The sequence below is a fragment of the Myxococcus virescens genome, assembly GCF_900101905.1.
Taxonomy (GTDB): Bacteria; Myxococcota; Myxococcia; order Myxococcales; family Myxococcaceae; genus Myxococcus; species Myxococcus virescens.
On the sequence record NZ_FNAJ01000005.1, the window covers coordinates 431,979 to 646,567 of the forward strand.

Genomic DNA, 214,589 nt, shown 5'->3' on the forward strand with positions numbered 1-214,589 from the left:
CCTCGCCGGCGGTGGGCTCGAATCATCGCGGGCGTGGTCTTTACAATCCTGGTCGTGCTCCCCGCGCTGGCACTGGTCGCTGCCGTGGTGGTGTTGCGCAACCTCGACAGTCCCTGGCTGAAGCAGCCCATTGTCTCCGAGGTGGAGGCGGCCACCGGGCTCCAGGTGGACTACCAGGTCGCCCAGGTCGAGCTCCTCTCGGGGTTGAAGCTGGGTGGGCTGGTGGTGCGGACACCCGCTCCGCTCCACACCGCCGCGCCCGAGCTGCTGCGCGTCGGCGCGTTGGAGGCGCACTGGTCGCCCCGCGCGCTGGCGACCGGTCCCATCCGGATTGAGCGGGTGGTGATGCGGGACGTGGCGCTCGCCCTGGTCGCTGACGACTCAGGCGCCACCTCCCTCTCGGGACTGAGAAGCACTGAAGCCCCAGAGCCGCCGCCCGTTGAAGCGCCGGTGGGTGCATCCCAGCAGGTCGCCGGCCTCCTGGGAGCGCCGCTTCCTGTCGGGCACGTCGATGTGTCGGGCGTGTCGCTGAGCTACGTCCGCGTCCAGCGTGGCGAAGTCGCCGAGCGCTGGTCCCTGGGCGGGCTCGCGGCGCGGGTCGAAGCCAAGCAACACGACGGGGAATGGAAGGTCTTCGCGAACCTGGGCCAGGCGGGTGCGCCGCTGCCGCTGGCGCTGCGCCACGAAGGCTCCGCCACGCCTCCGGCCCTCGCGGAGCTGGCGTTCGCCCTCTCGATGGAGGCTGGTGCTTCGGCCGCTCGGGCGCAGGTGGACCTCGATGTCACCCGGCAGACCTTCGACCCACGCTTCTCGGTCCGGTCGCTGCTTCACGGCGCGGTGGCCGCGCGGTTCGATGTCGAGAAGCGCCACATCGCCGTGGAGCTGGAGCGCACCCGGCTGACGGACAGCGCGGAGCTCGAGGCCCAGGCCGTGCTCCCGGATGCCGCGGACGCGCCCCCGGTCGTGACACGCGCCCTGGCGGACATCGAGCTGGGAAGGCTGCTGGCGGCAATCCCTTCCGAGTGGCGTCCGTTCACGCTCGAGCGCGGCAAGGTGAAGCTGGACGCACGAGACGTCACCCTGAGCGCGATGCCTCAACTGGGGCCTCGCGGCAGACTGGGCCTGGACGTGGACGTCGCGTCGCTCCGGATGACGGGTGAGCCAGTCCCGTTGGCGGTCGGCGGAGGACGCGTCACCCTGGTGGCGACACCTGATCCGCGGCAGGGGCTCTCCGCGCAGCTGACGTTCGGAATCGATGGGCTCGACGTGCGAGGCCCCACGGCCCTGCGGATTCCAAAGGCCCACGGTGAAGTGAAGGGACATCAGCTCCGCCCAGAGCCCTCCTCCCCGCTCCAGGTCGCCGGGGACGCGAGCCTGTCGGGCATGGTGGAGTCCCTGGACCTCCGGACTCCCGACCTCCGAGTGCAGGCCGAACGGATGGGCTTTCAGCTCAGCGCGCCGCTGGCGGCAGCGCCTCCCCTCGCACTGAGCGCGAACGTGCCCGTCGGGGCGCTCCATGTGTCGTCGCCGGATGGGCGCACGCTGCTGAAGGGCCCCGTGCGCGTGAAGCTCGATGCGTCGGACGCGTTCCCGCAGCTCGACGCGCCCCAGCGCAGCCGAGGCCGCGCGCGGCTCGTGCTCGACGTCGGCGACATGCAAGCGTCCCTGGATGCCACCAAGGACACCGACGCGGTGTCTTACACCCTGGCCGCTCGGACACCGGACCTCGCCGCCGCCCGCCCCTTCATTCCCGACTCGGTCGCGGCGCGAATTCCGTGGCGGCACCTGGGCGTGAGCCTGGACTCCAAGGGCAGCGTGAAGGCGCTCTTCTCATCCGCGCCACGGCTGGAGCACCGCACGGAGCTGAAGCTGCAACGGCCCGCGTGGGACAACGTGACGGCCAGCGACGTCGCCGTCGTGATGCGCTCGCGGGGTGACGCCTGGCGCCACCAGGGCGACGTGGACCTGCGAATCGAAGGGCTCCGGGCTGGTGAGAAGGACATGGGGCTCCAGCATCAGACGCTGACCCTGGACCTCAACCGCCGGAAGCCCGCGTTCCGGTTGGGCCTCACCAGTCATGAAGGGCCGAAGGTCATGCTGGACGCCGCGGCGGCGTTCGACCGGAAGGCCCGCGCCCTTCGCATCGACGTGAAGGGCGACCTTCCCCCACTGGGCCCCCTGGCGCCCTTGCTGGCCATGGCGCAGGTGCCCCCGGAGCTGGATGCCGGGCGGCTCGCGGTGGGCATCGAGCTGCACGGTACGCTTCGCGGCGTGCTCACGGGTGTCACGGCCGATGGCACGCCGCGGCTCGCCCCGGACCCGGCGCGTACCGCCAGCTTCGATGGAACGGCGGTGGTGAGCGCGCGGGGCCTGCGCTGGAGGCAGGACGCCCTGTCGCTCAACGTTCCCGCGCTGCGTTGGCAGCTGGCGTCTCGCGTCGAAGGTCCCAAGCGAACCGTTCACAGTGACCTGCGCGTGGAGAAGCTCACGGTCGGAATGAGCGATCGGCGGCTGTCCTTCTCGGAGCTGACCAGCGACACCACCGCCAGCTTCACCGAGGCGCTGGAAGCGGACGACATCGAGCTGAAGCAGCACTTGAAGCTTCGCGCGCTGGAACAGAACCCGGCGCTGCCCTATCCGGTCCAGGACGTGGAAGCGACGTTCTCCGCGCGGCGCAAGCCCACGGGCGTCATCCACGTTCCCCTGCTCCACCTGACCAACGCGGGAACCAGCACCCATTTGAAGGTCCGGGGGCGGCTCGACCTCAGCGAGGACCGGCGCCGCCTGGGGCTCCGGGGCGAGCTATCGCAGGACATGGCCAGGCTCGCGCGACCCGGGATTCTGGAGGGAAGCGGCAAGGTCACCGTCGACTTCCGCGTGGGCTCACCCGACCTCGCCGTCTTCCGGACCGTCTCCAACCTGCTCCTCCAGGACTTGAACCTGCGCCTGCCCGAGCAGGGGTTCGAGGTTGAAGGGATGGACGGCAACGTCCCGCTCACCGAGAACCTCGAGTTCAGCGAGGGACAGCTGCGGCTGCTGAGCGACATCGACGTGAACCCGTACCCGATGCTTCGTTTCGCCGACCAGCATCCCCTGCTCTCCCGCAGCGGGTATGTGTCCGCCAAGCGCATCAGCACGCCGCTCGTCGTCGTCGCGCCCCTGGCGGGGAACCTGTCCATCAACCAGCACGTCGTCTCCATGACGCAGTTGGAGATGGGGGTTCGCGGCGGGCGCATCACCGGACAGTGGCTCCTGGACTGGCAAGGCAAGCACTCCACCCTGGAGGCCCGCGTGCGAGCCACCGGGGTCCAGTCATCCCGAGGCGAGCCCTTCGACGGCAATGCCGCCGTGGTCATCTCCGCGAAGGACCGCAGCATCAATGGCCGCGCGGAGATTCTGCGCATTGGCAACCGCCACCTGCTGGACCTGCTCGACATCGAAGACCCCCGCCATGTCAACCCCGCCACCAACCGGGTCCGCTATGCCTTGCGGCTGGGCTACCCGGAGCACGTGCGGGTGAGCTTCAACCACGGCTTCGGCAGCCTGCGCATCACCATGGGCGGCCTGGCGAAGCTGCTCAGCATCGACGAAATCCGGGGCATCCCCATGGGCCCCATCGTCGACCAGCTCATCAAATCCATGACTCCTCCGGAGACCACGCCATGAAACACCGTGGGTTGCTGCTGTGGGCCGCCCTCGCCACGTCCGGGTGCATCAGCGCGCCGGAGATTGTCATGGTGGACCGCGCGACGGCGCTCGAGGAACAGGCCTCGGGCTCGTTCAAGGACGTGGAGCAGCGGCTGGCTCGCGCGGGCATGAATCCCACGCCGGTGCCATTCACACCCAATCAGTTGGAAGAGCTGGGCATCCAGCCCACGCCGCTGGTGGAGAACATCGGCAGGACGCCCGCGGACCGCGTCGACGACCTGCTCCGTCGCCACTGCGTGGGCGAAGGACGGGACGGGCTGCTGGTGAATACGCGGCGCCGCTGCAAGGCCGGGCGCGTGACCGCCGACGACGTGGCCCTGGTCGAGCGGGTGAATCGCTCCCGTCAGCTGCTCTGGAAGTGGATGCGGTCGGCCCGCCCCGACGTCCCGGAAGAGACGCTGCGCCGGAACTGGCACAAGGTGCACGCGGAGGGCGTCGTCTGCGGCGGTTGGGTCGAGGCCGAGGACGGGACCTGGGGAGAGAAGCAGTGCTGACGCGGCGGAGACGGGGCGTCGTGGCCCTGGTGACGCTGATCGCGGGGAGCGTCTGGGCGCAGGACGATGAGAACGATGGAGGACTGCGCACGCCCACCCGGCTCACCGTCGGCGTGGGCGACCAGTTCCTGGGGCAGCTGGCGCCTGACGGGAACACGTTGATCTTCGCGTCCAACCGCAGCATCGCGACCGAAATCTTCACGCAGGACCTGGAGCGCGGACGCGAGCGCCGGCTGTTCGACGAAGGCGCGGATGTCACCTGGCCGCGCATCAGTCCCGACGGCAAGCACCTGCTCTACATCTCGTTCCGCAACCAGGCCGGTGGCCAGCTGTGCGTGCGCGAGCTGCCCACCGCGAAAGAGCGCCGGTGCCTCGAAGGAGACGCCAACGCCCTCCAGGCGGAGTGGATGGACGCCTCGCACATCGCGCTGGTGAGCCGGGCCACCATCCAGGGCGACCTCCACCTGTCGCGCGTCGAGCTGGGCGGCGAGTGGCGCGTGACGCCCCTGCTCGAGCGGAACCTGACCAGCCCGACCCTTTCCCCTGATGGGCGCTGGCTGGTGTACGTCCCCATCGAGCGCTCCGTGCGGCAGGTGGGCCCCGGCTTCGCCGCGCGCGCCGCGCCCCATCTGGAGGCGCTGCGCCTGGATGCCCCCGGCGCGAAGCCCATCCCGCTGTCGCTCGACATCCCGGGGCAGACGGGACAGCCGACATTCTCTCGGGATGGGCGCTACCTGTACGTGGTGCAGTTCTTCACGGACTCGAATGCGGATGGCGTCATCGACGCCAGCGACAGCGGCGTGCTGTTCCGGGTGCCCTTCGCGACGGAGCGTGACGACGCCGCCGAGCAAGCCGCCGCCGCCAATCCGGACCAGCTCACCAGTGCGTCCTGGAACTGCCAGTACCCGGCGCCCGCGGCCACGTCTCTGGCGGCGACCTGTTCACGCGCGCAGTCCCTGGACGTGTACCAGATGCCGCTGGATGGCCAGGTCCCCAGTGCCTGGGATGCGCGCCGGCTCAGCGAAGAGCTGAGGATGGTGGGCCGGCGCGCCGATGAGCTGCTGCTCTATCGCCACCGGCTGCTGCTCGAGACGCGGCCCAGGCTTCGCCGCCTGCTGATGATGCGCATGAGCATGCTGCACCTGGCCTACGAGGACTTCAGCGCGGCGGAGTTCTACGCCCGCTACCTGGGCTCGGTGAGCGACCCCGCCACCGCGGGCCTGGAGGAACCGCTCCGCGTCCTCATCGACCACCGGCGCGCCATGAAGGAGCGCGAGCGGGGCCGCATGGTGGAGGAGCTGAGTGTCGCGGAGCAGAAGCGCATGGCCGCGCTGGATCCCGCGAACGCGCCCAGCCCCGCGGCCGCTGTCTTCCAGCGCGTGGTGCGCAGCGAGCTGGCGGATGACGCGGGTGACTTCACGCGGGCCCGGAAGGAGCTGGAGGCGGCCGAAATCGCCGACACCACGCCGCGCGCGGTGCTGGAGGCGTATCACGCGCGAGCAGACGCCCTGTACCGGAAGCTCGGTGAGCGCGAGCCCTTGATTGAAGCGGGCCGGCGGCTCTCCGAGCACCGCATCTTCCCGGCCGACGACCAGCTCGACTTCGCGCGCGCCGCTGTCCGCGCCCTGTACCGGGGACGCCCCTACGACGAGGCGGACGCGGCGATGGCGCAGGCACTCACGACAGCGCCCGCCGGTTCGGCCTACGCGTACGCGCTGGAGCTGGGCCGCCACATCAATGCGCTCCGAAGCGAGCGGCCTCCTCGTGCCGTGCGGGAGGCGCTGCTCGGATTCTACCGGCAGCAGAAGGACCCGCTGCGCCGACGGGTCCTGGTTCAGGACGCCGTGGAGCGGGCGGCGGGGCTCGGCGCCGATGGCATCATGGAATCGCTGGCGATGGTCTACGTCGACGACACGCCACCGGGTAGCGAGGAGCGACGCCGCGCCGAGCGGCTCTTTCGCCGCGCGCTGATGGGCCGCGCCTACCGGCGGCTGGCGAGGCAACGCCAGGACATGGCGCGTGCGGACTTCGACCTGGTGACGCAGCGAACGGGTTCACTGGAGAGCGCCGTCGAAGCCATGAACCTGCGCTTGCGAGCCGGCGTCAGCCCGGAGGTGGTGGAGAAGGAAGTCACCACCACCGCTCCGAACATGGCGAAGCCGCTCGCGCACTTCGTGAAGGCCTACGTCACCGCGCGCCAGCTCTCCAAGTTGGAGGGGGATGCCCATGCGCAGGCCGTGACCTCGGCGGTGAGGGAGCTGCGTGCCGCGTGGCCGGAGCTGAAGAACCAGCGCGTGGTGCAGGCGCTCCTGGGCGCCATCCATCACGAGGACTTCCTGCGCAACCGCGACCCCGCCGCCGCCGAGCGCGCCAACCGCTACTACATGGTGGCCCTGGACCTGATGCGGAACAACGTCCGCTACCGGGCCATGATTCTCGGCGCGCTGGGGCTGCTGCACACGCAGGTGGGCAACTTCCACATCGCCCTGGGTTACCTCGAACAGCGGGACAAGCTGCCGTACGTGGACAATTGGGCGGGGCTCGCGGTGTCCATGGCGCGGGCCCACGCGCTGCTCCACGTCGACCGTGAAGCCGACGCGGCCCAGGCGGCGGACAAGGCCCTGGCCATGGTGGAGACCACGCAGCGGCTGTCCAGGTTCCTCCCGCTGGCCCTGGACCGCGCCGCGCTCTACAACCTCGCCGCCGGCCGCTTCGAACGAGCGCTGACGCTTTATGACCGGGAGCTGCCGCTCGTGGAGGCGAGCCCCCAGGACGAAGAGGGCCGTCGCAACCGGATGGTGGTGCGGCTGGCGCGCGGCGCCGCGGCGCTGGGTGCGGGTCAGCCGCAGCGGACCTTGGAGGACCTGGAGCAGGTCGAGCGAGACCTGGCGACGCCCGGTGTTCGGAGCGCGTTGAAGTGGGCCCACTCCACGCCGGAGCATGTCCTGCGCTCCTACCACCTCATCGCCTCGGGCCTGCGCGCGAACGCGGAGACCCGGCTGGGACGCCTGGACGCCGCGGCGCGGGCGCTCGAAACGCGGCGCAAGCTGTACCTGGATCAGTTCGACCAGTTGGACCGCGATGAGGACATCCGCGCCGTGACGCTGGCGGAGCTGCGGCTGGCGGAGAACGCGGTGGACCAGCAGGACCCGACACGGGCGGCGCGCTGGCTGGGTGAGGCGTTGAAGCACTCCGACTCGCTGGTCGCGCGGACGCACGCGAACGTCGATCCGGGGCAACTGGACGTGCTCTGGTTCGCGGCACAGTTGAACGTGAAGGGCGACGGAGGCTTGCCCTTCGACGTGACTCAGCGACTGGGCAAGGCGCGCCGCACCCTGGTCGAGCTGCGTGACCCTGCCTGGCGTTCGTACCTGGCGTGGTTCGACATCTACTCGGCGCTCGCGGCGCCCGCCGCCGAGGAGGCCCGTTCAGCCCCGTAGGCCGCGCCCCCGGGTGCTCCAAGGCGAACAGGCTCAGGCGGGCAGCGCGCGTGACAGCGCCTGCCGTACCGCCGCGCGCACGGGCGCGGGGACCTCATCCCCGGGGATGCGCCGGCACAGGGACACCGTGCGCTTGAGCGCGTCACACGCGTCGCTGCAGCGGGGGCAGCGGGACAGATGGTCCTCCAGGCGCACACAGGCGGCCTGGTCCACCTCCTCCGCGGCGAACTCCGACAGCTCCTGCGCCAGCTCCGGACACCCCGCGCCCTGTCCGTGAGCGCCCTCCCCCAGGAGGGTGGAGAGGTGCTCGCGCATCTGGAGCCGCGCGCGGTGCAGCCGGCTCTTGAGCGCCCGCACCTCGATGCCCACCACGCTGGCCGCCTCCTCGGCCGTGAGCCCCTCCACGTCCCGGAGGATGAGCACCTCTCGATGCGCCTCCGGCAGCGCGAGGATGGCCGCCTGCAACACCTCGCCCATCTGCCGCGCGTGGGAGACCATGTCCGGCGTCGCCTCCTCCGCCGCGACGTTCGTGGCCGCGGGCGAGTCGAGCGGCTGGAAGTCCTCGGGCGTGCCGACGCGACGGCGGCGCAAGCGGAAGCAGTGCGTGCGGGCCACCTGGTACAACCAGGTGGACAGCGCCGCGTCCCCCCGGAACGCGTGGATGCCCCGGAACGCGGAGAACAGCGTCTCCTGGAGGACCTCCATGGCGTCCTCCTCGGAACCGCACATGCGCAGGCCAAAGCGGTACACCTGCTTCTCGTGGCGGGCGAGGACCTCGTCCAGGGCCTTGTCGTCGCCAGCGCGCGCGGCCTCCATCAACTGCTCATCGGTTCGCGTCGACATCCGCCCTTCGCCTCCTCATCGGAAGAACGCCCAGTCACCAGGATGCCTTCCTGGATGGCGCCTGGAGGTTACATCGCGCAAAACCTAGCGCCGGTGCTGAAGCGACAGGCCGAGTTGACCGCTGGACGCGCCATGCCCGGGAGGCCGCCAGCTCCCGCCCAGCGTGGCGCGAAGCGCCTGCCGGCGGAGATACCAGCTGAGCCCGGCATCCAGCCGCGCCCCGCTCGGGGCGTCCGCCAGGGCGCCGCCCGTGACTCGCGCCACCAGCGCCCACGGCTCGAGCACCGTGGCCCCCGGCCCCGGCAGGTTGAGACCCGCGCGGACGTGGGCGAGCAGCGCGTGTCCCTGGGGGGAGGTCACCTGGTGGAGCTCGGCCGAGAGCACCAGCGGGCGCAAGCGCAGGAGCGCGTCCACGCCCCAGGAGCGTGCGTCGCCCCCGGGTTCCGTGCTCCCTTGCAGGGCCAGGGTGAGGCCCGGTCGAAGGCCGAAGTCATTCATGGGCAGGCTGAGGGAATACGCCTCCGCCTCGGGCGCGCCCAGGGTGAGCGCGGCGCGGGCCACGAGCAGCGGCGGTCGCCACGCCCCCTCCGGCCCGGGGCGGTACACCACCACGCCCGAATCATAGCGCACGCTCCAGCCCTCCCCCCGGAGCAGGCCCCCCACGTCCACCCCCGGCGCGCGCCCCGACTCCGTCCCGGTGAGGTGCTCGCGCAGGAGGCCTTGCGTGAAGGCCTTGTCCAGCGAGTCCACCTCGAAGCCACTGGTGAGGCTCTCCCGGCCCACCTGCGGACGGAACAGCCCCACGCTCAGCCAGGCACGCTGGGGCAGCACGGTGAAGGTGACGCTGGCCTCATGGAGGGCCAGCGGCGGTCCCTGGAGCGGACCGGGCAGGAGGACGAGCCGGTCGAACGACACCTCCAGTCCGCCCCGCACCCACGGTGACCCGGTCAGGTGGAGCCCCACCCGCCCACGTCGCAGGCTCACGGCGGCGGCGCCCTGGGCGCTCAGCCCCTGATCGATTCGGACCTGGAGCGCCTCCCTGATTTCCAGCCGCGGCCCCTCCTCCACCACCTCCTCGGCCCAGCCCGGCCGCGCCATGCCGGTCAGGGCCAGCAGGCCGAGGGACAGCACGGTCCGCGTCCTGCGCGTCGCGCGCTCCATGGGGGCCACGACTCGCTAGTAGCGGATGACCTGGTAGCCCTCGGCCACCAGGCGCGACAGCTCCGCGACGCCGTCGTCCACCACGTCGGCCTGGGGCTGGAGCGTCTTCGGGTCGATGCCATACTTCTTCAGCGCGGTGCCACACGCCACCAGCCGCACGCCAGCGGCCTTCGCCGCCTGGGCCGCCTCGCGGACCTCCGCCGGCACGGCCTTCACCGTCGGGTCCAGCGCCACCACCGCGCGGCCGTAGGTGAGCCACACCACGTCCGAGAGGTAGCCCGACTCCTTGGCGTTCTTCACGTGCCGGAGGGAGCTGGAGAGGGTGCCCAGGTCCTCCAGGCCCGTGGTGGCCACGAAGACGAGCTTGCCCTGGCGAGCGGGCACCTCCTTCTTCGCGGGCGGGGACGGCGGCGCGGCGAGCGAGGCCAGGGGCGCGGTGACGAGCGCGATGACGAGCAACGGCAGGAAGCGATTCATCTGGACGGACTCCGATGTGGTTCGAGGACGACGGGTTCGAGGACTACTGGATGGACAGCACATGGATGAGCCCCCAGGCGGACACCGCCAGGGCGGCGAAGCCAACGAGGCCCGCGTAGACGACCCGCATGCCCGCGCGGCGGACCATGCTCAGGTGGGTGCCAAGCCCCATGGCCGCCATGGCCATCACCATGAGGAAGACGCTGGCGGTGGAGAGCCACGCCTTGGCGGCGGCGGGCACCACGCCCACCGAGCCCAGCACGCCCACCGCGAGGAAGCCGATGACGAACCACGGGATGGGTGGCTCCTTCAGCGAGTAGCGCACCTGCCCGCCCGCGCCGGAGACCAGCCCCAGCACCACGAGCGCGGGGGCCAGCAGCACCACGCGGGTGAGCTTGACCAACGTGCCCAGGTCCCCGGCGGAGGTGCCCCAGGTGAAGGCCGCGGCCATGACCTGCGCCACCTCATGCAACGTGGCGCCCGACAAGATGGCGAGCTGCGCGGTGCTCAGCCCCAGCAGCGGCCCCACGAAGACGTAGAAGAGGACGCCCACCGTGCCCAGGATTCCGCACAGCCCCACCGCCAGCGTGGTGTCCTCCTCCTCCGCGCGGGTGACGGAGCTGGCGGCCACCACGGCGCTGGCGCCACAAATGGAAGTCCCCACCGCCAGCAGCGTGCCCAGCTTCTCCGGCACGCCGAAGCGCTTCGTCACCCAGCGGATGCCCAGAATGCCGCCGACGATGACGGCCAGGGCCAGCAGCAGCACGCGTGGGCCCACCTTCGCCACCAGCCCGAAGTCGAGCCGCGCGCCCATCAGCACGATGCCCAACCGCAGCACCGTGCGCGCCGAGTAGCGCGTGCCCTCCATCAGGCCGGGGGCCAGCCCCAGGGCCGTGCGCAGTGAGATGCCAATCAGCAGGGCCACCGTGAGGGGCCCCACCACCTTGAGGCCGGGGAGCGTGGCCAGCCCGTAGCTGACCACCGCCAGTCCAGCGGCGAGCGCGATCCCCGGAAGCCGCCGGCGCCAGGGGCCTCCAGGCGGAGGCGCGGCGGAAATCGAGTCGGAAGCGAGAGGTGCGGTCATTTCAGGGGGACGGTGGGGGGAAGTCGCGCTCACGGTTGGACCTGCTGGGTGCGGAGCACGGCCGGCAGGTCCTCGCCCACCGCGCGGCCCTCCAGCGACTCACTCAGTCGCGGCTTGCCGGCGAGGAAGCGGCGCACCGCCTCGTGCGCGTCCATGTCGAGCACCTGCGGCTCCTGAACGCCGGGGATGCGGCAGAGCATGTCCGGCGAGTCCCCTTCCCGCTCGCAGGCCGTCACGGTGTAGAGGCGCTCGTCCACCACCGGCTCGCCAGCGACCTCCAGGGCGAGGAGGCGCTGCCCCTTGGGGGCCTCCGAGCGGAAGCGCACCGTCATCCCCGAGGGGCGCGGCAGCCACCCGCCGAAGCGCTTCTCCGGGTCCTTCGCGAAGACGTTCTCCAGCTCCTGCTCCCAGAAGGCGCGAAGCTGGCGGCCACTCACCTTGCCCGTCTTCAGCTTGTTGGTGATGGGAAAGAAGTTCCACAGGTCCGCCTCGCGCACGGGGCCGGGCAGCAGCGGCGTGCCGAAGCGGAAGCCGTTGGAGAGGCCAATCTCCGTCCCGCCAGCGGCGCGGATGGCGTCAGCCAGCACGTTGTCCAGCGGGTTCTCCACCACCGCGTAGCGCGCGAGCGTCACGTCGGTGTGCCCCACCGGCGAGGACAGCTGCTCGTCATAAGGCGCGAGCGAGGCGTCCACGAGCCGCGCCATCTCCGGGTCTTCGGGGAAGCGCGACGCGGTCAGCTCGATGAGCTCCCAGCGGCGGTCCACCACCTTCCCGTCCTCCAGCCACAAGTCCATCCGGCCGAGGAAGGAGCCGAAGGCGCCGGGCTCCACCACCCAGCTCCCGGCCTGCTCGATGGGGACATAGGTGCGCTCATGCGTGTCGCTGGACAGGTGGGCGTCCACGCCAGACACCCGGGCGGCGATCCCCACGGCCTTGGCGAGCCCCACGTGCGACATCAAGAGCACCACCTGGGCGCCCTCGCGCTCGCGCACCTCGCGCACCAGCTCCGGCAGCGCCTCCGGGCCGTCGTAGCGCAGCCCCTTGCTGTACCCCGGGGGCTGGCGGCGCGGGACGTCCGGGTCCGTGAAGCCCACCACGGCCACCTTCACCCCGCCCACCTCCTTCACCAGGTACGGCGGAAAGAGCCGTTCACCGCTGGCCGCATCACGCAGGTTGGCAGCGAAGAGCGGATGCTTCAGCTCACGCGCGCGCTGGCGCAGCACCGCGGGGCCGTACACCACCTCCCAGTTGCCGGGCACCGCGCCGTCCAGCCCGAGCGCATTGAGCGGTTCGATGAGGACGCCGCCCTCGGTGAGCGCAGCCGCGCCCGAACCTTGAATCGTGTCGCCGGCGTCGAGCACCAGCACGTCACCACCGCGCTCGGCCCGAATCTGTTGGATGGCGGCGGCAACGCGAGCGAAGCCGCCCGCCATCTCGATGCGCTCCTTCCCATCGCGCCAGAAGAGCTCCGGGTGGGCGCGCAGTTGCGCATGCAGGTCCGCCACGTAGAGGACGGTGAGCTGCTGGCGCTGGGACGTGAGAGCGCTCGCGCTGACCGGGGGCCGGGATGAAGCACAGCCGGCGGCCAGGACGAGCAGCGCGCCGAGCGCGGACAGGAGACGGGACATCGTGGAGCACCTTGCGAGGAGTGAAGGGAGACAGCGGAAGTGACACGAGGTGTGCCGCGCGAAGTTCCCGGACGGCGGCTCACCTCGAACGCCTCGCGCATCACGGCCACGTCGACATGGGGCCGAGATTGAAGACGTCCTGGAACCCCTGCTCCTTCAACAGGCGCTCGGCACGGCCGCTGCGCGCGCCACTGCGGCAGTAGACAACCAGGGGCGTCTGCGGCGAGCCAAGCTCTCCGAACCGCCGTGCCAGTTCATCCACCGGGATGTTCACCGCGCCGGGCAGGTGACCGGACGCGAACTCCTCGGGCGTGCGGACATCCACCAGCGTGGCGCCTGCCTCCACCCTGCGGCGGGCCTCGGACCCCACCGCGGCGTCACCTGGACGCGGGCGCGTACAGGCGGTGAAGAAGAAGAGACCCATGAACACAGCGGCGACGACGAAAACGACCTTCATGGCGCGGCTCCAAGCGACACCGGTGGCCACCGGCCCCCGGGAAGTGCGTACAGCCTGGTGAGAGCCAGGGCGACGGCCGAAGGATTCAGCGCCCTTCCCGCCCGGCAGCCCGGCCGCGACCAGGGCACGCAGACGCGCGCACTCCCGCCTCCCCAATGGCCGGCGGGGACGGTTCGGCCGCCGCTTCCGGCAGGGCCCCGCCCCAGCGCCTCAGGGAGCGAGGCGGGCCAGCGCGGCCAGGAGCACCGCGGGCTCCAGTTCGGAGACGGCCAGCGCGGCCCGCTCGCCCCCACCGGGCAGCACGCAGATGCGCTCGCCCACGGGCCCTTGCGTGCACCGAGGCCCGTCACCAGCGAAGCGGGCCGCCTCCTGCGCCGCCGCCGAGCCCGGCAGGGGAAGGAAGAGCGTCATCGCCTTGCCCTCCTCGTGCCGGTACAGCAACGAGGCGGAGAGCTTTCCATGCAACCGGCAGCGACGGGCACCCAGCAGCGTCGCGCCTGGCACCACCGGCACATCCACCGGATAGCCCACCTCCCGCGCCACCCACGCCCTCACCTCGGCCGGGTCCGAGGACTCGAACTCACAGGGGGCGATCCGAGAGAAGGCCTTGAGGTGGTGCCGCTCGAGGTCCATCGCCAGCGCCTCGTTCATGCCACTGGGCCATGACGTCCAGAGGACTCCCACCGACGCGAGCATCGCGGCCAGGCCCGCCGCCAGCCTCCGCCGCATGGGGAAGGACGGCCGGGGGCGCGGCGCCAGCCGCGTGACACGCTCCGCCAGTTCGGGCGGCACTCGCTGCTCCGCGGCGCCCTCCGCTCTCAGCGCCTGCCGCAACGACGCGTAGCGGGCAGCCTCCCGGGCACAGCCCGCGCATCGGGACAGGTGGTGCGCCACCGCCTGCTGCTCATGCACCTGGACCTCGCCGTCGAACCACGCGGAGAGACGCTCCTGCCACTGGGGGCTACAGGCTTCCATGGACCTTCTCCTTCTCGAGGAAGTCGAGCATCGCCAGCCGCGCCCTCGCCAACCGCGAGCGCACGGTGCCCACCGGGCAGCCCTGCACCTGGGCAATCTCCTCGTAGCTCAGCTCCTCGACTTCCCGCAGCCACAACGTGTCGCGCCACTCCGGCGCCAGGGAGTCGAGCGCCGCCTGCATCCCCGCACTCAAGGTGCGGGCGTGCAGCTCCGCCTCCAGGTCCGCGGAGGGCTCCGGAGGAAGCGCCCGGCCCAGCCCGCCCTCCAGCACCTCCAGGTGAGGCCGCAGCCCCCGGCGGGAGTTGAGATACACGGTGCGCTGTACGGCGAGCAGCCAGGCCTTGAGGCGCGCGGTCTCTCTCAGCGCCCCGCGCTGCTCCAGGGCGCGCGCCAGCGTCTCCTGGACCAGGTCATCCGCCTCCGCGGCGCTGCCCGTCAGGCGACGCCCCACCCGTCTCAAGACGGGCAGGTGCTCCAGGGCACGTTCGATGAAGGCGCGGGCGCTCACAGTCATGAGGACACGTTGGGGCGGCTGGAAGGTTCCCGGAGAAGGACGCGGGGCTAGGGAGCGGGCGTGACGCCTACGTGCGAAGTCCCTGGACGCGGTGCACCCACGCCGCTCCGCGCCTGCATCACCTGCGCGAGGTAGAAGCCCGCGAACATGGCGGGCACGAAGACGAGCAACGGGAAGGCCCCGGTCGCCAGCGAGGTGAGCGCGGGACCGGGACAATAGCCGCCCAGCCCCCAACCCACACCGAAGAGGGCCGAGCCCACGAGGAGCTTCGCGTCCGGCTTGCTGGCGGCGAACGCGGGAAACCTCGCGGCGAACAGGGGCTGCGCGCGCCGGTGGATGAGGGGCCGCAGCGCCGCGTGAACGGCGATGGCGCCACCCATCACGAACGCGAGCCGGTAGTCCCAGTCGCCTGCGATGTCGAGGAAGCCGAGGACGTTGGCCGGGTCCGTCATGCCGGCGAGGCCCAGGCCGAGGGCGAAGATGAGGCCACTGAGGAACGCACTGAGGGAGGAACGCATGGGGCTTTCTCTAGAGGACGTGGCGGACCAGGAAGACGGTGAGGACACCGGTGGCCATGAAGGTGAGCGTGGCGGAGATGGAGCGGACCGAGCCCCGGCTGATGCCGCAGACGCCGTGTCCGCTGGTGCAGCCGTTGCCCAGCCGCGAGCCGAACCCCACCAGCAGTCCGGCCCCCACCAGCAGCCAGAGGCCGCCCGCGCTCGGAGTCGAGGGCGCCGGGAAGGAGCCGGGGCGCAACCAGGCGAGCAGCAGCCCCCCGGCGAGCAGCCCCGCGAAGAAGAGCACACGCCAGGCGACGTCACCGCGCACGGGGGCCAGCAGCGAGCCTACCACGCCGCTGATGCCGGCGACCCGGCCGTTGGCCAGGAGCAACAGGGAGGCGCTCAGCCCGATGAGGGCCCCGCCCAGGAGAGGAAGGAGGATGGAGGAAGTCATGTCTCGGTAAGAGCCGGGCTTTGGTGAAGAGGATTCACCGACGCCGGCAGAATCCTTCTTCCACGCCCCCGGCTCTCATGGACAGGAGGCTTCGACATGATTTTCCGGCAGCTTTTCGATTCCGAGTCCTCGACGTACACGTACCTCATCGGCGACGAGGCCACGCGCCAGGCCGCCCTCATCGACCCCGTGCTGGAGCAGGTCGACCGCGACCTGCAGCTGGTGGCCGAGCTGAACCTCACCCTCACCCACGTCTTCGACACCCACGTCCACGCCGACCACATCACCGCGGCGGGTGCACTGCGGGAGCGCACGCAGGCCACAGTGGTGGGGAGCGTGAACGGCGCCAGTTGCGCCAACGTCCAGGTCCGCCACGGGGACGAGGTGCGCGTCGGGCAGCTCGTCTTCCAGGTACTCGCCACCCCGGGACACACGGACGACAGCATCAGCTACCTGCTCGGCGACCGCGTCTTCACCGGGGATGCGCTGCTCGTGCGCGGCAACGGACGCACCGACTTCCAGAACGGGAACGCGAGCCAGCTCTACGACAGCCTCACGCGCGTCCTCTTCACCCTCCCCGATGAGACGCTCGTCTACCCCGGCCACGACTACAAGGGCCGCACGGTGACGAGCATCGCCGAGGAGAAGCGACACAACCCCCGCGTGGCCGGCAAGAGCCGGGAGGAATTCATCCACATCATGGAGAACCTCAACCTGCCCAAGCCCAGGCTGATTGACGCCGCCGTCCCGGCCAACCGCGCCTGTGGACACACGGCACCCTCACCCCAAGGGGCTTGAGCGCCCTGACCTCTTCGCAGGAGTCCCGACCATGACACCCCGCCCCTATCAGGACATCACGCCCTCGCAGCTCGACACGCTCGGCCCCGAGGTGCGGCGCATCGACGTGCGCGAGCCGGACGAGTACACCGGCCCCCTGGGCCACCTGCCTGGAGCCGAGCTCGTCCCCCTGGGCACGCTCGAGGCCGCCGCCAGCGCGTGGCCGCGCGAGGCGCCGCTGCTGCTCATCTGCCGCTCGGGCGGGCGCTCCGCGCAGGCGGCGCGGCTGCTCGCCCACGGCGGCTTCAAACACCTCTTCAACCTGGCAGGCGGGATGCTCGCCGTGCGCGACCCGCTCGCGCCGCGGCCCCAAGGCTGAGCGCGCGTCGCGACAGGACGGACACCATGCCCCTTCTCGGCTTCTCCCTCGCGGCGCTCATGGGCCTGTCGCTCGGCCTGCTCGGCGGTGGTGGCTCCATCATCACCGTCCCCATCCTCGTGTACGTCCTGGGCTTCGGGGCCAAGGAGTCCATCGCCATGGGACTGGCCGTGGTGGGCGTCACCAGCCTCTTCGGTGCGGCGAGCCACTGGCGCAGGGGCAACGTCCAGTGGAAGGCGGCCCTCGTCTTCGGGACGGTGGCCATGGCGGGCACCTACGCCGGGGCGCGCCTGTCCGCGCTCATCTCCGGGACGACGCAGCTGCTGCTCTTCGCCACGGTGATGCTCGTCTCCGCCGTGTTCATGTTCCGCAATGGCCGGAAGGACTCCGCGCAGGCGCCCGAGCCCCGGAAGGCGTCATTCCCCCTCATGGCCCTGGCCGCCCTCGGAGTGGGCGGCCTCACCGGTCTGGTCGGCGTGGGCGGCGGCTTCCTCATCGTCCCGGCGCTGGTGCTGCTGGTGGGCCTGCCCATGAAGCAGGCGGTGGGCACCAGCCTGCTCGTCATCGCCCTCAACTCCCTCGTGGGCTTCGCTGGCTACCTCGGCCACGTCGAGGTGCCCTGGGTCTCCCTTGGCATCTTCACGGCCATCGCCGTGGTGGGCATCCTGCTGGGCACCTGGGCGTCCCACTTCGTCTCCCAGGCGACGCTCAAGGCAGCCTTCTCCGGCTTCCTCGTCGTGATGGGCGTCTTCATCTTCTTCAAGAACCGGGAAGCGTTGGGGCTGGGGGCCGGCGCCGGCACGACGCAGAATGCCCACTGACGTCATGCAGAACTCCAGGAGGAGCACCATGGCCGAGCAGCCCCCCGACGCAGCCACTCAATGGGACGCACGCTTCAGTCACCCGGCGTATGTCTATGGCACCCAGCCCAACGACTTCCTCGTGGAGATGGCCTCACGCCTCCCTCCCGGCGGGCGCGTGCTGAGCCTCGGTGAGGGCGAGGGCCGCAACGCCGTCTACCTCGCCTCCCTGGGCCACGCCGTCACCGCCGTGGACGCGTCGAGCGTGGGGCTCCAGAAGGCGAAGCAGCTGGCAGTCGAGCGCGGCGTCAACATCGAGACGCGCGTCAGTGACCTGGCGCACTTCACCTTCGCGCCGGAGGCGTGGGACGCGGCCATCGTCATCTTCTGTCACCTGCCCCCCGCCCTGCGGCGGCGGGTGCATGGCGCGCTGGTGAAGAGCCTCCGCCCCGGTGGCCTGGTCCTCCTCGAAGCGTACACGCCCGCTCAGCTGGGCTTCCGCACGGGCGGTCCGCCTGTCGAGGAGCTCCTCTACACGGCGGAGGCCCTGCGCGAGGACTTCGCGGGGCTGGAGCTGCCCGTGCTCCGTGAGCTGACGCGCGAGGTCCGCGAGGGGACCCTGCACACCGGCAGGGCCGCCGTGGTGCAGCTCGTCGGTCGCAAGGCGACGTGAGTCTGGACTTACACGGGCGGAGGACACCTGCTCCGGCGCCGTGTCCGCACGCGCGCCGGAGGAACACGTAGAATCGCTCGATGCCCGCCTACGACTACAGCAAGCTATTCGGAGAGATTGAGCGCGTCGTGAAGTCGGACCTCTCCGTAGCGGAAGCACTCCTGCACATCATCCAGTTCTGCGAGGCAGCACGCCCTCATCCAGACTGGTCCGCCCTGCGGGCGCTCGATGTGGAGAGCGACCTCCGGCAACTCCAGCAATGGCTAGAAACCATCATGCGGACAGCGCCGCCGCCAGCGGCCATCACCGGCCTATGGTTTGGTCTCTTCAACCCGACCGTGCAGGGGCGCGTGACAGCGGACATCCATCTCATCGGGGCCCCCTATGACGCGACCGACCCCGATTGGCTGTTTCGGCAGCGGTGGGGCAAGGGCACGCCCGTCTCGGGCTCCACCGTCCTCGATTCCATCTACCAACTCGCCTACGGGCGCGAGGACGGCCTCGGGAACGATGCCGAATACCCCCTGGCGCTGGCATACGCCGCGCTCGCAGTCCGGCGTCTCGCACAGCGCATGGGGCCGAGCCTCCTCGGGGATGCCGCCCAGCGAGTCCTCCTCGTCGGCTTCGATTCCGGCGATTTCCTGTGCATCGGCTCAGTCCAGAAGGACGGCCTCGTCTTCTCTCGCAGCACCGGGGTGATGGCTTCGTGAGCGCCGTCGTGTGGCCCTCTCAAGTCGGGGCCACACGCGACACCGGAGGCAAGCCCTAGATTTTGAAAGTCGGAATCGTCGCCAGCTCGGCACTCAGCACCGACCGTCAATGAAGGTCGGGAGCCTCGGTCACGCGCTCGAACGACACGCCCAGGTTCCCGACTCGTTCGAGCGCGTTCTTGATGTCCTCCGAGACAATGAAGGCGATCTTGAACTTCTTCAGCCGAAAGACGTGCGCGCCCTCAGTCTTCAAGGGGTCGATTCGCAGTCCGTAGATCCAGTTGTACTCTCCTTCATATCCAGGGGCAGGGTCGCCCTCGTCATAGTGATGCACCTCCCGGCACCGTGCCTCGTCTATGGCGTCAACCACCCTGATTGCATTGACGACGAAGTACCGTTCGGACTCTCCCTCTATCGACACCGGAAACAGTTGGACGTCATCGGGAGCCAGTGTCCTGAAGACATTCGCGAGTGCTTCGCTGACGATAGGTGTGCGTTCAACCCCTCCAAACACAAACGCGCGCTTCGTACCCGGATGTGAAATCTTAGAATTGATGGAGCCAGGGTCTGCAAGGACACACCCATCTGTGAACATCCAAGGCTCGTCGAACTCTTCGCCGGTTGTCCGCGTGGGTGTCTCAACAAGCCATCGAGGCACGTCCGCCAAGCCTACCCAATAGAAGTTCCGTTCCACCCTACCCTCCTACTTTACGATGAAGCTGCGCAATTCTGAGCCCGGAGTAAGCAACTCGTCTGCAATCTTCGCGAGTTCCTTCAGCAAACTGGCCCGGCAGCTCTCCGTCGTTCTGCAACGCGTAACAGACCGTTCAAGGCGAGTCATCACCTGATTGTGATAGAATTCGGGATGAGGACCCTCGTGCCCATTGAGCCGCACCTTGTTTGCAGCGTCCTCAAGAGTCATCCCGGCCTTCTTGAAAATCCTCTCGCACTCTGGCGTCCAAGGACCGCCAGTCGCGTCGGAGATGGGGCTCTTGTTCGTGCAGATGTGGTGAACCGGCCCCGTCTCATCGCCAGGGAACCGCCCCTCCCCGTACATCAGCAGGGCCGCAGCGGCTCCGGGTGATAGGGCGACGTTCAGGACACCGGCAGCGGGAAGTGCGATGTACGTGACGCCGCCATTCATCGCCGCACCGAGCTGAAACCCCGCCTCGGCCTGCGCTCGAATCGCGGCCTGAGGGAAACCCGGGAGTCTCGGCCCCTGGGCTGCCATCGCGTTCTTTCCTCCAAGCGCCGCCATGACGACGAGCACCAGGACGCGCGTGCCGTTCGTGCCGAGCACCCGCCCGAACCGATGCCCGATGTCTTGTAGCTCGATGACGCTCATCGCCGTCCCCGCATCATCCCACAACCGGACGAATCCGCGCCCGATCTCCCAGACAGGCACCACGCCCAGGTAGGCCACCATCGCCGCCGTCAGAGCTACCGCGATGACCTTGGTGACGGGCTCGGGCAACGCCAGCGTGAGGAGCAGTGTCAGCGCGGCCGACGTCACCAGGGCCTTGAGCGCCGCCGGGTTCAGCACCTTGCCGACCTCGGCCTCGACGCTCGCCCAAACGGTGTCGAGCGCGAAGGACAGCGCCAGGAGCGTCCGGTCCTTTCGCGAGAACGTCAGCCCCGTCCCGCCCACCAGGGTCAAGCAGTCGTCCGCGTCGGGGCAGATGCGCGCGTACAAAGACTCAGGTGAACTCCCCGAGCCGGAATCAGCAAGGCCCTTCGAGGATGCCAGCAGGGTCCAGGAGCGCCCCCATTCTCGTTCATCCGCAGCGTCAGCCGCTCGGAACGCAACATCCATGCGCATGTCGAGGATGAGCCGCGTGAGGGCAGACTTGAATTCGTCCTCGCTCACTTCCACTGGGTCAACATCTACCGACTCGTGGACGAGTCGCTGACCATTTCCAGCATCGATATGGACAACGCGGGTGGTCGCACACCCCGCCGAAAGAAGCAGCAACGGCACCACCACAACCAATCGCATATCATCCCCCGAAGGCGCCCTGGGGTTCGGGACGCGCTGCAGCCTGACTTTTGGGCCTGACAACTCCAGTGGAGTTCGCGCAGCAGCATCCTACCACTGAAATCCTAAGTCAACCTACACACCTCTCAGGTTGCACTGTCCTTAAGGCGCCACCTATCGAAGAGTGGATTGCCCCACCACACCCCTGGTAGGTTGTTCGCTCTATGAGACCTACCCAATTCACAAGATCTATCCTGACTTTCGCAGCACTAAGCCAGAGAGCGTGAATCCGCTCAGGGGGTACCCGAAGCGCCAGGTGTCCCATCCGTCCTGAGCGACGCAGCCTCCGCAGGAGGCGGACAGCGTTTGGATGGAATGCCGCCCTCTGCGCGGTAAGCATCCAGCTGAAGTAAGTCTTCTTGAGGCAGTCCCAGGAGTTCTCAATCCAGTTGAACGTCTCGGAGGTGCACTTCTGCAGCCGGAAGGCGCGAACGTAGGGGAGCGCCGCCTCGAGGGCAGTCCTGGCGAGGCGGGAATTGAAGGGCACCCCGTTGTCGAGCACGAGCACAATGTGTCTGCCGGTGCGCCCCCCCAGGCGTACGTTCATCGCATCGGCCGGACGTGACACGTGGGGCGGCGTGGGCTGGCGCTCTCGCTGGTGACGCGCTCGGACCATCCTTGGGGCGCTCACGGGCGAGGCGGGTGGACTGGCCGCGCCGGACGCGGACAAGATCGAGCTCCACGACCGCCACGCCTTCGTCGCGGTCTCCAAGCGCGTCGCGAAGATGGCCCATCCTCGATTGAGCGAGGGACACATCAAGGGGCGCAAGCACCGCATCGAGCGCGTGCGGTAGTCGCCTTCTCCCCCCCCCCAGATTCTCAAAGTATGAAATCATCCGAGTAATATGTTTCGCGTGAATTAACTCGCCGTATGCGCGGTCCCAGGGGGGCCGATAGCGCTCGCGAGTGCTCGTCGGCAGTTTCGCGCTGCTGTGGTCGCGAGTTCAGGGCCGCAGCTCGCGAGAGCAAACCCTCGCATCAAAGGACTCATCCTGTGAATACGTCGTTCATTCGTTGGCCGTGCGCGCTCGTTGGACTCTCCCTCGGGGCCCTGCTCATTGCTTGTGGAGGTGACTCGGAGCCGTCCAATCCAGACGGAAACGGAAACGGAAACGGAGGAGAGGGGACTGACACGGAAACAACTGTGAATGGCAGACCCGCGAGCGAGTACTTCGCACAGTTCGCCTATGAGAAATACGCTGGCGCCCCGGGTGGCGCGGTGGAGTTCCCCGCCCAGCGGGATGGCATCAACCTGTTCGCCGCGACCGCCTTTCTGAAGCAAGACAAGAGCTTCATCCTCTACTACGCCGAGGGCGCGGGGACCGTGCGCTCCAATGGCTACACCGCCGAGATTCCGCTCTCCCGCATGTTCAAGCGCACCGGCACCTGGAGTGTCAGTGGAGGCTCGTTGAAGCTCGGCGACCTGATGACCTGCCAAGGCCTGATGGTGGACGGCAACGACGCGCTTCGCTGCACGTTGGACCGGACCATTGGCTATGCGGACGCAGTGGGGAAGAGCGCGACGTTCACGCGCTCGACCAACTCGTCGCCGAATGACAGGCAGTGGGCCGACTACAAGTAACGAGGACCGGAATGGAGGATCCGAGCAGTGCCGCTGACAGGGGCCGCCGGAGCAGTGAGCCAAGCGGGTGGAGAAGCCGCGCAGCCCCATGGGGTACAACGCCGACCCCTCCCGCGTCGTTCACGTACGCCAGCACTCGCCGCCTGCCGCCACACCTCACGCAGGCGAACACGTCGAAGTTGAACGTCCTCCGGCCTGACTGAAGCAACGCCCGAGCGTTGATCGCGGCGGAAAAGGAAAAGGGCTGGTTGCCTGAAGCAACCAGCCCTTCTCTCTTCTTGGAGCCGACACCCAGGATTGAACTGGGGACCTACTGATTACGAATCAGTTGCTCTGCCGCTGAGCTATGTCGGCGCGACAGGTGCGCGGGGAGTACCATGGCGGCTCATGTCCGGCAAGCAGAAATGAAGGCGAGTACTCACCCTCCCCGCCACTCCGCCCATTTTCCGCGCGCCCGCATCGTTGGTTTTCCAACCATCCCCACGATTGACCACCCTGACACGGATGACACACCGCGTCTGTCGCAGGTGACACATCGCGTTGACATAAGTGCCCGTTATCGCTCCAGATTCTTGGGAGAGGACGGGTGCTTGGCGCGGTTGAAGTCTCGGAGCGCCTATGTACATAAGGGCCCCGCTACCCCCACGTGCCTCGCCCACGAGCGGCGACGCGACAAGGAGCATCTCCCGTCATGGCCAGCGAAGAGAATTTCATGCGTGCCCCGGCCCCTACGCCCAAGCGCACCGTCTACACCGAGGCGATGGAGATCTTCCATCGTGCCGCGGACCTCATCGCGCTGGACAAGCGCGTCCGCCTCGAGTTGGAGGAGCCGGACTACGAGCACATCTTCTACGTCACGGCGAAGCTGAAGGACCGCCTCGTCCCGCTCTCCGAGGAGAAGGCGCGCACCTTCTCCAACCTTCCCGAGACGCAGGTCCGCAACAAGGAAGGCCTGGAGCTGCTGGCCAACGGCAACATCATCCTCAACGGCCGCGCCCTGCTGGGCTCGGACGTGGACATCCGCCAGGGCCACCTGCGCCTGCCCGACGGCAAGGTGTACCAACTGGTCCCCGGTGAGTCGCAGCGCTTCAAGGCCTACCGCGTGCAGCACAACCAGGCGCGCGGCCCCTACAAGGGCGGCCTGCGCTACCACCGCGAGGTGTCCCTGGACCTCTTCAAGGCCCTGGCCGCGGAGATGACCTGGAAGACGGCCATCGCCGAGGTTCCGTTCGGCGGCGGCAAGGGCGGCATCCAGATCGACCCGCGCGAGTACGGCCGCGAGGAGATCGAGGCCATCACCCTGCGCTTCATGTACCGGCTCAAGAGCATGATTGGCCCGGACATCGACATCCCGGCGCCGGACGTGGGCACCAACCCCGGCATCATGGCCCTGCTCTACCGCCAGTACTCGGACGGTGAGCGCGAGCGCCACAACCTGCGCGGCATCGTCACCGGCAAGGACGTGCGCATCGGCGGCTCCGAGGGCCGCCACAAGGCCACCGGCCAGGGCGTCGCCTTCTGCATCGAGGACTACTACGCCGACCGCGGCGAGTCCGTGAAGGGCAAGACGTTCATCATCCAGGGCTTCGGCAACGTGGGCAGCCACGCCGCCAACATCCTGTCGCAGATGGGCGCCCGCCTGCTCGCGGTGAACGACGCCGACGGCACCATCTTCAATGGTGACGGCATCGACGTGACCGCGCTCTCCGCGTACGTGCAGGACCCCAAGAACCTCAAGCGCAGCGTGCTCGGCTTCCCGGGCGCCCAGCGCATCGAGAAGAAGGACCTCTGGGACGTCCAGGCGGACATCCTGGTCCCCGCGGCCCTGGGCGGCGAAATCACCGCCGAGGTGGCCGAGCGCCTGCGCGTCAAGCTGGTGGCCGAGGGCGCCAACGGCCCCACCACCCCGGAGGCCGACCGCATCCTGGAGAAGCGCGGCATCGAGCTCATCCCGGACATCATCGCCAACGCCGGCGGTGTGACGGTGAGCTACTACGAGTGGATCCAGAACAAGCGCATGGAGCGCTGGAGCGAGGCCGAGGTCGACCAGCGGCTCGAGCGCGCCATGAAGCGCAACTACCGCATCATCCGCGACATCTCGCGCAACCAGCCGCGCAAGACGGAGATGCACGACAGCCGCCAGTACTGCATCGGTGAGACGGTGGACACCCGCTGCGCCGCCATGATTCTGGCGCTCAAGCGCATCGAGGCCCACTACCTCCTCGAGGGCTTCTCGCAGTAGTCGAAGCCGCGGGCACCCGCCCACGGCTGGAAACACGAAGGGCACGGTCCTCCATCTGGAAGGCCGTGCCCTTTCGTTTTCGCCGGGCCCCGAGGTTGGCTTGGGCGGCCCCCGCTGCTGTTCCGGGAAGCGCCAGGCCGCGAAGCCCCTCACGGGCCCCGGACGGATGTCAGTGCATCACCCGCTCGCGGTCCACCAGCAGGAGGGGCGCGTCGTCCTGCGTCTCATAGGCCACGATGCGCAGCCCCACGCCGCGGCTGCTGCCCTCGCGCCCGTCCTTGCGCCCGAAGGCCAGGGCCACCTGGTAGCGGACCTCGCACAGGCACGTCATCTCCGTCCCGTCCTCGCCGGCGAACGTCACCTTCAGCTTCTCGCCCAGGCCCACCTGGTCCCGGACCTCCACGAACATGCCCCGCGCGCTGATGTTGCGGCCCACCCCCCGAAGCATCCCATCCTGGGTGGTGAGGTAGACGGTGAAGACCTTGTCGAAACGGAGGTGGGAACGGCGCTCGTGAGGACGCTCAAACATGGGGGTAGCTCCCGGAACAGGTGGTGACAGGCGCAACCTACACGGTAGCCACATGTAGGCAAGTTCTTCACCTACATCCACCCCTGCACACCCATGTAACGAGTGCCGGACACTTTCCGAAATGGCACGATTCCGGGCTGACCCCCTGTTCCCCGGAGACCTCGCCCGTGAATCGCATCCTCCTCGCCGCCGCCCTCTTCCTCGCGCCCGCGCTCGCCCTGGCAGACGCGGACCCTCGCTTCGCCAAGCTGCGAGACGAAGCCGAGCCGCTGGGCGGGCTGGGGACCTTCCTGGAAAAGTTCGTGGGCGCGTGCGACGGCCCCTTCGTGGACTCGCAGTGCAAGGCCAACGCGGAGGCGTTCCGGAAGAAGTACCAGGGCAAGCGGCTGTACATGATCGTCACCGAGGACGACGCCACCATGCTCACCCCGGGGCCCTATTCGCTGGGCACGGGCGAGTACAGCATCAACATCACCCCGTTCTTCCCCGGCGGCAGCTCGGCGCTCACGCACGGGGCGCCCAAGAAGACGGACGGCAACGGAAACCCCATCCTCCCCTACCTCACCGTCACCGGTGACATGCCGGCGGGGTGGAACCTGCAGATGTTCAACCGCCTCTTCTCCACGCGCTCGGTGCGGGCACAGATTGTCTTCACCCCGCAGAGCGTGTGGACCCTGCCCAAGAAGGGCGGCGGGAAGAGCCACGGCGTGACGGCGCGCATCGAAGCCATCTTCATCACCGAGGGTCGCAGCGGCCAGGCCATGGGCCTGTGGCTCCACGGCAAGGACGCCAAGAAGCGCTAGGCGGGCGTCACCTCACCGGGCGATGGCGATGTACTGGAGCGCCTCGCCCCGCTTCACCCGCAGGAGGATGCTGACCCCGGCGCTCCCCTTCCCCAGCGCCGCGCGCACCCCGGCCACGTCCTTCACCCGGCGGCGGTTCACTTCCGTCACGACGTCTCCCGCCCGCAGGCCGGCCGAGTCCGCCGGGCTGCGCGGCGTGACACCCGACACCAGCACGCCGGACCAAGCCGTCTCCCCCAGGGGCGCGGCCACCTCCGGCGTGAGGTCGCGGATCACCAGCCCCATCTCCTCCTCGCTGGCCGTCCGCTGGATGAGCCCCTCGGTGGCCTCCTGCGCGGGGCGCGCCACCAGCCGCACCGTCACGTCCTGCGTCTCGGTGCCCCGCGTCAGCGACAGGCGCGCCTCGGTGCCCGGCGCCAGCAGCGCCACCTTGCGCAACAGCTGCAGGTAGGAGCCGATGGGCCGCCCGTTCACCGCCACCAGCCGGTCTCCGGGGCGGATGCCCACGGCCGCGGCGGGGCTGCCCTTGTAGACGTCCTTCACCAGCGGGGCCTGGCGCTCACCGCCCCCATGGCTCCCGTCATCATTGATGACGACGCCCAGCCACCCACGCTCCAGCTTGCCGTTCTCCCGGAGGTTGGGCAGCAGCTCCTTCACCAGGTTGCTGGGGACCGCGAAACCAATGCCCTGCCCCTGACTGATGATGGCGGTGTTCACCCCCACCACCTCCCCCTTCATGTTGAAGAGCGGCCCACCGGAGTTGCCGGGGTTGATGAGGGCGTCCGTCTGGATGAAGTCGTCGAACTGGCCCACGCCCAGCACGCGCTCCTTGGCGGAGATCATCCCGTGGGACACGGAGTGGTCCAGGCCAAAGGGGTTGCCAATGGCCACCACCCAGTCGCCCACCGCCATCCGGTCCGAGTCCCCCAGGTAGACGGCGGGCAGCTTGCCCAGGTCCACGCCGCTGAGCCGCAGCAGCGCCACGTCCGTGGAGGCGTCACGGCCCACCACGGAGGCGGCGAACTCGCGGCCATCCGCCAGACGCACGGCAATCTGCTGCGCGCTGGCCACCACGTGGTTGTTGGTGACGACGAGCCCGTCTGGCGTCAGCACGAAGCCGGAGCCGGTGGACTTCTTCATCCCCTCCAAGCCACCGGCCCGGGGCCCCACGGTGGTGATGTTGACGACGCTCGCCTCCACCGCGCGGATCAGCGGCGCCAGCGAGGACGGGGGCACGAAGTGGGGGATGCCCGGGTCTCCCTCGGCGCGCTCGCGCCACAGGCCCAGGCTGCCCGTCTGCCCCTCGACACCCGCGGCCTGCGCGGCGAACCACGCGGCATGCTCCCGGGCCCGCGCGGGAAGCCACGCGTCGAGAGGACCCTCGGCGGCCGCCGCGACCGGGACGAGCGCCAGCACCAAACACAGGGAGAAGAATCGGGAGAGCACGGAGCGGCAGTCTACACGGCGGACCAGGGTCGAGCGGACTCAACAGCCTGGCCCGGCGCCCCCTTCCCGTGAGTGACGGGGGCGCCCTGGACGGCGGCGTCAGGCCTGGACGGGGGCGACGTACTTCGCCACCTTCACCCGGGCCGGACGGATGATGCGGTCCTTCAGCCGGTAGCCCGCACGCAGCTCGGCGACGATGCGGTGGTCCTCGTCCGGCGTGGTGGTCACTTCCATGTCGACCGCATCGGCCGTGTTCGGGTCGAAGGGCTGCCCGACGACCTCGAGGCGCTCGATGCCCGTGGACTGCGCCTTGCGCAAGAGCTCGGCACGGATCATCCGGACGCCCTCGGCCAGCGGCGAGGTGTCCTGGGCGCTGACGGACAGGCACCGGTCCAACTCGTCAATGGCCTCCAGCAGCGTGATGGCCACGTTGCCGCGCTCCACGTCCAGCATGCGCTCACGCTCCCGCGTCACGCGCTGCTTGAACTCCTCGCGGTCCTTCTCCGCGGCCTGCACCGCGCGGACGGCAATGTCGAACTTCTTGCGAAGCGTCTCCAGCTCCGCGGCCATCCGCTCCCGCTCCGCGTCCTGGCCGGCAGCCGCGTGCTCCTCCGGAGCCTGCTGCTGGGAGGAAGTCTCCTCGGCGGCGGAAACAGGTCCCTCGCTGTTGGCGGAGGGGGGCTGCTGGGTGGCTTCGGGGGCTGCGTCGGTGCGGGTGTTACCGGCCATGTCTAACCTGAGGCGATGGTGGGTGCGCAGTCGCGCGCGAGAGGATAGGGAGTCACTGCTGCCCGGAACCTAACCGCGAGGCGGCCCCTGTCAACGCGGGAGCGAGCTAGTGCTCCTGCGGCGCGGCGGGAGACTCGGCCATGAAGCCGTGGTCCACCTGCCCTGTCACCTCGTCGATGATTTCCACCTGGGCGGCCCGGAGCGAGTAATAGAGGAGCCACCGCTCCGCCGCCGTCAGGGTTCCCGCCGGCAGGGCCTCCTCAATCTCCTGAACCGTGAGCCGGCCCTCCTTGAGCCCCTTCGCGAAGAGGGCCTTGCGGGCGATGTAGCTCTTACCGATCCTGTTCTCCACGGCGACGCCTCCTTTCCGCTAAAGATAATTTCGCCCACCGGCCACCGCAGGACGTCGCGGTGGCGGTGGGCTTCGGGACGGCAGGAGGGCAGGCGCCCAGCCAGCCGAAGCCTCAGGAGTCGAGCGCGTCCGAGTGTTGAGTGGGCGGCGTCTGGTCATCATTGCCCCCGACGTCCACCGGGTGCGCGGAGATGACCTGACGCGCCTCCGGGTGCAGCAGGCCGCGCTGCGCCAACACCTTGGGCCCCAGAATCGTCACCATGGTGTCCTCCTCCACCACCTCCACGGCCAGGAGCCGGGCCGCCAGCGCCTGGGCCCTGTCCTTGTGGGTGGTCAGCACCTGACGGGCCCTGTCGAGCGCTTCACTGACGAGCTTGCGCACCTCCTCGTCAATCATCCGCGCCGTCTGCTCGGAGTAGCTGCGCGTCTCCGGCACGCCCGCCGAGCGGAGGAAGCCCGGGCCATGATCCGCGCTCAGGGCCACCGGCCCCAGCGTGCTCATGCCGTAGTCCCGCACCATCATCCGGGCCATTTCCGTGGCCTGGCGGATGTCGTTGGACGCGCCGGTGGAGATTTCCCCAATGAAGATCTCCTCCGCGGCCCGGCCGCCCATCATCCCCGCCATCTTGTCGCGCAGTTCGTCCAGCGACATGAGATAGCGGTCCTCCAGCGGCAGCGACATGGTGTAGCCCAGCGCCGCCAGGCCGCGCGGGATGATGGACACCTTCGTCACCCGCTCCGCGTGAGGCAGCATCCACCCCACCACCGCGTGGCCCGCCTCGTGGTGCGCGACAATCTCCTTTTCACGCTCGTTCATCCGGCGGTTCTTCTTCTCCAGACCGGCGACGACACGCTCGATGGCTTCCTCGAAGTCCGCCCGCATCACCGCGTCGCGGTTGCGGCGCGCGGCCAGGAGCGCGGCCTCGTTCACCACGTTGGCCAGGTCCGCGCCCGCGAAGCCCGGGGTGCGCGAGGCAATGGCCTTGAGGTCCACGTCCGGTCCCAACTTCACGCCCTTGGCGTGAATCTCCAGCACGCGCTCGCGGCCCCGCTTGTCCGGCCGGTCCACCAGCACCTGCCGGTCGAAGCGGCCCGGACGCATCAACGCGCTGTCCAGGATCTCCGGACGGTTGGTGGCCGCCAGGATGATGAGCCCCGCGCGGCTGTCGAAGCCGTCCATCTCCGCGAGCAGCTGGTTGAGCGTCTGCTCACGCTCGTCATGTCCACCGGCCACGCCCGAGTTGCGGCTCTTGCCAATGGCGTCCAGCTCGTCGATGAAGATGATGCACGGCGCCTTCGACGTGGCCTGGGCGAACAAGTCGCGGACTCGCGCGGCGCCCACGCCGACGAACATCTCCACGAACTCGGAGCCCGACAGGCTGAAGAAGGGGACGCCCGCTTCCCCCGCAACGGCTCGCGCCAGCAGCGTCTTGCCCGTACCCGGAGGGCCCACCAGCAGCACCCCTTTGGGGATGCGCCCGCCCAGGCGGCGGAACTTCTCGGGCGTCTTGAGGAACTCGACGATTTCACGCAGCTCGTCGACCGCCTCGTCCACGCCCGCCACGTCCTTGAAGCCCACGCCGGTATCGGCCTCGGCCTGCACCTTGGCGCGCGTCTTCCCGAAGCTCATGACGCTCTGCGGGCCCTGGCCCATGCCGCCGGCCACCCGGCGCATCATGAAGCTCCAGAAGAGGAAGAAGAGGCCCAGGGGCAACAGCCATATCCACAGCGCCTCGCCCAGCCCTGACTGCGGCACGGCCTCGAACTGGATGCCCTTCTGCTCCAGCAACGGCACCAGCCCCTCGTCACCGGCGACGCGGTAGGCCATCCACGGCAGGGCGCTCGGCTCGCCGCGCAGCGTGCGCTCCCCGTCTGCCGGAGGAGGAGGCGGCTGTGCCGTGTCCTTGAGGAAGCCCTTCACCCACTCGTTCGAAATCTGGACCCGGCTGAAGTTCCCGGCTTCCACCCCGTCGCGGAACTGGCTGTAGCTCACGCGCCGCACGCCCGCGTCCTGGAAGACGTTGCGGAACAGCAGGAAGCCCAGGACGAGCAACAGGATGTAGCCCAACGGTGAGCCGAACTTGAACCCCTTCCCCGTTGGCGTTGGCTTGTCTGTCTTCTTTCCGCGTGGGCCCATCCCAGGCGGCAAATCCTGTGGCTTCATCGTCGGCACGCTCGACCCTCCCCCTCCCCCGCCCACGCGGACACAGTGACCGCGAGGCGTCTTCCCTGGCGGGCCAAAGATGTTCACCGTTGCCATACCGTCAACCCGCCAGGCGGGCTTCACGGCATGTGCGGGCCCTTGCGGCGGATCAGCGACACCCGATCAACCACAAGGGTTGGCCAGTGAACTCCGTGCCCAACAAATAGCCGTTGCCGTCTTGCACGAAGGTGATGGCTTCTGCCTGGGCCTGGCTCCCGCTCGGAACCTCGACGAGCTGTCCTTGCAGCAGGTCCTCCAGCCGCGCGGCGTCGGGGCGGCGCAGCTCGTACGCGCGCGAGTAGGTGCGCAGCAGCAGCCGCTCACCGGAAGAATGCAGGGAGGCCGCGGTGGTGGCCCGGTCCATCCCGAGCGGCGCCGTCAGCGTCCCCAGCTTCCGGGCCTGGATGGGGGTCTCCGCGCTCAGCCCATCCAGCGCGAAGACATCCCCCAGGGAGTCCAGCGTCTTGGTGATGACGGCCAACCGGCCAGAGCGGGCGTCGATGATAACCGACTCCGCGTCGCGGGGCCCGTCCGGGTACATGAAGGACAGCACCTCCACCGGCACCGTGGCGTCCTCGAGCGCCTCCGGCTCTGGCAGCCGGTAGAGCCGCACCTGCTCCCGGCGCGCGAAGTTGTCACCGATGTCCGCGAGATAGACGCAGCCGCGCGACGCCCCCGGGGCGCAGGGCCCCACCGTGACGTCCTCGATGTCGCGAGGGGTGGCCCCGGTGAGCGTCAGCCGGGCGAGGATGGCGCCCTTCGCGTCCATCGCGAACAGCTCGAAGCCGTTGCCGGAGTCGTTGTGCGCCCAGAAGGCCCCCGGGTGGCGCTGGCTGGCGGCCAGGCCGGAGAGCTCGGGCAGCTCGTCGGGCACGGTGCCGGACCGCTGAGGCTCGCCGTAGAGCGTGCACCCCGGCACGCCCTGGGCAGGGACCTGGTTCGTCGCCTCGGGTGGAGGCGGCGCGGGCGGCGGCTTGGAGCGGGAGCACGCGCCCAGCACTCCGGCCAGCAACGCCAGGAGGAGACGGCACGGCACGTCAGCTGTCCAGGTCGAGCAGCTTCGCCAACGTCTTGGCATCCGCGTCCGGGAAGCGGTACGCGGACATCTCCTCCAGCGTCACCCAGCGGTGGTCATGCACGCGCAGGTGTTGGATTTCCTCTGTCGGCCGCGAGAGCCGACAGTGGAAGACGCGGAAGTCGATGTCGTAGTTGGGGTACTCGTGGTGGGTGTGCATGGCCTGACCCAGCACGTCCACCTCCACGCCCGTCTCTTCCTGGATTTCCCGGGCAAGGGCCTCGGCGTCCTCTTCACCCTCCTCCACGCGCCCGCCGGGGAACTCCCACAGCAGGGGCAGTGACGCGGTGGGGGGGCGCTGGGTGATGAGGTAGCGCCCCTGCTCATTCTGGAGCATCGCACCGACGACACGGACCTGACGGCGGGCCATTCGCTTCTCCTCTTTCTGGCGGGGACACCGGGGGGAGGGGCGAACTAACACACCCCCCGCCCGGCGCCAATGCCGCAACCCCAGTCGCCCAGCCTGCGCACGTCCGGACAACCTGGCCACCCTCCCCCTGGGCCACACAGTCGCCGCGGACGCCCGGGAGGCTTGCCCCGGCCGCCCGCCCCCCGGGCAATGTTCGGGTCCGTGCGCCAGCGCACCGGCATGTGGTGAATTGGATGACGGGAACGCGAGAAGGCGTCATGCTCGGCCCATGACGACGAGTCGTAGGGAAAGGGCCGAGGTGCTCGGAGCGGCACTGAAGGCCGCCCGCCAGCAGGCGGGGCTCGGCATGGAGGAGGTCGCCGAGCAACTGGAAATCCCCGTGGAAGTGCTCGCTCGGGTGGAACGAGGGGTGATGGTGCCGACCATTCCCACCCTGACGCGCCTGTGTGTGATTCTGAAGCTGGACCCGGATGTGCTGCCCGAGCTGCCGGAGATGAGTGACTGACGTCCGGGCGTGGCCGTCCAAGCTCACGGCCCCGAGCTCCCACGCCCATGCGCTGCCCCACCTGCCATCGCCGCGTGGCCGAGCGCTGTCCTCGCCACGGCCCGGTCGAAGCGCGTGCCCCAGGCTCCTTGCCGGAGCCTCCGGATGTGGCGGGCTATGTCCTGGGAGCGCCCTTGGGGCGCGGTGGGTTTGGACGGGTGTTCGCCGCGCGGCGTGAGGTGGATGGGCTGGACGTCGCGCTGAAGGTGCTGGAACCGCTCGCGGGCGAACGGCTGGGGCGGGAGTTGGAGGCCCTGCGCCGCATCGGCCCCCCCGCCGTGCCGCGGCTGCTGGGTGAGGCCACGACCCGCGCCGGTGAGCGGGTGGTCATCATGGAGCGCATCGAGGGCCCGACGCTGGCTCGGCGCTTGGCGAAGCTGCCGGGCGCCGGTGCCCTGCCCTGGGCCGATGCGGCCCCGTTGATGCGAGCCCTGGCGGAGGCGCTGGCCCAGGTCCATGCGGCGGGCGTGGTGCACCGGGACCTGAAGCCGGAAAACGTCGTGCTGTCCGAAGGGCGGCTCGTCCTGCTGGACTTCGGGCTCGCGCGGCTGACGGCCCAGGATGATGGGGAGGGACTCTCGCCAGGGCTCACCCGCACGGGTCAGCGGCTGGGAACCCATGAGTACATGTCACCCGAGCAGTGCCGGGACGCGCGATACATCGACGCGCGCGCGGACCTGTATGGGCTTGGGGTCCTGTTCTTTGAGTTGCTGTGTGGCCGGCCTCCCTTTGTCGGAGAGGCGGCAGCGGTGCTCCAGGCGCATGTCTCGCGGCGGCCTCCGGCGATGCGGACGCTCGCGCCTTGGCCGGTGCCCGCGGCGGTGGAGACATTGGTGCAGCGGCTGCTGGCCAAGGTGCCCGAGGACCGGGGAGACAGTGCGCGGTCGCTGGCGGAGGAGTTGCGCGAGCTTCAGGGCGCTGGCCATGCGCTGGGCACCCATGCGGTGTCCGGGGCCCTGGCGGAGAACCCGCGCCACGCCACGGAGGCGCCACGGACGGACACGGGCCCTTCAACCGCCCCCACCCCAGACACCAGCCGGGCCACGCGCGACGTGGCGGTCCTCGGTGTGAAGTCCTCACTGGATGCACCGGCCTTGCAGGCCTCCCTCGCCGGAAGCGGCGTCATCCTCGCGCGCGTGGAGCCAGGCCTCTGCCTCTTCGCGTTCCCCCACGAAGCGGCGGTGGAAGCCGGGCTGCGCGCGGCGCTCCGGGCCGCAGAGGTGCTGAAAGCCGCCCTGCCCCCAAACGCGACGCTCGCGCTTCATTGCGCACCGCTGCGCGTTCGTGAGCGTGCAGGTCGCTTGACGGTGGGTGGCGCGGCGGTGGAGCGGCCCGAGCGGTGGTGGCCATCGTTTGAATCCGTCTCCACCCCTGAGACGGTCGCACTGACGGCCAGCGCCCGGGCCCACCTGGGCGACCTGCCCTCCAGCACGCCGCATGGGGATGCGCTGACATCGCCTGACGTCCTCCTGGGCCGGGACACGGAACGACAGTGGCTGCGCGAAGCCCTGTCGCGCGTGCAGACACACGGTGCGCCCGTGCTGCGCACCCTGCTGGCGGAAGAGGGCCAGGGCAAGACGCGCCTGCTCACGACGTGGCGGAGCGAGCTGGAGGGCATGCCCGGCGTCTCCGTGCGCTTCGTCGAGGCGCTCCCGGATGAAGGGAGCGCGAGCGAGAGCGGGCTGCGAAGCCTCATCAACACCGTCCTTGGCCTGCCATCCCAGACACCCTCGGATGAGGCGCTGCGCCGGCTGCTCGCGGACGCGCGTCCCCCGGTGGATGTGGCCACCGTGCACCCGGCGGCGCGCAGGCAACTGGTGGCGAGGGCCATCGCAGCGCATCTGTGGCGGCTCGCGGCCGCTCAGCCCCTGGTTCTGCTGGTCGATGACGCGCACACGCTGGACCCCACGGCCCTGGATGCACTGGAACTGGCGACGCTCTCTGGCGAGGGGGCGCCCCTGTGCGTGGTGCTCGCCGGCCGGCACCGGCTGCTGGGCCTGCGCCCCTACCTGGGAGAACGCGCACGAGACGCCGAACAGCGAGAGCTTCCTCCCCTTCCGGAACACGATGCGCGCGAGCTGCTTCGCCAGTGGCTGCGCCCCGTAGACCTGATTGCCGAAGGTGTGTTGAGAGAGCTGGTGGACCGCTGCGGTGGCTCACCGCTGCGCATGCTGGAGACGGTGCGTGCCCTCCGAGGCGCGGGCGCCATCCGCACCCGTCCGGATGGAGGTGGCTACCTCGCCGCGGACGCCCTGAACGGGCTGGCCCCGGACCGCCCGGGCGCGGATGAACGGCTCGCAGAACGAAGCCTCTCGGGCCTGCCCCCTGGCATGCGCGCCCCGCTCCAGGTCGCGGCACTCCTGGGAGACGACGTGCGGCTGGAGGAGCTCACCGCCACGCTCGCCCATCTGGAGGCAGACGCGGACCTGGACCTGTCGCTGGACCCGGGCGTCGCGATGGAGCGGCTGGCACGCGCGGGCATGCTGGAGCCCCGAGGGCCGCGACGCTGGCGCTTCGAGCACACCACCCTGCGCGAAGCCTTCACCGCCCTGCTCCCTCCGCCACTGAAGCGGCGCATCTGCACGGCCGCCTTGCGCGCCCTGCCCGCGACGCCCACCGCCCGAAGGGCACGTCTGGCCGAGTCCGCCGGAGATTCCCTCCAAGCCACGGCCCTCCACTGGAACCTGGCCGAATCCGCTCGCCACGCGCACCGGCTCCTGGAGGCGGAACGGCACTACTCGGCCGCCCTGTCGCTGGTGCCGCGCACCGAAGAGGCCGTCCGGCTGGAGCTGCTGTCGGGACGAGGACGCGTGCGCTACCGCCTCCAGCGCATCGACGACGCCGTGGAAGACCTGCGCGCCGCCCGCCTGCTGGCCGAGGCCCACCGCGATGTGGTGCGCGAGGCGGACTTGCTGCTGGAGGAAGCCACCGCCCTCGACTGGCAGGACGACGCGGTGGGCTCCACCGCGCTGCTGGAGCAGGCCCTGCACTGCCTGAAGGACGCGGTCCCCTCGGAGCTGGCCGCGCGCCATGCCCTGGCCCAGGCGCGCGTCCTCGTACGGCGGGAGGACATCACTGGGGCTGTGCCCGCCCTGGAGCGAGCCGTGGAGGCCGCACGGTCCGGAGAGGACTCGGAGACGGAGGCCATCGCCCTGGCCATGCTGGGCGCGATGCTGGCGTGGACCGACCGGCTGGACGAAGCCTCGCGCCGCTTCGACGAAGCCATCGCCCTGTGCGAGGCGACCGGCGACACCCTGCACCTGGGCGTGGCCCTCAACAACCGGATGGTGCTGCATGTCCAGCGCCGGGACGCGGCGAGCGCTCACGCGGACCTGGAGCGCGCGGTGACCCTGGGACGCGAGCTGGGCAACGTGCAGATTGAACGGACCTCCGCCTTCAACCTGGCGCTGCTGCTCGGCTACCAGGGCCGGGCCGTGGAGGCCTTGCCCCTGGCGCGGCGGGCCGGCGTGCTCAGCCAGCGCTTCTTCCCCCGGTCCATGGCCCAGGATGCCCTGCTGGTGGCGCGCCTGTGCTGCGAACTGGGAGACCTGCCCGAAGTCGCACGTCAGCTCGCCTGGCTCGAGGAGCCGGACACGCGGCAGCGTCTGTCACCTTCGGACGCGCTGATGCTGTCCGTGGTCCGGCGCGTCGTGAACGAGGCTCGAGACGCCCTTCCCTACGGCGCCGATGCCTGGGCCCACCTGGTGGAAGCGTCCCGCCGGCTGGCCACGCCTGATGAGCGGCTGGAGATTCTCGTCTGGGCGGCACGCGCGGCTCGCAAGGCCGGAGACACGGTGACGCTGCGGGCTCGGGTCGCGGAGGTCGAGGAGACCGCACGCGAAGCGCCCCTGTGGACGGACCGCGTCCGCGCGCTGGTGGCCCCGGCCGAAAGCCCCTAGCGGGACGGCCACGCCCAGTGCCGGGACCGAGAACCGTGTTAGCACGGGGTGTCGCAGCAACGGCACGGAGGGACGTCCCATGGCCGATGGGCCCCCACGCGAACACGCCATATCGCTCTACGGAGACGAGCTGGAACCTGGAGCGCTGGTGGGCGACTGGGTCATCGAGTCACGCGTCCACGCAGGCGTGACCGCGTGGCTCTATCGCGCGTCGCACCTGTCCACCCGGGCTCCCGCCGCGGTGAAGGTGGTGCGTGCCGAGTTCAACCACGTCACCAACGTGCTCCGCCGCTTCCAGCAGGAAGCGGACACGCTCCGGGCGCTGCGCCATCCCCACATCGTGGAGGTGCTCGAGCACGGCGACCTTCGCGACGGACGCCCCTGGCTGGCCATGGAATGGCTGGAGGGCGAAAGCGTGGACCAGTGGCTCACGCACCGAGGCCCCTTCTCCCTCGCGGAGGCGCTGACGGTGATGGAGGAGCTGGGCACCGCGCTGCACTTCGCTCATGGCCGAGGCATCCTGCACCGGGACCTCAAAGCCCAGAACGTGATGGTCCTCCCCCTGGCGGAGGGCTTCACGGTGAAGCTGGTGGACTTCGGCATCGCCCGCGTGGAGCCACCGGAAGGGCTCGCCGGCCTGACGTCCGGCGGCGCCGTGCTCGGCACGCCCGTGTCCATGGCCCCCGAGCAGATTCGAGGGCAGGCCCTGGACGCACGCGCCGACCTGTACGCGATGGGCGTGCTGCTCTACCAACTCCTCACCGGGAGCCTGCCTTTCGAGGGCACCAGCGTGGTGGAGGTCGAGGAGCAGCACCTCCATGCGCCGCCACCGCACCTGGACGAACGGGTGCACGCTCCGCCAGCACTGGACGCCGTGGTCCAACGGTGTCTCGCGAAGGCCCCTGGGGACCGCTGGCCGGACGTGCCCGCCTTCCTCGATGCCCTGCGCGCGGCGCTGGCGCCCACGCCGGATGAGACGTGGGCCGTGGCTGTCTATGTGGACCTCCGCTTCCCGATGGCCCTGGACGAGCCCACCGACGCGGACCTGGATGCCAGGGACGCCACGCTGGACGCGACGCTCACCGAACTGGAGACCCGTGGCTGGATGCTCGCCCTGGAGAGCGGCAACGCCGTGCTCGCGTGGAAGTCACTGCCTCCCGCCGCCGAGGCCCGCGTCCCTGCCCTGGTGGAAGCGCGCCAGGTGGCGGACGCGCTGTTGCGGCAAGCGTGTGAGGCCGCGGGTGACCGCGTGGAAGTCCGCGTCTATGCGCACGCGGCCCTGTGTGAGCTGAGCACGGACGCCCAGGGCCTCCCGCGGTTGGCGGGGGGGGAGTTGCTGGGCCTGGAGTCCTGGGCTTCGGGAGGCACGGCGGGCGAGGTCCTGCTGTCGGATGCACTCGCCAGCCGCTGAGCGGGCTACGTCCGCAGCCGGTGCCGGCGCAGCAGGCGGTACAGGTACACGCGGTCCATGTCCGCGGCGGTGGCGGCCTGCGACACCTTGCCTCCGTGGAGCTTGAGGAGCGCATCCAGATACTCGCGCTCGAAGACCTCCAGCGCGCGGCGACGGGCCTCCGCGTAGGGCTGCTTCGGGTCCACCAGACTGCGCAGCACCGCTTGCGCGCTCACCTCCTCGGCGTCCGGCGGCATCGCGTCCTGGAAGACGAGGCAACGCTCCAGGTGGTTGCGCAGCTCGCGCACGTTCCCCGGCCACGCGGCGTGCTGGAGCTGCGCGATGAACTCCGGCGTGCTCAGCGCCGCGAGCTGCTCGGAGCCGGCCCCGAAGGCCGTGAGGATTCGCTCCGCGATGAGGGGGATGTCCTCGGGCCGCTCCCGCAGCGCGGGGATGATGATGCGCACCACCGCGAGGCGAAAGAACAGGTCGGAGCGGAAGCGCGCCGCGTTCACCTCGGCGCGCAGGTCCCGGTGCGTGGCGGCGATGACGCGCACGTTGACGGGCTGGTACCCGTTGGCGCCCAGCCGGCGAATCTCCTTGTTCTCCAGGACGCGCAGCAGCTTCGGCTGCAGCTCCGCGGGCAGCTCGCCAATCTCGTCCAGGAAGATGGTGCCGCCGTCCGCCTCCTCGAAGGCGCCGACGCGGCGCTGGATGGCGCCGGTGAAGGAGCCCTTCTCATGGCCGAACAGCTCGCTCTCCAGCAGGTTGCCGGGAATGGCACCGCAGTCCACGGTGAGGAAGGGCCCCGAGGCCCGAGCGCTGGCCTGATGGATGGCGAAGGCCGCGCGGCTCTTGCCCGTGCCCGTCTCCCCCTCCAGCAACACCGTCGCGTCGCTCGCGGCGGCTCGCTCCATGAGGGCGAAGCTGGCACGCGTCACGGGCGACGAACCCACCAGCTCACCGAACGTCGTGCGGTCGGAGATGAGCAGCCGGTTCGTCTCCGGGCTGAAGTCGAACCGGACGCTCACCCGGCCCAGGCGCAGGATGCTGCCACCACGAAGGTACGCGTCGCGCACGTGGACGCCGTCGAGCACCGTGCCGTTTCGGCTGTCCAAATCCCGCAGGCGGGCGCCGTCGTGGTCGACCTTCACCTCGCAGTGGAAGCGCGAGACGGTGGGCTCCTCGATGACGAAGTCGTTGAGCCCATGCGAGCCGATGGAGAACGTGTCCGCGTTGCTGTCCTTGGACTGCCCAGGCTGCGGACCTTCGAGGACGGTGAATCGGAAGCGGCGAACAGCGCCCGAGGTCCCGGGCCTTCCTGTCCCTGTGGGCCGCGTCTGCTGGACGGAATCAGGCCCTTCGGCTGGACGGCCCGCCCCCTGGGGTCGCTCGGTGTGACTCATAAGGGATGAACGCTATCACCGTGGACGCCACGCCAGCGGGCCCAGTGGCCACTTGACCTACCGAAGGCCCCATTCGACGACGAAGTCCGGTCCGTCCTCCGCGCGAGACAGCCGGGCAAACGACTCCGGGCGTTCGTCCCCCGTCCACAGGCCGATGAGGTCGCCCAACAGCCAGTGGGACAGCGAGCGCGCCACCCGCTGCACCCCGTCTCGCGGCACACCCGACAGCGAGCGCTGTGATTCCATCATCGCGCGCACCGTTCGCGACGGGACCACCCAGCACTCGGCCCGAGGAAACGGAGGCGCCAGGAACAGGCAGAACGCGGCATCGGTCCGCAGCAACTGCGCGTCCAGGTGCTCCCGGCCCAGCCGGAAGGCGGGCAGCCACTGACCTTCTCCGCGCTGTTCGAGCTTCACCACCTGCACGGACACCACGCGCCGCGTGCGCAGGAAGTCGCCCACCGCCACGTCGAGGACGAAAGCCACCTCCACCCCCAGCCGCGCGGCGGCCAAAGGCGGAGGGACGGCGTCCGGAGCCGCCTCGCCGTCCACCGGGACAAGCTCGGGCTCCGACACGGGCACGGGCTCCGGTTCGCGGCGCCGGACCGTCATCGACAGCTCCCACGGCGAGGGCTGCCCCTGGGCCATCAACGCGGCGACATCCGCCTTCACTCGCGCCAGCTCGGCGCGCAGTGCTTCGAGCAGGTCCGCCGCCAGCGTCTCGGTGTCCTCACGGAAGCGCTCCGGATAGCGAGACGAGAACTCCGCCTCCACTCGACCGAAGGCGCCCAGCAACAGCTCCTCCAGGTCCCGGTCGCGCAGCCACGTCCGGCCTCCGAGCGGCACCGCGCGCGTCACATGCAGGTGCCGCAACGCCTCCGTCAACGTCGCGGGGCCCGAAGCCTGCGAAGGCTCCACGGGGGCGCCCGGCTTCCCCTTCGCCGACGGGCCCTGGAACCAGGACTGGAGCGTCCGGACGCGGAGGCGAACGCGTGACGACGGGTGCTCCTTCAACCGCTTCACCTGTCTCCGGTCGGTCGCGGTGCGCACCAGCGCCAGCACCGTGAGCTCCGCCTCGGACGAAGCGGCATCCGGCGCGCACCAGAGGAAGAACTCGATGGCCGCCTTGCGCAGCACGGGCTTGCGCCCCACGCGGTCGGCGACTTCCTGACGCCACGCCGCCAGCTCATCCAGACCGGGCCGCACGGCACCGGGCATGAAGCGAGGCCACAGCTCGGCACATTCTTCCGCCAGCCAGTGGAGCTGGTCGAATCCCGGCGCCCCCGGCTTGAGCTTCGACAGCGCGCGCTTGCGGCGGTCGAAGGCATCTGGCGCGCCCTTGCGCACGGCGGCGCGGAACAACCGCTCCTCCAGCCACAGCAGCGTGAGCACCAGACCCGGCTCGCCCTTGCGCAGCGTGGCCTGGCAGTGGTCGAGCACGAAGCGCACGGGGCCCAGGTCCGCCGAGGCCTCGAAGTCGCCGTTCACCAAAGCGCCCAGCGCCCCGCGCAGGCCGTCCACCGGTGGCGCATCGAAGCGCGCCAGCAGCTCGCACAGGTTCTCCACCACCTCGGGAGGACCGCCGACCTCCAGCGTGCGCGACAGCAAGAGCCCCGCCCGAGCGCACCAGTCCGGCTCCTTGCGTCCACCGGGGTAGCACGCCAGGAAGCCACTCATGCCGCTGCGGCCGTCCGGCGACGTCGCCAACGAGAAGAGGCGCTCGGCCAGGACCTCCGAAGCTTCCCGCCACGGCAGACGCGCCGCCCGTGTCCGGATGAACTCCGCCAACCGGTCGCGCCCGTCCGCCGCCGTCGCCGGCATCAGCGCGCGCAGTTGCTCCAGCAGCGCGACGGACTTCGCGCCGGTGCCCAACACCTGACGGAGGTCCACCTCCACCGCGCCGTGGAAGCGCAGGGCCCGGCCGTCGAAGGTACACGGCGCGTCGCCGACGAGGGACTGGAGCGCGTCCGGGTGCCGCTTCAGGATGCGCGTCAGCACCGTGGTGACGGTGGCCTCCGTCTCACGCCGCACCCGCGCGGCCGTGTCCGCGTCTCCCACCTCCAGCAACGCGGCCAGCATCGTCTCCTGCCGCGCCATCAAGCGCGGCAGCAGGCCCCGGGGCGGCACGGCGTAGGGCCACAGCAACTCACTGCATGACGAGAGCAGGAACAACAGCTCGCCGAGGGTCCGCTCGCCCTCGTCCAGGCGGCTCCAGGCCGCCGCTTGCGCCTGGGTGCGCTCATCCAGCGAAGCGCCTCGCACCCAGGCCGCGAAGGACTCGCGCCACTGGGTGGACGCGGCCATGGCCTCCGCCGCGGGCGTCCCCGTCACCGTCTCATAGAGGGACCGGAGCGACTCCGGCCACCCGGTTTCATTGACGGGCTGCATGTTCTCTCACGCGCCTCATGCCACCGCGCCAGCGGGCAGGGCCCGCGGTTCTCCGGCCGGGGTGATGCTGATGACCACCGACTTCGACGTGGGCGTGCGGCTCTTCTCCGCGAAGCTGTTCACGGGGACGAGGACGTTGGCCTCGGGGAAGTAGGTGGCCGCGCACCTGCGCGGGATGTTGTACGGCACCACGCGGAAGCCACGCGCCAGCCGCGTCTCGCCTTCGAAGTGGCTCCGCAGGTCGACCAGCTGGTCGGCCGCCAGCCCCTGCGCCTTCATGTCGGCGGGATGCAGCAACACCACCCGGCGGCCATTGCGGATGCCGCGGTAGCGGTCATCCAGCCCGTACACCGTGGTGTTGAACTGGTCATGCGTGCGAATCGTCATCATCAGGAGCTGTCCTGGCTCCAGGGCAATGGGCTGTAGCGCATGCACCGTGAAGTGCGCCTTGCCACTCTTCGTGGTGAAGCGTCCCTCGCGCGGACCGTTCGGCAGCGCGAAGCCGCCCGGCTCCCGCACGCGGCGATTGAAGTCGTCGAAGCCGGGGATGACGCGCGAAATCTGCTCCCGGATGCGGTCGTAGTCCTCCACCAGCGACAGCCAGGGCACGCGAGAGCGCGCCCCCAGCACCGCCGTCGCCAGCCGGGCGACGATGACGGGCTCGCTGAGCAGGTGCTCCGACGCGGGCGCCACCGAGCCCCGCGAAGACGACACCACGCCCATGGAGTTCTCCACGGTGACGAACTGGGCCCCGCCGGCCTGCACGTCGCGCTCGGTGCGGCCCAGGCACGGCAGGATGAGCGCCCGCCGTCCGTGGACCAGGTGCGAGCGGTTGAGCTTGGTGGACACGTGGACGGTGAGGCGCGTGCGGCGCAGGGCCTCGGCGGTGAACTCCGTGTCCGGCGTAGCGGAGAGGAAGTTGCCACCGAGCGCGAAGAACACCTTCACCCGGCCGTCGTGCATGGCGTGCAGCGTGTCCACCACGTCCATGCCGTGGTGCCGCGGCGGCTCGAACCTGAACTCCCGGGACAGCGCCGTCAACAGGGCCTCGGGCGGCTTCTCCCAGATGCCCATGGTGCGGTCGCCCTGCACGTTGCTGTGACCGCGCACCGGGCACAGGCCCGCGCCCGGCTTGCCGATACCGCCGCGCAGCAGCGTCAGGTTGACGATTTCCTGAATGCACGCCACGCCGTTGCGGTGCTGCGTCAGCCCCATGGCCCAGCAGAAGATGGTGCGCTCGGAGCGCGCGAGGATTTCCGCCGCCGCGAGCACCTGCGCGCGCGGTACCCCACTCCCCTCCTCCACGTCCTCCCACTTCACCGCGCGCATGTGGGCCGCGTAGGCCTCGAAGCCGAGCGTCTTGTCGTCGATGAAGCCCTTGGCCACCACCGAGCCGGGGTTCGCGTCCTCCATCTCGAACAGCGCCTTGGCAATGCCCTGCAGCAGCGCGGCGTCGCCGTTGATGCGGACCTGAACGAACAGGGAGTTGAGGGCCGTTCCGGGCCCGATGAGGTGCAGCACGTCCTGGGGGTGCTTGAAGCGGTTGAGCCCCGTCTCCGGCAGCGGGTTGATGCTGACAATCTGGCAGCCCCGTCGCGCGGCGGCCTCGAGCGACGACAACATGCGCGGATGGTTCGTCCCCGGGTTCTGCCCGATGACGAAGATGGCATCCGCTTTGTCGAAGTCCTCCAGCGTGACAGTGCCCTTGCCAATGCCCACCGTCTCGTTGAGCGCGGAGCCGCTCGACTCGTGACACATGTTCGAGCAGTCCGGCAGGTTGTTGGTGCCGAACTGCCGTACGAAGAGCTGGTAGAGGAACGCCGCCTCGTTGCTGGTACGCCCGGAGGTGTAGAAACTCGCGGCGTCTGGCGTGTCGAGCGCGTTCAGCTCCTCGGCCACCAGCGCGAAGGCTTCGTCCCAGGACAGGGGCTCGTAGTGTGTGGCGCCTTCGCGGAGCACCATCGGGTGCGTCAGCCGGCCCTGCTTGCCCAGCCAATGGTCCGTCTGGAGGGCGAGGTCCACCACGCTCCATCGACGGAAGAACTCCGGCGTCACCCGCGCGGACATGGCCTCTTCCGCCACCGCCTTGGCGCCGTTCTCACAGAACTCCGCCATGGAGCGGTGTCCCGGGTCGGGCCACGCGCAGCCGGGGCAGTCGAAGCCCTCCTTCTGGTTCACCTTGAGCAGCAGCTTCGTCCCGCGCACCACGTCCATTTCACCGTAGACGTGCCGAAGGGCGGAGATGACGGCGGGGATGCCGCCCGCCACCGTGGCGACGGGCCCCACGGAGGGGCCACGGGCCTCCTCGGGAGGCTGGGCGCAGGGCGTTGCCTTCGTGAGCGCGGACGACGCTCGCGCGCCAGGCCCCTGTGCGTTCCGGCTCCCGTCGTCCATGGCACTCCCTCCAGGCATCGCGCGGCTGGCTGGCTGGCCGGTCGCGGCTGTGGACTCTACCGCGCTCTGGCCGCGCGGGAATGCTCATGGAACGACGGGCGCCTCCCCCCGGCATACAGCGGCCACTCCGGGGCCCCCATGCCCGGCCGAGCCTCTGGCGGGGCCTGCCTGCGTTGCCAGCAGCGCTCGCGGTCCAGAACGTCAGGAGACAGGCCCTGGGCGAACGCTCAACGAGAGGAGGCCATCCAGATGAACGGCAGGCGCGATGACGACCGGCGATGGGGAGACAGGGAGCGGGAGCAGCGGTCCTCGAGGGGCTGGGAGGACGAACACACCCATCCGAGGGACACCTGGGCCCGCGCCCCCGCCAGGGATGATGAGCGCGTTTACGAACGCGGCTCCGAACGCAGGAGCGACTTCGAGCGGGACGACGCCGGCGTCGAGCGACGACGGGGCGGCCCGCACCGGGGCCACCATCGACGAGGCGGTTGGGCCTCCGAGGATGAGGCGTTTCCACGCTCCTTCGACAGCGAGCGACACTTCCGGGACGCGGCGAGGGACCGGGACACACGCGACTACCAACAAGACGTGGACTTCGGACGCGCCGCGCGCGCCCTGGACCAGGGCCGGGAGTATGGCCGCGACTTCGACCTGGACCGGGAGCTGGACCGCCGCGCCCGGCACTTCGACCCGGAGCGCATCGCCAGACGGCCCGGCTACAGCCCCAGCGGCACGTTCCGCGAAGTCGCGGAGGACTGGCGCCTGGAGCCTCCCTACCTCGGCGTCCTGGAGGACGTGGGGACGGAGGGAGGACGCCGGGGCGGGCATGAGATGCCAGAGCGCCGGGGGCACGGCGGGAGGCGTCATGGCCACCGAGGCGCCGACGACGCCCACGAGCGCCGCCGACGGGAAGCGGGCGGCATGGACCGGGGCCGGCCCTGGCGCGCCGCCGGCCACATGGCCGAAACGGATGTCCGCTACGGGGGCACACAGCCCGCGGGCCATGGCCCCGGTGTGGAGAACATGGCGCCACCGTGGGATGGGTACTCCACCAGTCCGTCACGGCCGGACGACCACGACCTGGGCCAAGGTGGCTTCTCGGGTGGGCGCTACCGGCCCGAAGGCCCTGTGAGGGCTCCTCCCCGGGGACGCGCGCCGCGAGGCTACCGGCGCTCCAGCGAGCGAATCCTGGCGGACCTCTGCGACCGGCTGATGCAGAGCTGGGTGGACGCCGAGGACGTGGACATCCGCGTGCGGGACGGCGTGGTGCTGCTGGCCGGCGTGGTGCGCAGCCAGGATGAACGGCACGCGACGGAAGCGCTCGCCCGGGACGTGCTGGGAGTGAAGGAGGTCATCAACGACATTCGCATCGACCGCGAGGACGGCGTCGTGGACCGGCCCGCGTCACGCAGCCCCGTCCAGACTCCGGGCATGGACGCCGACGACGACACACTGCATTCGTGAGGCGGCGGACGCGACGCGGCGCGACGCGGACATCGCGGTGGCCCGGAAGCACCCCGGTTCAGGTAGTGTGCCGGGCCTTTCCGTCCGCCACACTCTAGGAGTCCGTTCATGTCCCGCGTCATCCGCGCCCCCCACGGTTCCACCCTGTCCTGCAAGGGCTGGGTCCAGGAGGCCGCGCTCCGGATGTTGATGAACAACCTCGACCCGGACGTCGCCGAGCGCCCCGAGGACCTCGTCGTCTACGGCGGCACCGGCAAGGCCGCCCGCGACTGGCCCTCCTTCGACCGCATCGTGTCGAGCCTCCAGAACCTGGGCGACGATGAGACCCTGCTCGTCCAGTCCGGCAAGCCCGTGGGCATCTTCCGCACGCACCCGGACGCGCCGCGCGTGCTCATCGCCAACTCCAACCTCGTGGGCCGCTGGGCCAACTGGGAGCACTTCCACGAGCTGGAGAAGAAGGGCCTGATGATGTACGGCCAGATGACCGCGGGCTCGTGGATCTACATCGGCACGCAGGGCATCCTCCAGGGCACCTACGAGACCTTCGCCGCCGCCGGCCGCTTCCACTTCGGCACCGACGACCTGGCCGGCCGCCTCATCCTCTCCGGCGGTCTGGGTGGCATGGGTGGCGCGCAGCCGCTGGCTGCCACCATGAACAACGCAGTGTTCCTCGGCGTGGAGATCGACCCCACGCGCGCTCGCCGCCGCGTGGAGACGCGCTACCTGGACGTCGTCGCCAAGGACCTGGATGAAGCGCTGGCCCTGGTGAAGGACGCCCAGGAGAAGCGCGTGGGCCGCTCCATCGCCGTCATCGGCAACGCGGCGTCGGTGTTCCGCGAGCTGTACCGCCGCGGCATCAAGCCGGACCTCGTCACGGACCAGACGAGCGCCCATGACCCGCTCAACGGCTACATCCCCACGGACCTGTCGCTGGAGGCCGCCGCCGAGCTGCGCCAGCGGGATCCGGAGACGTACGTCCGCCGCGCGCGCGAGTCGATGATGATGCACGTGCAGGCGATGAACGACTTCCAGAAGGCCGGCAGCCACGTCTTCGACTACGGCAACAACCTGCGCGGCCAGGCGGAGCTGGGCGGCATGGAGAACGCCTTCGAGTTCCCCGGCTTCGTCCCCGCCTACATCCGCCCCCTCTTCTGCGAGGGCATGGGGCCCTTCCGCTGGGTGGCGCTCTCCGGTGACCCGGAGGACATCCGCGTCACCGACCGCGTAGTGCGCGAGCTGTTCCCCCAGAAGGCCTCGCTCCAGCGCTGGCTGAACATGGCCGAGGAGCGCGTGGCGTTCCAGGGCCTGCCCTCGCGCATCTGCTGGCTGGGGTATGGCGAGCGCGCCAAGGCGGGCCTCGCGTTCAACGAGCTGGTGCGCAAGGGCGAGGTGAAGGCGCCCATCGTCATCGGCCGGGACCACCTGGACTGCGGCTCGGTGGCGTCGCCCAACCGCGAGACGGAGGCGATGAAGGACGGCACGGACGCGGTGGCGGACTGGCCCATCCTCAACGCGCTGGTGAACGCGGTGAACGGCGCCTCGTGGGTGTCCTTCCACCACGGCGGCGGCGTGGGCATGGGCTACTCGCTGCACGCCGGTCAGGTCATCGTCGCGGACGGGACGCCGGAGGCCGCGCGCCGCATCGAGCGCGTGCTCACCAGCGACCCCGGCATGGGCGTGCTGCGCCACGCGGACGCGGGCTACCCGGAGGCCATCGAGGTGGCGAAAGAGCGCGGCGTGAAGATTCCCGGCATCACCACCTGAAGATGAAGCAGGAGGCCGCAGTGAAGCGCTTGTGCGCGGCAGGGGTCGGACTGTGGGGCGCCGCCGTCGTGGGATTGGCGGGGTGCGCCCCCACGGCGATGGGCCCCATGGTGATGCGGATGGGGCCCGGGGCGCCGGACCGCAACGTCATGCAGGTCGGCATGCGCTCCGGCCCCCGGCTGAGCGCGCCCATCGCGGGGACGCAGGCCGGCGTCGGAACGGGAAACAGCTTTCGGGGAAACGAGTCGAGCTTCTCCACGCAGCAGTGGGGCGTGGCGTTCGACGCGGCCCTGACGGTGCCCGTGTCCGAGCGGCTGCATCTGCACACCGGGCTTCAGGGCGAGTTCCTCCTGCCCATCCCGCTGCCCGGGTACGGGCTGTACGCCGGGGCCTCGTACTACGTGGGCTCGGAGCGGCTGGGCCTGGCCCCGGCGTTGTCGCTGCGAGGCGCCAGTGATTTCGGGCTGGGCACCCCGCGCGGCGGGCCGGGCAGCATCTTCGGCGCGGAGGTGTCGTGCGCGCTCACGATGCAGCCGGAGAAGAACGTGTCCATTGGCCTGGTGCCCTTCGCGTCGTGGCACACGGTGGCGTCACACGGGCGCAACGAGCAAGCGTTGTATTACGGCGGCGTGGTGGCGGCGCGCGTCTCCTGGGGCGAAAAGAACGACTTCGAGCTGTCGGGCGGGTTTGGCCGCGCGAAGGTTGGCAAGGGTGTGAGCTGGAACGTGCCCATCATGGGCGCACGCGGAGGACGTTGAGCCATGGACGTGCTGGACCTGCTGGTGCGCAACACCTCCGAAGTGCTGACGGTGGAAGGCTCGCACCGCGAGCGCGCGGAGGACGCCCTCACCCCACGCCCAGGTGCGGTGGTGGGCGTGCGTGAAGGACGCATCGCCTACGTGGGCCCCGAGGCCGGCCTCCCCACGGGCGCGGTGGGCCCTGGCACCGAGGTGGTGGACGCCCAGGGTGGCTTCGTGGGCCCCGGCTTCGTGGACCCCCACACGCACCTCGTCTTCGCCGGTGAGCGCTCGGCGGAGTTCGACCTGCGCAACCAGGGCGCCACCTACCTGGAGATTGCCAAGGCCGGCGGTGGCATCGCCGGCACGGTGCGGGCCACGCGGGCCGCGAGCGAGGAGGAGCTGGTGCGGCTCGCCCTCCCCCGCACGAAGCGCCTGTTGGAGCAGGGCGTCACGACGGCGGAGGTGAAGAGCGGCTACGGGCTCGACCTGGCGACGGAGCTGAAGATGCTGCGCGCGGTGCGGCGGCTCGGGACGCTAACGCCGCTGGAGCTGGTCCCCACGCTGCTGTGCGCGCACGCCGTGCCGGAGGAGTACCGCGGCAAGCGCGAGGACTACGTGCGGCTGTGCATCGAGGAGATTCTTCCCGCCGTCGCGCGCGAGGGGCTGGCGCGCTTCTGTGACGTTTTCGTGGAAGACAGCGCCTTCACCGTGGACGAGGCGCGCCGCATCTTGAGCGCGGGCCGGGCACTCGGGATGGTGCCGCGGCTGCATGCGGACCAGCTCACCGCGTGTGGTGCCTCCGAGCTCGCCGCGGAGCTGGGGGCCGCCACGGCGGACCACCTGGAGCAGGTGACGGACGCGGGACTCAAGGCGCTGGCGGACGCCAACGTCACGGCGGTGCTCGTTCCCACCTCCACGCTGTTCCTGCGCATGCGGCCCTACGCGCCTGGACGCCGCATCCGCGATGCGGGGCTCAACATCGCTTTGGGCACCAACGTCAACCCCGGTTCCGCCATGAGTGAAAACACAGCACTGGCGCTGGGACTTGCGTGTCTGGAAAACGGGCTTACTGCGGCAGAGGCGTATTGGGGAGCCACCCGTGGCGCGGCCATGTCCTTGGGGCTGCAACAGCACGGAAGGCTGACCGTAGGTGACGCGGGCGACCTGGTGGTCTTCAGCTGTGCTTCGTACCGCCACCTGCCCTACCATCTAGGGGTAGCGCACGCGCGAGTGGTCGTGAAGGCCGGACGCATCGCTGTCCGGCAGCAGATGGAAGGTTGCGCGTGAACCGGCGTCGCAGAGACACAGCGGCTCCGAGTGGATAAAGACGGAACGACATCCGTCTGGGCCGGACGTTAAGAATATTCGTTGCTAGCCATGTGCCGACTCTTTGGATTCCGTTCAGCGATTCCCGCCGCGGTGCACCCTTCGTTGGTGACGGAGAAGAACTCGCTCCTCATCCAGTCGCGCGAGCACAAGGATGGATGGGGCATCGCGGCCTACGGCGCCGAGCAGGCGCCGGTGGTGGCGCACGGTGTGGGGCCCGCGCACAGCGACCCGGACTTCGAGCGGGTGAGCAGCCGGGTGTCCTCCCACACGGTGGTGGCGCACATCCGCCTGGCCTCGGTGGGCGCGGTGGAGCTGCGCAACTCGCACCCCTTCCTGCATGGCCGCTGGTCGTTCGTGCATAACGGCACGCTGCGGGAGTTCGCGCAGCACCGGGCTGCCGTGGAAGCGCTCATCTGCCCGAGCCTGCGGACGAACATCCGGGGCACCACGGACAGCGAGCGGTGCTTCTACCTGTTCCTCACCCGCCTGGGTGCCCGCCATCCGATTGACCGGAAGGTCCCCGTGGAGGCCGTGGCGCGCGCGCTGGCGGAGACGATGTCGTTGGTGGCCGCCATCACGGATGCCGCGGGACAGGATGGCCGCTCGGCGATGAACTTCCTCGTGTCCGACGGCGAGTTGATGGTGGCCTCGCGGCGCAACCGAACGCTGTTCGTGTCCACGGGCCCGTCGCGCGACGACGTGTCGACGCTGCCGGCACCAGGGACGAAGTTGGAGCAGCTCGTCGTGGCCAGTGAGTCGCTGTGTGGCGGGCCGTACTGGGCACCAGTGGCCGAGGAGGACGTCATCGGCGTGGACGCGAACCTCGTCTTCCACCACTGGCGCGTGCCGGAGCTCGCGGGTCCGGACCTCTTCCCCGCCGTGAAGCCGGCCACGTCGCCCATCGTGGCCTGAGGGCGTCAGCCCATCCACGCGTCAAGCAACGCCGCGGGCCGTACACCAAACGCCTCCGCCGTCAGCTCGCGTGCCTCGCCGCCCGCGTGCTTCAGCGTGACGCGCAGGTAGTCACGCGGCGCGGCCTGCGGAATCTTGTCCAACCACTCCACCAGCATCGCGCTCTCGGTGCCTTCCAGGTCCAGGAAGCCCGTGGCGTACAGGTCGTCGTAGTCCGTCAGCCGGTACAGGTCCGCGTGGTACAGCGGGATGCGTCCCGAATACGGATACACAATCGCGAACGTGGGGCTCGCCACCTCGGAGCGAGGAACGTTCGCCCCGGCCGCCACTCCGCGCACCAGGTGCGTCTTTCCCGCGCCCAGGTCGCCAATCAGCCCCACGAAGTCACCGGGCTCCAGCAACTCGCCCAGGCGCACACCCAGCCGGTGCGTCTCCTCGGGAGACTCCAGCCGTACCGTCCGCACACGCGCGGCCGACGCTTCCGTGCTCATCGTTCCCACCGCAGCCACACCTCACACAGCCCCTGCTCCACGATGTCCCCTGCAACCAACCCCAGTTGCCCGCGCTTCGCCGCCGCCAAATCTCCAGCGAGCCCGTGCGCGTACACCGCCGTCCAGATGGCCGAGGGCACTGGAAACGACTGAGCCAGGAACGCGCCACAAATCCCGGACAGGACATCCCCCGAGCCCCCCGTCGCCATTCCTGGGTTGCCCGTAGTGTTGAGGTACACGCGCCCGTCCGCGTCGCTCGTCAGCGTCCGGTCTCCCTTCAGCACGAGCGTCACCTTCAAGCCCACGGAGAACTGCCGCGCCACATCCAGCCGGTGCGCTTGGACTTCCTTCGTGGACCTGCCCGTCAGCCGGGCCATCTCTCCCGGGTGCGGCGTCATCACCACCGGCCCCTTCGCCCGGCGCAGCACCGACAGGTCCGTGGCCACCGCATTGAGCGCGTCCGCGTCCAACACCGCGGGCACCTCCACGCGCGACAACAGCTCGCCAATCAGCGCCCCCGTCTCTGGCCCCCGAGGAATCCCCGGCCCGATGACGAGCGCATCCTTCCCCTCCGCCGCCGCCACCAGCGCGTCCAGGTCACCCATGCCCAGCGGCCCGGAAGCCTCCAGCGGGATGCCCATGATTTCCGCTGAATGCGCCTGGATGATGTCCAGCGCATCCGCGCGAGCGGCCACTGTCACGAGCCCCGCCCCGGAGCGCAGCGCCGCCTTCGCCACCAGCGCCGCGGCCCCCGTCTTTCCCCGGCTGCCCGCCACCACCAGCACGTGGCCAAAGGTCCCCTTGTGAGAGTCCGCCTTCCTCGCCGGCAATGTGCGGCGCGCGTCCGGCTCCTCCACCACGAAGAGCTCGGGACCGGAGACCTCGCTCGAGGACTCGCCCCCCATGCCGATGTCCACCCGGTGCGCGCGGCCACACAGCGAGGCCCCTGGCTCCAGCACCTGCCCCGGCTTGAGGAAGCCGAACGCCACGGTGGCATCCGCCTCCACACACGGCGAGAAAGCCGCTCCGGTGTCGCTCTGAAGCCCGGACGGCACATCCGCCGCCACGACCTTGGCCCCTGCTGCTCGCCAGCCGCGAATCGCCGACACGGCGTCCGCGAAGGCCCCCGCGGGCGCACGACTCAAGCCCGTGCCAAAGAGCGCGTCCACCACCACGTCACCGCGCCTGGCCGGCTCCACGGCCTCCAGCGTGCGCGGCGTCACACCGAAGCCCTTCACCGCCTCCAAGTTCCGGCGCGCCTCGGGCGTCAGCTTCGCGGCGTCGCCCACCATCACCACCGATACGCAGGCGCCGCCTTCCCGGAGAAAGCGCGCGGCCACCAACCCGTCCCCTCCATTGTTGCCCGGTCCACACACCACCACGAAGCGCCCACCCGAGCCGACGAGCCCCCGTGCCACCTCCGCGAGCCCCCGCCCGGCATTCTCCATCAGCAACGCGGAGGGCATGCCGTGGCGGGCTTCGGCGGCCTGCTCGGCCTGACGCATCTGGGCAGCGGTGAGGACGCGCAACATGGCTTCAATCCCCCTTCGACTGGAGCACCACCGTGGCGGCGGCGACGTCCGCATCGTGGGTCAGCGCGAGGAAGGCCTCCAGCCCTCGCGCCTCCATGACCTCCAGGGCCACGCCGGACAGTGCGAAATAAGGCGCTCCGCCCTGCCGCCGGACCTCCATGTCCTTCCAGCGGATGCCCGGCGGGGCGCCCAGCGCCTTCACCAGGGCCTCCTTGGCGGCGAAGCGCGCGGCATAGGCACTGGCCGCGTCACTCCGCCGGCCGCACAAGGCCCGCTCCGCCTCGGTGTAGACGCGGTTCAGGAAGGGCTCCGCGCGAGGCCCGTCCAGGATGCGCTGGATGCGGGAGATGGAGCAGATGTCCAGGCCCAGGCCGCGGATTCCCATGGCGCCCTACCCCGGGTTGCGCATGATTTCGAGCATCTCGCGCACCGCCCGCTCGAAGCCCACCAGCACCGCGCGACCGACGATGGCGTGCCCGATGTTCAGCTCGTCGATTTCGGAGATGCGGGCAATCGGGTGCACGTTGTCGTAGTTGAGCCCATGGCCCGCGGCCACGCCCAGGCCCAGCTTGGTGCCCGCCTTGGCCGCGTCGATGATGCGCGCCAGCTCCCGGGCCCGCTCCTTCTCGTTGCGCGCCTCGCAGTAGCGGCCCGTGTGCAGCTCGATGCGGTCCGCGTTCACCTTGTGCGCTGCCCGCACCTGGTCCAGGTCCGGGTCGATGAAGAGCGAGACGGCAATCTCGCCGTCCTTCAGGTTCTTGATGATCTTCGCGATGTGCTCGCGCTGGTTGGCGACCTCCAGGCCGCCCTCCGTGGTGAGCTCCTCGCGGCGCTCGGGCACCAGCGTCACCACGTCCGGCTTGTGCTCGTAGGCGAGCTTCACCATCTCCGCGGTGGCGGCCATCTCCAGGTTCAGGAGCGTCTGCACCGTTTCACGGAGGATGCGCAAATCCCGGTCCTGGATGTGACGCCGATCCTCGCGCAGGTGGATGGTGATTTGTTGCGCGCCGGCAAGCTCCGCCAGCGCCGCGGCCGTCACCGGATCCGGATACGTGGTGCGCCTCGCCTGACGCAGCGTCGCCACATGGTCCACGTTGACACCCAGTCGCTGTCCCATCGACCGCACCTCGCTCATGCGCGGCCATGGGATTGTCGAAAGGCCCCGGTGCGCGCCGGTCCTTCTTCACGCTGGCTGCGTCCGGAAGTCAACCACCGTTCGCAGCGGCCCTCAGACGCTGAGGGCCTTGGACAGCGCGTCCGCGATTTCCTTCGCGTAGGCCTGGTTGCGGGCGGCGTCCTCGCCCTCGATGAGGACGCGGGCCTTGGGCTCGGTGCCGGAGAAGCGCACCAGCACCCGGCCGGTGTTGCCCAGCCGCTGCTCCACGCTCTTGATGACCTTCATCACCGTCGGGAGCTCGCCCAGCTCCTTCTTCTGCTTCACGGCGACGTTGACCAGCGTCTGGGGCACGGGCTCGAAGATGGAGGCCAGCTCGCTCAGGGGCTTGCCCGCCCGGCACATCACCGCCAGCAACTGGAGCGCCGCCAGGGTTCCGTCACCCGTGGTGGTGTGGTCCAGGAAGATGAGGTGGCCGCTCTGCTCGCCGCCCAGGTTGTAGCCATTGCGGCGCATCTCATCGACGACGTAGCGGTCACCCACGCGCGTGCGAGCCACCTTCACGCCCCAGCGCGCCACCGCGCGCTCCAGGCCGATGTTGCTCATCACCGTGGAGACCAACATCTTCTTCTTCAGCTGCTTGCGGGCCACCAGCTCGCCCGTGCAGATGGCCATGATGGCGTCGCCGTCGACGACCTTGCCCTTCTCGTCCACGACGATGAGGCGGTCGGCGTCACCGTCCAGGGCGATGCCCAGGTGCGCGCCGTGCTTCACCACCGTCTTGGCCAGGTTCTCCGGATAGAGGGCGCCACACTTGTGGTTGATGTTCTTTCCGTCCGGCGAAACGCCGAGCGCAATCACCTTGGCGCCCAGCTCCTCCAGCACGGCGGGCGCCGTCTTGTAGGCCGCGCCGTTGGCGCAGTCGACGACGATGGTCATCCCCTCCAGCGTCAGCTCGCGCGGGAAGGTGGCCTTCAGGAAGACGATGTAGCGGCCCCGCGCGTCCTCCATGCGGAAGGCCCGGCCAATCTTCGTGGCCGTGGGACGGATGGAGTCGATGGAGCCGCTGGACACCAGCTCCTCAATCTTGCCTTCCGTCTCGTCCGGCAGCTTGAAGCCGTCGCGCCAGAAGAACTTGATGCCGTTGTCCTCGTAAGGGTTGTGGGACGCGGAGATGACGGCGCCCGCATCCGCCCGCATGGAGGTGGTGATGTTGGAGATGCCCGGGGTCGGCAGCGGCCCGACGAGCTCCACGTCCACGCCCATGGAGGTGAGGCCGGAGGCCAGCGCCTGCTCCAGCATGTAGCCGGACAGCCGCGTGTCCTTGCCCACGATGACGCGGTGGCGGTGGGGGCCGTTGCGGATGAGGAACGCGAGCGCCCGCCCGAGCTGCATCGCGACCTCGGCAGTCATGGGATAGACGTTCGCCTTCCCGCGAACACCATCCGTGCCGAACAGCTTCTGGGAAGCCTGCGCCTCCTTCGGAGGCATGTTCATCCTGTACGCCATGTGTGCCGCTCCGCCTTTCCCACGCCGGGCCTGCGCCGGCCTCTCGACGTCGGGGCTTATACCCCGCCCACCACGCGGGCTCGAAGTTAGGAACCCACTGCTCCCTGGGCAACCACCCAGGCATGCGGGCCGACGCAGACTAAAAGAGGTTGCGAAATCAGTACCAACCGAATCGCAGCCGTCCATACACGGCGGCTCGGGGGGCGGCCAGCGGAAGGTGAAGGTTCCGGCCACAGCTTGAGGGCTGTAAGCCACACCTTGTTACCGGGCGTAGAACGTTCCTCCATCTTCGCACCGCCGGATGGCGTCCGCGACGGCCAGCGCGTCCCGGGCCTCGGCCACGTCATGGACGCGGACCACGTCGGCCCCGCCCAGCGCCGCCATGACGGCCACTGAGCCCAACGTCGCCGCCAGCCGTTCGGAGGCTGGCTTGCCGCCCGCCAACCGGCCGAGGAAGCCCTTGCGGCTCGTGCCCACCAGCAGCGGCAGCCCCAGCACGCGCAACTCCGGGAGGCGGCGCAGCAGGAAGAGGTTGTGCTCGAAGGTCTTCCCAAAGCCGATGCCGGGGTCCAGGAGGATGCGCCCCCGGGGGATGCCCGCCGACCCGGCCCGGAGGATGGCGGCCTCCAGGAAGGCCAGCACGTCCTCGACGACGTCGTCGTAGCGCGGCGCCTGCTGCATCGTGGCCGGAGTGCCCTGGATGTGCATCAGGCAGCAGGCGGCGCCGGCCTCGGCCACCACGCGGGGCAGGCCGGCATCGGAGCTGAAGCCGGTGATGTCATTGATGAGGTGCGCACCGGCCTTCAACGCCTCGCGCGCCACCGCGGCCTTGGTGGTGTCCACGGAAAGCGGCACATCGGTCCGGGCCCGCAGGCCCTCGATGACGGGAATCACCCGAGCCAACTCCTCGTCGGCGCTGACCGGCAGGGAGCCGGGCCGGGTGGACTCGCCGCCCACGTCGAGCAGGTCCGCCCCCGCCTCGGCCAGGGCCAACCCGTGGGCGATGGCGGCGTCCGTCCCGGCATGGCGCCCGCCATCCGAGAAGCTGTCCGGCGTCGCGTTCACCACGCCCATGACGTAGGTGCGGGCGCCCCACTCGAAGCGCCTTTCGCCCAGCGTCAGCACCGCCGGCGCCACGCCCGCGGCCAGCGCGGACGCCACCGCCGATGCCAACGCGGACAGACCCCGGGCGTCGGCGCGAGCAGCCGTCACCAGCCGCTGGAACTGCTCGGCGCGCCCCGTCAGCAGCCCCGTCCCCGAACGGGAGTGGACGCCCCCGGGAAGCCATTCGGGGAACGCCTCCGACAGCGTCTGCAGGAAGGCCTCGTCCTGGGGGCTCAACCCGGTGAGGAGGAGCCGAGTGAATGGCAGCGTCTCCAGCAGGGCCCGTTGCGTGGGCTCCTTCAGCCCCATCCGCCGGAAGGCCAGGATGAGGTCCTCCGGGTGCTCCGAAGTCAGGGGGCGGGCGCGAATCATCGGGAGGCTCCAGGGAGGGGACCGCGTACCGCCACCAGGACGGGACGCGCTTCCCTACCCTACCGCTCCCGAGCGCGCCCGGGGGCTCAGGCTTCGAGCGGCTCGGTCACGATGTCCACCGTGGACGTCGTCATCAGCTTGTGGATGGGGCATTGCGCGACGGCGTTGTACAGCCGCTGCTTGTCCGCCGGCGACAGCGCCCCGTGGAACGCCAGCTTCACCTTCAGCGTGTAGGTGCCCTGCCGCTCCCGCGAATCATCCCGTTCGACGTGCGTCTCCACACGCTCCAGGGCCAGGCCGTGACGCTTCGCGTACCACGTGGCCGTCAGGGCCTTGCATGCCGCCAGCGCGGCGTCGAAGTAGTCGTGCGGGCCGGGCGCGGAGTCCTCTCCGCCCAGCGCGGGGGCCACGTCCGCATGCAGGGTATGGGTGCCGGTCCGCAGGACCTGGCGAAACACTCCGGGCTTCTCGGTCTGGCTGTGGGTCGTCATCGGGGCTCCGGGAGGAGAAGGTGGACCGGAGGCCCGGTGAAGGCACCTCCGGAGCGGTCCGTGTGGGTGGCTCAGGCCGCCTGCTCGGCCTGCGCCTTCACCGCCTGGACCTCGATGGCGATTTCAATCTTCTCACCGACGAGCACGCCGCCCGCCTCCAGCGCCTGGTTCCACGTCAGGCCGAAGTCGCGCCGGTCCACCGACGTCTTCGCCTCGAACGCGGCCTTGACGTTGCCCCACGGGTCCTTGCCCGCGCCGAGCTGCTCGGCATCCAGCACCACCTCGCGGGTGATGTCGCGGATGGTCAGGTTGCCCGTCACCTTCAGCCCGTTGCCGGACGCCTTCTCCACCTTCGTGCTCTTGAACGTGATGCTGGGGAACTTCTCCACGTCGAAGAAGTCCGGCGAGCGCAGGTGGTTGTCACGCTGCTCGACGCCGGAGTCGATGCTGGCCGTCTCGATGGTGACCGCGACGGAGGACTTCGTGATGTCCTGCTCGTCCAGCGAAATGGCGCCGCTGTACTTGCGGAAGCTGCCGCGAACCTTCGCGATGACCATGTGGCGGACGGAGAAGTGGATGCCGGAGTGGGTGGTGTCGATGTTCCAGGTCGTGGTGGCCATGAGGTGCCTTCCTTTTTTGTGTGAAGCGGTGTGTTCGACGAGGAGGAAGGTAGCGGTGGCCCCCGGGCTTGATTAGATGGGCCAGACTGGAAGAACTGTTCCACCTATGGAACAACGCTCCGGGAAGGACGGGAGATGGACCTCAACGAGCTGCTCGTCTTCGCACGCGTGGTACAGGCAGGCAGCTTCACCGCGGCGGCGCGTGGGCTGCGGATGCCCAAGTCCACGGTGAGCCGGAAGGTGTCGGAGCTGGAGACGCGGGTCGGCGCGCAGCTGCTCCAGCGCACCACGCGCAAGCTGCGGCTCACCGACGTGGGCCGGACGTACTACGAGCACTGCGCGCGCATCGTCGCGGAGGCGGAGCAGGCCGAGCTGGCCGTGACGCGGATGCAGGCCGCCCCCCATGGCCTGCTGCGCGTGACGACGCCGCTGACGTTCAGCTTCATCGGGCCCCTGGTGTCCACCTTCATCAAGCAGTACCCCGAGGTCCAGCTCGAGATGGTGTGTACCGACCGCAACGTGGACCTGATGGCGGAGGGCTTCGACGTGGCGATTCGCGCCGGGCGGCTGGCGGACTCGTCACTCATGGCGCGGCGGCTGGGCATCGTGGAGCGCGTCGTCATCGCGGCGCCCAGCTATCTCAAGGCGCGTGGGACACCCAAGGCTCCGAAGGACTTGGAGAAGCACGACTGCCTCCTCTTCGGCGCGGGCCTGGAGAACAACGTCTGGACGCTCCACTCCGGCAACCGCTCGGTGGACATCAAGGTGCCCGCCCGAATCGTCGTGAATGAGCCGGACATGCTCTACGCGGTGGCGCGGGCGGGCTCCGGCATCGCCCTGCTCCCCAACCTCCCCTTCACCTCGGAGCTGGCCGCCGGGCGCTTGCAGCGCATCCTGCCGGACTGGAGCTCCACGGGCGCGCCCGTCCACGCCGTCTACCCGAGCACGCGGCACCACTCCCCCAAGGTGATGGCCTTCGTGGAGTGCCTGCGCGAGCACTGGCCCATCCCCGGCTGAACGGGACTTCGTTCCATCCGTGGAACGATGCTTCCCATTGTCCACGCCTAGTCCCGAAAGGCCCTCGCGCACATCATGACTCTCGAAACAGCGGCCGCCATCCAGGTTCTGCCGCGGAAAGGAACGCCATGATTGCCATTCGCCCCTCGGAAGCCCGCGGTCACGCCAACCACGGCTGGCTGGACTCCCACCACACCTTCTCCTTCGCCAGTTACTACGACCCGGACTTCATGGGCTTCCGAGCCCTGCGCGTCATCAACGAGGACCGCGTCGCGCCCCACGAGGGCTTCGGTACGCACCCTCACCGGGACATGGAAATCATCACCTATCCGCTGAGCGGCGCCATTGCCCACCGCGACAGCACGGGCGGCGAGGGCCTGCTGCGCGCCGGCGAAATCCAGCGGATGACGGCCGGCACCGGTGTGCTGCACAGCGAGATGAATGGCGCGGATGAGAGCCTCCACTTCCTGCAGATCTGGATCATCCCGGACCGCAAGGGCCTGACGCCTGGCTACGAGCAGAAGGCCTTCCCGGAGGCCGAGCGCCAGGGCCGCTGGCGGGTGGTGGCCAGCCCGGACGCCCGCGACGGCAGCCTCACGGTGCACCAGGACGTGATGCTTCACGCGACGCTGCTGGGCACGGGCGAACAGGCGACGTACACGCTCGCTCCGGGCCGCCACGCCTGGCTGCAGCTGGCGCGGGGCAAGGCCACGCTCAACGGCGTGGAGTTGAAGGCCGGGGACGGCGCCGCGGTGGCGGACGAGTCGCAGCTCGTCCTCTCCGCCACGGAGCCGGTGGAAGCGCTGCTGTTCGACCTGGCCTGAGGCCACATCGCTGAACGAAAGAGAGCACGACATGAGCCGGGACGACTTGAACGCGGAGCAGCTTCCTCCTTCGATGGAGACACTCATCGTCGCGCCCTCACGCGACCTGGGCGACGGGTTCGAGGTGCGGCGCGCGCTGCCCTCGGCCCGCCGCCGGATGGTGGGGCCCTTCGTCTTTCTGGACCAGATGGGCCCCGCCGGCTTCCAACCCGGCCACGGCCTGGATGTGCGGCCGCATCCGCACATCGGGCTGGCGACCGTCACCTACCTCTTCGACGGAGAAGTCATGCACCGGGACAGCCTGGGCACGGTGCAGCCCATCCGCCCCGGCGCGGTGAACTGGATGACGGCGGGCAACGGCATCGTCCACTCGGAGCGCACCGGCCCCGGCCCACGCGCCGCGGGCAGCAAGCTCTTTGGCATGCAGGCGTGGGTGGCGCTGCCCAAGCGCCACGAGGAGACGGCCCCAGCGTTCGTCCACCACCCCGAGGACCAGATGCCCTGCCACGAAGGCGAGGGCGCGCGGATGCGCGTCATCACCGGCACCGTGCACGGTCAGCGCTCGCCGGTGCAGACGCTGTCGGACATGTTCTACGCGGACGTGGCGCTGGAGGCCGGCGCGCGCTTCGTGGTTCCCGCCGAGCACGAGGAGCGGGCGATGTACCTCGTCCAGGGCGCCGTGGAGGTGGACGGTATGGCCTTCGAGCCAGGAGAGCTGCTCGTCTTCCGGCCCGGCGGCGCCGTCACCCTCCGCGCCACCGCGGCGGCGCGGCTGCTGGTGCTCGGCGGGGAGCCCATGGACGGGCCGCGCTACATCTTCTGGAACTTCGTCTCCAGTTCGAAGGAGCGGCTGGAGCAGGCGAAGGAGGACTGGAAGGCCGGCCGCTTCGCCGCCGTCCCGGATGAGACGGAGTTCATCCCCCTGCCCGAGGCCCCCCTCCCCGTGCGCTACCCGTAGGCGCGCGGACTCCCGGGAGCCCGCAAAGCAGAAGGCCCTTCCCACGCTGCTGGGAAGGGCCTTCTTCATTTCAGCTCAACCGCTGGAAGGGCGTGACGCTCAGGCCTTCTTCGGCTCCATCGTCGGCAGGCCCTCGAGCGCGTCGAGAATCTTCCGCTTGTCCTTCTTCTCCGTCGCCTTCGGGGGCGCATTCACGCGCGGGGGCGGACGTTCACGGGTCAGCTGCCCACCCTGGAGGAGGATGTTGACGTCCTCGGCGTCCAGCGTCTCGTACTCCACCAGCGCGTCGGACACGCGGCGCAGGGCCTCGATGTTCTCCGTCAGCAGGTTCTTGCCGCGCTCGTAGCAGCCCACGACGATGCTGCGGACCTCGGCGTCAATCTGCCGGGCGGTGTCCTCGGAGTAGTCCTTGGACGAATTGAAGTCGCGGCCCAGGAACACCTCACCGTCGCTCTTGCCGAACGCCAGGGGGCCCATCTTCTCGCTCATGCCCCAGCGGCACACCATGGCGCGGGCCGTCTCGGTGGCACGCTCGATGTCGTTGGCGGCGCCGCTGCTCATCTCGTTGAACATGAGCTCTTCGGCGATGCGGCCGCCCATGGCCATGGAGATCTGGTCCAGCATCTGCTTCTTGTAGCCGTTGACCTTGTCCTCGGTGGGCAGGCTCCAGGTGACGCCCAGGGCCTGGCCACGCGGGATGATGGTGACCTTGTGGAGAGGGTCGCAGCCCGGGAGGAGCTTGGCCAGCAGCGCGTGGCCCGCCTCGTGGACGGCGGTGTTCTTCTTCTCCTTCTCGGTCATGATCATGGAGCGCCGCTCGGGGCCCATGAAGACCTTGTCCTTGGCGGCCTCGAAGTCGCTCAGGTCCACGCGCTCCTTGTTCTGCCGCGCGGCCATCAGCGCCGACTCGTTGACGAGGTTCTCCAGGTCCGCGCCCGTCATGCCCGGCGTACCGCGAGCGATGACCTCCAGGTCCACCTCCGGCGCCAGCGGCACGCGGCGGGTGTGCACCTTCAGCACGCCCAGGCGGCCCTTCACGTCGGGACGCGGCACCACGATGCGCCGGTCGAAGCGGCCGGGACGCTGGAGCGCCGGATCCAACACGTCCGGACGGTTGGTGGCGGCAATCAGGATGACGCCGTCGTTGGACTCGAAGCCGTCCATCTCCACGAGGAGCTGGTTGAGCGTCTGCTCGCGCTCGTCGTGTCCACCGCCCAGGCCCGCGCCACGGTGACGGCCCACGGCGTCGATTTCGTCGATGAAGATGATGCAGGGGGCGTTCTTCTTGCCCTGCTCGAAGAGGTCACGGACGCGGCTGGCGCCGACGCCCACGAACATCTCCACGAAGTCCGAGCCGGAGATGGAGAAGAACGGCACGCCGGCCTCGCCGGCCACCGCGCGGGCGAGCAGCGTCTTGCCCGTTCCCGGCGAGCCCATCATCAGCACGCCCTTGGGAATCCGGCCGCCCAGCTTGGTGAACTTCTTCGGGTCCTTGAGGAAGGCGACAATCTCCTCGAGCTCTTCCTTGCACTCGTCCGCGCCGGCCACGTCCGCGAAGGTGACCTTGTTGTGGCTCTCGCTGAGGAGCTTGGCCTTCGACTTGCCGAACGTCATGGCCTTGCCGCTGCCACCCTGCAGCTGGCGCATGAAGAAGATGAAGAACAGGAACAGGAAGACGACCGGCATCCACTGACCGAGGATGGTCAGCCAGAGGCTGTTCTGCTCCTCCCGCTCGTACTTCACGTCCACGCCATTGCTGCGGAGCTGGTTCAGCATGGCCGCATCCGGCGCCGGCCCCGTCGTGCGGAACTTCTCCGACGTGTCGGTGAACTTGCCGGAATAGGTGTTGCCCTTGACGGCAACCTCCTGGACCTTCTTCTCCTCCACCTTCGTCAGCAACTGGGTGAAGGACGGTTCCTGGACCTGGTCGTTGCCCTGGGAGAAGAAATTGTAGAAGGCGACGAAGAGGACGATCAGGATGACCCAGAGCCCGATGGTCTTGTAAGTCGAACGCACGTGTCAGCTGCCCTTTCGGAACTCGGCGGGATGAGGGCCGCGCTGGGAAGAACCCCAGCTTTTTCCATCACTTGGCCGACACCAGGCGAGCTACCCAGCGACGGACCGTATCAGCAACAGCAAAAAGCCCTCAACTATTTAGGGGGCCGCGCCCATCCCCCGAACTGCGACTCTGCCACTCTCTATAACGCCGCGGTCCGCTGAATGCTCGAACCGGGGGGGACCGCCCAGAGGTACTCCCTGGCGGCCGCACGCGGAGCCACCGGTGACCAGAGGCCGGGGAGCCACAACACCTGCCCCTCGGCATCCGCCACCACCGGCCGCGTGGCCCGTGCTTCCGCGGGCACTCGAAGATCAACCAACACATCTTGGAGCTTGCGTTGTCCCCCGGCAGTGCACACCCGGTCGCCGGGGCGACGTGTCCGCACGGTCAGCGGCCAGCGCGTCCCGTCCCCGAGCGCCAGCCCGAGCACGCCCGCAGGTGGAGGTGCGAACTCGACGGAAAAATTCCAGCCCGTCCCCACGAGCGCGCCCCGCGAACCCGCGTGCTCCAGCCGAAGTTCAGCCGGTGGAGCGGACGGCACCTGCCGCACGCAGCGCACCCGTCCGCTGGTCGCGCGCAGCACGTAGCCCCGCCCCAACGTGGCCGTGCCGCCCTGAGCCACCGCGCGCTGCACCCGGGCCAGCGTGGCCTCATCCACCGCGGCCTCCGTGCCGGCCACCAGCCGGGCGAGCACCCGCCGGCGCAGCGCGGGCTCCAGTGCGCGCACGCCCACCGCATCCAGCGCGCCATCTTCCAGGCGCAGCCGGTCGAAGGCCGCGTCCGCCATGGACGCCAGCAGCGACTCGTCCTCCGCGACCACGCGCGCGAAGGCGGCCAGGTGCCCCTCCACCGCGAAGCCGGCGGCGCGCGACAGGGCGGGTAGCACTCCAAGGCGAACGCGCGTCCGGAAGTGGACAGGGTCGGCGTTCATCGGGTCTGTCGCATAGGCGACACCCTGTTCCGCCAGGAAGGCCACCACATCCTCCCGCGTGCACGACAGCAGGGGGCGCACCAGTCCGGGGCGCGCTTCGTGGATGCCCACCGCGCCGCGCAGGGCGGTGCCCCGCGCCAGGCGCATGAGCAGCGTCTCCGCCTGGTCCGTGGCGGTGTGCGCGGTGGCCACCACGTCCAGGCCCCGCTCGAGGCGGAGCGCGTCCAGCGCCGCGTAGCGAGCCTCCCTCGCGCGCGCCTCGATGCCGGCCCCAGGATGCAGCCTCAGCGCCTGGACGTAGCAGGGCAGCCCCCGCGCGGCCGCCAGGACGGACACCTGACGAGCCTCCTCCGCCGCTTCGGGACGCAGGCCATGGTCCAGCGAGGCCACCTCCACGCGAAGCCGGAGTCGCTCGGCGACGAGCGCGGTTCCCACCAGGAGGGCCGTGGAGTCCGCGCCGCCGGAAACGGCGAGCAGCACCGAACCTCCCTCAAGTCCCAGCCGGGTGTACGCCTCTTGAAGCGTCGTCGTCAGCAGCTGCGTGGCGGAATCGTGACGGGGCATCGGACCGCGGTGGAATGGAGTGTCGGGTGAGCGGGTTACAGAGGCACGTGCGGTTGAAGGCAGGGGGGCTGATTCTTATGATCGCCACAACATCGAATCGGCGTTGAGGCGGTAGCGGAAATACACGCGGCCGCGAACGCGGTTCTTGAGACGGTCGAATTTTGAGCTGTTGGACCTAGGGGTCCCCCCCCTCCCCCTCTGGGTCCACGGGCCCGCCTGGAGATTTCCCCGGGCGGTCCCTCTTTCCGAAGCGCCCCGGACTCCCTCGTGGAGTCTGGGGCGTTTCCTTTTTCGCGCATGGTTGCACAGCTTACGTGCAACTGGACGAGCACGGGGACAGACCGTGCGACCTCGGAATGAGTCCTTGGAAACCGTTGACCCTCTTGGGAGTCTGTCGGATAACGGCCCAGGTGTGTTCAGGTCGTCACCCCGAATCCGCCCCGGAGACCCAAGTATGGCAGGCACCGACAAGCGCAAGCAGTCGCTGTACTTCCCCGAGGAGATGCTGAAGGAGATCCAGGAAGAGGCGACCCGCCAGGACCGCTCCCTTTCCTGGGTCGTGCAGCAGGCGTGGAAGATCGCCCGCGAGCGCATCAAGTCGTTCCCCGCCGTGAATGACGTGACTGGCGACGAGCGCCAGGACCCTCGGGAGGAGTAACGACGGATGGCTACGACGGACCATCGTAAACAGAGTCTCTATTTCCCCGAGGACATGCTGGAGGAGATCCAGCGTGAGGCGACGAGGCAGGACCGCTCGCTGTCCTGGATTGTCCAGCAGGCGTGGAAGGTGGCGCGCGGGGACATCCGGAAGATGCCGTCGGTCAACGACGTGCTCAGCCCGCCTCCTCGTCCCGCGGCCCCCGCGCCCGCCCCCGCCCAGCCGGTGACGGCCGTGGCGGTGGCGCCCTCCGAAGAGCCCAAGTAGTTCCGGAGGGCCGGCTTCACGCCCGGTCCCCCACCCTCACCTGCCCGCGGGCCTCGCGGGCAGGGCACAGTTCTGGAAGACGACTCGCGGCTCCTCGCGCAGCGCCTGCACGGGCGTTGGGTGCCTGGCCTTCATGTATGCCGAAGCGAGGTTGGCTTCCGTACCGCCCAGCTTGCGAGCCTGCACCGGGTTGCGGTCCGGGTTCTGTCCCGCGTTGCCCAGCGCCGTGCCGTAGCCGTCTCCTCCCTCCAGGATGTACGCGTTCATGGCCACGCGGTAGCGGATGGACGCGTCTTCGCGCGCAGGCAGCGCCACGGGCACCCCACCCACCGTCAGCTCGCGCACGCGCGAGCCTTTCGGCTGGGCGCAGTCCACGCGCAGCGAGCTGCCCTCGGACACGTGAAGGAAGGCGCCGGAAGGCGACGCGATGCTCTGCCCTTCCAGGTACAGCGCGCCCACGGACAGCTCCAGCATGTCCACGAGCTCCTTCTCCGTGAGGTCCACCGTCACGACGAGGTTCTCGAAGAGGATGAGCTCGTGGAGCACGCCATCCGTGAGCGGGCCCTGGCGCAGCTCGGTCCGCGTGACGCACAGACCTTCCTGGCGCAGCGAGCCGCCGTTGACGACGCCCAGCACCGCGGGGCGCGTGGAATCATCCTCCGCGTGCAGGAGGGCATCCGCGACGAGCTGGCCCAGCGCATTGTTGTCGTGCCGCGTGTAGACCTTGTCCAGGAGCACATCGTCGGCCAGGTAGCCCACGACGGCGTCGGGGTCCTCCACCAGGGGCTGGCACGAGTCGTTGTAGGCGATGCAGCCGCCGTGGAAGGCGCCCAGCCCGAAGGTGAGCGCGGCGAACAGGGAGCGGGAGCGCGGCATCAGTAGTGGGCCCTCACGGTGAGGAATCCGGACATGCCCTCGCGCGGGAGCAGCCCGGGGACACGGTCCGGACGGGGCACGTCGTCGCGAAGGTCATTGTCGAACAGGTTGTGCGCCACCAGGGCCACCTCGAAGTGCTCCAGGATGGGCTCGGTGCGCAGCTGCGCGGTGATGAGGCTGTAGGACGGAATCTTGTAGCGGCGGATGAGCTCCAGCACGGAGCGGCTGTTGTTGCGCCGCTCCGCGCCCGTGCGCACCACCACGTCGAAATTCACATAGGCGCCAATGGGCATCGTCACGCCGGCGTTGAAGCGCGCCTGCGGCGTGTCGGTGAGCAGGCGGGACTGGGCGGGCAGCTCCAGGTCCTCCGCGCGGGAGATGCTGGCGTTGAGCCACGCATACGCGCGCTTGGAGGCCTCCAGCCGGGCCTCGCCCTCCACGCCGTACACGCGCACGCCCAGCTCGCGGTTGCGCAGCGGGACGATGTTGCCCGACGTGTCCACGGGGACGATGGGCGAGCCGAAGAGGGCCACGTACGCGTTGGCGCGCAGCCGCACGCGCGCGTCCCCCGCCGACTGGATGAGGTCCGCGCCCAGCTCGAAGGTGTCCACCGTGGCGGGCTGGAGGCGCGGGTTCCCCTCGAAGCGGCCCTGGTTGTACTCCGTGTCCGGAATGCGCTCGACCAACTCCTGCAGCGTGGGCGCGCGGAAGGCACGCCCGTAGAGGGCCTTGAGCACCAGCGCGTCGGTGGCCGCGAACACCAGTCCCACGCGCGGATTGAGGGTGGGCACGAAGCGGGTGCCGTTGATGGCGCCGGATGCGTCCACCGTGGGCAGTTGGGTGGCGTCCATGCGCACGCCGAACGTGAGCGTGAGCGCGTTGACGACAGTCCACTGGTCCTGCGCGAACAGGCCCACGTTGAGGCGGCGGGACGCGGCGCCGCTCGTCAGGTCCACCAGGCCCTCCGGCCGCGTGAGGCCATCCGGGCGCACCTGCGCGTCCAGGGTGTAGTTCGTCACGTAGTCGTATTCGCCCAGCGACTGCTGCTCCACCACCGCGCCCAGGGAGAGGCGGTTGTAGGCGCCCAGGGCCACGTCCGCGTCCACGGAGCCGGTGAGCGAGCGCACGGAGACGCGCGTCTGCTCCTGCATCCCCTCTTCGAACAGGCGGTTCGTGCCCGTGCCGGCGCTGAAGTCGTGAGGGGTGATCTGGAAGAAACGGTCGGTGGACTGCTGGTCATACCCGGCCCGCGCGCGGAGCGTCACGTCGGGGCCGAAGGAGCGCTCCCAGGTCAGGTCCGCGAGGAAGACGTTCCAGCCCAGCTTGGAGTCCTCGCCCACCGTGTCGAAGAGGCCCACCAGGGCGCTGCGGCGCTCGGTGAGGAAGCGCGCGGAGGCTCCCAGGCGGCCCGCGTCGCCCATGGCGTAGGTGGCGCCCGCACCCGCGTTGAAGAGGAAGCGCTCGTCGCGGGTGCGCCCCGCGGGGTCCGTCACGTCGCGGAGCCCCTGCGAGCGCGACTCGTCGTCCAGGCCGTCGTTCTCGATGACGGTGGAGTCGCCGGCCTGGCTCCACACGTCGATGTCCGCGAAGACGCGCAGATTCCCAGCGGTGTGCCCCGCGGAGAGGTGGCCGTTCCCCGTGACGGCGAGCCGGTCGTCTTGTCCCGGGTAACCGCCGACGGACACGGCCGTGCGAACGCCGTCCGACGTGTCCGTGACGATGTTGACCACGCCCAGGAAGGCACCGGCGCCATAGAGCGCGGAGCCAGGGCCGCGGATGACCTCCACCCGCTCCAGGTTCTCCACCGGCAGGTTCATCAGCGCCTTGCCGTCGAAGAAGCTGTTGAGGCGGTGGCCGTTGAGGAGGAAGAGCACCTCCGCGTCATTGCGCAGGCCCCGAATGGCGGTGCGGTGGAAGCCCTGCACATCCCTGCTGACCGACAGGCCGGGCACCACGTCCAGGACGTCCGCCACGGTGCGCGCGCCCAGGGAGCGCAGCTGCTGCTGACTGAACGAGGCGCCAATGGCGGGCACCGTCCGCACCGCCGCCTCGTGGCGCGTGGCCAGGGCCAGCGTGTCCTCGGCGCTGTAGAGGGCCAGGTCCTCCTCCAGTTCGGACCGGGGGGCCGCCGGCTCACGCGATGCGGGCGCGCTGCCTGTCGCCGCGGAGGTCCGGGACGGCCGTGCCGACGACGAAGCCTCCGTGGGCGCATCCGCGGGCAGGTCCGCCGTGAGCGCGGCCATGGAGTCGTCCTGCGGCGTCGCCGGGGGTACATCCTTTCGCGGCGCGGATGCCTGCGCGCGGGAGCGCTCGGGCGGAGGGGTGCGCTCGGGAGGCGGCGCAGGCTCGGGCGGAGCGGCGCGCGGTGGCGTCCGGCTCGGCGGGGGGCGGCGATCGGGCGGCGGCGTGGACCGGACGATGGACGCACTGGCCGGCGTCTCGCCGCCCACGAGCACGCGGGCGGGGCGCGAGGCGGACTGGAAGAGCGGCACGCGCTGGCCATCCGCGGTGAGGCCCTCGACGTAGTACTCGATGCCGGGCGGGACGACGTGCTCCGCGGGAATCACGGCCCGGTACAGGTCGCCGTACTCCCGCTCCATGGGGCGGCGGGCATAGGGCTCGCCCGGGCCTCGGTAGCGCACGTACAGCTCGAGGACGCGGCGGCCTTCCACCAGCGTGCCGTCGAGTTGCAGCGCGACGCGCGGCTCGGCGCGTTCCGGAGGGGAATGCAAGAGCCCCGGTTCCTCGGCACGGCCGGGCACCGCCATGACGAGGACCAGGCTGAGGAGGGTCGCGCGAGCGTGTGCGGTCTTCAAGGCTGAGAGCCATGGTCCATTGGCCTTCCGCCCCAGTCAAGGAACGCTCCCGACCCCCGGACGCGCCGTTTTTTTGCCGGGCCTGCGGCGGCGTGCGAGGGATTGCGGCACTCCATGCGCGCTTCGCTCGCCTTGCACCTCGCCCTGTTCCGACGCCAGCGCGCGCAGATTGCCCGAGTGGTTGACGGACAGACGGCCTCCTTCCGAACCTACGAGGCCCGCTTCCGGCGGCGCACCTCGGGTTACCGGAGCGTCACGACGCTGCCCGCCGTGTACCAGCAGGTACAGGCGGCGGACGTCGTCTACGTCGGCGACTACCACACGCTCCCGCTCGCGCAGGAAACCTACCTCGCACTGGTGGAGCGGGCGCAGGCCTCGGGCCGCCGCGTCATCATGGCGCTGGAGTGTGTGGAGGGCCGTCACCAGGCCACCGTGGACGCCTGGCGCGCCGGCCGCGTCACCGAGCGCTCCCTGCTGGCGAAGCTGGGACACGGCTCGGGGGCTTGGTCCCATACGCGCACCCTGCTCTCCTTCGCACGCAAGCAGAAGCTGGAAGTGGTGGGCATCGACCGCCGGGCGCAGGGTGAGCGCTCGCTGGAGCTTCGCGACGCCTACGCCGCCGAACGCATCGCCCGCGCCGCCCGCGCGCCGGACCGGCCGCTGGTCATGGTGCTGGTGGGCCAGTACCACGTGGCGCCCTGCCACCTGCCCGCGCAGGTGGAGCGCGCGCTCGGCACGGAGACGCGCAAGGGGCTGGTCGTGTACCAGAACGCGGAAGGCGTCTGGTGGCGGCTGGCGCGCGAAGGCCGCGTTGGCGCCGCGGAGGCCGTGGAGCTGGCCGACGGCACCCTGTGCCTGATGAACGCCTCCCCCGTGGTGTGCCAGCAGAGCTTCCTGGACTACCTGGAGGCGGAAGCCGGAGACGCCCCGCTGTTGGACCGTGGCGCCGCCGAGCGCTTCCGTGAAATGTCCGCGCTGATCGGCCGGCTCGCCGGCGTGCCCGTGGGCCGCTCCCTGGACACGGTGGACGTGGCCACCGCCGCGGATGGCGACGTCCTGGAGCGAATCCAGCGGCGCGGACGCTTCACCCAGGCCGAGCTGACCCAGCTTCGCCGCCACATCCTCTCCCGCGAGAGCAGCTACATCCCCCGCGCGCGGGTGGCCTACCTGGCGTCGCTGTCGCTGAACCACGCGGCGGAGGAAGCGGCGCACTTCGTCCGGCACTGCGCCGTGGGTGACGCCATGGACGCGCCGCGCGGCGCCTCGGAGGCCTTCTACGCGCGCTGCCTGGAAGAGGCGCTGGGCTTCTTCGGCTCGAAGCTGGTGAACCCCCGGCGCACCTGCCTGGGCGTGCCCGAGTGGGCCAAGCGCTTCGGCGAGAGCCGCGGCGTGGAGCGGCAGATCGCCGCCTTCGTGCTGGCCCACAAGGCCACGGAGGCGGAAGCGCCGGAAGAAGCCGTGAAGCTCCTCCCCCTGCGCAAGGACCGCCTGTTCCACGGCGTCAGCCACGCCCTGGGCTATCTGCTCGGAGACCGGCTGTACCAGGCCTTCGACAGTGGCCAGGTGGCCAAGGCGGAGGTGCAGGCTCTGTTCCGCGACCCCTTCGTGGACCCGCGCGCGGCCTACTTCGCCTGGGCCGAACGCCTGGGCATCTGAGCCCGGCTACAAGTCAACCTGTCCCGAGGGAGGCGGAGGCGCGGCTTCCTCCTCCATGTCGAGCGGGCCGAACGTCCCATCCGGCTTCAACATCCGCTGCCGCTCCGGCGCTTCACTCAGCACCCGGATGGCTCCGTCCGGGGTCAAGAAGTAGGCGATGCGGGACGCGGCGTGGATGACCGTGAGCGCGCCCAGCTCCGGGTAGAGCATCAGCGTCGCCAGCTCCGTCTCCAACGGCCCCCCGAAGAGGACGTGGGAGTGGGCCGAGCCCTGGTACAGCTCGCCCTCCGGCCCCGGCTCCAGGCTGATGGCGAAGACGCTCTGGTGCAACCGCACCGCCTCTCGCTGCGTGCGCCCGTCGGGGCTGTAGCGGAAGCGGATGTCCCCGCCGAGATAGAAGCGCATGGGGTCACGAGTCCCCTGGAGGACATAGACGGTGAGATCCCCATCCTCCTCCACGAAGACCACCGGGTTGATGGCCCCCCGCTCGAAGGCCTCCACCGTGGCCAGCATCGACGTCTTCACCGCTCGGGCGACGGGGCTGAAGTCTCCGGGCAGTTCATGGAGTGGCAACGGAGCCATCTGCTCCGCGTCGTCCCGCGGAGCCTTGAAGGCATAGGCCGGGGTGAAGGTCCCCGCGTCGTCCAAGGTGCCAAAGAGGGAGTACCACCCATCTTCGCGAGGCACCGTGAAGAACCACTCCATGCGCGAGCGGTCCAGCGCGTCCTGGATGAGGAGCAGGTCCGTGGCGAAGATGGCGGCGCGCTCCGCATCGAAGAGGTACTTCGCCCGCGTCTGCACCCGGCGCAGCTCCGCGTCATCCGGAACGGCCACCGTGGACTCCGGGGCCTCGGGCTTCACGCGGCCCGAGCGCGCGCCGCAACCGAAGAAGAGAACGGCGACGGCCAGCAAGGGGAACACACGCATGAGGACCTCGTCCGAGAAGGCAGGTCCACGCATTCTGCGCCAGTCGCCCACGAGGCGTCACGCCGCGCGCGCCAGCACGGTGCCCGCCACCGCCGGAGGGCTGGCGGCACATCCGCCGCCCCCCTCCCCTGGCGCGCGGCACGGGACTACGTCTTCTGCGGCGCGTTCGCCTGCATGGCCGACTTCACCTTCTCGCGGAAGGCGCGCATCTTCGACCGCATCTCGTCCTTCTGCGCGTCGGAGAGCGTGCCGCCCGAGGCTTCACGCTGCGCCTTCATCTCCTCACGCAGTTGGCGGCCCTCGGCCTTGAACTGGTCGGCCTGGGCCTGGGAGAGCCTTCCTTCGGCCACGGCCTTGTCCATCCGGTGCTCCATGCGGGCCATCTTGTTTCCATGCCGCTTGCCCTTGTGCCAGTGGTGCCCACCGCGCCCCTTGCCGTCCGCGGCAGGCGGATTGGCGGACTCGGGCGCGGCCGTCTGGGCCAGCACAGGCGCGGCGATGAACAACGAGGCGACAGCAACGGAACGCAGGGCGGTCATGAGCTTCATCGTGGTTTGCTCCTCAGGGTGACTGAGGCTTCGGGAGCCGGCCTTCCCGTCGCCTCATGCCCTGAAAAACCCCGCGCGGCGCGAAAGGTTAAATCCGCCTGAGCGGACGCCTTTTCACGCCTGCCTCCCCGCCCCTCGCCCTACCGCGCCGGGAGCTTCATCGCGCGGGTGGCGATGAAGCCGTTGTAGTACTGCGACAAGGCATCTTCCGGACCAAACGAGTCCTCGAAGAGGCCGACGATGGCGAGCCCCGCATCCGCCTGACCGCCAAGCTGGTCCTCCAGGGAGTGCCCGACACAGAGCGGCTCGCCCACGTCCGTGAAGCGGCGACGCTCCTCGTCGGACAGGCTGGTGAAGTCCGAGTAGGGCATCCGGTACTTCAGCGTGAAGATGCCCTGCTTCTCCAAGGCCAGGTCGAACAGGTAGTTCACGGGATTGGTGAAGCCGGTCAGCAGCACGCCGCCGGGGCGCAGCACCCGCGCCGCCTCACGCCACACGGGGCGCACCGCGTCCACGAAGCAGTTGGAGCACGGGTGGAAGATGAGGTCGAAGCTCGCGTCCTCGAAGGCGGAGAGGTCGCGCATGTCGCCCTCCACCAGCCGCAGCGCCAAGCCCTCGCGCTCCGCCACCATGCGGTCCTGGCCGAGCTGCGCGGGCGAGTTGTCCAGCACCGACACCCGGGCGCCCGCCGCCGCCAGCACTGGGGCCTGCTGTCCACCCGAGCCCGCGAGGCACAGGATGTCCTTGCCCCTCACGTCGCCGAACCACTCGCGCGGCACCGGCTTCGTGGGGGTGAGGACGATGCTCCACTCGCCCTTGCGTGCCGCGGCGATGACTTCCGGGCTCACGGGAAGCGTCCACCTGTTGCCCGTGGCCACCTGACGGTCCCACGCCTCGCGGTTGTACGTCCGCACGTCCATTTCAGTCGTCATGCAGCACCCTTCCTTCCATGCCTCCGGCGACAGTGACGACTTCACCCGTCACATGTCCGGAGATTCGGTCCGACGCGAGCGACACCACCGCCCGCGCCACATCCACCGGCTGCGCCACCTTGCGCAGCGGCATCGTCCGCGTGACGCGCTCAACGAAGCCCGGCTGGGCCAGTTTGTCGCGGCTGCGGTCCACCGCCGTCCATCCCGGGCACACGACGTTGACGCGGCCCAGGGGCGCGATGCGGCCCAATTCGTTCTTGAGACTCTTGAGGAAGCCACTCGCCAGCGCGCCCTTGGCGGCGGCGTAGTCAGCGTGTCCTGCTTCACCGAACAGCCCCGCCGTGGAGCTGATGATGACGATGTTGCCCGTCTTCGTGGTGGCCACGTGCCGCAGGAAGGCACGGCAGCACAGGAAGACGCTGTCCAGGTTCTCCGCCAGCGTGCGGCGCCAGCGCGCCAGGGACATCTCCCAGACGGGTTCATCCGGGGCGGGCCAGACACCCGCGTTGCAGACCAGCACGTCCAGCCGCCCCAGCGCGGCCACCGCCGCGGGAACCAGCGCGTCCACGTCGGCTTCCACCGTCAGGTCCGCGCGCAGCGCCGCGCCGCCGACGTCGCGTGCCAGCGCCTGGGCCTTCTCGATACTGGAGTGGTGGTGCACTGCCACCTTCGCGCCTTCTTCCGCGAAGGTATGGACCAGGGCGGTGCCGATTCCTCCGGCGCCGCCCGTGACCAGGACGCCTCTGCCCTGCAGCTCCGTGTCCATCCGGGTGTTCTCCTCGGGTCGTGCTTTCACGGGGCCGGTTCGCGGCGGAGTCCCGGGCACACCGGTGGCGTCCGGCGGCTCACGACGAGAAGAGGCCCCGGCGCCTGACAAGAGCCGTCCATGGACATGAAGGCCAGCGGAAAAATCCGCCCTGCCCCCCGCGCCGGGACCGGCTTCCTCCCCGCGCCCTCTTCATGTTTATCTATGCATAACCTTTTCAGGTCTATACCAAGGAGTCGCCATTGGCCTCGCACCGCCTCACGACCACCCCCCAGGACGAACCTTCCCTCTTCACGCTCGAACGGCGGCACGTTCTCTTCTCGGTGGAGCACACGCGGTTCGAGTTCGTCCGCATTCTGGAGCGCCGGGCCAACGGCGAGGAGTTGCTCCTGGCCGAGCGCTACCAGCGGCACGGGCTCGCCGGCCCCGTCGTCATCAAGCGCGTGCGCAGCCCCGCGAGTTCCGCTCGCCGGCACCGGCTGGTGGAGGAAGTGCAACTGGCCTACCGCCTCCACCACCCCACCATCGCCCAGGTGCACTACTTCAAGATTCACCGGGGCAAGCCGTACATCATCATGGAGTACGTGGACGGGCCGTCGCTGGAGACCGTACTGGACCTCATGGCCATGCGGGGGAAGCCCGTGTCCCTGGCCTTCGCGCTCCACGTCGCAGCGGAGCTGGCGGACGCCCTGCACCATGCCCACTCGCTCAAGGACGAGCAGGGCCGGTCCCTGGGATTGATTCATCGCGACGTCAGTCCCCGCAACGTGCGCGTGGCTCGCACGGGCGAGGTGAAGCTGACGCACTTTGGCGTGGCCTATTCGCACATGGTCGGCCGGGAGGAGACGGCGGAGGCGCTCCTCAAGGGCGACGTGGCCTATGCGTCGCCGGAGTACCTCGCGGGCAATACGCTGACCGCCGCCTCGGACCTCTTCTCGCTGGGGCTGGTGCTGTTGGAGCTGGCCACGGGGCGGCACCTGTTCGCGGCCGCGGCGGAGGCGCTGGCGCCACCGCGTGCGAAGTCGCGTGAGCTGCGCCTGGAGGAGCCCCCTTCCCTGCCGCTCACACAGATGCTGATGCTGCTGGAAGACCATGGTCCCCAGGACGTGGAGCGAGCCGCCGCGCGCCTGCCGCCCGAGGTGCGCGCCCTCCTTCAAGGGATGCTGCACAGGGATGCAACGAAGCGCTTCGGCTCGGCGGGGGCGTTGTGCGAGGCACTCCGGGAATGCCTCGTCCAGGAAGTCCGCCGCACCGGCCGCCCCTTCGGACGGGCCGACATGGCCGCGGAGCTGACGCGGCTCATCAGCGACGCCAGCGCGGTACGCGACGAGGTCGAACTGCTCGACGAGAGTCTCTTCCCATCGGGCCTCGAGGCCCATGAACTGTCGGGGCGGGGCCCCAAGGACAGCTGAAGCCGGGCCCTGGTGCTAGTGGGACAGGGCGCTCGCCATCACGACGAGCGCCTTGAGCTTCTCTTCGTCCAGCGTCTCCGAAAGCGTCATCAGCCGCCGTTGCAACGAGGACTGCTTCTTCGCGCCCGCGCGGCCCTCCCGGGCGAGGCCCAGCAGTTCATCCGTGGAGGTCCGCAGCACCATGGCCACCTTCCGGAGCGTGGCCACACGCGGCAACATCTTCCCCCGCTCCATCCGGCTGTAGACCATGGGGTGCATGTCCAACAGCGCCGCCACTTCCACCTGCGTCAACCCCAGCCGCGCTCGCGCCTCCCGCACGGCCTTTCCAAAAGTCGCTCCCAGTTCTTCGTCCATGGCTCGTGCGGAAGCCTAGCCCAAACCCCGGGGGCCGCCGAGTGGATGGCGCGGCCCTAAACCCTTCAGGACCATGTCAGGCCAAGCACTTTCATCTTCCCTGGCAGCAGCGAGAACGGCATCCTCCCGGCAGGGTCCTGCTGGCGTCTGGCGACACTTCAGGTGGGGCCCGCCGGGTGGGAAGCCCCTGGGAGACGGCATGGCGGAAGCGCAGAGGCGAGAAGATTCGCCGGGGACACGCATCGCGGGCTTCACTCTGGGCAAGCAGCTGGGCAGCGGCGCGTGCGGCAACGTGTACCTCGCGATGCGCGACGGCGAGGAGGTCGCGCTCAAGCTCCAGTACCTCCACCGGATGGGAGGGTGGCCAGAGCGCGAGTGCGCCATCCTCCTGCGCCTGCGCCACCCCAACGTGGTGGCCTTTCGCGCCTGCGGCAAGTTCCCAGGCGTGGCGCCCCGGTTGTTCTACCTGGCGATGGAGCGCGTGCGAGGACGGCCCCTGCACCAGTGGGTGGAAGAGGAGAACCCCAGTGCTCGACAGGTGGCACGGCTGCTGCGCGGCATGGCCCTGGGGTTGGAGGCCACGCACGCTGCGGGGGTCGTGCACCGCGACCTCAAGGAATCCAACGTCATGGTGCGGGAGCCGGACGGAGAGCCCGTCCTGGTGGACTTCGGCGTGGGCGACTTCGCCGGAGCCCCCCGCCTCACCCAGGGCGTCCTGCCGCCGGGCACCGCGCTCTATCGCAGCCCGGAGGCACTGGCGTTCCGCAGGGCCAGCAGCGCGGTCACGGCCCGCCGATATCGGTGCGGGCCAGCGGATGACATCTACGCGCTCGGCGTCGTCCTCTACTGGATGCTCACCGGCCGCCCTCCCTTCCTGGAGGTGGTGACTCCCACGGAAATCGAGGCCGTCATCTCCAAGGCGCCTCGCGCTCCCCACACGGTGAACCCGCGCGTGCCGCCAGCCCTGAGCGAACTGTGTCTGCGGCTGCTGGCGAAGGCCCCCGAAGCTCGAGGGAGCGCGGAGGCCCTGAGCGCGGACGTTGAGCGGGCACTCGCAACCGCCGACGCGGCGTGGGACGTGCCGTTGTGCGAGTGGCGGCAGGATGCGGAAACACCCGGCCCCGACTCCGGCTCCGAGGACGACAATGACGCCGCGCTGGCGATGTGGGCCGAGGGAGGTGATGCCCGCAGGGCCTCCTCGCCCAGGCGAGGGCCCCTTCCCCGCAAGCCGCCGCTGGAACTATGCGCCGTCGAAGCCTCGGCGCCACGAACGCCTGCGCGCGAACGTGCGGCACGCTGGGCCGTGGTGCTCGCCGGGCTGGCGTGTGCGGTGGGTGCGTGGCTCTGGGTGGCGCCACCCACGCTGGGTAGCGGGAGCAATCCCATCCGGGAAGTGGCTTTGCCCGGTGGCCCGCCGGAAAGTGAGCAGGCCGCGCTCCTGCCCAGTCCCGGGCCCACCCTCGCGGCCGTCACCGCCGAGGTGGCGCACCCGAAGAAGGAAGAGCTCCCCGTGAAGCAGATGCTCGACAGCGTGACGACTCCCCCGCAGCCCGCCTCCAGCGCGCGGGCCTTCAAGGCAGCGGCCCGGACGATGGTGGCCGTCGCCGCCTGCTCGGGCCTGGGCTGCCCCAGCGGCCCGCAGGTGCGTCCAGCGCCTCCCGGCGAACCTTGTCCCCCCGGCGCGGTGGAAGCCATGAAGCGGGCCGGTATTCGCATCGGCGACAGGACCAGCCTCGCCTTCGTCGACGACAAGGACTTCGGAGAGCCTGTCCTCGTCCGAGAAGGCCGCGTCCAGGTCGAACTCGGAACGAACTTCGGCCCCCTGACCTCGGGAAAAGCCGTGGGCGAACTCATCTTCGCGGACCGCGTCTATGGCCGCTTCACCCAGGCCTACACCCGTGGAGGTGACTTCATCCCCGTGTGCTTGGAGATGGTCGAACAGTACGGAGTACGCGGCATCCGGCGGAAGGGCAGCGACCCGAGCCCGGGCACTGCCACGGTCAGCAACACCGCCGTGCTCTATGCAGTGAATCGCTTCGAATAGTGACCTCCGCCGCAGGCTTGTTCCGCCCGCCAGGGAAGTGATTGTCCGTGCCCACGCCACTGTCCATCCCTCTTGCTTTCGCTCTCCTGCTGGCGGCGGCGCCCGCGCGCGCCCAGCCCGCCGCCTGCCGGGAGCCGACGGAACGCCCCGTTGAGCTGGGCGCGGAGCGGTGCGGCCGGCCACCCGAAATCCGAGTCGGAGAAGGTGTCGCCACGGTGCTTCGCTTCGACACTCCCCTGATGCGCGCGGAGGTATCCGGACCGGGACGCTTCCGTCAGGTGGTGGACCGGGAACTCCTCATCATGGTGCCCGAGGAGCCAGTAGCCGATGAGTCCCGCACCACGCTGACCGTCTCCTTCGCGGATGGAGCGGTCCCCACCCGAGCCACGCTTCAACTCGTCATGGAGACGCCCGCACGGGCAGAACGGCAGGTGGAGGTCTTCCGTCGAGCGCGCACGGCCGCCTCCTTCCAGCGGGAGTTGCTGGAGGCACGGCGAGTACTTCAGGAAGTGCGCGAGGAGAATGCACGGCTGCGAGCAGCACAGGCACGCCCCGGCGGCTTGATGGGGCTGTGGGTGAGTGGAGACATGGGCGGCACCGGCGTCGCCGCAAGAGAGTTCCTGGACGTCCGGAAGCACGCGAGGAACAGCCTGGTGCTCCGTTCCGGCCTGACCTTCCGGGCCAGGAGCATTCTGGTGGTAGTGGGCCTGAAGAACCCGCTGGGCGCGAAGCCCTGGCAGGCCACCGGCGCGGCACTGGTGGGGCCGGATGGCGCGGAGTTGAAAGTCGCGCGGGTGTGGGCACCCGCCATCCTCAACCCCGGCGACGAAATGGACGTCCTGGTGGAGACCGACCCCGTGGAAGGCGCGCCCCGAGGCCCCTTCACCCTGACGCTGTGGGCGGAGGACGGCAAGCGCCCCATCATCCTCGGCAACATCGAGTTCCCGTGAGCTGACGGGGCGTCCTGGCGCCTCACTCCGGTGCCGACTTCGGGCACCCTTTCCATCACATCTCGGGTGTCCACAGATCCGGAGCAGGCCCAACCGAGAGGTCTGGCCACCCCATGAACTACCTATCCAGGGTGATAGACGCATGATGCCGAGTCATTATTAGTCCGTCATTCATGCAAAACCGGAACTATTTACTTGGCCTATCATGCGTCTTCGTCGCCCTGGCGTTAGGTTGCTCCAGCAGTGCCAGCGGCACCGCCAGCCGTCGCGTTGCTTATGCGCTGGCAACCTGCACCGACACCGTGACGTGCTGCATCCAGCGCAACCCCGGCATGCCCGAAGCGTGCGGCCTCACCGCGGGAGAAGCCGCGTCGCACATGGCAGGCGTCAAGATGGTCATAGAGGCGGCGGAAGAAGCGCCCGCCGAATGGGATGACGCGCACAACGCGAACCTGCCGGAGTGGAAGCGGCGTTGCATCCGCGCCTATGGCGACTGCCAAGAATTTGACTGGACTGGCTCATGCCACGACTGCCTTCGCTCCTGCGAGGGCCAGCAGGAATGGCCAGAGGACAAGTGTTCTCCGCGCAGGAAGAAGAAGAGGTGACACATGTCCGAGAAGATTGATTGGGACCCCATCCGCGCATTGGCACGCAGGGTCATCCGCGAAGGTGCGCCGCTCGTCCTCGACGATGATGTGCGCGCGCTCCTCCGGCGCACAGCGCGAGAGGTAGGCATCAGCGATGCGAACGCGGAGCAGGCACTTTCTACGGACGTGGGGGCGCTAGAACTCCTCCGTGAGAGTTCGCGGCGCATCACCGACGGGTCCAACAGGCTGATGGACGCGCTGCACAGGATGTATCGCCACCAGAAGGCTGGCGACTTCGACAGCGCCCGCCAGGAAATGCGGGATGTGCTCTCCGTCGAAGTGGTGCCGCACTACCGAGAGGTAGCGGAAGGCCAGCTCGAAGACCTCGAAGATGAGTCCTGAAAGACAACGGGGCGCCGGCTCGACGGACGGCAAGCGCCCCATCATCCTCGGCTCCATCGAGTTCCCGCGAGCGGACGGGGCGCCCTGGCGCCTCACTCCGGATACGAGTTCTTCGATGCTTCCCTGCGAGCAGGCTCCGCGGCCTGGCGCCTCTGCCTCTCGCGATCAGCCGCGACCTTCGCCTCGATGGCCTGAGCAAGCCTTGAGGGAATCTCCTCGACGAGGAAGGGCGTGAGTTGCTCGAGTGTCCGCTCGAGCTCTGGAAATGGCACCTGATTCTTGTCGACCAGGATCTTCCAGGGTTCGGAGACGGAGCTTCGCTCCAGATCGAAGGTGACTCCCTCTACCTGTCGCGCGGTGGGGACTTCAATGCGGACTCCCGCGAAACGGTCAACCTCACATGCGCTGACCCACACGGACGTGTGCGAGCCCGACTTCATCCGCCGTCCCCGCTCCCCGTACTCGATGCCACATGCCCGCAAGGGACGCAGTTGCGCCTGAATGGCGGCCAACTCCTGAAGGCCACCGACATCGGTCTCCCCGAGGCTCCCAACATCGCTCGGCTGCCGACCCTGCAGAAGGGTCGCTGCGCCAATGCCGCCGACCACCATCGCGACCGCGGCGATGATGAAGATCGTGTTCTTGCCGGACTTCCGCGCCGGCTGCGTGGGCACTGTACTCATGGCAGTTGGCTCACTCGGGATACGAGGTCTTCGCCGCTTCCTTGCGAGCACGCTCAGCAGCCTTGCTCTCCTGCCACGCGCGCTCGCTGTCCACACGGCGCTGGATCTCCGTGGCAAGCGCCTCGGGATACTGCTGCACGATGAGGGGCGCGAGCCGTTCGAGCGACTGCTTGAGGTCGGGGAACGCGGTCTGATCCTTGTCGACCAGGATCTTCCAGGGCGCGGAAACGGAGCTTCGCGTCATGTCAAAGGCGACTTGAGACGACTGAAGCTCCTCCGGAACGCTGATGGAGACATAGGAAACCGACGCCCCACTGCACGGCGTGACGGAGGCGGACTTCCGGGAGCCCGTCGAGCGGTGCGGTAGCGCGCCTGACCGGACTCCGTACTCGATATGGCATGCATTCAGGGGCAGCAACTGTGCCTGGACCGCGGCGAGCTCCTGAAGTCCGCTGACGTCCGTCTTCAAGCCACCCCGACCCAACCCACCCCCCGCGGCCAGAATGGCGCCCCCGCCCATGAGGCCAACCATCACCACCACCGCGACGATGATGATGATGGCGGAGCTACCGGACTTCCGCGCCGACTGCGTAGGCGATGGATTCATTGAGACATGAGCCTAAGCGGAGCGCGCGCACACCGAAAATCCGTCAACAGGCGGCACACCCAAAAGGCGAGACATTCACTCCGGGTAAGAATTCTGCGCGTCCTCTTTAAGAGCGCGTTCAGCGTCCTTCCGCGCCTGTCTCTCGCGCGCCCACTGCGCCTTCCGGTCGGCGTCACGCTGACGCTCAATGGGGTACTGCGTGAGGAGATGGGGGGCGAGCAATTCGAGCGACTGCTTGAGCGCGGGGAACGCGGTCTGCTTCTTCTCGACCAGGATCTTCCAGGGCGCTTTCACTGAGCCCCGCTTCATGTCGAAGGCGACATTGTCCACCTGCCGCTCTGGCGGCACCGGGACGGAGATCCAAAAGGAAGAAGAAGTCCCACAAGGAGTGACCCGAGCCGTCGACTGGGAGCCCGTCCAGCGCGTCCCGTTCGCACTCTTTCGACTTCCGTATTCGATGTCGCACGCGTCCAGGGACGACAACTGCGCTTGAACGGCGGCCAACTCCGGAAGCTGGCCCACATTCGTGGTCCGCATCCAGCCCATGGGCTGGATGCCCAACGTCACCGCCCCGGTCAGCGCGATGCCCAACGTCACGACGGAAAAGCCGATGATGTTCTTCTTCACCACGGACATCTGCGAGGGCGGCGTAGGCAATGGCTCCATTGCCGCCGCAAACTAGCCGAGCCCTTGCAGCCTGGACAATCCGTCAACGGACTTCAGAACGGGGGAACGCTCCGTCAGTCGCGCGCCTCGGCCGCTCTATGGCTCGTCGTCCACTGCCGCAAGGTACGTGTTCAGGATGTCCACGTAATGAGGCACGACTTCCACGGCCAAGACGTCCAGGAGAAGCTGGCGAGCCCCCTCCAAGTCCCCAGCATCCCGGCGTCTATCGACTTCAACCAAGGTGTGAGAGAGGCGCCTCGACCCGGTGGAGATGCGGGATGCAATCTCCCTCACAAGAACTGCGGCGCTTTCGTCATCCTGGAGCGCACGCGTTGTTTCGTCAGGCGAAGTCCCCACGTCGTGCGCCGTGGCCTGGACCAGGGCGCGCGTTTCGGTGGTGAGGAAGGGCTGAACCGGGTCCGTGATGCGGCGGCTCAGGTCTTTGACCGCGTCCCAATCCCGTTGGGTGGGCATGTGGTTCTCCTAGCGAGGGTGACAGTCTCGGAAAGGCCACTCTCGCTGCCCCTCGCAATAGCGAAAGCAGGCGTAGCAGTCCCCAATCCATCGGGGCTTGATGTTCTTCTTGGCCACGGACATCTGCGCGGGCGGAGATGCTTCGCGCGGAGCCGCTCAAGGCTCGTCGGACATGTCGTCGAGCTGGCCTTGAGCAAGCTCCCGGTAGTACGGCACGACTTCGACGGCCAACACGTCGCGCATCAGTTGCCGCGCGCTGTTGTAGTCCCCAGCCCGCTGGTGCTGCCACATCACGTGCAGCGCATCGGTGAGCCTGTTTGAGCCGTCCGTGATGCGGCGTCCAGTCTCACGCATCAGTGCCAGGGCCCCCTCCTCGGTGCTCAATGCGAGCTCCGCGTCGCGGATGGCAACCTCACGTGCAGTGTGTAGCAACAACGTGCGCACGTCCTCCGTGAGCACGAGAGGCACGCCGTCCCGCAACACGCGGCGGGAGAGTGCGCGGAACAAGTCCCAGTTAGGGCGGTTGGCCATGGGTCAGGGCCTTTTCTTCCGCTTCGGGCCGCACATATCAAGGGGCCAATCCTGCTGCCCTTCACACATGCGAAGGCAGTCGTAGCAGGGCCCGGCGAACAGCCCCTCCTTGCAGTCACCGTAGTTCCGAATGCAGCGGCGCTTCCATTCGGGAAGTTCCGCATTGTGAGCGTCGTCCCACACAGCGGGCGCATCTTCCGTCGCCTCCATGGCCATCTTGACGCCTGCCATGTGAGAGGCGACCTCGCCCGCTGTGAGGCCGCACGCTTCGGGCACACCTGGGTTGCGCTGGATACAGCACGACACCGTGTCGGTGCAGGACGCCAATGCATAGGCATCGCGGCGGTTGGCCGCACCGGTGGCACTGCTTGCGCAGCCCAACGACGCAACGGCCAAGAGGCACAACAGGCCAGGCCCAACTCTCTGCTTTTTCATGGAGCGCCGACTCTACCCGGACGCATGGCAGCAAGAACCAGCCCCCACACCCCAGAGACGGGCGCCGCCCGACGGGACTCGGGCGGCGGCCATCACGATGCATCCGGCGGTGCTTACGACAACCGCAACAACTTGCGCGCCTGCTCCGGCGTGGCCGGCTCGCGGCCATGGGCACGCGCACGCTTCGCCGCCTCGGCGACAAGCTCCCAGTTGCCCTTCGCGAGCACGCCCTTGGACACGTAGATGTTGTCCTCCAGGCCCACGCGCGCGTTGCCGCCCCGCTTCGCCGCCTCGTCCACGTAGGCCAGCTGGTGACGCCCCACGCCGGCCACCGTCCAGGTGGAGCCTTCCGGCAGCGAGGCAATCATGAAGTCCAGCACCTCCGGACGCGGCTGCAACGTGCCCGGCACACCGAGGACGAAGTCGAAGTGCGCAGGCAGGTCCACCAGCCCTTCCTTCGCCAGGTAGCGGGCCTCGTCAATCATGCCTACGTCGAAGCACTCCAGCTCCGGCCGCAAGCCCATCGCCCGGATGCGCTTGGCGATGTCACGCACGAGCGGCCGGGGATTCCAGAAGACCTCCTCGCCGAAGTTCACCGTGCCCGTCGTCAAGGTGGCCATGTCCGGCCGGTCCTCGCCGGTGAGCGTCAGCGGCCCGCAGCGCTGGTCCACCGTCATGCCCACCGCGCCGCCCGTGGACGTCTGGATGAGCACGTCCGTGCGCTTGCGGATGGCGCGGATGGCCGCGCGGAACAACTCCGCGTCCTGCGACGGCTTGCCGTCCGGCGTGCGCACGTGCAGGTGCACCATCGCCGCGCCGGCCTCGCGGCAACGCGCGGCGTCCTCGGCGATCTCCTCCGCGGTGATGGGCAGGTGCGGCGTCTGCTCGCGCGTCGTCTCCGCGCCCACCATGGCCGCGGTGATGACCATGGGCGTGCTCATGTCTGCCCCCGCTGCTTGTCCTTGGGCACCACACACGTCCCCGTGGCCCGGCACACCACCACCGGCTCCGACAGGACATCCGCCGCCGAGTCATTCACGTCCGGCCGCGGCTTGATGACCTTGCGCGCCTCGAAGCGCATCTTCCGCGACGTGTTGCCCGCGCTGATGATTTCGCCCTCCGCCTCGATGAAGTCGCCCGCGTACACCGGGGCCAGGAACTCCACCGAGTCATAGGCGCGAAACAGGCCCTCGTCCCCGTCGCTGCGGATGCACAGCTCCGTGGCCACGTCGCCAAAGAGCCCCAGCATCCGCGCGCCGTCCACCAGGTTGCCGCCGTAATGTGCGTCGTGGCTGCTCATGCGCAGCCGGATGACCGCCTTCGTTCCCGTGCTCACTGGGGCTCCCCCTGATAGTGCGCGTCCTTCGGCTCCTTGCCTTCCTTCTTGAGGAGCGCGTGGACGATGTAGTTGGCCACGTCGGACGGCTTGGTGCCGGGCCCGAAACCGGCGTCGAAGCCCAGCTCCAGCGCCAGCTTGTGGTCCACGCGGGGCCCGCCCAGCAGCAGCTGGACCTTGCCGTGGATGCCAGCAGCCTTCGCCGCTTCGATGAAGTGCCGCGAGTTGTCCTTGTGCACGTCGCGCTGGGTGACGACCTGGCTGACCAGGATGGCGTCCGCGTTGCGCGCCATGGCCTTCTTGATGAGGTCCTCGTTCGGCACCTGGCTGCCCAGGTTGAAGGCCTCGAACCAGGGGTAGCGCTCCAGGCCGTAGTCGCCCGCGTAGCCCTTCATGTTGAGGATGGCGTCGATACCCACCGTGTGCGTGTCCGTGCCCGTGCAGGCGCCGAACACCACGATGCGCCGCTTCACCTTCTCCTTGATGAAGGCGTTGAGGTCATCGAAGGACATCTTCTTCACGACGACTTCGGGCACGTCGATTTCGGCGTAGTCCAGCGCGACGGACGACCGGGCGTAGACGATGAAGAAGGTGTACGTGTCCGCGGCGCGCTCGGCGGCGGCCACCTTCACGTCAGTGAAGCCCATCTTCTTCGTGAAGACGGCGGCGGCCTCCTTGGCCTTCTCGGACAACGGCACCGGCAGGGTGAACGACAGCTGCACCACGCCGTCGTCCCGCCGGTCGCCGTAGGGACGGATGATCTGCTTGCTCGGCTTTACCATCGGCTCACTTCCCTCCGGCCCGCTGAATCTTGACGCTGGAGCCCACCTTCTGGGCCAGCGGCGCGAACCGCTCCTTCTTCGTCTGCTCCAGGTAGAAGACGACCGACCACGTCGTCTTTCCGTCGCAGCCCACATACGTCACGGAGTCCACCGCGCCACTGCCATCCGGCGCCACGTCCGTCTCCTGACGCTTCGCCGCTGGCTGGGCGCCCACCTTCAGACGCTCCCAGCCCTTGCCGCCAATGGACGCGACAATCTTGTCCACGCACGTCTGGGCCTTCATGCCCGCCGTCTGCACGGCGCCCACGTCCACCAGGAAGTAGGCGTCCCCGCTGGGCGCCTGGAACTTGCTCGTCCCATCCTCCTCGGTGCGGTTCCACGAGGCGGGAACCTGGATGGACACGTTCTTCACCTGGACCTGCGCCAGCGCATCCGCGGAGCCGCCCGCGGAGAGAACCATGGCAAGGATTGAACCGAGCATCACTGCGCCTCCAGGAGTTCCAGGAACGGGTTGAAATAGTCCGGCGCCTTCTCCAGCACGCCGTCGAGGCCCTTGCCGCCGGTCTCCTCACGCTTCACGTCACCGAAGTGGCCCCGGCCGATGGCGGTCACCATGCCCTCGTCGCGGCACTCCTGGAGCAGCTGCTCCGCCCGGGCGAACACCTCGCGCGCGCGGTTGGCGATCTTGCCGTCCTCGCGGACGGTGAACTCCTCGTCGATGCCTCGCGCCGCGCGGTGGATGTAGGCCGCGGACTTGAGCGCCACGTAGCGGTCCGCCAGGAGCGGCGTGTGCATGGCCTCCGTCATCATGCCCAGCAACTGGATGCCCTGCCGTGTCCACATGGCCACCAGGTTCGCCATCACGTCGTACGTGTGGCTGAAGAAGATGTCCGTCTCCTTGTGCTTGGTGGGCGGCATGTACTTCAACGGCGCGTCCGGGAAGCAGCGGCGCACCAGCATGGCCTGGGACAGCTCGAGCAGCAGCGTGTCCTCGCGGTACGGATCGATTTCGTACGCGTGGCCGATGCCCAGCTGCCAGTCCTTGAGGCCCGCGCGCTTGGCGAAGCACTCGTTGATGAACTGGCTGGCGATGACGGTGTGGGCCGCGTCGTACGCGTCCGCGGTGGTGATGTAGTTGTCCTCGCCGGTGTTGATGATGATGCCGGCCAGGGCGCAGATGCGGCGGCTGAAGTACTGGTCGATGAACGTGCGCCGCATGTTGATGTCACGGAAGAGGATTCCGTACATCGCGTCGTTGAGCAGCATGTCCAGCTTCTCGTAGGCCGCGCAGAAGGCGATCTCCGACATGCAGAGGCCGGACGAGTAGTTGGTCAGCTGGATGTAGCGCTTGAGCTTGCGGCTCTCGTCGTCCAGGGCCTCGCGCATGATGCGGAAGTTCTCCTGGGTGGCGTAGGTGCCGCCGTAGCCCTCCGTCGTCGCGCCGTGGGGCACGTAGTCCAGCAGCGACTGCGCCGTGGACCGGATGACGGCGATGACGTCCGCGCCCGCCTGGGCCGCCGCGCGCGCCTGGTCCACGTCGTCATAGATGTTGCCCGTGGCCACGATGACGTACTTGTGCGGCGCCGGGGGCATGGGGAACTGCTTGCGGAGCTCTTCGCGCTGGGCGATGCGGGCCTTCAGGTCATCGAGCGCGGCGCGGGCTTCCGCGCGCACCTCCTCGCGGAGGTTGTGCTCCTGCTCGGGCGACAAGGGGGCCAGCTTCTCCGTGGGGAGCGCCGTCAGCCGCTCCACGGCCTCCAGCGGGCTCTTCGCGCCCAGTTGCAGCGCGCGGCCGTACCAGTAGGCGGCGCCCTTGTTGAGCACCCCGGCGGCCTTCAGCTTGTCCACCATCAGGTTGGCGAGCGGCACGCCCCGCGCGCCAGCTCCAGAGAGGCCGAAGAAGCGCAACACAGTGCGCTCGGTCGAAACAGTGGTGTTACGGCGGATGAGGTCGAAGATCGGGTTGACGATTTCGTCCGCCAGCTTGCGCGCATTTGCAATCCGCGCGTCTTCAATGAACGGGCCTGGCATGGACGCACCTTACCCGCCCGAACGCCAGCGGGTAGCGCCGATGCGCACCTGTATCACGTTGCTGCACTGCATTATCGGTTCCGAGGTCAAAGCACCGAAGGGCCGGTGGCCGCCCCCACCGACAGAGCGGTGACGCCACCGCCCTTTCGGTGACTGCTCTTGAACTCAACAGATAACCCACTGGAATCATTCAGAATCGAGCGGTGGCATGCCCCCTGCTCAGGACGGGACTGCCTTACCCCCTGAGACAAGGAGAGTCCCTTGCAAACCCGCTCCCTGCTTCTGACCGCCATTCTCTTTGGCGGTTCGGCCGCCGTCGCCGCGACGCCCCCTCCCCTGACGACGGACACCGGCTCCCCCGTGGGGACCAACCAGAACTCCAAGACGGCCGGCCCGCGTGGCGGCGTCCTCTTGGAGGACTTCCACCTCATCGAAAAGCTGGCGCGCTTTGACCGTGAGCGAATCCCCGAGCGCGTGGTCCACGCCCGCGGCACCGGCGCCTACGGCACCTTCGAGAGCTACGGCGACTTCTCCAAGCTGACGCGCGCGTCCCTCTTCTCCGCCAAGGGCAAGAAGACGCCGATGTTCGTGCGCTTCTCCACGGTCATCCATCCGACGGGCTCGCCGGAGACGCTGCGCGATCCTCGCGGCTTCGCGCTCAAGTTCTACACGGACGAGGGCAACTGGGACCTGGTGGGCAACAACCTGCCCGTCTTCTTCATCCGCGACGCCATCAAGTTCCCGGACATGGTGCACTCGCTGAAGCCGTCGCCCATCACGAACAAGCAGGACCCGAACCGCTCCTTCGACTTCTTCTCGCACCTGCCCGAGTCGACGCACATGCTCACGCAGGTGTACTCGGACATCGGCATCCCGGCGAACTACCGCCAGATGAACGGGCACGGCGTGCACGCCTTCAAGTTCGTCAACGCGAAGGGCGAATACAAGTACGTGAAGTTCAACTGGAGCTCGCAGCAGGGCGTGAAGAGCCTCACCGCCGAGGACGCCGCCCGTGTCATCTCCGAGGACCACCAGCACGCCACCACGGACCTCTACGCCACCATTGGCGCGGGCAAGTTCCCCTCGTGGGAGCTGAGCGTGCAGGTGCTGGACCCCAAGGAGTTGGACAAGTTCAGCTTCGACCCGCTCGACGCGACGAAGATCTGGCCCGAGGCACAGGTGCCGTCCATCAAGCTGGGCAAGTTCACGCTCAACAAGATGCCGGACAACTTCTTCGAGGAGACCGAGCAGGCGGCCTTCTCCCCTGGCGTGCAGCCGCCGGGCATCGAGCCCTCCGAGGACCGCCTCCTGCAGGGCCGCCTGTTCTCCTACGCCGACACCCAGCGCTACCGCCTTGGCGCCAACTACCAGTCGCTGCCCATCAACCGGGCCCGCGCGACGGTGAGCAACAACAACGAGGCGGGCAGCATGAACTTCGCCAACACGAAGTCGGACGTGAACTACGAGCCCAGCGTCAGCCGTGAGACGCAGGACGCGCCCCCGTACCTCTTCTCCAACGCGCCGCTCAGCGGCACCACGCAGCAGCGCGGCATCGAGAAGACGGACCCCTTCGCACAGGCCGGCGCCTTCTATCTGGCGCTCGACGCCGGCGGGAAGGACCGCCTCATCAAGAACCTGGCCGCGGACCTGAACAAGGTGCGTGATGCCAGGGTGAAGGCGCGCATGGTGGGTCACTTCTTCATGGCCAACCCTGACTACGGCACCCGCCTTGCCAAGGCGGTCAACGTGAAGCTGGACGACGCCAAGGCCGCCGTGGCCACGCTCGCCGCCCGCTGATTCGTTCCTCTCCGGGCCCTGGCATGGCTGTCTCCGCCAGTGTTCGGCGCTTCCCGCCAATCCCCCTGGGCGAAGGCCGGGATGTGGTGGCGCCCGGCGACTCCCCCCTCTCGCCGCCCGTCGCATCCCGGTCTTCCCTCAGCGGGAGCAGGCCCCCTCTCTTCTGGAGTCCGTCATGATTCGCAAGCTGCTACTGGGAACGCTGGGCCTGTTGATGCTGGGGGCCGGCGTGTTGACGGCCGCGTGGATGTCCCTGCGCGCCACGCCTGCGCCGCAAGGGCGTCTGCTGGCCACGAGCGAGGCGGAGCGCTACCTGCTGGCCGCCGCCCGTGCCGGAGAGACGGACATCGTCGCCGGGCTCGTCCAGGCGGGTACGCCAGTGGAGGCGCGGGATGCTCGCGGCTTCTCGCCGCTCATCCTCGCCGCGTACCACGGGCATGAGGACACGGTGCGCGCCCTGCTCTCCGCCGGCGCGGATGCGTGCGCGGGTGACAACAACGGCAACACCGCGCTCATGGGCGCGGCCTTCAAGGGCTACGCGGACATCGTCGGACTGCTCAATCAGCAGCCCTGCGCGGTGGACCAGAGCAACCGCTTCGGCCAGACGGCGCTGATGTTCGCGTCCCTGTTCGGCCGCGAGGAGGTGGTAGACCAACTCCGGCAGCAGGGGGCCTCCCCTGACGTGCGCGATGGCAGCGGCCGCAGCGCCCAGGACTGGGCACGCACGCAGGAGCCCAGCGCGCCCGTGCCCCAGGCGCCCACCGCGCCGGAGACATCCGCCTCGGCGCGATGACACGGAGGCGCTGCCCCGCCCGGGATGAGGCAAGGTGGCCCCATCCCGGTGACGACGCCGCTGGGCATCGGGGCAGACGGCTCGGCTGCTAGATGTATCGCGTGCCGAAGAGCTGGAGCAGCTGCGGCTCGGTGCGCAGCAGGTCCAGCGTCAGCGCGGCGTGGCCGGGCACGTACCCGTTGCCCACCACCATGGTGACGTCCTTGCCCACGCCCTCGGCGCCCAGGGCCGCCGCGGTGAAGCTGGTGGCCATGGAGAAGAAGATGGCCGTGCCGCCGTCCTTCACCGACAGGATGGTGGCCATCTCCGTGTTGCCCACGCTGGCGCAGTTGACCACCAGGTCGCAGAGCTGACCGTCCGTCGCCTTGCTCACCGTCTCCATGACGTCCACGCCCTGCGTCGCGTCCACCTTCAGGGCCACGTCACACAGGCCAATGCCGGACAGCAGGTCCAGCGCGCCCTGCGACACGTCGAGCGCGAGCAGCTTGCCCCGGCTCTCCAGGTTGCGCCGCGCCTGCGCCAGACACAGCGCCCCGCTCTTGCCCGCGCCCAGCACCGCCACCGTCATGCCCGGCCGCACGTGCCGGGCCACCAGCGCGGGCGCGCCACACACGTCCAGCGCCGCGAGCGCCAACGTGTCCGGCATGTCCGTGGGCAGCTTCGCGTAGATGCCGCTGGCGAACAGGATCGCGTGTCCGCGGATGTCCACGCGGTCGATGTCCGCGTGCACCGCCTTCACCTCTTCGATGACCAGCGGCGTCAGCGTCAGGCTCACCAGCGTGGCGATGCGGTCGCCCACCTTGAGCAGCTCGCGCGCGGGGTGCCTGGCGCCCAGCTCCTTCACGCGGCCAATCAACATGCCGCCCGAGCCCGTCACGGGGTTCTGCATCTTCCCCCGCTCACGGACGATTTCCTGGATGCGCTCGCCAATGCGCTTCGCGTCGCCGCCCACCTCGCCCTTGATCTGCTTGAAGGACGCGGCGTCGATGTTGAGGCTCTCCACGTCGATGAGCAGCTCGGACTCGCGGCACGGCAGCGAAGGATCCAACTGCTTCGCGCGCTGGGGCAGCACGCCCTTCTCGCCAACGACGCGAGACAGCCCGTAGAGGTCGATGCTCATGTTCCCGTCTCCCTGAAGGTTGTCGGGCGCCCGGCCCCGCCACGGCGGGGCGCACCCAGGGAGGCGTCTACCCGCTCGGGCGGGGAAAAGGCCAGCGCCACGTCACGCGCGGTGGGCCGAGGCGTCCCCCAGCGGGCATCCCGACCACCGCGCGACAGGCCCTGGCCCCGTGCGTCAGTCCTGCGCCAGGTTCGGCACCAGGACTGACAGCGAGCGCGCGAAGCGGTACGACACACCGGAGTGGCCGTCCTCGAACTCCTCGTGGACGCGCTCCACGCCCGCGTTCTTGAAGTCCTCCGCGAGCATCCGTGTGCCCCAGCGGATGTTGAACTCGTCACGCGTCCCACAGTCCAGGTACACCGTCTTCAGCTTCCGGAACGCGTCCATGAACTTGGGCACGAAGCGCACCGGGTCGTGCACCAGCCACCGGTTCCACACGTCGAGCCGCAGCCGGCCCGTGTTCGCGTCGAAGGGCAGCTCCACGTTGAGCGGCTCGCCCTTCTTCGGAGAATACGCGGCGGCCATCGCCAGGACGTTCACCACTGGGAAGTCGTCCCCGCGCATCTTCGTCTCACTCACGCGCGCCCGGAACTCGGCATGCCACGCCTCCACGCCGCCGGCCTTCAGCAACGCCGCCGCGGCCTTCGGGAGGTCCGGCAGGTAGCAGTATTCAAAGTAGGAATCCGCCGCGTGCGCGCCCACGTGGGAGAACAGTTCCGGGTGGTAGCGGCCCATCACCAGCGCGCCGTAGCCACCGGAGCTGTGCCCCACCACGGCGCGCGAGGCCGCCTTCGGCAGGGTGCGGTAGGTGCGGTCCACGAAGCCCACCACGTCCTTGGTCAGGTAGTCGCGATACCGGCCAATGGCGTCGCTGTTCACCCACTGGCTGCCACCCAGCGACGTCCAGGCATCCGGGAAGACGCCGATGACGGGCGGAATCGCGCCCGACTCGACGAGCGCGTCCAGGCGCTGGGGGACGGTGGGCGCGAAGCCCGACGCGTTCGTCCACGAACCGCCGCTGTTGCCGAAGGCATGCAGGAAGTAGACGACGGGGTAGCGTCTCTCATCCGCGCCGTAGCCTGGCGGGAGGTACACGGTGAGCTTGCGGCGAGCCGGGTCCCCCAGCGGGTTCGACTCCAGCGCGGGCGACAGCAGCTCACTCGACTCCAGCAATCCATTCATCCGTGCATTCCCTTCATCGGGCCCGCGGCTACGCGCGCGAACCGGGTTGCTTCCCCAGCACCTTCATCACCGCCTGGAGGTCCTCCCATGCCTTGCGCTTCTCCGCCGGGCTGCGAAGGAGGTACGCCGGGTGGAAGGTGGGCATCAGCTGGATGCCCTCGTAGGTGCGCCAGTTGCCACGCAGGCGGGTGATGGGCGTGCTGTCCCGCAGCAGCGTCTGCGCCGCGAACTTGCCCAGCGCCACCACCACCTTGGGCTGGATGGCGGCCAACTGCGCGCGCAGGAAAGGCTCGCAGGCGGCAACCTCCTCCGGCTCCGGATTGCGGTTCCCCGGTGGCCGGCACTTCACGACGTTGCAGATGTAGACGTCGTCGCGGCGGTAGCCCATCGCGCCAATCATCTTCGTCAGCAGGTCGCCGGCCGCGCCGACGAAGGGCACGCCCTGCAGGTCCTCATTCTCCCCGGGGCCCTCGCCCACGAACACCAGCTCCGCGCGGGGGTTGCCCGAGCCGAACACGAGGTTCTTGCGCGTCGAGCACAGCTTGCAGCGCTGGCAGTCGCCCAGCTCCCGGCGAATCTCGTCCAACGTCGGCCGCTCGCCGTTCGCCGCGCCATGCAGCGCCCCAGCGGGCCGCGGCGTGGGCGGCGGCGCATCCACACGCATTCCCGCGACCGGCGACCGCGGCGCCGGAGGCTGGCCCTCAGCGGCGCCGAGAGCCATGCCCCCCGGACGCATGGGAGGCGTGGACGGGGGCGGCACCCGCGCTGGCGCTGCGGCACCGACTCCCAGCGGCCCCGCTGCACCCGCAGGAGTCGCCGGGCTCGGCCGCTCCGTGCCGATGGAACGGTGCTCCGGTGCCGGGCTCGCCAGCGGCGGCCGGGGCAGCGGTGCCTCGGGGCGAGCAGGAGGCGCGGCGTCCACGGCCCCCTGTGTCCGGGCGAAGCGCGCGCGCAAGGAGGGAGCCGAGCGCTGGAGCTCGAGCGCCGCCTTTGCGTCAATCATCAGCACCCGGCCAGCGGCCTCCTCCTGCCAGAGGAGGTGGCGGCGCACATCGTCCAGCAGGGCGCTCAGGTCCTGCGAGGCCTCGGGCGTGTCATCAATCACGGTCCTGGATCGGTACCGGACGTGGCGCCCATGCGCAAGGAAGCGGACGCCCAAGCCGGCTGTTCGCCTCCCGCCAGAGCAGTTCCAGGCTCACGCCTGGAGTCCTACCCCGCCCTGCCCCCAGTCATCCGCCCTGGGGGCACCCCGGGCCCACGCTATCTTGCGCCCCGAACCCGGTGTCACGCAGCGAGGAGCCGCCATGGAGCACCCGAACCCGGATTACCGCCAGGACACGGAGGACCTGTTCACATCGGCCGCCTTCGTCATGGACCTGGGCATCCAGCCCGTGGACATCCGCCCCGGCGAGGTGGAAGCCCGGCTGGTGGTGCAGCCCCGGCACCTGCAGCAGGACGGCGTCATCCACGCGGGCGTCCAGGCCACGCTGGCGGACCATACGGCGGGCGCGGCGGCCTTCTCCGTCGTGCGAAAGGGCCAGCGAGTGTTGTCCACCAGCTTCACCGTCCACCTGCTCCAGACGGCGTCCGGTGAGGAATTGCGGTGCAAGGCCCGGGTGCTGCGCGCCGGCCGCCGGCTCATCGTCACGGAATCCGAGGTCCACGCCGTCTCCGGCGGCACGCCCCGGCTCGTGTCGAAGACCACCGTCACCCTCGCGGTGATGGAGCCCCGCTAGGACGGTGACACGAGCAGCAATTCGATGAGGGCCTGCGCCACCTCGTACTTGCTGCCCTGGAGTTCATGCTGCGCGCCCGAACGCGTGAGCACCGTCACCCGGTTGGTGTCCGTTCCAAAGCCCGCGCCAGGGGCCGTCACGTCGTTGGCGACAATCGCGTCCAGCCCCTTGCGCTCCAGTTTTTCGCGCGCGTGCGCCACCACGCGCTCCGTTTCCGCCGCGAAGCCCACCAGCACCGGCCGCTTTGGCTGTCCCGCCACCTTGCGGGAGGCCTCCGCGAGCACGTCGGGCGTGCGCACGAGCGTCAGCGCCTCGGGCGACGTCGAAGCGCCCTTCTTCACCTTCTGCGGCGCGCGCGTCTCCGGACGCCAGTCACTGACCGCCGCCGTGGCGATGAACGCATCCACGGTGCCCACCCGTGAGAGCACCTCGCGCGCCATGTCCTCCGCGCTCACCACGTCCACGACGTCCAAGCCGCCGCGCTCCACGGTGCCCACGGGACCGAGCACCACCGTCACCTCGGCGCCCTGGGTCCGGGCCGCGTGCGCGAGCGCCATGCCCATCTTCCCCGTGGAGGGATTGGAGATGAACCGCACCGGGTCCAGGAACTCGCGCGTGGGGCCCGCCGTCAGCAGGACCCGCTTCCCCGCCAGTGGGCCAGCGCCGAAACGCGCCGCGACCGCCTGGACGATGGCGGGAACGTCCGCCAGTCGCCCCTCCCCCACGTCACCACAGGCCAGCATCCCCGCGCCTGGGCCCACGCGCGAGAAGCGCGGATAGGCCAGCAGGGCCGCCAGGTTCTCCTGCGTCAGGGGGTTGTCCCACATGGCCACGTTCATCGCCGGCGCCAGCACCACCGGCCCCCGGAAGGCGAGCAGCGACGTCGTCACGGCGTCGTTCCCCATGCCCGCGCGGATGCGCGCCAGCAGGTCCGCGGTGGCTGGCGCCACGACGAACGCCTCGGCCCAGCGCGCAAGGTCCAGGTGGCCGAAGTTCCCCTCCTGGGCAGGGTCGAAATAGTCCGTGAGCACAGGGTGCCCGCTGAGCGCCTGGAAGGTGAGCGGGGTGACGAACTGGCGCGAGGACTCCGTCATGGCCACCCGCACCTCGGCGCCTGCACGCGACAGCTCCCGCACCAGCTCGCAGGCCTTGTACGCCGCGATGCCGCCACCCACGCCAACGACCACCCGGCGGCCTTTCAGAGTCGTCACGTCCATGCGGCTTCCTAATGCGCGGGGAGGCGGGCTCGCAACCGTCCCGGCAGGGCCTCAGTGGGCCATCATCACGACGTCACTGGCCGAAGGCACATCCACGACGCGGACCTCCGGTCCGCCGGGGGTCTCCACGTGGAAGTTGCCCCACACCAGCGTGTACCGCCCGGGCCGCAGGCCGCTCAGGCGGACCTGCTCCGACCGGGGCTGGTACACGACCTGCGCCCAGCGCGAGCGCATCAACGCCACCGCCGGAGGATTGCCCACCGCCCCCAGCTCTCCCGCGACGACCCACAGCGCCCGGCCCCGCTCCGGCTTCACCTGGACGGCCAGCGACGCGGTGCCCGGCGCCGGGCCCAGGTCCAGCGACATCTCCGAGCCGCCAACCTGCACCACCAGCGCCGGCTCGCCAGAGAACTCCCGGTTCGCGCCCAGCGCGAAGCGGTAGTTGCCCGGGGAGACCTCCACGCTGTAGCCGCCATCCGGCCCGGTGACGATGGTGAGCGGTTCGCTGCGGTCCGCGTTGACGGCCTCGACCTCGAAGCCCGCCGCGGGGCTCCCGTCCGGGCGGTACACCCGGCCGCTCAAACGCGTGGCCTGCCGCAGCTTGAGCTCCACCGGTCCCCGCGCGCCCCGCTCCAACGACTGGGTGGCGCTCAACCGCCCCTTGCGCGCCGTGAGCGAGTAACGCGTCACATAGGGCGGGCTGGCCACCGTGAAGGTGCCGTCCGGCCCGGAGAGCACGGAGTCGTCACAGACGTCGCACGACACCACGGCATCTGGCACCGGCCCACCGCCCTCGTCGACCACGCGGCCCGAGACACCCGGCAGCTTCTCCAGCACCAGGTCTCCCAGGTCGGGCGAGACCGGGCGATCCACCATCATCGGCTCGTAGCCCGCCGCGTCCACCGATGCGATGACGCGGTCGCCCGCCGTGGGCAACGGCAGCTCGAAGCGGCCATCCGGTGCATTCACATCGTGCTCGTCCACGCGAAAGCGGCGCACCGGCTCACCGTCATCACCCACGACACGCCCGCGATAGACGTCGCGCTTCCTGAGCACCACTCGCACCGGAGGGCCACCCGCCTTGCCCTCGGCGCGCTCGATCTGGTCGTAGCCCGGGTGCCTCACCTCCAAGCGGTAGCCCCGGTCCGGCCGCAGCGCACGGAACTCGAAACGGCCGCTCGCGTCGGACTGCACGGGCTCCGCGCCACGGGGCACCACCACCAGCGTGGCGCCCGCTACCGGCGCGTTCTGCCCGTCCACCACCTCGCCACTGAGCGGCGCTCCGGGCCTCAGCTCCGCTTCCAGCTTCAGCGTCTGCCCATCCGTCAGCGTCACCTCCCGGCGCTCCGACGGCTGATAGTCGGGATGGGACGCCATCATCGAATACGTGCCCGCGGGCATCCCGCGCATCGGGACCATGCCATCCGAGCCGGACGGCCGGTCACTCCGGAAGATGCCTTGCTGATCAACCCACAGCACCACGTCCGCGCCTTCCACGCGGCGGCCCTCCGCGGAGACGGTCACTTCCAACGACGCGCGAGGCTCCAGTGCCAGTTGCACGTCGGTGGCCGGCGCGGTCACCTTCAGCTGGCCACCGCCCCACTCCGAGTGGTGCGCGTGGAGCTCGTAGAGCCCCGGCGTGGGCACCTGCGCGCTGAAGTGCCCTTCCGCGTCCGCCAGCGTCGACGCACCCGTGGGCTGCACCAACACGGACACGCCCGGCGCGGGCCGGCCATAGACATCCAGCACCTGCCCGCTGATGACGGTGGCGCGCTCCATCTCCAGTTCGAGCGCCGTCTCCCCTGGCGTCACCTTCGCGGGCAGCTGCGCATCACGGAAGCCCTCGGCCTGACCGGTCAGCACGTAGCTGCCCACGGCCAGGGGGCCCAGCGTCACCAACGCGCCGTTGCCACCGCGCGCCTGCCGGACAACCTCCCCCGTCGGCATGCGCAACAGCAGCTCCGGTTGCGGCACGGGCTGCCCGTCTTCATCCACCACCGTGACGAGCAGGCTCCCCGCTTCCTCCAGCGCCAGCGTCACCTGGGTGACGTGCTCGTCCAGCGTCAAGACGCGGGGCACGGACGCCAGGCCCTTGGCATCCGCGGTCACCACCAATTGGTCCGGATACAAGCCGGTGAAGCGCACCGGAGTACCGTCCGTGCGCAGCTCCCGCGACAGGTGGTCCGCGCGCAGCCGCACCAGCGCGGCCGCGGGGGAACCATTTCGGGTGACGCGGACCTCCAGGGTGCGCGCGGGCGTCAGCTTCAGGCGCACGGGCTGTGGCCCCGCCTCCACCTGGGCCCCCACCGCGGGCAGGTACCCCTCCGCCGTAGCCAGCACATAGAAAGGCCCTTCGCCCAGGCCCGTCAGGGTGAAGCGGCCATCCGCTCCGCTCGTGGACTCGAAGTGCAGCGGCGCCCGCCGCGACATTCCGTGCACGTGAGCCCCTGCCAAGGGCCGGCCAGCGTCGTCCACCACCTGCCCCACCAGGGTGCGCAGCGGCGGCAGGTACAGCTCAACCGGGTCCCCAGGCGCGGCCCGCTCGCGGAGCGCGACGCCCAGCCCTGGCGCGCGGGCCCACACGGAGAAGGACACGCCAGCCAGTTGCTCGAAGCGGAAGCGCCCTTCCGCGTCCGTGCTGACCGTGGCCCGCGGCGTCAGGAAGCCCTGCTGCTGCTCGAAGAACGCCAGCGTGTGCAGCGCCGTCTCACGCGCCTGGCAGGACAGGAGCGCCTGGCCACATGCATCACAATGAACGCCCAGGAGCGTCCGCTCCGCGCTGGCGGCCAGGAACACCTCCGCGCCCGCGACGGGACGACCCGAGGCGTCCAGCACACGTCCCGTGAGCGTCAGCCCCTCGCCCGCGGAGGCCACGTCCACGGCGGCGAACTCCGGCAGGGCCTTGCCAGTGGAGGCGTGTGAGTCGCGAGCGGCGGGCCCCGTCTCCGTTCCGGGCCACAGCCACACCAGCCCTGCCGCGAGCAGGGTCGCCATCACGCCTATGACAATCCAGTTGCGCATGCGCAGACGGCGCGGACGTTAGCCCGGGGCCGGGCGCGGAACGGCCGATTCCCCCTGAAAATTCCGGACGCGTCCTTTCCCGAACGCATGGGCGAGCCGCGCCTACAGCTTGTCTTCGAGGTCATCCAGGCGCTTCTCGACCCGCTCGAAACGCTCCTGGGTCGAATCCGCCATGGAAGTCAGCAGCCGGGCCATGCGGCCCGCGTGGGCCTCCATCCGGCTCATGCGTCCCGACACGGAACGCAGCCCCACGATCATGGACTCCACGGTCGACATCATCGTCTCCATGTTGCCCATCATGGAGTCCATGTTCGTCTGCATGGCCGCCATGTTCGTCCGCATGGCCACCATGTTCGACTGCATGACCGCCATGTTCGTCTGCATGGTCGCCATGTTCGTCTGCATGGTCGCCATGTTCGACCGCATGGTCGCCATACCGGCTCGCATGGCCCCCATGCCCATCGCCATGCCTTCGACGTCCCCCTGCGTCGCCCTCAGCTCATGGCGCAGCTCAACCACCTCGCCCAGGAACTTCACCACCACGTCGCCGCCCACCGCCCTCGCCATACGTCGCCCTCCGACAACGGAACGGCGCGAACGTACCTGGGACGTCTGACGTGCTTGGGATTCGGGACGAAGCGACTTCGGTCGACGAGGGGCCATGACGCGTCCTCCTACTCCTCGGCGAACGGAGCAATCGCCTGGGCCACGGCCAGTTCCTGCCGTGCCTCGCTGAGCTCCGAGTTGGTGGCGCGAAGCCGGTCGCTGAGCACCTGGACGAAGCTCCAGAGCATCTTCACCGCGAGGATGGACTCGCGCTTCATCAGGCCCATCAGGTCCGGCCGCGAGATGACCATGGTGCGTGTGGGCTCCGTCGCCCGCACCGTCGCTGAACGCGGCGCGTTGTCGATGAGCCCCATCTCTCCGAAGTGGCCCCCCGCGCGCAGCTCGGCGATCTCCACGCCGTTCTTCTCGATGGCCACCCGGCCCCGGATGACGACGAAGAGCTCCTCGCCCGGCTGCCCCTCCACCACGATTTCACGCCCCGCGGGATACGTGCGCGTGGTCGCGATGGACAGCACCGCCGTCTGCTCCTTGTAGGTGAGGTGACGGAAGAGCGGAATCTTGCGCAGCGCCTCCATGCGCGACTGCGCTTCGCTCGACTCCTCGCTGACGCTGGAGCCTTCGCCCGCGACCTTCACCACCACCGCGGTGATGTTGTCCTTGCCTCCGCGCTCGTTGGCGACGTCGATGAAGCGCTTGGGCAGGTCCGCGGGCGCGATGCCAGCGATGAGCGGAAGGACCTCCTCGTCCTCGACATAGCCGTGCAGGCCGTCCGAGCAGAGGATGAACATGTCCCCGGGCACCAGGTCCACGATGAGCGTGTCGACCTGGACGGACTCCTGGATGCCCACCGCGCGGGTAATCACGTTGCGGTACTGCGAGTTGGCGGCCTGGTCCTTGGTAATCGTGCCGGCCTTGAGCTGCGCGGCGACCAGCGTGTGGTCCTCCGTCAGCCGGTGACACTGGCCATGCCGCACCAGGTAGACACGGCTGTCACCCACGTGGCCGATGACGCCCTTGTTGCCGCCCACCGCGAGGCACACGAACGTCGTGCCCATGCCGCGCTTGGTCGCGTCCGACATCGCCGTCCGGTAGATGTCCGCGCACGCGCGCTGGACGGCCACCTCGACGAGCGCCGCCGCCGCGGAGCGGCTGTCCGGCGTCGGGTTGATACCCAGGTCCTTCAACAGATGGCGGTTGGCGGAGATGTGCTGCTTGACGACCTCCGTGGCCCGGTTGCTCGCGACCTCGCCGGCCGCGTGACCGCCCATGCCGTCAGCCACCACGTAGAGACCGAGCGCCGCATCCACCAGCATCGCGTCTTCGTTGTGCTGCCGCTTGCGGCCGACGTCGGTCAGTCCAAAAGCTTCTGTGGTCAAGGCCACCGCGAACACTCCCGTGTGTGACAGAGGGCGACTCCGCACGTTACGCAGGCCCACGAAGACGTGGCAAGGCTCAGGGAGCCATCCTCACGGCCAGCATCCGCACAAAACCGCTGGTCGTGTAGAACCCGACCTCCACCTGGCCGAAGCGCAACCGAGCTCCATCCGCCACCGGAACGGCCTTCCGGGGCACGAGGCGGACGCCCCCCGCCCAGGAGCCATTCTTGGACCCGGCGTCCGTCAGCAGGAAGCCCGCATGGCCTTCCTCCCGGCTGAACCAGGCGTGGAACCGGGACACGCTCCCGTCGTCCAGGACCACGTCGTTGTTGCCCGTCCGCCCCACGGTGATGCCCCGCCCGAAGGCGTTCGTCCGCGATTTCACGACGGGAAACACCAAGGGCCCGCTGGCCCCCAGCGTGGGGTTCCCCGCGTTCGTCACCGTCTTCAGACGGTACTCCTCCCCGTCCCCGCCGCGGTCTTCCTCCGTCGCTGGAGTGAAGACGAGCAGCGCGGCTGGCAGGTTCCGCTCGAAGACTTCTCGGTTGCGGAGGTATCGCGACACATGGGCACTGAGCGGCTCGGGCATACGCGGCGTGCGAACAGGGTGCTCGCAAGCCGCACTCTACGCAAAGCCTAGCGCCAATCCACGAACAACCCGACCATCGGGCCACCTACGAAGAAGCGGGCAAGGCTGCGGCGCTTGTAGCCAAATACCTCGGCATACCCCACAGCGAGCCCACCGGCGATGTCCCCGAACTGGTAGCCCAGGTGGACGCGGCCCTCGATGAGGCCCGCCACGCGCCGGTCCTTCTCCAGCCCACCGTCGAAGTCCGCGCCGTAGAAGACGGGACCGCCGGTGACCTGGAAGCCCCAGTGCACCTGGCCGGGCAGGTGGTTCCGGTAGCCCACACCCACCTGCGGGCTGTGCTGGTAGAATGAGCGGACCGCGTTCTGCGCCTTGCCCTCCTCGGCATCGGGGAACGCGAGCCCCCACGACAGACTGCCCTCCAGCAGCAAGGCGAAGGCGTCCTTGCGGTCCTGGTAGAAGGTGAACTGCCACTGCACCTTCGTCTGGGAGGCCACCAGGCCATCCTGGGCGCTGACCCCCAGAAGCACGCCGCGAGGCGCCCAGGCGGGCGTCGGAGAGCGGTGCTCAGGAGGCCGCCGCGCCTCCTGCGCGCCCGCGGAAGAGGCCAGACCAAGAACACCAACCAGCAGAACGGGGAGCTTGCGGAGCATGGGAGCCTCTTCCCGCCATGGCGCGGCCCGCTTGTCAACGGACTGTTCGTTTGGTTATGACGCGCCTTTGTTACCTTCGGATGGGCCCAGGCCGGGGATGTCCTCCCGGAACCGCTCACCGCGGGGCACAAGGAGCTGAACCCCGCATGCCAGTCGTGACAGTCCGGGCCGGAAACAAACAGCGCCCGGGTAGGTTCGACGTACTCGTCCGCAAGACCACGGAGAAGGTCTCCGACCTGTTGGAGGAAAGTGACAGGGTGCTCGTGGTCTACGAGCAGGGCTGCGCGAGCCTCTACTACGAGCGCGAAGGCGACATGCCCCACGCGCCCACGGTGAACCGCCCTTCCTGAGCGCGAATCGCCGGCGGTCCTTCGCTACACCGCGCGCCGGCGCAGGGGCATCGTAAGACACCGGACGCTGCCGTTGCCTCGCTCCAGCGCCTCGATGTCGACGCTCGCCACCTCGATGCCGGCCACCTTCGCCAAAGGACGAAGGCCCACCGAGGCGCTCTCCGAGGCGAGAATCAGGTTGGGCCCCACGTAGATGAAGTTCGACATGAAGCCGCTCTCCCCTTTCGGCTCGAAGGGGATGACGCGGCGGCCCCGCTGGGCGAAGTAGCCGTCAAAGGGCTCCCAGTGCGGCGCCACCCCCTGTGCGAACACCTGGATGGGCGTGTGGCGAAGAAAGGCCCGCGCCACCACCGCCTGCGGCCCAAGCACGTTGAAGGCCAGATCCAGGTGGATGATGCCCAGGTTCTCCGGGATGCGGACGACGGCGGCCTCGCGGAAGCCTGAACGCCACGCCAGCTCCAGGAAGGGTTGAAGCGCCCGCGCGTCGCTGCGCAGCCCCACGTTGACCAGCAACCGCTCCGCGTCGAGCACGAAGACGTCCCCGAACTCGATGCGCGCGGACGTCGCGCCCTCGTCGCTCGACAGGTCCGGCTGGAGCTGGGACAGCGCGCGGTGCGCCACGTCGAACTCCGCCAGCCGCACGGGAAAGGCCGCAGTGCCCGTCACCAACTGACGCCCGAGCACCGCCGCGGTATCGCGGACAAACACCCGGTTCACCGTGGTGTCGCTCACCGCGCGCTCGCGCTCCGGTAGCAGCTCCCACAGGTCAATCGTCTGGCAGCCGAGACGCGTCAGCGTGTCCCGCAGGCGGCCAAAGGCGTCCTCCGCCTCACTGCGCGTGACAGGCCGCATGAAGCCGACCGCCGCCACCTCCTCCGCGCTGGTGACGTCCAGCGCCGCGGGCCGGAACACCGCCACGCAATCCAACTGGCCTGATTCGGACCAGCACTCGAACTCGCTGAACGCCATCTGCAAGCACCTGTCGTCACAGCGGTGAGTCAGCCCTGACTCCTGGCGCCGAGACCCCACCTGGAAAGCGCCAACCCCTGCCTGAGCGCTGGCACCAGAAATTTACCTCGGAACTCCGTCAAGACTAGTCGGATTCAAAACGATTTCATAATAATCCAGATCTGCAGGATTACACTCCAGGTCCGTGATTTTCCATGAAGTCATCCTTCGGTGTCTCACAGGCCCCTGTGGATTCCCCTCTGGTCTCCGGTGTGTCCGGAGACCGCACGCGCGATGAAATCGCGGCGTGGCTTCGGGCCTACGTCGCCGAGTCCGCCGAGCTCACGCCCGAAGAGGTCGACCTCCAGGAACCCTTCGTTCGCTACGGGCTGACGTCGAAGGACGCGGTGTTCTTGTCGGGTGAGTTGGCGGACTGGCTGGGCCGCGACGTGTCGCCCACCATCCTGTGGGAGCACCCCACCATCGACGCGCTCAGCCAGGCGCTCGCCCGTGGCACCGAACCCGTAGCGCATGCGCCCGCGACGCCCGTCACCGAGGCCGCGCAGGACGACGCCATCGCGGTGGTGTCGCTGGGGTGTCGCTTCCCGGGAGCCCCGACGCCAGAGGCATTCTGGGCGCTGCTCCAGCGCGGCGGGGATGCCATCACCGAAGTTCCCGCGGACCGTTGGGACGCGGCGAGCCTCTACGCGCCGGACGCGTCCACGCCCGCGACGATGAACACGCGATGGGGCGGCTTCCTCGAAGATGTCGGCGCGTTCGATCCGCTCTTCTTCGGCATCTCGCCTCGCGAAGCCGTGCGGATGGATCCGCAGCAGCGCCTGCTCCTGGAAGTCGCGTGGGAGGCGCTGGAGCGCGCGGGACAGGCACCGCAGGGACTCCAGGGCAGTCGCACGGGCGTCTTCGTCGGCATCAGCACCAGCGACTACGCGCAGCGGCAGTTCGGCGACCGCGCCTTGTTGGATGCGTACGCGGGCACTGGCAACGCGCACAGCATCGCGGCCAACCGGCTGTCGTACGTGTTGGGCTTGCGCGGTCCGAGCATGGCCGTGGACACCGCGTGCTCATCCTCACTCGTCGCGGTGCACCTGGCCTGTCAGAGCCTCCGCGGCCGCGAGTGCGACCTGGCGATGGCGGGCGGCGTCAACATCATCCTGTCGCCCGAGCTCACCATCGCCTTCTCGCAGGCGGGGATGATGGCGGCGGATGGACGTTGCAAGACGTTCGACGCGTCGGCCGATGGTTACGTGCGCTCGGAGGGCTGCGGCATCGTCGTCCTTCAGCGCCTGTCGGACGCGCTGGCCTCGGGCGCGCCCATCCTGGCCGTCATCCGCGGCTCGGCCGTGAATCATGACGGACTCAGCAACGGGCTCACCGCGCCCAGCGGCGCCGCGCAGCAGGACGTCATCCAGCAAGCCCTCCGTCAGGCCCGCCTGTCGCCAGTACAGATTGGCTACATCGAAGCCCACGGCACGGGGACGCCGCTGGGCGACCCGATTGAGCTGGCGGCCCTGAGCGCCGTGCTGTCTCCGGGGGGGACGGCGGAGCAGCGCTGCTTCATCGGCTCGGCGAAGAGCAACATCGGCCACCTGGAAGCGGCGGCCGGCATCGCGGGGTTGATGAAGACGGTGCTGGCCCTGAATCACGGCGAGATTCCGCCGCAGGTCCACCTGCGCGCGCTCAACCCGCACATCGCCTTGGACGCGTCCCGATTCCCGATTCCAACCCGCCGGGAGCCTTGGCCCCAAGCGCCCGGCGCGCGTGTCGCGGGAGTCAGCGCCTTCGGCTTCGGTGGAACCAACGCCCACGTCATCCTGAGCGAGCCTCCGCCGCGCCCCGCAGATGCACCTCGCGTCCCCGAGCGCGACAGCCACGTCCTGACGCTGTCGGCCCGGAGCGATGCGGCCCTGCGGAACCTGGCCCGGCAGTACCAGGAGCACCTGCTACGGCCGAACGCCCCCGCGCTGGCGGATGTCTGCTTCACCGCGAACACCGGCCGCAATGCGTGGCCGCATCGGCTCGCGCTCACCGCGAACTCCCATGCGGAGCTGGCGTCGCGGCTCGAGTCCTTCGCCCAAGGGCACGCCGTGCCCAGGCTGCATCAGGGCGAGGTGCAGCGTGGCGCCGTGCCGCGAATCGTCTTCCTGTATCCCGGCCAGGGCACCCAGTACCCCGGCATGGGACGGCAGCTGTTCGACAGCGCGCCCGTCTTCCGTGAAGCCCTGGAGCGCTGCGATGCGCTTCTCCGTCCACACCTGGATGTCCCGCTGCTCTCGGTGCTGTTTCCGACGACAGACGCCACCGCGCAGCTCATCCACCAGACGCGCTACACCCAGCCGGCGTTGTTCGCGCTGGGCCATGCCCTGACGGAGCTGTGGCGTTCGTGGGGCGTGGTGCCCGACGCCGTCATGGGCCACAGCGTGGGCGAATTCACGGCCGCGCACGCGGCGGGCGCGCTTGGGCTGGAGGAGGCGCTGGCCCTGCTGGCCACGCGCAGCCGGCTCATCCAGGCACTGCCCCAGAACGGAGCCATGGCGGCTGTCCTGACGGATGAAGCCACGGTGCGCATGGCGTTGGAGAGCGAGCACCTGGTGGACGTCGCCGCCATCAACGGGCCAAGGCACGTCGTCATCTCCGGTGAGCGCGAAGCGGTCCAGCGCATCACCGCGGCGCTACAGGCGCAAGGTGTCGAGTCGCGACCGCTCACCGTCTCCCACGCGTTCCACTCGCCGCTGCTGGAGCCGATGCTCGATGGCTTCGAGCAGGTAGCCCGCGTCCTGCCCGCCCATGCGCCGCGGCTCCCGCTCATCTCGAACGTCACGGGCGAGCGGATGTCTCAGGCCCCCGACGCCGCCTACTGGCGACGGCACGCGCGCGTTCCTGTCCAGTTCTTCAAGAGCCTCCAGACGCTGACGCAGGCGGGCCCCGCGCTGTTCATCGAGATGGGCCCGCACGACACGCTGCTCGGCATGGCGAAGCGTTGCGTTCCCGAGAGCGCGAGCCTGTGGCTCTCCAGCCTGCGGCGTCAGCAGGATGCCTGGGAGACGCTGCTCGACAGCCTCGGTGCGCTGTACACGCGCGGCGTCGCCGTCCCATGGAGCGCAGTGGACGCGGACCGTCCGCGACGGCGTGTCCCGCTGCCCACCTATCCCTTCGAGCGCCAGAGGTACTTGCTGGACTCCGCGCTCCCCTCCCCTGCCCACAGCCCGACGATGATGACCCAGACCTCTGCCGCAGCGCCCGTCGTGTCACGCCAGGAGCGAATCCTCACGGAGCTCCGCGCGGTCGTCGCATTGCTGCTCCAGGCACCTCCCGAGAAGCTCGACCCGCGCATGTCCTTCCTGGAGATGGGCGCCGACTCCCTCGTGTTGCTGGACGCCATCCGCAACGTGGAGAAGCGCTTCGGCGTGAAGCTGGCCATCCGTCAGCTCTTCGAGGAACTGACGACGCTGGACGCACTGGCGAGCCACCTCGACCAGATGCTGCCCGCGAGCTTCGCCCTGAGCTCCGCGCCAGCCGCGACGAGCGTTCCCGCGCCGCTCCCCATGAGCGCGCCTCCCGCCGCCGCGAACATGCCCTCCGCGCGTCCGGGAAGCGCCGTCGAGCAGCTCATCCAGCAGCAGTTGCAGCTCATGGCGCAGCAGCTCGCGCTCCTGGGCGGACGTCCCGCTGCGCCGCTGCAGCTTCCCGTCGCGGAGCAGGAAGCCCCCGCCCCCAAGGCAGTGCCCACGAACGCCGCGAAGGCTGGAGGCGCGTCACCCTTTGGCGCGGGGCCCAAGTCCGGCACGCCCGAGCGCGAGCTCCCCGCGGTACAGCAGCGTCACCTCGACGCGCTCATCGCGAAGTACACCGCGCGCACGAAGCGCTCGAAGGAAGCAGCCGTCCGCTACCGGTCGAAGTGGAGCGACGTGCGGTGGCTGATGAACTTCCGCGCCGAGCTGAAGGAGGTCTGCTACCCCATCGTCAGCGTGCGTTCGAAGGGCTCGCGGCTCTGGGACGCGGACGGCAACGAGTACATCGACTTCTCCATGGGCTTCGGGGTGCACCTGTTCGGTCACAACCCGCCCTTCATCATGGAGGCGCTGCAACGACGTCTGGCGGAGGGCATGGAGTTGGGCCCCCAGTCGGACCTGGGCGGGCAAGCCGCGGAGCTGCTCTGCGAGCTGACCGGGATGAAGCGCGTCACCTTCTGCAACTCCGGCACGGAGGCGGTGATGACGGCGCTCCGGCTGGCGCGCGCCGCGACGGGTCGCACGAAAATCGTGATGTTCACCGGCTCCTACCACGGCCACTCCGACGGCACGCTGGTGGTGGGGCGCATGGTCAACGGCGAGCCCCAGTCGCTGCCCATGGCGGCGGGCGTGTCTCCCAAGGTCGTCGAGGACGTCCTCGTACTGCCCTACGGCGAGGACCGCACGCTGGAGCTCATCCGCGAGCACCTTCACGAGCTGGCGGGCGTCCTCGTCGAACCCGTGCAGAGCCGCCGTCCCAATCTCCAGCCACGGGCCTTCCTCCAGGCGTTGCGGACGATGACGCGTGAAGCAGGCGTGCCCCTCATCTTCGACGAGGTCATCACCGGCTTCCGGCTCCATCCGGGTGGCGCCCAGGCGTGGTACGGCATCGAGGCGGACCTGGTCACCTACGGCAAGGTGCTCGGTGGCGGCATGGCCATTGGCGCCGTCGCGGACCGCGGCGGATTCGTGGACCGCATCGACGGAGGCGACTGGAACTACGGTGACGCGTCCTACCCCGCTGTCGAGACGACCTTCTCCGCGGGCACGTTCTGCAAGCACCCGCTGACCATGGCGACCACGGTGGCCACGCTGAGCCACCTCAAGACCCAGGGGCCAGCGCTCCAGGAGAATCTGAGCCGCCGTGCCGCGGGGCTGGTTGCTCGTCTCAACGACATCTTCCAGCGCGAGCAGGCGCCCATCGAGGCGGTCCACGGCGGCTCGGTGCTGCGCTTCTCCGCCGCGGGCAACACCAGCTACCTGTACCAGTCGCTGGAGATGGACCTGTTCTTCTGCCACCTCATCCAGCGCGGCATCTACATCTGGGAGGGGCGCACGTGCATGCTCTCCACCGCGCACTCGGACGAGGACCTCGACACCATCGTCCGCGCCGTCACCGAGACGGTGACGGACATGCGCGCGGGCGGATTCTGGCCGCGCACCAAACCGCCCGAGCCCACCCGCGTGGAAGCGCGCACGCTGCCGATGACGGAGGCGCAGCGGCAACTGTGGGTGCTCGCCCAGATGAACGCTGGCGGCTCTATCTCCTACAACCTGTCGATGAGCCTGCGGCTCGAAGGCGTGCTCCAGCCCGAGGTGCTCCAACGCGCCATCCAGCACGTCGTCGACCGGCATGAAGCCCTGCGCATCCACGTCCACGAGTCCGGCGAGCAGCAGACCGCGGCCGCTTCGCTGGCGCTCTCCCTGGCGCTGCACGACCTCTCCCCCCTGCCCGCGCTGGAGCAGGCCGAGCGCCTCTCCGCCTGGTACGAGCAGGAGAGCAACACGCCGTTCGACCTGCACCGCGGTGCGCCCTTCCGCGCCAACCTGCTGAAGCTGGGTGCCCAGGAGCACGTCCTCGTCCTCACCGCGCACCACGTCGCGGTGGACGGCTGGTCGCTGGGCGTCATCGTCCGCGAGATTGCCGCGCGCTATACCGAGCTCCGGGGAGGCAAGAGCACCCCGCCTCCACCCGCGATGCAGTGGGGCGAGTACGTGCAGTGGCTCCAGCAGCAGGCCGGAACCAAGGAGCAGACGGCCCACGAGCGCTTCTGGCTGAGCCGACGCGTGGAGACGCTGCCCGCGCTGGAGCTACCCATCGACCATGGCCGCCCCGCGCACCGCAGCTATCAGGGTGCCCGGCAGACGCTGCGACTGGACCGCGCCACCACCCAGTCCCTGCGGGAGGCGGCGGCGCAGCAGCAGTCCACGCTCTTCATGCTGCTGCTCTCCGTCTACACCACGTTCCTCCACCGCCTGACGGGCCAGGACGACGTCCTGGTGGGCATCCCCACCGCGGGCCGGGGAATGGAGGGCAGCGAGGGGCTGGTGGGCTACTGCTCGCACCTGCTGCCCATCGCCAGTCACGTTCAGGGCGAGCAGACGTTCTCCGACTACGTCCAGGGCCTCAAGCAAGTGCTCTGGGAGGCGTATGAGCACCAGGACTACCCCTTCGCCCTGCTCATCAAGCGCCTGGGACTGCCGCGCAGCACGAGCCACACCCCGCTCGTCAGCGTCACGTTCAACCTGGAGCGCCCCCTGGGGAACCTCCAGATGGACGGCCTTCGGACGCACTTCGTCCCGCAGCCCGTGCGCTACGCCGCCTTCGACCTGAGCCTGAACGTCATCGACGCCGAGGACGGACTCGTCCTCGACTTCGACTACAACACCGACCTGTTCGAAGCGGCGACGCTGGCCCGCTGGGCTCAGGGCTTCCGCACGCTGCTGTCAGGCGCGCTCAAGCAGCCGGAAGCGCGCGTCGCCGACCTGCCGATGCTCACCCCGGCCGAGCGCCGCAAGGTCCTGGTGGCGTGGAACCAGAACCAGGTGGGCTACCGGGAGGATCTGCTCACTCACCAGTTCATCGAACAGCAGGCCGCCGCGAGGCCCGGCGTGCACGCGGTGGAACTGGACGGCCAGTGCATCACCTACGCCGACTTCAACCGGCGCGCGAACCAGCTCGCGCACCACCTGCGCGGCCTGGGTGTCGGACCGGGCGTGCTGGTGGGCGCCTTCATCGACCGCTCGCCGGAGATGCTGGTGACGTTGCTGGCCATCCTCAAGGCCGGTGGCGCCTACGTGCCGCTGGACCCTACACACCCGGTGGAGCGGCTGCGCTTCCTGCTGGACGACGCGCGCGCGGCCGTGCTGGTGACGAAGCAGTCCCTCGCGGAGCGGCTGCCTGCGCACACCGCGAAGGTCGTCCACCTGGACACGGACGCCGTCACGCTGGCGTCTCGCCCCACGGAGAACCCGCCCAACTCCGCGACGGCCACGTCCCCCGCCTACGTCATCTACACCTCCGGTTCCACGGGTGAGCCCAAGGGCGTCGTCATCAGCCACGGCCAGATGGCGGTGCACTTCCAGGACATGCAGCTCCACTTCGAGTTGACCGAGCGCGACCGCGTGTTGCAGTTCGCCTCGTTCAACTTCGACGCGTCCCTGGAGCAGATTCTCCCGACGTTCATGACGGGCGCCACGCTGGTCCTGCGCGGCAACCAGGTCTGGACGCCCGAGGAGCTGGCCCGCCGCGTCGTCGAACAGCGGCTGTCGGTGATGAACTTCCCCACGGCGTACTGGCAGCAGCTCACGCAGAGCTGGGCCGAATCGCCGCCAACCATCGGTGCCCATGACTTGCGTCTGGTCATCATCGGCGGCGACACCGTGCTGCCCAAGGTGCTGGAGCTGTGGCAGCACGGCCCGCTGGGCAACGTCCGCACGCTCAATGCCTACGGCCCCACTGAGACGCTCATCACCGCGACCACCTTTGACATTCCCAAGGGCTGGAGCGCCACGCGCGTCCCCATCGGTCGGCCGCTGTCGAACCGCCCCTGCTACGTGCTGGATCGGCATGGCGCGCCCGTGCCCATCGGTGTGGCAGGCGAGCTGCACATCGGCGGACCGCTGGTCGCGGCGGGCTACCTCCACCGCCCGGAGCTCACCGCGCAGCGCTTCGTCCCGGACCCGTTCAGCGACGACCCGGCGGCGCGCCTCTACCGAACCGGAGACCTGGTCCGCTACCGGCCTGACGGCACGCTCGAGTTCCTGGGACGCAGCGACCACCAGGTGAAGGTGCGCGGCTTCCGAATCGAGCTGGGAGAAATCGAGTCCGCGCTGAGCGCGCACGAGCACGTCCAGGAAGTGGTCGTCACGGTCCGCGAGGAGCCGGGCGCGCTGGCCGGACATGACAAGCGGCTGGTGGCCTACGTGGTGCCCTCCGCGCGGGGCAGCGTGACCCCTGTCGCGCTCCGCCAGTTCCTGCTGGAGAAGCTGCCGGACTACATGGTCCCCGCCTTCTTCGTCGTCATGGAGGCCATGCCTCTGACGGCCAGCGGGAAGCTGGACCGCAAGGCGCTGCCCGCGCCCGACCCGGAGGCCAGCGCGCCCACGCGGCCCTTCGTCGCACCGCGCACGCCCACCGAGCAGACGCTGGCGGAGGTGTGGATGAAGGCCCTGCGCCTGCCTCGCGTGGGCATCCACGACGACTTCTTCGAACTGGGCGGTGACTCGCTGCTGGCCACGCAGGTGGCCTCGCGACTGCGGGACGCGCTCAAGGTGGAGCTGCCGCTGGAGCGGCTCTTCAAGCAGACGACCATCGCCGGGCTCGCGGAGCACGTGGACACCATCCTGTGGGCGTCACGTGCAGCCGAGGACACCAGCGTCAGCGGCGCGAGCCGTGAAGAGGGGGAGCTGTGAACACAATCGACGGACTGTTGACCCGGCTGCGCCAGCAAGACGTACGGCTGTGGATGGAAGGCGAGCGCCTGCGCTTCAACGCCCCTCCGGGCGTGATGACGCCCGACCTGCTCGGAGAGATGAAGTCCCGCAAGGAGGAGCTGGTCTCCTTCCTCCAGCAGGTGGGCCAGTCACTCCAGGGCGCCGCGGACCTCATCCCCGCCGGCCCTCGCGATGGAGCGCTGCCGCTGTCGTCCGGCCAGCAGCGCATGTGGTTCCTGGAGCAGTTCCAGGGCCCCAGCGGCGCGTACAACATGCCCGCGGCGCTGCGGCTCGAAGGCGCCCTGGACATCGCGGCGCTTCAGCGGAGCCTGGACGAAATCGTCCGCCGTCACGAGGTGCTGCGCACGAGCTACGGGCAGCACCAGGGCCAGCCCTTCCAGCGCGTCTTGCCGCCCGCGTCCGTGACGATGCCCGAGGTGGACCTCCAGCACCTCCCCGCCGACGCGCGACAGGCCGAGGTCCGGCGGCGTGCGACGGAGGAGGCGGGGCGCCCCTTCGACCTGTCGCGAGACCTGCCCCTGCGGCTGTCTCTGCTGCGGTTGGACCCACGCGAGCACGTACTGCTGCTCACGCTCCATCACGTCGCCTGCGACGGCTGGTCCCTGGGCGTCCTCATCCGCGAACTGGCGGCGCTCTACCGCGCGTTCAGCACGGGCGAGCCTTCTCCCCTTCCCGAACCCACCCTTCAGTACGGTGACTTCGCGCGCTGGCAGCAGGAGCGCGCCACCCGTGGCGACCTCCAGCCGCACCTCTCCTGGTGGCGCGACCACCTGGCCGGCGCCCCTGCGCTGCTGGAGCTACCCACCGACCGGCCGCGCCCCGCGAACCAGCGCTTCCACGGTGCGACCCATCGCTTCACCGTGCCGGCGGAGCTGACTGCCCGGCTCAAGCAGCGGAGCCGCGAGTCAGAGGCCACGCTGTTCATGACGCTGCTGTCCGCGTTCGGCGTGCTCCTGTCCCGAAGCAGCCGGCAGGAGGAGCTCGTCATCGGCACGCCCATCGCCAACCGGGTGCCCCAGACGGAGCCCCTCATCGGCCTCTTCGTCAACTCACTGCCGCTACGGCTCCAGGTGGACGGCGCGCGTCCGTTCTCAGAGCTGCTGGCCCGCGTGCGCCAGGACACGCTGAGCGCCTACGCGCATCAAACGCTGCCCTTCGAGCAGCTGGTCGAAGCACTCCAGCCCGCGCGCGACCCGAGCTACTCCCCGCTGTTCCAGGTGCTGTTCACGCTCCAGAACACGCCGTCCGAGGTCCTCTCGCTGTCCGGCCTCACGCTGGAGCAGTTGGAGTTCGAGAGCGGCACCACGCAGTTCGACCTCTCCCTGTCGATGGCGGAGACGGCGCAGGGGCTGGTCAGCGAGCTGAACTACAACACCGACCTGTTCGATACGACCACCGTCGAGCGGATGTCCGGCCACCTCCTCACCCTGCTCGCGGCCATCGCGGAGAACCCCACCCGGTCCGTGAACGACCTGCCCCTGCTGACCGGGCCGGACCGCCTGCGACTGCTGCGGGAGTGGAACGACACCGCGCTCGACCTGCCCCTGCCCGGCAGCCTCCACGGCCTCTTTGAACGGCAGGCCGCGCGCCGTCCGGACGCCACCGCCGTGCGCTTCGAGTCGCGCGCCTTGACCTACCGGGAGCTGGATGAACAGGCCAACCGGCTGGCGAACCACCTGCGCCAGCTCGGCGTGGAGCCGGGGCACCGCGTGGGCATCTTCCTGGAGCGCTCGGTGGAGCTGCTCGTGGGTTTGCTCGGCATCCTGAAGGCGGGCGCGGCGTATGTGCCGCTGGACCCGCTGTATCCGCCGGACCGGCTGGCGCACATCCTGGATGACAGCGGCGTCTCACTGCTGCTGACGGAGCCGGAGCTGGCCGCGCAGGTCCCCGCCTATCGCGGCAAGCGCATGGTGCTGGCCGAGGCCTCCGGCGCCCCCACGACGCTGCCCCAGGTGACGCTCGCGGGCACGAACCTGGCCTACGTGCTCTACACGTCCGGCTCCACGGGCTGTCCGAAGGGCGTGGCCGTGCCGCACGCCGCGGTCGTCAACTTCATGGCGTCCATGCAGCGGGCGCCTGGGATGACCGACCAGGACACGCTGTTCGCCGTGACGACGGTGGCCTTCGACATCTCCGTGCTGGAGCTCTTCCTGCCCCTGAGCGTGGGCGGCAACGTCGTCATCGCCAGCAGCGAGACGGCCGTGGATGGCACCCGGCTGATGCGGGCGCTGGTGGAGAGCGGCGCCACGGTGATGCAGGCAACGCCTTCCACGTGGCGGATGCTGCTGACGCTGGGGTGGAAAGGCAGCCCCACGCTGAAGCTCCTCTGCGGTGGAGAGGCGATTCCCTCCGAGCTCGTCGAACCGCTGTGCTCGCGCGGCGCGTCCCTGTGGAACATGTACGGCCCCACGGAGACGACCATCTGGTCCACCACCACGCGCCTGGAGCCGGGACGCCGCATCACGCTGGGCCGCCCCATTGGCAACACGCAGGTGTACGTGCTGGACGCGGCCATGCAGCCGGTGCCCATGGGCGTGACGGGCGCGCTGTACATCGGCGGGCACGGCGTGGCGCAGGGCTACCTCCACCGTCCGGACCTGACGGCGGAGCGCTTCGTGCCGGATCCCTTCGGACAGGTACCGGGCGGGCGGCTCTACGCCACGGGTGACCTGGTGCGCGCGCTGCCAGACGGCACGCTGGAGTACCTGGGCCGCGGCGATGGACAGGTGAAGCTGCGCGGCTATCGCATCGAACTGGGAGAGATTGAAGCCCGGCTGGCGCAGGTGCCTGGCGTCCTGGAAGCCGCTGTGAAGCTGTGGGACGTGTCGGGCCACGCGGAGCTGGTCGCCTATGTGCGCCCCGGCGCCGAGCCCGCTCTCGATGCGCTGACGATCCGCCAGCACCTGGCCTCTCACCTGCCGGCGTACATGCTGCCGAGCCACTTCGTGACGCTGGAGTCCTTCCCCCGGACGGCCAACGGCAAGCTGGACCGCAAGTCGCTCCCCGCGCCGTCAGCGAACCAGCGCGCCTCGGCGGCCTACGAGGCGCCGCGAACGCCCACGGAAGTCCAGCTCGCGGCCATCTGGCGCGACGTCCTCGCGGTGGAGCAGGTCGGCGCGCGTGACAACTTCTTCGACCTGGGAGGCCAGTCGATGAAGGCCGTCCAGGTGGTGGCGCGCATCCAGGAATCCTGCAAGGTGGACGTGTCACTCCGCGTCCTCTTCGAGCACCCCACGCTCGGCGCCTTGGCGAAGCACCTGGAGACACTCCAGCAGCCCGGTGCACCCGCCGCGCCTCCGCCGCTGGTGGCCCGGCCCCGGCAGGCCCGCCGCGTCCAGGCCGCGACGCGTGCCGAGCTGAACCTCCCTGACTCGACTTCTTCGAAGAAGGAGTAGCGCCCCGGGTCCACGCCACGACTGGCGTGGACCGTTCCGCCGCTGCCCCGTTCCTCGCCCTCAAATCTTCGCCAGTCGGTTCTCACCCAGACATGACCGCTGAATCCTTCGTCTTCCCCGTCTCCTTCGCGCAGCAGCGGCTGTGGTTCCTCCATCTGATGCAGCCGGAGAACCCGAGCTACCACATCGCTGGCGCGGTCCGGCTCGGCGGCACGCTCGACACGGCCGCACTCCAGCGCGCCTTCGACGTCCTGGTGGAACGGCACGAATCGCTCCGCACCACCTTCGCGCAGGAAGAGGGCCAGCCGGTTCAGGTCGTGGCACCCGAGGGCACCGCGTCCTTCGCCGTCACCGACCTGTCGTCACTGCCGCGGGACGGGCGCGAGGCGGAAGCACGGCGGCTCGCCACCGAGGAGATTCGCCAACCCTTCGACCTGATGAAGGGCCCGCTGCTGCGCACGCGGTTGCTGCGGCTGGCGGACACCGACCACGTCCTGGTGCTGACGATGCACCACATCATCTCGGACGGGGCGTCGCTGGGCATCCTCATCCACGAGATGACGCAGCTCTACGGCGCGTTCATCACCCAGCGAGAGCCGGAGCTGCCCGAGCTGCCCATCCAATACGCGGACTACGCGGAGTGGCAGCGCGAGTGGATGGCGACAGAAGGCGCGCTCGACGCGCACGTGGCGTACTGGAAGCAGCAGCTCGCGGGCGCGCCCGTGTTGCAGCTCCCCACGGACCGTCCGCGCCCCGCCGTCCAGACGCAGCGCGGGGACGCCCTGCCCCTCCACCTGCCGACCGCGCTGGTGCAGGCGCTCCAGCAGGTGGGCCAGCGTGAGAACGCCACCCTCTTCATGACGGTGCTGGCCGCGTTCCAGGCCTTGCTGTCGCGCTACACGCACCAGACGGACATCCTGGTCGGCGCGCCGCAGAACAGCCGCAGTCGGGTCCAGACGGAGAGCCTCATCGGCTTCTTCGTCAACACGCTGGTGCTGCGCGCGGACCTGTCCGGCAACCCGTCCTTCCGCGAGCTGCTCCAGCGCGTGCGGGAGGCGACGCTGGGCGCCTATGCGCACCAGGACATCCCGTTCGAGAAGCTGGTGGAGGCAGTGCAACCCGCCCGCAACCTGGCCTACACGCCGCTGTTCCAGGCCGCGTTCAACTTCCAGGGCATGGCGGGCCAGGCGCTGGCCCTGCCCGGCGTCACCATCCAGCAATTGGACCTGCAACCGGGGACGTCGAAGTTCGACGTGACGCTGGACCTCCAGGAGACCCCGGACGGCCTGCGCGGCTTCGTCGAGTACAACAGTGACCTCTTCGACCGCGCGACCATGGAGCGCTTCGCGGGGCACTTCCAGACGCTGCTCGCGGGCGTCGCGTCCAACGCGGAGCTGCGCCTGGACGCGCTGCCGTTGCTCACGTCGCCCGAGCGGCACCAGCTCCTCGATGTCTGGCCCACGCTGAAGTCATTCCCGGGCACGGACACCCTGCACGGCCGCTTCGAGGCCCAGGTGCGCCAGCGCCCCGACGCCATCGCCGTGGTCGCCGATGGAGAGCGACTCACCTACGCGGAGCTGGACCGACGGGCCAACCAACTGGCCCATGCGCTGATCGCGCGTGGCGTCCAGCCCGAGGGATTGGTGGGCCTCTGCGTGGAGCGCTCCCTGGCCACGGTGGTGGGCATCCTCGGCATCCTGAAGGCGGGAGCCGCCTACGTGCCGCTCGACCCGACCTATCCCGCGGACCGTCTGGCCTTCATGGTGGCGGACAGCCAGATGTCGCTGGTGGTGACGCAGCGGCCCCTCATCGACCGCCTGCCCACCGAGGGCGCGGCGCTGCTCATCCTGGATGAAGCCGCCGAGGAACTGGCGCGGCAGCCCCCCCACTCGCCCGGACTCGCGACGACGCGGGAGCAGCTTGCGTACGTCATCTACACCTCGGGCTCCACCGGCCTGCCCAAGGGTTCCCTGCTTCCGCACGGCAACGTGATGCGCCTGTTCGAGGCGACGGAGCACTGGTTCCACTTCAACGAGAACGACGCGTGGACACTGTTCCACTCATACGCGTTCGACTTCTCCGTCTGGGAGCTCTGGGGCGCCCTGCTCTACGGCGGCCGGGTGGTGGTGGTGCCCTACCTCGTCTCGCGCTCGCCGGATGCCTTCTTCCGCTTGCTGAGCGATGAGCGCGTCACGGTGCTGAACCAGACGCCCGCGGCCTTCCGTCAGCTCATCCAGGCCGAGGAGCGCCTGGGCGCGGAGGCGCCGCCCCTGTCGCTGCGCTACGTCGTCTTCGGCGGCGAAGCCCTGGAGCCAGCCACGCTGGTGCCCTGGTTCCGCAAGCACGGGGACACCCAGCCGCGGCTCATCAACATGTACGGCATCACCGAGACGACGGTGCATGTCACCTACCGTCCCATGGAAGCCGTCGAGGCGGAGCGCACGCAGCAGAGCCCCATTGGCGTCGCGATTCCCGACCTCCAGCTCTACGTGCTGGACGCGCGGCTGGAGCCGGCGCCCATTGGCGTGGCGGGTGAAATCTTCGTCGGCGGCGCGGGCCTCGCGCGTGGCTACCTGGGCCGGCCGCAGCTCACGGCGGAGCGCTTCGTCCCCCACCCGTTCAGCCGCGAGCCCGGTGCCCGGCTCTACCGCACGGGCGACCTGGCGCGCTTCACCGCGGACGGTCAGCTCGAGTACCTGGGCCGCATCGACCACCAGGTGAAGATTCGCGGCTTCCGCATCGAGCTGGGCGAAATCCAGAAGGTGCTCAGCCTGCACCCGGCGGTGCGTGAGGCGCTGGTGCTCGTGCGTGAGAGCTCGCCCGGGAACAAGTCCCTGGTGGCCTACGTCGCGTCGTCCGAACAGCCGCCGCCCAGCGTCAACGAGCTGCGCCAGCATCTGCTCGGCAAGCTGCCGGACTACATGGTCCCCAGCGCCTTCGTGATGCTGGAGCGCTTCCCACTCACGGCGAACGGCAAGGTGGACCGCAAGGCCCTGCCGGAGCCCGAGGGCGCCCGCGCGGACCTGGCCGACCCGTACGTCGCGCCCCGGACAAAGGCGGAGGAAGCCCTCTGCGCCATCTGGGCGCAGGTGCTGGAGGTCCCGCGCGTGGGCATCCATGACAACTTCTTCGCGCTGGGAGGCGACTCCATCCTGAGCATCCAGGTGCTCACGCTTGCGCAGAAGCAGGACATCCGCTTCTCGTTGCAGCAGCTCTTCCAGCACCAGACGGTGGCGGAGCTGGCGGAGGCCGCTGGGAAGGCGGAGCCCGCGCGTGAGGTCTTCCCGCGCACCGAGCCCTTCAGCCTCATCTCCGCCGAGGACCGGGCGAAGGTGCCCGAAAGCGTGGAGGACGCCTACCCACTGGCCCGCATCCAGGCCGGAATGCTCTTCCACATGGAGCTGGCGCCCACCTCGAACATCTACCACAACACCGACAGCTTCCATCTGCGCCTGAAGGCACCGTTCGATGCCGCGCGCTTCGTGGAAGCCGTGCAGGTGGTGACGGCTCGACAGCCCGTGCTGCGCACGGCGTTCGACATGACGTCGTACAGCGAGCCGTTGCAGCTGGTGCACCGCGAGGCCCAGCTCTCCGTCGAGGTCACCGACGTCCGCCACCTGTCCACCGAGGCGCAGGACGCCGATGTCCGCAAGCTGTTGGAGGACGAGAAGCAGCAACACTTCGACCTCGCGCGCCCGCCGCTGCTGCGCTTCTTCATCCACATCCGTGGTGACCGGGACTTCCAGTTCACGCTCACGGAGTGCCACGCCATCATCGACGGATGGAGCCTCCACTCCACGCTGGTGGAGATGTTCAACCACTACTACGCGCTGGTGAACCACCAGGAGCCGCCGCGCTTCGAGCCGCTGAGCATCACCTACCGCGACTTCGTGGCCATGGAGCGGCAGGCCCTCGCGTCCGAGGACCACCAACGCTACTGGCGCGAGCTGCTGGAGGACGGACAGGTCATGCGCGTGCCGCGCTGGCGCCGTCCACTGGCGGAGGGGGAGCCGCGCATCGCCACGGTGAAGGTGCCCATCTCCCCCGAAGTGAGTGAGGGCCTGAATGCCCTGACGCGGACCGCGGGCGTGCCCTTCAAGAGCATCCTGCTCGCGTCGCACCTCAAGGTGATGAGCGTGCTGAGTGGCCAGGAGGACGTCATCACCGGCACGGGCGTCAACAGCCGCCCCGAGGAAGGCGATGGCTCGAAGCTGCGCGGCATCTTCCTCAACACGGTGCCCTTCCGCCTGAAGCTGGCCCCGGGCAGTTGGCTGTCACTGGTCCGCGCCGCCTTCGACGCGGAGCGCGCGCTCTACCCGTACCGCCGCTACCCCATGGCGGAGATTCAGCGGCAGTGGGGCCGCGAGACGCTCTACGAAGTCATGTTCAACTACATGCACTTCCACGTCCTCCACGACATCGCGGGCACGCTCGCGGAGCTGGAGGCGCTGAGCACCATCCGCTCCGAGGGCACCAACGTCACCCTCGCCGTCCACTTCCAGACCGAGCCCCACACGCAGGAGCTCACGCTGGAGCTGGACTACAACGCCGTCGAGCTGGACCACGCCCAGGTGGAGCAGATTGGCGCGTGCTTCGCGCGCGTCCTCCACGCGCTGGCCTTCGAAGCCGAGGCCCCTCACCACACCTCCAGCCCGCTGCCCGCCGACGTGCAGCGCCGGATGCTGGTGGAGTGGAACGACACCGCCGCCGCGCTTCCCATGGAGCCCACGTTCCTCTCCCGCTTCGAGGCTCACGCGGCCGCCACGCCGGATGCGCTCGCCGTGGTCGATGGCGAACGGACGCTGACGTACCGGGAGCTGGACACGCGCGCCAACCAGCTCGCGCATCATCTGCTGTCGTTGGGCGCGAGCCCGGAGCGCGTGGTGGCGCTCGGCCTGGACCGCTCCGTCGAGTTGGTCACCAGCCTGCTGGCAACGCTCAAGGCCGGCGCGGCCTACCTGCCGCTGGACCCGAGCTACCCCGCCGAGCGCCTGGCCTACATGCTGTCCGATTCGCGCGCCGTGGTGCTGCTCACCACGAAGACGCAAGAGGCCACGTTCACGGGCGCCAGCGTTCCTCGGCTCCTGGTGGAGCAGGAAGCCGTCCGGCTGGCGACGTTGCCGACGGAGGCACCAGCTTCGACCGCCTCTGGGGACTCACTGGCGTACGTCATCTACACCTCGGGCTCCACGGGTCTGCCCAAGGGCACGCTGCTCACGCAGCGAGGGCTGCTCAACTACCTGACATGGGCCCAGAACGCCTACGCGGTGAAGCCGGGCCAGGGCTCGCTGGTCCACACGTCCATCGCGTTCGACGCCACCATCACCAGTCTCCTCACGCCGCTGCTCGCGGGGGGAGCCGTTCACCTGGTGCCGTCGGGGCGGGAGGTGGAAGCGCTCGCGCTCGCGCTCCAGCAGCCGCGAGGGCATGACCTGGTCAAGCTCACGCCGGCTCACCTCCAGGTGCTGTCCGGGCTCATGACGCCGGAGGCGCTGTCGACGCTGACTGGCACCTTCGTCGTGGGTGGCGAGGCCTTGCCGCCCTCCACCGTGGCCTTCTGGCGGAAGCACGCGCCCCAGGTCCGAATCATCAACGAGTACGGCCCCACGGAGACGGTGGTCGGCTGCTCCACCCATGACGTCAGCGCGGGTGAGTTGCCCGACGGCATCGTCCCCATCGGCCGGCCCATCGCCAACACGGCGCTCTACGTGCTGGACGCGCGCATGCAGCCAGTGCCCGTGGGTGTCTCGGGCGAGCTCTACATCGGAGGCACCGGCGTGGCGCGCGGCTACCTGGGCCGCCCCGCCCTCACGGCCGAGCGCTTCGTGCCGGACCCGTTCGGTCAGAGTCCGGGACAGCGCCTCTACCGCACGGGGGACCAGGCCCGCTTCCTGCCGGACGGCACGCTGGAGTTCCTCGGACGCCGTGATGGACAGGTGAAGCTGCGCGGCTATCGCATCGAGCTAGGCGAAATCGAAGCCACCCTCCGCCAGCACGCGTCCGTGCGGGACGCGGTGGTCATCGTGCGCGAAGACGTCCCTGGGGACCAGCGGCTGGCCGCCTACGTCATCCCGCACACGGACACGGCAGCGGATACGGCCGGCGTGCGCGCCTTCCTTCAGCAGCGGCTCCCCGAACACATGGTGCCCGCCGCCCTGGTCACGCTGGAGTCCCTGCCGCTCACGGCCAATGGAAAGGTGGACCGCAAGGCCCTGCCCGTCCCCGACGGCTTGCTCTCCTCCGAGTCCCGCGCGGCGCCGCGAAGCGGCACCGAGGAGTTGATGGCCAGCATCTGGTCGGACGTGCTGCGCACGAACCATGCTGGCATCCACGACCACTTCTTCGACCTGGGCGGCCACTCGCTCCTGGCCACGCGCGTGGTGTCGCGGATTCGCGAGGCCTTCGGCGTGGAGTTGCCCATCGCCGCGCTCTTCGAAGCGCCCACCATCGCCACGCTGTCGGAGCGCGTCCAGGTGCTCCAGGCCCAACAGGCCGGTGAAGCACCGCCCCCGCCGCTCCAGCCCTCCTCCCGCGATGGCGAGCTGCCCCTGTCCTTTGCACAGCAGCGGCTCTGGTTCCTGTACCAGATGGAGCCGGACAGCCCCTTCTACAACATGCCCGCCGTCATCCGGCTGACGGGGGCGTTGGATCCGGACACCGTGCAGCGCTGCCTGGAGGCGCTCATCCGCCGCCACGAGTCGCTGCGCACGACGTTCCGGATGAATGGCCAGGCGCCCGTCCAGGTCATCCACCCGCCCGCGGCACCGAAGGTGGAGACCGCCGACCTGCGCGGCCTCCCCCTGGAGCGCCGTGAAGTCGAAGCACGCCGCCTGTCCGACGAAGAGGCCCGCCGTCCCTTCGACCTGACTCGTGGCCCGCTCTGCCGGATGGGGCTCATCCAGTTGGATGACCAGGAACACCTGCTGCTGTTGACCCTGCACCACATCATCGCTGACGGCTGGTCGCTGTCCGTGCTGGTCCGCGAGGTCGCCGAGCTCTACGGCGCCCTGTCCGCGGGCCAGCCGCCGCCGCTGGCCGCCCTGCCGGTCCAGTATGCGGACTACGCGCGGTGGCAGCGGGAGTGGCTGTCGGGCCCCGTGCTGGAACGGCAGCTCGACTACTGGAAGCAGCGGCTCGCCGGGGCTCCGCCCAACCTGGACCTCCCCACCGACCGTCCACGGCCGCCCGTGCAGAGCTTCCGCGGCGCCACGCACCAGGGCGTGCTGCTGCCCGTGGACGCGGCCAAGGCGTTGCAGGCGCTCTGCCGGAAGGAGAGCGTCACCCCGTTCATGGCGGTGATGGCGGCCTTCCAGGCGCTGATGCACCGGTACACCGGCGAGACGGACATCGTCGTCGGCACGGACATCGCCAACCGCAACCGCTCCGGCACCGAAGGACTCATCGGCTTCTTCGTCAACCAGCTCGTCATGCGCGGCGACCTGAGCGGGGACCCCAGCTTCCGGGCCCTGCTGGCGCAGACGCGGCGGGTGGCGCTCGATGCCTACGCCCACCAGGACCTCCCCTTCGAGGAACTGGTGAAGGCGATCAACCCGGAGCGCGACCTCAGTTACTCGCCGCTGTTCCAGGTGAAGCTCATCCTCCAGAACGCCCCCTCCTCCGACCTCCACCTGGATGGGCTGACGCTGCGCGAGGAGACCAGCACCACCGGCGCCGCCAAGTTCGACATGACGTGGGTGGCCACGGAGACCGCGCAGGGCCTGGAGTGTCTGTGCGAGTACAGCACCGACCTGTTCGACGCGGCCACCATCGACCGGATGATGGGCAACCTGCGTGAGCTGCTCCTGGGCGCCCTGGCCGTGCCAGACGAGCGGGTCTCCCGCCTCCCACTGCTGTCCCAGGCGGAGCGGCAGGAGTCGCTGCTGGCGTGGAACGACACCGCCACGCCCCGAAGCCCGGGCCTCTGCGCGCATCACGTCTTCGAGCAACAGGCGGCGCGGACGCCCGACGCGGTGGCTGTGTCCTTCGAGGGACAGCAGCTCACCTACCGCGAGCTGGACGCGCGGGCGAACCAGCTCGCCTGGCACCTGAAGGCGTCCGGCGTGGGCCCCGAGGTCCGCGTGGGCCTGTGCGTGGACCGCTCGCTGGAGCTGGTGGTGGGCATCCTGGGCATCCTCAAGGCCGGCGGCGCGTGGCTGCCACTGGACCCGTCGTATCCGGTGGAGCGGCTGACGCTGATGATGCGCGACGCGGCCATCCCGGTGCTCGTCACGCAGGAGCACCTGGCGGATGAGCTTCCCGCGCTCGGGCTGCTGGTCTGCCTGGATACGGACTGGCCGCTCATCGCCAGCCAACCGCAGACGCCGCTCACGGTGGAGATGTCCGAGGACAACCTCGCGTACATCATCTTCACGTCGGGCTCGACGGGTCGCCCCAAGGGCACGCTGCTGACACACCGGGGCCTGTGCAACACGGCGCTGACCGCCATCCAAGCCCACCGCGTCCACGAGAAGAGCCGCGTGCTTCAGTTCGCCGCCTTCGGCTTCGACGCGTCGGTGTGCGAGGTGTTCTCCACGCTGCTCGCGGGCGCGCAGCTCTGCCTCGCTCCTCGGGACGCCATCATGCCCGGCACGCCGCTCCAGGGCCTGCTCGCCACGCAGGAAATAACAGGCGTCACGCTGACGCCGTCGGTGCTGGCGCAGCTGGAGCCGGAGACGTTGCCGAAGCTGGAGTCCGTCGTCTCCGCGGGCGAGGCCTGCTCGCCGGAGCTGGCGCGCCGGTGGCTGAAGTCCCGCCGCTTCATCAACGCGTACGGCCCCACCGAGGCGACCATCTGCGCATCGGTGGACGAGGCCGTGGACCCCGACCGGCTGGGCATCGGCCGTGCGTGGGCCAACGTCCGGCTCTACGTGCTGGATGGCCAGATGCAGCCGGTGCCCGTGGGCGTACCGGGTGAGCTGTTCATCGGCGGCGCGGGCGTCGCTCGCGGATACCTGGGCCGGCCGGACCTGAGCGCCGAGCGCTTCGTGCCGGACCCGTTCGCGGTGGAGCCCGGAGGACGGCTGTACCGGACGGGAGACCGGGTGCGCTGGCTGGTCGAAGGGCGACTGGAGTTCCTGGGCCGCCTGGACCACCAGGTGAAGCTGCGGGGCTTCCGCATCGAGCTGGGCGAAATCGAAGCGGCGCTGGCAGAGCACCCGGAGGTGCAGGACGCCGCGGTGCTGGTGCGGGAGGAGACACCGGGCCGCAAGCAACTGGTGGCCTACGTCGTCGCTGACGATGTGGAGCAGCCGCCCGAACAGGACGCCCTGCGCCGGGCCCTGGAGTCACGCCTGCCCGAGTACATGGTGCCGTCCGCCTTCATCCTGCTGAAGGCCATGCCGCTGACGCCCAGCGGCAAGGTGGACCGCAAGGCCCTGCCCTCGCTGGCGCAGGAGCAGGTGAAGCGCGAGCACGTCCACGTCGCGCCCCGCAACCCAGTGGAGCAGACGCTGGCGGACATCTGGGCGACGGTGCTGTCTCGGGAGCGCGTCAGCATCCACGACAACTTCTTCGAACTGGGTGGCGACTCCATCATCAGCATCCAGGTCATCGCGCGGGCGCTGGAGGCCGGGCTTCACATCAGCCCCCGTCAGTTCTTCCAGTACCAGACCATCGCCGCCTTGGCCCCGCACGTGGGTCAGGCCCAGGTCGTGGAGAGCGAGCAGGGACCGGTGACGGGCCCCGTCCCACTCACGCCCATCCAGCACTGGTTCTTCGAGTGGAAGCTCCCGCACCTCCACCACTACAACCAGTCGCTGCTGCTGGGACTGCGTCAGCCCGTCGCCGCGTCCGTTCTCCAGGACGCGCTGCGGGCCCTGGTCGCGCACCATGACGCGCTCCGCCTGCGCTTCGAACGGACCACCGACGGCTGGCGTCAGGAGAGCCTGGGGCTCGACAACACCGTGACGCTGCGGGAAGTGGACCTGTCCGGATTGGACGAGGCCGCGCAGCGCGCCGCATTGGAGGAAGAAGGCCTGCGTGCCCAGGCGGGCTTCCGGCTGGAGGAGGCTCCGCTGGTGGCGGCCGTGCGATTCCACCTCGGTCCACAGCGGGGTGACCGGTTGCTGCTCGGCATCCACCATCTCGCGGTGGATGCCGTGTCCTGGCGCGTGCTGCTCATGGACCTGGAGACGGCGTGCCAACAGCTCAGCCAGGGGCAGCCGGTGGCGCTGCCTCCGAAGACGACGTCCTTCCAGGCCTGGGCTCGCCGCTTGGAGTCCTTCGCGGCCAGCACGGAGCTGGAGCACGAGGCCGACTACTGGCTGAGCCAGGGTGAAGACACGGCACCGCTCCCCGTGGACAGCCCGGACGGCGACAACACCTTGGCGTCCGCGCGCACGTTGACGGTGACATTGGAGGCCGAGGAGACCCGGCTCCTGCTTCAGGAGGTGCCGACGGCCTGGCGTGCCCGCATCGACGAGGTGCTGCTGACGGCGCTCGCGCAGGCGCTCTCCACCTGGACGGGACAGCGCCGGCTGCGCGTCCAACTGGAAGGCCACGGCCGCGAGGACCTGTTCGACGGCGTGGACCTGAGCCGCACCGTGGGCTGGTTCACCAGTGCCTACCCGGTGACGCTGGAGCTGCCCCGAGACGGCAGCGTGGGTGACGAACTCCGCGCCGTGCGTGATTCCCTGCGGCAGGTGCCACGCAAGGGCCTGGGCTACGGACTGGTGCGTTACCTGCGCCAGGACGAGCGAGGCACCCGGCTCCGTGCTCAGCCGGAAGCGCCGGTGGCCTTCAACTACCTGGGGCAGCTCGACTCGGCCCTGCCCACCTCGTCGCTGCTGGCGCCCGCGGACGAGCCCTTCGGCGCGCAGCAGGGGGCGCTCGGCCAGCGACGGCAGGTGCTGGAGGTGAATGCACACGTCCTGAGCGGCAAGCTGGAGGTGTCCTTCACCTACAGCGAGTCGCTGCACCAGCGCACCACCGTGGGCGCACTGGCGCAGGGCTACGTCCACGCGCTCCGGGCCCTGGTGGAGCAGCGGCGCAGCGAGGACGCGGCGCGGTTCTCCCCCGTGGACTTCCCGCTGGCGAAGGTGACGCAGGCCACGCTGAACGGCCTGATGCAGTCACACCCGGAGATGGAGGACCTCTACCCGCTGTCTCCCATGCAGCAGGGCATGCTCTTCCACGCCATGCTCGACCCGGACTCGGGGATGTACTTCGAGCGCGCGGCGTGGACGCTCGACGCGGACCTCCACCGCGAGGCGCTGCGCGAGGCCTGGCAGCAGGTCATGGCGCGCTACCCCATCCTCCGCACCAGCTTCGTGGGTGAGGAACTGGAAGCGCCGCTCCAGCTCGTGAACCGCGAGGCTGTGCTCCCGTGGGAGGAGCAGGACTGGAGCCACCTGTCCGAGCCAGAGCAGCAGACCCGGCTGTCGGCCTGGATGGACGCGGACCGGGCACGCGGCTTCAACTTGAAGCAGGCGCCGCTGATGCGCGTGGGCGTCCTGCGCCTGGGCGTTCGGACGTGGCGCGTGGTGTGGAGCTTCCACCACTTGCTCCTCGATGGATGGAGCGTGGGCCGCGTCCTCAACGAGATGCTGGCCATCTACGACGCGCAGCTCCGTCAGCAGCCAGTGCGGCTGGAGCAGCCGCCGGTGTTCCGCGACTACATCGCCTGGCTCCAGAGCCGGGAGACTTCGCAGGCGGAGGCATGGTGGAAGCAGGCACTGCGAGGCTTCGGCGAGCCCACGCCTCTCCCCGGTGAAACGGGAGGTCAGGCGCGCACTGCGGCGCAGGTCATGGGCGAGCGCAAGGTCCACGTGTCCGCCGAGGTGACGGAGCAGCTCCGCGCCTTCTCGCGGCGGCACCAGGTGACGCTCAGCACGCTGGTCCAGGCGGCCTGGGCCCTGGTGCTCGGACGTCACGCGGGCCAGGACGACGTCGTCTTCGGCGTCACCGTCGCGGGCCGACCGCCGGAGCTGCCGGGCGTGGAGCAGATGGTGGGCCTGTTCATCAACACGCTGCCGGCCCGCGTGTCGCTGCCGGCCCAGAGCAAGGTGGTGGACTGGCTGAAGGCGCTCCAGGCGTGGCAGGTGGAGCGGGCTCCGTTCGAGTACGCGCCGCTGGTGAAGGTCCAGGGCTGGAGCCCCGTGCCGCGTGGCACCCCGCTCTTCGAGAGCCTCGTCGTCTTCGAGAACTACCCCGTGGAGGATTCGGTGCGGCAGGGCGCGGGCGCGCTGGAGGTGCGCGACGTCACCGCCCAGGAGCGCACCAACTATCCGCTGACGCTCTCCGCACATGCGGACAAGCAGCTGATGCTGAACCTGGACTTCGAGTCTCCGCGCCTCGGCGTCGAGGCCATGGAGCGGCTGCTGGAGCAGCTCCAGACGGTCCTGGTGGGCATCCTCGACGCGGAGGACAAGCACCTGTGGGAGCTGTCGCTGCTCACGCAGGAGGACCGTCGCGAGGTGCTGTTCGACTGGAACGACACGCACGTGCCTGGACTGGGCGCGTGCCTCCACGAACTCTTCGAGGCACAGGCCCAGCGGACGCCGGACGCGGTCGCCGTGGTCGCGCCGGAGGCGGGCTCGCTCACGTACGGGCAGCTCGACGCGAAGGCGAACCAGCTCGCGCACCACCTGCGCTCCCGGGGCATTGGCCCCGAGGTGCTGGTGGGCGTGTGCCTGGAGCGGACGCCGGAGCTGCTGGTGGCGCTGCTGGGCATCCTCAAGGCGGGCGGCGCCTACGTCCCGCTCGATCCCACCTACCCGGCCGAGCGACTGGCGCGCATGGCCTCCGAGGCCCGGCTCTCCCTGCTGCTCACCCAGCAGTCCCTGGTGGAGACCTTCGTCAACCCGGAGGTGTCGCTCTACCTGCTGGACACGGAGGCACCAGCCCGCGCCGCGCTGCCCACCCAGGCCCCCACGCGGCTCAGCACGCTGGACGGTCTGGCGTACGTCGTCTTCACCTCCGGCTCCACGGGCACGCCCAAGGGCGTGATGATCTCCCACCGGAGCTGGACCAACGCGTACCTCGGCTGGGAGCGGAGCTACGGGCTGCGGGAGCACTGCCGCAGCCACCTGCAGATGGCCAGCTTCTCCTTCGACGTGTTCGCGGGAGACCTGTCCCGAGCGCTGTGCTCGGGCGGAAAGCTGGTGCTCTGCCCGCGTGAGTGGCTGCTCGAACCGCCCCGCTTGCTCGCGCTGATGAAGGAGCAGGCCGTGGACTGCGCCGAGTTCGTCCCCGCCGTGCTGCGCGGGCTGCTCCAGCACCTGGAGGAGACGGGGCAGACGCTGGACGCCATGCGCGTGCTCGTGGCCGGCTCCGACGCCTGGTACGTGAACGAGTACCACCGGCTCCAGGCCGTCATCGGCGACGACACGCGGCTCATCAACTCGTATGGCGTCAGCGAGGCGACCATCGACAGCACGTGGTTCGAAAGCGGCGACCTGGGCCCCGGCGACACGCAGCTGGTCCCCATTGGCCGGCCCTTCGCCAACAACCGCCTCTACGTGCTGGACGCGCACCAGCAGCCAGTGCCCGCCGGCATCGCGGGCGAGCTCTTCATCGGCGGCGAGGGCGTGGCGCGCGGCTACTGCCACCGCCCCGACCTGACCGCGGAGCGCTTCGTCCCCGACCCGTTCGCCACCGAGCCTGGTGCGCGGCTCTACCGAACGGGAGACCGGGCGCGGTACCTGCTGGGAGGCGACCTGGAGTTCCTCGGCCGGGCGGACACGCAGGTGAAGCTGCGCGGCTTCCGCGTCGAGCTAGGCGAAATCGAGTCCGCGCTCGGCAAGCACCCGGCAGTCCAGGGCGCGGTGGTGCTGCTGCGCGAGGACCCGGGGACACCCCGTCGGCTCGTCGCCTACGTGGTGGGCTCGGACATCCGCGACACAGCGGTGCTCCGCGACCACCTGAGAGAGAGACTGCCCGACTACATGGTGCCGGCCGTCTTCGTGCGCCTGGAGTCCATCCCTCTGAGTCCGAACGGCAAGGTGGACCGCAAGGCCTTCCCGGCGCCGGACACAACGCAGCGCACGGGCGAGCAGCGGCTCGTCGAACCGCGCTCGGAGACGGAGGCGAGCCTGCTAGCGCTCTGGAAGGACGTGCTGGGCCAGACGTCGCTGGGCGTCACGGACGACTTCTTCGACGTGGGCGGGCACTCGCTGCTGGCCACGCAGATCATCTCGCGCGCCAACGCGATGTTCCAGGTGACGCTGCCGCTGCGCGCCCTCTTCGAGCACCCCACCATCGCGGGGATGGCGGAGCAGGTGGTGCTCGCGCAGTTGGAAGGCGTGGACGAAGCCGCGCTGGCCTCCGCCATGGAGGAAGTCGGCGACCTTTCGGACGCGGACCTGGAGAAGCTCCTGGAGGGGACGAATGAGTGACCTGCTCAAGAAGCTCGCGGGCCTCTCTCCGGAGAAGCGCGAGGCGGTGCTCAAGAAGCTGCGACAGCAGAACGTGGTCGCCGCGCCGAAGGAAGAGGCACGCACGCCCGGCATCCCGCGCGTCTCACGGGAGCAGCCGCTGCCGCTCTCCTTCCCGCAGCGCCGGCTCTGGTTCCTGGACCAGTTCGAGCCCGGGACGCCCGCCTACAACATCCCGGAGTTCGTGCGCCTCACCGGGCCGCTCCACGTCCCCTCCCTGGAGCGTGCGCTGAACGAGGTCATCCGGCGCCACGAGGTGCTGCGCACGACCTTCGTCGCGAAGGACGGCGAACCCCACCAGCGCATCCTCCCGGAGCTGACGCTGTCGCTGGGCGTGCTGGACCTGAGCTACCTGCCAGACACCCAGCGCGAGTCCCTGTGCGAGGAGCTGGCGCTTCAGCTCGCGGGGACGTCCTTCGACCTCGCGGCGGGGCCGCTGCTCCACGCGAGGCTGGTGCGCATGGGCGACGAGGACCACGTCCTCCTGCTCGTCGTGCACCACATCGTGTCGGACGGCTGGTCCACCGGCATCTTCGTCCAGGAGCTGACGGCGCTTTATGCCGCCTTCTCCCAGGACAAGCCGTCACCGCTGCCGGAGCTCCCGCTCCAGTACGCGGACTTCGCGGCGTGGCAGCAGCAATGGATGCAGGGCGACGTGCTGGCGTCACAGCTCGACTACTGGCGCCAGCAGCTCGAAGGAAGCGACAGTGCGCTCAAGCTGCCCACCGACAGGCCACGCCCGCGCGTGCGCACCTACGCGGGTGGCAAACGGAGCTTCCAGGTCGCCCCTGCCGTGGCCCAGCAGCTGAAGGCGCTGGGGACTCAGGAGAAGGCGTCGCTCTACATGGTGCTGCTGGCGGCGCTCCAGACGCTGCTCCACCGCTACACGCGCGAGCCGCGCATCAGCGTCGGCACGTACATCGCGAACCGGAACCGGACGGAGGTGGAGCCGCTCATCGGCTTCTTCCTCAACACGCTCGTCATGCGCACGGGGCTCGAAGGCAATCCCACCTTCCGGGAGCTGCTGCGGCGCGTGGTGGACGTGACGCTGGGGGCTTACGGGCACCAGGACATCCCCTTCGAGAAGCTGCTGGAGGAGCTGGCGCCGTCGCGCGACACCAGCCACTCCCCCTTCTTCCAGGTGATGCTGGTGCTCCAGAACACGCCCACGCCCCCAGCCGAGCTGGGCGGGCTGCGCATGGAGTCCTTCAGCGTCTCGGGTGAAGCCTTCGCGCAGTTCGACCTGACGCTGTGGTTCTCCGAGGAGGCCGGTGGCCTGCAAGGCATCTGGGAGTACAACCGGGACCTCTTCGACGCCTCCACAGTCGAGCGGATGGTCGCCCACTTCCAGACGCTGCTCGCGGGCATCGCCGCGAACCCGGCACAGCGGCTCATCGAGCTGCCGGTGCTTCCGGCGAATGAGCGTCAGCGCATCCTGCGTGACTGGAACCAGGCCCGGCTGGACGTGCCGCCGGGCACGTGCATCCATCACCTCATCGAGGCGCACGCAGCGCGCACACCCGACGCCATCGCCGTCACCGACCCCGAACGCCGGCTCACCTACGCACAACTGAGCGCGAAGGCCAACCAACTGGCGCACCACCTGCGCTCCGTGGGCGTGGGGCCCGAGCGAATCACCGGCGTCTTCCTGGACCGCTCCGTGGACATGGTGGTCGCGGTGCTCGCCGTCCTCAAGGCGGGCGGCGCCTACGTGCCGCTGGATCCGTCGTATCCGCCTGAGCGCACGGCGCTGATGCTCGCGGACAGCCGACCCGCGGTGCTCGTCACCCGGCAGGGACTCGCGTCCCTCCTGTCCGCGCCACTGCCACCCGTGGTGGCCATCGACACGGAAGCGGACGCCATCGCCGCGATGCCCACGACGACGCCCGAGGGCGGCGCGAGCCCGGAGCACCTCGCCTACGTGGTCTACACGTCAGGCTCCACGGGCCGCCCCAAGGGCGTGATGATTTCGCACCGGAGCTTCGCCAACGCCTACCTCGCCTGGGAGCGGGACTACCGGCTGCCCGAGTCGCGCGCCCACCTCCAGATGGCGAGCTTCTCCTTCGACGTGTTCTCCGGCGACCTCGCCCGGGCGCTCGGCTCAGGGAAGACGCTGGTGCTTTGCCCGCGCGAATGGCTGCTCGAGCCCGAGAAGCTCTACGGCTTGATGCAGCGCGAGCAGGTGGACAGCGGCGAGTTCGTCCCCGCCGTGGTCCGACTGCTGATGGGGTACCTCCAGGAGCACGACCTGCGGCTGGACTTCATGCGCCTGCTCATCGTCGGCTCGGACACCTGGGACATGCGCGAGTACCACCAGCTCCGCGGCCTGTGCGGACCGGACACGCGGCTGGTGAGCTCCTACGGCCTGAGCGAAGCCACCATCGACAGCACGTACTTCGAACAGCCCGAGCCCACGCCCAGCGAGCAGATCGTCCCCATTGGCCAGCCCTTCGCCAACACGCAGATGTACCTGCTGGACAGCGCGATGCAGCCGGTGCCCATCGGCATCTCGGGAGAACTCTTCGTGGGCGGTGACGGGCTCGCGCGTGGCTACTGGGGCCAGGCGAACCTGACCGCCGAGCGCTTCGTGCCCGATCCCTTCAGCGCCACACCGGGCGCCCGCCTGTACCGCACGGGCGACCTGGCCCGCTATACGGAGGACGGCACCCTCGCCTTCATCGGCCGCAACGACACGCAGGTGAAGATTCGCGGCCACCGCATCGAGCTGGATGAAATCAAGGCGAAGCTGCTGGAGCACTCCGCGGTCCAGGCCGTGGAGCTGCTCGTCCACGAGGACGCCGGCAACAAGCAGCTCGTCGCCTACCTCACGCTCACGGCGCCAGACGTGGCCACGGCCGATGACTTGCGGCAGCACCTCAAGAGGCACCTGCCGCCGTACATGGTGCCCGCGGCCTTCGTCATCCTGGCCGCCTTCCCACTCACCCCCAACGGCAAGGTGGACCGCAAGGCCCTGCCCGCGCCCGAGAGCGTCCGCCGCGACGCGCAGGACGGCTTCGTCGCTCCGCGCGACGAGGTGGAGACCCGGCTCGCGGCCATCTGGGAGGAGCTGCTGGCGGTGCGCCCCATCGGCGTGCACGACAACTTCTTCGACCAGGGCGGCCATTCACTTCTGGCCGTCCGGCTGATGGTGCGAATCCGTGAGCAGTTCGGCCGCGCCCTTCCGCTGTCGGTCCTCTTCCAGAACCCGGCGCTGGAGCAGCTCGCCAAGGCGATTCACGAAGAGGCTTCGCCCGCGCCATGGTCGCCGCTGGTGACGCTCCAGCCGGGAGCAGGCCGCGCCGCCCTGTTCTGCGTCCCGGGCGCCGGTGGAAACGCCGTCTACCTTCGCGAGCTGGCCCAGGCCCTGGGCCCCACCCTGCCGGTGCATGCCTTCCAGGCGCGCGGGCTGGATGGACGGGCGGAGCCGCACCGCTCCGTAGAGGAGATGGCCGCGTGCTACATCGAAGCGCTCAAGCAGGTGCAACCGCAGGGGCCATACCACCTGCTGGGCCACTCCTTCGGTAGCTGGGTCGCCTTCGAGATGGCGCAGCAGCTCCGGAAGCAGGGCGAGTCGATTGCCTTCCTGGGCATCCTCAACACCACCGTCCCGGTGAACGAAGCCTCGCCGAGCGAGGCGCCCCCGTTCGACGACGCGGACTGGATGGCCTCCGTCGCGAGCACGGCGGGCCGTCTCTACGGCGTGGACCTGGGCATCTCCTCCGAGGCGCTCCGGCCGCTGTCTGCCGAAGCGCGCCGAGAGTACCTGACCCGCGGGTTGGTCCAGGCGGGACTCCTCCCCGACGGCGCGGACAGCCAACAGGTCCAAGGGTTCATCGACGTCTACAAGGCCGCGTACGCGATTGACTACGTCCCCCGGAACACGCTCCCCATTCCCGTCGCCCTCTTCCGGGCCCAGGAGCGGCACGAGGAAGACGGCATCGTCCCCGAGTCCTTCGCGGACGACCCGAGCTGGGGCTGGGGCCGCCACGCCTCCACGGCTGTCACGCCCGTGACGGTGCCGGGAGACCACATGACGATGCTGGCCGCGCCGCACGTCCAGGTGCTGGCGGAGCACGTGCGCCAGGGCCTCGTCCGGGCCGGAGCCATTCGATGACGGCGGCGCCGTCCTTCCCCATGAAGTCCGCCGTCGTCATCTGGCTGGGACAGGTCCTGTCACTGCTGGGCTCGGGGCTGACGAGCTTCGCGCTCGGCGTCTGGACGTACAAGACGACGGGCGACGTGACGCAGTACGCGCTGGTCATGCTCTCCGCGACGCTGCCCGCCATCCTGCTCGGGCCGGTGGCCGGAGCGCTCGTGGACCGCTGGAACCGCCGCTGGGTGCTGGTGCTCAGCGACGCGGCTGCCGGCTTGTCGAGCCTCGTGCTGGCGCTGTTGCTGTTCAATGGCTTGCTCCAACCCTGGCACGCCTACGTCACGACCGCCGTGGTGTCGACGGCCAGCGCGTTCCAACAGCCGGCCTTCTCCGTGCTCGTCTCCACGGTGGTGCCGCCGCAGCATCTGGGTCGGGCCAACGGATTGGTGCAGGTCGGGCTCGCGTTCTCTCAACTGGTGGCACCCATGTTGAGCGCCACCCTGATGGAGCTCATCGAACTCAAGGGCATCCTGCTCATCGATGCGACGACGCTCGTGCTCGGCGCGCTGCCCCTGCTCCTGGCACGAATCCCCCGGGAGCACCTCGTGTCGTCGTCCGGTGAGGATCGGGTGCCGCTGCTCGATGCGATTCGGGCTGGCGGTGCCTACCTGCGCGCCACCCCAGGACTCCTGGCGCTCATTGGCTTCCTCGCGGCCAGCAACTTCCTGACCGGCACGGTCGAGGTCCTCGTCACCCCGCTGGTCCTGTCCTTCGCGGACGTGCGCACCCTGGGCGCGCTCACCACCGCGGGTGGCGTGGGCATGTTGGCGGGCAGCCTGGTCATCAGCGCCTGGGGCGGCCCCAAGCGACTGGTGAATGGCTTGCTCGGGTTCCAGCTCACCTGTGGACTCGCGCTCATCTGCGTCGGGCTGGCCACCTCCGTTCCCGTGCTGGCCGGTGTCGCCTTCGCGTTCTTCTTCGGCCTCCCCATCATCAACGGTTCCAGCCAGACGCTCCTCCAGCGCATCGTGCCCCTGGCGCTGCGCGGCCGTGTCTTCGCTTTCACCAGCACCATCACCGGGGCCATGTTGCCGCTGGCGTACACGATCGCCGGGCCGCTGGCGGACCACGTTTTCGAACCCGCCATGGCCTCGGGAGGAAAGCTCGTCCCCCTGCTGGGTGCGTTCGTCGGCGAGGGCCCGGGCCGAGGCATCGCCTTGATGTTCCTCATCTCGGGCGTGCTGGCGGTCCTCATGACGCTGCTGTCCACGCTCTACCGCCCGCTGCGTGAGCTGGAGGCGCCCCTACAGGACGCGCCTTCCGCCGAACCCGCGGCGAGCCCCTGAACCCTCCCCTCTTCCCACGACTTCCCAAGGAGACCCGCCATGCCGAGTCCCAGCCGTTCCGTGCAGACCCTGACCGACCTGCTGCGCTGGCGCGCCTCGAACCAGACCGAGGCCCGCGCATATACGTTCCTCCAGGATGGTGAAGGCCAGGAGACCACCTGGACCTATGGCGAGTTGGATCGCCAGGCCCGCGCCATTGCCGCGGCGCTGCAGGAGCACAAGGGCGCTGGCGAGCGAGCGCTGCTGCTGTATCCACCGGGGCTCGACTACATCGCGGCGTTCTTCGGCAGCCTGTACGCGGGCGTGGCCGCGGTGCCAGCCTATCCTCCCGCGCAGCTCCAGGCCGTCACGCGCATCCTCTCCATCCTCCTGGATGCGAAGCCGCGCTTCGCGCTCACCACGCGCGAAATCCTGGAGAGCGTGAACGCGCTGGCCGAGGCCTACCCCGTGCTGAAGGACATCCGCTGGATTGCCACGGATGCGCTGGAGGAAGGGCTGGAGGATGGCTGGAAGCGCCCCGCCATCACCGGCGACACGCTGGCCTTCCTCCAGTACACGTCAGGCTCCACGTCGACACCCAAGGGCGTGATGGTGCTGCACCGGAACCTGATGTCGAACGAGGAGATGATCCGGCAGGGATTCAGCCACGACGACCCGCCGACGATATGCGGCTGGCTGCCGCTGTACCATGACATGGGGCTCATCGGCGCGGTGCTCCAGCCGATGTACCTGGGCGCGCACTCCATCGTGATGTCCCCGTGGTCCTTCCTGCAGCGCCCCATCCGCTGGCTGAACACCATCACGAAGTACCGTGCGACGACGAGCGGCGGGCCCAACTTCGCCTACGCGCTCTGCACGCGAAAGGTGAAGCCGGAGCAGCTCGCTTCGTTGGACCTGAGTTCGTGGCGCGTCGCCTTCAATGGCGCGGAGCCCGTGCGGGCGGAGACGCTGGCGGAGTTCGCGGACACCTTCGCGCCCACCGGCTTCCGCCGGGAGGCCTTCTATCCCTGCTATGGCCTCGCGGAGGCGACGCTCTTCGTGTCGGGAGGCATCACCTCCGAGCTGCCACGCCACCTCACCGTGGATTCGGCAGCGCTCGAGCAGAACCGCGCCGTGGCTGCACCGCCGGGCCCGTCCGCGCGGACGCTCGTCAGCTCCGGGCGGAGCTGGGGTGACAGCCTCATCCGCATCGTGAATCCGGAGACGCTGGTGGCGTGCGCACCGGGCGAGGTGGGCGAAATCTGGACGGCCGGCCCCCACGTCACTCACGGCTACTGGGGACGCGAGGAGATGAACGCGGAGACCTTCCAGGCGCGCATCCAGGGCAGCGAGGAAGGTCCCTTCCTGCGTACCGGCGATTTGGGCTTCATGATTGACGGCGAGCTGTATGTCACCGGCCGCATCAAGGACCTCATCATCGTCGACGGCCGGAACCACTACCCGCAGGACCTCGAGCTGACGGCCGAGAGCCAGCACCCGGCGCTCCGTCCTGGCTGCTCGGTGGCGTTCTCCGTCGACCATCCCGAGGGCGAGCGGCTGGTGGTGCTAGTGGAGGTCAGCGCCCGCTTCGTGCCCTCTGAACAGGGTGATGGCGCCCAGGCCCTGAACGGGAGCGCGCTCCAGAAGACCATCCGGCAGGCCGTGGCCGCAGCACACTCCGTGGACGTCCATGAGGTCGTCCTGCTCCAACAGGGCGAGGTCCTCAAGACGTCCAGCGGCAAGGTCCAGCGGCGCGCCTGCCGAACGAAGTACGTGGAGGGCAGCCTCCAGCGCTGGGCCGCGTAGTCTGTCCTGTGCGGATTGATGAAGCAGTCCCTCGCTACCTGCGAGGGCCGAGCACGATGATGGCCATTCCCAGGATGGCGACGAGCGCGCCCACGAGGTCCCACGTCGTGGGCCGCTCCCCTTCCACGAGCCACAGCCAGACGAGCGCCACGGCGATGTACACCCCGCCGTAAGCCGCATAGGTGCGGGCCGCGCCTGTCGGGTGCAGCGTCAAAAGCCACGCGAAGGCCGCGAGGCTCCCCGCCGCGGGCACGAGGAGCAGGGGCGACTTCCCCTGACGGAGCCAGAGGTAGGGCAGATAGCAGCCCACCACCTCGGCCACCGCGGTGAGAACGAAGAGCCCGAAGGCGTACAGCAGATGCACGGCGAGGAACCTTTCGTGAAGCGCGGTCGAGGTGCTGCCGCGGCGCCAAGCCCATGCTTCGAGCCTTCCATCAATCCCCCGTACTTCCCAGTCCCGAACCTGGACCTCTGGTATCGGCTCACCCGCGGACACTCCAGCAGCGAATCGGACTCGCGGGCCTGCTCGCACCTTGTATGCGCGCGGCGGCTGAGGCATCCGGAGGGAGGCGGGAAACAGCACCCGCGCCTTCCGGGAACGGCCCGCGCCGCTCCCCCCTGGACATCCCACCGGGTACCCGCGACATGACGCTCATCCCGCCGCCAGCGGTCCAGGACACAGCCCCTCGCAAGAAACGGTGGCCGCGCGCCGTCGCGTGGACCCTGGGCGCACTCGTGGTGCTGGAAGTCTCCATCAACGTGGCGCTCAACGTAGGCGCCGTTCAAGCCATCATGCGCCAGTCCACCAGCCGGACTGAGCTCGCATGGAAGCGCGCGTGGTGGCTCTGGCCTTTCGGACAGCTCCACCTCCGCGACTTCACGCTGACCCAGCAGAATCAAAACCAGTGGTGGCAGGTGAACATGGACGCGTTGGAGGCCAACGTGTCGCTGACCGCCCTGCTGCGCAAACGCGTGGACGTGCAGCGCATCGACGGGCATGGCGCGCGGTTCCGGATTGAACCTTCATTCGGCATCGAGAAGGAACCGCCACCGGGCCCGGACTACCGCCCGTGGGTCATCCAACTGGCCGACGTAACGGTCCACGAGGTTCGCGAGTTGGACTTCGGCCGGGTCCGCTTCGTGGGGAACCTGGACGTGCAAGGCTCGCTGGACATCAAGGGCCGGGAGCGCATCCACGTCGAGACGCCTTCGATTCGCGTGGTCTCCGGTGCCATGGAGTTCGACCGGAAACCTGTCACCCGGCTGGAGCGCCTGGAGGCCAAGGCACAGCTCGAGGTCCCCTTCACGGAAGACCAGGGCTGGGACCTCTCACGGGCGCTCAGCGCACAGGTGACGAGCCAGATGGAGCTGCTCCCACTGGACTGGCTGAACGAGCACCTGGGGTCGAACAACGCCGTCTCCGTGAAAGGGGGCGAAGGCAAGGTGGACCTGGACCTCCACCTCAAGGACGGCGGGCTGGCCGATGACAGCCGCATTGACGTCCAGGGCCAGGAGTTGAACGTGCGGGCCGGTCCCATCCGAGCGCGTGCGCCCTGGGCCCTCAAGGCCTCGCTGACGTCGGAGAGCCCGGACACGCGGAAAGGGACCGCAACGCTCACCTTTGCGCCCGTGCGAGTGTCCGGTCCCGAGGGCACGGGTGCAGAGGTCCCTGAAATCACCATCACCGTCCTCGCGCGTCGCAGCGCGGAGCAGTCGGACTGGGAGCTGGAGCCGGACCTCCGCGTGGCCAGGAGCCGGCCGCTGGACTTGAGGATGCTCAATCCCTGGCTGGCGCGGACGATGGAAATCGACTCCGGGTTCATGACGGTGCAGAGCCGGGAGCGGTCGAAGTCCGCGAAGGCTCAGGACTCGCTGCGGCTGAGCGTGGACTCCGACCTCGTCTCCGGACGCATGGGAAGCGTCAAGGTTCTGTTGCGTGCCGAGGCGGACGTGGACGCCCGGAACATGTCGTGGGACACGAAGTCCCTGACACTGACGGGGACGACGCTCCGGCTGACGAACGTGTCCACGAATGGCCCCGTGCCCATTCGCGCTTGGAGCGGCGTCTTCACCCTGCCCCAGGCCCGACTGTCCCTGTCGCCGACAGTGCTGTCGGCGCGCTTCGCCAGCAAGCTCACGGACACACAGCCTGTCGCCGCGCTGCTCACGTCCGCGAAGAATCTGCCGCGCTTCCTGACGTCCCTGCTCAACATCCGGGACGTCACGGTGACGGGCCGGGTGCAGATTGACGAGGGAGGGCTCCAACTGCGCGAACTGCAGGCAGAAGGAGAGGGCTTCTCCCTGCGAGGACACCTGGACCTCGCAGGCGGAGAGCTACAAGGCGCGCTCCTGGCGACCCTGGGCGCCCTCACCGGCGGAATCGAATTCAAACCCGGCCGACAGGACCTGCACCTGCTGAACGCGAAGCAGTGGTTCGCGAAACAGCCCGAACCTCCGTTCCGGTAGGCGGGGAGATGCGCAGCTCGCCTGCGGAGGTATTCCTCGCAAGCGAGAGTGGCTCACGGGCTCGCTCCGCCACCTCCGCCATTTCGAGACAGCGTCACGCATCTCGAACTTCTCCTCCAGGCTGCTGGGGCTGGCGGCCGTCCGCCGGAACACACGCCTGAGTCCGGGGCGAAACGGAACCCTGGCATTCCAAGGTGACTGTTGGACCGCGGGCGACGCGGGTGCACCGCGAGCTGACGCCTATCCAGGGAGCGCCCTCCAGGCACGGGGATGGGAGGCGAACACCCGGGGCCGTGGCAAGGCATGGGGTGCCCAGGTGATGGCCCCGCCTCCTCTCTGTATCGTCCCCATTGCCCGCCACGAGCCATGTGGTATAGAGCCGCCCCGAAGCGCGAAGTACCCGCCCCGTTACCAAAGCTGTTGCACGGACACCGGGCGAGCAGGTAGGAAGGCAGTAGAAGTTCCGCAGTAAAAGCCGTAGGTTGCATCCCACTTACGGCCAGGTAGCTCACCTGGTTAGAGCGGCGGTCTCATAATCCGCAGGTAGTCAGTTCAAGTCTGACCCTGGCCACTACCCCGGCGTCACCTTCACGGTGACACCGGGGTTTTTCTTTTCAGGGCCCCTTCTCCAGCATCCACACGTGGCCGTCCGGGTCCTTGAACGTCGCGGAGTAGCCCCAGGGCTTCTGGCTCGGCTCGGCGGCGACTTCGGCGCCAGCCTCCCGCGCCTTGGCGATGAGCGCCTCGATCTGCGCCTCCGTCTCCAGGGACAGGCTCAGGATGCACTCCGAAACGCCCTGCTCCGCGACCTTGTTGCCCCCCGCCACCCAGCCGAAGCCTCCGGTGGGGATGAGCATCAGGCTGACGCCCGCGTTGAGCGTGAAGTGGACGGGCTCGGGCATCGTGCCGTCCGCCGTCTCGACGACGAGGCGGAAGTCGAGTCCCTCTCGGTAGAAACGAAAGGCCCGCTTCAGGTCCCGCGTCGGCAGACTCACGACGACATGGGGACCGCGCGGTGCCGGATCCTTCGGAGAAGCTTGCGATGCCACGATGACCTCCAGGGATGGGTTCCTGCGAGTGAGACGCCCCACCGCCCCCGGAATCATCGCCTCCCCCCACGAAAAAAGGCCGGGGCTCGACGGCTCCCCGGCCCTGGAACAACTTACTGGCAGTCGCTCAGCGGGAAGACGTAGTCACGGCGCGGCGTCTGGCCGGGGTCCTGGTTGATGGCCGCGACGCTCAGCTCGCTGTAGTTCACCGTCGTGCTGCTGCCGATGACCATCTGCGTCTTCTGCACGCGCGTGGTGGACAGCACCACCTTGCCAATGGTGCCGCTCGGCTCGATGCGGTAGCAGTTCATGATGCGCGGGTCCACCGTCGACCGGCGGCACTGGTTGTACTGCCCCAGAATCTCGCGCTTCGTGTACGTGCAGCGACAATCCCAGGGGTCGTACTCCTCGGAGACGTACGCGGCCTCGAAGCCGGTCGCCGTCTGGACGACCTCCAGGTGCGTGCCGCCCTGGAACTCGTCACAGCGCAGCACCACGTCGCCCACGGCGCCCTGCTTCACTTCCGCCGTCTCGGCAACCACCTCGGCCTCGGGCGGCGGGTCCTGCGGCTGGGCACCGTTGCAACCCGCGCCCATGAGGGCGCTCATCAAAATCATCGCGGAGAAACGAATGGGGGAACGCATTCCAGCTCCTGAAGAAAGGTCCGGGTCATCCCAGACCTCTCACATGGGAGCTTTTCCCGTGATGAAGCGCAATACACTTCTCCGTCACATCGCCCCATTCGCACTGCGCGTCCCAGCCGTCAGGACATCCGGAGCGCCGTCCACAGCGACAGGGCGCCGAAGATGAAGAAGAGGCTGGCGGCGGCCCACCGCACCCAGCTCATCTGCACCCGCCCGGCGAGCCGGTCCCCCAGGAACACAGCCAGGCCGTCCGACAGCATCATCCCGGCCGTGGTGCCCAGCGTCACCGTGATGGGCGCCTGATAACGCGCGGCCACGGCCATGGTGGCCAGCTGCGTCTTGTCCCCCATCTCCGCGAGGAAGAAGAGCACCACCGTGGTGAGGAACGCGCCGAAGCGCGGCGGCTTGCCGCCATCTTCATCCAGCGTGTCCGGCTTGAGCGTCCACAAACCGAAGCCGATGAAGAGCACCGCCAGGAGCAGCGCCATCCACTTCGCCGGCACGTGTGTGGACACCCAGCTGCCCACGCTGGACGCCAGCGCGTGATTGGCGACGGTGGCGACGAAGATGCCCGCCAGCACATGCCACGGCTTGCGAAACCGCGTGGCCAGGGAGAACGCGAGCAACTGCGTCTTGTCCCCCATCTCACTGGCGGCCACCAACACGAACGAACCCACGAGCGCTTCCAACATGACGACTCCCTCGCAACCACAGGGCCGGGGTTCAGGTTCGTGGGAGACGCCAGGGCAGCACGCGCGCACGACGGACCTCGGCCAGGAAGAAACGACAATCCCTGTCCGAAGGTCTCGTTCGTCTCGCGAACATCACGAGGTGGGGGCCCGGGCCGTTTCCAGCCAGTGTGTCGAGCTTCCCGCCGCCAGCGCCGCTGGCGTGAACTACTCCCCTAAGGCAAGCGGCGAAGTAGCAGCGCGATACGGCCCTGTCAACGCGGGCTGCGGCACGGCTCGATCCCCTGGCCCCCGGCGCATTTTTTGACGGCGTGCCCGTCCGCCCGCCTAATGCCGCGGACAGGCAGGTAGCGGCCTGTAGCAGCCACGCCCGGAGGAAGTCCGATGCAGGATGGAAGCGCCAGTCCCCTGAGCCCCGAGGCTCCGTCATCCCCGGCGGCCTCGGAAGTGTCTGTCGACGTCCGAGGCCCGGATGCCGACATCGTCTCCACCCACGTCCTGGTCCCCGAGGAGCAGGTCCAGAAGCTGCGCGAGCTGGCGCGGCGGACCCGCATCCACCAGAGCGAGTACCTGCGCGAGGCCGTGGAAGACCTGCTCGGCAAGTACGGCCGCGGCGCGCCCAAGGAGGAAGGCCAGTCATGAGGTCTGCCGCCGTCGCGCCCCGCGCATCCCTTCCTCGCACGCGTGAGCTGATGCCCGCTTCAATGCTGCGCGACGCCGACGCGGCCCGACTGCTTCGCACCCGACTGGACTCCGAGCGGCCGGCCTCGATTCGCGAGGCCATCGTCCGCTGGTTGGATCAGGAACTCTGACACGATGCGTCCGGCCCCCACCTGGAGGCCGGACGTGACGCCGGGGTAGGCTCCGCAATTCCTTTTCGGAAGGAGCCCCACACCCCATGCGTCTCCCGATTGTCAGCGCCGCACTCGCGCTCGCCGCCGCCGGCTGTGCCACCTCCGGCTTCGACAAGCTCTACCCAGGCATGTCGTCCCATCAGGTCGTCGACGCCATGGGCTCAGGGCCCACGCGCGCGCAGGAGTTCCCGGACAGCTCCACCGCCTGGTACTACGGCGAGGACCGCTGCGTGCTGATGCGCGACGACAAGCTCGTCGCCAAGGCCACGACCGAGGACTCCACCACCATCAACACCCCGGTCGTCTCCGTGCGCGACAGCGCGAAGGCCCTGTGCGCGCCAGAGGGCTACGCCTCCTCGGAGAAGCGGGAGCAGGTCATCGACACGCCGTTCGGCACCCTCAAGGGCAACATCGACCCGAAGGCCGCCATGGAGAAGGTGAAGGGCGTGGTGACGGGCAAGAGCGGTGACACCACCCCCGCGAAGACGGAAGCCGCTCCCGCGGAGACGGGGCAGGCGTCGTCGCCCACCCCGTAGGAAGCCGCATCGACACGGCACCCGGGGCCGGGATGCGGCCCCGGCGTCAGGCGGAAGGTGCCGCCGCCTCGCCGTCCTTGTCGTCCAGCTTGCCGGCGATGTCCTTGAACGACAGGTGCCCCATGGACAGCAGGATGAGGCCCAGGCCCACCTGCTGCACCGTCTGGCTCAGCCACATGACGTTGGCGTAGGCCAGCCCACTGGCATTCACCGCGGCGGCCGGAAGGAAGAGGCTCAGGCCCACCTTCGTGGCCGCCTGGAAGGTGCCCATCATCCCCGGCGCCGCCGGAATCATCAGCCCCACCACCAGCACGCCCAGCACGACGTAGGCCTGGAACAGCGTCAGGTCCATGGGCTCGCAGACGGTGCCGGGCGCCGCGCCCGAGCAGTCGAAGGCGTTGGCCAGCATGGACATCCCCGCGCCATTCACGCCCCAGTACAGCGCCGTGTAGAGGAAGAAGAGCGCGACCTGCCGCCCCTTCGGCAGCTGCCGCATGGCACCCACGAAGGTGTCGACGATGTCCGCCACCTTGTCCGCCACCTGCGGCGCCAGCCGGCCCACCGTGGCGCGCACCAGATTCACCGTGCGCTGCTGCTGCCAGAGGCCGAAGAGGAGGAACGCCAGACCGCCGCCGAACACCGCGAACATCAGCCACGAGCCCAGCTTGACGTAGCGAATCTCCGGCGTCTCCGTGGGCACGAAGAAGAGCAGCGCTCGCAGCATCGCCGCCACGAAGAGGCCGTCCACGATGCGCTCCAGCACCACGGACGTCATGGCCGCGCTGCGGCGGATGCCACTGCGCTGCGCGATGAGGAAGGGGCGCGCGAACTCGCCCAGGCGGAAGGGGAGCACCAGCAGCATCATGAAGCCGATGCCGGACGCCTCATTCAGCTTTCGGAACGGGACGTGCTCCAGTCCCGACAGAAGGCAGCCCCAGCGCAGGGTGCGGAAGACGTGGATGGCCAACAGGCAGCCGAAGTACGGCACCAGCCACGCGTAGTTGGCCGACTTCAGGCTGGCCAGTTGCGTCGCCCAGTCCGTGTCCCGGAAGGCCCACCACATGAAGAGGAAGGTGACCAGGAGGCTGGCCAGGAGTTTGACGGCACGTTTCACAGCGGCCGGGTATACCGTCAGTCCGGGTCGGACTCCAGTGACTCCCCGGCCAACAAAATCGCGGGATTGTCCTTCATGAGGCGGGCGAAGCTCGCCTCCCCTGCCCTGCTCCGCAGCTCCGCCAGCGAGCGGCCCACCCAGTCCCGGGCCCCCACGGGCCCATGCAGGTCCGTGGCGCCCACCGCATAGAGCCCGTCGTCCAGGAAGGCGCGCGACAGCTTCTTCGCCGTGCCGCCATAGCGGCCGATGAGCGCACCGATGTCCAGTTGCAACAATGCCCCAGCTCGCACGGCCTCCGCGGCGCGGCCCTTCCGCTCGAACTCCAAGCAGCGCTCGGGATGCGCCAGCAGCGGCACCACGCCCTTGGTGCGGATGCGGAAGAGGATGTCCGGCAGCGCGGGGACAGGCGCGGTGTAGGGCAGCTCCACGAGCACATAGCGGCCCGGGCCCAACTTTCGGGCCTGGGGCGTGCTGAGGCCTCGCAGGAAGGCATCGTCGAGCACGTTCTCGGCGTTGCGCCCCAACGCCAGCGGGATGCGCTCGCGCTCCAGGGCCTCCGCCAGCTCCGCACGACGCACGTCCACCACCTCCACGGGGGCGTATTCGGGGCGCGCGTGTGGACTGGGGGCGACGGTGGAGAAGCCAAGGTCGACCAGCGCGCGCGCCATCTCCAGCGCGTCGTCCAGCGTGCGTGCCCCGTCATCCACGCCGGGCAGCAAATGGCAGTGCAGGTCGACGAAGCCGCTCATGCGTCGCCGTGCTGGCGTGCCGGGTGGCTGTCGGCGGGCAGCTCGTCCTCCTGCTCATCCGCCTGCCGGTCGGGGACGCGGTACTCCTCGCCGAGCCACCGGCCGAGGTCCACGGCGCGACAGCGCTTGGAACAGAAGGGAAAGGCAGCGTTCTCCCCGCGCGGGGGAACGGGCTTCTGGCAGATGGGACACGTCAGGGTGCTCATGATGGACGGTGTTCTAGATAAGCGTTGACGCTCTCGCGAGCCAGGATGTTTCGTGCCCGCCATTCCATGGGAGGCGCCTGCCATGAAGGTTCTTCGCATCACCCGTCCTGGAGGCCCCGAGGTCCTCGCCGAGGAAGAACGTCCCGAGCCCGTCCCAGGCCCAGGGGAGATTCTGATCCGGGTGCGGGCGTCCGCGCTCAACCGGGCGGACCTTCTGCAGCTTCGTGGTCACTACCCCGCCCCGCCGGACGTGGCACCGGACATTCCAGGCCTGGAGTACGCGGGCGAGGTGGTGGCCGTGGGCCCGCGCGCACGGCGCTTCCAGCCCGGCGACCGCGTCATGGGACTGGTGGGCGGAGGCGCGTGGTCGGAGCTGCTCGTCACCCATGAGCGAGAGGCGATGCCCATCCCCGATGGGATGGACTTCGCCGACGCGGCGGCCATTCCGGAGGCGTACCTGACCGCGTTCGACGCGCTGGTGCTCCAGGGCGAGCTCAAGCCCGGCGAGACGGTGCTCGTCCACGCGGTGGCCAGTGGCGTGGGCTCGGCGGCGGCGCTCATCTGCCAGGCCATGGGCGCGCGCGTGGTGGGCACCGGCCGCAACGCGGCGAAGCTGGCCCGCGCGGCCGACTGGGGTGTGGCTCGCACGGTGCTGTGTGACGCCAGGCCGCCGCGCTTCGCGGACGCGGTGCGCGAGGAGACAGGCGGCCGGGGCGCGGACCTGTGCCTGGACCTGGTGGGCGGTAGCTACGTGCCGGAGACGCTGAACGCCCTGGCGCCCCGGGGGCGGCTGATGCTGGTGGGGCTGGTGGCGGGCGCGGCCACCGAGGTGAACCTGGGCACGGTGCTGACGAAGCGGCTGCGTGTCACCGGCACCGTGCTGCGCAGCCGTCCGCTGGAAGAGAAGATCGCGCTGGCGCAGAGCGCGGAGCGGCATCTGCTGCCGCTGTTCCGCACAGGGGCGCTGCGGCCCGTGATAGACGCGGTGGTGCCGCGCGCGGACATCCGACAGGCGCTGGAACGCATGGCCGGCAATGACTCGGTGGGCAAGCTGGTGGTGCGGTGGGCGTGAGCCGCATCGCGCACTGAAGGAACGGATTCGATGACGGAGCAGCAGTTGGAGCTCGAAAAGCTCATCCGGCAGATTGACGACCTCCACTACATCCAGACCTATCACCGGGTCGAAATGCCGGAGGCCGAGTACCGGCAGAGCCTGGCCAAGGCGGAGCGCAAGAACGCCGAGGTGGTGACTCAAATCCGCGCACGGCTCGCCAGCGGCGTCAGCCTGGACTTCGAGACCATCAACGGGCACTCGCCGATGATGATCGCCGTCCCCCAGAACAACGTCGAAGTCATCCAGTTGCTCATGGAGTACGGCGCCGACATCCGAGCGGGTTCGAACTACGAGTTCCCGATTCACCGGGCCGCGGAGTTCGGCGCTGACCGCGTCGTGCGGTTCTTCATCGAGCAGGGCATCGACCCTCGGCTGAAGACGGAGGGGGGCAGGTCGGTGCTCTCCGTCGCCCGCGCCTCGCGGCACAGCAAGAACGTGGGCCCCCTGCTCGTGGAACTCCTGAAGAAGACCAAGGACCAGCGAGGCCCTCCGCCCAAGAAAGCGAAGGAGCTCTCCGAGGAGCGCGTCACCCAATACCTGACAGGGGACGCTCCCACGGGGGTCAACCCCACGACGTGGGAGCAGCTCCGCGCGTTCATGGAGAGCGTCTTCGTCGAGGAGTACTCGGTCACCATCGACCAGCTCTACGCGGGCATCGCGGAGCACGGCAACACGAACGCCCCGCTCGTCTTCGCCACCATCGACCTCATCCGGCAGGTCTCCACGCGGGCCCCCGCGAGCAAGACGCTCAAGAAGGTGTCCAAGAACCCCTTCGTCCACCACGGCGACCTGGTGGTGGAAGGCCCCCTGAAGGTGCTGTCGCTCCTGGTGACGGGGAACCTGACGGTGAAGGGCAAGGCCTCCAACTTCGAAGGGTGCCAGCTCTTCGTAGGCGGTGACTTCGAATGCGACAGCTTCCAGACCGAGGGCCCCGTCATCATTGGAGGGAACCTCAAGGCCTCGACCGTAGACGCCTTCTACAACGACTACAGCCTGGACGTCCGGGGCGTGCTGACGGCGGACCGGCTGGTGATTGAGAAACATCAGGTGCTGGCCGGACGTTTCGACGTCAAGGAACGCATCGAGAAGTAACAGACCATTGCGCCCCGACACCGGGCCTTTATCCTGCGCCGCCATGGCTACCCACTTCGACCCCAGCGCCGCCGCCCAGCCGGACTCCGGCGTGTTCGGCCTCCCCCACTCCCCGGAAGAGGCGCACGTCGTCCTCATCCCCGTTCCCTTCGAGGCCACCACCAGTTACGGCGGTGGCACGTCCGAGGGGCCGACCGCCGTCCTGGAAGCCAGCCGGCAGGTCGACCTCTTCGACGTGGAGACGGGTCGTCCCTACGAGCGTGGCATCGCCATGCTCCCCGAGCCCCAGGAACTGCGCGACTGGAACACCCGCGCCAAGGAGCGCGCCCAGGTCGTCATCGAGGCCGGTGGCATCCACTCCGGCGAGGCCGCACTGATTCAGGCCGCGCAGGACGTGAATGTCCTCTGCGACCAGATGAACGAGCACGTCTACCGCACCACCAAGCACTGGTTGGACCAGGGCAAGCGCGTGGCCGCGGTGGGCGGTGACCACTCCATCTCCTACGGCATCATCCGCGCGCACGCGGAGAAGTACCCCGGCATGGGCGTGCTGCACCTGGACGCGCACGCCGACCTGCGCGTGGCCTACGAGGGCTTCACCTGGTCCCACGCGTCCATCATGTACAACGTCGCGGAGCGCATCCCCGGCGTGAAGACGCTGGTCCAGGTGGGCCTGCGCGACATGAGCGCGGAGGAGTACCAGTACATCGCGGACTCCAACGGCCGCGTGCACGGCTTCTTCGACGCCACCCTCCAGAACAAGCGCTTCGACGGCGTGCCCTGGAACCGGCAGGTGGATGAGATGGTCGCCCTGCTCCCGAAGCAGGTCTACCTGTCCTTCGACATCGACGGGCTGGACCCCGTGCTCTGCCCCCACACGGGCACCCCGGTGCCCGGCGGACTGTCCTTCGCCGAGGCCGTGGCCCTCATCGCCGGCGTGGTCCGCTCCGGGCGCACCATCGTGGGCTTCGACCTCACCGAGGTGGCCCCCGACCCCGATGGCGGCGAGTGGGACGGCAACGTCGGCGCCCGGCTTCTGTACAAAATGATTGGCTGGATGCTGAAGTCGCAGCAGGCCTGACGCCTCGTCACGCGAAGCGCCCCTGGAGGCTTCGGGCCACACCGCCAGGAGCCTCCATGTCGACCCTCCTCGTTTGCCCCCTGCCCGAGCGTGGGCACATCAATCCCTCGCTCAAGCTCGCCCGGGCCCTCCAGAAGCGGGGGCACCGGATTGTCTTCTGCGGCATCCGGGACACCGAGGCGCTCATCCGCGCGGAGGGGTTCGACTTCGAGTGCCTCTTCGAACACCTGTTCCCCCTGGGCTTCCAGGATGAGGTCAAGGAGCGGGTGAGCCAGTGGAAGGGCCTGAAGCGCGTGCGCTACCTGCTGCAGGTGCTGCGCAAGCAGAACCAGATGTATGAGTCGATGCTCCAGGGGGAGCTCGACGCCATCATCACCCGGACGCGGCCGGACCTGGGTCTCACGGATGTCCTCCTCCCAGAGTCGTTCCTCGTCCTCCGCGGCCACCAGGTTCCCACCCTGGTGTTGAACACGAGCATCCCCATGCGGTGGGAGCTCATGACGCCGCCGCCGACCTCCGACGTCATCCCGGATGGCCAGCTCTCCGGCGTCATCCGAGGCGCGCTCGACTGGGGCCGCATCCTGTTCGCATCGAAGATGGAGGATTGGCGCAGCTGGGTCGGACTGGAGCCGGCGGACCTCCGGTACCGGCACGCGTTGGCGCGCAAGTACGGCTATCCGCCCGAGCATCTGGACTTCGCGGGGCGCCTCAGCGGCGAGCACGACCCCATGCTCGTCCTCTGCCCCCGAGAGTTCGTGGAGTTCAGTGGCGCACGGCTCTCCATCGACGTCCACTACACGGGGCCCTGCATCGACCTGGAGCGCAAGGAGCCCGACTTCCCGTGGGAGCGGCTGAGCCCGGAGCGCCCCCTGGTCCTGTGCTCGCTGGGCACCATGGCCATGCCCCCCGAGCAGGCCCGGCGTTTCCACGACGCCGTCACCGAGGCCGCCCGGCGGCGGCCCGCGTGGCAGTTCGTGGTGGCCACCAATGCGTGGCGGGAGACGCGCCCAGGCCCCGTCCCGAACAATCTCGTGTCCGTGACGCGCGTCCCTCAACTCCAGATGCTGCGCCGCGCGTCCGCCATGGTGACCCACGGCGGCTTCAACAGCGTCAAGGAGTGCATCTACTTCGGCGTGCCCATGGTCGTCCTGCCCGTCCAATACGACCAGCCCGGCGTCGCGGCTCGCGTCGTCCACCACGGGCTGGGGCAGCGCGCGGACCTTCGCTCGCTGACGCCCGACACCCTGGTTCCGCTGCTCGACGCGGTCGTCGAACAACCGTCGTACCGGCGCGAGCTGGAGCGCATGAAGGCGCGCTTCCAGGCGGCGGAGGATGAACAGGCCCTGGTGGACGCCATCGAACGGCACCTGCCCGGGACGAGCGCGTCAGGTGCGCCTGGGCAGCATCAGGCTGAACGTGGAGCCCTCGCCGGGTCGTGACTGGACGGACAGCGCGCCCCCTTGCAGGCGCACCAGCTCCGAGGCCACGTACAGCTCCGGTCCGCAGACGCCCTTCGCATCCATCCGGAAGGGCGTGAAGAGGTGGGCCAGCGCCTCCGCGGCCAACCCCGGCCCCGCGTCCTTCACGCGCACCGTGAGCTGCGTCTGGGAGACTTCGAGCGCCACCTCCGCGTCCCCCTGCCGGACCGCGTTCGCCAGCAGCACGTCGAAGACCTGCCGGATGCGCGGTGGGTCCACCTGCGCGTGGACTGGCGCCTCGGGTGCATCCAGCGTGACGTGCGCGCCATGTGCCGCCACCGCGTCGCGCAGGTGCTGGCCCACGTCCGTGTCGATTCGCTTCAGCGTCGCCTCGCCCGAGGACAGCCACGCCAGCTCGCGCAGGTGACGGCCCACGGCTTCCATGGACTGGAGCTGCGCCGCCAGCGTGTCCAGCGCCGCGCGGTCCACGGAGGGCGTGCATTCCAGCCGGCGAAGCTGCTCGCGGGCCGTTTCGAGCGGGCCCTGGAGCGTCTGCGCCACCCACTGCCCCAGCGCGCCCAATGGGGACGCCGCGTGCGCCTCCATCCGGGGCTCCGGCGAGGCGGCCAGCGATTTGTGGATGACCGATTCGAAGTCGGTGATTTCAAAGGGCTTGTGGAGGAAGGCGAACGCCTCCGGCGCGCCCTGGGGCAGCACCGCGCTGAGGAGGATGACGGGCACGTCCTTGAGCTGTGCCTCCTGCTTCATCCGGCGGCAGAGCTCCACGCCGCTCAGCCGCGGCATCATGTGGTCCGTCACCACCAGTTGAGGATGCCGAGCACGCGCCAGGCCGAGCGCCTCCTCGCCATCCCGCGCTCTCAAGACGTCGTGGCCCAGGTCCTCCACGACTTGACTGAGAACCTCCAACACCGCTGGCTCATCGTCCGCGACCAGGACGAGACTCATGCTTCCACTCCCTCGCCTCGGCACGCCGCGACTGCTTGCGCGCCGCCAGGATAACAATCCACTCCCACGGTGTACCGACACCCCGAGAGGACGTGCATCCCAGAGATGCATTCGTTCATGGATGACCGGAGTGGTTTATGAAGAGCGAGACACCGCATCCAGGGAGCCCGGGGAGGCTGCGGCCTTCCCAACAGTCAGAATGTCCTTCGCTCGACAATCCCTGGCGGTGCACGGAGGGTTGGAATGAAGCACGCAGTCATGAGGTGGAGCCTGCTGGTGGTGGCCCTGCTGACCTCGGGCACGGCGAACGCGGACATCGCGCGGCGGCGTGACGCCATCGTCGAGGTCGTGCAAAAGGTCTCCCCCGCCGTCGTCTACATCGGCACCGAGCAGGAGGTGGAGTCGCGCTTCCGGGGTCGCCGTTCTCCCCTGGAGGAGTTCTTCGGTGGCATGGGCGCGGAGCCGGAGCGTCAGAGAATCTCCGGTCTGGGCAGCGGCGCCATCATCGACCCCAGCGGCATCATCGTCACCAATGACCACGTCATCCGGGGCGCGTCCGCCATCCACGTCATCCTGGCGGATGGCCGCTCGTACGAAGCGGAGGTCATCGGCAGCGACGCGGCGAACGACCTGGCGGTGCTCAAGGTCAACGCCAAGGAGCCCCTGCCCATCGCCAAGCTGGGCACCAGCTCCGACCTGATGATTGGCGAGACGGTGGTCGCCATCGGCAGCCCGTTCGGCCTGAGCAAGACGGTGACGGCGGGCGTCGTCTCCGCGGTGGGCCGCACCTTCCGCGCCGACAACCGCGTCTACAACGACTTCGTGCAGACGGACGCCGCCATCAACCCGGGCAACTCGGGCGGCCCGCTGCTCAACGTGGATGGGGAAATCATCGGAATCAACACCGCCATCTTCGGCGGCGGCGCGCAGGGCATCGGCTTCGCGATTCCGGCCGACAAGGTGCGCCGCATCGTCGACGAGCTGACCCGCTTCGGGAAGGTGCGCCCGGCGTGGGTGGGCATCGATACGGCGGACCTGCCGGTCCGCGTCGCCCGGCAGCTCGGGTGGGACCGGGCCTATGGCGCGCTGGTGACGGCGGTGGAGGCAGGGAGTCCAGCCGCGGAGGCTGGCGTGAAGCGCGGGGACGTGGTGGCGGAGCTGGGTGGCTCGCGCATCCAGGACGCCGAGGACTTCGACACCCGCGTTCGCGGCTACCCCGCCCGCTCCGCCTTCCCGGTGGTGCTCTTCCGCGACGGCGGCCTGCGCACCGTCCAGGTGACGCCCGTGGAGTTCCCCGCTCGCATGGTCGAGGGGCTGGCGTGGGAGCGGCTGGGACTCCGCGTGAAGGAGATTCGCGGCGGCCTGGCCGTGTCCGGCGTGCGCCAGGGCTCGGCGGCGGCGGACATCGGGCTGGAGCCCGGAGACATCATCCTCCGTGTGAACAACCAGCCCGTGACGACGAACGACGCCTTCCGGGAGGCCCTGCTCACCGCGCGACGGGGACGTAGCGTGCTGTTGCTCGTGCGGCGGGGGCGCTACGGCTACCACGTGACGCTGCCCTTCGAGCGGGAAGCAGGCTACCGGCTGTAGCTGTCGGGAAAGGGCAACGGGCTCCCCGTATTTCAGGACCCGCGTGACTCGCACTAACATGCGGTGTCATGAGTTCCGTCCGTTACCAATCCCTTGGTCCCCTGCTGGCCGGGGAAGGCTCACGTGCCTTCCTCGGACTCGCCCTGGAGGACGGCGCGTCTCCCCGTCCCGTGGTGCTCATCTGGGCACCGCAAGATGTCGTGCAGAACCCCGAGCTGAAGGCGACCCTGCGTCGCGAGACAGCTCGCGCGCTCGTCTTCGAGCATCCGCACATCCTCCGTGTCCACGCCCTGGCCGAGCAAGATGGCGGACTGGCCCGTGTCACCGAGTTCGCCGACGGCGAGCCCCTGCGTCGCCTGCTGGAGGCCCACCCCCGCCTGCCGCCGCACTTCGCGGCGCTCGTCGTGGCGGATGCCGCCGTGGGTCTGCACTACGCGCACGTCGCGGGCAATGACGACGGCACGCCCTTCGTGCACGGTGACGTCCGGCCCGAGACGCTGATGATCTCCTTCGGCGGTCTGACGAAGGTGACGGGCTATGGCGCGCTCGGCGTGGCTCCGCGTGAGCGCGGTGGCAAGCGCGTGAAGAACCGGCGTTTGTACAGCGCGCCCGAGCAGCTCCTCGGTGGACGCGAGGCGGTCAACGTCCAGTCGGACGTGTTCCTCCTGGGACTCGTGCTGCACGAGTGCCTCTCCGGGAAGATTCCCTTCAAGGATGCGGCGGACCCGGACAAGGCCGTGCTCACGCGCTCGCTGCCGCCCATGGCGCAGGACGTGCCGCTGAAGTTGGACGCGGTGCTGCGCCGGGCAACGGCGAAGCGGGCCAAGGAGCGGTATCCGACGGCGCTCGCGTTCCGCGAGGCCGTGGTGGAGGCCGTCGGCTCGCTGCCCACGCATGCGGAGTTCTCGGAGTTCCTGTCGAAGTACTTCCCGCCCGAGAGCGAGGCTCGCGCGACGCGGCGGCGGGTGATTGAAACGGGCATCGCCGAGGTGATGCAGAAGGCTGGCATCTCTCCGCCCGCCGTGGCTGAGTTCCTCGCGCGCGGCGCCCTGCCCCCGGGCTTGATGCCCGCGAAGTGGCCGGAGTTGCCGGGACAGTTGCATGCCTCGGGCTCGGCCGATGGTTCGGGTGCGCAGGCTGGGAGTGGCTCGGCGGCCAGTGGCAACGCGCAGGCGGCATCGGCTGCGGGCAGCGCTGGGCAGTCCGGCGCTGGTTCGGCGGGGGCCCAGACGCAGTCCGGTGCGGGTGGTCAGGCGCAGGCCGGTGCACAGGCTCAGTCCGGCGCGGGCGCACAGACTCAATCCAGTGCAGGTGGCCAGTCACAAGCGGGCGCAAGCGCGCAGGCTCACTCCGGCGCGGGAGCACAGCATCCGTCCGGCGCAAGCGCACAGGCTCACTCCGGCGCGGGCGTACAGCATCCGTCCGGCGCAAGCACTCAGGCCCATTCAGGCGCAAGCGCACAAGCGCAGTCTGGTGCAGGCGCACAGGCGCAGTCTGGTGCAGGCGCACAGGCGCAGTCCGGCGCGGGCGCACAGCATCAGCCGGGCGCAGGCACTCAGGCGCATCCCGGCGCCACGGGGACGGGGGCATCAGCAGGAACCGCTGTGTCCACCGGCCCGACGGGCACGGGCGCACACGCGGCCCCCACGGCGCCTCCCGCCGCGCAGAAACCGTCGCGCAGCTGGATGGCCTTCGTGGGCGTCGGTCTGGCGCTCACGGTGGGCGCGGGAGCCGTCGTGCTCAGCCGGCTGCCCTCCAACATCGAGTCCGAGATCGAGGACGCGGGCGTCACCGACGCCCTGCCCGTCGACGCCGGCGTGACGCAGGATGCGGGCCCCGTGGACGCCGGCATTCCCATGGGCACGCTGGACGTCACCGTGGACCCGCGCGTGGAGGTCTCGATTCCTGGCCAGTACCTGGGCCGCACGCCGGTCTCCGCGGCCGTGCCCGCGGGCCGTCACGTGCTGACGCTCAGCAACCCGGTGCTCGGCATCCAGACGACGCGGGTCATCACCGTGCCGGCGGGTGGCCGTTCGTCGCAGCAGATCTTCCTCAACAAGGGATTCGCGAACGTACGCGCCCCGGAGGGCGCCATCGTCACGGTGGATGGCCGGCTCGTCGGTGCCGCGCCCATCGAGGAACTGGACCTGTACGAAGGCACGCACCAGCTCCTGGTCATCGTGAACAACTCCCGGTGGCAGAAGACGTTCAAGGTGGAGCCGGGCCAGCGCGTCACCTTCGACGTCAACTTCGAGAAGCCCGAAGAGGAGTAACCGGGGTAGCAATCTCAGCGGCGTGAACACTCGTTTCACGCCGCGGTTGCGGTGCCTTCAGGGCGCGACCAGACTCCCGCGCCCATGAACACCTCCGCCACGGAGTTCGACATCATCGCCTGGGGCGCCACTGGCTTCACCGGGCGACTGGTCGCCGAATACCTCGCCAGGACCCAGGACAGCCACCGCGCACGGTGGGCCCTGGCGGGACGCGACCTCGGCAAGCTGGAGAAGGTCCGGCAGGGGCTGGCGGCGATTGCGCCCTCCTTCGCGAAGCTACCGCTGCTCGTCGCGGATGCACGCGACGCCGCGTCGCTGGATGCCCTGGTCCCTCGCACCCGCGTGGTCTGCACCACGGTGGGCCCCTACGCACGTTACGGAAGCGAGCTCGTCGCGGCCTGTGTTCGGGCCGGCGTCAGCTACTGCGACCTGACGGGTGAAGTGCAGTGGATGCGGCGGATGATTGACGCCCACCACGAGCAGGCGCGGCAGAGCGGCGCACGCATCGTCCACACCTGTGGCTTCGACTCGATTCCGTCGGACCTGGGCGTGTTGATGATGCAGGAGCACATGCGGGAGCGCCACGGCGGCCACCTGGACGCCGTCCGCCTCTACATGGGCCCCATGCGCGGAGGCGCCAGCGGTGGCACGGCCGCGAGCATGGTGCAGGCGATGGAGGAAGCATCAACGGACCGCTCGGTTCGGAAGCTCATGGCCCACCCGCATGCGCTGGACCCCACCCCAGGCCGCTGGCGGCCCGAATCCAAGGACGAGTTGGGCGTCCACTACAGCCAGGAGCTGGGCCAGTGGACCGGCCCGTTCTTCATGGCGGCCGTGAACACGCGCGTCGTCCGGCGCAGCAACGCGCTGCTCGGTCACCCGTGGGGAGAGAACTTCCGGTACGCGGAGGTCGCCAGCTACGGCGCCGGACCCAAGGGCCTGCTGCGCGCCACGGGCGTCACCGCGGGCCTGGGAGGCGTCGTCGCCGCGATGCAGGTGAAGCCCCTGCGCACGCTGCTGGAGAAGAAGGTCCTGCCCGCGCCGGGTGAAGGCCCGTCTCCGGAGGCCCGGGAGAAGGGCTTCTTCGTCGCGCAACTTCGCGGCGAAGGCACCTCCCCCCGCACGGGCACACAGGTGCGGCTGAAGGGCAAGGTGGCGGCGCAGGGAGACCCGGGCTACGCGGCCACGTCGCGGATGCTCGCCGAGTCCGCGCTGTGCCTCGCCTTCGACGACAATCCGACCACGGGCGGCGTGCTCACGCCGGCCTCCGCCATGGGCATGCGACTGGTGGAGCGGCTGCGCCGCGCGGGCATGACGTTCCAGGTGGAGGAGCTGTCCACCTGAGCCATTCCGCCGCGAGCGCGCGACGTCCTACGCGCTCTTGCGGCGCCGCATCATCGCCTCGTACGAGCGGCCCACGCTCTGCGAGAGGATGAGCAGCTCGCCTACGTCGGGCGGAGTGAGCTCGTCCGGGCCGTTGTCCACGTAGAGCAGGTGCACGACCTTGCCGCGCACCAGCAGCGGGAGGATGACGGCCGTCTTCGGGAACCCGTCCCCCAGCAGCTTGTAGAACACGCCCATGGCCGCATCACGGCGGACGGGCCCGATATAGTGCGAGCGCGTGTCCCGCACGAGCCGGAAGGTGCTCTGCTCCCGCAGCGGCACGCCGATGCGGCGCACCACCGCGTCGCGAACCCCCACCCCCATGCCGTGCCAGCCCGTCACGAGGCTGCCCTGCACCGACAGCAGCAGGTTGCGCTTCCACTTGCCCAGCGCGAAGCGCAGCACCGTGCGCGCCACGTCCTCGCGGTCCGAGCTGCGCGCCAGCTCCGCCTGCGCTTCCGCGAAGGTCAGCGGCGTCGGCGGCGGCTCCGGTGCGCGCGGCACCTGCACAGGCGGTGGCGTACCGCCCAGCGCGGGCGTCGGGGGTGGCACGGGCGGCTGAACCCTCTGCGGTGGGACGACGATGGCCTGAGGAGGAGGCGGCGGCGCCACGGGCACCTGCGGCCGAACAGTGGCGAGCGGAGGCTCGGGCGCGGCCTCCAGCACCTCCACGCCGGTGATGATCTCCTCCTCGCCCATGTCCCCGTCGTAGTCGGCGCCACCGCGCAGGGCGGAGGCGTAGACGGACTGGAACTCCTCCTCGCTCATCAAATCTGGCGGCGTCTCCGCGGCCTTGGCCAGCTCGGCCTGCGAGCCCGCCGAGGGACGCGGCCGCACCGCGTTCATGTCGATGGCGCGCAGCGGCCGGAACGCCTTGCAGTAACGGCGCAGCAGTTGGTTCATCCGGAACTCGGGGATGACCACTGGCACCACGCGCTTGCCCGTCTTGAAGGCAATCGCGTCCAGCGTCGCGAAGTCGTGCGGGTTCACGACGGCGATGCTCAGCCGCGTCGCGTCCACCCGCATGGGCAGGTACTCCTTGTCGTCCGCATGGTTCGAGGAGACCAGCTCCATCGCCTTGGGGTCCGGGACCATCTCCCCGGACGCGAACGCGCTGTTGTGGACCTTGCCCAGCGACTTCGCCAGGTCCACCTCCGACAGCAGGCCCAACTCCACCAAGTTCGTTCCCAGCCGCCCGCCATGCACCACCTGGGCCTCGAGCGCTTCTTCGAGTCCCTCGGCGGTGACGAGACCATCCTTCAGGAGCTGCTCACCCAGGCGCATGGGGCCGCTTGTAGCCGCGCCCCGTCCCGCTCCGCAAGCACACCCGCACCCGTGGGACGGTGCGTCTAGTCCTCCGGGTGATGACTGAGCGCCACGCGGTTGCCTTCGGGGTCCCGGACGTACACCGTCCACCGCGTCTCGTGCTCCAGCGGCACCCCCGCGCGGGTAAAGGTGTTGACCACGCCCGCCCGAGCGGCCTTCGGAATCCGGAACGCCAGCATCAGGAGGCCCGGCGCCTCGTGGCGGAACGGCGTGGAGACGGGCTCGCCGCCCGCCGCCTCGATGGCCAGGAAGCCGCCCCCAGGCACGCCCACCCAGATGCTCCGCAGGGAGCCGTCCGGGCGGAGATGACGGCTCAACTCCGGAAAGCCCAGCAGGTCTCTGTAGAAGCCGGTGACACACTCGATGTCCCGCGCCTGGATGGCCACGTGGTGGAAGCCCTGAACGTCCATGACGCGGATGCTATGGTCTGCGCGCCCATGGCGCGACTGCTCATCGTCGAAGACAACCACGAGCTGGCCTCCCTCATCGTCGCCCTGGCGCAAAGCCGGGGACACGACGCGAAAGCCGCGGCCACCGGCGAGGCTGCGCTGGAGGCGCTCGGCCCCGGACAACACTGGGACGCGGCCCTGGTGGACCTGCTGCTCCCGGACATCCGGGGCAGCGAGGTGCTGGCCGCGCTGCGTGCCCATGGCATCCCCGCCATCGCCGTCAGCGGTGTGTACAAAGGGGACCGTTTCGCCCAGGAGGCCGTGCAGGTCCACGGCGCCCGGACCTTCTTCGAGAAGCCGTTCGAGCTCATCGCCGTCATGGAGGCCCTGGAGCAGGCCGGTGGCGTTGCACCTCAACCCCGCGCTCCCCCGCCCATCGCGGAGAGCGTGCTGCTGGACGAGCTGCTCGATACCGAGGACCTCATCGTGCTGGAAGAGTTCCCCCCTGAGCCCAGCGACGCCGCCGAGCCCCTGCAGGTCGTCCCCAGTACCGACCCGTTACCAGAGCCCGCGGACACGGAGCACGCCCTCCCCCTGCCCTTCGGCAGGCGCGAGCAGGTCTGGAGCGAAAGCACCGCGCCTTCAACTCCGCCGCCGCCCAAGCGCGCGCTGCCCGACTGGTCCCTGGGCGGCGTCCTGGAGGACGCCACCGTCGCGCGGCTGCTCAACGCCTATTACGAGGCCCGCCACCACGGCGAGCTGAAGCTTCAGCAGGGCCAGGTGCTCAAGGTCGTCTACTTCGAGTCCGGCCGCGTCGTGTACGCCGCGTCCAACCTCGCCGCCGAGCGCTTCGGCCGCTTCTGCATCCGCCAGGGTGTGCTGCCCGAGGCCCGGCTCGCCGAGGTCGCCGCCTTCGCGAAGGAGCACGGCCTGCGCACCGGCGAGGCCATGCTGCGCATGGGCCTGATGGACGCGGCCCAGCGAGAGCAGCTGCTGGTGGAGCAGGTGAAGGAGATCATCTGGTCCACCTTCACGTGGAAGGAAGGCGGCTACGGCTTCAGTGCCATGCGCCCCCGCCGCACGGACCTGGTGAAGCTGTCCGTCTTCCCCGGTGACCTGGTGCTGGAGGGCGTGGCGAAGACGGAGACGCTGGTGACGCTGCGTCGGCACATGCCGCGTTCGCGCCGGCTGTTCCCCACCGCCGATGCGCCCTATGGCCTGCACGAGCTGAAGCTCGAAGGGGCCCAGGCCCTGGTGCTGGCGTATGCGGACGGCAGCAAGACGGTGGAGGATCTGCTCGCCCTCACCGACCTGCCGGAGCGGCAGACGCTGGCCACGCTGCGGGGACTGGAGCTCCTCGGGGTACTGGAGGAGCGGCCCGACACGCCGAGCCGCCGTCACCGCATCAGCTTCGGGCTGTAAGCGCCACCCTCCTTCCGGCGGCGCAGCACCCGCGCCAGCGCCGCCAGCCCGAAGACGGCCGCGCCCGAACCCCCTCCCGAGCAGCCGCATCCCGACGTCCGAGGCGGCACCGCGGCATCCCCCGAAACGGGCACGCCGTTGAGGGTCATCTCCCCGCCCAGCCGCGGCGTGGACAGCAGCGGCGAGCGACCCACGTACGTCAGCGTCTGCGTCCCCTGCGCGGGCAGCCGGATGTCCTCCACCCGGAAGCCACCGTCCACGGCCCGCGCCTCCACCGCGACGCCGTCCAGCTTCACGCTGCCGGGCACCCACTCCAGCCCGTCCACGTTCTCCAGGTAGTGGAGGCCGCCGACCTCGCACGTGGAGGTGTTGCGCAGCTCCACCACCACGCCCACCAGCCCCTTCTCCGACGCCGTGGGCGACTCCATCGCGTGACGCACGTCCACGAAGCGCTCGGAGGTAATCGGCAGCACGTAATCCGTGGTCGCGGTGTTGCTGCCGCCCGCGTCGGCGAGGACGCGCAGGGTGATGGACTGGCCCACCAGGGCCTCCAGCCCCGTCTCTTGCGTGCTCACCGTGACGCTCGGGCCCGCCAGGGAGACCTCTGACAGCGCGGGCCCCGCCACCTGGGACCAGGAGATGGCCACGTCGCCGCAGGCATCGGCCGGAATCGTCTGCGTCAGCGTGGCGCTCGCGCCTTCGCCACAACGTGCCACCAGCCCCCCGGCTTCGAGCGCTCCCAGCCGCGCCGGCAGGGGTTGGTTGGAAATCTCCGCCTGGGCACGGCCGCCCTCTCGTACCGGCCCCTCACTGTCGTCGAAGAGCTCGCCGCGCACGCGGTAGGACTCGACGGTGCAGGAGCGCGGGAGCGCGGGGCGCCACGTCCCGGGTACCGGCACCACCGCCGAATCCAGCGCCTCGCCGCCCAGGGTCTCCAGGAACATCCGCGCCTTCAGCGTGCGCGCGTCCACGCAGTTCAGCGACGTGTCCAGGGCGATGTCCACGTCCCCTTCGCCCGACGGCACCACGCCCAGCTCCAGGCTGCCTGTGGCCACGTCCTCCAGGGAAGGCTCCACCCGAACGCGGAGCTCGGCGTCAGCGCTGTCCTGCGTGCCACCGCCGGTGACGGGAATGCGATTCCTGGCGGTGAGGGCCAGCGTCCCGTGCGCGCACTCCACGGCCTCGACGCGCAGGCGCTCGCTCGACACCGGCGAGTGCAACGTGACGGCCGTTCCGTCCGCGGTCCTCACGGTGACACCGTCGGGAATGCCCGAACCGGAAGCGCTCAGCCGCCACTCCGTGTCCACGGTCGGCAATTCGGGCGTCCCCTCGCAGGTGTGCAGCGCATCGGGGACCACGTCCACGCTGGACCCTGGGCCCGACGTGAGCGTCCGCTCCCAGCCCGAGGCGAAGGGCACCAGCGGCCGGCCCCAGGGCGCGACGTCCACGGTGAAGATGGCGGCGGCGCTGGACGTCAGGCCGCCTTCATCCACGCCACGGACCTCGTACGCGTAGCTGGTACCCGACGCCTGGCACAGCACCTCCGGCGGCGTGAAGGTCGCCTGGGCGCCGCCGTCGGTGGAGAGCAGCGGTGCGCCCGACTGTCCTGAGACGGGAGACCAGACGTAGCGCACCGCCGGACAGGCCTCGCTCGCCGGCTGCGCGGTGAACACCCGCGACGCGCCCGACGCGGTGGTCGACTCCCGTGAGGGCAACACCGTGGGCCGCTCGGGCCCTTCGGTGTTCACCACCCGGTAGGCCACCGTGGCCTGCACGTCGTGGGACGCGAGCCCGTCCGAGGCGTAGACCCGCAGGAGCCCCTCTTCGTCCTTGCAGACGGGCCGCTGCGGAACGAGCGTCACGTCGAGCTGGTCGGGGTGCTCCACGATGTTGACGCCAACCAGGTCGGCGCCCGGCGTTGACGATGCATCCACCGACACGCGCACCGCATCGGAGTCGGCGTCGGTGGCGGAGAACCGGGCCGTCGCCGTCCCCGTTTCGTTCACCACGATGGGCGAGGGCCCCACGTCCAGCACGGGGGCGTTGGCGTTGACGTACGTCACGACGTTGAAGCTCGGCTGGTCCAGGATGAACAGGCAGAACGAGGAGCCGATGCACGACACCTCGAGCGGCGTCGCCTGCGCAGCGCCCGGAAGCGCCGAGCCCTCGAAGACCGGGTGGACCCGCCACTGAGTCCCCGCGTTGTCCGCGCTGCTCGCGGGCACGGCCCCCAGCACCACGGGCTCCCCGCTGGAATCCACGCCCACCGCGAGGCCAAAGCCTTCGCCATGGACGCTGCCGTTGCCCGTGTTCACATCCACCGAGGTGATGCTGACGTCACTCATGCCGTCGGGCAACATCACGGCGGAGAAGGTCGTCCCGGCCGGGTCCAACTGTCCGCGGAACAGGCCGTCCGAATTGCCGAACAACGCGATGGGATGCGGTCCGCTTCCGGCGAAGAGGTCCACCGTGAGCGGAGCCTCGCTGGTCAGGTTCGACGGCACGACCATCTGCGCCTGACGCCTGTCCCGCGTGTACCAGAGGAACTCCGTCCGGGTGACACCGGTGACACTGAAGAGCGCATGGGGCGCGCCATCCGAAGTCTCCACCACGCCCAGCACGTCCGTGGAGGACAGGAGGCCCGCGCCGGCGCTCAGCAACGTCCAGGGCGTGGGGCCTGCGAGCCCCGCTGACGCCGTCAGCAGTGAGAGCCCACCGTCGGAGAGGGCCACCGAGGCATAGCCCGTACCAGACGGGGTGTGCTTCACCCGCCGGATACCCACCACGGTGTTCACCGGGTCCGGGGGGATGATGTTTCCAGCCGCACGGCAGTTCTGGTGACTGATGACGTCACCCGGGCGCACGACGACGGCGAAGCAGCCCATCGGAGACAAGAACGTGCCGAAGACGTCGCTGTGCAGGAAGACGGCGGACTGGATGCCGTTCTCGAACAGCTCCGTCTGCGTCGAGGTGCTCACCGAGTAGCTGCCCGGAGCGAAGACGTCCACACTGCGGGCGATGCCCGGCACCTCATTCACGTCCCAGTCGGCGCGTGCCGCGGTGGCCACACCCAGGCAGAGGCTGATGATGACGAGGGGACGCACGGATTGCTCCTAGTAGGCCACTTCGGCTCGCAGGTAGAGCCGGTCCTGATTGTCCGACGAGTCGGGGGACAAACCCAAGCCGCTGAAGCCCAGGAGTGTGTACCCGGTGGCCAAGCGCAGCCGTTCATCGACCCGATAGGCGACTTCCGCACGGAGCGCGGTCAGCCGCTCGCCCTCGGGAGACGCCGTCCGCCGTGCCAGCTCTGCCCCCAGCTCCAGACCGCCCACGATTCTCACCGCGGGACGGAGGGTGCCCGTCCACACCCAACGCCCCGAGTCCTCCGCCCGGGTGTGCCCCGCATGCAGGCCCGCCGCCACGGAGAGCCGGTCGCCCAGGCGCACCGCAGGCAAGAGGGAGAGGGTCTGCAAGGCCCGGTCTCCAAAGGCGGACCGGACGCCGGGCAACAGCTCGCGGGTGATGCCGTAACGCGCCACCACCAGCCAGGGCCCCGGCCGCCACGCCACCGCGGCGTAGCCTTCCACCAGCCGCGTCTCCAACACGTCCGCGTTGACGGTGCGCGCGAAGTCCACCCGCCCGGAGGCCGTCACGTCCTCCAGCAACTGCGCCTGCGCGGCCAGCGCCACCACCGCTTGCAGCCGGTCCACCGAGGTGGCCGCGCCTCGCTCCGGCGTGCCCTCCTCCCGGCGAAGCTCCACACGCCCGTCCAGCCGCAAGCGCGCCAGGACGAGCTGCCCGAAGACACCGCCCGCCTCGCGCAGCAGCGGGCTGTCCACGTCCAACAGGCTGCGCACGCCGCGCTCGTAGCGCGCGCCCACGCTGAAGCCGCCCGTCACCTGCTGCTGGAAGCCCACGGCGCGAGCCAGCCGCACGGCCGTCGCGTCGTGCGAGCCCACATCCTCCACGAAGAGCGCGGTGCCACTCTCCGGCAGCTCCGTGCGGGCGCCCGTCAGCGTCCGCCCCGCGCCGAAGTCAGGGCCGTCCACGTCGACGGAGTAACCGCCGTAGAACACGTCCTGCCCCCGCCGCGACTCGACGTTGGCCCACGCCCGGGGGCCCAGCTCCGGTCCCCAGCCTCCGAACACCCCCGCGCGCGTGGTCCGGTCCACCTCGACATCCACGCCCGCGGACGTGAAGGTGTCATCGAAGCGCCCGGGCCCTTCGCCATGCAGGGCCAGAGCCTGACGGTGCGCTGCGCGAAGCTGAAGCCGCTCGAACACCCGCAGCGAGCCCGCCACGCCCGCGGAGGTGCGACCACCGAAGAGCGTGGGCCCCACGCCTGCCACCCGCGCCGCGTTCAGCCGCGAGTCACGGACCTCCGCACGCACGCCCCACCGTGCCTCTTCCCAACCCACACCCGCGGCCAGGACGCGAGCGGAGAACGGGCTGTCCATGAATGGCTCACGCGGATCGACCGAGCTCCGCTCGTCCGCCAGCAACGTCAACCGGAGCCGGCCCAGCGGCTGGCTCACACGGATTGACGACTGCCGGAAGCGCGCCGCGTCGGTGTGTGCGCCATCGGAGAAGCCCCGCCCGCGCAGGCGGAACGCCGCGTCCACCGAGCCCTCGCCATGAAGCCCGGGACCTGACAGCTGGAGACTCACGGCCTCCGCGCCGGTGCCCATGGCCGGCCGTGGGCGGATGAAGCTGAGGCCACCGTCATCCGAGACGCCAAAGAAGGAAGCATCCACGGCGGTGCCACGGCTGGACGCGACTTCCGCCGCCAGGCGGTAACCACCGAGCGCCGTGCTCGCGCGTCCCGTGTAGAGCGTGTACGGCCGTCCCTCTCGGCCCTCGCGTACGGCGCCGAGTCCCAGCCGCGAGCCGCGCCACTCGCCCCACACCTCACCGCCCGCCGTGTCGCCCGCGTCCGCGATGCGCAGCGCGGCGTAGTCCACCACCAGCACCGGCTCGGGTGACTCCGTGGGCGCACTGGTCCGCAGCCAGGCTTCGCCCGCGAGGAAGGAGAGCGGGCGCGCCAGGAGGATGCGGCCTGCGAAGTAGTCGATGTCGTAGTCGATGCCGCGAATGAGGTGCCGCTCGCCCAGGGGCAGGCCGGTGACGCCGTCCCGCAGCTCCACGCGCACCAACTCGGAGCCCTCCGCCACCGAGGCCGCGCCCAGGTAGTAGAGGCTTCCGCCCGTGGCGCGCAGCTCCTCATGCGCGGGCACCGCGGACACCTGCCGCACCGGGTCCGTCAGGCTCCCGCCAAACGCCTTCACGCCCACGCGCGCCGCCTCCTCGCCGGCATGAACCTCCGCGTAGGGGCCGAAAAGCGGGCGGTGATAACGGCCCACTTCTCGGTCGTGAATCTGCGCGCGGTAGGTGCCCAGGCCCGCGCGGCCGTGCTCCGCGTGGCGCGCCTCAAACCGAAGACGTGCCTCCGAGGCATTGGGCGTCAGTGACACCGAGTCGTCACCCCACTCCGCGGGCGCGAGGTCCGGGTCTGCGGCGCGGTCGAAGCGCTCCGGCATGCGTGGGCGGAGCCAGTCCGGCAGGCTGGCACCGTTCAGCGTGCGGCCATCCGTGTCACGCAGGTCCAGCTCGCCCACCAGGTCCACCGCGCCCAGCCGAAGCTCCGCATGAGCAGCGCCGCGTCCCCGCAGCTGCACGTCGCCATTTCGCGGCGCATAGGTGGCCTCCAGGTCCAGCAGGCCCACGGCGAAGGGCCGTACCGCGGCGGCAATCTCCAGCGTCTCGTCACGCGGCGGAGCATCCGGCGGCGACAGCCGCACGGGCACCTGGTTGCGCCCCGGGGACAACACCACCGGGACATCCACACGGCCTTCGGGCCCCACCACGACTTCGCCCTCGGGCGTGCGAACGCGCGTCCCCACGGGCGCCTCGACCTGCACGCGGGAGGCGCCACTGGCCGCGGGCGCGTCACGGCCCGCGGGCAACTGAAGCGTGGCGAGGGGCAGCATCGGCCTGGGGACCACCAACCAGCCACCGTCACGCGGCACCACGTCCACGCGCTGGCGGTACAGGCGCACCGTGCCCTGGGCCCCCGTGGCGGTGATGGACAGCGGGTTCTCTCCCGCGACGAGCGGCACCTGCGCCTGCCATGCGCCCTTCGCGTCCACCTCGGCTGCCACATCCGACACGGTGACGGCGTCGCCCGCGGAGGCCTGTCCTGCGACACGGAAGCGCACGACGCCCTGCCCTGGCGCGACTTCCGCCATGGGCGGTGCCTTGGCGAAGGAGAGCCGCACGGGCGCGGCTTCCACCGTGACGCTGCGCACGGCGAAGTCCTGGAGGACGACGGCACCCCAGGGGACCTCGACCGTCGCCGCCTCCGGGCTGACCCGGCTGGAGACCGGCAACGAGCGCGTGTCCACCTTCAACCGATGACGCCCTGGCCGCAGGTGCAGTCCCCCCACCGAATCCGGCACGCGGGCATCGACGCCGGTGATGTGGAAGCGGCCCCGCGCGTCCGTACGGACATCGCGGCCGGTGGTGAGCACCAACCGCACGTCGGGCAGGCCCGGCTCATCCGCGCCGCACAGCCCATCACCGTCCACGTCCAGGCACACCCGGCCCGCGATGGTGGAGGCCTGCGACGCAGTGTCCTGCGACAGCGCCTGCGCCCAGGTGCTCAGCGGCACCAGCATCGCGGCGGCGAACAGGCAGACCCGCATGCGCATCATGGGCGCACCTCGGCCAACGCCGTGACGCCCGTGGCGACATCCGCGACAGAGACACTCACCGGTCCCGGCGCTCGCACGGTGAAGGAGGTGCGCCCCTCCTCCACCCGCTCCTCGGCTCGCTGACCACCCGTCAGCGAGACGAACACCTCGCGCCCCGTCAGCACCTGCCCGTTCGCATCCTCCACCCAGTACGTCACCCGAGCCCCGCTCACCTTGAGTCGCACGTTCACCGGAATCTCAGGTGCCAGTCGCACGCGTTGGGATGCGGCGGACGACACCAGCGGGCGCTCCAACGGAAACACAGGCCCATCCGGGCCCAACACGTGAACCGTCCGCGTCAGGCCCGTCCACACGCCGTGCGAAATCTCCAGCGTTCCCGGGCGCGCGGGCCCCAGGCGCACCGTGCCGTCCGTGCCCGTCGTCACCTCGCGGCCATCCACACGCAGCGGCTGTCCCGGCACCGGCAGACCCGCCAGGTCGGACACGCCCGCGTACAGCTCGCCCGCGGCCCGCCACACGGTGATGCGCGCCGGTTCATTGCCCGAAGGACCCCACGCGCGGGCGCGCAGGTCCACGTCCGTCGCGGCCCCCGTGGCCGGCGGAGCCCAGGCGCTGATGAAGGTCCCCGGTTTTGGCTCCTCCACCGGACCGAAGGTCCCCACTGGCGCGCTCAACTCCACCGTCGCACCCGGCCGGGGACGGTCGAAGGCATCCCGCGCCGTCACTTCCACACGCGTGCGAGCCCCGTGGTGCACCAGCGCCTCACCCACTTCGAGGCGGGTCGTCGCGACGGGCCCCTGCACCAACTCCAGCGCCGGAGACTCGCGCGAGCCGGGCCCGCGCTGAGGCCACGCAACCTCGATGCGCTCGTCGTTCACCAACTTCCGCGGCGCGGTGTAGCGCCACTCCAGCAATCCTCCCGGCGCGCGCGTGGGGCCGCGCAAGGTGCCGTGGCGGACCTGCGTCGTGACGCGCGCATCGCCCACGGGCTGGCCCATGGCATCACTGGTCGCGCAGACCAGCCGGGCCTGGGACACGCCGTCCGAGGGGAGCCGCTGCGGCTGAAGCACACAGGCCAGGCCATCGGTGGGCGGCAGCCTCAGGTCAATGGGCATCCGCCGCACGTTGCCCACCTTGTCCACCACCCGCCCCTGCCCGATGCGATGTCCGGGCGGGACGATGATGGGCACCCGGAAGCGTCCGTCATGCCCGGCCACCGCCGGACCGAACGTCTGGCCCGCGATGTCGATGGCAATCTCGGCGTCGGGCTCCGTCGTTCCCGGCAGATTCACGGACGCGGCCAGCGGAACGAGCACGCGCCCGTAGGCCCCATGCACCGACTGCGGACTGGGCCACGCGGAGAAGGCCACCAGGATGGCCACTTCGGGGTAACGCGTGTCCGGCAGGACGTAGCGCGCGCGATACGTGCCGGGCCCCGTCCGCTCCAGCCCTTCCACGCGGCCCACGCTCACCCGCACCACGGGAGGCGCGCCGCTGTCATCCGCGGTGCCATCCGGCCGGACCAGCTGGACGGTGAGCCGCGCTTCCGTGTCCTTGCCCTTCACGGGTGCGGGTGGATCCAGCGCCAGCCGCACCTCGGCGGCCGGTGGCCCCAGCACGTAGCGCGCCTGGGCCGCCAGTCCATCCACGCTCGCGCGGACCACGACGTCACGCGCGCCCGGACGCGGCGTCACCACGAACGTGCGCAGCGGCGGCTCCGCGGTGTCCTCTCGCAGCTCCGCGCCGTCTGCCTGCACCGAAGGCTTCCCCATCGGAACCGGGCGGCCCGCCGAATCCTTGCGGACGAGCGCCACGGGGAATCCATCCGGCGCCACGGCGGACGACGGCCCGAGTATCTCGAGCGTGTCCGCCCAGGCCGGGGCACACAGCAGCAACAATCCGAAGAGGAGAAACCGGTTCAGGGCCGCGTCAGTCTACAGGGCACGGTGGCTGTGCCGAAGCGCCTTCCGCATCCGCGCGCTCGGACGCAGCCAGCACGCCAGCAACAGGATCACCCCGGAAAGCGTCAGCGGCCCGCCGCCCGTGCTACAGCCCCGAAGCGCGGTGTCACGCACCGGCCCTTCGGGCACGAAGGTCGCCGGCGACACCGCCGAGGACGAAGATGACACCGCCTTCAGCGCACGCCCCGGAATGACGCGGGCGCCCGTGGAGGTGTCCGCCGCGGGCTGACACACGGCGGGGGGAGCATAGACGCGCAGCCGGAAGGCGCTGCCGGGCTTGCCGGAGATGAGCGCCGCCAGCGAGTTGTGCCCATCCAGCGGCGCGCGCGTGGCCACCAGCGGAACGCCCTGCTTGAAGCGAGACGGGTCCACCAGCTCGCGGCCGTTGATCCACACCCAGCCCGCGGTGGAGTTCTCGCCGTTGTAGCCGTTGTCCACGCACAACACGCCCTCACCCGTCCCCGCGAACCCGAGCGCCACGCCGTTGGGCTGACCACTGGTGCGCGCCACTTCCAGCGCCGCGAGCAGCGGCCAGGTACCGGGCCGCGCGCAGACCGCCTCGGGGGACGGCGTGTCCACCGCCGCGAGCTTGCACCCGGGCTCATCATCCAACTTGAAGGTGAAGGCATGGACGTTGAAGTCGCCGTTCTCCGAGACGGTCCACACCACGCGCACCGTACCGTCCGCGTCCACGCTCAAGTCGGTGAGACTCTCGTTCTCCGGCGTCTCGGTGATGGCGTAGAGCGTCTCGGTGCTCAAGTCGTAGAGCACGATGTCGAAGTCGTTCTTCACCGGATCCCTGCGTTCGAAGGCGATCAGCGAACCGCTGATGCTGGGATTCGCGTCCATGCCCGGCAGCGCCAGCCGCTGCTCCGTGCCGCCGTTCAGGGGCTTCCAGTAGATGTCCCGGTCCGTCACGCCATCGAGGGTCCGCGTGCTGGCGTAGACGGCGATGTCCCCGTTGGTGTCCGGCTGCGACTCCTCGCCCTCACTGCCCGTCAGCGCCTGTGAGCTGAATCCATAGGCGCTTCGCCGCGCCTGCCAGATGTCGCAACGCAGGCCCTGCTCGTCGCACTTGGCCCAGACCACCGTCGAGCCATCCGGCGACACGGCGGGCGCACGGTCCTGGAACGTGTCATCCGTGAGCCGGGTGAGCGTGCCCTGGTCCAGGTCATACACGGCAATCTCCGGCTGCGACGTCACGCCGGTGTAGCCGAAGTCCTGCCACGCCACCGTACGGCCGCCAATCACCGCGGAGCGCCGGCTGCTGCCCGCCTCCGGTGCCAGCTCCCGCGGCGCCGCGTCTACGGCCACGTCGAACGTGTAGATGGCGCTCGAAGTACTCACGCGCGTGAAGACGATGGTGCCGTCCGAGATGTCCGACACGAAGTCGAACGCCCCCCCATTGGGGATGGCCGCATCCGCGGAGGTCCGCAGGTCGTGGTAGCGAATCTCGCTCGTGCCGCGGGACTCGTTCGTATAGGCCACCAGCGGTCCGCTGACGTGCGGGTCCGTCTGGTCACCCGGGCCGCCGGCCACCACATGCAGGGTGCCCGTCAGGGTGCGGAGCTCCGGTGTGGAGGCGAAGGCGAGCGGGGAAGACAGGCAGCAACTCAGGGCCAGTGTCCGCAGCATCGGATAGGACCTCCCGGGGGTTCCGAAATGAAGACCCATGCCCCGCCCAAGGCGCAGTGGGCCCGGAACCTGTCCGGTGCTGACTTCCCACGGCGGTCACGGCCGGCCGGACTTCAGGCCCCGCGGCTTTGCGCACCTGGGCTTTCGCCCGGGATTGCCCTTGAACAGGAATGACTCCTCCCCGAAGTGTAGGGAGGCCCCTCGCCGTGGGTCAAGGCGAACACCCGCTCGCACCCACGGCTGCTGGGTCAGTCGTCGCGCGGCTGATTCCAGATGTTCTCGGTATCCGTCTTGAGCGGCGGCGGCGTGGTGTCGACGACGACGTCCTTGCTGTCCTTTTGTTGCGTCCGCCCCACGCCATAGGCCTGGACATCGACGGTGTTGCGGCCTTCGCGGAGAACCACCTTTCGCTGGAAGTTTCCCTCCGCATCGGATTTGACGGTGACGCCATCCACCTCCACGCGGCTTCCCGGTGACGTCTGCCCACGCACGACCAGCTCACGCTCGCGGCGGGTGCGCTCGGTGGGCCAGTCCACCTTGAGCAGGAGACTGGTGGGGATGGGCGACGGCTCCGACGGCGCCTGCCCCGGGCGGACGACGGCCTGCTGGCCCGCGCGGACGATGACGACCTTGCCCTGACCGAGCAGCGTCACCTCGCCTTCACGCGTCCCCACCGCCACGGTGCCGTCGCCGTTGTTGCTCATGGTGAAGGCACCGGCCTGCTGCAACGTGGCCTTGGCGTCCGCGTTCGCCGCCTTCACCTCGAAAGTGTGGCGCTGCCCCGGCCGCACGACGGCGGTGGCCATACCGCGCGAGAGAAGGATGCGGGACAGCGACTCGGTCAGCTCGTCCACGGAAATCTCCGTGCCCGGGTCCATGTGCACTTCCACCGCTTCGCCGCCAATCAGCATGGCGTACGAGCCGTCATCGGTGCGCACGCGCTCATCCCGGCGCAGCGCCATGCCCACCGTGGCCTCGCGCCATGAGCCGTCCGTGTTCTGCACCTCCACCGTGCCGGACACCTGCGTGAGCTCCAGCACCAGCGGCTTCTGCGCCACGGGCGCCTCGACGATGGGCGGCGCGGCGGGAGGAAGTGGCGGCGGAGGTGGCGGGCGCAGGAAGACGAACCACCCCACTGGCAACGCCGCGAGAATCAGCACGAGGCCAATGAAGAAAGGCGCCTGACGGCGCGATGGGCGGGAATCAGCCATGGGCAGCCTCGTTAGCTATCACAGGCCCCCCAAGGGGCCTCACGCCTTCGGCAGCTTCACGGTGAAGCAACTGCCCTGCTCGACTTCCGAGCGGACCTCGATGCTCCCGCCCGCTTCCGTCACCACCCGCCAGGCCACGCTGAGCCCCAACCCGACGTTGGACCACACGTCCTTCGTCGTGAAGAAGGGCTCGAAGATGCGGGAGCGGACGTTGGGGGCAATCCCCTTCCCCGTGTCCTCCACCTCCAGGAAGCCGAAGCCGCCGACTTCGCCCGTGCGCAGGGTGAGCCGCTTCTGGGGTGAATTCAGCATCGCGGTGCGCGCGTTGGACACCAGCGCCAGCACCACCTGCGACAAGTGCCCCGGGTCGGCGCGCACTCGCGCGAGCCCGTCTCCCAGCACACTGGTGAGCACCACGCCGTCGCCGCGAAGCTGGTGCTCCGTGAGGCTGAGCGCGTCACGCACCACCGCGTTGAGGTCCACCGGCCGCAGCTCCGCGCGCTCGCGCTGCTGGGAGAAGCGCAGCAGGTTCTGGGTGATTTCCTTGCAGCGCTTGGCGCTCTGCTCGATTTTCCGCAGCGACTCCAAATCCGGGTCGGCGGCGCCTCGGTCGAGCATCAGCAACTGCACGTTGCCGAGGATGCCCGCCAGCGGGTTGTTGATTTCGTGCGCCACGCCGGCGCCGAGCTGCCCCACCGCGGCCAGCTTCTGCGCCTCCACCAACTGCGCCTGGGCCGCCTTCAGGTCCGCGGTGGCCTCCTCCACGCGGACGCGCAAGTCGTCGTTCCAGCGCAGCATCCGGGCACGCGCCGCCTCCAGCTCCTCGCCCATGCGGTTGAAGGTGGTGGCCAGCTCGCTCAGTTCATCCTGGCCGGAGACCTTCAAGCGCGTGTCCAGCTCCCCACGCCCGTAGGCCTCCGCGCCGCGCACCACCTCCGCCAGCCGCACGTTGAGGCGGCGCGTGAAGAGGGCGCCCAGCCCGAGCAGCACCAGGAAGGTGGCGCCAATGGACAGCAGCACCGTGCGCCGCATGCCGTGCACGGGCGCCAGCGCGGTGGACTCATCCACTTCCACCAGCACGTCGAAGCGCATGCCATGGGGCACGCGCGCCACGCTGACCCGCCGGGCCGGTGACTCCACGCGGAAGCTGCGCACCAGCGCTGTCAGCGGCAGCGCCGGGGCCAACAGGTGCGCGCTCAGCTCCGGCGCCAGTGCCTGCCCCCGGTGCTCCGGCGCGGTGCTGGCGAGCACGCGCCGCTCCTCGTCCACCAGGTGGATGCGTCCCAGCCCTTCGCCCTGGCGCCTGCGCAGCACCGCCTCCAACGGATGGAGCACGACCTCGGCGACGGCGAAGGGCGCGCCCTCGCCTTCCGCCAGCTTCACCGCCACGGCGACCGCCGAGCGCCCCTCGTCCGAGTGCACGTACGCGCTGCCCAGCGCCGCCTGGCCCTTGCCGCCGCCTCGCAGCGTCTGCACGGGGATGGAGCGCACCAGCCGGTCCAGGGACTCCGGAGCGAAGGCCGGGTGCCCGTCGATGGCCTGCGCACGGAAGACGGGCGCGCCCAGGGGACGGCCCTCCGCGTCCAGCTTCAGCACCGCGCTCACCGCGGGCGACTGACCGTAGAGCAGCCGCAGCGCGCCCTGCGTCTCCGCGTCGCTCGCGGCCTGCCAGTCGATGAGCTCCGCCGAGCGGGCCAGCGCGTCCACCACCTCCATCATCGTGGCGCCCACGGACTCGGCGGTGGCGACGGCCTGCGCGCGCTGCTCCGCGTCGATTCGGGCGGCCAGTTCGGCCTCGGCGCGCGAAAGCAACAGGAAGCCGACCGCGGCCAGGGGAAGCACCGTCGCGGCGAGCATGAACAGGACGAGTTGCTGGTAGAGCCTCATCCGGCCACGGAGCGTACCACCCGCTCCTGGTCACTGCGCAGGAAGACGGAGCCCGCAATCGCCTTGGCGCGCTTCTTCATGTCCGCGGCGCGCCGCGCCAACTCCGCATGGTCCTGCGTTCCGTCCGTCATCACCGCCACCACGGACACGCTCATGATGGGGAACTGCCGCTTCTCCCCGTAGCGGTCCTCCGCCTCGATGTGGCCGCGCTCGCGGTCTTGCCGGTCGTAATAGAGCGGGATGATGCGGTCGAACGTCTCAATGGCCTTCTGGCAGATGCGGTCCACCGACTCCGGCGAGGTGATGAAGACGAAGTCGTCACCGGCCACGTGGCCCAGGAAGTCACCGGGCGCGCCATCCTGCGCGAACACCTCGCGCATCAGGTCACCCGTCTGGCGCACCACGCCATCCGCCTTCGCGAAGCCGTAGTAGTCGTTGTAGGCCTTGAGGTTGTCCAGGTCCAGGTAGCAGAAGGCGAAGGGGCGGCGCGCGGAGAGGCGCCGCTGCACCTCGCGCTCGATGGCGGTGGAGCCCGGCAGTTGCGTGGTGGGAGAGGCCGACAGCTCCTGCTCCTTGCGCCGCATCACGCTCTCCACGCGTGCCCCCAACTCCAGCGCGTCGAAGGGCTTGGTGAGGTAGTCGTCACCGCCCAGCTTGAGCGCGCGCACCTTGGAGGACGTCTCCGCGCGGGCGGAGATGAAGATGACGGAGATGTGCCCACCGGCGCTCTCCGCCTTGATCTCCTCCAGGAAGACGAAGCCATCGCCGTCCGGCAGCGTCACGTCCAGCAGCACGACGTCCGGCCGGCGCTCGCGCAGGGAGCGGCGTCCCTCCTCGATGGAGCCCGCCAGCGCGACGTCGAAGCCGATGTTCTCCAGCACCTCGCGGCAGATGGCGGCGATCTTCGCATCGTCGTCCACCACCAGCACGCGGCCGTGCGCCGGGCCCTGGCGGCCGCGCACCAGCGAGTCCACCGTGGCCAGCAGCTTGTCCGGCGCCAACGGGCGCACCAGGAAGGCATCCGCGCCCGCGCGGAAGGCGCGCTGACGCTCGTCGAAGGCGGAGGACACCAGCAGCGGCGCGCGGCGCGTCTCCGGGTCGTGCCGGAGGATTTCCGCCAGCCGCAGCCCGTCCACGTCCGGCAGGCGCACGGACACCATCACCGTGTCGGGGGCATACCGGCGCGCGGCGGCCAGGCCGTCTTCCGCGTCGAAGGCCAGCCGCACGTCGTAGCCACGCCCGGCCATCAGCGCCTTCGCGATGAAGGCCACCTCGGGCTCGCCGTCGATGATGAGCACCCGGCCGCGGCTCTCCTGCCGGCGCGGGAGCTGGATGGCGTCCGCCACGTCGTCGCCGCGGCGCAGCTCCGGCGGCGGCTCGGTGGGCAGCACCACCATGAAGCGCACGCCGTCCGTACACGGCTCGCACCAGATGCGCCCTCCGTGGGCCTCCACGATGTTGCGGCAGATGGCCAGCCCCAAGCCGGTGCCTCGCACGGTGCGGTTGGCCTTGGTGCGCGCCTGCTCGAAGCGGTCGAAGATGCGCTCCAGGCTCTCCTCCGCGATGGGGTCTCCGCTGTTCCAGCAGGACACCACCACGTAGCCCGGTAGGCTGGAGGTGGCGTGGATCTCCACCCGCACCTCCCCGCCCTCCGGGGTGAACTTCACCGCGTTGTTGAGCAGGTTGTTGAGCACCTGGTCCAAGCGGTTCGGATCCGCCAGGACGCGCAGCGGATGGCGCGGCAGCACGGGCTTCACCAGCACGCGCTTCTCGCCGAAGGCCGGGCCGTACTTCTCCACCACGCGCTGGACGAGCTCGTCGAGGTACGACACCTCGAAGTTCATCCGCAGCCGGCCCTTGGCGAACTTCGACAGGTCCAGCAGGTCGTCCACGATGGCGTTGAGCTTCTCCGTGGAGTCCCGCGCCAGCGACAGGTAACGGCGCTGCCGCTCGTTGATGTCGCCGGCCATGAAGTTGAGCACCAGGTCCAGCGCGCCGGAGATGGACGTCAGCGGCGTGCGCAGCTCGTGGCTCACCATGGAGACGAACTCGTCCTTGCGCTCCTCCAGCCGCTTCTGCTCGGTGATGTCGCGCAGCACCACGCACACGCCCCGCAGCGTGTTCCGCGCGTCCGTCACCGGCGTCACCGTCGTCTGGACGTGCCGGTCGAAGAGCTTCACCTCCTCGCGCAGCACCTGCCCGCCGCCGTACTCCCAGCCGCGCACCAGGTGGAAGGGCTGGAAGCCCAGGCGCTCCTCCATCAGCCGCGTCGTCTGCTCCTCGGGGTTCTCCCCCGCGTGCAGCAGCCGCCGCGCCGCCGGGTTCATCACCACGATGTCGTTCTTCTCGTCGGTGAGGACCACGCCGTCGGCCATGGACTCCACCATCCGCTCCATGCGGTGGCGGGCTTCCTCCTCCGCCGAGCGCAGGGACTGGATGGCGTCCGCCGTCTGGTTGGCGAGCACGTCCAGCAACACGCCGTCGTCCTCGGAGAAGGCGTCCGGCCTCTGGCTGAACAGCGACAGCATGCCCACCGGGCGCCCGCCGGCGACCAGGTTCACCGTGAGCTGGCTGGGGTACACCGACGGCGCCGCCGCGTCCTGGGTGGTGGTGCCCGCCACGCGGGTGATGACGCGGTCCTCGGGCAGCAGGAGGCCGCTGCTCTTGCGGTACGCACCGAGCATGGACTCCTTCACGCCCAGCAGCGCCTTCTCCCCCACCATGCCCTGACAGCGCAGCCGCAGCGTCGCGCTTCGCGCCTCGTCCGGCGCGATGAGCGCCGCGCCGCAGTCGTACGGCAGCACGCGCGCCACGGCGATGAGCACGCGGTCGATGATGTTGTCGTAGCTGGCCGGATCATTCGCGCTGGCGCGGCTGACCTCGTACAGGACGAAGAGCGCCTCCACGCGCTGATGGAGCTGGCGGATCAGCCGCTCCTTGTCCTTGCGCAGCTGCGTGTACTCCACCGCGTTCTTCACGGTGATGAGCAGGTCATTCACGTCCCAGGGCTTGGTGATGTACCGGTACACCTGCCCCTGGTTGATGGCCGCGATGATGTCGTCCGGGTGGGTGTACCCCGTGAGCAGCAGCGCGGTGACGTCGAAGCCCTCCGCGCGCGCGGTGGCCACCAGTTCGATGCCCGTCATCTCGGGCATCCGCTGGTCGGTGATGAGGACGTCCACCGGCTCCTTTCTCAGGACTTCCAGCGCGGCAGAACCGCTTCGGGCCGTGAGGACGCGGTACCGGCGCTGGAACATCCGCGTGAGGATGTCCAGGACGTCGGCCTCGTCGTCGACGAAGAGCAGCGTGTGGCGGAGCTCGGACAAAGCGGCCGAAGTGTACGTCGAGTTCGTCCCCCCACCTCAAGAAGTGAGAAACAGGACGGAACGGGGCACACCGCGAGTGTGCAGGGTGACACCGGACGAGTTGACTCTACACGTCTGTTCAGGGAGAGTGACACTGAAAGCCTGTTGCCTGGGGGGAACGACTCCCCGGCAGGACGGCAGACGAGTGAGGGAGCGCATGGAAGAGCTCACGGAACGCCAGCGCGAGATTCTCAGCTTCATCGTCAAGGAGACGGAGACCCGGGGCTTCCCGCCGACGATTCGCGAAATCGGGGAGCACATGGACATCCGCTCGACGAACGGCGTCAACGACCACCTGAAGGCGCTGGAGCGCAAGGGCTACCTGAACCGGGGCGAACAGCAGAGCCGCTCCCTGGTGCCCACCAAGCGCGCGCGGCTGCTGCTCGGCTTGGGGGCTCGCAAGGACTCCGGCATGGTGGAGATTCCCCTGCTGGGCAAGGTCGCCGCCGGCGCGCCGCTGCTGGCGCAGGAGAACATGGAGGACTCCGTCAAGATCGACAGCTTCCTGCTCGGAGGTGTGAATGGCCGCGAGGTCTTCGCCCTGCGCGTGAAGGGGCAGTCGATGATTGACGACGGCATCCACGACGGGGACTACCTCTTCGTGAAGAAGACGCCGTCCGCCCAGCCGGGTGAAATCGTGGTGGCCCTCATCGAGGACGAGGCCACGGTGAAGCGCTACTACCCGGAAGGGGACCGCATCCGCTTCCAGCCGGCCAACGCCACCATGCAGCCCATCTACGTGAGCCGCGCGGAGTTCCGGTCCACGATGATTCTGGGTCAGGTGGTGGGCGTGTACCGCAAGCTCCAGGGCGGCCGCACCCCGTAGTCCACCCCACCCGTCCCGGGCCGTCTCCTGGCCCGGGCGTGGCTCAAGGGCACTTCTTGAGGGTGGCGTCAGCGGCCGTCGCCCGCGCGCAGGCGGCTTGCAGGACGCCGGTGTCCTTGAGTTCCCGCGCCAGTTGAGCGGTGGCGACGTGCAGCTCGGCGTCCTTCGCGTGGTCCTGCTCCGCGCTGAGGTTGGCGAGGATGCGCAGCGCGTCCGGCTTGCGGTCCATGGTGGCCAGCAGGCTGGCCAGCTCCCGCAGCTCGCGGATGTCCTGGCCGGACACGGACTCCAGCGCCGCGGCCAGCTCCTCCTTCGCGGCCGCGTCGTCATTCCTCCCCAGGTGGATACGGGCCAGCGCCACATGGACGATGGCGCGGTCCTTCACGCGCAGGGACTCCTTGTACGCGCTGATGGCGTCCCCGGGCTTGTCCAGCTTCATCTGGATTTCGCCGACGAGCTCCCAGAGCGTGGGATCCCGAGGCGAGCGGCTGGCGGCGTCGCGGTAGGCGTTGGCGGCCTCGGTGAGGTTGCCGGCGCGCACCAGGGCATCCCCCAGGGTGGCGAGCACGTCCGCGGTGTGGATGCCGTCATCCACGGCCTTCTGGGCCGCGGCCAGCAGCTCCGGGTAGCGCTGCTTCGAGGACAGGACGTCCAGCGCGCGCATGATGAGCGCGGACTTCTGCTCCGGGGAGGGCGCCGCGTTGGACGCGAGCGTGAAGTGCCGCACAGCCGCGTCGTGGTCGCCCTTCTTGAGGTCCAGGTCCCCCAGCGACTCCAGGGCGTTGAAGTCCTGAGGGAAGAGGGCCAGGGCCTTGCGCAGCGAGCTCTGGGCTTCGACCACCTGGCCCAGCTGCGTCTGGATGAAGCCCAGCCGGCTCCAGTTGGTGGAGCGCTTGGGCTCCAGCTTCAGGGCGGCCTCGAACTCGGCGGCGGCGTCCGTCAGCCGGCCCATGGAGAGGTACACCTCGCCGCGCGCGGCGGGCAGGCGCGGGTCGTCCGGGGCAATCTGCTTCATGGCCTCGAAGGAGGCCAGGGCGGCGTCGAAGTGGCCCTGGAGGTACTCGGCGGTGCCTTTGACGTAGAGGCCCTCCGCGTGGTCCTTCGGTTTGACGCGAGGCGTCTCGTCGTCACAGCCCGTCAGGGCGAGCAGGGCAATCAGGGAGAGGGCGCGCGGTCGCGGGAACATGAGGGGCTCCGAGGCTCAGAAGTGGTACGCGATGCCTGCGTTGAGGTCCAGGTTGAGGCCGTCTCCCAGCTTCGATTCCGAAAGCCCCAGCACCGCCTGCGCGATGTTGGTGCCCAACTCGACCTGGAAGCCCACCGAACCGGCGATGAGGTACTCCAGGCCCGCGAAGCCCACGACGGTGGGCAGCGGGCCGGTGGACTGGAAGATACCGAAGTCACCGAAGGACAGCTGCACGCCCAGGCCGAAACCCCAGTAGGGCCGCAGGGACTTCTCCACGTTGTGGTAGTGGCGCGCGCCCACGACGCTGGGCAGCACGTTGAGGCCACTGCGCACGCCGTCCTGCGTGGAGCGCACGTAGCTGAAGCCCACCTGAAGGAAGCCGACCCATTCGGGGTGGAACCAGTAGCCCACCTCGATGTCGCCACCGGGGTTCACGTTGGAGAGCTTCTCGATGAAGTTGTTGTTGACGCGCAGGCCCAGCAGCAGGCCGCCGCCCCCCGTGCGCGAAGAGCCCCCCAGCAGCGGACGGGCCGCCACGGACTCCTCCGGCGGGGCGAGCGCGGCGAAGAGCTGGTCGGAGACGGCCTTCGCGGTGCGCAGCAGGTCCTCCGCTTCCGGAGCCTCCGCGCGAGGCCGGGCCAGGATCCGCCCGCCCGCGGCGTCCAACAGGTTGGCGGTGAGCAGGTACTGGTCGCCGAAGCGGTCCAGGCGGCCAGCCACGACGTAGCGGGCGCCGGTGAGGGCCACGAGCTCCTGGAGGCAGTCTCCCCGGTCACACGTCTTGAGGCCCTGGAGTCGCTGCTGGCGCTCGTCGTCCAGGGCGGCCTCGACGTCCCACTGCGAAAGGACTCGCAGCCGCGGCGACTCCGCCAGCCGCGAGGTGATGAGCGAGGTGACGCCCGGCGCCGCGTCGCGGCCCGCCTCGTTGGCCTCCAGCATCAGCACCGCCACGACGACGGGCCCGGCCGCATCGGTCGTGCTCGCCTGGACCGCGGCGGCCTGTGACACAGGGGCTGGCGCCTGGGCATGCGCCGCCGAAGCCAGCAAGACGAAACAAGAGAGCCACCAGGACACGAAGCGCGACACGGGCCGGCACTCTACCTTCACCCGGGCCCGGCACCGAGGCCCAGACGTCACACGACGGAGTGCCCTGCCCCGCCGCCTGGAGCAGGAAGGCAGCCGGGCCCGCGCCGCCTCGCCTACGAGGAGGGCATCGGCCCCAGAAAGTCGAGCGGGTCCACCGGCTTGCCGTCCAGGCGCACCTCGAAGTGCAGATGGGGCCCGGACGTCCGGCCCGACTCGCCGACGGTGGCAATCACCTGCTCGCGGCGCACCTTCTGCCCGGTGCGCACGCGCAGGTCGCGGTTGTGCGCGTACAGGGTGATCAGCTTGTTCGTGTGCTCGACGATGACGATGTTGCCGTAGCCACGCTGCTCGCCCGCGTAGAGCACCGTGCCTTCCTGCGCCGTCTTCACGGGCGTCCCCGAGGGCGCAGCCAGGTCGATGCCGTCGTGCGGCTCCTTCCCCTTCTTCCCGAAGCGGCCGTACAGGACGCCTCTCAGAGGCCAGTCGAGCTGCCCCTGCGTGGCCACACGAGGCCGGCCCGTGGCGCTCGCCGGACGCGACAGGGACCGGCTGCGCGACGGGGGCTCCTCACGGCGCCCCAGGGTCGGCACGCTGCGCCGCCCCCCAGCCGACGTAGAGGTCCGTACCGGCTCCGGGTCCGCCTCCGCGAGGGCCCGCACGGGCACGCTGCGCTCGAAACCGGGGATGGTGAGCTCCTGCCCCACCGCCAACGCCCACGGCGCCTTGATGCCGTTGGCCGCCCCCAGCTCCTCCACCGTGAGGCCGTAGGTGCGGGAGATGCGGTACATCGTCTCGCCCGGTGCCACGGTGTGGCGCACGGCCACCAACTCCGGTTCATCGTGGACGCCCCGCAAATTGAACGGCAGCGGCGTGGTCCGCTCCGCCGCGTCGGTGACTTCCGCCGTCTCGTCCTCACGCGAAACGGCGTCCAACCCGGTGTCCGGCCCGGCAACGGAGGATGCCCGGGTGCCCACGCAGCCGCTCAGCAGCACGGCCAGGAGGAACACCCGGAGCGCCCCACGCGCTCGGCTGGACACGCACGGCGCCAACGCTAGGCACCGTCCGGTTCATGCCGGTTGAAGCCATCGACCTGCCACCCGGAGAGGTCCGGAAGCCGGCCATGGTCCGTCAGCTCGAAGTGCAGCGGAGTGACGGAGACGCGCTTGTCCCGGAACACGGCATTGCAGTCGCTGCCCGGGATGTCCTCGTGCTGGTAGTCGTTGCCACCAATCCAGTAGTACTTCCGGCCGCGCGGGTCCTCGTTCTCCACCACCTCGTAGCCGTACGAGTGACGGCCCTGGCGGGTGACGACGAAGCCCTCAGGTTCCACGCCCCCAGGGATGTTCACGTTGAGGAGCATCCGCGGCGGGAGAGGACGCGACAGGGCGCTGGACACCAGCGAACGGGCGAACCGGGCCCCTGGCGCGAAGTCGAAGTTCCGCCGGGCCACCAGGCTGAAGGCAATAGCGGGCACGCCCAGGAGCGCACCCTCCATCGCCGCGGCCACCGTGCCGGAGTACATGATGTCTTCGGCCAGATTCGCGCCGTGGTTGATGCCGGAAACCATGAGTACCGGGCGATCATCCTTCAGGAGATGGTTGATCGCCAGATAAGCGCAGTCCGCGGGGGTTCCGTCGACGGCGAACCACCGCTCCCGCACCTCCTTGATGCGCAGCGGCCGGTGCAGGGAGATGGCGTGGGAGGCGGCGCTCTGCTCCCGGTCGGGAGCCACCACCCACACCTCCCCCAGGGGGCTCACGGCCTCGACCAGCGCCTGAAGCCCCTCTGAGAAATAGCCGTCGTCGTTGGAAACCAGGATGCGCTTGGGCTTGTTGCTCACGGGCTCACTTCTTCTGGTTCAAGGCGCGGAACACCGACTTGCCAGCGTAGCGGGCCGCGGCCCCCAGCTCGCCTTCGATGCGCAGCAACTGGTTGTACTTGGCCACGCGGTCGGAGCGGGACGCGGAGCCCGTCTTGATCTGCCCGCAGTCCAGCGCCACGGCCAGGTCGGCGATGGTGGTGTCCTCCGTCTCGCCGGAGCGGTGGCTCATGACGGACGTGTACCCGGCGCGGTGCGCCATGCGCACGGCGTCGAACGTCTCCGTCAGGGTGCCAATCTGGTTCACCTTCACGAGGATGGAGTTGGCCGTGCCCGTCTCGATGCCGCGGCCCAGGCGCTCCACGTTGGTGACGAAGAGGTCGTCACCCACCAACTGCATGCGCGAACCCAGCGCGTCGGTGAGCTTCTTCCAGCCCTCCCAGTCATCCTCCGCCATGCCGTCTTCGATGGAGATGATGGGGTAGCGCTCGGAGAGGCCCCGGTAGTACTCGAGCAGGCCGGTCGAGTCGTACTCCTTGCCCTCGCCCTTCAGCTTGTACTTCTTGCTGCCCTTGTCGAAGAACTCGCTGGCCGCCACGTCCAGGGCCAGGAAGAGCTGCTCACCGGCCTTGAAGCCCGCCTGGTCGATGGCCTCCATGATGAGCTTCAGCGCCTCTTCGTTCGCCGGCAGGTCCGGGGCGTAGCCGCCCTCGTCGCCCACGCCCGTGGCCAGCTTGCGGCCCTTGAGAATCTTCTTCAGCGCGTGGAACACCTCGGCGCCCCAGCGCAGGCCCTCCGCGAAGGAGGACGCACCGGCGGGCACCACCATGAACTCCTGCACGTCCACGCGGGTGTCCGCGTGCGCGCCGCCGTTGAGGATGTTCATCAGCGGCACCGGCAGGGTCCGCGCCTGCACGCCGCCCACGTAGCGGTACAGCGGCAGCCCGTGCGCGTCCGCCGCGGCGCGAGCGGCCGCCATGGACACCGCGAGGATGGCGTTGGCGCCCAGCTTGCCCTTGGTGGCGGTGCCGTCCAGCTCCAGCATCCGCTGGTCCACCGCGAACTGATCCGCCGCGTCCATGCCCACCAGCGCGGGCGCGAGCACGTCCACCACGTTCTTCACGGCCTTCTGCACACCCTTGCCCAGGTAGCGATGCTTGTCGCCGTCGCGCAGCTCGATGGCCTCATGCTCACCGGTGGACGCACCGGACGGCACCGCGGCGCGGCCACGAGCGCCTCCGGCAAGCTGGACCTCCGCCTCCACGGTGGGGTTGCCACGGGAGTCGAGCACTTCGCGCGCCAGAATCTGAGAAATCTCGGTCATAGGCTGCCGTTTCTAGAAGAGCCCTCCGGGTCGGGCAAGCGTGCTCACGGCCCGCGCTGCTACAGTGTCCACCCGTCGAATGCCTCCGCCCCAACGCCGCCCCGCCTTGAAGGGGCCTGACCCATTGCTCGCTCAACGGCGCCGCGGCGCGCTGCTCGGCATGGCCGTGGGCAATGCCCTGTCCGTCCCCACCGCGCACCGGCCCTTCATGGCCGTTCCCTTTCCCAAACAGGCGGAGGGGCCCTACATCAAGCTGATGGGCGGCGGTCCGCATGAGCTGCGCCGCGGCCAGGTGACAGAAGAGGTCCAGCTCGCGGCCTGCCTGAGCCACAGCCTCCGGGCCATGAAGCGTTACGATGCCGCGGACGCACTGCGTCGTTACCGCGCCTGGCAGCCGCACGCCTTCGACGTCAGCGAGCCCATGACGGAGGTCTTCGAGGACTGCCAGACGTCGGGATTCCCGCCCCTGGGCGCGGGCAGGCGCGTGTGGCTGCGTGCGTACCGGAAGCCCGCGGACCCGGGGAGCCTGGCCCGCGCGGCGCCGCTGGGCGTGTATCTGGCGGGTGACGCCCACGCGCTCACCCAGGCCTCGCTGGAGGACTCCGCCCTCACCCACTTCGACCCGCGCTGCCAGCTCGCCTGCGCGGCCTTCAACGCGGCCATTGGCCATGCCGTCACCCATGGCGCGGGCCTGAAGGCCGCCGACCTCATCCCCGCCGCGGAGTCGGGCCTGCTGCTGGCCGGCGCGGCGCTCGGGCGTTCCGCCAGTGACTACGTGCAGGAGGTGTCCTTCGCCGCGTCGCTCCTGCGCGAGGACCTGGCCATCGCCCAGCAAGAGGACCCGATGCTGTACGGGCCAGAGCTGCACCTCCACCGTCCCCTGCACGCGGTGCGCGTCGCCTTCCGGCTGGCCTTCTGGGAGCTGCTCCACGCCCCCAGCGCCGAGGCCGCGCTCCTGGACGTCGTCCACCGGGGCGGCGACACGGAGGCCCACGCCACCATCACCGGCGCGCTCGTGGGCGCCTTCCATGGCGAGCAGGCCCTGCCCGAGGAGTGGCGGAAGCAGGTCCTGGAGGCCCTGAGCACCGTCAAGGGGCCGCTGTGGGATGTCTATCACCCCCGGCACCTGCTGGCCCTGAGCAACGCCTGAGGGCTCCTGGATGCGCGAAGCCCGCGGGGCCGTCCTGGGAAGGACCGCCACCGCGGGCTCGGGGACACACTGGCGCGGCCGTCAGGCCGCTCGCCAGGGTCAGGACAGCAGGTCGATGACCACCACGCCCCGCTGGGGCTTGTCGTCTTCGGTCTCCGTGCGGCGACGCGGGCGGTCATCCGGCACGGGGAGCGGAAGCTCCACCACCGGCCTGTCATGCTCCTCACGGCGGCGCTCACGGCGCTTGATTTCTTCGATGATGAAGGCGTCGAGCATGGGTCTTCCGTCTCCCTCAGCCTACGTACCCCGATGTACGCCCATCCCGCCCCAATACCATTTCCACCAATATCAGATGCAAATTAAGAACCCCGGTTCCGCGCTGGGTACGTTGCAGCCATCTCGCACGGTTGCTCGTCTGCCACCCGACACCCGGGCCAGGGCACCCAGGGCAGAAATGTCGCGGAGGCCGAAAATCCGTCGGGATGGTGTTCATTTTAATGCCCTCGAAGCGGCCCGCAAGCAGACCGTCCCATGGGCATACTCCTCGTAGCCGGCGTCGCAAGCCCCTTCGATTCGGCCTCGTCCGCCCGCCTGCTGCGGCGCGCGGATCATCCGGGTCTCCGAAGACTCCTGGCGGCCGGCGGGCGATGGTGGAGTCGCCCGCCAAGAAGCCGCCCGGAGGTGTGATTCAGGGCGCCTCGAAGCGGCGCTTGAACGCGTCCAGCATCTTCGGCAACGAGGTCTCCACCAGCGCGGAGACGACGCTCTTGGGCACCAGCGCGCCCAGGGCCATCTCCACGGTGTAGGTGGCCTTCGTCTTGCCCTCACCCTCGGGCTCCAGGACCCAGCTGCCCCGGTTGTCCTTCATGAACTCGCCCTTGATGTAGGTCCAGGACATGCGGGTGGGCCGCTCCTCCGTGACGTGGATGGAGTAGTTGATGGTCTTCACCACATCCACCTTGTAGTGGACGTCCACCGTGTTGCCCTTGCGGTTCTCGGTCCGGATGCCCTTCACCTCGGGAAGGAACTCCGGGTACCGCTCGTACTGGGTGATGACGTCGAAGACCTTCTCGATGGGGGCGTTGACGACGATGGTTCGCGAGGCGCCAGGCATGGGTGTCTCCAGGGGACGTGAGTCAGGGTGGGAGCTGCGGCCTAGAAAGCGTACCCCGGCTTCTTGTCGAACTTGTGCACCGACTGGATGAAGCGGACGGTGCCCGTCTTGCTGCGCATGACGACGGAGTGCGTCTCGCAGCCGCCGCCGAAGAAGCGCACGCCCTTGAGGAAGTCGCCGGTGGTGACGCCGGAGGCGGCGAACATGACCTCGCCCTTGGCCAGCTCCTCGGCGGTGTAGATCTTCGAGATGTCGGTGATGCCCATCGACTTGGCGCGTTCGATTTCGCCCTGGTTGCGGGGAACGAGCCGGCCCTGCATGTCACCGCCGGTGGCGCGGATGGCCGCCGCGGCGATGACGCCCTCGGGCGCGCCGCCGATGCCCATCAGCACCTCCACGCCCGTGTCCTCGAAACACGTGGCGATGGCGCCGGCCACGTCACCGTCCTCGATGAGCCGGATGCGGGCGCCCGCCGCGCGAATCTCCTTGATGAGGTCGGTGTGACGCTCGCGGTCCAGCACCACCACCGTGAGGTCTTCCACATAGACCTTCATCTTCTCCGCGATGGAGCGGAGGTTCTCGGTGGGCGTCTTGCGCAGGTCGATGGCGCCCCGGGCGCGCGGGCCCACGGCCATCTTCTCCATGTACGTGTCGGGGGCGTTGAGCAGCCCGCCCTTGCCCGCCATGGCCACCACGGCGATGGAGCCCGGACGGCCATAGGCGCACAGGTTGGTGCCCTCCAGCGGGTCCAGGGCGATGTCCACCTCGGGCGCCCCCTCGCCACGCTTGCCCACCTTCTCGCCGATGTAGAGCATGGGCGCCTCGTCGCGCTCGCCCTCGCCGATGACGACGGTGCCATCAATCTGCAGCGCGTCGAAGGCGCGGCGCATGGCGTCCACGGCCGCCTGATCCGACTCGTCCTTGTTGCCGCGGCCCATCAGTCGTGCGGAGGCGATGGCCGCCATCTCGGTGACGCGCACGACCTCCATTGCCAGGTTGCGATCCATGTGTGTGCTCCTTGCGTATCCCGGAAGGGTTCAGGTGGAAGGGGAAGAGCCCGGGGAAGGCTCGGTCGTTTCGAGCAGCCGGATGAGGGAGTCCGGCAGCCGCGTCGGCTTGCCGTCCCGCCCCACGCAGGCGTGACGGGTCATGCCGGTGCAGAGCAGCGTGCGTGGCGCACCGTCACGAAACAGCGCGTAGGTGAACACGATGGACGCGCGGCGCAACTCACTCACGGTGGTTTGGATGACCAACAGATCGTCGTAGCGCGCGGATGCCTTGTACTGACAGCTCGCCTCGGCCACGGGTAGCAGGGCACCCGAGCGCTCCAGCTCGGCGTAGCTGCCACCCCGGGCGCGGAAGTACTCACTGCGCGCGAACTCGAAATAGCGGAAGTAATTCGCGTAGTAGACGACACCCATCTGATCAGTGTCGCCGTAGATGACGCGAAGGCGGGCCTCGACCATGAATCGAGCGACCCTAACAGCGCGATGTGCGGCGTCCAAGCAGTGACACGCGTTGTTGGTTGCTTCTCACCATCCCGGCGGAGATGGTTCTCCTCCCAATGATTCGTGCACTTTCCCTTGCCGTGGCGCTGGCCACCCTGCCCGCTTTTGCCCGACCTCCCAGGCTGACGCTCGTCATCAGCGTGGACGCGCTCGGCAGCGACGTGTTGCTACGCAACCGTCCGCGCCTGAAGGGCGGCTTGCACCAGCTGATCAACCAGGGCGCGTACTTTCCTTATGCGCGCTACGGCTACGCCGAATGCCGCACCGCGCCCGGCCACGCCACCCTCTCCACGGGCGCCAACCCCTGGCGGCACGGCATCGTGGACAACCGGTGGGTGGACCGCTCGACGATGAAGCGCGTGATGGCCTTCGCGGACGCGGCCCACCCGGTGCTGGAGGTGCCGCTGAAGCCGGGCCAGGACTCCGGCCCCGCCCACCTCATGGTGGAGACGCTGGCGGACCGGCTGCGCGTGACGACGCAGGAGCGCGGCAAGGCGGTGGCGTTGTCCATCAAGCCCCACGCGTCCATCGCCCTGGCCGGGCGTGCGGGACAGGCGTGGTGGTTCGACAAGGGCGAGGGGAAGTTCGTCACCGGCACCTGGTACACGAAGGAGTTCCCGGCGTGGCTGAAGGCGCTGAACGCGCGGAAGCTGCCGGAGGCGTCCTTCGGCAAGAAGTGGGAGCTGATGCGGCCGGCCGCGGAGTACGTGGGCGAGGACGAAGGCCTCGCCGAGGCGGACGTCTACGGCCTGGGCCGCACCTTCCCCCACCCGCTGGACGGCGGGCTGCCGTCGCCGGGCCCTACCTTCTACCAGGCGTTCGCCCTCTCACCGGACTCGCATGACCTGCTGGTGGAGGCGGCCAAGGCGGCCATCGCCGGCGAGGGACTGGGCCAGGACGACGTGCCCGATCTGCTGGCCGTGAGCTTCAGCGGCACGGATCTGGTGTTCCATGAGTACGGGCCCTACTCGTGGGAGATGCAGGACACGCTGCTGAGGCTGGACAAGGCGATGGGCAACCTCATCGCTGCGGCCGAGCGCGCGGCGGGAGGACGCGGCAACCTGGTCATCGCGCTGTCCGCGGACCACGGCGGCGCGGCGATGCCGGAGCAGTGGGCCGCAAAGGGGCTCGCCGCGAAGCGGGTGAGCTCGAAGGAGCTGGCGGAGAGCCTGACGCAGGCGCTGCGTCAGCAGTTCGGCGGCGACGTGACGGCCACGCTCGAACAACTGGACGTGTACCTGGGCGGCAAGACGCACCAGGGGGGCGCGGTGGACGCGGCGGTGCGGCGCGCGGCGGCGGCGTGGCTGGCGAAGCACCCGTCGGTCATCACGGCCGTGGCCCGTGAGGACCTGTTCACCGCGCCGGACACCGAGGGCTACCTGACGCTCATGCGCAAGAGCTACTACCCCGAGCGCAGCGGCGACGTGCTCTTCATGCTCCGGCCCTTCCACATGCTCCACTACATCCCCACCGGCACCAGCCACGGCACGCCGCATTCCTATGATTCACAAGTGCCCATCCTCTTCGCGGGCAAGGGCGTGAAGCCGGGCCTGTACCTGGAGGAGATCGACCCCGTGGACTTCGCCCCCACCCTGTCGGCGCTGATGGAGATGGGCATGCCCGCTTCGGCGGAGGGCAAGCCCCGCGCGGAGGTCCTCACGGGCAAGTGAGCGAACGCGTCTGCGTGGCGGACACGCGCGCTGACGGCGCCGTCCGCCCCGGTCCGTGTGCCGTGAAGGACAGGCTCCGCGCGTCCAGGCGGGATGCCGGGACGCCCTTCGACGCGGAGGCGCTGGAGCCAGGAGCGCCTCCGTGTCCGCGCGCTATGCCGGCTTCGGCTGCTTGCTGCGCGCGGGCCGCTTCGCCGCGGCGGTGATTTCCAGCGACAGGTCCATGGCCCGCGCGGAGTGCGTCAGCGCGCCCATGGACACGAAGTCGATGCCCAGCTTCGCCAACCGAGGCAGCCGGTCCAGCGTGACGCCGCCTGACACCTCGAGCGGCACGCGGCCCGCCGCCAGCTTCACGGCCTCGCGAATCTGCGCGTCGTCCATGTTGTCGAGCATCACCACGTCGGCGCCGTGCTCGATGGCCTCCGCGAGCTGCTTGAGGTTGGTGACCTCGATTTCGACCTTCGTCAGCCGAGGCCCGTTGAGCTTCGCGCGGCGCAGCGCCTCCGCGATGGAACCACCCACGGCGGCGATGTGGTTGTCCTTGATGAGGACGCCGTCGAAGAGGCCGAAGCGGTGGTTGGAGGCACCGCCCATGCGGACGGCCTCCTTGGCCACCGTGCGCATCCCCGGCGGCGTCTTCCGCGTGTCCAGGACGCGCAGATTGGAGCCACGCACGGACGTGACGGCCTGCTGCGCCAGCGTCGCAATGCCCGCGGCCCGCTGCACGATGTTGAGCGCGGTGCGCTCCGCCGCGAGCAGCGAGCGCATCCGGCCGTAACACCGCGCGGCGACCATCTTCGGTTTGATCTCCTGACCGTCGCGGCGCAACAGCTCCACCTCGACGTTCGGGTCGACCGTCTTGAAGACACGGACGAAGGCGTCCAGTCCCGCGAGCACCAACTGCTCCTTGGCGACCAGTTCCGCGCTGCCCTCGTAGTCAGGAGGGATGAGGGCCTGCGAGGTGACGTCACCCGCCGCCCCCAGGTCCTCATCGAGTGCGAGCGCGATGAGCCGGTCGAGGTAATCCTGCTGCTGCACGTCTCCTCCTGCTACCGCCGGGCCTTTGCCCGCGCCTTGGGTTTCGCCCCGGTGCCCTTCTTCGCGGGAGCCTTGCGGCCCGCCGCCTTCTTCACCGGCTTCTTGCTGGCGGCAGCGACCTTCTTCGCGGCCCCCTTCTTCGTGGCAGCCTTCTTCGCGGCGACCTTGGCCGGAGCCTTCTTCGCAGCGGCCTTCTTCGCCGCGCCCTTGGCAGGCGCCTTCTTCGCGGCGGACTTCTTCGTGGCAGCCTTCTTCGCGGCGACCTTGGCCGGAGCCTTCTTCGCAGTGGCCTTCTTCGCAGCGCCCTTCGCGCCCGCGGCCGGAGCCTTCTTCGCAGCGGCCTTCTTGGCAGCGCCCTTCGCGCCCGCGGCCGGAGCCTTCTTCGCAGCGGCCTTCTTGGCAGCGCCCTTCGCGCCCGCGGCCTTCTGGGCCGGCGCCTTCTTCGCGGCGGCAGGCGCCTTCTTGCCCGCGGCCTTCTTCGCGGGACGCGCCTTCACCGGAGCGGCAGGCGCCTCGTCCTCGCCGGAAGCGGAGACAGCCTCCACCACCGTGTCCTTCGCGATGGACGACGCCTTCTTCACGGCGGCCAGGGTGGCCTTCACCACGGCCTTCGCGGTGGAGGCCACCGTCTGCTCGGCGGCGGCGGGCACCTCACGGGCGTCACCACCGGCGCGCGCCGTGTTGAACTCCCGCATCGCGTCGTCGACGAGGCCCATGCTCATGTACGCAACGCCGAGGTCATGATGGTCGGCCGGAGACAGGCCTTCCTTCGTCCCCGCGCGCAGCTTCTCCAGGGCATCCTGCACCTGGGGGTCCGCGGCTTCGGGCACGCCGCCCACGGCCTCGAGTTCGTCCTTCAACTCCTCCGCCAGGTCGACGTTCCCCTCTGCTTCCGCATCCGGCGCGGCCTTCACCTCGGCCGGAGCAGCGGCAGGCTCCTCCTCCTCGGTGGACTCGGCGAGCGTCTCGTATTCGGCGCCCCCCTCGGCCGGAGGCGGCGTCTCTAATGGAGCAACGCTCCCGGGCGGCGTGCTGGGCTCCGTCGCGACGTCGGCTTCGGTCGCGATGTCGGCCTCGGCCGGCTCAACGCTTCGGGTTGGCGTGCTGCTCTCGGACGGCGGCGCGGCGGGCATGGCGGGCTCCGGGGCAATGCGCTGCAGATGGTCCTGAAGCTTGGCCTTGCGCTCCTTCAACTCCTCCACGCGGGCGCGGTCCTTCTCGACCACGTCCGGGGGCGCCTTGGCCACGAAGTTGGGGTTCTCCAGCTTGCGCAGCACACCAGCGGCCTCCTGCTCGGTGCGCGCAATCTCCTTGCGGAGGCGGTCGCGTTCCGCGTCCAGGTCGATGAGACCCGCCAGCGGCACGTAGATTTCCAGGTTCGTGCCCACGAAGGCGGCGGCCTGCGGCGGCTTGGTGCCGGGCGCGCCGACCTCCACGTCGGACAGGCCGGCCAGCGGCATCAGGTACGCGCGCCAGCGCTCCAGCAGCTCGCGCGTGCGAGCGTCCGGGCTCTGCACCACCGCCTTCACCTTGGTCGCGGGCGACAGGTTGCTCTCGCCGCGGATGGTGCGCAGGCCCTCGATGGAGGCGATGACCGGGGCCATCTCCGCCTCGGCGGCCTCGTCCACCAGGTCCGCGTCGGGCTCCGGGTACGACGCGATCATGATGCTGTCCACCGACCGGGACATCGGCAGCTTCTGCCAGATCTCCTCGGTGATGAACGGCATGAACGGGTGGAGCAGCCGCAGGATGCGATCCAGCGAGTACACCAGCACCGCGCGCGCGGAGTCCTTCGCCTGCTCATCGGTGCCGTAGAGCGAGCCCTTGGCCAGCTCGATGTACCAGTCGCAGAACTCGGCCCACAGGAACTGGTACAGCGTGGACGCCGCCTCGGCGAAGCCGTACGTCTCCAGCGAGGCGCGGGCCTCGGTGGTGGCGCGCTGGAGCCGCGAGAGGATCCAGCGGTCCGCCAGCGTCAACGGACGCTCCTTCAGCGGACGCTCATCCAGCGTGAACTCGCCCATGTTCATCAGGGCGAAGCGGCTGGCGTTCCACAGCTTGTTGCAAAAGGCCTTGTAGCCAGCCAGCCGGTCCATGGACAGCTTGATGTCCCGGCCCTGCTGGGTGAGCGACGCGAGCGTGAAGCGCAGCGCGTCCGCGCCGAACGCCGGCATGCCCTGCGGGAACTTGTTCTTCAGCGTCGGAGCAAGCTTGTCCGAGCTGGCGCCGAGGATGACGTCCAAGGGGTCGATGACGTTCCCCTTCGTCTTGGACATCTTCTCGCCCTTCTCGTCGCGCACCATCGCGTGCAGGTACACGGTGCGGAAGGGCACATCCCCCATGAAGTGCAGGCCCATCATCATCATCCGGGCGACCCAGAAGAAGATGATGTCGTGGCCCGTCTCCATGACGGACGTCGGGTAGAACGTCTGGAGGTCCGGCGTGTTGCGCGGCCAGCCCAGCGTGGAGAAGGGCCACAGCGCGGACGAGAACCACGTGTCCAGCACGTCCGGGTCCTGGATGAACGTGGCGCCGCCGCACTTCGGGCAGGACGTGGGCTGCTCACGCGCGACAATCGGCTCCGCGCGCGCGAAGTCCACGCCGCCCACCTTCACCGTCGCGGCGTCCAGCGGCAGGTCGGTGTCGTCACCCTGACGCGGGCTGCACGCGGTGCAGTAGTACGCGGGAATCTGGTGGCCCCACCAGAGCTGGCGGCTGACGCACCAGTCGTGGATGTTGCGCATCCAGTGGAAGTAGGTGTTCGTCCATGATTCGGGGACGAACTTCGTGCGGCCCTGCTCCACCGCCTCGATGGCCGGCTTCGCCAGCGGCTCAATCTTCACGAACCACTGCGGCGACAGGCGCGGCTCCACCACCGTGGCGCTGCGCTGGCACGTGCCGACGGACAGCTTGTGCGGCTCCTCCTTCTCCAGCAGGCCCTGCTCCTGGAGGTCCGCCAACACCTGCTTGCGCGCCTCGAAGCGATCCAGGCCGGCGTACTTGCCGGTCTCCTTCGTCATCCGGGCCGATTCGTCCAGAATGGACAGCATCGGCAGCTGGTGACGCAGGCCCGTCTGGTAGTCGTTGAAGTCGTGCGCGGGCGTGACCTTCACCACGCCGGTGCCGAACTTCGGATCCACCAGTTCAGCGTCCGCGATGATGGGAATCTCACGGCCGCTGAGTGGCAGCACCACGTGCTTGCCAATCAGGTCCTGGTAACGCTCGTCCTCCGGGTGGACGGCCACGGCGGTGTCGCCCAGCATCGTCTCCGGGCGCGTGGTGGCCACGGTGAGCGTGCGGTCGCTGTCCTTCACCGGGTAGCGGATGTGCCAGATGGAGCCGCTCTTCTCCTGGTGCTCCACTTCCAGGTCGCTGAGCGCCGTGTGGCACGAAGGACACCAGTTGATGAGCTTCTGGGCCCGGTACATCAGGCCCTCTTCGTACAGCCGGACGAAGACCTCGCGCACCGCGGCGGAGGACGTCTCGTCCATGGTGAAGCGCTCGCGGCTCCAGTCCAGGGACGCGCCCAGGTAACGGTGCTGCTCGCCGATACGGGCGCCGAACTTGCCCTTCCACTCCCAGACGCGCTCCAGGAAGGCCTCGCGGCCCAGGTCGTGGCGGCTCTTGCCCTCCGTCTTCTTGAGCTCCTTCTCCACCACCATCTGCGTGGCGATGCCGGCGTGGTCCGTACCGGGGAGCCACAGGGCGTTGAAGCCGCTCATCCGCTTCCAGCGGGTGAGGATGTCCTGGATGGTGGCCGTCAGCGCATGGCCGATGTGCAGGCTGCCCGTGACGTTGGGCGGCGGCAGGACGATGGAGAACGGCGGCTTGTCGGAGGGCGCCTCGGCGCGGAAGTAGTTGCGCTCCAGCCAGAACGCGTAGCGCCGGGCCTCGACCTCGGTGGGCTCGTAGGCCTTCGAAAGTTCAGTGGTATCGGTCATTGAAAACGGCCGGCCCCGGAGGCCGGGGCCGGCAAAGGTCAGGAGGTTACGGCGCCAGGCGCCTCAGTGCTGGGTCTCTCGGTCCTTGATGAGCCGCTCGAGCTCCTCACGGATGATGGTCTCCGCCAGCTGCGGTACCACCTCCCAGGCAATCTTCTCGATGACCTCGCGGGAAGCCTTCGAAAGCGCCTCGCGCAGCAGGGCCTCGCCCCCGTCCGCGGCAGGCGCACGCGCGCTCGCCGGCCTAGCCGCGACGGGCGCGGGGGTGGCGATGTCCAGCGAGATCTCCTCCGCGTCACCCTGGTCGGGCAGCGAGTCCTCGATGCTGATGGACGGCTGGGCCGCGGCGGGCGCGGGCGCACCCAGACCGAACGGATCCCTACCCCGCGCGGCGGGCTGCGGCGCCGCCCCAGGAGGAGGCTGCGGCGCGCCAACCGGCGGACGCGCGAAGCCACCCGGCGCGGGACCACCCGGCGGAGGCGGCACACCCGGACGCGCCACGGCGCCCGGAGGCATTCCCGGACGCGGCGGAAGGCCCGGCGCGGGACCACCCGGCGGAGGCGGCACACCCGGACGGGCGCCCGGCGGCATCCCAGGTCCCGGAGGACGGGCGCCCGGCGGCATCCCAGGCCCCGGAGGACGCGCCATGCCCGGCGGCATCCCAGGTCCCGGAGGACGCGGTGCGCCCGGCGCACCCGGCGGCGGCATGCCCGGACCCGGGGGACGCGCCATACCCGGCGGCATCCCAGGTCCCGGAGGACGCGCACCCGGCGGCATCCCAGGCCCCGGCGGACGCGGCACGCCCGGCCCCGGAGGAACACCCGGACGGGCCCCCGGCGGAGGCGCGGGACGGGCCCCCGGCGGAGCAGCGGCGGCGACAGGCGCGGGCGCTGCGGCGGGCTGAGGCGCCGCGTGGCGCACCTGCGTGGCGGCCGACGCGGGCATCGTGTTGGACTTCTGGCCGACCAGCGCCTTCACCTTGTCGAGCAGCACCTGGCTCTCGAAGGGCTTGGTGACGTGGTCATCGGCGCGGGCGGCGCGAGCGCGGTTCTCGTCGAACGCCTCGAACGTGCCGGCCAGCAGCACCACCGGGATGCCCTGGGTGGCCGGGTCGTTCTTCAGCGCTTCGCAGACCTCATAGCCGCTCTTGCCCGGCATCATGACGTCCGCGAGGACGACGTCCGGACGCAGCTCGCGGGTGCGGGAGATGGCGTCCAGCCCGTTGTCCACCGCGGTCACCTGAAAGTCCTCGGTCGCGAAGATCATCCCGATCACCTTGCGGATGGTGAGCGAGTCATCGGCGACCAGCAGATTCTTGGGCATCGGTTCGGGCCTCGGGGAGCATCCACTCCCCTGAATTCGTTGGTGATTCCCGCCGCGAGGGTTGACTCGCGGCAGTCTGACAAGCGGGGCAGCTTACGAGTTGCCCTCTGGGACGATCAAGAAAACATGCGTTGCAGGTCCAGGAACGCCACAGGCTCGCTCAACCCGGGAGCACGGAAGCTCCCCGCGGTGTCGTCCGGCTCGAAGCGTTGCATGACGCCGAGCACCCGCGTGGCCGTCAGCCCCACGTTCCGCCCGGCCAGCTCCGTGAGGACGATGAAGGACTCCGGGATGGGCGCTTCCCCCAGCAACGCGGGGACCGAGCAGACAGGCCACAGCACCTGATCATGCGGAAAAATACCGGCCACCGGTCCACTCGGCACGGGCAGGACGCAGAAGGCCTCTCCCCGGCTGATGACCTGCGACACCAGGCCCAGGGGGACTCCGAACAGTCGCCCCTGCGACTCGAAGACGAGCGCGCGGTCCGGAGCCGCCTCCGCCCAGTGCACGGGCCGGGCGGCGACCGCCGGCGACATCGAACCCACCCGGTGCGGCAGCGCCTCCGCGATGAGCTCCAGGTACAGCCGCGACTTGTGCAGCACCGAGCCCCTGCTCAGCGGCGCCAGCGAGTCCGCCAGTCCCGGTGGCAGCAGGAAGAACGGCGCGCGGGCCACGTCCGCCACCTCCACCACGGAGCGCACGCGCACCGCCAGGGTGGGACTCACGTCGAGCACCACCACCATGCCCGGGCCTTCCTCGGGCGGCCCGCCCAGCAGCGCGCAGAGGTCCTTCACCTCCAGCACACCCCGCAGGCTGCTGCCGTTGGCGCCCGGCATCGCTACTTCCATGACAGACGTTGCTTCCACGGCGTAACGGGTTTCCCCGGCCTCAACGAGAAGGCAGAGCCGACGGCCGCTTTCGAAGGGGGACACGGGGGCCGACCCTAGCAGCCTTCCATCGGTTGGTGCTAAGCCGATGGGAGATGGCGCGAATCCTCCTCGTCGACGACGAAAAGATCGCCCGCACCCTGTACGGCGACTACCTCACCGCCGTGGGACACGCCGTCACGGCGGTGGGCACGCTACAAGAGGCAAAGGAAGCGCTCGCAGGCGACCGCTTCGACGCGGTGGTGACGGACCTCATCCTCCCCGGTGGCGACGGCATGGAGGTCCTGCGGCACGTGCGGGAACACCACCCGGGCGTGGAGGTGGTGGTCATCACCGGCCTGGAGAAGGTGGACCCCGCCGTGCGCGCCATCAAGAGCGGCGCCGCGGAGTACCTCGTCAAGCCGGTGGCCCCGGAGGCCCTGCAGCACGCCGTGCGCCGCGCGCTCACCACGCGCGACCTGATGCAGGAGAACGCGTCGCTGCGCCGCCACGTGGCCATGCTGGAGGCGGGGCAACGCATCGCCACCACCCTGGACCGCGAGAAGCTGGCCGCGGCCACCGCCAGCGCGCTGCAGAGCATGGCCTCCGCCAGTGCCGTGGTCCTGCTGGAGCGCGACTCCGCCTTCGCGCTGCGGCGCCACGGCACCAGCGGCCTGTCCACCGCGCTGGAAGAGCCGCTCATCGCCGAGCTCATCGAACGCCTGAGCAACGAACGCGGGCCGCGCGAGCTGGACGGCCTGGACGCGCCCTTCCCTCGCGCCGTCTCCTTCCCCGCGCTGGAGGGCGATGCCGTGCTGGGACACGCGGTGCTCTTCTTCGGCGGCACGGGCGCGGAGTGGGCGGGCGAGACGGCCAGCTTCCTGGTGCGCAACTGGGCGCTCGCGCTGCGCAACCTCGGCCGCTTCGCCGCGGTGGAGGACCTGGCGTACGTCGACGACCTCACGCGCCTGTTCAACACCCGCTACCTGCACCTGGTGGTGGACCGCGAGGTCCAGGACGCACTCCAGTCGCAGCGCACCTTCAGCCTGCTGTTCCTGGACCTGGACCACTTCAAATCCATCAACGACACCCATGGCCACCTCGTGGGCTCCAAGGTGCTGGTGGAGGCGGCGCGCGTGGTGAAGGGCTGCGTGAGAGACCACGACGTCGTCGCGCGCTACGGCGGAGACGAATACGTGGTGGTGCTGCGCAATACCGACTCCGGCGGCGCGCTCAAGGTGGCCGAGCGCATCCGGCGCACCATGGAGACGCACAACTTCCTGGCGCGCGAAGGCCTGTCGCTCAAGCTCACCACGTGCATCGGCGTGGCCAGCTTCCCCGAGCACGCCCAGGACAAGGCCACGCTGTTGGACCTGTCGGACCGGGCCATGTACCGCGGCAAGCGGGGCTCGCGGAACGTCGTCTACATGGCGGCGAAGGACCTGGAGGCCCCACCGGCCGAGCGCCGGCAGGCCCACTCCGCATCCTGACGGCTACCGGCGCAGGCTGCCCACGGTGAGGCGCTTCTCCGGGGTGACGTCCGCTGGAGACGGCGCCTCGCCCTCCTTGCCCACGGCCTCCACGGCCTCGTGCGACGCGCCGGAGGTGATGAGCCGGTACTTCTCCACGGCCTCCTTCGCGTGCGCGGCCTGCTCTGGATCCAACCGGGCGATGAGCTCCCAGAAGAGGGCGGCGTGCTCGCGCTCCTCGTCCATGACGTGCCGGAGGATGGCCTTGGCGTCCTCGTTGTCCGTCGCGTCGATATGGGCCGCGTAGAGGTTGATGGCATCCAGCTCCGCCTCGATGTTGAGACGGATGGAGCGGGCCAACTCGGAGTCCGTCATCTTGCGGGGGACCAGCGAGTGGAACGGGTTGGTCTGCGGCATGAAGGCCCTCCCGAGGCCGGTGTCGCGATATCCGGATTTCCGGGCGGTGCGACGAGAACGCGGCAAGCATCCGCGCCGGCACGGTCCGGGTCAACGGATTCCCTCCAGGTGCGTTGCGTACAAGCGGTTGCCTCCGCCATGCTCGTCACATGGAAACACCCGTGCCGCTCGCCCAACTGCTCCAGGCCCTGGAGGCAGGGGACCTGACGGCCGCGCGAACAGCGGCGGCGGCACTGCAACGTGCGGGAGCGCAAACGTCACAGCTGGCGGCGGAGGTGCTGCACGAGCTGCGACAACCGCTGCTCGGCGTGAAGGCCTACGCCCAACTGCTCGCAGAGGACGGCGCCGCCCCCGGGCCCCTGCGCCTGCTGCTGGCCCAGGTGGAGCGGATGGAGCAGATCGTCTCCGACTTCATCCGCCTGTCGAGCGAACGACCGGCGTCTCAACAGCGCCTCTCCCTGGCGGCCCCCATCTGGGCGGCGGCGAAGCACTTCAGCATCAACCCGGACTCCTCGCGCATCTCCCTGGAGGTAGAGGCCCCGGAGGACATCACCATCCAGGGCAACGCGCGCCTCATCGAACAGCTCACCCTGAACCTGCTCAACAACGCGCGCGACGCCATGGCGGGGCGCGGCCGGGTGAAGGTGGTGCTCACGATGGAGGGCCCCTCCCCTGCCCTCTACGTGGCGGACTGGGGGCCGGGCATCCCCGAGGAGCTGCGAGCGCGCATCTTCGAGCCCTACATCACCGCCAACAAGCGAGGCACCGGACTGGGCTTGTCGGTGTGCCAGCGCATCGCCCGCGAGCACCACGCGCGCCTCGAGCTGGCCCCGCAGGGCGTCATCCGCGACGTCCCGCCCCCGGCCACCGTGTTCCGCGTGCTCTTCCCCGCGACGGACGCGCCGCCCACGCAGAAGCACCGGGTCCTGGTGGTGGATGACGAAATCATCATCCGCATGGTCTTCCGCGACCTGATGGGCAAGGAGTGCGAGATCATCGAAGCGGCGAGCGGCGAGGAGGCCCTGGACCTGCTGCAACAGGCGCCGGTGGACCTCATCGTCACCGACAAGAACCTGCCCGGCATGTCCGGCCTGGAGCTGGCGCAGCAGGCGCGGCGGCTGCACACGGACTCGCGCGTCATCCTGATGACGGGCTACCCGTCGCTGGTGACGACGCAGCAGGCGCTGGAGCTGGGCGTGGTGGACTACCTGCTCAAGCCCTTCGACGACATCCGCGAGGTGCGCGCCCTGCTGCGCTCCACGCTGGCCCGGAAGCCCGCCCCCGCGCCGCTGGAGACGGACCCCGCGATGCGCCGGGTGGACGTGCTGGAGGACAACCCGGCGGCGGCGGCGCAAATCACCCACGCCCTGTCCCTGGTGGGACTGGAAGCGCGCATCCTGACGACGACGGAGCTGGCCGCGCTGGAGCCGCCCGCGGGCGTGGTGGTGAGCTGGGACTTCACGCCCGCCTACGGGCGCAAGGCGCTGGAGCTGGGCAAGGCGCTGGCCCAGGGCGCACCCTTCGTGGTGCTGGCCGAGCACCTCACCATGGAGACGGCGCTGGAGTCCCTGCGTGCGGGCGCCGCCGCGTGCCTTCCCAAGCTGATGTCCGACGCGTCGGCGCTCAGCCGAGAGTTGAACCGCGCATTCAAACGAGAGGCCCCATGAGACTCGCGCTCCTGTCCGTCCTGCTGCTGGGTGTTGCTTGCTCCTCCGACAAGCCTCCGATGCAGGGCGGGCCGGACGCGGGCCGTGGCGACGCGGGCACCGGAGCAGACGACGCAGGCACCGGGACAGACGATGCGGGCAGCGGCGACGCGGGTTGCGAGCCGCTGGCCTCGGGTCCGGGCACCCCACTGCTCACCGGGTTGAACACGCCCCGCAGGCTCGCGGCGGACGCAACGGACCTCTACATCGCCGAGTCCCACTCCCTGAATCCGCAGCAGCCCCAGCCGGGCCCCGGGCGGCTCCTCCGGCTGCCACGCGCGGGCGGTGACGCGGTGTCCGTGGCCACGGGCTTCCGGGCGCCGGATGCCATCGCCGTGGTGGCGGACTCCGTCTACGTGCTCGACCTGGACGGGCTGTGGCGGGTGGACAAGGCGACGGGCACGAAGGACGCACGGTCGCTCGATGCCACGGTGAACAACGTCACCATTGGCGGCACGGACGTCCTGCCCACGCGGATGGGCGACCGGGACGTGGTGGTCATCGCGACGTCGCACCGCCGGCTGGTGCGCGTGGACGCCTCGGGCGGCAACCGCCAGGAGCTCTACGCTGGCACGGGCTACACGCAGGTGCGGGGAGCCCGCGTGGTGGGCCAGGACGTGTGGTTCCTGGTCGCCGCGGGAGAGAGCCCCGGCCTCTACAGCGTGCCGCTGGACGGCAGTGCCCCGGCCACGCTGCGCGACGGCACCATCACCGCCGGCACCTCGTTGGAAGTCACGCCCACACACTTCCTGGTCACCGAAGGCGGCGGCGGAAACGGCCGCGTGCTGCGCCTGCCACGCGAGGGCGGCGCGGCGGAGGTCGTGGCCACGGGCCTCCAGGGGCCCGCCTTCCCGGTGGAGCTGAATGGCACGCTCTACTTCAAGGACGTCAGCACCGGCGGCACGGGCTTCCTCCGCCGCGTGAGCACCTGCGCGCCCGGCGCCCTGGAGCCCGTGGGCCCAGAGGGCGTGGGGCCCGGGGGCCTGCTGGTGGACGGCGACACCCTGCTCTACACGTCGCAGGAGAGCGGCACCGGCGGCGTCGTGGGCCGCGTGCCCTGAGCGCCAGGACGTCCCCGCTGAAACGACAACGGCCCCGGCGCCTCCTGACGAGGCATCCGGGGCCGTTGACTGCCGAGGCCCAGACGGCCCGGGACTCATGTCCCGAGCCCTCCGGAGCGGCTCAGTAGTCCATGTCGTCGCCGCCGTAGTCCGGCATGCCGGCGCCAGCGCCGCCGCCCTTGGCCTTGCCCTTCGGGCGCTCGGCGACCATGGCCTCGGTGGTCAGCAGCAGCGAGGCGACGGAGGCGGCGTTCTGCAGCGCGGTGCGCTCCACCTTCGTCGGGTCGATGACGCCGGCCTTCTCCAGGTCCTCGTAGACCTCCGTGCGGGCGTTGTAGCCGAACGCGCCGGTGCCCTCGCGGACCTTGTTGATGACCACGGCGCCCTCGACGCCGGCGTTGCTGGCAATCTTCCGCAGCGGCTCCTGGAGCGCACGGCGGATGATGGCCACGCCGAAGTCCTGCTCACCGCCCGGCTTCAGCTTCTCCAGCGCGGGCAGCGCGCGGAGGTAGGCCACGCCGCCGCCAGGGACGATGCCCTCTTCGACGGCCGCGCGAGTCGCGTGCAGCGCGTCCTCGACGCGGGCCTTCTTCTCCTTCATCTCCGTCTCGGTGGCCGCACCGACGTTGATGACGGCCACGCCGCCCACCAGCTTCGCCAGACGCTCCTGGAGCTTCTCGCGGTCGTAGTCGCTGGTGACGGAGTCAATCTGCGTGCGGATGAGCTTGATGCGGCCCTCGATGGCCGCCTTCGTGCCCACGCCGTCCACGATGGTGGTGTTGTCCTTGTCCACCGTGGCGCGCTTGGAGCGGCCCAGGTCGGTCAGCGCCAGCGTCTCGAACTTGTGGCCCAGGTCCTCGCTGACCACCGTGCCGCCGGTGAGGACGGCGATGTCCTGCAGCATCTCCTTGCGGCGGTCACCAAAGCCGGGGGCCTTCACCGCGCACACGTTCAGCACGCCGCGGATCTTGTTGACCACCAGGGTGGCCAGGGCCTCGCCCTCGATGTCGTCGGCGATGATGAGCAGCGGCTTGCCGGAGCGGGCCACCTGCTCGAGCAGCGGAATCATGTCCTGCATCGACGAGACCTTCTTCTCGCTGATGAGGATGTAGGGGTCGTCCAGGACGGCCTCCATCCGCTCGCGGTTGGTCACGAAGTACGGGGACACGTAGCCGCGGTCGAACTGCATGCCCTCGACCACGTCGAGCGTCGTCTCGAGGCCCTTCGCCTCCTCGACGGTGATGACGCCCTCCTTGCCGACCTTCTCCATCGCGTCCGCGATGATGGCGCCGATGGTCTCATCGCCGTTGGCAGAGATGGTCCCCACCTGGGTGATGGCCTTCTTGTCGGCGGTGGGCTTGGACAGGCTCTTCAGCTCGCCCACGACGACCTCGACGGCCTTGTCGATGCCGCGCTTGAGGTCCATCGGGCTGTGGCCGGCGGCCACCAGCTTGAGGCCCTCCTCATAGATGGCGCGCGCCAGCACCGTGGCGGTGGTGGTGCCGTCGCCGGCCTTGTCGGAGGTCTTGGACGCGACCTCCTTCACCATCTGCGCGCCCATGTTCTCGAACTTGTTCTCGAGGTCGATCTCCTTGGCGACGGTGACGCCGTCCTTGGTGATCGTGGGGGAGCCGAAGCTCTTCTCGATGACCACGTTGCGGCCCTTGGGGCCGAGGGTCACCGCGACCGCGTCCGACAGGGTGCGGACGCCGCGCAGGATGGCCTCACGCGCGGACTGATGGAAGAAAATTTCCTTCGCTGCCATCGCAACCTCCTGAATTTACTGGGGGATTTTACTGGTACGACACGGGCCGTTAGCACTCGGCCATGGCGAGCGCCAACATAAGGGCCGCCTGAACGATGTCAACCAGGAAGGGTGGGCGTGTAGGCGAGCGGACGGCTCAAAGCACCCTGCCGGGAGGGGCGCCGTGGGCTATTGCGCGAAGCGGACCAGGGTGAGCAGTTGGCCCATGTCCAGGGGCTTGTGGAGCGTCAGGGCCACGCCCTTGCGCAGGCCGCGGTCCGTCACCGAGCCATCCTCGCTGCCCGTCATCAGCAGCACCGGGACGCTCTGGAAGCGGGGGTCCGCCTTGAGCATCTCCGTGAACTGGATGCCGTCCATATGGGGCATCACGTAGTCGGTGATGACCATGCTGACCTGGTTGCGCTCCAGCACGTCGAGCGCCTGGAGCGCGTCGGACGCCGAGTAGACCGTGAACCCATGCATCTCCAAGAAGCGAGAGAGCATCGTGCAGAGTTCGAGATCGTCGTCGACGACAAGGATGTTCACGGGACTGAGCGCCGCACCAGGACGGGCCACGGAACGTAGCAGCCGTGCGCGGCGTTGACAACGAAGTGCGCGGCTTCATATGTCGCGGCCCCATGGGGACGCGGACGTCGAAGCGAACGGGGGTGAGCGGGATGGAGGCGCTGGACGCGGCAGCGGAGGCCTTTGAGATGGGCGACTTCGAGGCGGCCCTGGCCGCCGTCGACCGCGGCCTGGCCCAGGCCCCGGACTCGGTGGACGCCCTGCACCTGCGCGCCGCCGCCCTGGTGGAGCTGGGCCGCCTGGAGGAAGCCGGCCGGGCCTTCGGCGCCGCGCTGAGGGTGTCCCCGGACGACCTGGAGGTGCTCCTGGGCACCGTGGACTGCCTCATCTGCCGCGCGGGCGAGGACCGGGAGGCCGTGGAGGAAGGCCTGGGCTTCTGCGCGAAGGGCAAGCGCCTGGCGCAGAAGGCCGGCGACGTGGAGCTGCTCTACGAGTTCCTCCTCCTGGAGGGCATGGGCCTGAACCAGGTGGGCGAGTGCCGCGCGGCCCTGGCGAGCCTGGACGCGGCGCTGGGGCACATGCCGCGCTCGGTGGACGCGCAGTTGGAGCGGGGCATCGCCCTGTTCGAGCTGTGCCGCTTCGACGACGCGAAGGGCGCCTTCGACAAGGTGCTGAAGGACACGCCTGACGAGGCCTGGGCTCACCAGTACCTGGGGCTGATGGCGGAGCGCCGGGGCGACGAGAAGGAGGCCCAGCGCCGCTTCGCCAAGGCCCAGGCGCTGGTGCCGACGGAGTTCTTCCCGCCGGTGGAGCTGGGCGAGGCCGAGTTCGACCGCGCGGTGGAGGCCGCGGTGCAGTCCCTGCCCGGCCACGCGAAGCAGTACCTGGACAACGTCACCATCGCGGTGGAGGACCTGCCGGCGGACGAGGACCTGCTGGGTGAGGACCCTCCCCTGTCACCGAGCATCCTCGGGGTGTTCCGCGGCCTGGCGGTGGGCGAGCGCAGCGTGACGAACGCGTTCGACCACGTCCCCGCGTCCATCGTGCTGTACCAGAAGAACCTGGAGCGCTTCGCCCGCACCCGCGAGGAGCTCATCGAGCAGATTGGCATCACCGTCATGCACGAGGTCGGTCACCTCATGGGACTGGATGAGGATGACCTGTGGCAGCGAGGGCTGGACTGAGCGCCGCGAGCGTCTGGCGGATGCCGTCGCGGTACGGCGTCTTCCGGATGTCGCCGAGCAGCGCCCGCAGCGCCGAGTCGTCCATGATGACGGGCGAGGTGTGCAGGTAGTGCATCTCTCCCAGCTCGCGCATGAACGGGCTGAAGAGGCCGATGAGGCGCACCATCCCCGGCCCCAGCACCGAGTACTTCGCGGGGTGGCCGGCCTGGGCGTAGATGTCCTCCACCAGGGCCGCCTGGGAGGTGACGCCCGCGCCCCCGAGGTTCCAGAAGCGGCCGTAGGCGCCCGGATGGTCCATGAGCGCCGTCACCGTGGGCCCCACGTCGGGCACAAAGACGAACTCATGGGGCGTGTCGATGGGGCCGATGAGCTGGGCGCGCTTGCCCTGTGAGGCGGCGACGAAGGCGCGATGGAGGAAGCTGTTCTCCACGCCCGGGCCGTAGAAGTCCGGCAGGCGGAGGATCGTGACTTGGATGGAGCCCGCCTTGTCCGCCGCGAGCAGCAGGTCCTCCTGGGCCTTGCGCAAGCGGCCCTTGTTGGTGTGCGGCACGCGGGGGTGGGACTCGTGGACGACGTCCGTGCGAGGCCGGCCGTAGGGGTACACGCTGGCGATGAAGACGATGCGCTCCACGCCCTCGGCGATGGCGGCGTCGAGCGTGCGATTCATCAGCACGGGGTGGAGGTGGAACTGCCAGTAGGGAACGCCCACCAGATAGATGAGCGTCTGGACGCCCCGGGCTGCGGCCTGGATGGAGGCCATGTCGTCGGGATTCCAGGTGACGATCTCCGCCTGCGGGTCCGCCCCGAACTCCCGCTGGAGTCCCTCTCGGGAGCGCCCCACCACGCGGTAGCCCCGCCCCTGCCCCCGCAGCGCCTGCGCGATGCTGTGTCCGACGACGCCCGAGGCGCCGAACAACGCAACCGTGCCCATGTCCTGTTCCCTCTTCCGAACGGCGAGTGGTTTATGAACACCGTTCATGAACGCCGTTCATCTACTGCTGGGCGTTCAGTGGGTCAAGGCCTACACTGGGAACATGGGGATTGCGGAGCGGAAGGAGCGACAGCGAGCGGAGCTGCGCGAGCAGATTCTGCGAGTCGCCCGGGACATCGTGGTGAAGGAGGGCTTCCCTGCCCTCTCGATGCGCAAGCTGGCGGAGGCGGTGGAGTACGCGCCGGCGACGCTCTACCTCCACTTCGAGAACCGGGAGGCCATCGCGAAGGAGCTGTGCGTGCGCGGCTTCCAGGACCTGCTGGCCATGCTGGAGCCCGCGACCCAGGTGGAGGACCCGCTGGAGCGGTTGCCCAAGCTGGCGGAGGCCTACGTCCGATTTGGCCTGGAGCACCCGGAGACGTACCGGATGATCTTCATGGAGGACCCGAAGCTCTCCACGGCGTTGTTCGGGGACCATCCGGAGGGCCCGGGCCCGAGGTCCTTCGGGGTCCTGGTGCAGGTGTTCGTGGACCTGGTGGCGGCCGGGAGGCTGGAGGAGGGCACGAAGCCGGAGCAACTCGCGGAGGTGCTGTGGGCGGGGGTCCACGGCATTGTGAGCTTGAGGCTCACGTGCACCGGTTTTCCGGGTTCGCCTGCGGAGGAGCTCACGCAGGTGATGGTGTCCACGCTGGTGCAGGGCTTGCCCGGGCTGACGACGGAACCGGCGCCGACAAAGGCCCGGTAGCGCTGAGTTGACGGGGTCTGGAGGGTCCGGCGTAATCGCAGACGGTAGGGCCTCCGGACCTGGTGGCCGGCCCGGTCTTCAAAACCGGTGAGGGGCGCTGAGAGGCGTCCCTGGCGAGTTCGATTCCCGTGCCCTACCGCCGACTTGCATCCATACCAACACCTTTAAAAGCAATAAACCAATCGTAACCGTTCACCGACTCATGCTGCGTGCGCAGGCTAAGAGGCCTCCGCAAGGGAAAGCAGCGAGGGGGCGGCAGGCTCCGGCGGTGCGTGCGCAACGTGTCCGTGAGGAAGTCCAGCACGCCCCGCTCTTGCAGCTTGAGCGTGGTGACTGCGGTGAAGATGCGCTCGACGAAGCAGCTGCCCTCGGGTCCTTGTGTCCCGAATGACGTCTTGCGGTACATGACGGCGTGGCGGATGCACTGCTCGCCGAAATTATTCGTCGGCTCGATGCCGCCAAGCACGATGGCCTCGGCCCTGATTGCGCCCCTCCCCCCATCCCGTCTCGTCCGCGTGGGACTTGCCGGCCGCCTGCACGTACAGGCGGGCCTCGGCCACCGCTGGGGCCAGCGCGTCCGTCATCTCCCCTTCGAGATTCACCACGCTGCCCACCGACAAGTCCACGCCCAGCATGTCCGAGAGGGCGTCCTTCACCAGCCGTTTGGACAGCCGGTACGTGCCTACCAGCAGACGGGCCAGCGCCCCAACCTGTCTCCGAACGCGCTGCGGGCATACGCGGGTACCGGCTGGCACGCCAGCGTGCCGCATGCGGAGCACTCCAAGGCGTGGCTGCGGTACTCGGTGACGACGGCCGACAGTGGCGGCACCTCGACCACCTGGTGGCGGCGCGGCTCGCAATCTCTGCCCACCAGCCGCTACCCGCAGCCTTTGCACTCCTGGGGCACCAACTCGATGACGTGCTGCACGGCTTCGGGCGGCAGGAGACTTCGTTCATGCTTCTTGTGTCCCGGCTGGCCACCGGGGCTGCGGCCCGTGGGCTTCTTCGCCGGGCGCGGCGTGCCGGGAGCGTCCGCGGAGGGCGGCTTCGAGGAGTTGCTCGAATTCTGGCTCAGCCGCGCCTCCAATTCCGCCACGCGCGCCGTGAGAGCCTCTACCTTCGCCATCAACTCGACGATGACTGCGTCGCGCGCGGCCACCTGCGCTTCCAACTCCGCGATGCGCGCATCCTTGGGGTCGAGTTCCGCCACGAGTGGCGGTGTGTCACGCCACAACCACCACCGTCCCGCCCACCGTCCGCTGCCCGGCCGTCTCTTCAAGCAGGCACCAACCGGTGAACGGTTACAATTATTGTAGGAGCAGACTGCCCGATGCCGACTGTCTCACTCATGTTGGCAGATTGGGAACGCTAGAGGATGTCGTGGTCTTGCGCCCTTTCTTGGCCACCTCGGCCTCCCACTTCTTCTCTGTTTCCATAGCCACCGCATCAACCGCTATCTGGAGTTCAGGGAGGCGCCACTTGCCGCCGGGTACGCCGTTCTCAAACTCCTTCCTCACACCGGGCTTCGTCAGGAGGTGCCTAATCACGGCAGCGAACATAGGCTTCGTAGCGAGGTGCAATTCCAGCGCGTCCTCAATGAACCCGACCCACCAGACTTCTATCCTTTCCTTTTGATCAGGCTCCACAGCGAGTTCTGCTTGGAGGATTTGGTTGTAGAGCCCAGCGAGGTAGGCCCATTGAGAGGAGAACCGAGCGTAGAACGCGGCATACGCGCCTGCGAAGACCGCTCCAGCCCATGGTGCGGTGTCGTGGAGGTCTCCAAGGAACCCGCGAAGACTCAGGGTGCCCCATACGCTCTCTGGGTCAGTGACTACCTTCAACGGAAACGCCACCAAATACACCAGGAAGGTGACCCACAGGCTCCTCTTAAGCACAACCGTCCCACCATTGGCCTTCTTGTCGAGGAAGAACTCGCCGGAAAGAAATCTCATCACCGCCACGTGACGACCCCCGTTGTCAGTAGTTGCCGCGCGACGGTACGTGCCGAGCCTGTAGCACTGCAACTACTCCGTCGGCAGCAAGCCCGGCCTCCCATAGCTGAGAGCGGACGACGTACATGGTGTTCTTCCATAGGCCGGTTTCCCGAGGCGTATCGTCCACATTGGCGCCCTTCTCCAAGCTGCGCTTCTCCCCTGCGGTGGCCTCCCCTCCTTCTCAGGAGACAGGTCCGCATGTGTAGTTCCCCGGCCGCTTGCGCTGTCTGCCATGGTTATTGCCTGGCACCGGGTGAAGTCGGCATCCTCGTCCATGCCGCGCTGCGGCGCACGCCGCACTATGCAAGCGTTCAGAGGCAGCCGCTGGGGTAGCGTTTCATCGTATTCGTCCACGAATTCCGAGCCTCCAGCCGGGCTGGCCAACTCGTCCGTCCGTGCTCGCGCCACGTCATCCATGCGGTGCGGTGGCTCGGCTCGGCGGCTACCCGCGCGCCCGCCCATGTGTTTAATGATGGGCCATGGCCGCTCCCACTCCGCTCGAACCACCCATCATGTCCCGGCACGAACTGCTGCCCCTTCAGCAGCTAAAGTGGGAAGTCTTCGAGAGCTTCTGCTGCGAGTTGCTCACGCTCCTCAAGCCGGACTTCACGTTCGAGCACTACGGCAAGCAGGGCGACAAGCAGCGCGGCATCGACCTGATCGGGAGGGGCGAGGATGGCAGCCTGCGGGTTGCTCAATGCAAGAAGGTGGACCGTTTCGCCCCAGCGGATGCCAGAGCAGTGGTGGCGGCCATGGCCTTCCAGGCCGACAAGTACCTCCTCCTCATGAGCAGCGAGGCCACGACGGGGGTCCGGGATGTCATCCTCAATACCCCCTACTGGGAACTCTGGGACGTGAGGGACATCTCCCGGCGGGCTCGCCGCCTGCCGCCCGAGACGGCCCAGCAGCTCGTCGAGAACTACTTCGGCCTCGCTTGGTGCGAGGTTTTCCTGGGACACATGGGAAGCGCAGGACTGCTCACTCCCGAGGAGTACTTCGCCCGGCTGCTCGACGAGACGCAGCTATTCCACCAAGCGTGGCCCCTGATGGGCCAGGAGAAACTTTTGGACGAACTCGATGGGCTCCTGGGCGGGACCTATGACGCCGCGCTGCTGTGTGGCAGGGGCGGCATCGGTAAGACCAAACTGCTCTACGAGTGGTCCAAACGGGCGCGCTCGTGCACCCCGGAGACACATATCCTCTTCTTCGAACCCCATCTCGTGGAGAACGGGGCACTCGCCACCGGGCTCCCAGCGGGTCCCTGCGTGCTCGTGGTGGATGATGCCCATGCTGCGGGGAATCTCGACCCGCTGCTGGCACTAGTCCACAGCCGTCCGAGACTCAAGGTCCTCCTGACCTGCCGGCCTCAGGCCGACGGCGAGCTGCGCTCGCGGCTGTACAGGGCGGACTTCGACTTGCGCAAGACCCTGCACCTGGAGGTTCCTCAACTGTCGGAAGCGGAGGTGCTCGCGCTGGCGCAGCAGGGGCTGGGTGAGGAGCGAAGCCATCTCGCCGGAAGGCTCGCGGCCATCACCGTGGACAGCCCGCTCGCGACAGTCGTGGGGGCAAGGCTCATCTCGGAGCGGGGACTCGATCCACGCCTGTTGTCGAGCGACAAGGACTTCAAGGCACAACTGTTCCGGCGCTTCGAGGAGATCATCCTCGGGGAAGTGAGCGCCAGGGTGGAACCCCGCTTCTGCCGACAGTTGCTCCAACTGCTCTCGGCCCTCTCGCCTTTCGACCTGGAGGACGCCTTTCTCCCCAAGCAGGCCTGGGAGTTCCTGGGGGCCGACGAAGAGACCTTCCGGAAGGCGCTCGACGCCCTGGTCGAGGCAGGCGCACTGCTGCGCACCGGCAATCACCTGCGCATCACGCCGGATCTACTCTCCGAGCACCTCTTCCAGGAGGCTTGTGTCACCCTGGGCCAGTCAACGGGCTACGCCGAGAAGGTCTTCGAGCAATTCGCGGGCATCTGCCCCGAGACGCTCGCGTCCAACCTGGCGGTACTGGGCTGGCGGCTGCGCGAAACGAGAGAGGAGCCACCCGGCTTCCTCAAAGGCCCTTGGGGACGGACCAAACACATTCTCCAGACCGGGGCGAACCATGACCGCCGGTTCGCGCTCCGGCTGGTCATCGCGGCTGCCTACCACGAGCCCCGGCGGGCGCTGGAATGCGTAGAGGCGCTGCTCCATGCGCTCTACGCCCAGAGAACCGAAACCACGCAGCCCCTTCCACCCGAGATCCAGGAGCAGGCCTTCACCGTGCTCTGGCTCGTCCTGGAAGCCTCGGAGCCCCCGGTAGCGCACCGCTGTCTGGATTTGATGTGGCAGGTGGGCCGGGACGATCCGCGCCCCCTGGGATGGGAGCAGATGACCGACCATGGAGTGGTGGTGCTCTCCCGGATCGCCCGCTACCACCCCCATAAGTCCGACGCCCGGTATGGCCTCGTTCTGGATGCCTTCGAGCGTTGGCTGGAGGAGCCGGATGCCCTTGAGCATCCGCACACGCCCCTGCCGATCCTCGATGCCCTCCTCCGGAAGCAGATAAACCTCGTCCTCAAGGAAGGGGATCGAGGCATGTCCGAGTCCTTCTTCGCCGATGCAGCGCAGATGGGTTCCATCCGCGGGCGGGCGCTGGCGCTCGTGGGACGATGTGCCCGCGCTGGCAGTCCGCGTGCCGTCCAGGCGGCTGCGGACTGCCTGGGCCAAGCCTTGCGCCATCCCAGATCTATGCACGCTGAGGATCCTCAAGGGACCGGGCAGTGGATCCCCGAACAGCTCCAAATTATCGAACTGCTTGAGCAGCTCGCGTCCGAGCTCCCAGAGCCATTGTGCCATCAACTTCTCGTCAATGCGCTATACCCGGCCATCATCGAGAAGATGGAGCCGCGCGTCTTCGCACGGGCGCTCGCCTTCATCTCGTCCGTCCCGGATGTCTTCGAACTGAGGCTGGTGCGTGCCTTGAAACACAACTCGCTAGTGGACTCCCGGCTCGACACCGTCGATGAGGTGTCCGTCCGCTGGCCTCCGACGAAGGACCTCCTGCCGGGTATCGAGAAAGAGTTTCGCGAGAGATTTCCGGACCCGGCAGCGGGGTATGCGCATCTCCAGGAGCGCATCTCGACCATCGCACAGTTCAAGCGGGGTTCAGCCTCACCGGGGGATTTCCTGAAGACAATCGCCCAGGCCAATCCCTTGTACGCGCAGTGCTTCTGCGAGCACGCCCTCGCGCAGGAGTCGACGTCGCTGGATGACTTCCTTCCCGGAATGCTCGGCGTGCTCAGGGAACAATCGTTTCGCTGGTTCCTGCCCACGCTCCGGCGGCTGGTAGCGTCCGGGGCACCTCGCCTGCGCGACCTGGCCGCCAGGAGCTATGCGTCCGTCGGCATGGCGGCGATGGCGTCCAACGAGGTACTGAAGCTCGAAGACGAGGAATTGCGCACGTTGCGCATGCTGATAGCTGACGAGCAACTGGAGACCCGGAGCGCCGCGGTCTTCTGGCTCTACGTCCTTGAGCCCGCGAGAGATTCCTGGCTCGTCGAAGCGCTGGCGGAACTCGACATCAAAGCGGACACGGCCCTGGCGAGCAATCTATGCCGCGTCCTGAAGACCCTGCATGCCAGGAACGGTATTCCTCCCGAGCATCTGGACATGTTTCTTAGCAAGCTCCTCCCCATCCGAAGCTTGCCCTTGGGCTCCATCCAACAGTTCCTGGCCGATGTCTCGGCTGGGCGGGCGGCACCCCAGGTATTCGAATTCGTGCTCTCCCGCATCCAGCACCTGGAGACGGGCACGCCGGCGGACTTCGAGCCCTTCCCGCAGGAGCGAGATCCCGACTTCCCGCGCCTGCTCGGGAGCGACGAGCACGCCACGTCACATCTCCAGGCCGTGCTCGCCAAATACCCAGGAGCCACAGTCGCCCAGCGCCGGTGGCTCGCGATGCTGTTCAACGCGCTCTCGTCCGACTGCGGCTCCTCGGAGAGCATCGCCCTACTCCAGGAACAGGCTCGCACGGGTGACGCGAGCACCCTGGATGCCGTGGCTTCGGTGCTCAGTCATGCCCCCGTCGATTTCGTTCTCGACAAGTTCGAACTCACCCGCCGTCTCGTCGAGCGATCCAGCACGCTCGGAGAGACGTGCGCCCGGGACTTTATGCACCGGCTGTTACGGCGAGCCGCGCTGGGAGCCAGAGAGGGAGACGGGAGAACTTCCGTGCCCCAAGGGGAACAGCGTCTGGAACGAGCCCTGCGCTGCCGGATCGGACTCCCCCTGGGCTCCCGCGCCTACCCCTTCTATGCGAGGCTCTGCGAGAAGCTCGAGGAGTTGCAGCCACCAAGAAACTGGCCCTCACGAGCATCATGAACGACACCCGCGTGCGACTGGTCTCGTAGAAAAGCCTTCCGCCGGCGGGCGTCGTTGCGGCACCCGTCTTTTTTCTACGCCGGCAAAGCTCTCCTGAGCTCCCGCTCAATCGCTGCGAGGTAGGCGTTCGGATTGGCCCGGAATCGACGGCCCAAGATTCGCGCGTGTTGCCGTCTTCGAAGGGAGGCACGCAGATTCCTCCACGCGATGATGTCTTTGGGGGCCAGTTCCGCGCCGGCAGTGGGGGCAAGTCGGGTCGCCACTGCGGCGACGACTCGCACCTGTCCGCGCACCACCAGGCCCTCGCTTCCGCGGCGCCGGCCCGAGGCCCGGCGCTCGTGGTAGCGGCAACTGCCAAACAGGTGCTCCAAGTCATTGTCCGTGCGAGGCAGGCCGGGTACGTCGTAGCAATGGAAGAGGCCGAGCCAATAGCGACGCGTCTCCAGGAGGAAATGGGCCAGCGCCGCGCGGTGGGGGGCGCGGGTGCGTCGCACGGCATCCTCCAGTGCGCCGACAAGGCCGGCCATGCGCCTTTTGACGTGACAGCCTTTCTCGCCGGAGGCATTGGTGAGGAATTCGGCGACTCGCTCTACCCACCGGAAGGCCGCCTTCAATGGTGGCCACATCCTCGCCGTCTGCATCAGACCGCGCCTCAATAGCAGGCGCAGCCGATTCATTTCTCTGGCGCGCGCCCCCCTTTTTCTGCCCGGCGGAGACTCGCTTCAATCGCTCGCAGTCGCCGGTGCAACTCCAAGCCGGAGGGCTTCAGGGGCGGGCGCCTGTCGTCCGTCAAGGCGCTGCGCACCGCGGCGCAGTAGCCACGGACGGCCTGTGCTTGGGCGTCCTGGCGCCCTTCGACGGCGCGCTCGATAACCCGCACTCCTCGCACATGACTCTTCAGCAGCTTCTTGGCGTGCCGGTCCGCTTCGTAGAGGGGGCGGGCCGCTTCACGCAGGTAGTGGAAGTGGCAGAGTTGGTGAGGCACCCCAGGCAGCGCCGAGGCCACCGCGTTGCGGATGGAGCGCTGGCCATCCGAGACGACTCCGGCAATGGGCACCGCCAGCGCCGCATGCACCTCCTGGAGCAGCGGGACCAACTCCGCCTCGCCACTGCCCAGCAAGCTACGGGCTGCCAGCACCTCGCCGGAGAGGCAGTCGCGCACCACCCACAACACCTCATGGCCCACCTCGGGCTGTAAGCCGTCCATGGCCAACACCACCCGGCCCTGTTGACGTGTCACCTGCTGCAGTCGCCGGCTGTCTGTCATTCGCAGTGCCAGCAACTCATCGTACCGGTCGAGTTGGTTGGTGACACTGCGCTCGGAAATGGAGACGCCCCGTGCGCGAAGAACTGCATGGATTTCCGGGACGCTGCGGTGCTCGTGGTAGCGCAGTGCCCCAATCAAGGCGATGACGTCCAGGCCGAACTCATGGTCCGGCAGCGCCCACCGGCCCTCTTCTTCGGCACGCACGGGCTTCAAGTACAACGGGCAACCCTTCCGGTGGCACACTCGCACCTGCACCTTAAGGGCGACCACCGCCTCCAGCGTCAGCACGTTCCGCCGTGCCCGGTAGTCCGCTGGGGCGGGCCCTCCGCACGCGGAGCACCGCCGTCGATGGTTCTCTGTCAAGGCTCGGCCAATCAGGTCGCTGTTCGGTTCGGCCAATCAGGTCCGGACGTGAAGCGCCCAGGAATCGGGGCGGAGTGGTCCGAGCGGGTTCGGCCAAACCGGTCCGGCAGGGGCTCCGCTGGGTGTCAGCGTGCGATGGTCTCGACCTGGGCCGCGCGCGGTGCGCGGGTGCGCTTGGCGGGCGGTGGGTTGCGGTAGCTGTCGCCCTCGATGGTGAGGACATGGGCGTGGTGCAGCAGCCTGTCCATCGCGGCGCTGGCCAGCAGTGCGTCACCAAATAGCGGCGGCCACTCCTCCAGGGCGCGATTGGAGGTGATGCAAGTGGCCGCGCGCTCGTAGCGACGGCGGACAATCTCGTACAGGTCGATGCCCTCCTCGCCCGTGAGTGGCCGCAGTCCCAGGTCGTCGATGATGAGCAGGGTTGGAGTGGTGAAGCGCAGGAGGCGTCGCTCGTAGCTGTTGTCAGCGCGTGAGGCTCGCAACTGCGTGAGCATGTCGTGGGCGCTCACGTAGAGGACGGCGTGGCCGGCGCGACAGGCACGCTGGCCCAGCGCCTGGGCGAGGTGACTCTTGCCGACGCCCGCCGGGCCCACCACCAGCACGTTCTCGTGCCGCTCGACAAAGGCGCAGGTGCCCAGCTCCAACACCTTGGTACGAGGGACGGAGGTGTTGAAGGAGAAGTCGAAGTCCTCCAGGGTGCTGGGCCGCTCGAAGGCGGCACGGCGCATGCGCACGTCCAACTGCTTGCCGTCGCGCCGCTCCACCTCGTCGGCGAGCAGTCGGTAGAGGAATTCCGTCAGCGACAGGTTTGCGTCGGCCGCCTCGCGGCAGCGCACCTCGAGGGACTGCAGCAGCCCGGACAGGCGCAGCTTCTTCAGCACGGGGACGAGTTCGTCATAAGCACTCATGCGGGGGACACTCCTTGAGCGGGGTGGGACTGCGGGGCAAGCGAGGGGGAGCGCTAACGCAGCAGCAGCGTGCGCACGTCGCGCGCATAGCGGGGAGCTGGCGGCGTAGCGGTGGCGGTGGGCGTGGCGAGGGCCAGGTGCCCGTCCTGGGGCAACGGCTGCAAGTCCAGGCCGCGGCGCAGGATGTCCTTGAGGCCCTGGTAGCGCAGGTTGCCGAAGTGCAGCGCCCGGCGGCACGCGGCCTCGGCTCGCTCGCGCGGGAAGCCCTCCAGGTGCACCACCATGGCCTGCACGCAGCGCAGTTGGCTGAGGACGTCATCCGCGTCGAAGACGGCGCGCACGTACGCCTCGGTGTGAGGGCCCAGCCGTGCCGCCCGCGTCTCCCAGTGGCTGCGGCTGCGGTGGCGCAGGGCCGCGCGCGCCTCGGGCAGGTGGGCCTCCACGGTGCTGCGGTGGCCCTCGCCGCGCAGCGGGTGGGTGGCCACGCGCTCGTCCTGGGCGTACACGCGCACGTCATGGGCCGTGACGCACAGCCAGACGCGCTGGCCGATGAGACGCCACGGCACCGAGTACAGCCGTCGGCCGTACATGACGTGAGCGTCGCGGTGTACGCGGGCCTCGTGCCACACCTCGGGCGCCCACGCGGCCGCCGGCAGCGCGCGCAGCGCCGAGGCTTCGGCCTGCTGGAAGAGGAGGCGCGGCTGGCGCCCCGTCGTGCCGTGCACGCGCACCGACGCCACGTCGCGTAGCCAGCGCTGCAGGGCGGCCTCGCACTCGCGCGCGTCCTCTCCGGCCCTCCCGGCGAAGAAGTTGCCCTTCACGTAGCGCACGCCCGCCTCCACCTTGCCCTTCTTCTCGGGGGCGCGGGGTGGGGCCGGGTCGACGATGAAGGCGTAGTGGCGCGCCAGCGCGCGGTAGCTGCGCTGTAGGGCCCTCTCTGCGTCCACCCCGAAGGCAGCGCGCACCACCGCCGCTTTGAGGTTGTCGGGCACGATGCAATGGGGCACGCCACCGAAGTACGCGAAGGCGGCCTCGTGACAGCGCAGCCACGTCTCCACGCGCTGGTCGAACACCAGCGTGGCGAAGAGGTGGCGGCTGTAGCCGAGCACCATGACGAACACCCAGGCGCGCCGCAGCGCCCCCGTGTCCGCGTCGTACAGCCGGCCCACTTCACCGAAGTCCACCTGCGCAACTTCGCCTGGGGCCGTCTCCACAGGAATTGCGACGTCCTCTTCACTCACGCCCTGGGCCCGACGCACGCTGCCCACCATACGTTTGACCGCCGAGAGGCTGCCTGCCGGCACCCCTGCCTCCATCTGCAGCCGGGTGAAGATGGCCTGCGGCTGCAGGCCCTTGGCCACCCACGATTCCACCTGGGCCCGGTGCGCCTCCAGGCTGGACGTCTGCTGGGGCACTGGCGGGGCTGCGGGCCGCGCCGCCAGCACCGCGGCCTTGAGCACCTCGAGCTCGGGCAGCCCCTGCACGTCGCCCTGCAGCAGCCCCGCCGCCTCCAGCACGCGCCGGTAGCTGCGCTCCACGTCCACGCCCATGCGCAGCACCCGGGCCACTTGCCTCGCGGGTGTGCCCAGGCGGTGCAACCGCACCAACTCCTGCAGCCGGTCCATTTCCACTCTCCGGTTACTCACGCCACTTCCCTTTCCAAGGGAAGTCAGCGTGGCCTGTCGGCGAGACACCCGAGTGGACCGGTTTGGCCGAACCGGTGCGGACCGGTTTGGCCGAACTCACCCAGACCGGGTTCGCCGAACTCCGGAGGACCTGTTACGCCGAGCTACGACACCCAACTCCTCACCCTCAAGCCCCTGGGCCATCACCAGCACGCGCAGCTTCTCCTCGGGCGTCCACTTCTGCGGGGCAGTGGGCTTCTTCTCCTCGGGCGGCGGCGTCATCGCCGCTACCCTACGCGCCTCGCGCAACCACTGCGACAGCGTCGGCTGCGAGACTCCCACCTGACGGGAAAGCGCCGCAGCGCTCACCGCGCCTGGCCCCACCATCCGTTTCACCATCTCCGCCTTGAATGCATCCGTGTACGACACAGCTACCTGCCTGTACTCGCCCCCGGGGGTGGTCAGCTCGGCCGGTCAGCCGAGGCG

Annotated in this window: 160 protein-coding genes, 3 tRNA genes and 2 pseudogenes (1 of these 165 only partly in view); 64 read left to right on the forward strand and 101 right to left on the reverse strand. The window is 69.4% G+C overall.

Features of this window, described 5'->3' with window-relative positions; translation table 11 throughout:
• The 3 genes in view from BLU09_RS17765 to BLU09_RS17775 are tightly spaced (each overlapping or abutting the next) and all read left to right on the forward strand, a layout consistent with a single transcriptional unit that may run on beyond the window.
• A protein-coding gene (locus BLU09_RS17765) for a hypothetical protein (protein WP_090490730.1) crosses the window boundary here: on the forward strand, nt 1–3,666 show its 3' portion. Its footprint begins 24 nt before the window's first position; the window shows 3,666 of its 3,690 coding nt (coding positions 25–3,690); the start codon falls outside the window, past its left edge; its stop codon occupies nt 3,664–3,666.
• A complete protein-coding gene (locus tag BLU09_RS17770) occupies nt 3,663–4,202 on the forward strand; it encodes a DUF1318 domain-containing protein (RefSeq protein ID WP_090490731.1) in 540 nt (179 codons plus the stop codon). Before BLU09_RS17765 ends, BLU09_RS17770 begins: the two co-directional genes overlap by 4 nt.
• A complete protein-coding gene (locus tag BLU09_RS17775; protein ID WP_167371108.1) occupies nt 4,196–7,642 on the forward strand; it encodes a TolB-like translocation protein in 3,447 nt (1,148 codons plus the stop codon). Before BLU09_RS17770 ends, BLU09_RS17775 begins: the two co-directional genes overlap by 7 nt.
• 33 nt (nt 7,643–7,675) lie before the next feature.
• Here BLU09_RS17775 and BLU09_RS17780 read toward each other — a convergent pair whose 3' ends face one another.
• The 10 genes and pseudogenes from BLU09_RS17780 to BLU09_RS17825 form a co-directional block, all read right to left on the reverse strand.
• Nucleotides 7,676–8,485 (reverse strand): sigma-70 family RNA polymerase sigma factor, encoded by an 810-nt coding sequence (locus tag BLU09_RS17780; RefSeq protein WP_090490733.1) that lies wholly within the window; start codon nt 8,483–8,485, stop codon nt 7,676–7,678.
• Nucleotides 8,486–8,569: 84 nt separating this feature from the next.
• Complete coding sequence (locus BLU09_RS17785) at nt 8,570–9,616, reverse strand: hypothetical protein (RefSeq protein WP_244171815.1); 1,047 nt, start codon at nt 9,614–9,616, stop codon at nt 8,570–8,572.
• A 45-nt stretch (nt 9,617–9,661) separates the two neighbouring features.
• Nucleotides 9,662–10,123: a DsrE family protein gene (locus tag BLU09_RS17790; RefSeq protein ID WP_244171816.1), complete on the reverse strand. Its 462-nt coding sequence runs from the start codon at nt 10,121–10,123 to the stop codon at nt 9,662–9,664.
• 43 nt (nt 10,124–10,166) lie between these two features.
• A complete protein-coding gene (locus tag BLU09_RS17795; RefSeq protein WP_244171817.1) occupies nt 10,167–11,240 on the reverse strand; it encodes a YeiH family protein in 1,074 nt (357 codons plus the stop codon).
• Nucleotides 11,237–12,835, reverse strand: a complete 1,599-nt coding sequence (locus BLU09_RS17800; protein ID WP_090490737.1) for a bifunctional metallophosphatase/5'-nucleotidase — start codon at nt 12,833–12,835, stop codon at nt 11,237–11,239. Before BLU09_RS17800 ends, BLU09_RS17795 begins: the two co-directional genes overlap by 4 nt.
• Before the next feature lie 100 nt (nt 12,836–12,935).
• On the reverse strand, nt 12,936–13,292 hold the full coding sequence (locus BLU09_RS17805; protein ID WP_090490738.1) for a rhodanese-like domain-containing protein: 357 nt from the start codon (nt 13,290–13,292) through the stop codon (nt 12,936–12,938).
• A 210-nt stretch (nt 13,293–13,502) separates the two neighbouring features.
• Complete coding sequence (locus BLU09_RS17810; protein WP_090490739.1) at nt 13,503–14,267, reverse strand: anti-sigma factor family protein; 765 nt, start codon at nt 14,265–14,267, stop codon at nt 13,503–13,505.
• Nucleotides 14,254–14,781 carry an RNA polymerase sigma factor gene (locus BLU09_RS17815; RefSeq protein WP_090490740.1) on the reverse strand — a complete coding sequence of 176 codons (528 nt, stop codon included), beginning with the start codon at nt 14,779–14,781 and terminating at the stop codon, nt 14,254–14,256. The genes BLU09_RS17810 and BLU09_RS17815 overlap by 14 nt, the downstream gene beginning before the upstream one ends.
• Before the next feature lie 47 nt (nt 14,782–14,828).
• Nucleotides 14,829–15,299 (reverse strand): DUF6691 family protein, encoded by a 471-nt coding sequence (locus BLU09_RS17820; protein ID WP_090490741.1) that lies wholly within the window; start codon nt 15,297–15,299, stop codon nt 14,829–14,831.
• A 10-nt stretch (nt 15,300–15,309) separates the two neighbouring features.
• Nucleotides 15,310–15,741, reverse strand: a pseudogene (locus tag BLU09_RS17825) (YeeE/YedE family protein); the annotation flags it as partial.
• A 90-nt stretch (nt 15,742–15,831) separates the two neighbouring features.
• On the opposite strand from BLU09_RS17825, the gene BLU09_RS17830 reads away from it, so the two are divergent.
• From BLU09_RS17830 to BLU09_RS17850, 5 genes are all read left to right on the forward strand, one after another.
• Nucleotides 15,832–16,533: an MBL fold metallo-hydrolase gene (locus BLU09_RS17830; RefSeq protein WP_090490743.1), complete on the forward strand. Its 702-nt coding sequence runs from the start codon at nt 15,832–15,834 to the stop codon at nt 16,531–16,533.
• Between the two features lie 31 nt (nt 16,534–16,564).
• Entirely contained in the window at nt 16,565–16,891 is a 327-nt protein-coding gene (locus BLU09_RS17835; protein ID WP_090490744.1) for a rhodanese-like domain-containing protein, read from the forward strand.
• Between the two features lie 26 nt (nt 16,892–16,917).
• A complete protein-coding gene (locus BLU09_RS17840) occupies nt 16,918–17,712 on the forward strand; it encodes a sulfite exporter TauE/SafE family protein (protein ID WP_090490745.1) in 795 nt (264 codons plus the stop codon).
• A 28-nt stretch (nt 17,713–17,740) separates the two neighbouring features.
• Nucleotides 17,741–18,364, forward strand: coding sequence for an SAM-dependent methyltransferase (locus BLU09_RS17845; RefSeq protein WP_090490746.1), 624 nt, complete (start codon nt 17,741–17,743; stop codon nt 18,362–18,364).
• A gap of 80 nt (nt 18,365–18,444) precedes the next feature.
• Entirely contained in the window at nt 18,445–19,074 is a 630-nt protein-coding gene (locus tag BLU09_RS17850) for a hypothetical protein (RefSeq protein WP_090490747.1), read from the forward strand.
• A gap of 106 nt (nt 19,075–19,180) precedes the next feature.
• Here the strand turns inward: BLU09_RS17850 and BLU09_RS17855 are convergent, their stop codons facing one another.
• Nucleotides 19,181–19,768 (reverse strand): imm11 family protein, encoded by a 588-nt coding sequence (locus BLU09_RS17855; RefSeq protein WP_244171818.1) that lies wholly within the window; start codon nt 19,766–19,768, stop codon nt 19,181–19,183.
• A 9-nt stretch (nt 19,769–19,777) separates the two neighbouring features.
• Nucleotides 19,778–21,070, reverse strand: a complete 1,293-nt coding sequence (locus BLU09_RS17860; RefSeq protein ID WP_090490749.1) for an AHH domain-containing protein — start codon at nt 21,068–21,070, stop codon at nt 19,778–19,780.
• A gap of 686 nt (nt 21,071–21,756) precedes the next feature.
• On the opposite strand from BLU09_RS17860, the gene BLU09_RS39405 reads away from it, so the two are divergent.
• Both BLU09_RS39405 and BLU09_RS17875 read left to right on the forward strand, forming a co-directional pair.
• On the forward strand, nt 21,757–21,903 hold the full coding sequence (locus BLU09_RS39405; protein WP_244171828.1) for a DbpA RNA binding domain-containing protein: 147 nt from the start codon (nt 21,757–21,759) through the stop codon (nt 21,901–21,903).
• 350 nt (nt 21,904–22,253) lie between these two features.
• Complete coding sequence (locus BLU09_RS17875) at nt 22,254–22,691, forward strand: hypothetical protein (protein WP_090490751.1); 438 nt, start codon at nt 22,254–22,256, stop codon at nt 22,689–22,691.
• 279 nt (nt 22,692–22,970) lie between these two features.
• Here the strand turns inward: BLU09_RS17875 and BLU09_RS17885 are convergent.
• Nucleotides 22,971–23,045 (reverse strand) — tRNA-Thr (locus tag BLU09_RS17885).
• 337 nt (nt 23,046–23,382) lie between these two features.
• Between BLU09_RS17885 and BLU09_RS17890 the strand changes: the two genes are divergently transcribed.
• Nucleotides 23,383–24,933, forward strand: a complete 1,551-nt coding sequence (locus tag BLU09_RS17890; protein WP_090490753.1) for a Glu/Leu/Phe/Val family dehydrogenase — start codon at nt 23,383–23,385, stop codon at nt 24,931–24,933.
• Nucleotides 24,934–25,102: 169 nt separating this feature from the next.
• Here BLU09_RS17890 and BLU09_RS17895 read toward each other — a convergent pair whose 3' ends face one another.
• Nucleotides 25,103–25,462 (reverse strand): PilZ domain-containing protein, encoded by a 360-nt coding sequence (locus tag BLU09_RS17895; RefSeq protein WP_013940932.1) that lies wholly within the window; start codon nt 25,460–25,462, stop codon nt 25,103–25,105.
• Between the two features lie 167 nt (nt 25,463–25,629).
• Between BLU09_RS17895 and BLU09_RS17900 the strand changes: the two genes are divergently transcribed.
• Entirely contained in the window at nt 25,630–26,265 is a 636-nt protein-coding gene (locus tag BLU09_RS17900) for a DUF6066 family protein (RefSeq protein WP_090490754.1), read from the forward strand.
• A gap of 12 nt (nt 26,266–26,277) precedes the next feature.
• Here BLU09_RS17900 and BLU09_RS17905 read toward each other — a convergent pair whose 3' ends face one another.
• From BLU09_RS17905 to BLU09_RS17930, 6 genes are all read right to left on the reverse strand, one after another.
• Nucleotides 26,278–27,711, reverse strand: coding sequence for a trypsin-like peptidase domain-containing protein (locus BLU09_RS17905; protein ID WP_090490755.1), 1,434 nt, complete (start codon nt 27,709–27,711; stop codon nt 26,278–26,280).
• Nucleotides 27,712–27,810: 99 nt separating this feature from the next.
• Nucleotides 27,811–28,440, reverse strand: coding sequence for a nucleotide exchange factor GrpE (locus tag BLU09_RS17910; RefSeq protein WP_090490756.1), 630 nt, complete (start codon nt 28,438–28,440; stop codon nt 27,811–27,813).
• Between the two features lie 106 nt (nt 28,441–28,546).
• Nucleotides 28,547–28,792, reverse strand: a complete 246-nt coding sequence (locus tag BLU09_RS17915; RefSeq protein ID WP_090490757.1) for an RNA polymerase sigma factor region1.1 domain-containing protein — start codon at nt 28,790–28,792, stop codon at nt 28,547–28,549.
• Between the two features lie 112 nt (nt 28,793–28,904).
• Nucleotides 28,905–30,929 (reverse strand): ATP-dependent zinc metalloprotease FtsH, encoded by a 2,025-nt coding sequence (ftsH, locus tag BLU09_RS17920; protein ID WP_090490758.1) that lies wholly within the window; start codon nt 30,927–30,929, stop codon nt 28,905–28,907.
• 175 nt (nt 30,930–31,104) lie between these two features.
• A complete protein-coding gene (locus tag BLU09_RS17925) occupies nt 31,105–32,031 on the reverse strand; it encodes an SdiA-regulated/phytase-like domain-containing protein (protein WP_090490759.1) in 927 nt (308 codons plus the stop codon).
• Between the two features lies 1 nt (nt 32,032).
• Nucleotides 32,033–32,440, reverse strand: a complete 408-nt coding sequence (locus tag BLU09_RS17930) for a (deoxy)nucleoside triphosphate pyrophosphohydrolase (protein ID WP_090490760.1) — start codon at nt 32,438–32,440, stop codon at nt 32,033–32,035.
• A 268-nt stretch (nt 32,441–32,708) separates the two neighbouring features.
• On the opposite strand from BLU09_RS17930, the gene BLU09_RS17935 reads away from it, so the two are divergent.
• The 3 genes from BLU09_RS17935 to BLU09_RS17945 all read left to right on the forward strand — a co-directional run bounded on the left by BLU09_RS17935 (nt 32,709) and on the right by BLU09_RS17945 (nt 38,294).
• Entirely contained in the window at nt 32,709–32,945 is a 237-nt protein-coding gene (locus tag BLU09_RS17935; RefSeq protein ID WP_013940940.1) for a helix-turn-helix domain-containing protein, read from the forward strand.
• Between the two features lie 146 nt (nt 32,946–33,091).
• Nucleotides 33,092–36,883 carry a serine/threonine-protein kinase gene (locus tag BLU09_RS17940; protein ID WP_244171819.1) on the forward strand — a complete coding sequence of 1,264 codons (3,792 nt, stop codon included), beginning with the start codon at nt 33,092–33,094 and terminating at the stop codon, nt 36,881–36,883.
• A 79-nt stretch (nt 36,884–36,962) separates the two neighbouring features.
• Nucleotides 36,963–38,294 carry a serine/threonine-protein kinase gene (locus BLU09_RS17945; protein ID WP_090490762.1) on the forward strand — a complete coding sequence of 444 codons (1,332 nt, stop codon included), beginning with the start codon at nt 36,963–36,965 and terminating at the stop codon, nt 38,292–38,294.
• A gap of 5 nt (nt 38,295–38,299) precedes the next feature.
• Here the strand turns inward: BLU09_RS17945 and BLU09_RS17950 are convergent, their stop codons facing one another.
• The 3 genes from BLU09_RS17950 to BLU09_RS17960 are packed head-to-tail and all read right to left on the reverse strand — an operon-like array spanning nt 38,300 to nt 44,461.
• Nucleotides 38,300–39,679 carry a sigma 54-interacting transcriptional regulator gene (locus BLU09_RS17950; protein WP_090490763.1) on the reverse strand — a complete coding sequence of 460 codons (1,380 nt, stop codon included), beginning with the start codon at nt 39,677–39,679 and terminating at the stop codon, nt 38,300–38,302.
• Nucleotides 39,680–39,736: 57 nt separating this feature from the next.
• Nucleotides 39,737–42,067: a hypothetical protein gene (locus BLU09_RS17955; RefSeq protein WP_090490764.1), complete on the reverse strand. Its 2,331-nt coding sequence runs from the start codon at nt 42,065–42,067 to the stop codon at nt 39,737–39,739.
• 15 nt (nt 42,068–42,082) lie between these two features.
• Nucleotides 42,083–44,461: an FdhF/YdeP family oxidoreductase gene (locus BLU09_RS17960; RefSeq protein ID WP_090490765.1), complete on the reverse strand. Its 2,379-nt coding sequence runs from the start codon at nt 44,459–44,461 to the stop codon at nt 42,083–42,085.
• Nucleotides 44,462–44,710: 249 nt separating this feature from the next.
• On the opposite strand from BLU09_RS17960, the gene BLU09_RS17965 reads away from it, so the two are divergent.
• The 5 genes from BLU09_RS17965 to BLU09_RS17985 all read left to right on the forward strand — a co-directional run bounded on the left by BLU09_RS17965 (nt 44,711) and on the right by BLU09_RS17985 (nt 50,670).
• A complete protein-coding gene (locus BLU09_RS17965) occupies nt 44,711–45,925 on the forward strand; it encodes a BON domain-containing protein (RefSeq protein ID WP_090490766.1) in 1,215 nt (404 codons plus the stop codon).
• Nucleotides 45,926–46,033: 108 nt separating this feature from the next.
• Complete coding sequence (gene hutU / locus BLU09_RS17970) at nt 46,034–47,689, forward strand: urocanate hydratase (RefSeq protein ID WP_011554344.1); 1,656 nt, start codon at nt 46,034–46,036, stop codon at nt 47,687–47,689.
• Between the two features lie 2 nt (nt 47,690–47,691).
• Nucleotides 47,692–48,447, forward strand: coding sequence for a hypothetical protein (locus BLU09_RS17975; RefSeq protein ID WP_090490767.1), 756 nt, complete (start codon nt 47,692–47,694; stop codon nt 48,445–48,447).
• A gap of 3 nt (nt 48,448–48,450) precedes the next feature.
• Nucleotides 48,451–49,716, forward strand: a complete 1,266-nt coding sequence (hutI, locus tag BLU09_RS17980) for an imidazolonepropionase (protein ID WP_090490768.1) — start codon at nt 48,451–48,453, stop codon at nt 49,714–49,716.
• A gap of 90 nt (nt 49,717–49,806) precedes the next feature.
• On the forward strand, nt 49,807–50,670 hold the full coding sequence (locus tag BLU09_RS17985; RefSeq protein ID WP_090490769.1) for a class II glutamine amidotransferase: 864 nt from the start codon (nt 49,807–49,809) through the stop codon (nt 50,668–50,670).
• A 5-nt stretch (nt 50,671–50,675) separates the two neighbouring features.
• On the opposite strand, the gene tsaE is transcribed toward BLU09_RS17985, so the two are convergent.
• The 8 genes from tsaE to BLU09_RS18025 form a co-directional block, all read right to left on the reverse strand.
• Nucleotides 50,676–51,161: a tRNA (adenosine(37)-N6)-threonylcarbamoyltransferase complex ATPase subunit type 1 TsaE gene (gene tsaE / locus BLU09_RS17990; protein WP_090490770.1), complete on the reverse strand. Its 486-nt coding sequence runs from the start codon at nt 51,159–51,161 to the stop codon at nt 50,676–50,678.
• Nucleotides 51,158–52,693, reverse strand: coding sequence for an NAD(P)H-hydrate dehydratase (locus BLU09_RS17995; protein WP_090490771.1), 1,536 nt, complete (start codon nt 52,691–52,693; stop codon nt 51,158–51,160). Before BLU09_RS17995 ends, tsaE begins: the two co-directional genes overlap by 4 nt.
• Nucleotides 52,694–52,697: 4 nt before the next feature.
• Nucleotides 52,698–53,078: a holo-ACP synthase gene (gene acpS / locus BLU09_RS18000; protein ID WP_011554351.1), complete on the reverse strand. Its 381-nt coding sequence runs from the start codon at nt 53,076–53,078 to the stop codon at nt 52,698–52,700.
• A 6-nt stretch (nt 53,079–53,084) separates the two neighbouring features.
• Complete coding sequence (locus BLU09_RS18005) at nt 53,085–53,810, reverse strand: pyridoxine 5'-phosphate synthase (RefSeq protein WP_026113891.1); 726 nt, start codon at nt 53,808–53,810, stop codon at nt 53,085–53,087.
• Nucleotides 53,811–53,921: 111 nt separating this feature from the next.
• Nucleotides 53,922–55,316, reverse strand: coding sequence for a phosphoglucosamine mutase (glmM, locus tag BLU09_RS18010; RefSeq protein WP_090490772.1), 1,395 nt, complete (start codon nt 55,314–55,316; stop codon nt 53,922–53,924).
• A 261-nt stretch (nt 55,317–55,577) separates the two neighbouring features.
• Nucleotides 55,578–56,792: a dihydropteroate synthase gene (gene folP, locus BLU09_RS18015; RefSeq protein ID WP_090490773.1), complete on the reverse strand. Its 1,215-nt coding sequence runs from the start codon at nt 56,790–56,792 to the stop codon at nt 55,578–55,580.
• An 86-nt stretch (nt 56,793–56,878) separates the two neighbouring features.
• Nucleotides 56,879–57,283: an OsmC family protein gene (locus BLU09_RS18020; protein WP_090490774.1), complete on the reverse strand. Its 405-nt coding sequence runs from the start codon at nt 57,281–57,283 to the stop codon at nt 56,879–56,881.
• 71 nt (nt 57,284–57,354) lie between these two features.
• Entirely contained in the window at nt 57,355–57,903 is a 549-nt protein-coding gene (locus BLU09_RS18025; protein ID WP_090490775.1) for a YceI family protein, read from the reverse strand.
• A gap of 135 nt (nt 57,904–58,038) precedes the next feature.
• On the opposite strand from BLU09_RS18025, the gene BLU09_RS18030 reads away from it, so the two are divergent.
• The 3 genes from BLU09_RS18030 to BLU09_RS18040 all read left to right on the forward strand — a co-directional run bounded on the left by BLU09_RS18030 (nt 58,039) and on the right by BLU09_RS18040 (nt 60,702).
• Nucleotides 58,039–58,920, forward strand: coding sequence for a LysR family transcriptional regulator (locus BLU09_RS18030; RefSeq protein WP_090490776.1), 882 nt, complete (start codon nt 58,039–58,041; stop codon nt 58,918–58,920).
• A gap of 128 nt (nt 58,921–59,048) precedes the next feature.
• Entirely contained in the window at nt 59,049–59,744 is a 696-nt protein-coding gene (locus BLU09_RS18035) for a pirin family protein (RefSeq protein ID WP_090490777.1), read from the forward strand.
• A gap of 31 nt (nt 59,745–59,775) precedes the next feature.
• Nucleotides 59,776–60,702, forward strand: a complete 927-nt coding sequence (locus BLU09_RS18040) for a pirin family protein (RefSeq protein ID WP_090490778.1) — start codon at nt 59,776–59,778, stop codon at nt 60,700–60,702.
• Between the two features lie 99 nt (nt 60,703–60,801).
• Here BLU09_RS18040 and ftsH (BLU09_RS18045) read toward each other — a convergent pair whose 3' ends face one another.
• Nucleotides 60,802–62,718, reverse strand: a complete 1,917-nt coding sequence (gene ftsH, locus BLU09_RS18045) for an ATP-dependent zinc metalloprotease FtsH (protein WP_090490779.1) — start codon at nt 62,716–62,718, stop codon at nt 60,802–60,804.
• A 182-nt stretch (nt 62,719–62,900) separates the two neighbouring features.
• A complete protein-coding gene (gene tilS, locus BLU09_RS18050; protein WP_090490780.1) occupies nt 62,901–64,256 on the reverse strand; it encodes a tRNA lysidine(34) synthetase TilS in 1,356 nt (451 codons plus the stop codon).
• 454 nt (nt 64,257–64,710) lie between these two features.
• Between tilS and BLU09_RS18055 the strand changes: the two genes are divergently transcribed.
• Together BLU09_RS18055 and BLU09_RS18060 are read left to right on the forward strand one after the other, a co-directional pair.
• Nucleotides 64,711–64,914, forward strand: a complete 204-nt coding sequence (locus BLU09_RS18055) for a TIGR04563 family protein (RefSeq protein ID WP_002638649.1) — start codon at nt 64,711–64,713, stop codon at nt 64,912–64,914.
• A 6-nt stretch (nt 64,915–64,920) separates the two neighbouring features.
• The gene (locus BLU09_RS18060; RefSeq protein ID WP_011554363.1) at nt 64,921–65,181 is read left to right on the forward strand and encodes a TIGR04563 family protein; all 261 of its coding nucleotides are present in this window, start codon (nt 64,921–64,923) and stop codon (nt 65,179–65,181) included.
• A gap of 36 nt (nt 65,182–65,217) precedes the next feature.
• On the opposite strand, the gene BLU09_RS18065 is transcribed toward BLU09_RS18060, so the two are convergent.
• Both BLU09_RS18065 and BLU09_RS18070 read right to left on the reverse strand, forming a co-directional pair.
• Nucleotides 65,218–66,057 carry a 5'-nucleotidase C-terminal domain-containing protein gene (locus BLU09_RS18065; RefSeq protein ID WP_090490781.1) on the reverse strand — a complete coding sequence of 280 codons (840 nt, stop codon included), beginning with the start codon at nt 66,055–66,057 and terminating at the stop codon, nt 65,218–65,220.
• A complete protein-coding gene (locus tag BLU09_RS18070) occupies nt 66,057–68,873 on the reverse strand; it encodes a TonB-dependent receptor plug domain-containing protein (RefSeq protein ID WP_090490782.1) in 2,817 nt (938 codons plus the stop codon). The genes BLU09_RS18065 and BLU09_RS18070 overlap by 1 nt, the downstream gene beginning before the upstream one ends.
• Before the next feature lie 114 nt (nt 68,874–68,987).
• Here BLU09_RS18070 and BLU09_RS18075 point away from each other — a divergent pair, with 114 nt between their 5' ends.
• Nucleotides 68,988–70,529 carry a ChaN family lipoprotein gene (locus BLU09_RS18075; RefSeq protein WP_167371109.1) on the forward strand — a complete coding sequence of 514 codons (1,542 nt, stop codon included), beginning with the start codon at nt 68,988–68,990 and terminating at the stop codon, nt 70,527–70,529.
• A 6-nt stretch (nt 70,530–70,535) separates the two neighbouring features.
• Here the strand turns inward: BLU09_RS18075 and BLU09_RS18080 are convergent, their stop codons facing one another.
• From BLU09_RS18080 to BLU09_RS18095, 4 genes are all read right to left on the reverse strand, one after another.
• Nucleotides 70,536–71,456 carry a hypothetical protein gene (locus tag BLU09_RS18080; RefSeq protein WP_244171820.1) on the reverse strand — a complete coding sequence of 307 codons (921 nt, stop codon included), beginning with the start codon at nt 71,454–71,456 and terminating at the stop codon, nt 70,536–70,538.
• 146 nt (nt 71,457–71,602) lie between these two features.
• On the reverse strand, nt 71,603–72,004 hold the full coding sequence (locus BLU09_RS18085) for a hypothetical protein (protein WP_090490785.1): 402 nt from the start codon (nt 72,002–72,004) through the stop codon (nt 71,603–71,605).
• Between the two features lie 140 nt (nt 72,005–72,144).
• Nucleotides 72,145–72,936, reverse strand: a complete 792-nt coding sequence (locus BLU09_RS18090; protein ID WP_090490786.1) for a class I SAM-dependent methyltransferase — start codon at nt 72,934–72,936, stop codon at nt 72,145–72,147.
• On the reverse strand, nt 72,926–73,702 hold the full coding sequence (locus BLU09_RS18095) for an SDR family NAD(P)-dependent oxidoreductase (protein WP_090490787.1): 777 nt from the start codon (nt 73,700–73,702) through the stop codon (nt 72,926–72,928). The genes BLU09_RS18090 and BLU09_RS18095 overlap by 11 nt, the downstream gene beginning before the upstream one ends.
• Nucleotides 73,703–73,944: 242 nt before the next feature.
• On the opposite strand from BLU09_RS18095, the gene BLU09_RS18100 reads away from it, so the two are divergent.
• A complete protein-coding gene (locus BLU09_RS18100; protein ID WP_090490788.1) occupies nt 73,945–75,114 on the forward strand; it encodes a serine/threonine protein kinase in 1,170 nt (389 codons plus the stop codon).
• Between the two features lie 15 nt (nt 75,115–75,129).
• Here the strand turns inward: BLU09_RS18100 and BLU09_RS18105 are convergent, their stop codons facing one another.
• Nucleotides 75,130–75,468, reverse strand: coding sequence for a helix-turn-helix domain-containing protein (locus tag BLU09_RS18105; RefSeq protein WP_090490789.1), 339 nt, complete (start codon nt 75,466–75,468; stop codon nt 75,130–75,132).
• A gap of 199 nt (nt 75,469–75,667) precedes the next feature.
• Between BLU09_RS18105 and BLU09_RS18110 the strand changes: the two genes are divergently transcribed.
• From BLU09_RS18110 to BLU09_RS18125, 4 genes are all read left to right on the forward strand, one after another.
• Complete coding sequence (locus BLU09_RS18110; protein ID WP_090490790.1) at nt 75,668–77,512, forward strand: serine/threonine-protein kinase; 1,845 nt, start codon at nt 75,668–75,670, stop codon at nt 77,510–77,512.
• Nucleotides 77,513–77,559: 47 nt separating this feature from the next.
• Nucleotides 77,560–78,462: a DUF2381 family protein gene (locus BLU09_RS18115; protein ID WP_244171821.1), complete on the forward strand. Its 903-nt coding sequence runs from the start codon at nt 77,560–77,562 to the stop codon at nt 78,460–78,462.
• A gap of 173 nt (nt 78,463–78,635) precedes the next feature.
• Nucleotides 78,636–79,067, forward strand: coding sequence for a hypothetical protein (locus BLU09_RS18120; protein WP_186817640.1), 432 nt, complete (start codon nt 78,636–78,638; stop codon nt 79,065–79,067).
• A gap of 3 nt (nt 79,068–79,070) precedes the next feature.
• Nucleotides 79,071–79,451, forward strand: coding sequence for a DUSAM domain-containing protein (locus BLU09_RS18125; protein ID WP_090490793.1), 381 nt, complete (start codon nt 79,071–79,073; stop codon nt 79,449–79,451).
• 92 nt (nt 79,452–79,543) lie between these two features.
• On the opposite strand, the gene BLU09_RS18130 is transcribed toward BLU09_RS18125, so the two are convergent.
• From BLU09_RS18130 to kamD, 11 genes are all read right to left on the reverse strand, one after another.
• Nucleotides 79,544–80,134, reverse strand: coding sequence for a hypothetical protein (locus BLU09_RS18130; RefSeq protein ID WP_090490794.1), 591 nt, complete (start codon nt 80,132–80,134; stop codon nt 79,544–79,546).
• 10 nt (nt 80,135–80,144) lie between these two features.
• The gene (locus BLU09_RS18135; RefSeq protein WP_244171822.1) at nt 80,145–80,603 is read right to left on the reverse strand and encodes a hypothetical protein; all 459 of its coding nucleotides are present in this window, start codon (nt 80,601–80,603) and stop codon (nt 80,145–80,147) included.
• Nucleotides 80,604–80,816: 213 nt separating this feature from the next.
• Complete coding sequence (locus BLU09_RS18140; protein ID WP_090490796.1) at nt 80,817–81,377, reverse strand: hypothetical protein; 561 nt, start codon at nt 81,375–81,377, stop codon at nt 80,817–80,819.
• Nucleotides 81,378–81,503: 126 nt separating this feature from the next.
• Nucleotides 81,504–81,881: a DUSAM domain-containing protein gene (locus BLU09_RS18145; protein ID WP_090490797.1), complete on the reverse strand. Its 378-nt coding sequence runs from the start codon at nt 81,879–81,881 to the stop codon at nt 81,504–81,506.
• 156 nt (nt 81,882–82,037) lie between these two features.
• Nucleotides 82,038–82,412 (reverse strand): DUSAM domain-containing protein, encoded by a 375-nt coding sequence (locus BLU09_RS18150; protein WP_090490798.1) that lies wholly within the window; start codon nt 82,410–82,412, stop codon nt 82,038–82,040.
• 3 nt (nt 82,413–82,415) lie between these two features.
• On the reverse strand, nt 82,416–82,847 hold the full coding sequence (locus tag BLU09_RS18155; RefSeq protein ID WP_186817639.1) for a hypothetical protein: 432 nt from the start codon (nt 82,845–82,847) through the stop codon (nt 82,416–82,418).
• 113 nt (nt 82,848–82,960) lie between these two features.
• Nucleotides 82,961–83,788, reverse strand: a complete 828-nt coding sequence (gene kce / locus BLU09_RS18160) for a 3-keto-5-aminohexanoate cleavage enzyme (protein WP_090490799.1) — start codon at nt 83,786–83,788, stop codon at nt 82,961–82,963.
• Nucleotides 83,785–84,183 (reverse strand): 3-aminobutyryl-CoA ammonia lyase, encoded by a 399-nt coding sequence (gene kal / locus BLU09_RS18165; RefSeq protein WP_208610765.1) that lies wholly within the window; start codon nt 84,181–84,183, stop codon nt 83,785–83,787. Before kal ends, kce begins: the two co-directional genes overlap by 4 nt.
• Nucleotides 84,180–84,965, reverse strand: a complete 786-nt coding sequence (kamE, locus tag BLU09_RS18170; RefSeq protein WP_090490800.1) for a lysine 5,6-aminomutase subunit beta — start codon at nt 84,963–84,965, stop codon at nt 84,180–84,182. Before kamE ends, kal begins: the two co-directional genes overlap by 4 nt.
• Nucleotides 84,966–84,969: 4 nt before the next feature.
• Nucleotides 84,970–85,449, reverse strand: coding sequence for a hypothetical protein (locus tag BLU09_RS18175; RefSeq protein ID WP_090490801.1), 480 nt, complete (start codon nt 85,447–85,449; stop codon nt 84,970–84,972).
• Nucleotides 85,446–86,996 (reverse strand): lysine 5,6-aminomutase subunit alpha, encoded by a 1,551-nt coding sequence (gene kamD / locus BLU09_RS18180; protein WP_090490802.1) that lies wholly within the window; start codon nt 86,994–86,996, stop codon nt 85,446–85,448. The genes BLU09_RS18175 and kamD overlap by 4 nt, the downstream gene beginning before the upstream one ends.
• A 261-nt stretch (nt 86,997–87,257) precedes the next feature.
• Here kamD and BLU09_RS18185 point away from each other — a divergent pair, with 261 nt between their 5' ends.
• Together BLU09_RS18185 and BLU09_RS18190 are read left to right on the forward strand one after the other, a co-directional pair.
• Complete coding sequence (locus tag BLU09_RS18185; protein WP_090490803.1) at nt 87,258–88,793, forward strand: catalase; 1,536 nt, start codon at nt 87,258–87,260, stop codon at nt 88,791–88,793.
• 175 nt (nt 88,794–88,968) lie between these two features.
• Complete coding sequence (locus tag BLU09_RS18190) at nt 88,969–89,586, forward strand: ankyrin repeat domain-containing protein (RefSeq protein WP_090490804.1); 618 nt, start codon at nt 88,969–88,971, stop codon at nt 89,584–89,586.
• Between the two features lie 88 nt (nt 89,587–89,674).
• Here the strand turns inward: BLU09_RS18190 and kdd are convergent, their stop codons facing one another.
• The 3 genes from kdd to BLU09_RS39045 all read right to left on the reverse strand — a co-directional run bounded on the left by kdd (nt 89,675) and on the right by BLU09_RS39045 (nt 92,993).
• On the reverse strand, nt 89,675–90,706 hold the full coding sequence (gene kdd / locus BLU09_RS18195) for an L-erythro-3,5-diaminohexanoate dehydrogenase (RefSeq protein ID WP_090490805.1): 1,032 nt from the start codon (nt 90,704–90,706) through the stop codon (nt 89,675–89,677).
• Between the two features lie 174 nt (nt 90,707–90,880).
• A complete protein-coding gene (locus tag BLU09_RS18200) occupies nt 90,881–91,888 on the reverse strand; it encodes an alpha/beta hydrolase (RefSeq protein ID WP_011554393.1) in 1,008 nt (335 codons plus the stop codon).
• A 28-nt stretch (nt 91,889–91,916) separates the two neighbouring features.
• Nucleotides 91,917–92,993, reverse strand: a complete 1,077-nt coding sequence (locus BLU09_RS39045; protein ID WP_186817638.1) for a uracil-DNA glycosylase — start codon at nt 92,991–92,993, stop codon at nt 91,917–91,919.
• 199 nt (nt 92,994–93,192) lie between these two features.
• Between BLU09_RS39045 and BLU09_RS18210 the strand changes: the two genes are divergently transcribed.
• On the forward strand, nt 93,193–93,624 hold the full coding sequence (locus BLU09_RS18210) for a PaaI family thioesterase (protein ID WP_090490806.1): 432 nt from the start codon (nt 93,193–93,195) through the stop codon (nt 93,622–93,624).
• Here the strand turns inward: BLU09_RS18210 and coaBC are convergent.
• The 6 genes from coaBC to BLU09_RS18240 form a co-directional block, all read right to left on the reverse strand.
• Nucleotides 93,621–94,841, reverse strand: coding sequence for a bifunctional phosphopantothenoylcysteine decarboxylase/phosphopantothenate--cysteine ligase CoaBC (coaBC, locus tag BLU09_RS18215; protein WP_090490807.1), 1,221 nt, complete (start codon nt 94,839–94,841; stop codon nt 93,621–93,623). The genes BLU09_RS18210 and coaBC overlap by 4 nt on opposite strands.
• 51 nt (nt 94,842–94,892) lie before the next feature.
• A complete protein-coding gene (locus BLU09_RS18220) occupies nt 94,893–97,862 on the reverse strand; it encodes a carboxypeptidase regulatory-like domain-containing protein (RefSeq protein WP_090490808.1) in 2,970 nt (989 codons plus the stop codon).
• Nucleotides 97,863–97,964: 102 nt separating this feature from the next.
• Nucleotides 97,965–98,429 carry a hypothetical protein gene (locus BLU09_RS18225; protein ID WP_090490809.1) on the reverse strand — a complete coding sequence of 155 codons (465 nt, stop codon included), beginning with the start codon at nt 98,427–98,429 and terminating at the stop codon, nt 97,965–97,967.
• Nucleotides 98,430–98,536: 107 nt separating this feature from the next.
• A complete protein-coding gene (locus BLU09_RS18230) occupies nt 98,537–99,820 on the reverse strand; it encodes a Stp1/IreP family PP2C-type Ser/Thr phosphatase (protein ID WP_090490810.1) in 1,284 nt (427 codons plus the stop codon).
• Between the two features lie 61 nt (nt 99,821–99,881).
• Nucleotides 99,882–100,394: an FHA domain-containing protein gene (locus BLU09_RS18235; protein WP_090490811.1), complete on the reverse strand. Its 513-nt coding sequence runs from the start codon at nt 100,392–100,394 to the stop codon at nt 99,882–99,884.
• A gap of 47 nt (nt 100,395–100,441) precedes the next feature.
• On the reverse strand, nt 100,442–101,047 hold the full coding sequence (locus tag BLU09_RS18240; RefSeq protein ID WP_090490812.1) for a hypothetical protein: 606 nt from the start codon (nt 101,045–101,047) through the stop codon (nt 100,442–100,444).
• Between the two features lie 146 nt (nt 101,048–101,193).
• Between BLU09_RS18240 and BLU09_RS18245 the strand changes: the two genes are divergently transcribed.
• The gene (locus tag BLU09_RS18245) at nt 101,194–101,397 is read left to right on the forward strand and encodes a hypothetical protein (protein WP_090490813.1); all 204 of its coding nucleotides are present in this window, start codon (nt 101,194–101,196) and stop codon (nt 101,395–101,397) included.
• Nucleotides 101,398–101,421: 24 nt separating this feature from the next.
• Here the strand turns inward: BLU09_RS18245 and BLU09_RS18250 are convergent, their stop codons facing one another.
• Nucleotides 101,422–102,366 carry an arginine deiminase family protein gene (locus tag BLU09_RS18250; RefSeq protein ID WP_090490890.1) on the reverse strand — a complete coding sequence of 315 codons (945 nt, stop codon included), beginning with the start codon at nt 102,364–102,366 and terminating at the stop codon, nt 101,422–101,424.
• Nucleotides 102,367–102,560: 194 nt separating this feature from the next.
• Between BLU09_RS18250 and BLU09_RS18255 the strand changes: the two genes are divergently transcribed.
• The 6 genes from BLU09_RS18255 (at nt 102,561) to BLU09_RS18280 (ending at nt 135,822) form a co-directional block, all read left to right on the forward strand.
• Entirely contained in the window at nt 102,561–110,789 is an 8,229-nt protein-coding gene (locus BLU09_RS18255; protein WP_090490814.1) for a hybrid non-ribosomal peptide synthetase/type I polyketide synthase, read from the forward strand.
• Complete coding sequence (locus BLU09_RS18260) at nt 110,786–114,226, forward strand: non-ribosomal peptide synthetase (protein WP_090490815.1); 3,441 nt, start codon at nt 110,786–110,788, stop codon at nt 114,224–114,226. The genes BLU09_RS18255 and BLU09_RS18260 overlap by 4 nt, the downstream gene beginning before the upstream one ends.
• 92 nt (nt 114,227–114,318) lie before the next feature.
• Entirely contained in the window at nt 114,319–128,559 is a 14,241-nt protein-coding gene (locus BLU09_RS18265; RefSeq protein ID WP_090490816.1) for a non-ribosomal peptide synthetase, read from the forward strand.
• On the forward strand, nt 128,552–132,712 hold the full coding sequence (locus tag BLU09_RS18270) for a non-ribosomal peptide synthetase (RefSeq protein WP_090490817.1): 4,161 nt from the start codon (nt 128,552–128,554) through the stop codon (nt 132,710–132,712). Before BLU09_RS18265 ends, BLU09_RS18270 begins: the two co-directional genes overlap by 8 nt.
• Complete coding sequence (locus tag BLU09_RS18275) at nt 132,709–134,037, forward strand: MFS transporter (RefSeq protein ID WP_090490818.1); 1,329 nt, start codon at nt 132,709–132,711, stop codon at nt 134,035–134,037. Before BLU09_RS18270 ends, BLU09_RS18275 begins: the two co-directional genes overlap by 4 nt.
• A gap of 39 nt (nt 134,038–134,076) precedes the next feature.
• The gene (locus BLU09_RS18280) at nt 134,077–135,822 is read left to right on the forward strand and encodes a fatty acyl-AMP ligase (RefSeq protein WP_090490819.1); all 1,746 of its coding nucleotides are present in this window, start codon (nt 134,077–134,079) and stop codon (nt 135,820–135,822) included.
• A gap of 34 nt (nt 135,823–135,856) precedes the next feature.
• Here the strand turns inward: BLU09_RS18280 and BLU09_RS18285 are convergent, their stop codons facing one another.
• Complete coding sequence (locus tag BLU09_RS18285) at nt 135,857–136,186, reverse strand: YnfA family protein (protein WP_090490820.1); 330 nt, start codon at nt 136,184–136,186, stop codon at nt 135,857–135,859.
• 281 nt (nt 136,187–136,467) lie between these two features.
• Here BLU09_RS18285 and BLU09_RS18290 point away from each other — a divergent pair, with 281 nt between their 5' ends.
• Together BLU09_RS18290 and BLU09_RS18295 are read left to right on the forward strand one after the other, a co-directional pair.
• Complete coding sequence (locus BLU09_RS18290) at nt 136,468–138,288, forward strand: AsmA family protein (protein WP_244171823.1); 1,821 nt, start codon at nt 136,468–136,470, stop codon at nt 138,286–138,288.
• 497 nt (nt 138,289–138,785) lie between these two features.
• Nucleotides 138,786–138,859 (forward strand) — tRNA-Ile (locus tag BLU09_RS18295).
• A 43-nt stretch (nt 138,860–138,902) separates the two neighbouring features.
• Here BLU09_RS18295 and BLU09_RS18300 read toward each other — a convergent pair.
• The 3 genes from BLU09_RS18300 to BLU09_RS18310 form a co-directional block, all read right to left on the reverse strand.
• Nucleotides 138,903–139,337: a VOC family protein gene (locus tag BLU09_RS18300; RefSeq protein WP_244171824.1), complete on the reverse strand. Its 435-nt coding sequence runs from the start codon at nt 139,335–139,337 to the stop codon at nt 138,903–138,905.
• Nucleotides 139,338–139,450: 113 nt separating this feature from the next.
• Nucleotides 139,451–139,981, reverse strand: a complete 531-nt coding sequence (locus BLU09_RS18305) for a hypothetical protein (RefSeq protein WP_090490823.1) — start codon at nt 139,979–139,981, stop codon at nt 139,451–139,453.
• A 119-nt stretch (nt 139,982–140,100) separates the two neighbouring features.
• Entirely contained in the window at nt 140,101–140,673 is a 573-nt protein-coding gene (locus BLU09_RS18310) for a TMEM165/GDT1 family protein (protein WP_090490824.1), read from the reverse strand.
• A gap of 381 nt (nt 140,674–141,054) precedes the next feature.
• Between BLU09_RS18310 and BLU09_RS18315 the strand changes: the two genes are divergently transcribed.
• From BLU09_RS18315 to BLU09_RS18320, 3 genes are all read left to right on the forward strand, one after another.
• Nucleotides 141,055–141,312 carry a ribbon-helix-helix domain-containing protein gene (locus tag BLU09_RS18315; protein ID WP_090490825.1) on the forward strand — a complete coding sequence of 86 codons (258 nt, stop codon included), beginning with the start codon at nt 141,055–141,057 and terminating at the stop codon, nt 141,310–141,312.
• Complete coding sequence (locus tag BLU09_RS38785; RefSeq protein ID WP_167371110.1) at nt 141,309–141,482, forward strand: hypothetical protein; 174 nt, start codon at nt 141,309–141,311, stop codon at nt 141,480–141,482. The genes BLU09_RS18315 and BLU09_RS38785 overlap by 4 nt, the downstream gene beginning before the upstream one ends.
• Nucleotides 141,483–141,568: 86 nt before the next feature.
• Complete coding sequence (locus BLU09_RS18320; protein ID WP_090490826.1) at nt 141,569–142,060, forward strand: hypothetical protein; 492 nt, start codon at nt 141,569–141,571, stop codon at nt 142,058–142,060.
• A 46-nt stretch (nt 142,061–142,106) separates the two neighbouring features.
• On the opposite strand, the gene BLU09_RS18325 is transcribed toward BLU09_RS18320, so the two are convergent.
• Genes BLU09_RS18325 through BLU09_RS18335 form a run of 3 tightly spaced genes read right to left on the reverse strand, consistent with a single transcriptional unit; the run spans nt 142,107 to nt 144,129 of the window.
• Nucleotides 142,107–143,174, reverse strand: coding sequence for a lysylphosphatidylglycerol synthase transmembrane domain-containing protein (locus BLU09_RS18325; RefSeq protein ID WP_090490827.1), 1,068 nt, complete (start codon nt 143,172–143,174; stop codon nt 142,107–142,109).
• Between the two features lie 17 nt (nt 143,175–143,191).
• A complete protein-coding gene (locus BLU09_RS18330) occupies nt 143,192–143,923 on the reverse strand; it encodes a tyrosine-protein phosphatase (protein ID WP_090490828.1) in 732 nt (243 codons plus the stop codon).
• Nucleotides 143,920–144,129, reverse strand: a complete 210-nt coding sequence (locus tag BLU09_RS18335) for a DNA gyrase inhibitor YacG (protein WP_020478355.1) — start codon at nt 144,127–144,129, stop codon at nt 143,920–143,922. The genes BLU09_RS18330 and BLU09_RS18335 overlap by 4 nt, the downstream gene beginning before the upstream one ends.
• Nucleotides 144,130–144,211: 82 nt before the next feature.
• On the opposite strand from BLU09_RS18335, the gene BLU09_RS18340 reads away from it, so the two are divergent.
• The 4 genes from BLU09_RS18340 to BLU09_RS18355 are packed head-to-tail and all read left to right on the forward strand — an operon-like array spanning nt 144,212 to nt 148,855.
• A complete protein-coding gene (locus BLU09_RS18340) occupies nt 144,212–145,201 on the forward strand; it encodes an NAD(P)H-quinone oxidoreductase (protein ID WP_090490829.1) in 990 nt (329 codons plus the stop codon).
• A gap of 30 nt (nt 145,202–145,231) precedes the next feature.
• Nucleotides 145,232–146,335, forward strand: a complete 1,104-nt coding sequence (locus BLU09_RS18345; RefSeq protein ID WP_090490830.1) for an ankyrin repeat domain-containing protein — start codon at nt 145,232–145,234, stop codon at nt 146,333–146,335.
• Between the two features lie 43 nt (nt 146,336–146,378).
• Nucleotides 146,379–147,416, forward strand: a complete 1,038-nt coding sequence (locus BLU09_RS18350; protein ID WP_090490831.1) for an agmatinase family protein — start codon at nt 146,379–146,381, stop codon at nt 147,414–147,416.
• Between the two features lie 56 nt (nt 147,417–147,472).
• Nucleotides 147,473–148,855 carry a glycosyltransferase gene (locus tag BLU09_RS18355; RefSeq protein WP_090490832.1) on the forward strand — a complete coding sequence of 461 codons (1,383 nt, stop codon included), beginning with the start codon at nt 147,473–147,475 and terminating at the stop codon, nt 148,853–148,855.
• Here BLU09_RS18355 and BLU09_RS18360 read toward each other — a convergent pair.
• Nucleotides 148,802–149,800 carry an ATP-binding response regulator gene (locus BLU09_RS18360; protein ID WP_090490833.1) on the reverse strand — a complete coding sequence of 333 codons (999 nt, stop codon included), beginning with the start codon at nt 149,798–149,800 and terminating at the stop codon, nt 148,802–148,804. The two genes, BLU09_RS18355 and BLU09_RS18360, sit on opposite strands and share 54 nt — an antisense overlap.
• A 243-nt stretch (nt 149,801–150,043) precedes the next feature.
• Between BLU09_RS18360 and BLU09_RS18365 the strand changes: the two genes are divergently transcribed.
• The 3 genes from BLU09_RS18365 (at nt 150,044) to BLU09_RS18375 (ending at nt 155,007) form a co-directional block, all read left to right on the forward strand.
• Entirely contained in the window at nt 150,044–151,390 is a 1,347-nt protein-coding gene (locus tag BLU09_RS18365) for a trypsin-like peptidase domain-containing protein (RefSeq protein WP_090490834.1), read from the forward strand.
• A gap of 68 nt (nt 151,391–151,458) precedes the next feature.
• A complete protein-coding gene (locus BLU09_RS18370; protein ID WP_090490835.1) occupies nt 151,459–153,663 on the forward strand; it encodes a protein kinase domain-containing protein in 2,205 nt (734 codons plus the stop codon).
• 84 nt (nt 153,664–153,747) lie between these two features.
• Nucleotides 153,748–155,007 carry a saccharopine dehydrogenase family protein gene (locus BLU09_RS18375; RefSeq protein ID WP_090490836.1) on the forward strand — a complete coding sequence of 420 codons (1,260 nt, stop codon included), beginning with the start codon at nt 153,748–153,750 and terminating at the stop codon, nt 155,005–155,007.
• Nucleotides 155,008–155,034: 27 nt separating this feature from the next.
• Here BLU09_RS18375 and BLU09_RS18380 read toward each other — a convergent pair whose 3' ends face one another.
• Both BLU09_RS18380 and BLU09_RS18385 read right to left on the reverse strand, forming a co-directional pair.
• Nucleotides 155,035–156,330 (reverse strand): GspE/PulE/PilB domain-containing protein, encoded by a 1,296-nt coding sequence (locus tag BLU09_RS18380; protein WP_090490837.1) that lies wholly within the window; start codon nt 156,328–156,330, stop codon nt 155,035–155,037.
• Between the two features lie 65 nt (nt 156,331–156,395).
• A complete protein-coding gene (locus BLU09_RS18385; RefSeq protein ID WP_090490838.1) occupies nt 156,396–156,782 on the reverse strand; it encodes a VOC family protein in 387 nt (128 codons plus the stop codon).
• 12 nt (nt 156,783–156,794) lie between these two features.
• On the opposite strand from BLU09_RS18385, the gene BLU09_RS18390 reads away from it, so the two are divergent.
• Entirely contained in the window at nt 156,795–158,183 is a 1,389-nt protein-coding gene (locus tag BLU09_RS18390; RefSeq protein WP_090490839.1) for a response regulator, read from the forward strand.
• Here BLU09_RS18390 and BLU09_RS18395 read toward each other — a convergent pair.
• The 7 genes from BLU09_RS18395 to BLU09_RS18425 form a co-directional block, all read right to left on the reverse strand.
• Nucleotides 158,159–161,287, reverse strand: coding sequence for an MYXO-CTERM sorting domain-containing protein (locus BLU09_RS18395; RefSeq protein ID WP_090490840.1), 3,129 nt, complete (start codon nt 161,285–161,287; stop codon nt 158,159–158,161). The genes BLU09_RS18390 and BLU09_RS18395 overlap by 25 nt on opposite strands.
• 9 nt (nt 161,288–161,296) lie before the next feature.
• The gene (locus tag BLU09_RS18400) at nt 161,297–164,893 is read right to left on the reverse strand and encodes a flagellar motor protein (RefSeq protein ID WP_090490841.1); all 3,597 of its coding nucleotides are present in this window, start codon (nt 164,891–164,893) and stop codon (nt 161,297–161,299) included.
• Nucleotides 164,890–166,791 carry a hypothetical protein gene (locus BLU09_RS18405; RefSeq protein ID WP_090490842.1) on the reverse strand — a complete coding sequence of 634 codons (1,902 nt, stop codon included), beginning with the start codon at nt 166,789–166,791 and terminating at the stop codon, nt 164,890–164,892. Before BLU09_RS18405 ends, BLU09_RS18400 begins: the two co-directional genes overlap by 4 nt.
• Before the next feature lie 36 nt (nt 166,792–166,827).
• Nucleotides 166,828–168,489, reverse strand: a complete 1,662-nt coding sequence (locus tag BLU09_RS18410; protein ID WP_244171825.1) for a TolB-like translocation protein — start codon at nt 168,487–168,489, stop codon at nt 166,828–166,830.
• 248 nt (nt 168,490–168,737) lie between these two features.
• Nucleotides 168,738–169,700 (reverse strand): FecR domain-containing protein, encoded by a 963-nt coding sequence (locus tag BLU09_RS18415; RefSeq protein ID WP_090490843.1) that lies wholly within the window; start codon nt 169,698–169,700, stop codon nt 168,738–168,740.
• A 39-nt stretch (nt 169,701–169,739) separates the two neighbouring features.
• On the reverse strand, nt 169,740–171,587 hold the full coding sequence (locus tag BLU09_RS18420; RefSeq protein ID WP_090490844.1) for a sensor histidine kinase: 1,848 nt from the start codon (nt 171,585–171,587) through the stop codon (nt 169,740–169,742).
• Nucleotides 171,584–174,913: a response regulator gene (locus BLU09_RS18425; RefSeq protein ID WP_090490845.1), complete on the reverse strand. Its 3,330-nt coding sequence runs from the start codon at nt 174,911–174,913 to the stop codon at nt 171,584–171,586. Before BLU09_RS18425 ends, BLU09_RS18420 begins: the two co-directional genes overlap by 4 nt.
• A 196-nt stretch (nt 174,914–175,109) precedes the next feature.
• Between BLU09_RS18425 and lexA the strand changes: the two genes are divergently transcribed.
• Nucleotides 175,110–175,778, forward strand: coding sequence for a transcriptional repressor LexA (lexA, locus tag BLU09_RS18430; RefSeq protein ID WP_090490846.1), 669 nt, complete (start codon nt 175,110–175,112; stop codon nt 175,776–175,778).
• A gap of 43 nt (nt 175,779–175,821) precedes the next feature.
• Here the strand turns inward: lexA and BLU09_RS18435 are convergent, their stop codons facing one another.
• From BLU09_RS18435 to eno, 5 genes are all read right to left on the reverse strand, one after another.
• Nucleotides 175,822–176,964, reverse strand: coding sequence for a tetratricopeptide repeat protein (locus BLU09_RS18435; protein WP_090490847.1), 1,143 nt, complete (start codon nt 176,962–176,964; stop codon nt 175,822–175,824).
• A gap of 15 nt (nt 176,965–176,979) precedes the next feature.
• On the reverse strand, nt 176,980–178,101 hold the full coding sequence (locus BLU09_RS18440; RefSeq protein WP_090490848.1) for a hypothetical protein: 1,122 nt from the start codon (nt 178,099–178,101) through the stop codon (nt 176,980–176,982).
• A 62-nt stretch (nt 178,102–178,163) separates the two neighbouring features.
• Nucleotides 178,164–179,099: a LysM peptidoglycan-binding domain-containing M23 family metallopeptidase gene (locus tag BLU09_RS18445; protein WP_090490849.1), complete on the reverse strand. Its 936-nt coding sequence runs from the start codon at nt 179,097–179,099 to the stop codon at nt 178,164–178,166.
• Between the two features lie 2 nt (nt 179,100–179,101).
• Entirely contained in the window at nt 179,102–179,890 is a 789-nt protein-coding gene (gene surE, locus BLU09_RS18450; RefSeq protein ID WP_090490850.1) for a 5'/3'-nucleotidase SurE, read from the reverse strand.
• A gap of 4 nt (nt 179,891–179,894) precedes the next feature.
• Nucleotides 179,895–181,193, reverse strand: coding sequence for a phosphopyruvate hydratase (gene eno / locus BLU09_RS18455; protein WP_011554450.1), 1,299 nt, complete (start codon nt 181,191–181,193; stop codon nt 179,895–179,897).
• A 106-nt stretch (nt 181,194–181,299) separates the two neighbouring features.
• On the opposite strand from eno, the gene BLU09_RS18460 reads away from it, so the two are divergent.
• Nucleotides 181,300–182,343 (forward strand): ADP-ribosylglycohydrolase family protein, encoded by a 1,044-nt coding sequence (locus BLU09_RS18460; RefSeq protein WP_090490851.1) that lies wholly within the window; start codon nt 181,300–181,302, stop codon nt 182,341–182,343.
• A gap of 99 nt (nt 182,344–182,442) precedes the next feature.
• On the opposite strand, the gene BLU09_RS38790 is transcribed toward BLU09_RS18460, so the two are convergent.
• From BLU09_RS38790 to BLU09_RS18475, 4 genes are all read right to left on the reverse strand, one after another.
• Nucleotides 182,443–182,619, reverse strand: coding sequence for a hypothetical protein (locus BLU09_RS38790; RefSeq protein WP_002639449.1), 177 nt, complete (start codon nt 182,617–182,619; stop codon nt 182,443–182,445).
• 412 nt (nt 182,620–183,031) lie between these two features.
• Nucleotides 183,032–183,457 carry a type II toxin-antitoxin system RatA family toxin gene (locus BLU09_RS18465; protein ID WP_090490852.1) on the reverse strand — a complete coding sequence of 142 codons (426 nt, stop codon included), beginning with the start codon at nt 183,455–183,457 and terminating at the stop codon, nt 183,032–183,034.
• A gap of 41 nt (nt 183,458–183,498) precedes the next feature.
• The gene (gene glpX / locus BLU09_RS18470) at nt 183,499–184,464 is read right to left on the reverse strand and encodes a class II fructose-bisphosphatase (RefSeq protein WP_090490853.1); all 966 of its coding nucleotides are present in this window, start codon (nt 184,462–184,464) and stop codon (nt 183,499–183,501) included.
• Between the two features lie 30 nt (nt 184,465–184,494).
• Nucleotides 184,495–184,923, reverse strand: coding sequence for an acyl-CoA thioesterase (locus BLU09_RS18475; RefSeq protein WP_090490854.1), 429 nt, complete (start codon nt 184,921–184,923; stop codon nt 184,495–184,497).
• A 98-nt stretch (nt 184,924–185,021) separates the two neighbouring features.
• Between BLU09_RS18475 and BLU09_RS18480 the strand changes: the two genes are divergently transcribed.
• The gene (locus BLU09_RS18480; RefSeq protein ID WP_186817636.1) at nt 185,022–186,635 is read left to right on the forward strand and encodes an alkaline phosphatase family protein; all 1,614 of its coding nucleotides are present in this window, start codon (nt 185,022–185,024) and stop codon (nt 186,633–186,635) included.
• Between the two features lie 153 nt (nt 186,636–186,788).
• On the opposite strand, the gene nadC is transcribed toward BLU09_RS18480, so the two are convergent.
• From nadC to BLU09_RS18500, 4 genes are all read right to left on the reverse strand, one after another.
• Entirely contained in the window at nt 186,789–187,673 is an 885-nt protein-coding gene (nadC, locus tag BLU09_RS18485; RefSeq protein WP_090490856.1) for a carboxylating nicotinate-nucleotide diphosphorylase, read from the reverse strand.
• A gap of 11 nt (nt 187,674–187,684) precedes the next feature.
• The gene (locus BLU09_RS18490; RefSeq protein WP_090490857.1) at nt 187,685–191,614 is read right to left on the reverse strand and encodes a valine--tRNA ligase; all 3,930 of its coding nucleotides are present in this window, start codon (nt 191,612–191,614) and stop codon (nt 187,685–187,687) included.
• A gap of 63 nt (nt 191,615–191,677) precedes the next feature.
• The gene (romR, locus tag BLU09_RS18495; RefSeq protein ID WP_090490858.1) at nt 191,678–192,937 is read right to left on the reverse strand and encodes a motility regulator RomR; all 1,260 of its coding nucleotides are present in this window, start codon (nt 192,935–192,937) and stop codon (nt 191,678–191,680) included.
• Nucleotides 192,938–193,053: 116 nt separating this feature from the next.
• On the reverse strand, nt 193,054–193,869 hold the full coding sequence (locus BLU09_RS18500) for a chemotaxis protein CheW (RefSeq protein WP_090490859.1): 816 nt from the start codon (nt 193,867–193,869) through the stop codon (nt 193,054–193,056).
• Nucleotides 193,870–193,919: 50 nt separating this feature from the next.
• Here BLU09_RS18500 and BLU09_RS18505 point away from each other — a divergent pair, with 50 nt between their 5' ends.
• Nucleotides 193,920–195,293 carry a GGDEF domain-containing response regulator gene (locus BLU09_RS18505; RefSeq protein WP_090490860.1) on the forward strand — a complete coding sequence of 458 codons (1,374 nt, stop codon included), beginning with the start codon at nt 193,920–193,922 and terminating at the stop codon, nt 195,291–195,293.
• 3 nt (nt 195,294–195,296) lie between these two features.
• Here BLU09_RS18505 and encC read toward each other — a convergent pair whose 3' ends face one another.
• Nucleotides 195,297–195,689 (reverse strand): encapsulin nanocompartment cargo protein EncC, encoded by a 393-nt coding sequence (encC, locus tag BLU09_RS18510; protein WP_090490861.1) that lies wholly within the window; start codon nt 195,687–195,689, stop codon nt 195,297–195,299.
• A gap of 149 nt (nt 195,690–195,838) precedes the next feature.
• Here encC and sinK point away from each other — a divergent pair, with 149 nt between their 5' ends.
• A complete protein-coding gene (sinK, locus tag BLU09_RS18515; RefSeq protein WP_167371111.1) occupies nt 195,839–197,356 on the forward strand; it encodes a hybrid histidine protein kinase/response regulator SinK in 1,518 nt (505 codons plus the stop codon).
• A complete protein-coding gene (gene sinM / locus BLU09_RS18520; protein WP_090490863.1) occupies nt 197,353–198,456 on the forward strand; it encodes a signal integration modulator SinM in 1,104 nt (367 codons plus the stop codon). Before sinK ends, sinM begins: the two co-directional genes overlap by 4 nt.
• A 121-nt stretch (nt 198,457–198,577) precedes the next feature.
• Here sinM and groL read toward each other — a convergent pair whose 3' ends face one another.
• Together groL and BLU09_RS18530 are read right to left on the reverse strand one after the other, a co-directional pair.
• A complete protein-coding gene (gene groL, locus BLU09_RS18525) occupies nt 198,578–200,221 on the reverse strand; it encodes a chaperonin GroEL (protein WP_090490864.1) in 1,644 nt (547 codons plus the stop codon).
• A gap of 168 nt (nt 200,222–200,389) precedes the next feature.
• On the reverse strand, nt 200,390–200,746 hold the full coding sequence (locus tag BLU09_RS18530) for a response regulator (protein ID WP_002639463.1): 357 nt from the start codon (nt 200,744–200,746) through the stop codon (nt 200,390–200,392).
• A 92-nt stretch (nt 200,747–200,838) separates the two neighbouring features.
• Between BLU09_RS18530 and BLU09_RS18535 the strand changes: the two genes are divergently transcribed.
• Entirely contained in the window at nt 200,839–201,909 is a 1,071-nt protein-coding gene (locus BLU09_RS18535) for a metallopeptidase family protein (RefSeq protein ID WP_186817635.1), read from the forward strand.
• On the opposite strand, the gene BLU09_RS18540 is transcribed toward BLU09_RS18535, so the two are convergent.
• On the reverse strand, nt 201,863–202,840 hold the full coding sequence (locus tag BLU09_RS18540) for an NAD-dependent epimerase/dehydratase family protein (RefSeq protein ID WP_090490866.1): 978 nt from the start codon (nt 202,838–202,840) through the stop codon (nt 201,863–201,865). The genes BLU09_RS18535 and BLU09_RS18540 overlap by 47 nt on opposite strands.
• A 46-nt stretch (nt 202,841–202,886) precedes the next feature.
• Here BLU09_RS18540 and BLU09_RS18545 point away from each other — a divergent pair, with 46 nt between their 5' ends.
• Together BLU09_RS18545 and BLU09_RS38795 are read left to right on the forward strand one after the other, a co-directional pair.
• Nucleotides 202,887–203,585 carry a TetR/AcrR family transcriptional regulator gene (locus BLU09_RS18545; RefSeq protein ID WP_090490867.1) on the forward strand — a complete coding sequence of 233 codons (699 nt, stop codon included), beginning with the start codon at nt 202,887–202,889 and terminating at the stop codon, nt 203,583–203,585.
• Between the two features lie 43 nt (nt 203,586–203,628).
• Nucleotides 203,629–203,724, forward strand: a tRNA-Sec gene (locus BLU09_RS38795).
• Nucleotides 203,725–203,817: 93 nt separating this feature from the next.
• On the opposite strand, the pseudogene BLU09_RS18550 reads toward BLU09_RS38795, so the two are convergent.
• Nucleotides 203,818–204,795, reverse strand: a pseudogene (locus tag BLU09_RS18550) (DUF6444 domain-containing protein); the annotation flags it as partial.
• A gap of 136 nt (nt 204,796–204,931) precedes the next feature.
• A complete protein-coding gene (locus tag BLU09_RS18555) occupies nt 204,932–205,537 on the reverse strand; it encodes a hypothetical protein (protein WP_090490868.1) in 606 nt (201 codons plus the stop codon).
• A gap of 521 nt (nt 205,538–206,058) precedes the next feature.
• Between BLU09_RS18555 and BLU09_RS38800 the strand changes: the two genes are divergently transcribed.
• On the forward strand, nt 206,059–209,940 hold the full coding sequence (locus tag BLU09_RS38800; protein ID WP_090490869.1) for a PDDEXK family nuclease: 3,882 nt from the start codon (nt 206,059–206,061) through the stop codon (nt 209,938–209,940).
• A gap of 74 nt (nt 209,941–210,014) precedes the next feature.
• Here the strand turns inward: BLU09_RS38800 and BLU09_RS18565 are convergent.
• The 4 genes from BLU09_RS18565 to BLU09_RS18580 form a co-directional block, all read right to left on the reverse strand.
• Nucleotides 210,015–211,570 (reverse strand): ISNCY family transposase gene (locus BLU09_RS18565; protein ID WP_373283979.1). Its coding sequence is split into 2 segments (ribosomal slippage): nt 210,015–210,646 and nt 210,646–211,570, totalling 1,557 coding nucleotides; the frame shifts between segments, so codons are not numbered across the junction.
• A gap of 125 nt (nt 211,571–211,695) precedes the next feature.
• Complete coding sequence (gene istB, locus BLU09_RS18570) at nt 211,696–212,478, reverse strand: IS21-like element helper ATPase IstB (RefSeq protein WP_090490871.1); 783 nt, start codon at nt 212,476–212,478, stop codon at nt 211,696–211,698.
• Nucleotides 212,479–212,531: 53 nt separating this feature from the next.
• Nucleotides 212,532–214,103, reverse strand: a complete 1,572-nt coding sequence (gene istA / locus BLU09_RS18575) for an IS21 family transposase (RefSeq protein ID WP_090490872.1) — start codon at nt 214,101–214,103, stop codon at nt 212,532–212,534.
• A 117-nt stretch (nt 214,104–214,220) separates the two neighbouring features.
• Nucleotides 214,221–214,532 carry a transposase gene (locus BLU09_RS18580; protein ID WP_167371112.1) on the reverse strand — a complete coding sequence of 104 codons (312 nt, stop codon included), beginning with the start codon at nt 214,530–214,532 and terminating at the stop codon, nt 214,221–214,223.
• Between the last annotated feature and the right edge of the window lie 57 nt (nt 214,533–214,589).

Bases quoted from the DNA above. Each gene is read 5' to 3' on its own strand.
- BLU09_RS17770 (WP_090490731.1), top strand. From the start codon at position 3,663: ATGAAACACCGTGGGTTGCTGCTGTGGGCCGCCCTCGCCACGTCCGGG.
- BLU09_RS17780 (WP_090490733.1), bottom strand. From the start codon at position 8,485: ATGTCGACGCGAACCGATGAGCAGTTGATGGAGGCCGCGCGCGCTGGC.
- BLU09_RS17790 (WP_244171816.1), bottom strand. From the start codon at position 10,123: ATGAATCGCTTCCTGCCGTTGCTCGTCATCGCGCTCGTCACCGCGCCC.
- BLU09_RS17800 (WP_090490737.1), bottom strand. From the start codon at position 12,835: ATGTCCCGTCTCCTGTCCGCGCTCGGCGCGCTGCTCGTCCTGGCCGCC.
- BLU09_RS17805 (WP_090490738.1), bottom strand. From the start codon at position 13,292: ATGAAGGTCGTTTTCGTCGTCGCCGCTGTGTTCATGGGTCTCTTCTTC.
- BLU09_RS17810 (WP_090490739.1), bottom strand. From the start codon at position 14,267: ATGGAAGCCTGTAGCCCCCAGTGGCAGGAGCGTCTCTCCGCGTGGTTC.
- BLU09_RS17815 (WP_090490740.1), bottom strand. From the start codon at position 14,781: ATGACTGTGAGCGCCCGCGCCTTCATCGAACGTGCCCTGGAGCACCTG.
- BLU09_RS17820 (WP_090490741.1), bottom strand. From the start codon at position 15,299: ATGCGTTCCTCCCTCAGTGCGTTCCTCAGTGGCCTCATCTTCGCCCTC.
- BLU09_RS17830 (WP_090490743.1), top strand. From the start codon at position 15,832: ATGATTTTCCGGCAGCTTTTCGATTCCGAGTCCTCGACGTACACGTAC.
- BLU09_RS17835 (WP_090490744.1), top strand. From the start codon at position 16,565: ATGACACCCCGCCCCTATCAGGACATCACGCCCTCGCAGCTCGACACG.
- BLU09_RS17840 (WP_090490745.1), top strand. From the start codon at position 16,918: ATGCCCCTTCTCGGCTTCTCCCTCGCGGCGCTCATGGGCCTGTCGCTC.
- BLU09_RS17845 (WP_090490746.1), top strand. From the start codon at position 17,741: ATGGCCGAGCAGCCCCCCGACGCAGCCACTCAATGGGACGCACGCTTC.
- BLU09_RS17850 (WP_090490747.1), top strand. From the start codon at position 18,445: ATGCCCGCCTACGACTACAGCAAGCTATTCGGAGAGATTGAGCGCGTC.
- BLU09_RS17860 (WP_090490749.1), bottom strand. From the start codon at position 21,070: ATGCGATTGGTTGTGGTGGTGCCGTTGCTGCTTCTTTCGGCGGGGTGT.
- BLU09_RS17890 (WP_090490753.1), top strand. From the start codon at position 23,383: ATGGCCAGCGAAGAGAATTTCATGCGTGCCCCGGCCCCTACGCCCAAG.
- BLU09_RS17895 (WP_013940932.1), bottom strand. From the start codon at position 25,462: ATGTTTGAGCGTCCTCACGAGCGCCGTTCCCACCTCCGTTTCGACAAG.
- BLU09_RS17910 (WP_090490756.1), bottom strand. From the start codon at position 28,440: ATGGCCGGTAACACCCGCACCGACGCAGCCCCCGAAGCCACCCAGCAG.
- ftsH (WP_090490758.1), bottom strand. From the start codon at position 30,929: ATGGGCCCACGCGGAAAGAAGACAGACAAGCCAACGCCAACGGGGAAG.
- BLU09_RS17930 (WP_090490760.1), bottom strand. From the start codon at position 32,440: ATGGCCCGCCGTCAGGTCCGTGTCGTCGGTGCGATGCTCCAGAATGAG.
- BLU09_RS17935 (WP_013940940.1), top strand. From the start codon at position 32,709: ATGACGACGAGTCGTAGGGAAAGGGCCGAGGTGCTCGGAGCGGCACTG.
- BLU09_RS17945 (WP_090490762.1), top strand. From the start codon at position 36,963: ATGGCCGATGGGCCCCCACGCGAACACGCCATATCGCTCTACGGAGAC.
- BLU09_RS17950 (WP_090490763.1), bottom strand. From the start codon at position 39,679: ATGAGTCACACCGAGCGACCCCAGGGGGCGGGCCGTCCAGCCGAAGGG.
- BLU09_RS17955 (WP_090490764.1), bottom strand. From the start codon at position 42,067: ATGCAGCCCGTCAATGAAACCGGGTGGCCGGAGTCGCTCCGGTCCCTC.
- BLU09_RS17960 (WP_090490765.1), bottom strand. From the start codon at position 44,461: ATGGACGACGGGAGCCGGAACGCACAGGGGCCTGGCGCGCGAGCGTCG.
- BLU09_RS17965 (WP_090490766.1), top strand. From the start codon at position 44,711: ATGAACGGCAGGCGCGATGACGACCGGCGATGGGGAGACAGGGAGCGG.
- hutU (WP_011554344.1), top strand. From the start codon at position 46,034: ATGTCCCGCGTCATCCGCGCCCCCCACGGTTCCACCCTGTCCTGCAAG.
- BLU09_RS17975 (WP_090490767.1), top strand. From the start codon at position 47,692: ATGAAGCAGGAGGCCGCAGTGAAGCGCTTGTGCGCGGCAGGGGTCGGA.
- hutI (WP_090490768.1), top strand. From the start codon at position 48,451: ATGGACGTGCTGGACCTGCTGGTGCGCAACACCTCCGAAGTGCTGACG.
- BLU09_RS17985 (WP_090490769.1), top strand. From the start codon at position 49,807: ATGTGCCGACTCTTTGGATTCCGTTCAGCGATTCCCGCCGCGGTGCAC.
- tsaE (WP_090490770.1), bottom strand. From the start codon at position 51,161: ATGAGCACGGAAGCGTCGGCCGCGCGTGTGCGGACGGTACGGCTGGAG.
- BLU09_RS17995 (WP_090490771.1), bottom strand. From the start codon at position 52,693: ATGTTGCGCGTCCTCACCGCTGCCCAGATGCGTCAGGCCGAGCAGGCC.
- acpS (WP_011554351.1), bottom strand. From the start codon at position 53,078: ATGGGAATCCGCGGCCTGGGCCTGGACATCTGCTCCATCTCCCGCATC.
- BLU09_RS18005 (WP_026113891.1), bottom strand. From the start codon at position 53,810: ATGGGACAGCGACTGGGTGTCAACGTGGACCATGTGGCGACGCTGCGT.
- glmM (WP_090490772.1), bottom strand. From the start codon at position 55,316: ATGGCGTACAGGATGAACATGCCTCCGAAGGAGGCGCAGGCTTCCCAG.
- folP (WP_090490773.1), bottom strand. From the start codon at position 56,792: ATGATTCGCGCCCGCCCCCTGACTTCGGAGCACCCGGAGGACCTCATC.
- BLU09_RS18020 (WP_090490774.1), bottom strand. From the start codon at position 57,283: ATGACGACCCACAGCCAGACCGAGAAGCCCGGAGTGTTTCGCCAGGTC.
- BLU09_RS18025 (WP_090490775.1), bottom strand. From the start codon at position 57,903: ATGGCCACCACGACCTGGAACATCGACACCACCCACTCCGGCATCCAC.
- BLU09_RS18030 (WP_090490776.1), top strand. From the start codon at position 58,039: ATGGACCTCAACGAGCTGCTCGTCTTCGCACGCGTGGTACAGGCAGGC.
- BLU09_RS18035 (WP_090490777.1), top strand. From the start codon at position 59,049: ATGATTGCCATTCGCCCCTCGGAAGCCCGCGGTCACGCCAACCACGGC.
- BLU09_RS18040 (WP_090490778.1), top strand. From the start codon at position 59,776: ATGAGCCGGGACGACTTGAACGCGGAGCAGCTTCCTCCTTCGATGGAG.
- tilS (WP_090490780.1), bottom strand. From the start codon at position 64,256: ATGCCCCGTCACGATTCCGCCACGCAGCTGCTGACGACGACGCTTCAA.
- BLU09_RS18055 (WP_002638649.1), top strand. From the start codon at position 64,711: ATGGCAGGCACCGACAAGCGCAAGCAGTCGCTGTACTTCCCCGAGGAG.
- BLU09_RS18060 (WP_011554363.1), top strand. From the start codon at position 64,921: ATGGCTACGACGGACCATCGTAAACAGAGTCTCTATTTCCCCGAGGAC.
- BLU09_RS18065 (WP_090490781.1), bottom strand. From the start codon at position 66,057: ATGCCGCGCTCCCGCTCCCTGTTCGCCGCGCTCACCTTCGGGCTGGGC.
- BLU09_RS18075 (WP_167371109.1), top strand. From the start codon at position 68,988: ATGCGCGCTTCGCTCGCCTTGCACCTCGCCCTGTTCCGACGCCAGCGC.
- BLU09_RS18080 (WP_244171820.1), bottom strand. From the start codon at position 71,456: ATGCGTGTGTTCCCCTTGCTGGCCGTCGCCGTTCTCTTCTTCGGTTGC.
- BLU09_RS18085 (WP_090490785.1), bottom strand. From the start codon at position 72,004: ATGAAGCTCATGACCGCCCTGCGTTCCGTTGCTGTCGCCTCGTTGTTC.
- BLU09_RS18090 (WP_090490786.1), bottom strand. From the start codon at position 72,936: ATGACGACTGAAATGGACGTGCGGACGTACAACCGCGAGGCGTGGGAC.
- BLU09_RS18095 (WP_090490787.1), bottom strand. From the start codon at position 73,702: ATGGACACGGAGCTGCAGGGCAGAGGCGTCCTGGTCACGGGCGGCGCC.
- BLU09_RS18105 (WP_090490789.1), bottom strand. From the start codon at position 75,468: ATGGACGAAGAACTGGGAGCGACTTTTGGAAAGGCCGTGCGGGAGGCG.
- BLU09_RS18110 (WP_090490790.1), top strand. From the start codon at position 75,668: ATGGCGGAAGCGCAGAGGCGAGAAGATTCGCCGGGGACACGCATCGCG.
- BLU09_RS18120 (WP_186817640.1), top strand. From the start codon at position 78,636: ATGCAAAACCGGAACTATTTACTTGGCCTATCATGCGTCTTCGTCGCC.
- BLU09_RS18125 (WP_090490793.1), top strand. From the start codon at position 79,071: ATGTCCGAGAAGATTGATTGGGACCCCATCCGCGCATTGGCACGCAGG.
- BLU09_RS18130 (WP_090490794.1), bottom strand. From the start codon at position 80,134: ATGAGTACAGTGCCCACGCAGCCGGCGCGGAAGTCCGGCAAGAACACG.
- BLU09_RS18140 (WP_090490796.1), bottom strand. From the start codon at position 81,377: ATGTCCGTGGTGAAGAAGAACATCATCGGCTTTTCCGTCGTGACGTTG.
- BLU09_RS18145 (WP_090490797.1), bottom strand. From the start codon at position 81,881: ATGCCCACCCAACGGGATTGGGACGCGGTCAAAGACCTGAGCCGCCGC.
- BLU09_RS18150 (WP_090490798.1), bottom strand. From the start codon at position 82,412: ATGGCCAACCGCCCTAACTGGGACTTGTTCCGCGCACTCTCCCGCCGC.
- BLU09_RS18155 (WP_186817639.1), bottom strand. From the start codon at position 82,847: ATGAAAAAGCAGAGAGTTGGGCCTGGCCTGTTGTGCCTCTTGGCCGTT.
- kce (WP_090490799.1), bottom strand. From the start codon at position 83,788: ATGAGCACGCCCATGGTCATCACCGCGGCCATGGTGGGCGCGGAGACG.
- kamE (WP_090490800.1), bottom strand. From the start codon at position 84,965: ATGGTAAAGCCGAGCAAGCAGATCATCCGTCCCTACGGCGACCGGCGG.
- kamD (WP_090490802.1), bottom strand. From the start codon at position 86,996: ATGCCAGGCCCGTTCATTGAAGACGCGCGGATTGCAAATGCGCGCAAG.
- BLU09_RS18190 (WP_090490804.1), top strand. From the start codon at position 88,969: ATGATTCGCAAGCTGCTACTGGGAACGCTGGGCCTGTTGATGCTGGGG.
- kdd (WP_090490805.1), bottom strand. From the start codon at position 90,706: ATGAGCATCGACCTCTACGGGCTGTCTCGCGTCGTTGGCGAGAAGGGC.
- BLU09_RS18200 (WP_011554393.1), bottom strand. From the start codon at position 91,888: ATGAATGGATTGCTGGAGTCGAGTGAGCTGCTGTCGCCCGCGCTGGAG.
- BLU09_RS18210 (WP_090490806.1), top strand. From the start codon at position 93,193: ATGGAGCACCCGAACCCGGATTACCGCCAGGACACGGAGGACCTGTTC.
- coaBC (WP_090490807.1), bottom strand. From the start codon at position 94,841: ATGGACGTGACGACTCTGAAAGGCCGCCGGGTGGTCGTTGGCGTGGGT.
- BLU09_RS18220 (WP_090490808.1), bottom strand. From the start codon at position 97,862: ATGCGCAACTGGATTGTCATAGGCGTGATGGCGACCCTGCTCGCGGCA.
- BLU09_RS18225 (WP_090490809.1), bottom strand. From the start codon at position 98,429: ATGGCGAGGGCGGTGGGCGGCGACGTGGTGGTGAAGTTCCTGGGCGAG.
- BLU09_RS18235 (WP_090490811.1), bottom strand. From the start codon at position 100,394: ATGCCCGAGCCGCTCAGTGCCCATGTGTCGCGATACCTCCGCAACCGA.
- BLU09_RS18240 (WP_090490812.1), bottom strand. From the start codon at position 101,047: ATGCTCCGCAAGCTCCCCGTTCTGCTGGTTGGTGTTCTTGGTCTGGCC.
- BLU09_RS18245 (WP_090490813.1), top strand. From the start codon at position 101,194: ATGCCAGTCGTGACAGTCCGGGCCGGAAACAAACAGCGCCCGGGTAGG.
- BLU09_RS18250 (WP_090490890.1), bottom strand. From the start codon at position 102,366: ATGGCGTTCAGCGAGTTCGAGTGCTGGTCCGAATCAGGCCAGTTGGAT.
- BLU09_RS18255 (WP_090490814.1), top strand. From the start codon at position 102,561: ATGAAGTCATCCTTCGGTGTCTCACAGGCCCCTGTGGATTCCCCTCTG.
- BLU09_RS18265 (WP_090490816.1), top strand. From the start codon at position 114,319: ATGACCGCTGAATCCTTCGTCTTCCCCGTCTCCTTCGCGCAGCAGCGG.
- BLU09_RS18270 (WP_090490817.1), top strand. From the start codon at position 128,552: ATGAGTGACCTGCTCAAGAAGCTCGCGGGCCTCTCTCCGGAGAAGCGC.
- BLU09_RS18275 (WP_090490818.1), top strand. From the start codon at position 132,709: ATGACGGCGGCGCCGTCCTTCCCCATGAAGTCCGCCGTCGTCATCTGG.
- BLU09_RS18280 (WP_090490819.1), top strand. From the start codon at position 134,077: ATGCCGAGTCCCAGCCGTTCCGTGCAGACCCTGACCGACCTGCTGCGC.
- BLU09_RS18290 (WP_244171823.1), top strand. From the start codon at position 136,468: ATGACGCTCATCCCGCCGCCAGCGGTCCAGGACACAGCCCCTCGCAAG.
- BLU09_RS18305 (WP_090490823.1), bottom strand. From the start codon at position 139,981: ATGCGTTCCCCCATTCGTTTCTCCGCGATGATTTTGATGAGCGCCCTC.
- BLU09_RS18310 (WP_090490824.1), bottom strand. From the start codon at position 140,673: ATGTTGGAAGCGCTCGTGGGTTCGTTCGTGTTGGTGGCCGCCAGTGAG.
- BLU09_RS18315 (WP_090490825.1), top strand. From the start codon at position 141,055: ATGCAGGATGGAAGCGCCAGTCCCCTGAGCCCCGAGGCTCCGTCATCC.
- BLU09_RS38785 (WP_167371110.1), top strand. From the start codon at position 141,309: ATGAGGTCTGCCGCCGTCGCGCCCCGCGCATCCCTTCCTCGCACGCGT.
- BLU09_RS18320 (WP_090490826.1), top strand. From the start codon at position 141,569: ATGCGTCTCCCGATTGTCAGCGCCGCACTCGCGCTCGCCGCCGCCGGC.
- BLU09_RS18330 (WP_090490828.1), bottom strand. From the start codon at position 143,923: ATGAGCGGCTTCGTCGACCTGCACTGCCATTTGCTGCCCGGCGTGGAT.
- BLU09_RS18335 (WP_020478355.1), bottom strand. From the start codon at position 144,129: ATGAGCACCCTGACGTGTCCCATCTGCCAGAAGCCCGTTCCCCCGCGC.
- BLU09_RS18340 (WP_090490829.1), top strand. From the start codon at position 144,212: ATGAAGGTTCTTCGCATCACCCGTCCTGGAGGCCCCGAGGTCCTCGCC.
- BLU09_RS18345 (WP_090490830.1), top strand. From the start codon at position 145,232: ATGACGGAGCAGCAGTTGGAGCTCGAAAAGCTCATCCGGCAGATTGAC.
- BLU09_RS18350 (WP_090490831.1), top strand. From the start codon at position 146,379: ATGGCTACCCACTTCGACCCCAGCGCCGCCGCCCAGCCGGACTCCGGC.
- BLU09_RS18355 (WP_090490832.1), top strand. From the start codon at position 147,473: ATGTCGACCCTCCTCGTTTGCCCCCTGCCCGAGCGTGGGCACATCAAT.
- BLU09_RS18360 (WP_090490833.1), bottom strand. From the start codon at position 149,800: ATGAGTCTCGTCCTGGTCGCGGACGATGAGCCAGCGGTGTTGGAGGTT.
- BLU09_RS18365 (WP_090490834.1), top strand. From the start codon at position 150,044: ATGAAGCACGCAGTCATGAGGTGGAGCCTGCTGGTGGTGGCCCTGCTG.
- BLU09_RS18370 (WP_090490835.1), top strand. From the start codon at position 151,459: ATGAGTTCCGTCCGTTACCAATCCCTTGGTCCCCTGCTGGCCGGGGAA.
- BLU09_RS18375 (WP_090490836.1), top strand. From the start codon at position 153,748: ATGAACACCTCCGCCACGGAGTTCGACATCATCGCCTGGGGCGCCACT.
- BLU09_RS18380 (WP_090490837.1), bottom strand. From the start codon at position 156,330: ATGCGCCTGGGTGAGCAGCTCCTGAAGGATGGTCTCGTCACCGCCGAG.
- BLU09_RS18385 (WP_090490838.1), bottom strand. From the start codon at position 156,782: ATGGACGTTCAGGGCTTCCACCACGTGGCCATCCAGGCGCGGGACATC.
- BLU09_RS18390 (WP_090490839.1), top strand. From the start codon at position 156,795: ATGGTCTGCGCGCCCATGGCGCGACTGCTCATCGTCGAAGACAACCAC.
- BLU09_RS18400 (WP_090490841.1), bottom strand. From the start codon at position 164,893: ATGATGCGCATGCGGGTCTGCCTGTTCGCCGCCGCGATGCTGGTGCCG.
- BLU09_RS18410 (WP_244171825.1), bottom strand. From the start codon at position 168,489: ATGCTGCGGACACTGGCCCTGAGTTGCTGCCTGTCTTCCCCGCTCGCC.
- BLU09_RS18415 (WP_090490843.1), bottom strand. From the start codon at position 169,700: ATGGCTGATTCCCGCCCATCGCGCCGTCAGGCGCCTTTCTTCATTGGC.
- BLU09_RS18420 (WP_090490844.1), bottom strand. From the start codon at position 171,587: ATGAGGCTCTACCAGCAACTCGTCCTGTTCATGCTCGCCGCGACGGTG.
- lexA (WP_090490846.1), top strand. From the start codon at position 175,110: ATGGAAGAGCTCACGGAACGCCAGCGCGAGATTCTCAGCTTCATCGTC.
- BLU09_RS18435 (WP_090490847.1), bottom strand. From the start codon at position 176,964: ATGTTCCCGCGACCGCGCGCCCTCTCCCTGATTGCCCTGCTCGCCCTG.
- eno (WP_011554450.1), bottom strand. From the start codon at position 181,193: ATGACCGAGATTTCTCAGATTCTGGCGCGCGAAGTGCTCGACTCCCGT.
- BLU09_RS38790 (WP_002639449.1), bottom strand. From the start codon at position 182,619: ATGCTCGACGCCTTCATCATCGAAGAAATCAAGCGCCGTGAGCGCCGC.
- BLU09_RS18465 (WP_090490852.1), bottom strand. From the start codon at position 183,457: ATGCCTGGCGCCTCGCGAACCATCGTCGTCAACGCCCCCATCGAGAAG.
- glpX (WP_090490853.1), bottom strand. From the start codon at position 184,464: ATGGATCGCAACCTGGCAATGGAGGTCGTGCGCGTCACCGAGATGGCG.
- BLU09_RS18475 (WP_090490854.1), bottom strand. From the start codon at position 184,923: ATGGTCGAGGCCCGCCTTCGCGTCATCTACGGCGACACTGATCAGATG.
- BLU09_RS18480 (WP_186817636.1), top strand. From the start codon at position 185,022: ATGATTCGTGCACTTTCCCTTGCCGTGGCGCTGGCCACCCTGCCCGCT.
- BLU09_RS18490 (WP_090490857.1), bottom strand. From the start codon at position 191,614: ATGACCGATACCACTGAACTTTCGAAGGCCTACGAGCCCACCGAGGTC.
- romR (WP_090490858.1), bottom strand. From the start codon at position 192,937: ATGCCCAAGAATCTGCTGGTCGCCGATGACTCGCTCACCATCCGCAAG.
- BLU09_RS18505 (WP_090490860.1), top strand. From the start codon at position 193,920: ATGGCGCGAATCCTCCTCGTCGACGACGAAAAGATCGCCCGCACCCTG.
- encC (WP_090490861.1), bottom strand. From the start codon at position 195,689: ATGCCGCAGACCAACCCGTTCCACTCGCTGGTCCCCCGCAAGATGACG.
- sinK (WP_167371111.1), top strand. From the start codon at position 195,839: ATGGAAACACCCGTGCCGCTCGCCCAACTGCTCCAGGCCCTGGAGGCA.
- sinM (WP_090490863.1), top strand. From the start codon at position 197,353: ATGAGACTCGCGCTCCTGTCCGTCCTGCTGCTGGGTGTTGCTTGCTCC.
- groL (WP_090490864.1), bottom strand. From the start codon at position 200,221: ATGGCAGCGAAGGAAATTTTCTTCCATCAGTCCGCGCGTGAGGCCATC.
- BLU09_RS18535 (WP_186817635.1), top strand. From the start codon at position 200,839: ATGGGGACGCGGACGTCGAAGCGAACGGGGGTGAGCGGGATGGAGGCG.
- BLU09_RS18540 (WP_090490866.1), bottom strand. From the start codon at position 202,840: ATGGGCACGGTTGCGTTGTTCGGCGCCTCGGGCGTCGTCGGACACAGC.
- BLU09_RS18545 (WP_090490867.1), top strand. From the start codon at position 202,887: ATGAACGCCGTTCATCTACTGCTGGGCGTTCAGTGGGTCAAGGCCTAC.
- BLU09_RS18555 (WP_090490868.1), bottom strand. From the start codon at position 205,537: ATGAGATTTCTTTCCGGCGAGTTCTTCCTCGACAAGAAGGCCAATGGT.
- BLU09_RS38800 (WP_090490869.1), top strand. From the start codon at position 206,059: ATGGCCGCTCCCACTCCGCTCGAACCACCCATCATGTCCCGGCACGAA.
- istB (WP_090490871.1), bottom strand. From the start codon at position 212,478: ATGAGTGCTTATGACGAACTCGTCCCCGTGCTGAAGAAGCTGCGCCTG.
- istA (WP_090490872.1), bottom strand. From the start codon at position 214,103: ATGGACCGGCTGCAGGAGTTGGTGCGGTTGCACCGCCTGGGCACACCC.